This window comes from Allobosea sp. GW822-FHT05A11 (assembly GCF_058800455.1).
Genome location: NZ_JBXAMI010000007.1, coordinates 168,708 through 390,947, shown reverse-complemented (window position 1 = coordinate 390,947; position 222,240 = coordinate 168,708). Strand labels below are relative to the sequence as shown.

206 protein-coding genes, 1 tRNA gene, 1 pseudogene and 1 riboswitch (2 of these 209 running past the window's edge) are annotated in these 222,240 nt (G+C 66.6%); of the genes and pseudogenes, 91 read left to right on the top strand and 117 right to left on the bottom strand.

The window, feature by feature from the left end; translation table 11 throughout:
* Positions 1 to 867 carry the 5' portion of a branched-chain amino acid ABC transporter permease gene (locus AC1RLU_RS23835; protein WP_492798580.1) on the bottom strand. It extends 60 nt beyond the left edge of the window, so only the first 867 of its 927 coding nucleotides appear in the window; its start codon is at positions 865 to 867; its stop codon lies beyond the left edge, outside the window.
* A gap of 118 nt (positions 868 to 985) precedes the next feature.
* Entirely contained in the window at positions 986 to 2,158 is a 1,173-nt protein-coding gene (locus tag AC1RLU_RS23830; RefSeq protein ID WP_492798579.1) for an ABC transporter substrate-binding protein, read from the bottom strand.
* Between the two features lie 243 nt (positions 2,159 to 2,401).
* On the opposite strand from AC1RLU_RS23830, the gene AC1RLU_RS23825 reads away from it, so the two are divergent.
* Complete coding sequence (locus tag AC1RLU_RS23825) at positions 2,402 to 3,355, top strand: carbohydrate kinase family protein (protein WP_492798578.1); 954 nt, start codon at positions 2,402 to 2,404, stop codon at positions 3,353 to 3,355.
* Positions 3,356 to 3,404: 49 nt separating this feature from the next.
* Here AC1RLU_RS23825 and AC1RLU_RS23820 read toward each other — a convergent pair whose 3' ends face one another.
* Together AC1RLU_RS23820 and AC1RLU_RS23815 are read right to left on the bottom strand one after the other, a co-directional pair.
* On the bottom strand, positions 3,405 to 4,313 hold the full coding sequence (locus AC1RLU_RS23820; protein ID WP_492798577.1) for a DMT family transporter: 909 nt from the start codon (positions 4,311 to 4,313) through the stop codon (positions 3,405 to 3,407).
* An 11-nt stretch (positions 4,314 to 4,324) separates the two neighbouring features.
* Positions 4,325 to 5,482, bottom strand: a complete 1,158-nt coding sequence (locus tag AC1RLU_RS23815) for a trans-sulfuration enzyme family protein (protein WP_492798576.1) — start codon at positions 5,480 to 5,482, stop codon at positions 4,325 to 4,327.
* A gap of 128 nt (positions 5,483 to 5,610) precedes the next feature.
* On the opposite strand from AC1RLU_RS23815, the gene AC1RLU_RS23810 reads away from it, so the two are divergent.
* Both AC1RLU_RS23810 and AC1RLU_RS23805 read left to right on the top strand, forming a co-directional pair.
* On the top strand, positions 5,611 to 6,072 hold the full coding sequence (locus AC1RLU_RS23810) for an Lrp/AsnC family transcriptional regulator (RefSeq protein WP_492798575.1): 462 nt from the start codon (positions 5,611 to 5,613) through the stop codon (positions 6,070 to 6,072).
* 118 nt (positions 6,073 to 6,190) lie between these two features.
* A complete protein-coding gene (locus AC1RLU_RS23805; RefSeq protein ID WP_492798574.1) occupies positions 6,191 to 7,354 on the top strand; it encodes an AGE family epimerase/isomerase in 1,164 nt (387 codons plus the stop codon).
* Here the strand turns inward: AC1RLU_RS23805 and AC1RLU_RS23800 are convergent.
* From AC1RLU_RS23800 to AC1RLU_RS23755, 10 genes are all read right to left on the bottom strand, one after another.
* Complete coding sequence (locus tag AC1RLU_RS23800) at positions 7,351 to 8,334, bottom strand: ABC transporter ATP-binding protein (RefSeq protein WP_492798573.1); 984 nt, start codon at positions 8,332 to 8,334, stop codon at positions 7,351 to 7,353. The two genes, AC1RLU_RS23805 and AC1RLU_RS23800, sit on opposite strands and share 4 nt — an antisense overlap.
* The gene (locus AC1RLU_RS23795) at positions 8,331 to 9,311 is read right to left on the bottom strand and encodes an ABC transporter ATP-binding protein (RefSeq protein WP_492798572.1); all 981 of its coding nucleotides are present in this window, start codon (positions 9,309 to 9,311) and stop codon (positions 8,331 to 8,333) included. The genes AC1RLU_RS23800 and AC1RLU_RS23795 overlap by 4 nt, the downstream gene beginning before the upstream one ends.
* Complete coding sequence (locus AC1RLU_RS23790; RefSeq protein ID WP_492798571.1) at positions 9,308 to 10,852, bottom strand: gamma-glutamyltransferase; 1,545 nt, start codon at positions 10,850 to 10,852, stop codon at positions 9,308 to 9,310. Before AC1RLU_RS23790 ends, AC1RLU_RS23795 begins: the two co-directional genes overlap by 4 nt.
* Positions 10,852 to 11,748 carry a polysaccharide deacetylase family protein gene (locus AC1RLU_RS23785; RefSeq protein WP_492798570.1) on the bottom strand — a complete coding sequence of 299 codons (897 nt, stop codon included), beginning with the start codon at positions 11,746 to 11,748 and terminating at the stop codon, positions 10,852 to 10,854. Before AC1RLU_RS23785 ends, AC1RLU_RS23790 begins: the two co-directional genes overlap by 1 nt.
* A 12-nt stretch (positions 11,749 to 11,760) precedes the next feature.
* Entirely contained in the window at positions 11,761 to 12,546 is a 786-nt protein-coding gene (locus AC1RLU_RS23780; protein WP_492798569.1) for an SDR family NAD(P)-dependent oxidoreductase, read from the bottom strand.
* Between the two features lie 10 nt (positions 12,547 to 12,556).
* Positions 12,557 to 13,414: a nickel transporter permease gene (gene nikC, locus AC1RLU_RS23775; RefSeq protein ID WP_492798568.1), complete on the bottom strand. Its 858-nt coding sequence runs from the start codon at positions 13,412 to 13,414 to the stop codon at positions 12,557 to 12,559.
* A complete protein-coding gene (locus tag AC1RLU_RS23770; RefSeq protein ID WP_061966576.1) occupies positions 13,411 to 14,337 on the bottom strand; it encodes an ABC transporter permease in 927 nt (308 codons plus the stop codon). The genes nikC and AC1RLU_RS23770 overlap by 4 nt, the downstream gene beginning before the upstream one ends.
* Before the next feature lie 6 nt (positions 14,338 to 14,343).
* The gene (locus AC1RLU_RS23765; RefSeq protein WP_492798567.1) at positions 14,344 to 15,849 is read right to left on the bottom strand and encodes an ABC transporter substrate-binding protein; all 1,506 of its coding nucleotides are present in this window, start codon (positions 15,847 to 15,849) and stop codon (positions 14,344 to 14,346) included.
* Positions 15,846 to 16,625, bottom strand: a complete 780-nt coding sequence (locus tag AC1RLU_RS23760; RefSeq protein ID WP_492798566.1) for a GntR family transcriptional regulator — start codon at positions 16,623 to 16,625, stop codon at positions 15,846 to 15,848. Before AC1RLU_RS23760 ends, AC1RLU_RS23765 begins: the two co-directional genes overlap by 4 nt.
* Before the next feature lie 152 nt (positions 16,626 to 16,777).
* Positions 16,778 to 17,977 carry an MFS transporter gene (locus AC1RLU_RS23755; protein WP_492798565.1) on the bottom strand — a complete coding sequence of 400 codons (1,200 nt, stop codon included), beginning with the start codon at positions 17,975 to 17,977 and terminating at the stop codon, positions 16,778 to 16,780.
* Positions 17,978 to 18,069: 92 nt separating this feature from the next.
* Between AC1RLU_RS23755 and AC1RLU_RS23750 the strand changes: the two genes are divergently transcribed.
* Positions 18,070 to 18,822, top strand: coding sequence for an AraC family transcriptional regulator (locus AC1RLU_RS23750; RefSeq protein ID WP_492798564.1), 753 nt, complete (start codon positions 18,070 to 18,072; stop codon positions 18,820 to 18,822).
* A 10-nt stretch (positions 18,823 to 18,832) separates the two neighbouring features.
* Here AC1RLU_RS23750 and AC1RLU_RS23745 read toward each other — a convergent pair whose 3' ends face one another.
* Genes AC1RLU_RS23745 through AC1RLU_RS23715 form a run of 7 tightly spaced genes read right to left on the bottom strand, consistent with a single transcriptional unit; the run spans position 18,833 to position 25,726 of the window.
* Positions 18,833 to 19,714: an ABC transporter permease gene (locus AC1RLU_RS23745; protein ID WP_091862666.1), complete on the bottom strand. Its 882-nt coding sequence runs from the start codon at positions 19,712 to 19,714 to the stop codon at positions 18,833 to 18,835.
* A gap of 1 nt (position 19,715) precedes the next feature.
* The gene (locus AC1RLU_RS23740; RefSeq protein WP_492798563.1) at positions 19,716 to 20,648 is read right to left on the bottom strand and encodes an ABC transporter permease; all 933 of its coding nucleotides are present in this window, start codon (positions 20,646 to 20,648) and stop codon (positions 19,716 to 19,718) included.
* Complete coding sequence (locus AC1RLU_RS23735) at positions 20,648 to 21,373, bottom strand: glycerophosphodiester phosphodiesterase (RefSeq protein WP_492798562.1); 726 nt, start codon at positions 21,371 to 21,373, stop codon at positions 20,648 to 20,650. The genes AC1RLU_RS23740 and AC1RLU_RS23735 overlap by 1 nt, the downstream gene beginning before the upstream one ends.
* Positions 21,370 to 22,362 carry an ABC transporter ATP-binding protein gene (locus AC1RLU_RS23730; protein WP_492798561.1) on the bottom strand — a complete coding sequence of 331 codons (993 nt, stop codon included), beginning with the start codon at positions 22,360 to 22,362 and terminating at the stop codon, positions 21,370 to 21,372. Before AC1RLU_RS23730 ends, AC1RLU_RS23735 begins: the two co-directional genes overlap by 4 nt.
* Positions 22,359 to 23,222: an ATP-binding cassette domain-containing protein gene (locus AC1RLU_RS23725; protein ID WP_492798560.1), complete on the bottom strand. Its 864-nt coding sequence runs from the start codon at positions 23,220 to 23,222 to the stop codon at positions 22,359 to 22,361. Before AC1RLU_RS23725 ends, AC1RLU_RS23730 begins: the two co-directional genes overlap by 4 nt.
* The gene (locus AC1RLU_RS23720; protein WP_492798559.1) at positions 23,219 to 24,826 is read right to left on the bottom strand and encodes an ABC transporter substrate-binding protein; all 1,608 of its coding nucleotides are present in this window, start codon (positions 24,824 to 24,826) and stop codon (positions 23,219 to 23,221) included. Before AC1RLU_RS23720 ends, AC1RLU_RS23725 begins: the two co-directional genes overlap by 4 nt.
* 60 nt (positions 24,827 to 24,886) lie before the next feature.
* Entirely contained in the window at positions 24,887 to 25,726 is an 840-nt protein-coding gene (locus AC1RLU_RS23715) for a MurR/RpiR family transcriptional regulator (RefSeq protein ID WP_185745170.1), read from the bottom strand.
* A gap of 120 nt (positions 25,727 to 25,846) precedes the next feature.
* On the opposite strand from AC1RLU_RS23715, the gene AC1RLU_RS23710 reads away from it, so the two are divergent.
* On the top strand, positions 25,847 to 26,593 hold the full coding sequence (locus AC1RLU_RS23710) for a glycerophosphodiester phosphodiesterase family protein (protein WP_492798558.1): 747 nt from the start codon (positions 25,847 to 25,849) through the stop codon (positions 26,591 to 26,593).
* A 42-nt stretch (positions 26,594 to 26,635) separates the two neighbouring features.
* Here AC1RLU_RS23710 and AC1RLU_RS23705 read toward each other — a convergent pair whose 3' ends face one another.
* The 9 genes from AC1RLU_RS23705 to AC1RLU_RS23665 form a co-directional block, all read right to left on the bottom strand.
* Entirely contained in the window at positions 26,636 to 27,616 is a 981-nt protein-coding gene (locus AC1RLU_RS23705; RefSeq protein ID WP_492798557.1) for a peptide ABC transporter ATP-binding protein, read from the bottom strand.
* The gene (locus AC1RLU_RS23700) at positions 27,613 to 28,635 is read right to left on the bottom strand and encodes an ABC transporter ATP-binding protein (protein ID WP_091862639.1); all 1,023 of its coding nucleotides are present in this window, start codon (positions 28,633 to 28,635) and stop codon (positions 27,613 to 27,615) included. The genes AC1RLU_RS23705 and AC1RLU_RS23700 overlap by 4 nt, the downstream gene beginning before the upstream one ends.
* 4 nt (positions 28,636 to 28,639) lie before the next feature.
* Positions 28,640 to 29,548 (bottom strand): ABC transporter permease subunit, encoded by a 909-nt coding sequence (locus AC1RLU_RS23695; protein ID WP_061966561.1) that lies wholly within the window; start codon positions 29,546 to 29,548, stop codon positions 28,640 to 28,642.
* 40 nt (positions 29,549 to 29,588) lie between these two features.
* Positions 29,589 to 30,599 carry an ABC transporter permease subunit gene (locus tag AC1RLU_RS23690; RefSeq protein WP_492798556.1) on the bottom strand — a complete coding sequence of 337 codons (1,011 nt, stop codon included), beginning with the start codon at positions 30,597 to 30,599 and terminating at the stop codon, positions 29,589 to 29,591.
* Between the two features lie 63 nt (positions 30,600 to 30,662).
* Positions 30,663 to 31,487, bottom strand: coding sequence for a M55 family metallopeptidase (locus AC1RLU_RS23685; RefSeq protein WP_492798555.1), 825 nt, complete (start codon positions 31,485 to 31,487; stop codon positions 30,663 to 30,665).
* A 96-nt stretch (positions 31,488 to 31,583) separates the two neighbouring features.
* Complete coding sequence (locus AC1RLU_RS23680) at positions 31,584 to 33,200, bottom strand: ABC transporter substrate-binding protein (protein WP_492798554.1); 1,617 nt, start codon at positions 33,198 to 33,200, stop codon at positions 31,584 to 31,586.
* 163 nt (positions 33,201 to 33,363) lie between these two features.
* A complete protein-coding gene (locus AC1RLU_RS23675; protein WP_061966557.1) occupies positions 33,364 to 34,956 on the bottom strand; it encodes an ABC transporter substrate-binding protein in 1,593 nt (530 codons plus the stop codon).
* Positions 34,957 to 35,237: 281 nt separating this feature from the next.
* On the bottom strand, positions 35,238 to 35,903 hold the full coding sequence (locus AC1RLU_RS23670; RefSeq protein WP_061966556.1) for a GntR family transcriptional regulator: 666 nt from the start codon (positions 35,901 to 35,903) through the stop codon (positions 35,238 to 35,240).
* Positions 35,904 to 35,955: 52 nt separating this feature from the next.
* Positions 35,956 to 37,362: a flagellar biosynthesis protein FlgA gene (locus AC1RLU_RS23665; RefSeq protein WP_492798553.1), complete on the bottom strand. Its 1,407-nt coding sequence runs from the start codon at positions 37,360 to 37,362 to the stop codon at positions 35,956 to 35,958.
* Positions 37,363 to 37,512: 150 nt separating this feature from the next.
* Here AC1RLU_RS23665 and AC1RLU_RS23660 point away from each other — a divergent pair, with 150 nt between their 5' ends.
* The 6 genes from AC1RLU_RS23660 (at position 37,513) to AC1RLU_RS23635 (ending at position 43,565) form a co-directional block, all read left to right on the top strand.
* Positions 37,513 to 38,547 carry a 4-hydroxythreonine-4-phosphate dehydrogenase PdxA gene (locus AC1RLU_RS23660; RefSeq protein WP_113586238.1) on the top strand — a complete coding sequence of 345 codons (1,035 nt, stop codon included), beginning with the start codon at positions 37,513 to 37,515 and terminating at the stop codon, positions 38,545 to 38,547.
* 69 nt (positions 38,548 to 38,616) lie between these two features.
* Positions 38,617 to 39,612 carry a Bug family tripartite tricarboxylate transporter substrate binding protein gene (locus AC1RLU_RS23655; RefSeq protein ID WP_492798552.1) on the top strand — a complete coding sequence of 332 codons (996 nt, stop codon included), beginning with the start codon at positions 38,617 to 38,619 and terminating at the stop codon, positions 39,610 to 39,612.
* 129 nt (positions 39,613 to 39,741) lie between these two features.
* Positions 39,742 to 40,230 carry a tripartite tricarboxylate transporter TctB family protein gene (locus tag AC1RLU_RS23650; RefSeq protein ID WP_492798551.1) on the top strand — a complete coding sequence of 163 codons (489 nt, stop codon included), beginning with the start codon at positions 39,742 to 39,744 and terminating at the stop codon, positions 40,228 to 40,230.
* An 18-nt stretch (positions 40,231 to 40,248) separates the two neighbouring features.
* Positions 40,249 to 41,760, top strand: a complete 1,512-nt coding sequence (locus AC1RLU_RS23645; protein ID WP_492798550.1) for a tripartite tricarboxylate transporter permease — start codon at positions 40,249 to 40,251, stop codon at positions 41,758 to 41,760.
* 33 nt (positions 41,761 to 41,793) lie between these two features.
* Positions 41,794 to 42,711, top strand: a complete 918-nt coding sequence (locus AC1RLU_RS23640) for a dihydrodipicolinate synthase family protein (RefSeq protein ID WP_492798549.1) — start codon at positions 41,794 to 41,796, stop codon at positions 42,709 to 42,711.
* Positions 42,712 to 42,845: 134 nt separating this feature from the next.
* On the top strand, positions 42,846 to 43,565 hold the full coding sequence (locus tag AC1RLU_RS23635; protein ID WP_492798548.1) for a ribonuclease activity regulator RraA: 720 nt from the start codon (positions 42,846 to 42,848) through the stop codon (positions 43,563 to 43,565).
* A gap of 28 nt (positions 43,566 to 43,593) precedes the next feature.
* Here the strand turns inward: AC1RLU_RS23635 and AC1RLU_RS23630 are convergent, their stop codons facing one another.
* Positions 43,594 to 44,067, bottom strand: coding sequence for a hypothetical protein (locus tag AC1RLU_RS23630; RefSeq protein WP_091862613.1), 474 nt, complete (start codon positions 44,065 to 44,067; stop codon positions 43,594 to 43,596).
* Between the two features lie 200 nt (positions 44,068 to 44,267).
* On the opposite strand from AC1RLU_RS23630, the gene AC1RLU_RS23625 reads away from it, so the two are divergent.
* Positions 44,268 to 44,924, top strand: a complete 657-nt coding sequence (locus tag AC1RLU_RS23625) for a helix-turn-helix domain-containing protein (protein ID WP_082617320.1) — start codon at positions 44,268 to 44,270, stop codon at positions 44,922 to 44,924.
* Positions 44,925 to 45,095: 171 nt separating this feature from the next.
* Positions 45,096 to 47,666 (top strand): DNA translocase FtsK, encoded by a 2,571-nt coding sequence (locus AC1RLU_RS23620; RefSeq protein WP_492798547.1) that lies wholly within the window; start codon positions 45,096 to 45,098, stop codon positions 47,664 to 47,666.
* 17 nt (positions 47,667 to 47,683) lie between these two features.
* On the opposite strand, the gene AC1RLU_RS23615 is transcribed toward AC1RLU_RS23620, so the two are convergent.
* From AC1RLU_RS23615 to AC1RLU_RS23530, 18 genes are all read right to left on the bottom strand, one after another.
* Positions 47,684 to 48,508: an inositol monophosphatase family protein gene (locus AC1RLU_RS23615; RefSeq protein WP_492798546.1), complete on the bottom strand. Its 825-nt coding sequence runs from the start codon at positions 48,506 to 48,508 to the stop codon at positions 47,684 to 47,686.
* Complete coding sequence (locus AC1RLU_RS23610; RefSeq protein ID WP_492798545.1) at positions 48,505 to 49,347, bottom strand: endonuclease/exonuclease/phosphatase family protein; 843 nt, start codon at positions 49,345 to 49,347, stop codon at positions 48,505 to 48,507. The genes AC1RLU_RS23615 and AC1RLU_RS23610 overlap by 4 nt, the downstream gene beginning before the upstream one ends.
* A 14-nt stretch (positions 49,348 to 49,361) precedes the next feature.
* The gene (locus AC1RLU_RS23605) at positions 49,362 to 50,225 is read right to left on the bottom strand and encodes a carbohydrate ABC transporter permease (RefSeq protein WP_082617300.1); all 864 of its coding nucleotides are present in this window, start codon (positions 50,223 to 50,225) and stop codon (positions 49,362 to 49,364) included.
* Positions 50,222 to 51,100, bottom strand: a complete 879-nt coding sequence (locus AC1RLU_RS23600; RefSeq protein WP_091862065.1) for a carbohydrate ABC transporter permease — start codon at positions 51,098 to 51,100, stop codon at positions 50,222 to 50,224. The genes AC1RLU_RS23605 and AC1RLU_RS23600 overlap by 4 nt, the downstream gene beginning before the upstream one ends.
* Positions 51,101 to 51,110: 10 nt before the next feature.
* Positions 51,111 to 52,403 carry an ABC transporter substrate-binding protein gene (locus AC1RLU_RS23595; RefSeq protein WP_492798544.1) on the bottom strand — a complete coding sequence of 431 codons (1,293 nt, stop codon included), beginning with the start codon at positions 52,401 to 52,403 and terminating at the stop codon, positions 51,111 to 51,113.
* Positions 52,404 to 52,456: 53 nt separating this feature from the next.
* On the bottom strand, positions 52,457 to 53,494 hold the full coding sequence (locus tag AC1RLU_RS23590) for an ABC transporter ATP-binding protein (protein ID WP_492798543.1): 1,038 nt from the start codon (positions 53,492 to 53,494) through the stop codon (positions 52,457 to 52,459).
* A gap of 155 nt (positions 53,495 to 53,649) precedes the next feature.
* Entirely contained in the window at positions 53,650 to 54,948 is a 1,299-nt protein-coding gene (locus AC1RLU_RS23585; RefSeq protein ID WP_492798542.1) for an acyl-CoA thioesterase/bile acid-CoA:amino acid N-acyltransferase family protein, read from the bottom strand.
* A 22-nt stretch (positions 54,949 to 54,970) separates the two neighbouring features.
* Complete coding sequence (locus AC1RLU_RS23580) at positions 54,971 to 56,542, bottom strand: ABC transporter substrate-binding protein (RefSeq protein ID WP_492798541.1); 1,572 nt, start codon at positions 56,540 to 56,542, stop codon at positions 54,971 to 54,973.
* The gene (locus AC1RLU_RS23575; RefSeq protein WP_492798540.1) at positions 56,539 to 57,561 is read right to left on the bottom strand and encodes an ABC transporter ATP-binding protein; all 1,023 of its coding nucleotides are present in this window, start codon (positions 57,559 to 57,561) and stop codon (positions 56,539 to 56,541) included. The genes AC1RLU_RS23580 and AC1RLU_RS23575 overlap by 4 nt, the downstream gene beginning before the upstream one ends.
* The gene (locus tag AC1RLU_RS23570) at positions 57,558 to 58,547 is read right to left on the bottom strand and encodes an ABC transporter ATP-binding protein (protein WP_492798539.1); all 990 of its coding nucleotides are present in this window, start codon (positions 58,545 to 58,547) and stop codon (positions 57,558 to 57,560) included. The genes AC1RLU_RS23575 and AC1RLU_RS23570 overlap by 4 nt, the downstream gene beginning before the upstream one ends.
* Positions 58,544 to 59,446, bottom strand: a complete 903-nt coding sequence (locus AC1RLU_RS23565) for an ABC transporter permease (RefSeq protein WP_492798538.1) — start codon at positions 59,444 to 59,446, stop codon at positions 58,544 to 58,546. Before AC1RLU_RS23565 ends, AC1RLU_RS23570 begins: the two co-directional genes overlap by 4 nt.
* The gene (locus tag AC1RLU_RS23560) at positions 59,443 to 60,417 is read right to left on the bottom strand and encodes an ABC transporter permease (protein ID WP_492798599.1); all 975 of its coding nucleotides are present in this window, start codon (positions 60,415 to 60,417) and stop codon (positions 59,443 to 59,445) included. The genes AC1RLU_RS23565 and AC1RLU_RS23560 overlap by 4 nt, the downstream gene beginning before the upstream one ends.
* The gene (locus tag AC1RLU_RS23555) at positions 60,417 to 61,871 is read right to left on the bottom strand and encodes a SidA/IucD/PvdA family monooxygenase (protein ID WP_492798537.1); all 1,455 of its coding nucleotides are present in this window, start codon (positions 61,869 to 61,871) and stop codon (positions 60,417 to 60,419) included. Before AC1RLU_RS23555 ends, AC1RLU_RS23560 begins: the two co-directional genes overlap by 1 nt.
* Entirely contained in the window at positions 61,868 to 62,824 is a 957-nt protein-coding gene (locus AC1RLU_RS23550) for a LysR family transcriptional regulator (RefSeq protein WP_492798536.1), read from the bottom strand. The genes AC1RLU_RS23555 and AC1RLU_RS23550 overlap by 4 nt, the downstream gene beginning before the upstream one ends.
* Before the next feature lies 1 nt (position 62,825).
* Positions 62,826 to 63,407, bottom strand: coding sequence for a peroxidase-related enzyme (locus tag AC1RLU_RS23545; RefSeq protein WP_492798535.1), 582 nt, complete (start codon positions 63,405 to 63,407; stop codon positions 62,826 to 62,828).
* Positions 63,404 to 63,883 (bottom strand): hypothetical protein, encoded by a 480-nt coding sequence (locus AC1RLU_RS23540; RefSeq protein ID WP_492798534.1) that lies wholly within the window; start codon positions 63,881 to 63,883, stop codon positions 63,404 to 63,406. The genes AC1RLU_RS23545 and AC1RLU_RS23540 overlap by 4 nt, the downstream gene beginning before the upstream one ends.
* A gap of 132 nt (positions 63,884 to 64,015) precedes the next feature.
* On the bottom strand, positions 64,016 to 64,594 hold the full coding sequence (locus AC1RLU_RS23535; RefSeq protein ID WP_492798533.1) for a DUF2182 domain-containing protein: 579 nt from the start codon (positions 64,592 to 64,594) through the stop codon (positions 64,016 to 64,018).
* 244 nt (positions 64,595 to 64,838) lie between these two features.
* Positions 64,839 to 65,618, bottom strand: a complete 780-nt coding sequence (locus tag AC1RLU_RS23530) for a DUF899 domain-containing protein (RefSeq protein ID WP_492798532.1) — start codon at positions 65,616 to 65,618, stop codon at positions 64,839 to 64,841.
* Positions 65,619 to 65,734: 116 nt separating this feature from the next.
* Between AC1RLU_RS23530 and AC1RLU_RS23525 the strand changes: the two genes are divergently transcribed.
* Positions 65,735 to 66,955 (top strand): helix-turn-helix domain-containing protein, encoded by a 1,221-nt coding sequence (locus AC1RLU_RS23525; protein WP_492798531.1) that lies wholly within the window; start codon positions 65,735 to 65,737, stop codon positions 66,953 to 66,955.
* Positions 66,956 to 66,989: 34 nt separating this feature from the next.
* Entirely contained in the window at positions 66,990 to 67,628 is a 639-nt protein-coding gene (locus AC1RLU_RS23520) for a Vgb family protein (protein ID WP_492798530.1), read from the top strand.
* A gap of 143 nt (positions 67,629 to 67,771) precedes the next feature.
* On the opposite strand, the gene AC1RLU_RS23515 is transcribed toward AC1RLU_RS23520, so the two are convergent.
* Positions 67,772 to 68,935 (bottom strand): M20 aminoacylase family protein, encoded by a 1,164-nt coding sequence (locus AC1RLU_RS23515; protein WP_492798529.1) that lies wholly within the window; start codon positions 68,933 to 68,935, stop codon positions 67,772 to 67,774.
* A gap of 182 nt (positions 68,936 to 69,117) precedes the next feature.
* On the opposite strand from AC1RLU_RS23515, the gene AC1RLU_RS23510 reads away from it, so the two are divergent.
* Positions 69,118 to 69,822, top strand: a complete 705-nt coding sequence (locus AC1RLU_RS23510; RefSeq protein WP_091862111.1) for an SDR family oxidoreductase — start codon at positions 69,118 to 69,120, stop codon at positions 69,820 to 69,822.
* Positions 69,823 to 69,842: 20 nt separating this feature from the next.
* Here AC1RLU_RS23510 and AC1RLU_RS23505 read toward each other — a convergent pair whose 3' ends face one another.
* From AC1RLU_RS23505 to AC1RLU_RS23495, 3 genes are read right to left on the bottom strand one after another with little or no spacing between them, the layout of a single operon-like run.
* On the bottom strand, positions 69,843 to 71,360 hold the full coding sequence (locus AC1RLU_RS23505; protein ID WP_492798528.1) for a tripartite tricarboxylate transporter permease: 1,518 nt from the start codon (positions 71,358 to 71,360) through the stop codon (positions 69,843 to 69,845).
* A 1-nt stretch (position 71,361) separates the two neighbouring features.
* On the bottom strand, positions 71,362 to 71,787 hold the full coding sequence (locus tag AC1RLU_RS23500) for a tripartite tricarboxylate transporter TctB family protein (RefSeq protein ID WP_492798527.1): 426 nt from the start codon (positions 71,785 to 71,787) through the stop codon (positions 71,362 to 71,364).
* A gap of 42 nt (positions 71,788 to 71,829) precedes the next feature.
* Entirely contained in the window at positions 71,830 to 72,801 is a 972-nt protein-coding gene (locus AC1RLU_RS23495) for a Bug family tripartite tricarboxylate transporter substrate binding protein (protein WP_091862120.1), read from the bottom strand.
* Between the two features lie 209 nt (positions 72,802 to 73,010).
* Here AC1RLU_RS23495 and AC1RLU_RS23490 point away from each other — a divergent pair, with 209 nt between their 5' ends.
* The 5 genes from AC1RLU_RS23490 to AC1RLU_RS23470 all read left to right on the top strand — a co-directional run bounded on the left by AC1RLU_RS23490 (position 73,011) and on the right by AC1RLU_RS23470 (position 78,716).
* Positions 73,011 to 74,462, top strand: coding sequence for a bifunctional 2-methylcitrate dehydratase/aconitate hydratase (locus tag AC1RLU_RS23490; RefSeq protein ID WP_492798526.1), 1,452 nt, complete (start codon positions 73,011 to 73,013; stop codon positions 74,460 to 74,462).
* Between the two features lie 6 nt (positions 74,463 to 74,468).
* Entirely contained in the window at positions 74,469 to 75,401 is a 933-nt protein-coding gene (prpB, locus tag AC1RLU_RS23485; RefSeq protein WP_492798525.1) for a methylisocitrate lyase, read from the top strand.
* Positions 75,402 to 75,506: 105 nt separating this feature from the next.
* Positions 75,507 to 76,457 (top strand): Bug family tripartite tricarboxylate transporter substrate binding protein, encoded by a 951-nt coding sequence (locus tag AC1RLU_RS23480; protein WP_492798524.1) that lies wholly within the window; start codon positions 75,507 to 75,509, stop codon positions 76,455 to 76,457.
* Between the two features lie 240 nt (positions 76,458 to 76,697).
* On the top strand, positions 76,698 to 77,183 hold the full coding sequence (locus tag AC1RLU_RS23475) for a tripartite tricarboxylate transporter TctB family protein (RefSeq protein WP_492798523.1): 486 nt from the start codon (positions 76,698 to 76,700) through the stop codon (positions 77,181 to 77,183).
* A gap of 3 nt (positions 77,184 to 77,186) precedes the next feature.
* Positions 77,187 to 78,716, top strand: a complete 1,530-nt coding sequence (locus AC1RLU_RS23470) for a tripartite tricarboxylate transporter permease (RefSeq protein WP_492798522.1) — start codon at positions 77,187 to 77,189, stop codon at positions 78,714 to 78,716.
* On the opposite strand, the gene AC1RLU_RS23465 is transcribed toward AC1RLU_RS23470, so the two are convergent.
* Positions 78,713 to 79,429, bottom strand: a complete 717-nt coding sequence (locus AC1RLU_RS23465; protein ID WP_492798521.1) for a GntR family transcriptional regulator — start codon at positions 79,427 to 79,429, stop codon at positions 78,713 to 78,715. The two genes, AC1RLU_RS23470 and AC1RLU_RS23465, sit on opposite strands and share 4 nt — an antisense overlap.
* 261 nt (positions 79,430 to 79,690) lie before the next feature.
* On the opposite strand from AC1RLU_RS23465, the gene AC1RLU_RS23460 reads away from it, so the two are divergent.
* The 10 genes from AC1RLU_RS23460 (at position 79,691) to AC1RLU_RS23415 (ending at position 89,105) form a co-directional block, all read left to right on the top strand.
* Positions 79,691 to 80,428, top strand: a complete 738-nt coding sequence (locus AC1RLU_RS23460) for a 5-formyltetrahydrofolate cyclo-ligase (RefSeq protein ID WP_492798520.1) — start codon at positions 79,691 to 79,693, stop codon at positions 80,426 to 80,428.
* A riboswitch (cobalamin riboswitch) is annotated at positions 80,424 to 80,622 on the top strand. (Overlaps the previous gene by 5 nt.)
* Positions 80,623 to 80,744: 122 nt before the next feature.
* On the top strand, positions 80,745 to 82,691 hold the full coding sequence (locus AC1RLU_RS23455) for a TonB-dependent receptor plug domain-containing protein (protein WP_492798519.1): 1,947 nt from the start codon (positions 80,745 to 80,747) through the stop codon (positions 82,689 to 82,691).
* Entirely contained in the window at positions 82,688 to 83,548 is an 861-nt protein-coding gene (locus tag AC1RLU_RS23450; RefSeq protein WP_492798518.1) for an ABC transporter substrate-binding protein, read from the top strand. The genes AC1RLU_RS23455 and AC1RLU_RS23450 overlap by 4 nt, the downstream gene beginning before the upstream one ends.
* Positions 83,545 to 84,558, top strand: a complete 1,014-nt coding sequence (locus tag AC1RLU_RS23445) for a FecCD family ABC transporter permease (RefSeq protein ID WP_492798517.1) — start codon at positions 83,545 to 83,547, stop codon at positions 84,556 to 84,558. Before AC1RLU_RS23450 ends, AC1RLU_RS23445 begins: the two co-directional genes overlap by 4 nt.
* On the top strand, positions 84,558 to 85,349 hold the full coding sequence (locus tag AC1RLU_RS23440; RefSeq protein WP_492798516.1) for an ABC transporter ATP-binding protein: 792 nt from the start codon (positions 84,558 to 84,560) through the stop codon (positions 85,347 to 85,349). The genes AC1RLU_RS23445 and AC1RLU_RS23440 overlap by 1 nt, the downstream gene beginning before the upstream one ends.
* Positions 85,346 to 86,362, top strand: a complete 1,017-nt coding sequence (locus tag AC1RLU_RS23435; protein ID WP_492798515.1) for a DUF6925 family protein — start codon at positions 85,346 to 85,348, stop codon at positions 86,360 to 86,362. The genes AC1RLU_RS23440 and AC1RLU_RS23435 overlap by 4 nt, the downstream gene beginning before the upstream one ends.
* A gap of 123 nt (positions 86,363 to 86,485) precedes the next feature.
* Positions 86,486 to 87,124, top strand: coding sequence for a lysophospholipid acyltransferase family protein (locus AC1RLU_RS23430; protein WP_492798514.1), 639 nt, complete (start codon positions 86,486 to 86,488; stop codon positions 87,122 to 87,124).
* Complete coding sequence (locus AC1RLU_RS23425; RefSeq protein ID WP_492798513.1) at positions 87,121 to 88,071, top strand: phosphatidate cytidylyltransferase; 951 nt, start codon at positions 87,121 to 87,123, stop codon at positions 88,069 to 88,071. Before AC1RLU_RS23430 ends, AC1RLU_RS23425 begins: the two co-directional genes overlap by 4 nt.
* Entirely contained in the window at positions 88,068 to 88,457 is a 390-nt protein-coding gene (locus AC1RLU_RS23420) for a hypothetical protein (RefSeq protein ID WP_492798512.1), read from the top strand. Before AC1RLU_RS23425 ends, AC1RLU_RS23420 begins: the two co-directional genes overlap by 4 nt.
* Positions 88,458 to 88,460: 3 nt before the next feature.
* Positions 88,461 to 89,105 carry a CDP-alcohol phosphatidyltransferase family protein gene (locus tag AC1RLU_RS23415; protein ID WP_492798511.1) on the top strand — a complete coding sequence of 215 codons (645 nt, stop codon included), beginning with the start codon at positions 88,461 to 88,463 and terminating at the stop codon, positions 89,103 to 89,105.
* Positions 89,106 to 89,117: 12 nt separating this feature from the next.
* Here the strand turns inward: AC1RLU_RS23415 and AC1RLU_RS23410 are convergent, their stop codons facing one another.
* The 5 genes from AC1RLU_RS23410 to pdxR all read right to left on the bottom strand — a co-directional run bounded on the left by AC1RLU_RS23410 (position 89,118) and on the right by pdxR (position 96,346).
* Positions 89,118 to 90,263 carry an iron-containing alcohol dehydrogenase gene (locus AC1RLU_RS23410; protein ID WP_492798510.1) on the bottom strand — a complete coding sequence of 382 codons (1,146 nt, stop codon included), beginning with the start codon at positions 90,261 to 90,263 and terminating at the stop codon, positions 89,118 to 89,120.
* On the bottom strand, positions 90,263 to 91,645 hold the full coding sequence (locus AC1RLU_RS23405; protein WP_492798509.1) for an aldehyde dehydrogenase family protein: 1,383 nt from the start codon (positions 91,643 to 91,645) through the stop codon (positions 90,263 to 90,265). Before AC1RLU_RS23405 ends, AC1RLU_RS23410 begins: the two co-directional genes overlap by 1 nt.
* Before the next feature lie 48 nt (positions 91,646 to 91,693).
* Positions 91,694 to 93,061: a glutamine synthetase family protein gene (locus AC1RLU_RS23400; RefSeq protein WP_492798508.1), complete on the bottom strand. Its 1,368-nt coding sequence runs from the start codon at positions 93,059 to 93,061 to the stop codon at positions 91,694 to 91,696.
* Positions 93,062 to 93,161: 100 nt separating this feature from the next.
* On the bottom strand, positions 93,162 to 94,772 hold the full coding sequence (locus AC1RLU_RS23395; RefSeq protein WP_492798507.1) for a GMC family oxidoreductase: 1,611 nt from the start codon (positions 94,770 to 94,772) through the stop codon (positions 93,162 to 93,164).
* Positions 94,773 to 94,804: 32 nt separating this feature from the next.
* Positions 94,805 to 96,346, bottom strand: a complete 1,542-nt coding sequence (gene pdxR / locus AC1RLU_RS23390; RefSeq protein ID WP_492798506.1) for a MocR-like pyridoxine biosynthesis transcription factor PdxR — start codon at positions 96,344 to 96,346, stop codon at positions 94,805 to 94,807.
* Positions 96,347 to 96,479: 133 nt separating this feature from the next.
* Between pdxR and AC1RLU_RS23385 the strand changes: the two genes are divergently transcribed.
* The 7 genes from AC1RLU_RS23385 to AC1RLU_RS23355 all read left to right on the top strand — a co-directional run bounded on the left by AC1RLU_RS23385 (position 96,480) and on the right by AC1RLU_RS23355 (position 104,482).
* Positions 96,480 to 97,586 (top strand): mandelate racemase/muconate lactonizing enzyme family protein, encoded by a 1,107-nt coding sequence (locus AC1RLU_RS23385; RefSeq protein ID WP_492798505.1) that lies wholly within the window; start codon positions 96,480 to 96,482, stop codon positions 97,584 to 97,586.
* Complete coding sequence (locus tag AC1RLU_RS23380; protein WP_492798504.1) at positions 97,583 to 99,076, top strand: aldehyde dehydrogenase family protein; 1,494 nt, start codon at positions 97,583 to 97,585, stop codon at positions 99,074 to 99,076. The genes AC1RLU_RS23385 and AC1RLU_RS23380 overlap by 4 nt, the downstream gene beginning before the upstream one ends.
* Before the next feature lie 20 nt (positions 99,077 to 99,096).
* Positions 99,097 to 100,395 carry an NAD(P)/FAD-dependent oxidoreductase gene (locus AC1RLU_RS23375; protein WP_492798503.1) on the top strand — a complete coding sequence of 433 codons (1,299 nt, stop codon included), beginning with the start codon at positions 99,097 to 99,099 and terminating at the stop codon, positions 100,393 to 100,395.
* A 161-nt stretch (positions 100,396 to 100,556) separates the two neighbouring features.
* Positions 100,557 to 101,618, top strand: a complete 1,062-nt coding sequence (locus AC1RLU_RS23370; protein ID WP_492798502.1) for an ABC transporter substrate-binding protein — start codon at positions 100,557 to 100,559, stop codon at positions 101,616 to 101,618.
* Positions 101,615 to 102,754 (top strand): ABC transporter ATP-binding protein, encoded by a 1,140-nt coding sequence (locus AC1RLU_RS23365; RefSeq protein ID WP_492798501.1) that lies wholly within the window; start codon positions 101,615 to 101,617, stop codon positions 102,752 to 102,754. The genes AC1RLU_RS23370 and AC1RLU_RS23365 overlap by 4 nt, the downstream gene beginning before the upstream one ends.
* Complete coding sequence (locus AC1RLU_RS23360; protein ID WP_492798500.1) at positions 102,751 to 103,665, top strand: ABC transporter permease; 915 nt, start codon at positions 102,751 to 102,753, stop codon at positions 103,663 to 103,665. The genes AC1RLU_RS23365 and AC1RLU_RS23360 overlap by 4 nt, the downstream gene beginning before the upstream one ends.
* A 1-nt stretch (position 103,666) precedes the next feature.
* Complete coding sequence (locus AC1RLU_RS23355) at positions 103,667 to 104,482, top strand: ABC transporter permease (RefSeq protein WP_492798499.1); 816 nt, start codon at positions 103,667 to 103,669, stop codon at positions 104,480 to 104,482.
* 75 nt (positions 104,483 to 104,557) lie between these two features.
* On the opposite strand, the gene AC1RLU_RS23350 is transcribed toward AC1RLU_RS23355, so the two are convergent.
* The 4 genes from AC1RLU_RS23350 to AC1RLU_RS23335 all read right to left on the bottom strand — a co-directional run bounded on the left by AC1RLU_RS23350 (position 104,558) and on the right by AC1RLU_RS23335 (position 108,720).
* The gene (locus AC1RLU_RS23350; protein ID WP_142114521.1) at positions 104,558 to 106,252 is read right to left on the bottom strand and encodes a flotillin family protein; all 1,695 of its coding nucleotides are present in this window, start codon (positions 106,250 to 106,252) and stop codon (positions 104,558 to 104,560) included.
* A 3-nt stretch (positions 106,253 to 106,255) separates the two neighbouring features.
* On the bottom strand, positions 106,256 to 106,906 hold the full coding sequence (locus AC1RLU_RS23345; protein WP_492798498.1) for an OB-fold-containig protein: 651 nt from the start codon (positions 106,904 to 106,906) through the stop codon (positions 106,256 to 106,258).
* Positions 106,906 to 107,994: a PspA/IM30 family protein gene (locus AC1RLU_RS23340; RefSeq protein ID WP_492798497.1), complete on the bottom strand. Its 1,089-nt coding sequence runs from the start codon at positions 107,992 to 107,994 to the stop codon at positions 106,906 to 106,908. The genes AC1RLU_RS23345 and AC1RLU_RS23340 overlap by 1 nt, the downstream gene beginning before the upstream one ends.
* 114 nt (positions 107,995 to 108,108) lie before the next feature.
* Positions 108,109 to 108,720, bottom strand: coding sequence for a TetR/AcrR family transcriptional regulator (locus AC1RLU_RS23335; RefSeq protein WP_492798496.1), 612 nt, complete (start codon positions 108,718 to 108,720; stop codon positions 108,109 to 108,111).
* A 125-nt stretch (positions 108,721 to 108,845) separates the two neighbouring features.
* Between AC1RLU_RS23335 and AC1RLU_RS23330 the strand changes: the two genes are divergently transcribed.
* From AC1RLU_RS23330 to AC1RLU_RS23295, 8 genes are all read left to right on the top strand, one after another.
* Positions 108,846 to 109,541, top strand: a complete 696-nt coding sequence (locus AC1RLU_RS23330) for a PspA/IM30 family protein (RefSeq protein WP_492798495.1) — start codon at positions 108,846 to 108,848, stop codon at positions 109,539 to 109,541.
* Between the two features lie 39 nt (positions 109,542 to 109,580).
* Positions 109,581 to 109,859: a YiaA/YiaB family inner membrane protein gene (locus tag AC1RLU_RS23325; RefSeq protein WP_061966449.1), complete on the top strand. Its 279-nt coding sequence runs from the start codon at positions 109,581 to 109,583 to the stop codon at positions 109,857 to 109,859.
* 106 nt (positions 109,860 to 109,965) lie between these two features.
* Positions 109,966 to 113,373, top strand: coding sequence for an acyl-[ACP]--phospholipid O-acyltransferase (locus AC1RLU_RS23320; protein ID WP_492798598.1), 3,408 nt, complete (start codon positions 109,966 to 109,968; stop codon positions 113,371 to 113,373).
* Positions 113,373 to 114,335: a hypothetical protein gene (locus tag AC1RLU_RS23315; protein WP_492798494.1), complete on the top strand. Its 963-nt coding sequence runs from the start codon at positions 113,373 to 113,375 to the stop codon at positions 114,333 to 114,335. Before AC1RLU_RS23320 ends, AC1RLU_RS23315 begins: the two co-directional genes overlap by 1 nt.
* The gene (locus tag AC1RLU_RS23310) at positions 114,332 to 115,213 is read left to right on the top strand and encodes a ThiF family adenylyltransferase (protein WP_492798493.1); all 882 of its coding nucleotides are present in this window, start codon (positions 114,332 to 114,334) and stop codon (positions 115,211 to 115,213) included. Before AC1RLU_RS23315 ends, AC1RLU_RS23310 begins: the two co-directional genes overlap by 4 nt.
* Positions 115,210 to 116,430: a hypothetical protein gene (locus AC1RLU_RS23305; RefSeq protein WP_492798492.1), complete on the top strand. Its 1,221-nt coding sequence runs from the start codon at positions 115,210 to 115,212 to the stop codon at positions 116,428 to 116,430. The genes AC1RLU_RS23310 and AC1RLU_RS23305 overlap by 4 nt, the downstream gene beginning before the upstream one ends.
* Positions 116,427 to 117,542, top strand: a complete 1,116-nt coding sequence (locus AC1RLU_RS23300) for a GNAT family N-acetyltransferase (protein WP_492798491.1) — start codon at positions 116,427 to 116,429, stop codon at positions 117,540 to 117,542. The genes AC1RLU_RS23305 and AC1RLU_RS23300 overlap by 4 nt, the downstream gene beginning before the upstream one ends.
* 3 nt (positions 117,543 to 117,545) lie before the next feature.
* Positions 117,546 to 118,535 (top strand): hypothetical protein, encoded by a 990-nt coding sequence (locus AC1RLU_RS23295; RefSeq protein WP_492798490.1) that lies wholly within the window; start codon positions 117,546 to 117,548, stop codon positions 118,533 to 118,535.
* Between the two features lie 11 nt (positions 118,536 to 118,546).
* On the opposite strand, the gene AC1RLU_RS23290 is transcribed toward AC1RLU_RS23295, so the two are convergent.
* From AC1RLU_RS23290 to AC1RLU_RS23235, 12 genes are all read right to left on the bottom strand, one after another.
* Positions 118,547 to 118,861, bottom strand: coding sequence for a hypothetical protein (locus AC1RLU_RS23290; RefSeq protein ID WP_492798489.1), 315 nt, complete (start codon positions 118,859 to 118,861; stop codon positions 118,547 to 118,549).
* 605 nt (positions 118,862 to 119,466) lie between these two features.
* Complete coding sequence (locus tag AC1RLU_RS23285; RefSeq protein WP_492798488.1) at positions 119,467 to 121,047, bottom strand: sulfite reductase subunit alpha; 1,581 nt, start codon at positions 121,045 to 121,047, stop codon at positions 119,467 to 119,469.
* Positions 121,044 to 122,840, bottom strand: a complete 1,797-nt coding sequence (locus tag AC1RLU_RS23280) for a NirA family protein (RefSeq protein ID WP_492798487.1) — start codon at positions 122,838 to 122,840, stop codon at positions 121,044 to 121,046. Before AC1RLU_RS23280 ends, AC1RLU_RS23285 begins: the two co-directional genes overlap by 4 nt.
* Before the next feature lie 11 nt (positions 122,841 to 122,851).
* On the bottom strand, positions 122,852 to 123,643 hold the full coding sequence (locus AC1RLU_RS23275; protein WP_492798486.1) for an ABC transporter ATP-binding protein: 792 nt from the start codon (positions 123,641 to 123,643) through the stop codon (positions 122,852 to 122,854).
* A gap of 12 nt (positions 123,644 to 123,655) precedes the next feature.
* Positions 123,656 to 124,564, bottom strand: a complete 909-nt coding sequence (gene ntrB / locus AC1RLU_RS23270) for a nitrate ABC transporter permease (protein WP_492798485.1) — start codon at positions 124,562 to 124,564, stop codon at positions 123,656 to 123,658.
* Positions 124,565 to 124,617: 53 nt separating this feature from the next.
* Positions 124,618 to 127,305 carry a molybdopterin-dependent oxidoreductase gene (locus AC1RLU_RS23265; RefSeq protein ID WP_492798484.1) on the bottom strand — a complete coding sequence of 896 codons (2,688 nt, stop codon included), beginning with the start codon at positions 127,303 to 127,305 and terminating at the stop codon, positions 124,618 to 124,620.
* A complete protein-coding gene (locus tag AC1RLU_RS23260) occupies positions 127,305 to 128,516 on the bottom strand; it encodes an NAD(P)/FAD-dependent oxidoreductase (protein WP_492798483.1) in 1,212 nt (403 codons plus the stop codon). The genes AC1RLU_RS23265 and AC1RLU_RS23260 overlap by 1 nt, the downstream gene beginning before the upstream one ends.
* 4 nt (positions 128,517 to 128,520) lie before the next feature.
* On the bottom strand, positions 128,521 to 129,849 hold the full coding sequence (locus AC1RLU_RS23255; RefSeq protein WP_492798482.1) for a CmpA/NrtA family ABC transporter substrate-binding protein: 1,329 nt from the start codon (positions 129,847 to 129,849) through the stop codon (positions 128,521 to 128,523).
* 396 nt (positions 129,850 to 130,245) lie between these two features.
* Positions 130,246 to 130,830, bottom strand: a complete 585-nt coding sequence (locus AC1RLU_RS23250; RefSeq protein ID WP_492798481.1) for an ANTAR domain-containing response regulator — start codon at positions 130,828 to 130,830, stop codon at positions 130,246 to 130,248.
* Between the two features lie 185 nt (positions 130,831 to 131,015).
* Positions 131,016 to 131,645 (bottom strand): Isoquinoline 1-oxidoreductase subunit, encoded by a 630-nt coding sequence (locus AC1RLU_RS23245; RefSeq protein WP_492798480.1) that lies wholly within the window; start codon positions 131,643 to 131,645, stop codon positions 131,016 to 131,018.
* Positions 131,645 to 133,825 (bottom strand): xanthine dehydrogenase family protein molybdopterin-binding subunit, encoded by a 2,181-nt coding sequence (locus AC1RLU_RS23240; protein ID WP_492798479.1) that lies wholly within the window; start codon positions 133,823 to 133,825, stop codon positions 131,645 to 131,647. The genes AC1RLU_RS23245 and AC1RLU_RS23240 overlap by 1 nt, the downstream gene beginning before the upstream one ends.
* A gap of 3 nt (positions 133,826 to 133,828) precedes the next feature.
* A complete protein-coding gene (locus AC1RLU_RS23235) occupies positions 133,829 to 134,287 on the bottom strand; it encodes a (2Fe-2S)-binding protein (protein WP_142114538.1) in 459 nt (152 codons plus the stop codon).
* A gap of 201 nt (positions 134,288 to 134,488) precedes the next feature.
* Here AC1RLU_RS23235 and AC1RLU_RS23230 point away from each other — a divergent pair, with 201 nt between their 5' ends.
* Positions 134,489 to 135,109: a TetR/AcrR family transcriptional regulator gene (locus tag AC1RLU_RS23230; RefSeq protein ID WP_492798478.1), complete on the top strand. Its 621-nt coding sequence runs from the start codon at positions 134,489 to 134,491 to the stop codon at positions 135,107 to 135,109.
* Between the two features lie 763 nt (positions 135,110 to 135,872).
* On the opposite strand, the gene AC1RLU_RS23225 is transcribed toward AC1RLU_RS23230, so the two are convergent.
* Positions 135,873 to 136,211, bottom strand: a complete 339-nt coding sequence (locus tag AC1RLU_RS23225) for a hypothetical protein (RefSeq protein ID WP_492798477.1) — start codon at positions 136,209 to 136,211, stop codon at positions 135,873 to 135,875.
* Between AC1RLU_RS23225 and AC1RLU_RS23220 the strand changes: the two are divergent.
* The 3 genes and pseudogenes from AC1RLU_RS23220 to AC1RLU_RS23210 form a co-directional block, all read left to right on the top strand.
* Positions 136,195 to 136,608, top strand: a pseudogene (locus tag AC1RLU_RS23220) (recombinase family protein); the annotation flags it as partial. The gene AC1RLU_RS23225 and the pseudogene AC1RLU_RS23220 sit on opposite strands and share 17 nt — an antisense overlap.
* 358 nt (positions 136,609 to 136,966) lie before the next feature.
* Positions 136,967 to 137,242, top strand: coding sequence for a hypothetical protein (locus AC1RLU_RS23215; RefSeq protein WP_492798600.1), 276 nt, complete (start codon positions 136,967 to 136,969; stop codon positions 137,240 to 137,242).
* Positions 137,243 to 137,568: 326 nt separating this feature from the next.
* Positions 137,569 to 138,960, top strand: a complete 1,392-nt coding sequence (locus AC1RLU_RS23210; RefSeq protein ID WP_492798476.1) for a hypothetical protein — start codon at positions 137,569 to 137,571, stop codon at positions 138,958 to 138,960.
* Positions 138,961 to 139,496: 536 nt separating this feature from the next.
* On the opposite strand, the gene AC1RLU_RS23205 is transcribed toward AC1RLU_RS23210, so the two are convergent.
* Both AC1RLU_RS23205 and AC1RLU_RS23200 read right to left on the bottom strand, forming a co-directional pair.
* Positions 139,497 to 139,573 (bottom strand) — tRNA-Arg (locus AC1RLU_RS23205).
* Between the two features lie 404 nt (positions 139,574 to 139,977).
* Positions 139,978 to 140,937 carry a LuxR C-terminal-related transcriptional regulator gene (locus AC1RLU_RS23200; protein WP_492798475.1) on the bottom strand — a complete coding sequence of 320 codons (960 nt, stop codon included), beginning with the start codon at positions 140,935 to 140,937 and terminating at the stop codon, positions 139,978 to 139,980.
* Between AC1RLU_RS23200 and AC1RLU_RS23195 the strand changes: the two genes are divergently transcribed.
* Positions 140,921 to 142,048 carry an aminotransferase class I/II-fold pyridoxal phosphate-dependent enzyme gene (locus AC1RLU_RS23195; protein ID WP_492798474.1) on the top strand — a complete coding sequence of 376 codons (1,128 nt, stop codon included), beginning with the start codon at positions 140,921 to 140,923 and terminating at the stop codon, positions 142,046 to 142,048. The genes AC1RLU_RS23200 and AC1RLU_RS23195 overlap by 17 nt on opposite strands.
* Positions 142,049 to 142,201: 153 nt before the next feature.
* Here the strand turns inward: AC1RLU_RS23195 and AC1RLU_RS23190 are convergent, their stop codons facing one another.
* The 4 genes from AC1RLU_RS23190 to AC1RLU_RS23175 form a co-directional block, all read right to left on the bottom strand.
* Positions 142,202 to 143,014 carry an inositol monophosphatase family protein gene (locus AC1RLU_RS23190; protein WP_492798473.1) on the bottom strand — a complete coding sequence of 271 codons (813 nt, stop codon included), beginning with the start codon at positions 143,012 to 143,014 and terminating at the stop codon, positions 142,202 to 142,204.
* Positions 143,015 to 143,040: 26 nt separating this feature from the next.
* Entirely contained in the window at positions 143,041 to 143,724 is a 684-nt protein-coding gene (locus AC1RLU_RS23185; RefSeq protein ID WP_492798472.1) for an ABC transporter permease, read from the bottom strand.
* A complete protein-coding gene (locus AC1RLU_RS23180; RefSeq protein WP_492798471.1) occupies positions 143,721 to 144,419 on the bottom strand; it encodes an ABC transporter permease in 699 nt (232 codons plus the stop codon). The genes AC1RLU_RS23185 and AC1RLU_RS23180 overlap by 4 nt, the downstream gene beginning before the upstream one ends.
* 71 nt (positions 144,420 to 144,490) lie before the next feature.
* Positions 144,491 to 145,309: a transporter substrate-binding domain-containing protein gene (locus AC1RLU_RS23175; RefSeq protein WP_492798470.1), complete on the bottom strand. Its 819-nt coding sequence runs from the start codon at positions 145,307 to 145,309 to the stop codon at positions 144,491 to 144,493.
* Between the two features lie 411 nt (positions 145,310 to 145,720).
* Here AC1RLU_RS23175 and AC1RLU_RS23170 point away from each other — a divergent pair, with 411 nt between their 5' ends.
* The 4 genes from AC1RLU_RS23170 to AC1RLU_RS23155 are packed head-to-tail and all read left to right on the top strand — an operon-like array spanning position 145,721 to position 149,218.
* Positions 145,721 to 146,629, top strand: a complete 909-nt coding sequence (locus tag AC1RLU_RS23170; RefSeq protein ID WP_492798469.1) for a metal ABC transporter substrate-binding protein — start codon at positions 145,721 to 145,723, stop codon at positions 146,627 to 146,629.
* Positions 146,626 to 147,531 (top strand): manganese/iron ABC transporter ATP-binding protein, encoded by a 906-nt coding sequence (locus tag AC1RLU_RS23165; RefSeq protein WP_492798468.1) that lies wholly within the window; start codon positions 146,626 to 146,628, stop codon positions 147,529 to 147,531. The genes AC1RLU_RS23170 and AC1RLU_RS23165 overlap by 4 nt, the downstream gene beginning before the upstream one ends.
* Positions 147,528 to 148,385, top strand: a complete 858-nt coding sequence (sitC, locus tag AC1RLU_RS23160; protein WP_091858694.1) for an iron/manganese ABC transporter permease subunit SitC — start codon at positions 147,528 to 147,530, stop codon at positions 148,383 to 148,385. The genes AC1RLU_RS23165 and sitC overlap by 4 nt, the downstream gene beginning before the upstream one ends.
* The gene (locus AC1RLU_RS23155; protein WP_492798467.1) at positions 148,385 to 149,218 is read left to right on the top strand and encodes a metal ABC transporter permease; all 834 of its coding nucleotides are present in this window, start codon (positions 148,385 to 148,387) and stop codon (positions 149,216 to 149,218) included. Before sitC ends, AC1RLU_RS23155 begins: the two co-directional genes overlap by 1 nt.
* 97 nt (positions 149,219 to 149,315) lie before the next feature.
* On the opposite strand, the gene AC1RLU_RS23150 is transcribed toward AC1RLU_RS23155, so the two are convergent.
* The 4 genes from AC1RLU_RS23150 to AC1RLU_RS23135 all read right to left on the bottom strand — a co-directional run bounded on the left by AC1RLU_RS23150 (position 149,316) and on the right by AC1RLU_RS23135 (position 153,145).
* The gene (locus AC1RLU_RS23150) at positions 149,316 to 150,818 is read right to left on the bottom strand and encodes a tripartite tricarboxylate transporter permease (protein ID WP_492798466.1); all 1,503 of its coding nucleotides are present in this window, start codon (positions 150,816 to 150,818) and stop codon (positions 149,316 to 149,318) included.
* A 4-nt stretch (positions 150,819 to 150,822) separates the two neighbouring features.
* Entirely contained in the window at positions 150,823 to 151,293 is a 471-nt protein-coding gene (locus AC1RLU_RS23145) for a tripartite tricarboxylate transporter TctB family protein (RefSeq protein ID WP_082617509.1), read from the bottom strand.
* 79 nt (positions 151,294 to 151,372) lie between these two features.
* Positions 151,373 to 152,128, bottom strand: coding sequence for an HpcH/HpaI aldolase family protein (locus tag AC1RLU_RS23140; RefSeq protein WP_492798465.1), 756 nt, complete (start codon positions 152,126 to 152,128; stop codon positions 151,373 to 151,375).
* A 48-nt stretch (positions 152,129 to 152,176) separates the two neighbouring features.
* The gene (locus tag AC1RLU_RS23135) at positions 152,177 to 153,145 is read right to left on the bottom strand and encodes a Bug family tripartite tricarboxylate transporter substrate binding protein (protein WP_492798464.1); all 969 of its coding nucleotides are present in this window, start codon (positions 153,143 to 153,145) and stop codon (positions 152,177 to 152,179) included.
* Positions 153,146 to 153,249: 104 nt separating this feature from the next.
* Here AC1RLU_RS23135 and AC1RLU_RS23130 point away from each other — a divergent pair, with 104 nt between their 5' ends.
* The 3 genes from AC1RLU_RS23130 to AC1RLU_RS23120 all read left to right on the top strand — a co-directional run bounded on the left by AC1RLU_RS23130 (position 153,250) and on the right by AC1RLU_RS23120 (position 156,661).
* Complete coding sequence (locus AC1RLU_RS23130; RefSeq protein ID WP_492798463.1) at positions 153,250 to 154,188, top strand: 2-hydroxyacid dehydrogenase; 939 nt, start codon at positions 153,250 to 153,252, stop codon at positions 154,186 to 154,188.
* Between the two features lie 62 nt (positions 154,189 to 154,250).
* Positions 154,251 to 154,970 carry a GntR family transcriptional regulator gene (locus tag AC1RLU_RS23125; protein ID WP_061969016.1) on the top strand — a complete coding sequence of 240 codons (720 nt, stop codon included), beginning with the start codon at positions 154,251 to 154,253 and terminating at the stop codon, positions 154,968 to 154,970.
* Between the two features lie 146 nt (positions 154,971 to 155,116).
* On the top strand, positions 155,117 to 156,661 hold the full coding sequence (locus AC1RLU_RS23120; protein WP_492798462.1) for an ABC transporter substrate-binding protein: 1,545 nt from the start codon (positions 155,117 to 155,119) through the stop codon (positions 156,659 to 156,661).
* On the opposite strand, the gene AC1RLU_RS23115 is transcribed toward AC1RLU_RS23120, so the two are convergent.
* The gene (locus tag AC1RLU_RS23115; RefSeq protein ID WP_492798461.1) at positions 156,651 to 157,565 is read right to left on the bottom strand and encodes a LysR substrate-binding domain-containing protein; all 915 of its coding nucleotides are present in this window, start codon (positions 157,563 to 157,565) and stop codon (positions 156,651 to 156,653) included. The genes AC1RLU_RS23120 and AC1RLU_RS23115 overlap by 11 nt on opposite strands.
* A gap of 104 nt (positions 157,566 to 157,669) precedes the next feature.
* On the opposite strand from AC1RLU_RS23115, the gene AC1RLU_RS23110 reads away from it, so the two are divergent.
* The 3 genes from AC1RLU_RS23110 to AC1RLU_RS23100 are packed head-to-tail and all read left to right on the top strand — an operon-like array spanning position 157,670 to position 160,575.
* The gene (locus AC1RLU_RS23110; protein ID WP_492798460.1) at positions 157,670 to 158,608 is read left to right on the top strand and encodes an ABC transporter permease; all 939 of its coding nucleotides are present in this window, start codon (positions 157,670 to 157,672) and stop codon (positions 158,606 to 158,608) included.
* A 3-nt stretch (positions 158,609 to 158,611) separates the two neighbouring features.
* Complete coding sequence (locus AC1RLU_RS23105) at positions 158,612 to 159,472, top strand: ABC transporter permease (protein WP_492798459.1); 861 nt, start codon at positions 158,612 to 158,614, stop codon at positions 159,470 to 159,472.
* 41 nt (positions 159,473 to 159,513) lie between these two features.
* Positions 159,514 to 160,575 (top strand): NAD(P)-binding domain-containing protein, encoded by a 1,062-nt coding sequence (locus AC1RLU_RS23100; protein WP_061969007.1) that lies wholly within the window; start codon positions 159,514 to 159,516, stop codon positions 160,573 to 160,575.
* Between the two features lie 220 nt (positions 160,576 to 160,795).
* Here AC1RLU_RS23100 and AC1RLU_RS23095 read toward each other — a convergent pair whose 3' ends face one another.
* Genes AC1RLU_RS23095 through AC1RLU_RS23080 form a run of 4 tightly spaced genes read right to left on the bottom strand, consistent with a single transcriptional unit; the run spans position 160,796 to position 164,693 of the window.
* Entirely contained in the window at positions 160,796 to 162,073 is a 1,278-nt protein-coding gene (locus AC1RLU_RS23095; protein ID WP_061969006.1) for a TRAP transporter large permease, read from the bottom strand.
* Between the two features lie 13 nt (positions 162,074 to 162,086).
* Complete coding sequence (locus tag AC1RLU_RS23090; protein ID WP_061969004.1) at positions 162,087 to 162,599, bottom strand: TRAP transporter small permease; 513 nt, start codon at positions 162,597 to 162,599, stop codon at positions 162,087 to 162,089.
* Positions 162,596 to 163,582 carry a TRAP transporter substrate-binding protein gene (locus AC1RLU_RS23085; protein WP_492798458.1) on the bottom strand — a complete coding sequence of 329 codons (987 nt, stop codon included), beginning with the start codon at positions 163,580 to 163,582 and terminating at the stop codon, positions 162,596 to 162,598. Before AC1RLU_RS23085 ends, AC1RLU_RS23090 begins: the two co-directional genes overlap by 4 nt.
* Before the next feature lie 46 nt (positions 163,583 to 163,628).
* The gene (locus AC1RLU_RS23080; protein WP_492798457.1) at positions 163,629 to 164,693 is read right to left on the bottom strand and encodes a mandelate racemase/muconate lactonizing enzyme family protein; all 1,065 of its coding nucleotides are present in this window, start codon (positions 164,691 to 164,693) and stop codon (positions 163,629 to 163,631) included.
* A 204-nt stretch (positions 164,694 to 164,897) separates the two neighbouring features.
* Between AC1RLU_RS23080 and AC1RLU_RS23075 the strand changes: the two genes are divergently transcribed.
* The gene (locus AC1RLU_RS23075) at positions 164,898 to 165,806 is read left to right on the top strand and encodes a LysR family transcriptional regulator (protein WP_162766209.1); all 909 of its coding nucleotides are present in this window, start codon (positions 164,898 to 164,900) and stop codon (positions 165,804 to 165,806) included.
* A 15-nt stretch (positions 165,807 to 165,821) separates the two neighbouring features.
* Here AC1RLU_RS23075 and AC1RLU_RS23070 read toward each other — a convergent pair whose 3' ends face one another.
* Positions 165,822 to 166,751 (bottom strand): LysR family transcriptional regulator, encoded by a 930-nt coding sequence (locus tag AC1RLU_RS23070; RefSeq protein ID WP_091858680.1) that lies wholly within the window; start codon positions 166,749 to 166,751, stop codon positions 165,822 to 165,824.
* Positions 166,752 to 166,860: 109 nt separating this feature from the next.
* Here AC1RLU_RS23070 and AC1RLU_RS23065 point away from each other — a divergent pair, with 109 nt between their 5' ends.
* Genes AC1RLU_RS23065 through AC1RLU_RS23050 form a run of 4 tightly spaced genes read left to right on the top strand, consistent with a single transcriptional unit; the run spans position 166,861 to position 170,558 of the window.
* A complete protein-coding gene (locus AC1RLU_RS23065) occupies positions 166,861 to 167,922 on the top strand; it encodes a TRAP transporter substrate-binding protein (protein ID WP_492798456.1) in 1,062 nt (353 codons plus the stop codon).
* Between the two features lie 27 nt (positions 167,923 to 167,949).
* On the top strand, positions 167,950 to 168,540 hold the full coding sequence (locus AC1RLU_RS23060) for a TRAP transporter small permease subunit (protein WP_492798455.1): 591 nt from the start codon (positions 167,950 to 167,952) through the stop codon (positions 168,538 to 168,540).
* Positions 168,541 to 168,546: 6 nt separating this feature from the next.
* Positions 168,547 to 169,836, top strand: coding sequence for a TRAP transporter large permease (locus AC1RLU_RS23055; protein ID WP_492798454.1), 1,290 nt, complete (start codon positions 168,547 to 168,549; stop codon positions 169,834 to 169,836).
* A gap of 38 nt (positions 169,837 to 169,874) precedes the next feature.
* Positions 169,875 to 170,558, top strand: coding sequence for an HD domain-containing protein (locus AC1RLU_RS23050; protein WP_492798453.1), 684 nt, complete (start codon positions 169,875 to 169,877; stop codon positions 170,556 to 170,558).
* Between the two features lie 46 nt (positions 170,559 to 170,604).
* Here the strand turns inward: AC1RLU_RS23050 and AC1RLU_RS23045 are convergent, their stop codons facing one another.
* Complete coding sequence (locus AC1RLU_RS23045) at positions 170,605 to 172,212, bottom strand: FMN-binding glutamate synthase family protein (protein ID WP_061969174.1); 1,608 nt, start codon at positions 172,210 to 172,212, stop codon at positions 170,605 to 170,607.
* Positions 172,213 to 172,537: 325 nt separating this feature from the next.
* Here AC1RLU_RS23045 and AC1RLU_RS23040 point away from each other — a divergent pair, with 325 nt between their 5' ends.
* From AC1RLU_RS23040 to AC1RLU_RS23010, 7 genes are read left to right on the top strand one after another with little or no spacing between them, the layout of a single operon-like run.
* Positions 172,538 to 173,734, top strand: a complete 1,197-nt coding sequence (locus tag AC1RLU_RS23040; protein WP_492798452.1) for a mandelate racemase/muconate lactonizing enzyme family protein — start codon at positions 172,538 to 172,540, stop codon at positions 173,732 to 173,734.
* A complete protein-coding gene (locus tag AC1RLU_RS23035; protein WP_492798451.1) occupies positions 173,715 to 174,461 on the top strand; it encodes a GntR family transcriptional regulator in 747 nt (248 codons plus the stop codon). Before AC1RLU_RS23040 ends, AC1RLU_RS23035 begins: the two co-directional genes overlap by 20 nt.
* Before the next feature lie 26 nt (positions 174,462 to 174,487).
* Positions 174,488 to 175,804, top strand: coding sequence for an ABC transporter substrate-binding protein (locus AC1RLU_RS23030; RefSeq protein WP_113585154.1), 1,317 nt, complete (start codon positions 174,488 to 174,490; stop codon positions 175,802 to 175,804).
* A 53-nt stretch (positions 175,805 to 175,857) separates the two neighbouring features.
* Positions 175,858 to 176,721 (top strand): carbohydrate ABC transporter permease, encoded by an 864-nt coding sequence (locus tag AC1RLU_RS23025; RefSeq protein ID WP_061968984.1) that lies wholly within the window; start codon positions 175,858 to 175,860, stop codon positions 176,719 to 176,721.
* A complete protein-coding gene (locus tag AC1RLU_RS23020) occupies positions 176,721 to 177,629 on the top strand; it encodes a carbohydrate ABC transporter permease (protein WP_492798450.1) in 909 nt (302 codons plus the stop codon). The genes AC1RLU_RS23025 and AC1RLU_RS23020 overlap by 1 nt, the downstream gene beginning before the upstream one ends.
* A gap of 2 nt (positions 177,630 to 177,631) precedes the next feature.
* Positions 177,632 to 178,063 carry a GlcG/HbpS family heme-binding protein gene (locus AC1RLU_RS23015; RefSeq protein ID WP_492798449.1) on the top strand — a complete coding sequence of 144 codons (432 nt, stop codon included), beginning with the start codon at positions 177,632 to 177,634 and terminating at the stop codon, positions 178,061 to 178,063.
* A gap of 31 nt (positions 178,064 to 178,094) precedes the next feature.
* Positions 178,095 to 179,807, top strand: coding sequence for a GMC family oxidoreductase (locus tag AC1RLU_RS23010; RefSeq protein ID WP_492798448.1), 1,713 nt, complete (start codon positions 178,095 to 178,097; stop codon positions 179,805 to 179,807).
* Between the two features lie 44 nt (positions 179,808 to 179,851).
* On the opposite strand, the gene AC1RLU_RS23005 is transcribed toward AC1RLU_RS23010, so the two are convergent.
* From AC1RLU_RS23005 to AC1RLU_RS22990, 4 genes are all read right to left on the bottom strand, one after another.
* Entirely contained in the window at positions 179,852 to 180,775 is a 924-nt protein-coding gene (locus AC1RLU_RS23005) for a serine hydrolase (protein ID WP_492798447.1), read from the bottom strand.
* Positions 180,776 to 180,810: 35 nt separating this feature from the next.
* A complete protein-coding gene (locus AC1RLU_RS23000; RefSeq protein WP_492798446.1) occupies positions 180,811 to 181,623 on the bottom strand; it encodes an ABC transporter permease in 813 nt (270 codons plus the stop codon).
* A gap of 4 nt (positions 181,624 to 181,627) precedes the next feature.
* Complete coding sequence (locus tag AC1RLU_RS22995; RefSeq protein ID WP_142114589.1) at positions 181,628 to 182,563, bottom strand: ABC transporter permease; 936 nt, start codon at positions 182,561 to 182,563, stop codon at positions 181,628 to 181,630.
* 61 nt (positions 182,564 to 182,624) lie between these two features.
* Entirely contained in the window at positions 182,625 to 184,151 is a 1,527-nt protein-coding gene (locus AC1RLU_RS22990; RefSeq protein ID WP_492798445.1) for an ABC transporter substrate-binding protein, read from the bottom strand.
* 115 nt (positions 184,152 to 184,266) lie between these two features.
* On the opposite strand from AC1RLU_RS22990, the gene AC1RLU_RS22985 reads away from it, so the two are divergent.
* From AC1RLU_RS22985 to AC1RLU_RS22975, 3 genes are read left to right on the top strand one after another with little or no spacing between them, the layout of a single operon-like run.
* Positions 184,267 to 185,142, top strand: a complete 876-nt coding sequence (locus tag AC1RLU_RS22985; protein WP_492798444.1) for a LysR family transcriptional regulator — start codon at positions 184,267 to 184,269, stop codon at positions 185,140 to 185,142.
* Positions 185,139 to 186,062: a LysR family transcriptional regulator gene (locus AC1RLU_RS22980; protein ID WP_492798443.1), complete on the top strand. Its 924-nt coding sequence runs from the start codon at positions 185,139 to 185,141 to the stop codon at positions 186,060 to 186,062. Before AC1RLU_RS22985 ends, AC1RLU_RS22980 begins: the two co-directional genes overlap by 4 nt.
* A gap of 55 nt (positions 186,063 to 186,117) precedes the next feature.
* Positions 186,118 to 186,636 carry a hypothetical protein gene (locus AC1RLU_RS22975; protein ID WP_091858634.1) on the top strand — a complete coding sequence of 173 codons (519 nt, stop codon included), beginning with the start codon at positions 186,118 to 186,120 and terminating at the stop codon, positions 186,634 to 186,636.
* Between the two features lie 33 nt (positions 186,637 to 186,669).
* Here the strand turns inward: AC1RLU_RS22975 and minE are convergent, their stop codons facing one another.
* From minE to AC1RLU_RS22925, 10 genes are all read right to left on the bottom strand, one after another.
* Positions 186,670 to 186,936 carry a cell division topological specificity factor MinE gene (gene minE / locus AC1RLU_RS22970; RefSeq protein WP_492798441.1) on the bottom strand — a complete coding sequence of 89 codons (267 nt, stop codon included), beginning with the start codon at positions 186,934 to 186,936 and terminating at the stop codon, positions 186,670 to 186,672.
* Positions 186,933 to 187,748, bottom strand: a complete 816-nt coding sequence (gene minD, locus AC1RLU_RS22965) for a septum site-determining protein MinD (RefSeq protein WP_061968962.1) — start codon at positions 187,746 to 187,748, stop codon at positions 186,933 to 186,935. The genes minE and minD overlap by 4 nt, the downstream gene beginning before the upstream one ends.
* Positions 187,749 to 187,782: 34 nt before the next feature.
* A complete protein-coding gene (gene minC, locus AC1RLU_RS22960; protein ID WP_492798597.1) occupies positions 187,783 to 188,517 on the bottom strand; it encodes a septum site-determining protein MinC in 735 nt (244 codons plus the stop codon).
* A 259-nt stretch (positions 188,518 to 188,776) separates the two neighbouring features.
* The gene (locus tag AC1RLU_RS22955) at positions 188,777 to 189,778 is read right to left on the bottom strand and encodes a D-cysteine desulfhydrase family protein (protein WP_492798438.1); all 1,002 of its coding nucleotides are present in this window, start codon (positions 189,776 to 189,778) and stop codon (positions 188,777 to 188,779) included.
* Positions 189,779 to 189,890: 112 nt separating this feature from the next.
* Positions 189,891 to 190,772 carry an ABC transporter permease gene (locus AC1RLU_RS22950; RefSeq protein ID WP_492798436.1) on the bottom strand — a complete coding sequence of 294 codons (882 nt, stop codon included), beginning with the start codon at positions 190,770 to 190,772 and terminating at the stop codon, positions 189,891 to 189,893.
* A gap of 13 nt (positions 190,773 to 190,785) precedes the next feature.
* Positions 190,786 to 191,727, bottom strand: a complete 942-nt coding sequence (locus AC1RLU_RS22945; RefSeq protein WP_061968957.1) for an ABC transporter permease — start codon at positions 191,725 to 191,727, stop codon at positions 190,786 to 190,788.
* A 178-nt stretch (positions 191,728 to 191,905) separates the two neighbouring features.
* A complete protein-coding gene (locus tag AC1RLU_RS22940; RefSeq protein WP_492798434.1) occupies positions 191,906 to 193,507 on the bottom strand; it encodes an ABC transporter substrate-binding protein in 1,602 nt (533 codons plus the stop codon).
* 103 nt (positions 193,508 to 193,610) lie between these two features.
* A complete protein-coding gene (locus AC1RLU_RS22935; protein ID WP_492798432.1) occupies positions 193,611 to 195,080 on the bottom strand; it encodes a M81 family metallopeptidase in 1,470 nt (489 codons plus the stop codon).
* Between the two features lie 182 nt (positions 195,081 to 195,262).
* On the bottom strand, positions 195,263 to 196,804 hold the full coding sequence (locus AC1RLU_RS22930) for an ABC transporter substrate-binding protein (RefSeq protein ID WP_492798430.1): 1,542 nt from the start codon (positions 196,802 to 196,804) through the stop codon (positions 195,263 to 195,265).
* Between the two features lie 49 nt (positions 196,805 to 196,853).
* Positions 196,854 to 198,002: a C45 family autoproteolytic acyltransferase/hydrolase gene (locus AC1RLU_RS22925; protein WP_492798428.1), complete on the bottom strand. Its 1,149-nt coding sequence runs from the start codon at positions 198,000 to 198,002 to the stop codon at positions 196,854 to 196,856.
* Between the two features lie 93 nt (positions 198,003 to 198,095).
* On the opposite strand from AC1RLU_RS22925, the gene AC1RLU_RS22920 reads away from it, so the two are divergent.
* Positions 198,096 to 198,998, top strand: coding sequence for a GntR family transcriptional regulator (locus AC1RLU_RS22920; RefSeq protein ID WP_492798426.1), 903 nt, complete (start codon positions 198,096 to 198,098; stop codon positions 198,996 to 198,998).
* 20 nt (positions 198,999 to 199,018) lie between these two features.
* On the opposite strand, the gene AC1RLU_RS22915 is transcribed toward AC1RLU_RS22920, so the two are convergent.
* Complete coding sequence (locus tag AC1RLU_RS22915; protein ID WP_061968946.1) at positions 199,019 to 199,801, bottom strand: IclR family transcriptional regulator; 783 nt, start codon at positions 199,799 to 199,801, stop codon at positions 199,019 to 199,021.
* 142 nt (positions 199,802 to 199,943) lie between these two features.
* Between AC1RLU_RS22915 and AC1RLU_RS22910 the strand changes: the two genes are divergently transcribed.
* The 6 genes from AC1RLU_RS22910 (at position 199,944) to AC1RLU_RS22885 (ending at position 204,887) form a co-directional block, all read left to right on the top strand.
* Positions 199,944 to 200,606 carry an amino acid ABC transporter permease gene (locus tag AC1RLU_RS22910; protein ID WP_113585172.1) on the top strand — a complete coding sequence of 221 codons (663 nt, stop codon included), beginning with the start codon at positions 199,944 to 199,946 and terminating at the stop codon, positions 200,604 to 200,606.
* Positions 200,603 to 201,253 carry an amino acid ABC transporter permease gene (locus AC1RLU_RS22905; protein ID WP_210184308.1) on the top strand — a complete coding sequence of 217 codons (651 nt, stop codon included), beginning with the start codon at positions 200,603 to 200,605 and terminating at the stop codon, positions 201,251 to 201,253. The genes AC1RLU_RS22910 and AC1RLU_RS22905 overlap by 4 nt, the downstream gene beginning before the upstream one ends.
* Positions 201,240 to 201,971, top strand: a complete 732-nt coding sequence (locus tag AC1RLU_RS22900) for an amino acid ABC transporter ATP-binding protein (RefSeq protein ID WP_492798424.1) — start codon at positions 201,240 to 201,242, stop codon at positions 201,969 to 201,971. Before AC1RLU_RS22905 ends, AC1RLU_RS22900 begins: the two co-directional genes overlap by 14 nt.
* Before the next feature lie 39 nt (positions 201,972 to 202,010).
* The gene (locus AC1RLU_RS22895) at positions 202,011 to 202,793 is read left to right on the top strand and encodes a transporter substrate-binding domain-containing protein (RefSeq protein WP_061968939.1); all 783 of its coding nucleotides are present in this window, start codon (positions 202,011 to 202,013) and stop codon (positions 202,791 to 202,793) included.
* Between the two features lie 103 nt (positions 202,794 to 202,896).
* Positions 202,897 to 203,943, top strand: coding sequence for a succinylglutamate desuccinylase/aspartoacylase family protein (locus AC1RLU_RS22890; RefSeq protein ID WP_492798422.1), 1,047 nt, complete (start codon positions 202,897 to 202,899; stop codon positions 203,941 to 203,943).
* Positions 203,943 to 204,887: a threonine ammonia-lyase gene (locus AC1RLU_RS22885; protein WP_492798420.1), complete on the top strand. Its 945-nt coding sequence runs from the start codon at positions 203,943 to 203,945 to the stop codon at positions 204,885 to 204,887. Before AC1RLU_RS22890 ends, AC1RLU_RS22885 begins: the two co-directional genes overlap by 1 nt.
* On the opposite strand, the gene AC1RLU_RS22880 is transcribed toward AC1RLU_RS22885, so the two are convergent.
* From AC1RLU_RS22880 to AC1RLU_RS22860, 5 genes are all read right to left on the bottom strand, one after another.
* A complete protein-coding gene (locus tag AC1RLU_RS22880) occupies positions 204,884 to 206,161 on the bottom strand; it encodes a four-carbon acid sugar kinase family protein (RefSeq protein ID WP_492798418.1) in 1,278 nt (425 codons plus the stop codon). The two genes, AC1RLU_RS22885 and AC1RLU_RS22880, sit on opposite strands and share 4 nt — an antisense overlap.
* Positions 206,162 to 206,167: 6 nt before the next feature.
* Complete coding sequence (locus AC1RLU_RS22875) at positions 206,168 to 207,442, bottom strand: ribulose-bisphosphate carboxylase large subunit family protein (protein WP_492798417.1); 1,275 nt, start codon at positions 207,440 to 207,442, stop codon at positions 206,168 to 206,170.
* Positions 207,443 to 207,464: 22 nt separating this feature from the next.
* Positions 207,465 to 208,019 carry a VOC family protein gene (locus AC1RLU_RS22870; RefSeq protein ID WP_091858592.1) on the bottom strand — a complete coding sequence of 185 codons (555 nt, stop codon included), beginning with the start codon at positions 208,017 to 208,019 and terminating at the stop codon, positions 207,465 to 207,467.
* A 19-nt stretch (positions 208,020 to 208,038) separates the two neighbouring features.
* Entirely contained in the window at positions 208,039 to 209,886 is a 1,848-nt protein-coding gene (locus AC1RLU_RS22865; protein ID WP_492798596.1) for a TRAP transporter large permease, read from the bottom strand.
* A gap of 88 nt (positions 209,887 to 209,974) precedes the next feature.
* Positions 209,975 to 210,991, bottom strand: coding sequence for a TRAP transporter substrate-binding protein (locus AC1RLU_RS22860; RefSeq protein ID WP_492798416.1), 1,017 nt, complete (start codon positions 210,989 to 210,991; stop codon positions 209,975 to 209,977).
* 118 nt (positions 210,992 to 211,109) lie between these two features.
* On the opposite strand from AC1RLU_RS22860, the gene AC1RLU_RS22855 reads away from it, so the two are divergent.
* On the top strand, positions 211,110 to 212,180 hold the full coding sequence (locus tag AC1RLU_RS22855) for a LacI family DNA-binding transcriptional regulator (protein ID WP_061968918.1): 1,071 nt from the start codon (positions 211,110 to 211,112) through the stop codon (positions 212,178 to 212,180).
* Between the two features lie 50 nt (positions 212,181 to 212,230).
* On the top strand, positions 212,231 to 212,698 hold the full coding sequence (locus tag AC1RLU_RS22850; RefSeq protein ID WP_492798413.1) for an MmcB family DNA repair protein: 468 nt from the start codon (positions 212,231 to 212,233) through the stop codon (positions 212,696 to 212,698).
* Here the strand turns inward: AC1RLU_RS22850 and AC1RLU_RS22845 are convergent.
* Complete coding sequence (locus tag AC1RLU_RS22845) at positions 212,690 to 213,658, bottom strand: LysR family transcriptional regulator (protein ID WP_492798411.1); 969 nt, start codon at positions 213,656 to 213,658, stop codon at positions 212,690 to 212,692. The two genes, AC1RLU_RS22850 and AC1RLU_RS22845, sit on opposite strands and share 9 nt — an antisense overlap.
* Positions 213,659 to 213,756: 98 nt before the next feature.
* Between AC1RLU_RS22845 and AC1RLU_RS22840 the strand changes: the two genes are divergently transcribed.
* On the top strand, positions 213,757 to 214,935 hold the full coding sequence (locus AC1RLU_RS22840) for an MFS transporter (RefSeq protein ID WP_492798409.1): 1,179 nt from the start codon (positions 213,757 to 213,759) through the stop codon (positions 214,933 to 214,935).
* Between the two features lie 72 nt (positions 214,936 to 215,007).
* Here the strand turns inward: AC1RLU_RS22840 and AC1RLU_RS22835 are convergent, their stop codons facing one another.
* Positions 215,008 to 215,574, bottom strand: a complete 567-nt coding sequence (locus AC1RLU_RS22835) for an ActR/PrrA/RegA family redox response regulator transcription factor (protein ID WP_061968911.1) — start codon at positions 215,572 to 215,574, stop codon at positions 215,008 to 215,010.
* 83 nt (positions 215,575 to 215,657) lie between these two features.
* The gene (locus AC1RLU_RS22830) at positions 215,658 to 217,010 is read right to left on the bottom strand and encodes an ActS/PrrB/RegB family redox-sensitive histidine kinase (RefSeq protein WP_061968910.1); all 1,353 of its coding nucleotides are present in this window, start codon (positions 217,008 to 217,010) and stop codon (positions 215,658 to 215,660) included.
* A 182-nt stretch (positions 217,011 to 217,192) separates the two neighbouring features.
* On the opposite strand from AC1RLU_RS22830, the gene AC1RLU_RS22825 reads away from it, so the two are divergent.
* Complete coding sequence (locus AC1RLU_RS22825) at positions 217,193 to 218,497, top strand: polyhydroxyalkanoate depolymerase (protein ID WP_492798408.1); 1,305 nt, start codon at positions 217,193 to 217,195, stop codon at positions 218,495 to 218,497.
* Between the two features lie 23 nt (positions 218,498 to 218,520).
* On the opposite strand, the gene AC1RLU_RS22820 is transcribed toward AC1RLU_RS22825, so the two are convergent.
* A complete protein-coding gene (locus AC1RLU_RS22820; protein WP_492798407.1) occupies positions 218,521 to 218,877 on the bottom strand; it encodes a hypothetical protein in 357 nt (118 codons plus the stop codon).
* An 89-nt stretch (positions 218,878 to 218,966) separates the two neighbouring features.
* Between AC1RLU_RS22820 and AC1RLU_RS22815 the strand changes: the two genes are divergently transcribed.
* The 4 genes from AC1RLU_RS22815 to AC1RLU_RS22800 form a co-directional block, all read left to right on the top strand.
* The gene (locus AC1RLU_RS22815) at positions 218,967 to 219,707 is read left to right on the top strand and encodes a M48 family metallopeptidase (RefSeq protein WP_492798406.1); all 741 of its coding nucleotides are present in this window, start codon (positions 218,967 to 218,969) and stop codon (positions 219,705 to 219,707) included.
* A gap of 93 nt (positions 219,708 to 219,800) precedes the next feature.
* Entirely contained in the window at positions 219,801 to 220,016 is a 216-nt protein-coding gene (locus AC1RLU_RS22810) for a hypothetical protein (protein ID WP_061968902.1), read from the top strand.
* A gap of 123 nt (positions 220,017 to 220,139) precedes the next feature.
* Entirely contained in the window at positions 220,140 to 221,300 is a 1,161-nt protein-coding gene (locus AC1RLU_RS22805) for an amidohydrolase (RefSeq protein WP_492798405.1), read from the top strand.
* 11 nt (positions 221,301 to 221,311) lie between these two features.
* On the top strand, positions 221,312 to 222,240 hold the 5' portion of the coding sequence (locus tag AC1RLU_RS22800) for a serine hydrolase domain-containing protein (protein WP_492798404.1). It continues 577 nt past the right edge of the window; only the first 929 of its 1,506 coding nucleotides appear in the window; it begins with the start codon at positions 221,312 to 221,314; its stop codon lies off the right edge, out of view.

Sequence of the window (222,240 nt, the reverse complement as noted above, 5' to 3'; positions counted from 1 at the left end):
GACGAGATAGATCAGCATCGAGGAGAGCGCTGCGCCCGTCGCGCGCGCCGAGGCCGGCGCCATGAACAGCCGGAGCAGGTCGTTCATGGACGAGCGGCCGAGCGTGTCGACGAGGCCGACGATCAGCGCGCCGACGAAGGCGCCGCGGATCGAGCCGATGCCGCCGACGACGATGACGACGAAGGCGAGGATCAGGACGGTATCGCCCATGCCGGGCTCGACCGAGAGGATCGGCGCGGCCATCGCCCCGGCGAAGCCGGCGAGCATGGTGCCGAAGGCGAAGACGATCATGAAGAGCTTGCGGATGTCGATGCCGAGCGCCGAGACCATCGGCGCATTCGAGGCGCCGGCCCTGAGCAGCATGCCGGTGCGGGTCTTCTCGACCACGAACCAGAGCAGCGCGCCGACACCGAGGCCGGCCCCGATCAGCGCGAAGCGGTAGACGGGGTAGAGAATGCCGTCCATCAATCGGACATTGCCGGAGAGGAATTCCGGCACCGGCACGGAGAGCGGTGCGGCGCCCCAGATCATCTTCACCGCCTGGTTGAGCAGCAGGATCAGTCCGAAGGTCGCCAGCACCTGGTCGAGATGGTCGCGTTCGTAGAGATGCCGGAAGACCAGGAATTCGAGGGCGAGCCCCAGCAGCAGCGCGGCCGCAAGCGCGAGTACGAGCCCCAGCAGGAAGGAGCCGGTCAGGCTGACGAAGGTGACGGCGAGATAGGCGCCCAGCATGTACTGGACGCCATGGGCCAGGTTGATGAAGTCCATGACACCGAAGACCAGCGTCAGCCCGGCCGCGACCAGGAACAGCAGGACGCCGAACTGGAGCCCGTTGAGGAGCTGGACGATCAGGAGGCTGAGGGTCATTGCGCGGTCCTAGGTCAGGGCCGGTCACAGGACGTCATGCTCGGGCTTGCCCCGAGCATCTCGTGACGAAGAGATCCCCGGGTCGAAGCTTCGCTTCGCCCGAGGATGACGCTTCGCGTCACTTCAGCGCGCAATCCTTGGCGTGCGGATCGGCGTAGTCCGAAAACACCTTCTGCGCGATCTCGGTCTGGAACTTGCCGTCGGCGCGCTTGGCGACCTTGACGAGGTAGAAGTCCTGGATCGGGTAGCCGTTGGTGTTGAACTTGAACTTGCCGCGCAGCGAGGTGAAGTCGGCCTTCTTGATGGCGTCGCGCAGCTTGTCGGGGTTGCCGGTGCCGCCCGCCGCCTTCACGGCGGAGTCGATCAGCATGGCCGCGTCGTAGGACTGCTGGGCATAGGAGCCGGGCACGATCTTGTAGGCCGCCTCATAGGCTTTGACGAAGTCCTTCGTCTGCGGGTTGTCCATGTTGGGCGCCCAGGTCATGCCGCCATAGAGGCCGACCGCGGCGTCCTGCTGGGCCGGCAGCGTCGATTCATCGACCGTGAAGGCGGAGAGGAACGGGATCTTGCCCTGCAGGCCGGCCTGCGACCACTGCTTGACGAAATTGACGCCGAGCCCGCCGGGCAGGAAGGCGAAGACGACATCCGGCTTGGACGAGGCGATCTTGGCGAGGTCGGCCGAGAAATCCATCGCGTTCAGCGGCGCGTAGACCTCGTCGACGATCTCGCCCTTGAAGTAGCGCTTGAAGCCTGCGAGCGAGTCCTTACCCGCCTGATAGTTCGGCGCGATGATGTAGGCCTTCTTGTAGTTCTGGTCCTGCGCGTATTTGCCGAGAACCTCGTGCACCTGGTCGTTCTGATAGGAGGTGACGAAGAAGTTCTTGTTGCAGGCCTTGCCGGCCATGGTCGAGGGGCCGGCATTCGGGCTGATCAGGAAGGCGCCGGAATCGAGCACCGGCTTGGCGATCGCGCCGAGGATGTTCGAGAAGACCGGGCCGACGACGAAGGCCGGCTTCTCGCTCTCGACGAACGAGCGCACGCGCTCGACCGCGACATCGGGCTTCAGCTCGTCGTCGATCACGGTGATCTTGATCGGCACGCCGCCGAGCTTGCCGCCATTCTTGTCGACAGCGAGCTGGAAGCCGTCGCGGACCTGCTGGCCGAGCGAGGCGGCCGGACCGGTCAGGACGCTGACCACGCCGATCTTGATCGGCTCCTGCGCCTGGGCCGAAGCGATGGATAGCGCCAGCGCGCCGCAACCAAGTGCCAGACCGAACCTGAGTGTCGTCATCGATGTCCTCCCGGACGAAGTTGAAGCGCGGCCCCGTTCCCTTGAGTTTCTTTGGCGCGCGCAGGCCATAATGTTTCAAGCTTAAAATATCTGCAAGTCGCAGTTTACGGAAATTTCGCGAGGTCTCCAAGGCGGATGGTGCGGCTTTGCACGCCAGCCGCCCGCAGCGCCGGCGCGGCTTCCCGGAATTCGCGGTGTGCTGTTCAATGACGGCGCCATGACGGATATCGAAAGTCGGTTGCCATGATCCTGGTCTGTGGGGAAGCGTTGGTCGACCTGTTCGCCGGAGCGGGCGAGGGCAGCGAGATGCCGGCGCGGATCGTGGCCGGCGGCTCGCCCTTCAATGTCGCGATCGGCCTGGCCCGGCTCGGTATCGAGGCTTCCTTTCTCGGCGGCGTCTCGCGCGATGGCTTCGGCACCCTGCTTGCCGATCTTCTCGCGCGGGAAGGCGTCGATAGCCGCCATCTCGTCCGGACGGAGCGGCTCACCACCATTTCGGTCGTGGCGACCGGCAAGGACGGCCATCCCAGCTATTCCTTCCATGGCGAAGGGGCGGCCGACCGCTCGCTCACCCCTGCCGACCTGCCGCAGGCGCTGCCGGACGCGATCCAGGCGCTGACCTTCGGCTCCTACACGATGGCGGTCGAGCCTGTCGGATCGGCCTTCGCGGCGTTGGCCGAGCGGGAATGCGGCCGGCGCGTCATCAGCGTCGACCCCAACCTGCGCCCCACCGTGATCGGCGACATGTCCGGCTGGCACCGGGCGGCAGAGCGCTTCTATCGGACGGCGACGGTGATCAAGGCGAGCGACGAGGATATCCGCATCGCCTGGGACGGGCAGCTCAGCATGGCCGAGGCTGCTGCCTATTGGCTCGGTCTCGGCGCACGGCTCGTTGTCGTCACGCAGGGCGGGCAGGGCGCCACGGCCTACTCCGCGGCCGGGCAGGTTTCCGTGCCGGGCCACGAGGTTGCGGTGCAGGACACCGTCGGTGCGGGCGATACCTTCCACGCCGCGCTGCTCGCGCGGCTTTCGCAGACCGGCCGGCTCAGCCCCGAGGCGATCGCGGTGCTCGACCGCGAGGCCCTGGCCGGTCTCCTCGCCTATGCCGCCGCGGCTGCGGCGATCACGGTCACGCGTCGCGGCGCTGACCTCCCGACTGCCGCGGAAGTCGAGGCCATCGGGATTCGGTCGCGCTAGGAAAGGCCGGCTTCGCCGCGCTCTCAATGACGGCGCAGTTTTATCAGATTCAGGCTTCGCGGCGTGCCGGCTCGCGCCGTAGCGCCAGGGCGACGCCGCCGATGGTCAGCACGATCGCGATCAGTTCCCGCGCGCCGAGCGTTTCGCCGAGCAGGGGGACGGCGGTCAGCGTTCCCACCACCGGCACGATCAGCATGCTGGTCGCGGCGACCGCGGTTGGCAGCCGCTTGAGCGCGCCGAACCAGGTGAGGTAGCAGAGCGCCATCGGGCCGACGGCCATGTAGACCAGGCCCAGTGCTCCCTGCGTGGAAAGCGACGTGATCTGCGGCTGCTCCAGCGCAAGCCCCAGGATCACCATCGGCAGGCAGCCGAGGGCGACCTGCCAGGCGGCGACAGCTGGGCCAGGCATGGCGAGGGGTTTCCGCCCCTTGACCGTGCCGAGTGCGAACAGCACCGCCGCCGCAAAGGCGAACAGCACGCCGGGAAGCTTGGTCGCCGAGAAGTCGGGCCCGCCCATCAGAACGACCATGCCGGTAATGCTCAGGCCCAGCGCCACCAGGCTGCGTCGGGTTGGGCGCGCACCGAGCAGGGGCCAGGCGAGCATCATCGCCCAGATCGGCATCGAATAGGCGATCAATGCGCCTTCCGAGACCTTGAGCCAGTTCAGGGCGAGCGCGGTGAAGCCCATCCAGGCGAAGACGTTGATCGACGCCGCGACCAGGAGAGGCGCACGGGCGCCCTTTGGTACGGCAAGGCTGTCGCCGCGAGCCATTGCCAGCAGCGCGAGGCAGAGCGCCCCCAGCAGGCCGGCTGTGCCTCGCGCGAACAGCGGCGGCCAGTCATGCAGGACGAATTTCAGCACGGTCCAGTTGAGGCCCCAGCCGAAGGCCGTCACGAGCAGCAAGGCCTTGCCGACCGTCTGGCTGGCCGGCACGGAGGCGGAGCCTGTCACGGTCATGGCACGGCGCCTTACGAGCGGTGCCCAGCCTTCAGTGCCTGGTCGAGATCGGCATAGAGGTCATCGACATCCTCGATGCCGGTCGAGAGGCGCAGGAGGTCGGTCGGGCAAGGCGAGCCGGCGCCCTCGATCGAGGCGCGATGCTCGATCAGGCTTTCGACGCCGCCGAGCGAGGTCGCCCGCTTGTACAGTTCGACATGGGCCGCTGTGCCGATCGCCGCCGCCTCGCCGCCGGTGACCTGCACCGAGAGCATGAAGCCGAAGCCGTTCTCCATCTGCCGCGCCGCGATGTCGTGGCCGGGATGCTGTGGCAGGCCGGGATAGAGTACGCGCGCGACTAGCGGATGGGCCGAGAGACGCTGCGCCAGCGCTATCGCGGACGCGGCCTGGCGCTCCTGCCGGACATGGAGCGTGCGCATGCCGCGCATCAGCAGATAGGCCTCGAACGGGCCGAGAATGCCGCCCTGACCTTTGCGGACCGTCTTGACCCGATTCCAGAACTCGTCGTCCTCGCGGGCGCAGAGCGCACCGGCCACGACGTCGGAATGGCCGTTCAGCACCTTGGTCGCCGCATGCATGACGATATCGGCGCCGAGCGTCAGCGGGCGGGTGTGGACCGGCGAGGCGCAGGTCGAGTCGACGGCGAGCTTGGCACCGGCCGCATGGGCGATCTCGGCGGCACCGGCGATGTCCGTGATGGTCCAGAGCGGGTTCGACGGCGTCTCGATCCAGACGAGCTTGGTCGCGCCCGGCTTGACCGCGGCCTTCAGCGCGGCGAGGTCGTCGGTCTCGACGAAATCGACCTTGATGCCCCAGCGCGTCGCCTCGTTGAGCAGCCAGGCGCGCAGCGCCCAGTACATCACCTTGGAGGCGACGACATGGTCGCCGGGCGAGACCGCCTGGAACACGGCGGTGGCCGCCGCCATGCCCGAGCCGAACAGCAGCGCGCCGGCCTTGGCCTCTTCCAGCATGGCGAGCACGGCCTGCGCTTCATGCACCGTCTCGTTATCCGGCCGGCCATAGATGAAGCCGGTCGAATAGCCATTGTCCTCGTCCCGGATATAGGTCGTCGAGACATGGATCGGCGGCACGACGCCCTTGGTGGTCGGGTCGATCTTGCCCATGGCCTGCGCGGCAAGGCTTCTCTTGGTCCACTTCGTCGCAGTCATGATCCGTTTTCCGGTTTCGTCGCCGCCGATAGGGTCGGCATATGGATCAGATCATGCAGTCAGGCGCTTGGCGATAGTCGCCTATTTTTGCTATCCGGTAGCGAATTTCGCCGATCATGAAGGTTTCGATGGCCAAAACAGTCGATCTCGACTCGTTCGATTACGCCCTCCTGAAAGAGATGCAGGCCGATAACCAGACGCCGGCGCGCGTGCTGGCCGAGCGTGTGGGCTTGTCCCAGAGCGCGGTCCTGCGGCGCTTGAGGCGCCTGCGGGCGGAAAAGGTCATCACCGCGGATGTCTCGATCGTCAGCCCGGAGATCATGGGCGTGCCGGTGACGGTGCATGTCACCGTCTCGATCATCCAGGGCTCGCGGACCTATGGCGATTTCGCCCGCAAGCTCCAGGCACGGCCCGAGGTGAAGCACGCCTCCTATGTGACGGGCGATGCCGATTTCGTGCTGCATCTGCAGGTCGAGAGCATGGCCGCCTACGCCGCCTTCACGCGGGAGGTCTTCCATGACGATCCCAATGTCGCGGAATACCACAGCTATATCGCGATGCGCGAAGTCGTCGGGCGGGACGCGCTATAGCGCCCTGCACTGGGCGATGTGGACGCAGCACCCGGCTGTGGCTATCGGCTAGGCCATAGCGCACGGTGAGCGGCAGGAAGAGCTGCTCTCGTCCTTCTCCTCCCGAGGGTATCGTCCGATGAAGCGTGAAGAACCCCTGGAAACCGCCGCCGACTTGCCGTCGAAAGCGTGGCTCAGGGAGACCCTCATCCCGGCCTGGATCGCTCGCGCCGTCCGGCCCGGCCGCGCCGGCTTTGTCGAGATGTTCGATCCGGCCGAACCCGCGCGCGATCCTGGCCCGCTCAGGACGACGCTCGTCACGGCCCGCCTGACCTATGTCTTCAGCCATGCCCATTTGCTCGACCCGCAGAGCGAGGCGCTCGCCGCTGCCCGCCACGGCTTCGCCTTCCTGCGCGATGTCTGTCGGGAGGGTGGGACGGAGCGCTTCCTGCACTCCGTCCGCGAGGACGGCACGCCGGTCGATGCCCGCACCGATCTCTACGACCTCGCCTTCGTCCTGTTCGCCATGGCCTGGTACTACCGCGCGACACACGACGATCAGGCGCTCGCGATCGCCGACGAGGTGATCGGCTTCATCGAAAGCGAGATGGTGCATCCGCAAGGCGGCTTCGCCGAGGATACGGCGGGTACGCTGCCGCGCAGGCAGAACCCGCATATGCATCTGCTCGAGGCCTTCCACGCGCTGACGGAGGCGACCGGCGAACAACGCTGGCTCGACCATGCCAGCGCGATCGTCCGGCTGGCGCGGGAGCATCTGGTCGATACGGAGACCGGCACGCTCGGCGAGTATTTCACCGATGACTGGAAGCCGGCTCCCGGCGCGGCTGGCCTGGTCTGCGAACCCGGCCATCATTTCGAATGGACCTGGCTGCTGCTGCATCACTGGCGTCTGACGGGAGACACGCAGGCTCGGGATCTGGCGGAGAGGCTCTATGGCTTCGCGATCCGGCATGGCCTCGACGATGGTTCGGCAGGTCCGCTCGCCGCTTTCGACGTTTTCGATCGGACCGGCACTGTCACGGCCTCGACCAAGCTGCTCTGGCCGCAGACCGAGGCGATCAAGGCCTTCCTCGCCCGGATCGAATTCCTTGACGATGCCGACGCGGCCCACCGCCTCGACAAGCATCTCGCCAACCTGTTTTGCTGGTTCGTCGCGCCCGAGACCGGCCTCTGGTTCAACCAGTTGGCGAGGGACGGAACACCTGCGCAGACCGTGATCCCGGTGCGGGTGCTCTATCATCTCGTGCTCGCTCTGGCAGAGTGGGAGCGCGTCCGCGGCTAGCCTGCTGCCCGCTCCCCGACATGGACGCAGGCGGCCTCGGTGCCCGCATCTCCCTTGGCGAGCGGAAAACGCTCATCGGCGCAAACCGCGATCCGCTCCGGGCAGCGCGTCACGAAGGGACAGCCGACCGGCGGCGAGAGCGGGCTCGGCAGGTCGCCGCTCAGGATGATCTTTTCGCGATGGCGCTGCGCGCGCGGATCCGGCAGCGGGATCGCCGAGAGCAGCGCCTTCGTATAGGGGTGCTGCGGCTTGTCGAAGATCGCATCGACCGGGCCCTGCTCGGCCACAGTGCCGAGATAGAGCACCATCGCCTCGTCGGCGATGTGTCGGACGACCGAGAGGTCATGCGAGATGAAGAGATAGGACAGGCCGAGATCGCGCTGCAGTTCGAGCAGCAGGTTGAGCACCTGCGAGCGGATCGAGACGTCGAGCGCCGAGACCGGCTCGTCGAGCACGAGCAGGCGCGGTGACAGGGCGAGCGCTCGTGCGATGACGACGCGCTGGCGCTGCCCGCCCGAGAGCGCGCTCGGCAGGCGTTCGGCCAGAGCGGCGGGCAGGCCGACGCGGTCCAGCAATTCGGCGACGCGGGCCTTGCGGTCGGCACGGCTGCGCCCGGCGATGGCGAGCGGCTCGCTGATGCTGTCCGCGATCGTCATCTTGGGGTCGAGCGCCGAGGACGGGTCCTGGAAGACGATCTGGATGTCCTGCGCCAGCGCCGCCCGCTCGCGCCCCTTGAGCGCGGTGATGTCGCGCCCGTCGAAGCGGATCGTGCCCGCCGTCGCGCGCTCCAGCCCGACCACGGCATAGGCCGTCGTCGACTTGCCGCAGCCGGATTCGCCGACCAGCGCCAGCGTCCGACCGGCCTGGAGCTCGAGCGAGATGCCATCGACCGCCTTGACCACGCCGCTGGGCGTGCCGATGCCGCCGCGCAGCGGGAAATGCACCTTGAGGTCGCGTACCTCTAGCAACGGCTCGCTCATGCCATCGCCTCCAGCCGGTCGACATGCCAGCAGGCAGCACGATGGAAGGGCCCGACCGCGACGGCCGGGGGAACCTGCTCGCAGGCCTCGTCGGCGAGCGGGCAGCGCGTCCGGAAGCGGCAGCCTTCGGGCCAGGCGCCGGCCGGTGGCACCATGCCCTCGATCGTGCGCAGCACCGTCTTCCTGATGCCGTCGAGCTTCGGGATCGTGCCCAGCAGCAGGCGAGTATAGGGGTGGCTCGGCGCGGCGAAGATGGCGTCGACCGGGCCGCTCTCGACGATCCGCCCGCCATACATCACGCAGACATCGTCCGCGAGATCGGCGACCACGCCCATGTCATGGGTGATCAACACGACCGCACTGCCGACCTCGTCGCGCAGGCGCCGCATCAGGTCGAGGATCTGTGCTTGGATGGTGACGTCGAGCGCGGTTGTCGGCTCGTCGGCGATCAGCAGCGAGGGCCGGCAGATCAGGGCCGAGGCGATCATGATGCGCTGGCACATGCCGCCGGAAAGCTCGAACGGATATTGCCGGGCGCGCCGCGCCGGATCGGGAATGCCGACGCGCGCCATGATCGCGATGGCTTCCTCCCGCGCAGCGGCGCGCGATAGGCCGCGATGCAGGAGCAATGCTTCCTCGACCTGCTCGCCGACCCGCATCAGCGGATTGAGTGATGCAACCGGCTCCTGGAAGATGATCGCGGCATCGTTGCCGCGCACCTCCGATAGCTCCACTTCGGAAAGCCTCGTCAACTCGCGCCCGCCGAGCCGGATCGAGCCGGCGGATACCCGCGCGGCGTTCGGCAAAAGACCGAGCACGGACAGCGCCGTCAGGCTCTTGCCGCAGCCGGATTCGCCGACGATCGCCAGGATGCGGCCGGTCTCGACGCCGAGCGAGACGCCGTCGACGATGCGGTTGCCATCGATCTCGATCGTGAGGCCCTCGATCGCCAGCATCGGGTTGGCGCGCTCGCTCATGCCGAGGCTGCCGCGACCGCGGCCCAGGGGCTGGTCGGATGGGCCATGCCCAGGAAGCCGCCATCCTCCGCCCGCATCACGGCCGATGGAACGGAGAAATTCACAGGATAGAGCGTGTCCTCGACGATCTCGACCGGGAAGGCCCCGGCGATCCGCGCTGCCACGTCCGGCTCGGCCCGGGCATCGACCTTGATGCGCGGGGTCGAGGCATCGATGCGCGGCCGGTGGAACACGTCCTCCAGAGAGAGGCCGAAATCGGCCATGCCGGAGATCATCTGCAGGAGCGTCGGGAAGATCGTGCGGCCGCCGGCGGCGCCGATCGCTAGCCATGGCCTGCCGTCGCGGCTCAATACCAGCGGGCACATATTCGCCAGCGGCTTGACGCCGGGAGCCATGCTGTTGGGTTGGCCGGGGCGCGGGTCGAACCACATCATGCCGTTATTCATGATGATGCCGGCCCTTGGCAGGGCCACCCGCGCGCCGAAGCGCGAGAGCAGCGTGTTGGTCAGCGAGACCATGTTGCCGTTCCGGTCGACGACGCTGACATGCGATGTGCAGCCCGCCTGCGGCGTCGCGGCATGGCCCATGCTGTTGAGCCTCACCGCATAGGCCTCGCGGATCGCCGTGGCGTAGGCCAGGGCCGCATCGGCCTCGGAGCTGCCTTGCCCAAGGCCGCGTGCCTCCACGCGCCGTGCGGCGTCGAAGAAGGTCGGGCCGCCGCTGAGACCGGGGATGGCGGCGATGTCAAGGTCGCGATAGCGCCCGGTCAGGGCCGGCGACCACATCGCCTGGTAGCTGGCGAGATCGTCAGTGCGGATCGCGGAGCCACCGGCTTCAAGGTCACCAGCGATCAGCTGCGCGGCTTCGCCCTCGTAGAAGTCGCGGGCGCCGGCCTTGGCCAATCGCTTCAACAGCGCTGCCTTCGCCGTCATCGGCTTGAAGCGGCGGGTATCGGCACCGGCCTTCGGCGGCTGGCCATTGTCGAGCAGGAGCGCCGAGATCGCCGGATCGCGCGAGAGCCCAGCGACCTCGACCGCGATGCAGAGCGCCGCATACCAGTCGATCTCCAGCCCGCGCTCGGCATGCTCGATCGCCGGCTGCAACGCCTCGCTCCAGGAAATCGTGCCGTAGCGCTCCAGCGCCGCGGCAAAGCCGGCGATGGCGCCGGGCACGCAGATCGCGCCGTAGCCGGCGACATTGCGCTCGCCGACGACGGCGGGCCAGGCGAACCAGTTGCCCGAGCCCGCATCGGTCAGCGGATAATCGGCTGGATCGAGCCCGCGCGGCGAGCGCACGTTGAAGTCGAGCGTATCGAGCGCGCCCGTCCGGCCATCGGCATGGATCAGGAAGCCGCCGCCGCCCACGCCCGAAAGCCAGGGTTCGACGATACTCAGCACCAGCGCGGTGACGATGGCCGCATCCATCGCATTGCCGCCGCGCGCAAGCACGGCGGCGCCGGCCTCGGCCGCATGGCGGTTCTGCGCGGCGACGAGGCCGTGCCCGGAATGGACGGCGGAGCGGCGGATGCTGAAGGTCTGCATCAGGCTTTGGTCCGGAAGCGCAAGGGCGCGCTCGGCTGCGGTAGGCGCATCGGCACGCTGAAGCGCTGCGCGTTGGCGCTCGCGGCGTGATGCGCGGCAAGCTCGCCGACGGTCGCGATCCAGACGCCGCGCGACGCCGTCACCACGTCGAGCAGCTTCTCCAGCATGCGCACGCGCCCGGCCCGGCCGGAAATCCAGTCATGGACCGTGAGCATCATCATCCGCCCCTCGCGATGCAGCACTTCCCATTCGTCGAGCCAGGCATCGAGGATGCCGTTCTGCGGCGATGGCGGGGCGCGATCCTGCGCGCTGCCGGTGAAGCGGAAATAGATGGCGTCGTCGACGGCCCAGAGCACCGGGACCTGCGTCACGCCGTCGATCGTATAGGGATGGTCGAAGCCCATCAGCGAGGAATCGTAGAGTCCGCGCCGCTTCACCTCCTCCAGCATGAAGGGCGTCATTTCCCAGGCCGGCGAGCGGAAGCCTTTCGGCACGACGCCCGCCTGACTGTTGAAGAGGGCAAGCGACTCGTCCATCGCCCGCGCGAACTCCTCCGGCCCGGCCTCGGTCGCCAACTCGTGGAAATAGCCGTGCAGGCCGATCTCGTGGCCGCGTTCGACGAAGGCCGGCAGCAGGTCCGGATGGTTCTTCGCGATCAGGCCCGGCACGAACAAAGTCGCCTTGATGCCGTAGCGGTCGAGCAGGTCGAGCAGGCGCCAGATGCCGACGCGCGGGCCGAAGAGCCGCTGCTCGATCTGGCCGAGCGCGACCGGAGCGCCTTCCGGCAGGTTCCACTGATAGGGGCTCTCCGCATCGACATCGATGGTGAAGCAGAAGGCGCTCGACTTGCCCTGGGGCCATTCATAGGCGGGGCGGGCGGCGTTCGGGGCGGTCATGTCCTTGCCTCCTCAGAGCGCCTGCTTCTTGTCCTGGTGGACGGCGAGCGAGCCGATCGAGTTGCCGCCATCGACTGTGAGCGTCGCGCCGGTGACATAGGCCGAGGCGTCGCTGGCAAGGTAGAGCAGGGCATTGCCGACATCGGCGCGCGAGGACGCCCGGCCGAGCGGGATCTGCGCGACCGTGTTCTGGATATGCGCGTCGGTCAGCGCGCTGACCGTGCTGCCGGCGGCGAAGCCCGGCTCCAGCGCGTTGGAGCGGATGCCGTATTCGGCAAGTTCGACGCCGAACCCCTTGGTGAGCCGGTCGAGCGCGGTCTTCGACATCGAGTAGACGCAGGCCGTGCGGCGCATCTTGCGCGAGGCGCCGGACGAGATGTTGATGATCGAGCCCTTCGCGCCCTTGCGCACCATCTGGGTCGCCAGCTCGCGGGTCAGGATGAAGGGCGCCCTGAGATTGATCGCGAGGATGCGGTCGAACTCGGCGGTCGTCGTGTCCAGCAGGAAGGCGCTCGGATAGATGCCGGCATTGTTGACGAGGATGTCGGCCGCGCCCCAACGCTGGCCGATCTCGCTGGCAAGGGCCACGATCGAAGCCTCATTGGTCAGGTCGGCCGGCATGACGAAGCTGTTGCCCGAGAGGCCCAGCGCCTTGGCCTGTGCCTCCAGATCCCCGGCCCGCGCGTCGGTCAGGCAGAGCGTGGCGCCGGCCTCGTGCAGCACCTCGGCGATCCAGCGGCCGATGACCCCGCAGGCGCCGGTGACGACGGCGCGCTTCCCCTTGATGTCGTCGAACATGGCTTTTCCTTCAGCGATGGCGGGGATCGAGGCGGTCGCGCACGGCGTCGCCGGTGAGATTGACGGCGAGCACCAGCACGAACAGGCAGGCACCGGGGAGCGTGGCGACCCACCAGGCGGTCGCGACATAGTTCCGGCCGGTCGAGAGCATCGCGCCCCAGCTCGCGGTCGGCGGCTGGACGCCGAGCCCGAGGAAGGAGAGCCCCGCCTCGAACAGGATCATCAGCCCGAATTCGAGCGTGGCGACGACGCTGACGGCTCCGACGATATTGGGCAGGACATGGCGGAAGAGCACGCGCGGTGCGCCGGCCCCCATCAGGGCCGAGAGCCGGACATAGGGCATGTTCGCGACGGAGAGCGTCTGGCTGTAGGCGATGCGGGCGTAGCGCGGCCAGCGCGTCAGCGCGAGCACCATGATGACGTTGACGATGCCGGGGCCGAGCACTGCGACCGTGATGATCGCGAGCAGGATCGCCGGGATCGACAGGAAGACGTCGACGACGCGCATCACCGCGATCTCGACCCAGCCGCGCCGGTAGCCGGCGATCATGCCGAGCGTCGTCCCGACCACGCCGGAGAGCACGACCGAGGCGAAGGCGACGATCAGCGAGATGCGCGCGCCATGGATAACGCGGCTGAGCAGGTCGCGACCAAGTTCGTCGCTGCCGAGCCAGTAATGGAAGCTGCGCGAGACCGTGCCAGGAGGCTTCAACCGGCCGAGCAGGTTCTGCTGGTTGGGGTCGTAGGGCGCAAGCCAGGGCGCGAAGAGCGCGACCAGCACCACGAGCGCGATGATGCCGACCGGCCACCAGCGCCACAGGTCACGGCGCTTGCGGCGCGGCACGGAGGTTGCGACTGCAACGCTCATCGCGCGCCCTCCAGCACGATGCGCGGATCGACCAGGCTGTAGAGCAGGTCCGAGAGCAGGTTCAGAAGCACGGTGACGAAGGCGCCGAGCAGAACCACGCCCTGCACGATCATGAAGTCGCGCGCCAGGATCGCCTGGACCGTGACCTGTCCGAGGCCCGGCCAGGCGAAGACCGTCTCGACGATCACGGCGCCGGCGAGCAGGTTCGAGATTTCGAGCGCGGCGACGGTGATGACCGGGATCGAGGCGTTGCGGGCGAGATGGCGGATCAGCAGGCGCCCGCTGCGGACGCCGCGCGAGCGGGCGGTGCGGACATAGTCCTTCGAGAGCTCGTCGAGCAGGGCCGAGCGGGTGATGCGCGCAAAGGTCGCCATGCTCAGGAGCCCGAGCGCGAAGGACGGCATGACGAGATTCCAGAGATCGCCGGTGGAGGAGGGCGGCAGCCAGCCGAGCAGCACCGAGAACACCAGAATCATCAGGATGCCGCTCCAGAAGGTCGGCATGCTCTGGGCGGCGAGGACGAAGCCGGCGGCGGCCTTCGCTGCAGGTGAGTTGCGGAAGATCGCGAGCAGGATGCCGATCGGCACGCCGATGCCGCAAGCGACGATGAGCGCGCCGGCCGCCAGCATCAGCGTATAGGGCAGGCGCGAGGCGATGATCGTCGTCACCGGCACGCGCTGCACCACGGATTGCCCGAGGTCGAAACGGACGAGCTCGCCGAGGAAATCGAGATATTGCACCACCAGCGGCCGGTCGAAGCCGAGCTGGTGGCGCAAGGCCGCGATATCGGCCTGCGTCGCCGTCTCCGGGACGAGCAGGTAGGTCGGGTCTCCCGTCAGGCGCTGGACGAAGAAGATCAGCGTCACCACCCCGAGGATGGTGACGAGAGCCTGGCCCAGCCGGCGGAGCAGAAAACCCGGCACCGCGGCTCAGTCCTTCCAGCTCATCCGGTTGATGAACATGCTTTCGTTGGGCGTCGGCTGGAAGGCGAGGTTCTTCGCCGCGCCATAGATCACCACGGCCTGGTAGAGCGGCACGACCGGTACATCGGTAGCGACGATCTCGTGGACCTGCTTGTAGGCGGCGAGCCGCTTGCTGGTGTCGAGCGTCGCGCGGGCCTCTTCCAGCAGCGCGTCCATCTTCGGGTTGCGGTAGGCCGACCAGCCGCTGCTCTTGTGCAGCAGCGGGAAGAGCACGCCATCGGCATCCTGGCAGGCGCAGGACCAGCGGCCGAAGCTGAGCATCGAGGTCGCCTCCGGTCCGGCCTGGGCGCGCTTCAGATAGGTCGCCATGTCGGACATCGCGATCTTCACGTTGAAGCCGGCATCGACCAGCATCTGCTGGATTGCCTGGACGATGCGCTGGTCGAAGACGGGCGCGGTGGCGAGGTCGATCTCGGCCTTCGCGGCGGGGCCTGCCTCGGCGATCAGCGCCTTGGCCTTGGCGAGGTCGTGCTCCGGCGCCTTGATGCCGTCGACCCAGCCGAAGATCGCCGGGGTCAGCAGTTCCGGCACCGGCTTGTCATGGCCGCCCAGCAGGCCGTCGATCATCGCCTGCTTGTCGAGCGCATAGGCTGCCGCCAGCCTGAGCTTGGGATTGTCGAAGGGCGGCTTGGTCGTGTTGAGCCGGACATAGGCGACGCGCTCGGTCAGGCCGATCAGGGCCTGGGCCTTGGCGGAGGATTTGAGTTGGGCGGCCTGGTCGGCATCGAGCGTGACGACGAGGTCGCTCGCACCGGCCTGCAGGTTGGCGAGGCGGGTCGCCGCATCCGGGACCGCACGGAAGGTCACGGTTGGGAACGGCGCCTTGGTGCCCCAATAGGCGTCGTTGCGCGTGAGCTGGACGTTCACGCCGCGCTGCCAGGACTCGAACTTGTAGGGGCCGCTGCCGACGGGCTTGAGGTTGAAGGCATCCTTGCCGACGGCCTCGACCACGGCCTTGGGCACGATCGAGAGTTTGACGAGTTGCGCCAGCAGCGCCGGGTAGGGACCGGATGTGACGAGCTTCACCTTGGTCGGCGAGAGCGCGACCGCATCGGTGATCTTGTCGAACTGGCCGAGCTGGGGGCTGGCGAATTTCGGGTCGGTGATGCGCTTGACACTGAAGACGACATCGTCGGCGGTCAGCTTCGAGCCGTCATGGAAGGCGATGTCGCTACGCAGGTCGAACTCGATCTCGGTGTCCGAGAGCTGCTTCCAGGCGGTCGCGACTTGCGGGATGATTTCGCCCTTGTCGTCGCGGGTGACGAGATTGTCGAAGATGTTGCGGTAGACATAGTAGCTGTCCGGGTTCCACTGCACCTGCGGGTCGAGCGAGGAAGGCTCGTTGACGAGGTCGACGACGAAACGGTCCTTGGCGGCCAGAGCCGGCCCGGCCGCGAGGCCGAGTGCGGTGGCGATGAGGAAGGCGGCTGCGGCTTTCGAAACACGGCTCATCGCGATTTCTCCTCGGACAGGGTGGTGGACGGCTTGCGGTCGTTCGTGCTCCGGCGCGGCCGGCGGCTGCGCACGGAAACGGGTTCGTTCTGCGGAAGCAGGCGAGCGGCGGCGAGGAAGCCATGCGCCACCGCGTCGGTGAAGCGCTTCTGCTCTTCCTGCAGCGCGAGCAGCGCGGCCTCACGGTCGCCGCGCAGGAGCGCGTCGAGCAGCGGGCGCGGGTCGACCGCGGGTGGTGTCGCGCCGGCGAGTTCGAGCGAGCGGATCAGCCGCTCGGTGTGATCCCAGAGATCGCGCAGCCAGCTTTCGATGAAGCCGCCGGCCCGCTGCGCGAGCAGGTCGAGCGCCTGCCGGCACAATTGCTGCGCCATGGTGCGGGCTGAAGGATCGTCCCGCCCGAGAACGGCGTCGATCGCGCCTCTCAGGCTGCCGAGCAGGGCAATGCTGCGTTCATCGAGCGGCTTTTCGACCAGCGCAGGCTCGATCCGCAGCCTTGCCTCGACGATGGCGCTTGCAAGCGCCCCGTCGACCGCAGCGACGCGCCAGCCCTGCCGCGCATGCCTGGCGACGAAGCCGGCCCCAGCAAGTTCCGTCAGTGCGACGCGAACAGCCGCGCGTCCGAGGCCGAAACGCTGCGCGAGATCGCCTTCATGGGCATAGGTGCCGGGAATGAGCTCGCAGCGGACAAGCGCCTGCCGCAGGCGCCGGCCCGCGAAGGTGATGTCGCTTTCCGCCGCAGGCGGCTTCGGAAGCGAGAAGGGCGATTGATCGAGCATGAGCCATGCTGGCTCAGTTTCTGAGATCTGACAATCACTTTGTGAGATGTCAGAAACGCATGATCAGGCGCGCTTGAGCCCCGCCGTGCATGGCGGGGCTATGGCCTCGACTCAATTTGAATGAGCAGCCGGCAGCTTGCGCCGCCATAAGCCTATTGTTCGGCTGGGACGGTGTTCGCCGTCGGCGCGGCCTGCGCCAGGAAGAAGAACGCCAGCGCGGCGCACCAGACGATCAGGCCGAAGACGGTCGCGCCCGCCAGCACCAGCCCGAACCCGCCTTGCGCGTGCAGGACGGCCAGCATCGGCACCACGAAGCCGCTGACCGTGAAGCCGAGGAAATAGCGCACGCTGAACGCCTTGGCGCGGTGCTGCGCCGGCACGTAGCGGGCGACCATCGCGTCGTTGACGACGACCTGCCCGTAGATCGCGGCCATGGTCATGACGAGGCCGATCAGCAGCGGCACGCCGGATGTCGTCGCCGCGAGTGCGAGGCCGAGCGGCTGGAACAGCGCGAGCCCGACGAACAGGGCCGGAAGCGTGTAGCGGTCGACCAGCCGCCCCATCAGCCATTGCGTGGCGGCGCCGAAGACGAAGACCAGCGTCGCCAGCGAGCCGATCAGCGCCAATGGCAGGTCGAGGCCGAGCCTTTCGTCGATGACCTTCGGCAGCGCGATCGTGGTGATGTTGAAGGTCATGCCGCCGGCTATGACCGCGACAGCGAAGATGGCGAGCAGAGCCTTCGGCCGATTGACCGGGATCAGCTCGGCCTTGCCCGAGCGGTTGGCAGATGGGTTTCCGTCGCCAGGCACGAGCGCGATGAACGCCGCGCCGAGGACGAGGCAGACCAGCCCCGGCAGGACGAAGGCGAAGCGCCAGCCGAAATTCGCGGCGATGAGCGCGGTGACGCCGGCGGCCGAAGCCGCGCCGAGATTGCCCCAGACGGCGTTGACGCCGAGATCCCGGCCGAGCTGGCGGGCATGGCTGACCAGCATCGTCGAACCGACCGGGTGATAGATCGCCGAGGCCACGCCCAGCACGAGCAGCCAGCCGGCGAAGGCGGCGGGGCGGTCGGCACTCGCGACGCCGAGGCAGGACAAGCCGTAGCCGATGAAGAACACGGCGAGCATGTTGCGCCGGCCGAACCGATCCGAGAGCCAGCCCATCGGCAGCGAGCACAGGCCGAAGGCGACGAAGGCGCCGGTGGCGAGGCCGATCAGCTCGGCATAGCTGAGATTGGTCTGCGCCGCGATGGCGATCACCGCCGTCGGGTAGATCAGCAGCACGAAATGATCGAGCGCGTGGGCCGCGTTGACGAAGAGAAGGGTGCGCTTCGACAGCGTTTCGGGGGGCATGGCGGTCTCTCGATAATAACGCGTCAATTTAGCTTGACCCGTTAAGCCTGTCGGGCCGTTATTCGGCAGGATCGGGCCAAACAGGAGATGTGATGCGCAATGAGAGCGAGGCCTATCAGACGGTGCCGCGCGCCGTTGCCGTCATGCCGAAGAGCTATTCAGCCGGCGCCAGCACGGGCTGGCACAGCCATCCGCGCGCGCAACTGCTCTATGCCACCGCTGGCCTGACGCTGGTCCGGGCCGAGGACGGCACCTGGGTTCTGCCGGCCCGGCATGCGCTCTGGATTCCGCCTGGTCTCTCGCATGAGGTCAGGATGCATGGCGCGGTCTCGATGTGCTCGGCCTATATCGCGCCAGACGCGGTCGGTGTCCTGCCGACGGGATGCCGCGTGCTGGAGGTCTCCAGCCTGCTCGCTTCGGCGCTGGAGGCGCTTGCGGTCGAGCCGCTGCTCTATGACGAGGCCGGGCGCGGCGGGCATCTCGCCGCGCTGATTCTCGACGAGATCGCGCGGGCGCCAGAGACGGCGCTGACGCTGCCCTTGCCGCGGGATGTGCGTCTGCGGCGCATCTGCGATGCCTTGCTGAAGGACCCCGGTTCTGGCCTCGACATCGATGGCTGGGCGCAGCGCGCGGGAGCGAGCCGGCGGACATTGACGCGCGGCTTCCGGGCGGAGACCGGCCTGAGCTTCGGCGTCTGGCGCTCGCGCCTGCGCGTGCTCCGGGCCATGACGATGGCGAGCGATGGCGCGCCGCCCCACCAGATTGCCAGGGCGGTCGGCTATGCCGACCAGCGTGCGCTGCGGACAGCGGCCAGGCGTGTCCTCGGCCGGGCCGATCTGTCCTGATGAAGACCGGTCAGCGCGATTGCAAGGTCGGGTCGAGCCGGTCCCGGATCCAGTCGCCGACGATCGAGATCGACATCGTCGTCAGGAAGATCGCCATGCCGGGCAGCACCGCGATCCACCACGCGCTGGTGAGATAGGCGCGTCCGGCGCCGAGCATCTGGCCGAGGCTGGTCAGAGGCGGGCGGATGCCGAGGCCGAGGAAGGAGAGCGAGGTCTCCAGCAGGATCACCTGCGGGAAGTTCAGCGTGAACTGGACGATCAGTACGCTCAGGATATTCGGCAGGACATGCCGGAGATAGACATGGCGGGCCGGTGCGCCGAGCGCGGTCACGGCCGTCGCATAGCCCTGCGTATTGGCGGCGATGACGACGCCGCGCGTCAGGCGCGCGAACACCTCCCAACCATAGAAGCCCATGATCGCGACGAACAGGAAGAAGCCGCCGCCGAACAGCGCGATCAGCGCCAGCGCGATCATCATGAAGGGCAGCGATGCCTGCACGTCCGCCAGCATCATGATCGCTTCCTCGACCAGCCCGCGGAAATGGGCGGCGATGAAGCCGAGCGTGGTGCCGATGAAGGCGCCGATCAGCGTGCCGCCGAGCGCGACGAGCACGCTGAAGCGGATCGCGTAGATCAGGCGGCTCAGGACGTCGCGCCCGAGTTCGTCGGTACCAAGCAGGTGTTCGGGCAGCCCGCCGAGGAAGCTCGGCGGCTTCAGGCGCTTCAGCAGCGATTGGGTGCGGTAATCGTAAGGCGCCAACCAGTCGGCGAAGAGGAAGATCACGAGGATCAGCCCGAGCAGGGCAAGCGCGATGATGACGAGTGTCGGATAGCGTGCCTCGGCACGGACCGGCGCATCGTCCTTCCGGCGGAACAGGGTCGTCAGCGCCATCTCAGCTCTCCGACCGGGCGGCGCGCATGCGCGGATCGATCAGCGCATAGATCGCGTCGACGGCGAGATTGGCGAGCACCATCGTGATCGAGGTCATGATCAGGATCGCCTGCACCAGCGCGAAATCGCGCGAGGTCACGGCATTGACCAGCAGCCGGCCGACGCCGGGCACCGCGAACACCGTCTCGACGATGATCGAGCCGGCGACGAGATCGCCGAGCTTGAGGCCGATGATCGTGATGATCGGGATCGCGGCGTTGGGCAGGGCGTGCCAGAGCACCCGGCGCGGCCGCGGCACGCCCTTGGCCCGGGCGGCGACGACATATTGCTTGCTGAGAACCTCGAGCATCGCCGAGCGCGTGAAACGGGCGAAGGTGCCGGCGAAATGCGTGCCTAGCGTCACGGCCGGCAGGATCAGGTGCCAGATCGTCTGGTCGCCCGAACTCGGCAGCAGGCGCCAGTGCAGCGAGAACAGCAGGATCAGCAGGATGCCCAAGAAGAAGTTGGGCAGGCTGAAGCCGAGCACGGCGAAGCTCATGACGAAGCGGTCGATCGGCCGGTTGCGGTTGAGCGCCGCGACGATGCCGAGCCCGACGCCGAGCAGGAGGCCGAGCACAAAAGCTGTGAGCCCGAGCCGGAGCGTGCGCGGCAGCGCCGCGGCAATGAGCTCGATGGCAGGCTGCTGGTCCGAGAGCGAGAGCCCGAAATCGCCCTGCGCGATCCCTGCGACATAGGAAACGTATTGCTGCCAGAGCGGCCGGTCGAGGCCGAATTTCTCGCGGTAATGCGCGATCACTTCGGCGGGGGCCTGATCGCCGACCAGCGCCTCGATCGGATCGCCCGAGAGATTGAGCGCGACGAAGGTCAGCGTCACGATCAGCCAGACGGTCAGGAGGCCGCGCGCGAGCTTGGTCAGCAAGATTCGGCTCGACATCACGAGGCCTTGCGGCTTTGCAGGCCGATCAGCAGGTCGGGATCGTTGAGCAGCACGGCCTGCGGCGCGTGCGCGAGGATGCGCAAGAGGCCGTCGCGGTCGACATCGCCGACGATGCGGCCGGTGCCGTTGCCGCCGGCGGTGACCCAGACCGGCTGGTGTCCCAGCAATCGCGCCGCGACCGGGCCGCCGAGAGAGCCTTCCCAGATGCGGAAAGCGCTCGCGCCTGCAGCGGCGTAGTGATCCGGATTGGACTTGTCGGGCAGGAAGGCGAGCACCCGGATGCCCGGCACTTTGAGGGTGGCATGCGCGACCTGAAGCACCTCGCGCGCGCCGACCCAGACCCGATCGAGCACGCCAAGTTCCCGGATCACCGCGAGCACCGCATCGATGATCGCGAGGTCTTTCGTCTTGATGTCGATCAGCGCCTGGCGATGCGGGCAGATCGCGGCGAGCGCCTCGGCGAGCGTCGCGAGCTGGACGCCGCCGGAGCGGGCGATCGCCTTGAGGTTTTCATGCGAAGTTTCCGCGATCGCAGCATCGCTGCCGGCGATGCGGGCGAGATCGGGATCATGCGAGGCGATGACGACGCCGTCGGCGCTGAGCCGCGCATCGGTCTCGACGAGATCGGCGCCCGCAGCGATCGCTGCACGATAGGCCTCCAGCGTGTTCTCGGGATAGCGGGCGGAATGGCCGCGATGGGCAATGACGAGCGGCCGGGTCATGACGCAACTCCCAGTTCACCAGCAAAATGGCAGCGGACGCTGCGGCCCTCGCTGAGCGGGCGCAGAGCCGGCATCTCGGCCGAGCAGCTCGGGCGGGCATGAGGACAGCGCGTGTGGAAATGGCAGCCCGAGGGCGGGTTGGCAGGCGAGGGCGGATCGCCCGCGAGCCGGGCCGAACGGGCCGAGTGCGCGGTCGAAAGGTCCGGAATCGCGGCGAGCAACGCCATCGTGTAGGGGTGCATCGGCCGGTGGTAGACTAGGTCGGTCGGGCCTTCCTCGACGATCTGGCCGAGATACATCACGGCGATGCGGTGCGAGAGCTTCTTCACCACGCGCAGGTCGTGCGAGATGAAGAGATAGGCGATGTCGAAGCGCTCCTGCAGTTCCTGCAGCAGCTCGGTCACCGTCGCCTGAACGGAGACGTCGAGCGCCGAGACCGGCTCGTCGCAGACGATCAGGCTCGGCTTCATCGCCAGCGCCCGCGCGATCACGACCCGCTGCGCCTGCCCGCCGCTGATCTGATGCGGGAAGCGGTCGGCCATCTCCGGCGCCAGCGCCACCGCCTGCATCAGGCGCAGCACTTCCGCATCGCGCCCGCTGCGCTCGCCGATCTCGTGCAGGTCGAGCGGCTCGCGGATCTGCCGGCCGATGCTGAGCCGCGGATCGAGCGCCGATTGCGGGTTCTGGAAGATCATCTGGATGTCGCGGCGCTGCCACTGCCAGTCGCGTGGCGTCAGGCTGCTGAGGTCGCGCCCCTTGAACAGGATCTCGCCGCCGCTCGGCCGTTCGAGCCCGACGATCATCCGCCCGGTCGTCGATTTCCCGCAGCCGGATTCGCCGACGAGCCCGAGCGTCTCGCCGATCCGCAAGGTCAGCGACACGTCCTCGACGGCGCGGATCGTCCGCTGCGTCCGCAGGAAGGAGCGCCCGCCGCCGAAATGCCGCCGCAGGCCTGAGACGCGCAGCAGGGGCTCGGTCGCGGCGCTCATGACGCGGCCCGTTCGCGATAGATCGGCGCGGCGACATCGAGACGCGGCATCGCGGTGAGGAGTTCGCGCGTGTAGGGCGCTTCGGGAGCGTTCAGCACGCGTGCGGCCGGGCCGGCCTCGACCACGCGGCCATGGCGCATCACCACGACATCATCGGCCATTTCGGCGACGACGCCGAGATCATGGGTGACGAACAGGATCGCCATGCCGAACTCGGCCTTGAGCCGGTTGAGCAGGTCGAGGATCTGCGCCTGAATGGTGACGTCGAGCGCGGTCGTCGGCTCGTCCGCGATCAGCAGCTTCGGCCCGCAGGCCAGCGCCATCGCGATCATCACGCGCTGCGCCATGCCGCCGGAGAACTGGTGGACATAGGACGCGAGGCGCTGCTCCGGCTCGGGAATGCCGACGAGACGCAGCAATTCCAGCGCCCGCGCCTGCCGCTGCGGCTCGGAGAGCGCGGTGTGCAGGCGCAAGGTCTCGCGCAATTGCGTGCCAACCGTATGGAGCGGGTTGAGCGAACCGAGCGGGTCCTGGAACACCATGCCGATGCCGCGGCCGCGGATGGTTTCCAGCTCGGCCTCGCTGGCGGCGGCGAGGTCGCGCCCTTCGAACAGGATGCGTCCCGCGGTCCGGCGCCCGTTCGCGGGCAGGAGGCCGAGCACCGTTTGGCAGGAGACGCTCTTGCCGCTGCCGCTCTCGCCGACGACGCAGGTCGTCGTGCCCCGCCGCACGGCGAAGGAGACCGCGTGCAGGATGTCGGCATAGCCCGCGGCGGTGCGGAAGCCGACGGTCAGGCCCTCGACGGAGAGCAGCGCAGCGCTGCCCCGGTCAGTTCCTGCCCTGCGGTCGTGCTCCGTCACTTCGCGCCCAGCGAGAAGTTCGAAGGGCGGAAGTCCATGTAGTACTGGCTGTAGGGCGTCCAGTTGATGCCCTTCTTCACGCCATAGCCGGTGACGGGGTTGTAGAGCATCGTCATCGGCATATCGTCCTCGAAGGCCGTGAGCAGCCTGGCGAAGGTCGCCCGGCGCTTGGCCTCGTCGGTCTCGGCGGTCAGCTCCCTGGCGGCGTCATTGAAGGCCGGGCTCGCACCGTAGAGCTTCCAGGTCTTCTGGTTCTCGCTGTCGGGGCCCCAGAGGGTGAGGATCGCGCCGGACGGGTCGGGCACGCGATAGGTGTTCGACCAGGCGAAGACCTGGGCACCCGGCTTGCGCACCTCCTTGAAGCTGTCGACGAAATCGATGCGGGCATTGATGCCCACGTTGCGCCACATCTCCTGGATCACCTGCGCCGCCTCGACATTGTAGAGGTAGTAGTTCGGGATCAGGCGGTAGGAAATCTCCTGGCCTTTGTAGGAGCTTTCCGCGAGCAGCTTCTTGGCGAGCGCAGGATCATAGGCGTAGCCCTTGTTCTCCTTCACATACATCGGCCCGAAGCTCGGGAGCTGGTGGCCGTTCGGCGTATAGGTCTGGCCCTTCCAGAGTGCGTCGATCAGCGCCTTCCGATCGATCGACAGGCTCATCGCATGGCGCAGCTTCTTGTCGGAGAGCACGGGGTCGTTGGTGTTGAACTGGAGGACGTGGCTGTTCTCCAGCGGCTCGGTCTTCACCGAGACGTCCTTGTAGCCCTTGAGTCCGTCCCACTGATCCGGCGGCAGTTCGACGGCGATGTCGAAATCGCCGGCGACGAGGCCGGCGACGCGCGCCGCAACTTCCGGGACCGAGCGGAAGGTGATGGTCTTGGCGGCGGGCTTGCCGCCGAAATAGCGGTCGAAGGCGGCGAGCGTCACCTTGTCGTTCTTCTGGTAGTCGACGAAGCTGTAGGGGCCGGTGCCGACCGGCTTCCAGCGCAGCGCCTTGGCGGCCTGGTCCATCCAGACCTTGGAGTCGACGCCCTCCTTGCGGAAGGCGTTCCAGGGCTCGTCGCAGATCGCGAAGGACATGTAGCTCGACAGGCGGTGCTCCATGATCGGATCGTGCTGCGCCACCGTGATCCGGACGGTGAAGTCGTCGAGCTTCTCGACTTGGGTGAAATTGCCGAAATAGACGCGGCCTTCCGGGTAATAGGCTTTCGGCCCCCAGAGGCGATCCGGCGAGAAGGTCGTGAGCACGTCATTGGCGTCGAACGGGCTGCCATCGTGGCAGACGACGCCGCGACGCAGCTTGAGATCGAAGGTGGTCGGCGTCGTCCAGGACCAGCTTTCGGCGAGGCCGGGCACGAGGTTGGCGCCGCCATCGGCCTTCGGCTTGGCGAAGTCGCGCCGGATCAGCGTGTCGAAGATCGAATAGTAAATCCGGATATCGACATTGCCGGTGTGCTCGCCGGGGTCGAGCGAGCGTGCGAGCTCGTTCACCGCCACCGTCAGGGCGGGTCGCTCCTGCGCGATGGCGCCGGAGCAAGCGGCAAGGGCCAGGCCGGTGCCGAGCACGACTCCGAGCGGCGCTTTGCGTGTGGTCGATCTGGTCATTGTATCCTCCCATCGGACAGGAATCGTTTGCGTGTTCCGTCGTTCGTCGATGCGACAGCCCTATCCGGGCTTGCCGCGAAACAGGCGTTGCAGCGTTTCGACCTTCGCGAGCGTCTTCAGCGAGCGGCCCTGGTCGGTGCGTGACAATTCCAGGATCAGCGTGTTGCAGATCGCCATCGGCACGGTCAGCGAATGAAACTCGCCCTGTTCGCCGCGGGCGGCGACGAGTTGCCTGTCGCAGACGGGGACGCCGGTGCGCCGGTCGGTGATCAGCAGCGTGGCGGCGCCGATCTCGCGGGCGCAGGACACCAATCGTGCCGCCCCCGGACTTTCGTGGCGGAAGATCATGGCGACGACGACGTCGCCGGCGGCGAGGCCGAGCAACTGGTCGGCCGCCTGCCAGTCGGCATGGGCGACGACCGCGGCGCGGTATCCGGACCTGACGAGACGCCGCACGAACATGTCGGCGAGACTGCTGGCATGACCCTCGCCCACGACGAGGATGCGCCCGGCCTGCCGGATCATCGCGGCGGCGGCGACGATTTCCGCGTCCGTGATCTGGTTGACCAGGTTACCGAGGGCCCGGATTTCGCCTTCGACGACCGAGCCGAGCAGGGAATCGCCGCGAACCCGGTCGAGCCGGCGCTGCACGCGTACCGAAGCGTCGAGATCGGCCACGACAGTGTCCTGCAGCGCTCCGCGCATCTCGCGATAGGAGGCGAAGCCGAGCTTGCGGGCGAGGCGGCCGGCTGTCGAGGCGTGCACGCCGGCCTGTTCAGCGACCTTGTGCGACGGCAGGAAGCTGCCTGCGGTGCGATTGGCCAGGAGAACCTCGACCAGTCGCCGGTCCGACTCGGTCAGCTCGTCCCGGCGCGCCGCGATGATCTCCGTCAGGTTCATCGTGTCTCCCATGAAGGCAGCGTAACGGAGCCTTGCAGCGATATGCAAGTTAAATTGCAGACTCGCTCATCGGCAATTTATGTTGCATAAGCAGACATCTCTCCGGACAGTGACAGGGATATGACGGACATCGCCTCACATCGCGGCGGGGCCAAAATCTGGCCCGAGAACAGCCGCCTCGCTTTCCGCAATTCCGCGGTTCTCCCGGTGGATTTCATCGAGTTCGATATCCACCGCAGCCGTGATGGCGTTCTGCTCGTCCATCACGATCCCCTGCTCGGCCGGACCGCGTCAGGCTCCGGGGCGGTCGGCGAGATGGACTGGGCCGCGCTTCGGGCCGTGGAACTGATCGGAGCGGGCGGCGAAACCATCCCGAGCTTCGATGAGATCCTCGATATCCTCGAACCGAGCGGCATCAGGCTGCGCATCGAATTGAAGACGCGACAGGGCGGCGAGCGCTATCCCGGGATCGAGGCGCAGGTCGTGGCGCGACTGCGGGAAAGGCGCCTGCTCGACAGGGCGACCTTCACCTCTTTCGATCTGCCGACGCTTGCAGAACTCCTGCGCCTCGTGCCAGCCACGCCGACGATCTGGCTCGTCGCCGACAAGCTGCTGGCACCACCCACGCGGGACCTGAGCAAGCTATCCCGCGAGGCGCGCGCGGCCGGTGTGCGAGAGATCGCCATCCGCATCGCCCAGGCACAGGATGGCGATGGCGAGGCCTGCCGCGGCGAGGCGGTGACGCTGGGCTATTACGGCGCGCATGACGAGCCGGCGATCCGCAAGGCCTTTTCGGACGGCGTGAGCGCCTTCACGACCGACCGGCCGGATATCGCCATTGCCGTCCGGCGTGAGATCGGCGGCTAGCGATCCGACGTTGGGCGGGCCGCTCGAAACCTCCGCCCTCGTTCACGCCGCCTTGGCGAGAAAATCCTCGGCATAGTGACAGGCGACCTGCCGGCCATCGACTTCGCGCTTCTCCGGCCGTTCGGTCCGGCAGCGTTCGGTGACGTGGGGGCAGCGGGTCGAGAATACGCAGCCCTTCGGCGGGTTGAGCGGGGAGGGCAATTCGCCGCGCAGGATGATGCGCTCGCGCTTGCCGGCATCGACGCGCGGCGTCGAGGCGAGCAGCGCCTGCGTATAGGGATGCAAGGGGCGGGCGTAGATGCGCTCCTTCGGCCCGTGCTCGATGGCATTGCCGAGATACATCACCATCACGTCATGGGCGATGTGGCGGACGACGCTGAGATCGTGCGAGATGAAGAGATAGGCGAGCTTCAGCTCGTCCTGCAGATCGGCGAGCAGGTTCAGCACCTGCGCCTGGATCGAGATGTCCAGTGCCGAGACCGGCTCGTCCGCCACCACGACTTTCGGCGACAGGATCAGCGCGCGGGCGATCGCGATGCGCTGGCGCTGGCCGCCCGAGAACATGTGCGGATAGCGGGCATAATGCTCGGGACGAAGGCCGACCTTGGCCATCATCGCGCGCGCCTTTTCGGTGCGCTCGGCCGGCGAGAGGTCGGTGTTGATCTTGAGCGGTTCCTCCAGGATCGTCCCGACCCTCTTGCGCGGATTGAGCGAGCCATAGGGATTCTGGAAGACGAACTGCACGGTGCGGCGCAGGCGCCGGCGCTCGCTGGCCGGCGGCGAGACGGCATCGACCCCGTCCAGCGTCAGTGCGCCGGAGGTCGGTGCCTCGATCAGCGTCGCCATGCGCGCCAGCGTCGACTTTCCGCAGCCGGATTCGCCGACGACGGCGAGCGTGCGCCCGGCCTCGACCGCGAAGGAGACCTTGTTGACCGCCTGCAACTGTGCCGGGGCGCGGAAGAGCCCCTGCTTGACCGGATAAATCTGCGTCAGCTCGCGCGCTTCGATCACGGGGTTGGTCATCGCGCGGCCTCCGTCGCCTGGCCGGCTTCGTCGCGGGCACGCGCAGCGTCGCGCTGGGGATCGCCGAGCGGATAGTGGCAACGCACGCGTCCGTCCGCCCAATCCCGCAGCTCCGGCTGGATATTGCGCGAATGATCGGTCGCGTAGGCGCAGCGCGGCGAGAACAGGCAGCCCTTCGGCCGGTCGTTCAGGCCCGGCACCATGCCGGGGATGGTGGCAAGCCGGGTCGCATGCTCGCTGCGCTCCGGCAGGGCGGCGAGCAGGGCGGCGGAATAGGGATGCTGCGGGTTGGCGAAGAGCGCGTCGACCTTGCGCTCCTCCATGATCTGCCCGGCATACATCACCATGATGCGCTGCGCCGTCTCGGCGACGACGCCCATATTGTGGGTGATGAGCACGAGCGCCATGTTGCGTTCGCGCTGCAGCGACATCAGCAGGTCGAGGATCTGCGCCTGGATGGTGACGTCGAGCGCGGTCGTCGGCTCGTCGGCGATCAGCAGGCGCGGATTGCAGGCGATCGCCATCGCGATCATCACGCGCTGGTTCATGCCGCCGGACATCTGGTGCGGGAAGGCCTTGAGGCGGCTTTCCGGCGCGGGGATGCCGACCTGCTCGAGCAATTCGATCGAGCGGCGCTTGGCCGCCTTGTTATCCATGCCCTCGTGCTTCCTGAGCGTCTCGGCAAGCTGGAAGCCGATGGTGAAGCAGGGGTTCAGGCTGGTGCTTGGCTCCTGGAAGATCATCGCCACGTCCTTGCCGGTGAGCTGGCGGCGCTCGCGGGCGGACATGGTCAGGAGGTCGCGGCCATCGAAGCGCAGCTTGTCGGCGCGGACGCGGCCGGGATAGCCGACCAGGCCCATCAGCGCGAGCATGGTCACGCTCTTGCCGGAGCCGGATTCGCCGACGACGCCGAGCACCTCGCCCTCTTCGAGGGTGAGGTCGATGCGGTCGACGGCGCGCAGCGTTCCCTGGGAGGTCGGGAATTCGACGCTGAGGTTTTCGATTTCGAGCAGGGGCATGGGATCAGCGCTTTAGCTTGGGGTCGAGCGCATCGCGCAGGCCGTCACCGAGCAGGTTGAAGGCGAGCACGGTGATGAGGATGGCGAGGCCCGGGAAGGTGACGACCCACCAGGCGCGCAGCACGAATTCGCGCGCATCCGCGAGCATCGTGCCCCATTCCGGTGTCGGCGGCTGGGCGCCCAACCCGAGGAAGCCGAGCGCCGCGGCATCGAGGATCGCGGTGGAGACGCCGAGCGTCGCTTGCACGATCAGCGGCGCGGCGCAGTTCGGCAGGATCTCGGAGAACATCAGGCGGACCGTCTGCGCGCCCGAGACCTGGGCCGCGACGACATAGTCCTTGCTCGCCTCGGCGATGACGGCGGCACGGGTGATGCGGACATAATGCGGCAGCACGACGATGGCGACGGCCAGCATCGCGTTCATCAGGCCGGGGCCGAGAATCGCGACGATGACGATGGCGAGCAGCAGGCTCGGCATCGTCATCAGGATATCCATCAGCCGCATGATCGCGATATCGGCGATGCCCTTGAAATAGCCGGCGATCAGCCCGAGCACGATGCCGACGACGATGGCGAGCGCCACGACCGCGATGCCGATCACCAGCGAAAGCCGCGCGCCGAAGAGCAGGCGCGAGAGGATGTCGCGGCCGATCGCATCGGTGCCGAGCGGATAGGAGAGCGAGCCGCCCTCCTGCCAGAACGGCGGCTTCAGGAAGACCGCGTTGTTGGTCAGGTTCGGCTCATGCGGCGCGATCAGGGGCGCGAACAGCGCGCAGAGCAGCACCAGCACGATGACGACGAGGCCGGCGACGGCGCCGCGATTGGCACTGAAATAGGTCCAGAACTCGCGGACGGGATGCGGCGGCGCAGCGCTGGGCGCAGCAGTCGGGGCGTTGAGGGTTTGGGTGCTCATGCGGCGAGGCTCCGACGGGAGCGAAGGGAGAAATGAGGGTTCATCGGGCGTGCCTGATGCGCGGGTTGATCAGGCCGTAGAGCAGGTCGACGAAGAGGTTGACGCTCATCACCACGACGCCGAGCATCAGCGTACCGCCCTGCAGGACCGGGTAGTCGCGCCGGCTGATCGCCTCGATCAGCCATTTGCCGACGCCGGGCCAGGAGAAGATCGTCTCGGTCAGGATCGCGCCGGTGAAGAGCGCGCCGACCTGCAGGCCGATGACGGTAACGATCGGAATCAGGGCGTTGCGCAGCGCGTGCATGGCCACGACCCGGATCGGCGCCATGCCCTTGGCGCGGGCGGTGCGAATATAGTCCTCGCCCAGCACCTCCAGCATCGCCGAGCGGGTCATGCGCGCGATGACGGCCAGCGGCACGGTGCCGAGCACGATCGCCGGCAGGACGAGATGCGACAGGGCCGACCAGAAGGCGTCGATATCCCCGGCGAGCAGGCTGTCGATGGTCAGGAAGCCGGTCACCGGCTCGATGAAATACTGCACCGCGATGCGGCCCGAGACCGGCGTGATGCCGAGCTGCACCGAGAACAGCAGGATCAGCAGCAGGCCCCACCAGAAGATCGGCATCGAATAGCCGGTCAGCGATATCCCCATCACGCCGTGGTCGAAGATCGAGTTTCGCTTCACCGCCGCGATGATGCCGGCCGGTAGCCCGACGATCAGCGCGATCAGGATGGCGCAGATCGCGAGCTCGATCGTCGCCGGGAAGAGCTGGCCGAATTCGGTCAGCACGTTCTCGCGGGTGACGATCGACTTGCCGAGATCGCCCTGGACGACGCGCTCGATATATTTGCCGTACTGGACGAGCAGCGGCCGGTCGAGGCCGTATTCGGTCAGGAGTTGGGCGTGGCGGGCGGCGTCGATGCCGCGTTCGCCGGCCATGGTCTCGATCGGGTCGCCGGGGACGAGGCGGACGAGGAAGAAGGCCAGCAGCGTGATGCCGATGAAGGTCGGGATGACCAGGCTCAGCCGGGTGAAGATGAAGCGCAGCATGGTTCTGCCGATGTTCTTGGCCGGCGCGGAAGCGATCGTCGCACGCCGGCAGGTCGTTTGGATTTATTGCAATGTCGAGCTGTAGCCCAGCGCAAACACCAAAAAGCGCTGGAGATCAAGGATGTCGTCCGCGACATAGCGGATCGTGAAGGCGTCGAGTCGCTCCACGGCCTTCAGCATGGCGAGATACTCGACCGGCTGTCGGAACAGGAAGTTGATATCGAGCGTAACCGGCCCGGCGATGCGATAGGGCTTGATCGCGGCCCGCCGCGCGATGACGCGCTTCACACCCTCCGCGATCAGCTCGTAAGAGGCTTCCGGCATCAGCGTGCGGGCGGACTGGCGGCTATGCGCCCATTTCACCGTCACGCCCTCGATATCGGGCAGGAACCCCTTGGTCTCGGCGATGGTGGCGTCGTCGCCGCTGACGAGCAGGACCGGCCCGTCGAAATGCCCGGCGATGGCGGCATTGATGCCGGCCTCCGGAACGGCGACGCCATTGACCCTGACCTCGCGCAGGCAGGCGCTGCGGAAGGTATGGGCCAACACGCCCTCGGGATTGGTCGCTCCCGTGTGGTAGCCGATGAAGAGCGCGCCGTCATAGCTGCCGGCCTCGATGCCCTGCATCATCGACAGCGGCCGCGGATGGGCCCGGACGAGCTGAACCTCGCGCGGCAGCCGCTCGAGCAGCAGGTTCTGCCCTCTGCCATGGCTGTCGGCGATGACGACCTCGCTGGCGCCGCTGGCATAGGCGGCCCGCGCCGCGGCGGTGACGCTGTCGGTCATCCAGATCCGGGCGGCCTGGTATTCGAAGCCCTCCACGAGGGTCTGATCGCGGGTGACGACGCCGGCGATGCCTTCGATGTCGGCGGAAATGTAGATGCGCATGGCGATGAGCTCCGGGGGAGGCCCTGCGCCGCTCGCATGAGCGCGCAGGCAGTCGACCGCGGCAGCGTGGGCTGCCGCGGCGAGAGGGGCGCAGGATTACTTGGCGATGGAGACGCCGTAGAAGGGCTGTCCGCCGAAGAAGTGGATCTTGTAGTCCTTCACTTCCTTGCGCACCGGCGTGAACGCCTGCGCATTGGCGAAGAGCAGGCCCGCGACATCCTCGTGGAACAGCTCCTGGAAGCGCTTGTAGAGCTTTGTGCGCTCGCCCTGGTCGGTGATGGTGCTGGCCTTGGCCAGCGCGTCCGAGGCCTCCTGGTTGCACCAGCGCGAGCGGTTGGCGCCGCTCTTCACGCCTTCGCACGTCCAGCCCGAAAGCAGGATCTGGCTCGGATCGGGATAGTCCCAAGTATAGCCGAACATGCCGACCTCATGGTCGCCGGCGCGGCCGCGCTTGAGATACTCGCCCCATTCGTAGGTCTGGATCGTCGCCTTGACGCCGATCTTGGCCCAATCGGCCTGGATCAGCTCGGCCGCACGCCGGCCGTTCGGCATATAGGCGCGTACGACCGGAATGGCCCAGAGCGTCGTCTCGAAGCCGTCGGCGAGACCAGCCTCCTTCAGCAGCGCCTTGGCCTTCTCGGGATCGTAGGGGCGCGGCTTCAGATCCGCATCATGCGACCAGAGCGAGGGCGGCACGGCCGCCGCGGCGATCTTGCCGGTGCCCTGATAGACCGCGTCGATGATCGCCGGGATGTTGGTCGCATAGGCCAGGGCCTCGCGCACACGCTTGTCGCCGAAGGGCTTCTTCTGCTGGTTGAAGGCGAGGAAGCTCTGGTCGGCGATGCTGCCCTGCAGGAGGTTGATCGAGGCTTCCGCCTTCATCGCCGGCAGGTCGCCTGGATTGGGATAGCGCGCGATCTGGCACTCGCCCGAGCGTACCTTGGCGAAGCGCACCGAGGCATCCGGCGTGATCACGAAGATCAGGTCGTTGACCAGCGCCATACGATCGCGGTTGCCGACCGCCTTGGTCCAGTGATCCGGCACCGCCTTGAAGCGGATGACGGCATCCTTCTGGTAGGAGGTAAGCGAGAACGGCCCGGTGCCGATCGGCACGAAATCGATCTGCTCGGGCGTGCCGGCCTTCAGCATCGCGGCCGCATACTCGGCCGACAGGATCGACATCGGCTCGACCGAGAGCGCCGAGAGCAGCGGCGAGTTCGGCTTGGTCAGGGTCAGCTTGACCGTGTAGTCGTCGACCTTCTCGATCGATTTCAGGCTCGGCTTCACGATCTCGGCGAAGAAGCCGAAATTGCCGCTGCCGACTTTGTGGAAAGGATTCTTCTCGTCGAACATGCGGCCGAACGAGAAGATCACGTCGTCGGCGTTGAAGTCCCGCGTCGGCGTGAAGCTCTTGTTGGCGTGCCATTTCACGCCCTTGCGCAGCTTGAACGTGTAGGTCAGCCCGTCATCGGAAATCGTCCAGGACTCGGCGAGGCTCGGGATGATCTGCGATCCCCCGCGCTCCGTCGCGGTCAGCCGCTCATAGATCTGTGCCGCCACGTCATAGGCGGTGTTCTGTCCGCTGAATTGCGGGTTCAGGTAATCGGGGCTGGCCTCGGAGCAGACGACGAGCGCCTGGGCGCTGGCGACGGCGGGCAGCAGAAGGGCGCTCAGCCCCAGCGTCAGGGCAAGAGAACGGGCACGAACGGGCATGGGCATCTCTCTCGGGACAGGCAGGAGAGGCGGATCGGGCGCGGGGCGTCGTGCCCCATCGTCTCCACCTCCCGGAACGCGGTCCGGCGGGGCCGCGTCACTTGGCAAGCATCAACTGGCAAGCATCAACCGCGCCACGATGTGGCGCGGTTGATGCGGAAGGTCACTTGCCGATGTCGACGCCGTAGAAGGTGTGGCGGCCGAACGGCGAGAGCTTGAAGTCCTTCACTTCCTTGCGGACGGGCTTCAACTGCACGGCGTGGGCAATGGTGAACCAGGGCGACTGTTCCTTGAAGATCACCTGCGCCTGCCGGTAGAGCTTCTCGCGCTCGGCCTGGTCGGTGACCGTCTTCGCCTTCACGACCAGGTCGTCGAAGGGCTTGTAGCAGAACTTCGCGACGTTGCCGCCGTTGTTCTTGGCCGCGTCGCAGCCCAGCAGCGTATGCAGGAAGTTGTCCGGGTCGCCGTTGTCGCCGGTCCAGCCGAACATGCCGGTCTGGTGCTCGCCCGCCTGCAGGCGCTTGCGGTACTCGCCCCATTCGAAGCTCTTGATCTCGGCCTTGACGCCGACCTTGGCGAGATCGGCCTGCATCAGTTCGGCGATGCGCTTGGCGTTGGGATTGTAGGGGCGCTGCACCGGCATGGCCCAGAGGTCGATCTCCAGCCCGTTCGGATAGCCGGCCTCGGCCAGCTCCTTCTTGGCCGCCTCCGGATCATAGGGGTCGTCCTTGATCGTCTCGTTATACGACCACATGGTCGGCGGGATCGGGTTGATCGCCGCGACGCCGCTGGAGAGATAGACCGCGTCGATGATCGCCTGCTTGTTGATCGCCTTGTTGACGGCGTGGCGCACCTTGACGTCGTCGAACGGCTTCTTGGTGGTGTTGTAGGCGAGATAGCCGATGTTCAGGCCGGGCTGCTCGAGAATCTCGACATTGGCGTCCTTCCTGATCGCGTCGAGATCAGCCGGGTTCGGATAGGGCATGACATGGCATTCGCCCTTCTGGAGCTTGGCCCAGCGCACCGAGGCGTCCGGCGTGATCGCGAAGATCAGGTCGTCGATCTTGGCCTTGCCGGCCCAATAGTCGGGATTGGCCTTGTAGCGGATGATCGCGTCTTTCTGGTATTGCACGAGATAGAACGGGCCGGTGCCGATCGGGTCCTGGTCGAGCTTCTCGGGCGTGCCCGCCTTCAGCATCGCATCGGCATATTCCTTCGACTGCACGCTGGCATATTGCATGGCGAGGTCGGCAAGGAACGGCGCTTCCGGCTGGTTCAGCGTGAACTTGACGGTGTAGTCATCGACCTTCTCGACGGATTTCAGCAGCTTGGGCATGCCCATGTCGTTGAAATAGGAGTGGTTCGAGCTCGTCACCTTGAAGAACGGATGGTTCTCCTTCCACTGCCGCTCGATCATGAAGATGATGTCGTCGGCATTGAAGTCGCGCGTCGGCTTGAAGCTCTTGTTGGACTGCCACTTGACGTTCTTGCGCAGGTGGAAGGTGTAGGTCAGGCCATCCGGCGAGATATCCCATTTCTCGGCAAGGGCCGGCTGGACCTTGGTGCCGCCACGCTCGAACTGGACGATCGTGTCGTAGATCTGGGTGTTCGCATCGAAGGACGTGCCGGTGGTGTTGACGCTCGGCGCGAAATTCTCGGGACTGCCCTCGGAGCAATAGACCAGCGTCTTGGCCATCAGCGGTTGCGCGGCCATCAGCGCGGCGGCCGACAGCGTCGCCAACAGAATCGTCTTCATGGGTGTCTCCTTGAACGCCTTTCCGCCCTCGCGAGGGCGGCAAACGGCCCCGTTGTATCGGAAGCTCCTGGGGCGGAAGTCCCCGGGCCGCCTTGTCTACAGCTTATTCAAAGAAGGAGAGCGCGGATAGCCGTCTCGGAGGGCTTGAAGGCCGGCTCCAAGGTGAGGGTAAACGATTGTGTCAGAACGGATTCCGGCCGGCGCGAGAGAGCTTGTGCTGCCGTCGGAAGCTTATTCGAAAGTCTATGGGTTCCAGACAGGCCCGATGTTCGGGCAGGCCCTCAGAGGACTTCGCGCACCCGCACCAGCGTCGTGTCCATATGGCGGCCGATCGCCTCGGCCAGGGCGTCGCCGTCGCGCCTGAGCAGCGCCGCCATCATGTCCTCATGCTCGGCGACCGCTCCGGCCCATTTTTCGGGGCCTTCGTTGCCGACGAAGCGCAGCCGCTTGATCCGCGATTGCAGCGTGGTGTGCATCTCGGCCAGCACGGCATTGCCGGAGGCCGCGACGATAGCGCTGTGGATCGCCTGATTGAGCTTGAAATAGTCCAGCCGGTCGCGCGTCGCGTAGAGTGCCAGCATGTCCCGGTGCAGCGTGTGGATCGCTTCGACGGTGGCGTCGCTGGCCTGCGCACAGGCGATCCGACCGCCGAGCTGCTCCAGGCTCTTGATGACTTCGAGGATGTCGGCGAGGTCCCGTGCCGAGAATTTCCGGACGATCGCGCCCTTGGCCGGCAGGATCTCGACGAGCCCCTCGCTGGCGAGAGTCTTGATCGCCTCGCGCAATGGCGTCCGCGAGACCCCGAGCTGGGCGCCGACCTGGCCTTCGTTGATGCGCTGGCCGGGGGCGAGGCGCCCTTCGATGATCATGTCGCGCACGCGCTCCAGCACCTCGTCATGGAGGGTCCGCCGCGTGATCGGGATATAGTCGGCCGCCGTCTCGCTCATCGTTGCTCCCGTGTTTCCGGCCTCTCCGTTACGGCATGCGGCTTCCGCGCTGTCAAACCGGCACGTCGTTCCCGGCGGCAAACAGCGCGTCCTGCCGCCGGCGCATCGCCAGCAACCCGGAATCCTCGGGGATCGCGACATCGCCGAGGCGGATTGCCGCGCCGGCCTTGACCGGGCGAACGAGCGTCCGGTCGGCGACCAGGTAGAACGGGGCGGCGCGCTCGGCTGCCAGCGCCATCGCGGGCCTCACTTCGGCGCCGACATTGTCGATGCTGTGATGATGCCCGCCCATCGCGAGCACCGTCCCGGCCGCGAGATCGCGCTGCGCCACGGCGACGAGATCCTGCCGCGGGCGGTAATCGTCGCCATAGCCCGAGCGGCCGAGGCCGGCGGCGTCGAGAATGGAGGTGGCGACCTCGACGCCGAGCAGGTGGCGCGGCAGGTAGAGCGCGGCCGTCCTGCCGCTGCGGCTGACGACATGGCCCTTGCCGGCCAGCATTTCCCAGGTCTCGTCATTGTCGCAGCGCACGACGATGAAGACGCCGCCGGCAAAGCTCGCTTCTTCCTTGAGCCGCAGATGATGGAACACGTCGATCCGGCGCGTGCCGCCCATCAGGCCGCCTTCGCTGCGCTCCGCGAAGAGATCGGCGAGCTCGGGGACGCGGGCCGGCGGCGCGTGGAAGCCGGCGGCATCGGCCGAGAAATCCAGCGCATTGGCGACCAACGTCATCTCACAGAGATCGGGCACGGCCCGCAGCGGGAAAGCCTCGCCGAGGATGCGCGCGCGCTCGGCTGCATTGGTCACGATCGACCGCGAGCCCGGCAGCCAGTGCTCGCGCAGCGCCGGCAGCGAACGTGTCACGCCATTGCAGGTGACGTCGCCGGTCGCGGCATCGAGCACGAAATCGTATTCGCTCGACTTGCCGCCTGCGATGATCTCGAGGCCGATGACCTCGGCCCAGCTCGCCAGCGCGATCAGCAGGCTCGGCTGGTCGCCATCGACCGGCGTCACCACGACGCCCTTGTCGCGGGCGAGCCGTGCCAGCCCGGGACCCACGACGCTGTCGGCCTCCTTCGAGACCAGCGCGACATGGCGGCCGGCATCGATCGCGGTGAGGCTGTGCCGTGTGGCTGCCTCGGGGCTTCCAGTGGCTTCGACGAGAAGCGAGAAGGGCAATTCCATGACGACGTCGAGGCTCGCCGCGGCGATGCACTTGCCGGCGTTCCATGCGGTCCTGGCCTCGGCGCCGGTTGCGCACAGCGCGATCTCGTCCGGCTCGAAACCGGCCGCGGCGAAGGCGCGCGCGGCCGCTTCGGCGGTGACGTCGACCGCGATGCGCGCATTGACCAGCCGCGTCCGGCGCGACTGCGCGAGATAGCTGCGCCCGAAGCTGCCGCTACCGACCAGGCAGGTTTCGACCGGCTCCGCGATCCCGGCGTAGTGCGCATGAAAATTCATCGGCCCTCCTTCGGCGCGGCCGCAATCCGCACCTGTGTCTTCCCGCTTGGTACAGCAATCTGGATATGCTGCATACAGCATACTTGAGTGGCAGGGCTGCCTGTGTTAGCCAACGGGCCAGACGAACGGACAGGCAGCGGAGTGGCGGCCATGAGTGAGCGGACGAATGACGCCTTGCCGGTGATCGCCGTTGCGATGGGCGACCCTTCCGGCATCAGCCCCGAACTGACGGCTCGCATCCTGTCGGAGGCCGATCTGCGTGCTGCCGCGCGCTATGTGGTCTTCGGCGACAAGCGGCTGCTCGATCTCGGCATCAAGGACGGCGGCGTCGATCCGCAGGTCCAGGTCGTCAAGGACGGTGACGCCGTGCCGCTTGGCGACAAGCCCGCCTTTATCGATCTCGGCAATCACGACCCCGCCGATCTCAAGCGCGGCACCGCGACGCTCGCCGGCGGCAAGGCTGCGACCGAGAATTTCCGCCGCGCGCTGCAATTCGCCGCCTCCGGCCAGGCCGATGCGGTGTTCTTCACGCCCTTCAACAAGGCCGCGATGCGCTTCGCCTATCCCGGCTATGACGACGAAATCCGCTTCGTGCGCGACGCGATCGGCTTCGAGGGCGCCGCGAGCGAGTTCAATATCCTCGACAAGCTCTGGAACGCCCGCGTCACCTCGCATATCCCGCTCTCGGAAGTGGCTCAGAACATCACGCAGGAGCGCATCCTGCGCGCCCTGACGCTGGCCGATGCCAATCTGCGCGCGGCCGGCTTCAACCCACCGCGTATCGCGGTGGCCGGTATCAATCCTCATGCCGGTGACGGTGGCAATTTCGGCCGCGACGAGATCGAGACGATCGAGCCGGCGGTGAAGGCGGCCAAGGCCAAGGGCTTCACCGTCGAGGGGCCGTTCCCGTCGGATACGGTGTTCCTGCGTGCGAAGAACGGCGATTTCGACGCCGTTCTGACGATGTACCACGACCAGGGCCAGATCGCGATGAAGCTGATCGGCTTCGACCGCGGCGTCACCCTGATCGGCGGCTTCCCCTTCCCGATCTGCACGCCGGCCCATGGCACGGCCTATGAGATCGCCGGCAAGGGCGTCGCCAATCTCGGCGCGACGCGCGCCGCGCTCTCGCTCGCCATCAAGATGGCCCAGGATGGCAAGGAAAAGACCCGCGCGGCTGCCTGATCCCGCCTGTCCACGTCAAGGCCGCCGCCAAGAGCGGCCCGTCAATTCCAGCTCACAGGGAGAGAAACCATGAAGACCATTGCTATTTCGGCTGCGCTTGCCGGCGCGGTTGCCTTCGGCGGCATCGGTGCCGCCCAGGCCTGGGAGCCGACCAAGCCGATCGAGTTCGTCGTGACCTCGGGCGCCGGCGGCGGCACCGACAATTTCGCCCGGATCATCCAGTCGATCATCACCAAGCACAAGTTCACCGAGCAGCCCATCGTGGTGGTGAACAAGGGCGGCGGCTCCGGCGCCGAAGGCTATGTCTACGGCAAGAGCGCCAAGGGCGATCCGAACCGCGTCATCTTCGGCACCAACAATGCCTATCTGCTGCCCTATGTCGCCAAGCTCGGCTACAAGTTCACGGACCTGACCCCTGTCGCGGCGCTGGCGCTCGACGAGTTCCTGCTCTGGGTCAAGGGCGATGCCCCCTATGCCGACGCCAAGGCCTATATCGAGGCGGTCAAGGCCAAGCCGATGGGCTTCAAGATGGGCGGCAGCCAGTCGAAGGACACCGACCAGACCCTGACCTCGATGATCCAGGACGCCACCGGCGTGAAGTGGATCTATATCCCGTTCCAGGGTGGCAGCGCCGCGGCCGTGCAGCTCGCCGGCGGCCATATCGATTCCAACACCAACAACCCCAACGAGAATATCGGCCAGTGGAAGGCCGGGCAGGTCAAGCCGCTCTGCGTCTTCTCGCCGGTGCGCCTCGCCAAGGGCGAACCCGTCCATGACGGCAAGGGCTGGGGCGATATCCCGACCTGCAAGGAGGCGGGCCTGCCGCTGGAGACCTTCCAGATGCCGCGCACCGTCTGGCTGCCGGCCGACGTCCCGGCCGATGCCGTGACCTATTATGCCGGCCTGCTGGAGAAGGTCTCCAAGACCCCCGAATGGCAGGAATTCGTGACGCGCACCGCCCAGACCGGCAAGTTCATGAAGGGCAAGGAGCTCGCCGATTTCGTCGCCAAGGACGAGGCGGCCAACAAGAAGGTCTTCGAGAACGAAGGCTGGGTCGCGAAGTAAGGTGGGATCGTCATTCCCGGGCGGCGCGGCGCGCCGTCCCGGGAATCTCATGACGAGATGGCTGGTTTCCGAGATGGCCGGGTCAAGCCCGGCCATGACGTGCAAGCCCTGAAAGGGAGAACCCACCGCATGATCACCCGCTTCTGGGCCGAGATCGGGACCGCGATCCTGACGCTCGTCTTCGGGCTCGTCATCGTGAAGGGCTCGCTCGAATTCGGCATCGGCTGGGACAGCTCCGGCCCGCAGCCCGGCGCCTTTCCCTTCTATGCGGGGGCGCTGATCGCACTGGCGAGCCTCGGCACGATCGCGGTCACGCTCAGCCAGCGCGTCGTTGGCAGGGCCGTGCTCGCCGAGGCCTTCCTCGATGCTGAGCGCGGCAAGCGGGTGCTGTCCTTCCTGCTGCCGCTCGTCGCCTTCGTCGTGCTGAGCGTAACGCTCGGCATGTATGTCGCGACGATCCTCTATCTCGTCTTCGCGATGCGCTTCCAGGGCGGCTACGGCTGGTTCCAGAGTCTCGCGACCGCTTTCGTGACGGCGGCCTTCTTCTATTTCGCCCTTGAGAAATTCTTCCAGATCGGCCTGCTGAAGGGCCCGATCGAGCCGCTCATCGGCCTCTGAGACGGCGGGGATATCAGCATGGATAATGTCGCCAACCTGATGCACGGCTTCTCGGTCGCGCTCACCACGCACCATGTCCTGCTGATGATGGCGGGGGTCCTGCTCGGCGTGCTCGTCGGCGTGCTGCCGGGTCTGGGCGCCCCAAACGGCGTCTCGCTCCTGCTGCCGCTGACTTTTTCGATGGATCCGGTCTCGGCGATCATCCTTTTGACCTCGCTCTACTGGGGTGCGCTCTTCGGCGGCTCGACCACCTCGATCCTGTTCAACATCCCCGGCGAACCCTCATCGGTCGCGACGACCTTCGACGGCCACCCGATGGCCAAGCAGGGCAAGGCGACGGAGGCGCTCTCCTTCGCCTTCCTTTCGGCCGGCTTCGGCGCCATGGCCGGCGTCATCCTGATCACGCTGCTCTCCGGATGGGTCGCGAATTTTGCGCTGCGCTTCTCCTCGCCAGAATATTTCGCCGTCTATTTCATGACCTTCGCCAGCTTCATCGGGCTCGGCGGCGCCTCGCCCTTCAAGACGGTCGTCTCGATGGCGATGGGCTTCGCACTGGCGACCATCGGCATGGACTCGGTTTCCGGCAATGTCCGCCTCACCTTCGAGTTCGACGTGCTGCTCGCCGGCGTCAGCTTCCTGATCGCGGTCATCGGCCTGTTCGGCATCGGCGAATTGCTGCTGACGATGGAGGAGGGGCTGAAATTCGAGGGCGTCGCCGCCAAGGTCCGCATCGGCGACGTGCTGCGGACGGCCGCCAAGCTGCCGCGCTACTGGCTCGCCCTGCTGCGCTCCTCGCTGATCGGCATCTGGATGGGCATCACGCCGGGCGGGCCGACCGCGGCCTCCTTCATGAGCTACGCCATGGCCAAGCGCTCCTCGCGCAACCCCGCCAAATTCGGCAAGGGCGAGCCCGAGGGCGTGATCGCGCCCGAGACGGCCGACCATGCCGCCGGATCCGCCGCCATGCTGCCGATGCTGGCGCTCGGCATTCCCGGTTCCGCGACGGCTGCGGTGATGATGGGCGGCCTGATGATCTGGGGCCTCAATCCCGGCCCGACGCTCTTCACCGACCGGCCGGATTTCGTCTGGGGGCTGATCGCCTCGATGTATCTCGGCAATGTCGTCGCGGTTGTCGTGGTGCTGGCGACGGTGCCGCTCTTCGCCTCGATCCTGCGCATCCCCTTCTCGATCATCGGGCCGGTCATCGTGGTGATCTGCTTCATCGGCGCCTTCACCGCCGCGAGCAAGGAATTCGACATCTGGCTCGCGCTGGTCTTCGGCCTCGTCGGCTATCTCTTCAAGAAGCTCGACTATCCGATCGCGCCGCTGGTGCTGGCCATGGTCATCGGCGACAAGGCCGAGGACGCCTTCCGCCAGTCGATGATCTTCAGCCAGGGCTCCCTTTCGATCTTCTGGTCGAACCCGCTGGTCTCGACGCTGATGACGATCGGCCTGGCGCTTCTGGTCATGCCGGTCCTCGGCTCGATCGCCCGCCGTTTGCGCGGCACCAAGGCCGCCAGCACTGTCTGAACCCGCCCCGTTCGCCACCGACGAGATGACGCCATGACCGAACCCTACAAGGGCATCCTGCCGATCGCGCCGACCATCTTCCACGACAACGGCGACCTCGATATCGAGGGCAACAGGCGCGTCATGGACCTGATGGTCGACCAGGGCGTCGACGGCATCTGCATCCTCGCCAATTTCTCGGAGCAGTTCCTGCTCACCGACGAGGAGCGCGATCAGGTCATGCGGCTCTCGCTGGAGCAGGTCGCCGGCCGCGTGCCGGTCATCGTCACCACCTCGCATTTCGCGACCCGCATCGCCGCCCAGCGCGCCAGCGCCGCAGCGGACGCCGGCGCCAAGATGCTGATGATGATGCCGCCCTATCACGGCGCGCTGCTCAAGGCTGACGAGCAGGGCATGATCGAGCACTTCAAGGCGGTGGCGGATGCCTGCGGTATCCCGATCATCCTCCAGGACGCGCCGCTTTCCGGCGTGACCATGACCGTGCCCTTCATGATCCGGCTGGCGAAGGAGGTCCCGCTTGTCCGCTATTTCAAGATCGAGGTGCCCGGCACGGCGGGTAAGCTGCGCGCGCTGATCGAGGCCGGCGGCGACGCCGTGGTCGGCCCCTTCGACGGCGAGGAGGCGATCACCCTGATGGCCGATCTCGATGCCGGCGCTACCGGCACGATGACTTCGGCGATGATCCCCGACCTGATCAAGCCGATCCTCGCGGCACACGCCGCCGGCGATCGCAAGCAGGCGGCGGCGCTCTATGCCCGCGTCCTGCCGATCATCAATTACGAGAACCGGCAGTGCGGCCTGCGCTCGGCCAAGGCGGTGATGAAGGAAGGTGGCGTCATCAAATCGGAGGCCGTGCGCCATCCCCTGACGCCGCTGCATCCGAAGACCCGCGAGGGCCTGATCGAACTCGCCCGCGAGCTCGATCCGCTGGCGCTGCGCTGGGGCAAGTAGTCCGTATCCCGGCAGGCAAGGGCGGGGTTGCGTTTTTCGCTGATCGCTTCGCCTTTACAAAGCGGGGCGGATCGCGGGAACCTCCCTGCCACCTGCCGCCCGGCGGGGAGCCACGGACGTCGGAAGGTGAACGCATGCCCAGTCTCAAGCCGGAAACCCGCGAGAAGCTGCGCACGGTCTCCGTCGCCACGCTCTGCACGGCGCTGTTCAAGCGCGGCCTGCGCAACCAGTTCATCCAGGATGTCCGCCCGCTCAATCCCGGCGCCGGCACCATGGTCGGTGAGGCCTTCACGCTCCGCTACATCCCGGCGCGCGAGGACCTGAACCCGCTCTCGGTCTTCCAGGATCGGGCCCATCCGCAGCGCAAGGCGGTCGAGGATTGCCCGCCCGGCGCCGTGATGGTGATCGACAGCCGCAAGGACCCGCGCGCGGCTTCCGCCGGGGGTATCCTTGTCTCGCGCCTGATGAAGCGAGGCGTTGCCGGCGTCGTCACAGATGGCGGCTTCCGCGATTCCTACGAGATCGCGGGATTGCCGTTCCCGAGCTATCACAACCGCCCGTCCTCCCCGACCAACCTGACCCTGCATCAGGCGATCGATATCAACGTGCCGATCGGCTGCGGCGACGTCGCGGTCTTCCCGGGCGATGTCGTGGTCGGCGACGCCGAGGGCGTCATCATCATCCCCGCCCATCTCGCCGACGAGGTCGCGGCGGAGGCGGTCGAGATGACCGCCTTCGAGGATTTCGTCACCGAGGAGGTGCTGAAGGGCCGCTCGATCCTCGGCCTCTACCCGGCGACTGAGGAGCAGACCAAGACCGATTTCGCGGCGTGGCGGAAGGTCAACGGCCGCTGATCCCGGCGACTGCCCAACTTGAGGCAGGTCAATTGCAGGCCGTCGGCGCTAGTCGCGCCCGGCCGAGCACCATCATCCGGTCGACCTGGAAGCCCGAGCGCTGGAAAGCGTCATGGTCCTGCGCCCAGGCGGCCGAGCGCTCCAGCGAGATCGCGATCCGCGGCAGGTCGAGCTCGATCGCGAGCTGGTTGGCGAAGCGCAGCAAGGCATCGACCAGACAGGTGCCCGGCAGCCTCATCATTGCCAGTTCCGAGATCTCCAGCGCCGTGCCACCCGCGATCGTCTGCGCGACGCGGAAGGTGAAGACGGCATGCGGCATGGCGCGCGCGTCGCGCAGCGCGAAGACGCCGCGCGGCCGCGCGCCATCCTGCGAATTGTCGCGCACGAAGGCGGCCCAGCCCTCCGGGGTCACCTCCGGATGCAGCATGGCGACGAGGCTGAAGACCGTGTCGGCGCCCGCAGGCGCGATGCGCGCGACCTCGAAGATATCATCGCCAGTCACGAACGCTCTCCGGGGTTTCGAGGGCGTACCGTGATTGCCGGGCCGGCAAGGGCGCATTGATCTGGATCAAATCGGCGGCTTGCGACCAGAAGCGCGCTTTGTGGGCTCGAACCCATGCGGTATGGTCTGCCGATGATCAGGAAGGTGCGATCGTGAACTGTCACCCCACGGCCTGCGGCGATGGCGGCTGCCGCAGTTGCATGGTGCGGCTGGTCAGCGTCTGTGCGTCCCTGACGGATGACGAGCTGGCGCTGCTCGAATCCCTGGCGCATCCCACGCATTTCGCCTCCGGCGCGACGCTGTTCACGCAGGGCCGCGAGGCGCATTCCGTCTACAACGTCACGGCCGGCGTCGTGCGCCTCTACAAGCTGCTCTCCGACGGTCGCCGGCAGGTGGTCGGTTTCGCGCTGCCGGGCGATTTTCTCGGCCTTGCGATGCGCGATGCCTACGGCTTCTCGGCCGATGCCATCGGCGATGTCGCGGTCTGCGCCTTCGCGCGCGGCGCCTATACCGCGCTGGTCGATGCCAAGCCGCATCTGCTGAAGCGCCTGCACGAATTCGCGACGCATGAGCTGACGCTTGCCCATGAGCAGATGATGCTGCTCGGCCGGCGCACGGCTGAGGAGAAGCTGATCTGCTTCCTGCTCGGCATGCAGCAGCGCTGGGCGCGCCTCGGCAAGCCGTCGGTCACGGTGCCGCTGCCGATGACGCGGCAGGACATCGCCGATTTCCTCGGCCTGACCATCGAAACGGTGAGCCGCACCTTCACCCGCCTCGCCCGCGAAAAGACCATCCTGATCGTCCCTGGCGGCGTGCGCGTGATGAACGCTGCGCGGATGAGCGCCGTCGCGGCCTGAGGGCTGCCGGGCGCGGTACGAGATGGCGCGGTTCTCAGGGCCAGGGCGCTGATGATCGCCGTCGCCGTGCTGATCCTGCCTGCCCCTGCGCGCTCGATCTGAACGGTCTCTTAACCCTGCCGGGCTAGCACTGGGGCTCAGGTTAACGAAGCGTAGTGTTCGCCTAAGCCCATGCATAAACTGGACCGTCACCGCCGCGCGAACGCCGTCGTTCCCGAGGATAATCGCTTCGTTCAGCCACAGGAGGGCGCGTCGTCCGCGACGCCGGAAGCCCCTGCGGCCGAGTCGATTCGGCAGGGGGGATCATCCTCCAGCCTCTGGCCGACCTATGTCAGGCCCTCGCGCTCCACGGACGCCCAGCGCAAGCTTGCGCAGGCCGAGCAGGAGCTGGCCGCTTCCCCGGTTCTGGGCCAGTCCCTCGACATCGCCATGTCCCCGAACGCTCCCGCTCCGGGCGAGAGCCGTGTCCGCTTCTGGCGCACGCCGGATCATCTGATCCGGCAGGTCTGGGGAGCGCCCGGCACCGAGACGGCGCCCGAGCCGGCAACGGATGAAGCGGTCTCCGTCGAGCTGACGTTCAACGAGGGCGAGAACGCCTTCACCGACGAGATGGCGTTCGAGGCTCCTGCGGAGATAGTTGTCGTCCCGGAGCAGGACGTCGCGACGCCGCTCGATTTCATCTCGGATCATGCCTTCTGGGAATGCGTGCCCGAGGCCGAGCGCGACGACGCCGAGTTCTCCTTCGAGCCCGTCTCTCTGCCGATGGCGGCGGAAGCGCTGGCCCATGCCCCGGTTATCGCCTTCGACGAAGAGCCGCGGGTCGCGAAGCGCGAAGCGACGCCGATCGCGGTGACTGCTCCGGTGGTCGCGCCCGCCTGGTCCGGCTTCGGCTGGGGGCAGAGCTATCAGGTGAGCTTCCAGATCGCGACGCCCTCCTGGCAGGCCCCGGCCGTGGAAACGGTTGCGGCCGAGGACGAGGCTCCGGCCCCGGAAGAAACTGTGCTTGTAGCGAAGCCCGGCGTGCCGCTGGCGCGCAGCACGCGGCCTGCGGTCGAGCCCAAGCCTGTTCCATCCAAACCGGTTCAGCCCCAGCCCGCCCAACTGGAACCTGCGCGCTCTGAACCTGAATCTGTGGCCCAGCCCGCTAAGGTCACGCCCTTCAGGGCCAAGCTCCGCCTTGTCGAGTTGCCGGTGGTGCAGGATGCCGGCTTCCAGTTGCCGCCGATCGAGTTCCTCGCCGAGCCGCCGCCGACGCAGGATGAGAGACTGCCGGTCGAGACGCTCCAGCAGAATGCCGGCCTGCTCGAAGGCGTGCTGGAGGACTTCAATATCCGAGGCGAGATCGTCCAGGCCTGTCCCGGCCCGGTCGTGACTCTCTATGAACTGGAGCCGGCCCCCGGCATCAAGAGCTCCCGGGTGATCTCTTTGGCCGACGACATCGCGCGTTCGATGAGCGCGGTATCGGCGCGTGTGGCGGTGGTTCAGGGCAAGAACGCGATCGGCATCGAACTGCCCAACACCCGCCGCGAGACCGTCTTCCTGCGCGAGCTCCTCGCCAGCCAGGATTTCGAGGCGACCAAGCACAAGCTCGCGCTCTGCCTCGGCAAGACCATCGGCGGCGAACCGGTGATCGCCGATCTCGCCCGCATGCCGCATCTGCTCGTCGCCGGCACCACCGGCTCGGGCAAGTCCGTCGCCATCAACACCATGATCCTGTCGATCCTCTACCGGCTCAAGCCGGAGGAGTGCCGCCTGATCATGGTCGATCCCAAGATGCTCGAACTCTCCGTCTATGACGGCATCCCGCATCTGCTCACCCCGGTCGTCACCGATCCCAAGAAGGCGGTCGTCGCCCTCAAATGGGCGGTGCGCGAGATGGAGGAGCGCTACAAGAAGATGTCGAAGCTCTCGGTGCGCAACATCGACGGCTTCAATGCCCGGGTCGGAGAGGCCAAGGCGGCCGGCGAGGTGATCACCCGCACCGTCCAGACCGGCTTCGACAAGCATTCCGGCGAGGCGATCTACGAGGAGGAGGTCATGGACCTCGAGCCTCTGCCCTATATCGTCGTCATCGTCGACGAGATGGCCGACCTGATGATGGTCGCCGGCAAGGAGATCGAGGGCACGATCCAGCGCCTGGCCCAGATGGCGCGTGCCGCCGGCATCCATGTCGTGCTCGCGACCCAGCGCCCCTCGGTCGACGTCATCACCGGCACGATCAAGGCGAACTTCCCGACCCGCATCTCCTTCCAGGTCACGAGCAAGATCGACTCGCGCACGATCCTCGGCGAGATGGGCGCCGAGCAGCTGCTCGGCCAGGGCGACATGCTCTACATGGCCGGCGGCGGGCGCATCACCCGTGTCCACGGCCCCTTCGTCTCGGACAGCGAGGTCGAGAAGGTCGTGGCCCATCTCAAGACCCAAGGCCGGCCGCAATATCTCGATGCCGTCACCTCCGAGGAGGACGAGGGCGCCGAGGACGAGGATGGTGCCGTCTTCGACAAGACCGGCATGGGCTCGGTCGAGAGCGACGACCCCTACGAGCAGGCTGTGGCGGTCGTGCTGCGCGACAAGAAGGCCTCGACCTCCTACATCCAGCGCCGCCTCCAGATCGGCTACAACCGCGCCGCCTCCATCATGGAGCGCATGGAGAACGAGGGCATCGTCGGACCCGCCAACCACGCTGGGAAACGCGAAATTCTTGGGGAAAGCGCTCGCCCGCGCGACGAAGACGACGACTGAGCGGCGGCGGCTGCCGCTCAGTCCAATAGGGTCGATCGAATTTCCTGCCAGCTCGCCTCATCAGGCGCGCAGAGCAGCCCGGCCGGGCGCTCGGTCGGTGTATAGAGCTGGCCGTCGAGCAGGCGCGCATGGCCGCCTGCCTCGCTGTAGAGCAGCACGCCCGGCGCATGGTCCCAAGGGTTGAGGACGCCATAGAGCAGGAATTGCAGGCGCCCCGCTGCAGCCAAACGATATTCCTGCCCGCAGCAGCGCAGCGAGCCGACTTCGAGGAAGGCGGGGAAGCGGCTGGGAAGCGTGCTGCGCAGCGGCTCGGGGAAATATTGCCAGCTCGCCATCCCGTTCATATGCCGTATCGCGACGGGCGCTGCGACACGCAGGTCGCAGCTCGCGCCATCCGCGCGGCTGAGCCATGCGCCGCCGCCGCGCAGTGCCATGGCGCTGTCCTCGGCGGCAGGGTCATGGATCACGGCGGCGGCGATCTCGCCCTTGATGATGACGGCTGCCATCACCGCGAAGAGCGAGAGGTCGCTGGCATAGTTCAGCGTGCCGTCGATCGGGTCGATGACGAAGGCGAGATCGGCTTGCGCCAGCTTTTCGAGCAGCGAGGGATCTTTCGTGACCCCTTCCTCGCCGATCAGCGCGGCGCCGGGAAAGGCCTTGGCCAGTTCAGCGCAGATGAAGCGCTCGGCCGCTTCGTCGGCTTCCGTGACGAGGTCGACCGGGTTCTGCTTGGCGCGGATATCGTCATCCGCCAACCGGCGGAAACGCGGCATCACCTCGCGCCGCGCCGCCTCGCGCAGGATCGCGTCGAGCCGCTCGTGATCCTGCCGGGTGAAGATCATCCGAGGTCGAACTCGACCAGGATCGGCTGGTGATCCGAGGCTCGCGTCTCGATGTCGTAGGTGATCGAACGCGCCCGCTGGGCGAGGTCCGGCGTCGCCAGCACGAAGTCGAGACAGCCCGGCGGGCCGTAGGTCTGGTCGCAGATGAAGGCGGAGGGCGGATGCGGTTCCGAGCCCTTCAGCACCGGCCAGAGATCGATCAGCGGCGGCACGTCACCGTCGAAGGGCGCGAGCAACTGCGCCAATCCGGCATCGTCCGGGCGCATGTTGAAATCGCCGGTCAGGATCGCGCTCGCCGCGTTCGGCGTCGGCGCATAGGTATGCGGGCCGGCTGCACGCGGCGTTGCCTGCCGCGCGGCGGCCATGCGGTGGATCTGCCGGATGCCTTCGACCTGGGCGGCCCGCAATATGGGCGAAGAGTACTCCAGATGCGTCGTCATCACCCGGATCGGGCCGAAGGGTGTCTCGACCATCGCCTCGACCAGCACGCGCGGCATGTTGCGCGTCGCTGCCGCTTCCCAGGGCAAGACATGGCGCAGCGCCTGCGCCACCGGCAATCGCGACAGGACGAGGTTGCCGAAGCGCTTGCGGCCGCCGGCGCCATCCGGAATATCGACGCCGATCGCCTCGATCGCGGTGAAGCCCGGCAGCAACTCGCTGAACAGGGCGAACTGGTCGGTGCGGTCGTTGCCGTCGAGATCGGGGAAGTTCGCCGCGACCTCCTGCAGGCAGAGCACGTCGAAATCCGCCATCTGCTTGGCGTGGTCGATGATGCGATGCGGATCGACCTTGTCGTCGACGCCGCGGGCCCATTGGATGTTCCAGGTGATCAGTTTCATCGGCGTATCGGTCGTTACTTGATACCCGCGCGCATGAAGCTCTGCACGAACTGGCGCTGGAACAGCAGGAAGCCGACGAGCAGCGGCGCCGAGGTCATCAATGTCGCCGCGCAGATCACAGCCCAATCGATGCCCTGGTCAGCCGAGGAGAACACCTGGAGGCCGACGGTCAGCGGGCGCGACTCGACCGAGTTCGTGACGAGCAGCGGCCAGAGGAAGTTGTTCCAGTGATAGCTGACCGAAACGAGGCCGTAGGCGATGTAGGTCGGCTTCGCCAGCGGGACATAGACCCGCATCAGCACCTGCAGCGGGCTCGCGCCCTCGACGCGGGCGGCATCGTCGAGTTCCTTCGGCACGGTCTTGAAGGTCTGGCGCAGCAGGAAGATGCCGAAGGCCGAGGCGATATAGGGCAGGGCGATCGCCGGAATCGTGTCGATCAGGTTGAGTTTGGCGAGCGTGCGGTAGTTCTCGACGATCAGCGCGTCCGGCATGATCATCAGCTGCGCCAGGATCAGCACGAAGGCGATGTCGCGGCCCCAGAAATCCTGCCGTGCCAAGGCATAGGCTGCGAGCGTCCCCAGCACGATCTGGAAGACCAGGATCAGGGTGACCAGGATGAAGGTGTTGAGGAAATAGCGGGCGAAGGGGGCGGCCGCCCAGGCGCGGGTGAAATTGTCGAGCGTCAGCGGCGCGGTCAGCACGAAGCGCGTGGTGTATTCGGCCGGGTGGAACGCCGCCCAGACGGCATAGGCGAGCGGCAGCACCCAGAGCAAAGCGAGCAGGATCGCGCCGGTCGATTCCAGCGTGAGCGCAAGGCCCTTGGGCGCGTAAGGGTCAGCGCGCGCAGCCGTCGGAGCGGGGTGGGGCGCGGCGCTCATTGGTAATGCGTCCTGCGTTCGAGCCAGCCGTACTGGACGAAGGCGACGAGCGCGAGCAGCGCCAGCAGCACGCAGGTCAGCGTCGCCGCATAGGCCGTGTCCCAGAAGCCGAAGCCGACCTGGTAGATGTAGAACAGCAGCAGCGTCGTCGCGTTGTCCGGGCCGCCGCGCGTCATCACGAAGACATGGTCGACCATGCGGAAGGCGTTGATCACGGCATTGATCAGCACGAACAGCGTCGTCGGCATCAAGAGCGGGAACTGGATGCGCCGGAAGAAGGTCCAGCGCGAGGCGCCCTCGATCGCCGCCGCCTCGCCGAGGCTGGGCGGGATAGCCTGCAGCGCCGCGAGGTAGAAGATCATGAAGAAGCCGGCTTCCTTCCAGATCGCGACGATGGTGATGGCGTAGAGCGCGGTGTCCTGCGAGCCCAGCCAGTTGGTCGAGCGCGCGCCGAACAGGCCGGTGATCTGTTCCAGCAAGCCGTATTGCGGTGTGTAGAAGAACAGCCAGATATTGGCGACCGCGATCATCGGCAGGATCGTCGGTGTGAAGAAGGCCATGCGGACGAGCGTGCGCCCCGCGATCCTGTCGTTGACCCAGACCGCCATCAAGAGCGCCAGCGCGATCGATGTCGGGATCGTGCCGAGCGCGAACCAGAGATTGTTGCTCATCGCCTTCCAGAAGATCGGGTCGGCGAGCATCTGCTGGTAGTTCTCGAGCCCGATGAAACGCGCTGGGCGGCGCGCCTTCGGTGTCGAATGGAAGCTCTCGATGAAGCTCGCGACCGCGGGCCAATGCGTGAACAAGGCCAGGCAAGCCATAGCCGGCAGCAGGAGCAGCCAGCCATGGATCGTCGCGGTCGCGCGGTTCGTCATCAGTCGCAGATCAACGATAGGCCTTGAGGATGCGCTCGGCCTCGGCCTGCGCCTCCTCCATTGCCTTCTGTGGCGCCTTGGTGCCGGTCAGAGCCGCCTGCAACCCGTCGTTCAGCGCCTTGGTGACGCGCTGGTTCTCATGGGTCGAGAGTTCGGCCACCGCGCTTGACAGCTGGTCGCGCGCGACGAGAGCAGGCGGGAAGTCGGCGACGTATTTCTTCATCGCCTCGGTCTCGTAAGCGGCCGGCGTCACGCCGACATAGCCGGTATCGATGCTCCACTGCGCGGCGCGCTCGGGCGTGGTGATCCAGCGCACGAACTTGAAGGCGGCTTCCTGTTCAGCCTTCGTCGCCTTCTTGGAGAGGTAGAAATTGCCGCCGCCGGTCGGGCTACCCGGCTTCTTTCCGGCCGGCAGCACCCCAACGCCGAAGGGGAACTTGGCGTTGGCGCGGACATTGGTGAGGTTGCCGGTGGTGGTCCACATCATCGCGACCTTCTTCTCGAAGAAGTCGCGCGGCGTGGTGCCCCATTCGACGATGCCGGGCGGGTGAACCTTGTGCTTCTGCGCGAGGTCGACCCAGTATTGCAGCGCCTCGACCACGCCGGGATTGGCATAATCGGTCTTGTCGCCCGCGCTGTTGGCGAGGATCGCGCCGGCCTGCGTGGTCAGGCCCTGGAACAGCCAGTAGGGGAAGCCGGAGGAGGGGATCTGGATGCCCCATTGCGTGGTGTTGCCGGAAGCGTCGCGCTTGGTCAGCTTCTGCGCGAACTCGATCTGCTCGGCCCAGGTCTTCGGCGGCTTCTCGGGGTCGAGCCCGGCTTCCTTGAACAGCTCCTTGTTCCAGTAGAGTACCACGGTCGAGCGCTGGAACGGGATGCCCCAGGTCTTGCCGCCGGTCTGGCTGTTTTCCATGAAGCCGGGATAGAAGCCGGCGAGCCACTTCTTGTCCTCGTCGGTCTTGATGAAGTCGTCGAAGGGCACGATCGCCTCTTCGTCGATCAGCGTGAACATGTCGGTCGAGAGCAGCACCGAGAGCACCGGCGGCGTGCCGCTCTTATGCGCGGTCAGCGCCTTGACGATCGTCTCCTGATAGGTGCCGGCATAGATCGGCTTCAGCTTGACCGTGGGGTTGTCCTTCTCGAAGCCGGCGGCATAGGCATCGATCAGCTTGGTGATCGGCCCGCCGACGGCGACCGGATAGAAGAACGAGAGTTCGGTAGTGCTCTGCGCCCGGGCGATGCCGGGAAGAGCGGTCGCGCCCGCAAGGGCAGCGGTGCCGCCAAGAAATTCACGCCTGTCCATGATGTCCTCTCTCCCTTGTTGGGATGGTCCGCACGCCCGACGCTCCGGCCGGTTCAGTTGCGAACCACCTTTCGTTCCGACGCCAGGTCGAACCAGTGCAGCGCCGATTGTGACAACGTGATGTAGACCGCTTGGCCGGCTGTGGCCCGCACTTTGCCGGGCCGTTTGACGATGAAGGAATGCCCGTCGATGCGGGTTTCGAGCAGCGTATCGGAGCCGAGATATTCGACCGCGACGACATCGGCGGCAATGCCACGCTCGGTGATCTCGACCATCTCGGGGCGGATGCCGACCGCGAGGCTCTCGGGATCGAGGCCGTCGGGAGCCGTGATCGCGCCGCCCTTCGCCTGCACGGTCGCGAGCGGCAGCACGTTCATCGGCGGCGTGCCGACGAAGCGGGCCGCGAAGATCGTCGCCGGGTTCTCGTAAAGCACGTCCGGCGGAGCATCCTGCTCGATTCGGCCGTTGCGCATCAGCACGACCTGGTCGGCCATGGTCATCGCCTCGACCTGATCGTGGGTGACATAGACCATGGTCATGCCGAGCCGCTGCTGCAATTCGCGGATCTCGCGGCGCATCTCGACGCGCAACTGGGCGTCGAGATTGGAGAGCGGCTCGTCCATCAGGCAGACCGGCGCCTCGGCGACGATGGCGCGGCCGAGCGCGACGCGCTGCTGCTGGCCGCCGGAGAGCTGCGAGGGCTTGCGTTCGAGCAGGGCGGAGAGCCCCAGAATCGAGGCGGCGCGGGCGAGGCGTTCATCGCGCTCGGCACGCCCGACCTTGCGGACCTTGAGGCCGAACATGATGTTCTCTGCCACGCTCAGATGCGGGAACAGCGCGTAATTCTGGAAGACCATGGCGATGCCGCGCTGCGAGGGCGAGGCATGGGTGACGTCGCGCCCGCCGATCGCGATCGCGCCGCTGCTGGTTTCCTCGAGCCCCGCGATCAGCCTGAGCGTGGTCGACTTTCCGCAGCCAGACGGGCCGAGCAATGCGACGAGATTGCCGCCTTCAACGGTGAAGCTGATGGCATCGACGGCGGCAGCACCACCCCAGCTCTTCGAAACCGTCTTCAGCGCTACAGAAACCATTCGTGATCCGGTGAGCCGAGGTCATGTTGAGCCGGCACAGCAGCGCTGCGCCGGCATGGCGTCAGCGGAGATGACGTGAAAATGCTTCCCCGCACAAGAGGTCGTGGCCCGCCGATGGGGTGGTGCACAGGTTCGCTCGCGCTGTGCGGGGACTGTCAGCCGGCTTGCCCGCCATGGCGCCTGAGGAAGGCAAGCGCTGCCTCCCAGGCACCGGCATTAGCCGCGGCATTAGCCGCGGCATTCGCCGCCGGCGTGCCGCCCATCGTGGTCGCGATGCCGCTGACCGGGTGGCGATGGGCGATGCGCGTCGCGGGCACATGGGGAAACAGGATGGAATGGCCGGCCGCCGGCCAGTTCTTCCAGAGAACCTCATGCGGATGCCCCGCCGCGAGCAGGCTCGACTGCACGATCAGCGAATAGAGATCGGAAGGCCACGCCCCGTCATCGCCGCCAGAGATGAGCAGCACCGGCCCGGCGATCCGTTCCACCGGGATGCGGGCGCGGGCCATTGCGGCGGGATCACTGAGCGCGGTCCGCATCGCATCGGCATTGCGACGCATTTCGGTCGCCTCGTCATAGGGCTTCCAGCTCGCGCTGGCGTTGTCCTGCCATTGATGGACGAGCGGCTTGCCGTCGAGCGTCCAGCAGGGGCCATCACGGCCGAGGCCCGGAGCCGGGTCGGCGGCGGCCTGTCCGCCATGCAAGAAGGCGCTCGGCACATAGCCCAGCACGGCCGAGACCTTGTCGGGGAAGGTTGCGCCGAGCAGGAGCGCCAGTTCGCCGCCGCGCGATTGCCCGGCGACGGCGACGAAATCGTTCTTCGGGCGAACGCGGGCACGCAGCCAGTCGAGGCCACGGGCGAAATATTCAAGCGGCGTGTTCGAGATGTATTTCGGCAGGCCGGGCGCGCCGAAATAGCCGAGCGCCAGCGCAGCCACGCCGCGCGAGGCCCAGAGCGCTGCACGCGGCTCGTTGATACCGCCGCCCGAGCCGTTCAGAATCATGATCGCCGGGTACGGGCCTTCGCCGGCCGGCAGGAACAGCGTTCCGACGAGCCCATCCCCGGCGAGGGGATGCCGCGTCACACCCTCTGCCATCAGGATCTGGCTGAAGCCTCCGGAAGCGATGGGCTCACCGCCGACATGGGCGGTGATCGTGGTTTCGAGCGGGCGGGACAGGTCGGCCGGGAACAGCTCGCCTTGGCCGGTCTGCGCCCAGACCAGCCCCATGCCCGCGATGCCCGCGTAGTCGCCGCGCAGGGGCGCATCGCGTTCGAGGTCGATGCTGCCGTCGGCCCCGACCTTGAGCACCGCCTGAGCCTGCCAGAGATGACCGTCGCGCGGGGTTTCCGCGGCAATGGTCACCTCTGCGCCCGCCGGCAGCCCTGTCAGGGCAATCCGGCGGGGTACATCGATCAGGTCGACGGTCGGGCTGATCGAGAAGGCGGCAGCCATGGCGGCGTCCTTAAATCTGGCCCTACTTGGCCTTGCTGACCTGCATCGCGACGGTGCGGTCGCTGTGCCAGGGCACGACCTTCAGGTCCGGCCGGCTCGCCCAGATGTTCTTGTAATGGTAGAGCGGCATGATCCCGACATCGTCCATCACGACCTTGACCGCGTCCTTGATGATCGCCTCGCGCTTGGCGTCGTCGAACTCCGCGCTGGCCTTGGCGAGGGCCTCGTCCAGCTTCGGATTGCTGTAACGACCCCAGTTCGAGGCGCCGAGGCCCTTCGAGGCGTTGGCGGTCGCGAGGATCGCGGTCATCGCATAGGTGCCTTCGCCGGTGCCGTTGCCCCAGCCGATCATGCTCATCGCATACTCGTTCTTGTTGGCTGCGCCGGAATAGACCGAGAAGGGCACGACCTCGACCTGCGTCTCGACGCCGATGCGGGTCCAGAACTGCGCGATCGCCTGCGCGGTCTCGGGCGCCAACGGATAGCGCTCGCCCGGCACATGCATGGTCAGCTTGAAGCCATCGGGATAGCCGGCCTCGGTGAGCAGGGCCTTGGCCTTGTTGGGGTCGAGATCGATCTTGGCGCGGTCCGGATCGTAGCCGAAGCTCCCGGCCGGCATCCACTGCGATGCCACGGTCACGCCACCGCGGGCGACGCGATCCGCGATCGCCTCGCGGTTGATCGCGATGGTGAGCGCCTTGCGGACACGGACATCGAGCAGCGGGTTCTTGTCGAGCGGCTTGCCGGCCTTGTCGGTGATGAATTTCGACGGGTTCGGGTTGAAGCTCGGCTGCATGATCAGGGCGCGCAGGCCCGGATAGGACCAGACCTTGACCTTGGGGTTCTTCTCGAGCTTCTCGATGTCGGAGAACGAGACCTTGTCGATGACATCGACATCGCCCGAGAGCAGGGCGGCCGTGCGCGCCGCCGGGTTGGCGATATAGCGGTAGTTGACCTTCTCCCACTCGGGCTTAGGCCCCCAGAAGCTGTCATTGCGCTTCATCTCAATGCGGTCGCCCGGCGTGTAGCTGACGAAGGCATAGGGGCCGTCGGTCACCATCGCCTTGCCGCTGTTGTAGTCGTCCGTCGTCGCGGTCTGGCCGACATGCTTGCTGACGACATAGATGCTGGAGATGTTGATCGGCAGCAGCGGATCGGGCGCGCGGCTGGTGATCACCAGCGTGTGCGGGTCCTTGATCTCGACCTTGGCGACATTGCGCAGGAAGCCTTTGTAGCTCGCCACGCTGCCCGGCACGTTCTGGGCGCGCTCATAGGAGAAGGCGACGTCCTCGGCCGTGACCGGCTTGCCGTCGGTCCAGACCGCGTTCTCGCGCAGCTTGAACTCCCAGGTATTGGGCGCGAGGTTCTTCCAGGAGGCCGCGAGGTCGGGGACCACGCCGCCCTCGGTCTTCTGCGCGACGAGGCGCGACCAGAAATGCTGCGAGACCGAATGGTCGCCGGCATGGTTGTTGAGCTGCGGGTCGATCGCCGAGACCGGGTCGCCGAAGGCGATGCGCAGGTCTTCCGCGTTGGCAGCGCCCGCGGCGGCGATCAGTGCCGCCGAAAGCGCAAAGGTGCTCAGTCTGGTCGTCATGCGATCTCTCCTGTTTGCGCGCGGGCCGGAGCCGCTGCGACGTCGTTGAGGTGGCAGGCAGAACGGTGGCCCGGCACGATCTCGCGCAGGGCGGGTCTTTCGACGCGGCAGCGGTCGAAGGCGGCCGGGCAGCGCGGGTGGAAATGGCAGCCGGGCGGCGGTGCGGCCGGGCTCGGAATCTCGCCCTTCACCGGCGCATAGACGCGCCGCCGCTGCTTCAGGTCGGGAATCTCCGCCAGCAGGCCCTGCGTATAGGGGTGGTTGGGATGGGCGAAGAACCGGGCCGCCGGCGCGTCCTCGACGATGCGGCCGAGATACATGATCACGACGCGGTCGGCGATGTGCTGCACGACGCGCAGGTCGTGGCTGATGAACAGATAGGTCAGGTCGAGATCGCGGCGCAGCTCCATGAACAGGTTGAGAATCTGCGCCTGGATCGAGACGTCGAGCGAGGCGACGGATTCGTCGCAGACCAGGAAACGCGGTTGCAGGGCGAGAGCCCGCGCAATCGAGATGCGCTGGCGCTGGCCACCGGAGAACTGGTGCGGGAAGCGTTGGCGATAGGCCGGGTCGAGCCCGGCCCGGCGCATCTGCGCGCAGACATACTCGTCGATCTCGGACCGCGAGGCGATGCCATGGACCAGCGGCGCCTCGCCGATCGCTTCCGCGACGCGCATGCGCGGGTTGAGGCTCGCTTGCGGGTCCTGGAAGATCAGCTGCACGTCGCGATGGACCGAACGGTCGCCCTGCGGGTCGCGCCCGAAGACCTCGACCGTGCCGCTGCTCGGCGGCAGCAGGCCTGCGGCAATGCGCCCGAGTGTCGACTTGCCGGAGCCGGATTCGCCGACGAGCCCGACGAATTCGCCGGTCGGAATTGTCAGGTCGATGCCGTCGAGCGCGTGGATAACGGGCTGCCGCCTGGCGAGATGCAGCTTGACCGCGAGCCCGTCCGCACGGCCGAAGCGGCGGCTCAGATCGTGCGTCTGCAACGCCGGAACGGAGGCGGGTTTCGTCGTCATGCCGCCACCTCGGCCGATGAAGCGGGGCCGGACAGGGGATGGAAGCAGCGCAGGCGATGCGCGCCTTCGGTGAAGGCTGGCTGACGCTCGCAGGCGTCGTCGCGGCGCGAGCAGCGCGGACCGAAGGCGCAGCCCTGGGGCGGGTCGACCATGTCGGGCGTCGTGCCGGGAATCTGCACCAGCATCGAGCCCGGCGCGCTTGCCCCCGGCAGGCTGCCGATCAGCCCGGCCGTATAGGGATGGCTCGGCCGGTCTAGCACGGCATCGATTCCGCCATGCTCGACGATGCGCCCGGCATACATCACCGCGATCTCGTCGGCGATGCCGGCGATCACCGAGAGGTCATGGGTGATCCAGAGCAGGGCGGTGCCGCTTTCGCGGGTGAGCTGCTGCACCTCGGCCAGGATCTGCGCCTGGATGGAGACGTCGAGCGCGGTGGTCGGTTCGTCCGCGATGATCAGGTCGGGCTTGTTGATCAGCGCGATGGCGATGGCGACGCGCTGCCGCATGCCGCCGGAGAGCTGGTGCGGATAGGCGTCGAGCCGTGCCTCCGGGCTCGGGATGCCCATGGTGCCGAGCAGGTCGCGGGCACGGATGCGCGCCGAAGCGTCGTTGATCGTCTCATGCGCCCGGATCGTCTCGATCATCTGCGTGCTGATCCGGAGCACCGGGTTCAGCGTCATCATCGGGTCCTGGAAGACCATGGCGATGCGGTTGCCGCGCAGGCAACGCATAGCCTCCTCGTCGAGCCTGGTCAGGTCCTGGCCGCGGAACAGGATCTCGCCGCCGACGACCTGGCCGGGCGGGTCGATCAGCCCCATGATCGAGAAGCCGGTGACCGACTTGCCCGAGCCGCTCTCGCCGACGAGACCGAGCGTCTCGCCGGCCCGTAGGGTGAAGGAGACGTCGCGCACGGCGTCGAGATCGCCGCGATCGGTGCGGAAGCGGGTGCGCAGGTTGCGGAGTTCGAGCAGCGGCGCGGTCATTTCAGCGCCCTCGGGTCGAGCACTTCGCGCAGGCGGTCGCCGACGAGGTTGATCGCGACGATGGCCGTCAGCAGCGTCAGGCCGGGGAAGAAGCTGATCCAGTATTCGCCCGACAGCATGAACTGGAAACCGTTGGCGATCAGCAGGCCGAGCGAGGGCTGCGTCACCGGCGCGCCGAGCCCGAGGAAGGACAGCGTCGCCTCCAGCGTGATGGCGCGCGCGACCTGAAGCGCTCCGATGACGAGCAGTGGCGGCAGACAATTCGGCAGGACATGGCGCAAGAGGATGCGCGAGGTCGGCAGGCCGAGGCCGCGGGCGGCCTCGAAATAATCGCGCTTGCGCTCGACCAGCGCCTGGGCGCGGGCGGTGCGGGCATAATAGGCCCATTCCAGCAGCACCAAGGTCAGCACGACATTGCCGATGCCCTTGCCGAGCAGCGCCAGCATCAGGAGCGCGATCAGGATCGAGGGCAGCGACATCAGGAGGTCGACGAGCCGCATGATCAGCGCATCGATGAAGCCGCCGCTCCAGGCCGCGATCAATCCGAGCAGGATGCCGATGATGCCGGCGAGCACGGCCGAGCCGACGCCGACGGTCAGGCTCGTCCGGAGCCCGTAGAGGATCGCCGAGAACAGGTCGCGCCCCTGGCCGTCGGTGCCGAGCAGATAGGTGATGTCGCCGCCCGACGACACGGAGCCCGGCGTCATCCGCGCGTCGAGCACGTCGATGGCCGCGAGGTCGAACGGGTTTTGCGGCGCGATCTGCGGCGCGAACACCGCACCGATGACGAGCAGCGTCATCAGGCCGAGCCCGATCCAGGCCGAGGGCGCGCGCAGGAAGCGGCGGAGCGCGCTGCTCGACGGGCGACGGGCGGAAGCGGCGGCTGGAACCGTGGTCATGCCGAGGCCTCCTCGCGGACGCGCGGATCGAGGAAGCGATAGAGGATGTCGACGACGAGGTTGATGATGACGAAGAGCGTCACCACGACCAGCAGATAGGCCATCACCACCGGCCGATCGAGCGCGTTGATGCTGTCGAGGATGAGCTTGCCCGAGCCCGGCCAGGCGAAGATGCTCTCGGTCACCACCGCGAAGGCGATGGTCGAGCCGAGCTCCAGCCCGAGCACCGTCACCAGCGGGATCATGATGTTGCGCAGGATATGCATCATCACGATCCGGCCGCGGCGCAGGCCCTTGGCTCGCGCGAAGCGGACATAGTCGAGCGGCAGGACCTCGCGCACGCCGGCCCGCGTCAGGCGGATCACCAGCGAGACCTTGAACAGCGACAGGTTGATTGCCGGCAGCAACAGGTGGCGCCAGCCGTTGAGCGTCAGGAACGACCATTCGACGCCGAAGACGCGCACCGTCTCGCCGCGCCCGCTCGCCGGCAGCCAGCCCAGCGAGACGCTGAAGGTCATGATCAAGAGGAGCCCGACCCAGAAGGTCGGCAATGAGAAGCCGAGGATGCTGCCGGTCTGGATCAGCTTCGACAGCAGGCGCTCGGGATAGAGCCCGGCATAGAGCCCGAGCGGCACGCCGATGATGACCGCGAAGACCATCGCGGCGAAGGCGAGCTCCAGCGTCGCGGGCAGGCGCTGCAGGATCAGCGTCACGGCCGGGACATTGTAGACGAAGCTGCGGCCGAGATCGCCCTGCAGGGCGCTGCTGGCAAAGTTGAGGTACTGCTGCCAGAGCGGCCGGTCGAGGCCGAGCCGCGCCACGAGTTCCGCCCGGTCGATCTGCGTGGCGTCCGGCGCCAGCAGGAGGTCGGCGGGGTTGCCGACGGCGTGCAGCCCGAGGAAGACCACGAGCGACATCGCGAAGATCACGAGAAGCGCCTGCGCGACGCGCTGGAGCAGCCACCCGAGCATCAGGCCGATACCTTCGCCGGTTCGGGCAGGATCGGTACCCATTCGTCGCCGAAGATCTCCGGCTCAGAATACGCCTGGCCGCGCTGGAAATGCACCTCGATATCCTCGCGGAACAGGCTCGACGCGATCGCCTGCGACAATCGCTCGGCACCGTCGCTGATCGCCGGGATGTCGCCGGAGACCGTGCCGTGAGACATCATCGCCGGGTAGCAGAAGCAGTGGATGCGCTCGAGTCCGGGGCAGGTGCCGGGTACTTTCGGCTGGAACTCGAAGGCAGGGCCGAGGTCGGGCATGGCGCCGAGGCTTGGCTCGGCATCATCCGGCATGCCGCGGTCGACCCAGTTGCGGGCGTTGGCCGCGATCTCCCTGAGGAAGGGCCGGCTGCCCCAGTCGACCTTGAAGCCTGTCGAGAAGATCATGAAGTCGAAGCGCATCGTGCCGGCGCTGGTCTCGACGACGATCTCGTCGCCGTCCATCCGGGCGGAGATCAATGCCGTGCCCTGCCGGAAGAACGCGTTGGGATGGCGCGAGACGCGCAGCACGCTGGCGCGCGGCGGCGGCACCTGCTCGCGGGCGATATAGCTGTTGATCCGCCATTTCCAGGCATCGGGCAGATGGCGATAGCCGGCGATGGAACCCGGATGGCCCATGCCCTTGCCGCGGTTGATGCGCGGGATGTCGCGGCGGCGGATCAGCAGGTCGACGCTGGCCGCGCCGGCTTCGAGCGCCGTGCCGGCGCTGTCCATCGCCGACGCGCCGGCCCCGATCACCGCAACGCGCTTGCCGCGGAGCTGCGCATAGTCGTTCTCATCCGAGGAATGCGCCCAGCGTGCGCGCGGCAGGCTCTCGGCGATCTCCGGCACGGCCGGGCCGCCGAGCCCGTCGCGGCCGGTCGCGAGCACGACATGGCGGGCGAGCACGCGCCGGCGGGTGCCAGCGGCGTCGATCTCCAGCGTCGCATGCTCGGGGCCGGGATGGATCATCGCGATCTCATGGCCGTTGCAGACATCGAGAGCGAGAACCTCGCGGAACCAGCGCAGATAGTCCATCCACATCAGCCGCGGGATCTTGTCGAGCGCCTCCCAGTCAGCGGCACCGAACTGCGCCTCGAACCAGGCGCGGAAGGTCAGCGAGGGGATGCCCAGCGCCGGCCCCGTCAGGGTTTTCGGCGAGCGCAGCGTCTCCATCCGCGCCGTCGTCGCCCAAGGGCCTTCAAAACCCTGCGGCCGGCGGTCGAAATTGACGGCACGCAGGCCGATATTCCGGAACGCCGCGGCCGCGGCGAGCCCGGCCATGCCGGCGCCGATGATCGCGACATCGAGCACAGGCTCGCCATCGACGCTGCGTTCCGGCACCCAAGGGGCGGCCGGCAGGGTCAGCAGTTCGAGCTCGCGGGCGACGCGGCGGTTCAGCGCTTCCAGCCCTTCAGGTGCAGCGGCCTGGTTTGTCGTCACAGCCGCGTCTCCTGTTTGGTCAGCGAGGCGAGCAGCGCCTGATGCTCTTCGGGGGGGATCAGGGCGAAATCGGCAATCCGCTTCTGCGCGCTCGTCTTGAGCGCGGCGATCAGGTCGCGGGCCTTGTCGGAGAGGGTGACGCCGCGCGCGGTGACGACGCCGAAGCAATAGGGGATCGAAGTCGCCAGCGGCAGGACGCGGATGCCGGGCGTCGGATTGCCGGTCAGCGTCAGCGGCTCGACGATGGCGATGCCGGCACCGGCCCGGATGAAGGACAGCACGTTCATGGTCGAGGTCGTGCGGATCCTCACCCGGACATCAACGCCGGCCGCGTGGAGCGCCGCGCGGATGCGCGCCGGAAAGCCGCGGCGCAGCGACATGCCGACGAGGTCGCGCCCGGCGAGGGCATGAAGATCGATCGGTCCTTCGATCTGGGCGAGCGGGTCGGTCTCGGGCACGGCGAGCACGCAAGGCGCCGTGCCCAGCCATTCCAGCGAGAGGTCGCGATGCAGCAGCGGCGCGCTGGTGGCGCCGAGCTGCGCGTTGCCGGAGATCACCGCGTTCTGCACGCGATCGGGATTCTCGACCTCGACCGCGAGCCTTGGCGCATCCGCCCCGTTCCAGGCATCGGTGAGCAAGCCGAAGGCAAGCGAGGACACAGCGGATATCCGGATCGGCGGCTCGGCCTCGCCGATCACCTCGCGGGCGCGCTCCCACAGATTGACGAAGCCGGCCAGCGCCCGCTCGACATCGTCGCGCAGCACCATGCCCTTCTGCGTCAGCACGAGCCGCTGGCCGACGCGCTCGAACAGCGGCTGGCCGAGATCGCGCTCCAGCTCCTGGATCATGCGGCTGACTGAAGGCTGGGACACGCCCAGATGCTTCGCCGCCGCCGTTACGCTGCCGAGCGAGGCGACTTGCAGATAGGCCTCGAGGATCTTGAGACGGCTCATCTCACCCGTCTTTGCGGACGGGGTCGCCGAGGATGTGCATCAGCCGGTTGGCCCAGCCGAACAGGGCCGTGGACAGGATGAGGTCGACGATCTCGGCCTCGTCCAGCCCCGCTTCGCGCAAGCGGGCGGTGTCGGCCTCGGTCACGGCCGGCGGCGATTGCGAGAGCTTCACCGAATAGTCGAAGATCGCCTGGTCGCGCGGGCCGAGCCTGGCCTTCTCGCCATTGGCGAAGAGTTCATCGGTGACGGCGGTGTCCTTGCTGAGCTGGGCATGGCGCGCGGCATGCACGGCGGCGCAGTAGATGCAGCGGTTGACCACCGAGGCGCCGATTGCACCAAGCTCGCGCTCGGCCCGGCTCAGGCCGCCCGGATCATACATGATGCCGTTGAACAGCGGCGAGCGCACGTTGAGCGTCTCCGGATCATGCGCCAGCACCAGCACGTAATCCGAGACCTTGGTGTTGGACGGCGTGACCTTCAGCGCGTTGAGCTGTTCGGGGCTCGCCTTGGCGAGGTCGACGGGTGTCACCCGCGGCTGCCAGTCCGGCACATTGCGGGTGAAGCGATGCACGACCCGGCTCATGCGGAGGCTCCCTTGAGAACGGCGAGCCCGGCGAGGACGCGGCACTGATAGCTCATGAAGGCGTTGAGTTCGCAGAGCCGCACGATATCGGCTTCCGCGACGCCGGCCACCTTGAGCGCCTCGATCTCCTCGGCCTGCACGGCGCGCGGCTGCGTTGCGACGCGGTCCATGAAGCTGATGACGCTGCGCTCACGGGGCTCGCGCCCGGTCTCAGCGGGGTCGGCGAGACCACGCAAGGCCGGATCGGTCACGCTGCCGATATAATGCGCGGCCAGCTCCGGCAGCGCGTTCAAGGTCGCGATCCGGGCGGCAACGGCGCGGCGCCAGGGCGAGGGAAAGCCGCCGGGGTCGCGCGGGTCGATGACCGCGCCCTCGGCCTGCCGGCTCATCTCGAAGATATTGTTGCGTGACTGCGCGGCGGCCGATGCGGCGGCGCCGATCCAGGGAGAGGCCTCAGGGTTGGCGGGTTGAGCCATGGCAATCCCTTTCATGCATCAACTTCGCTGCTTGATGCTTTCTGCGAATGAAGCAGCGAATTTGCGCCCCGTCAATGAGCTTTGCCGGCGCCATGCTAAACTGGCCACCATGGGTGGTTTGCGGGGAGCCGTTCATCCGAGCACCTGCACGAGCAGAAGCAGTCCGGCGGCGCTCATGATGACGCCGATGGCGTCCGCGGCGCGTGTTTCCGTCGGCAAGAGGCGCTCGGCCGTGATGGCGATCGTCATGCCGGCCATCAGGCGCAGATCCATCAGGCCGCCCGCAGTCAGCGCCGCCATCGGGCCTAGACAGGACAGGCAGCAGCGCAGGCCGAGAATTGCGCCGGCCTCTACCGCCGCCATCGCGTTGGAATGGGTCCACGATGCGGGATGAGCCCCATGGCAATCAGCCAGAAGCCGGGCCTTCCAGCGCGAGGCTTGCGCAAGCCCGGCGATCAGGATCATCAGGGCACCCGCTGGCGGGCCGAGGCGCCCGAGCGAGGGAAATTGGAGCGCTGCCTGGGCCAGGCTCGCGCCGAGCAGGAAGGAGAGCAGGCCGAAGCCGATCCAGACAGCGAAATAGCTGGCGCCGATCAGCGCGGCGAGCCCGCCGGGCCGGGTGGCTCCAGCCGCGAGCGCCGCCTTCCGATAGCGCCACAGCACGGGTGTCAGCGACGGCAGCATCATCGCGACCATCATCACGAGCCACATGCCGAGGAAGCAGGCGGCGGTCTCAAACCAGGACTGGCCGCAGAGCGGCAGCCAGATTCCGAGAGCAACCAGCCGCCGGCCATCGGCACCGCGCCCATCGTTTCCATCGCCGCGCAGGACAGGGCTGTGGCGACGAGCGCAGCGGCGAAGAGCAGAGCTGCGCTTCCAACGAAGACGAGCGGAGCCCCGCGCCCGGCCTCTCGACCGGACGCGGGGCTCGTCTCGCAATCTGTCCGGGTCGCGCTCACGACACGGCTTGGCGGGCCGCGTAGCGGTCGCGATGGAGCCACCACGGGCCTTCCGCCTCGTTGCGGCCCTTCGGCGCCCGATCGAGCCAGGCATACATGCCCCAGACTCCGTCCACGCCGCGCGAATAGCTGGAATAGGTGTGGTAGATCGCGCTGTCCTCGCGGATGAAGGCGCTCAGGCCCGGCCGGTCGCGGTGATAGGTGGGGACGTCGACCCCGGACATCCCGGCAAGCGAGCGCTCGATCGCGTTGCCGTCGGTCCGCCACTCGAATTTCGGCTGGTGGCGGAAATTGTAGTCGATGCCCTGCGTCCGCTCCTGCATCTCGGTGAAGGAGACGTTGTAGTCGAAATTGAAGTCGCTCTCGCCGGACGAAGCCCAGGGGAAGCTCCAGCCCATGCGCTCGCGGAAGGCGAGGAGCTTGTCGATCGGCGCCCGCGAGACCGCCCAGAGCATCACGTCGTGATAGGCGAGGTGCGTCGCCGAGCCGTTGAACCCGTCGGCGATCGCCGAGCAGGACGGGCAGCCGGCCTTGTAGTCCGGTCCGAACATGAAATGGTAGACGAGCAGCTGCGAGCGCCCCTGGAAGAGCTCGGCCAGCGAGGCGTCGCCCTGCTCGGTCTGGAAGACGTAGTCTTTCTCGACCTTGACCCAGGGCAGCGCCTGCCGCCGCTCGGCGAGCGCATCGCCCTGCCGCGTATACGCCTTCTCGGCCTCGAGCAGTTTGAGCCTTGCGGCGAGCCATTCTTCGCGCGTTCCGATCGCATGACTGGTCATGATGTCTCACTCCTGTCGCCAGATGTCCGCGCCGCCTCGACACTCGATGCGGCGTCACGATCGGTGGTAAGGCGGGGGTGGCAGACGGTGGGAGTGACAAGTTTGGCGGGATTCCGATGGACTCGCTGATCACGGCGGCGGCGCAGGCCCTGGCGAAGGGCGACCCGCTGGGGGCGCTGAACCGCGTCGCCTTGCGGGATGACGCGCCTGCGCTGGCGCTGCGCGGCATCGCGATGGCGCAGCTTGGCGATTTCGCCCGCGCCAAGCTTTTGCTGCGCCGTGCCGGCCGCGCCTTCGGGGCGAAGGAAGCGGTCGCTCGCGCTCGTTGCGCGGTCGCCGAGGCGGAGGTCGCCCTCGCGGCGCGCGATCTCGGCTGGGCTCCCGGCAGGCTCGATGAAGCCGGTGCGGTGCTCGAAGCCCATGGCGATCGCGCGAACGCCGCCCATGCACGCCTGCTCGACATCCGCCGGCTCCTGCTGATCGGCCGGCTTGACCATGCGGGCGAACGGCTCGCCGGTATCGATCCCGCGCAGTTGCCGGCACCGTTGCGGGCTGTCCACGGATTGGCAAGCGCCGGCATCGCTTTGCGCCGGATGAAAGCGCGAAACGCACGGGCCGCGCTGGTGGAAGCGCGCGAGGCCGCCGGTCGCGCCGGAATCCCGGCGCTGATCGCCGAAGTCGAAACTGCAAGCCGCCTGCTCGAAGAGCCGGCCGCGCGCCTGATCGCGGAGGGTGTCGAGCGCTCCTTGTTGCTCGACGAGGTCGAGGATTTGCAGGCATCGCAGGCGCTGATCGTCGATGCCTGCCGCCATGGCGCGCGCGACCGGGCCAGCTTCGTGTCGCTGGCGACGCGCCCCGTGCTCTTCGCCCTGTTGCGGACGCTGGCCGGGGCCTGGCCAAAGGATGCGCCGCGCGACGTGCTGATTGCCGGCGCCTTCGGCTCGCGGTTCACCGATGAATCGCACCGGGCAAGGCTGCGCGTCGAGATCGGCCGCCTGCGCACGGCGTTGCGGCCGCTGGCGCGGATCAGCGCGACGGAAGCCGGCTTCATCATAGCACCGCGTCGCGCGGTCGGGATCGTGGTGCTGGCGCGCCCGGTCGAGGAGAAGCATGCCACGGTGCTCGCCCTCATGACTGACGGCGAGGCATGGTCGAGCTCCGCCTTGGCGCTGGCGCTTGGATCGAGCCAGCGCAGCGTCCAGCGCGCGCTCGATGCCCTCGCCGAGGCCGGCAAGATCCAGTCTTTCGGGCAGGCACGGGCGCGGCGCTGGGTGATGCCGCCGATGCCGGGTTTCGCGACGAGTTTGTTACTCACAGCGTCCTGGCCGGCTGGCTAGGGTCCAGCATCGCAACAGACGCAGGAGCCAGGCTATGACGATCACAAACGCCGATATCACCCGTACCTACGGCCCGTTTCCAGGTGTCGAGAAGGTTCATGGCGTCAGTTTCGACGGCGCCAATGTCTGGTTCGCCTCCGGCGACCGACTGAACGCGCTCGATACCGTCAAGGGTGAGATCATTCGCACTATCGACGTGCCCGCCCATGCCGGCACGGCCTTCGACGGCACGCATCTCTTTCAGATCGCCGAGGACCGTATCCAGAAGATCGATCCGCAGACGGGCTCCGTGCTCGGCACGATCCCCGCACCCGGCAAGGGCGGCGATTCCGGGCTCGCCTGGGCCGAGGGCTCGCTCTGGGTCGGCCATTACCGCGAGCGCAAGATCCACCAGATCGACCCGGCCACGGGCAAGGTGCTGCGCAGCATCGAGACCAACCGCTTCGTCACCGGCGTGACCTGGGTCGACAGGGAGTTGTGGCACGGCACCTGGGAAGAGGGCGAAAGCGAATTGCGCCGGATCGACCCCGCGACCGGCAAGGTCCTTGACGCGCTCGCCATGCCGCCCGGGGGCGGCCTCTCCGGGCTGGAATCGGATGGCGCCGGGCTGTTCTATTGCGGCGACGGCGACAAGAGCACGCTGCGGGCCGTACGCCGGCCGAAGCGCACCTGAGTATTGGGACATGAGCCTGTTTGACACAGGCTCATGTCTACGCCGGCCGGAATAGGGTTTGGCTCCATAGATCAGGGGATGTTTGCAAGGCTCTTCCCCAGGAGTGCTGTCGCGGAAAAGATTTCTCCTTGTGCAGCCGAAGCTCAGCCCTCAGGCAGCCTGTGCCTGATGACCCCGGCATGGAACCGCGCGCCGTGGATCAGGCCGCCATCGTCGAAATCGTAGGACGGGTTGTGCAGAGGCGCCGAAGCCTCGCCGTTGCCGACATAGGCGAAACAGCCGGGCACATGGTCGAGGAAGCGGGCGAAATCCTCCGAGCCCGTCATCGGCTCGGATGCGATCGCGACATTGTCGTCGCCGAGCACGATCCGGGCGGCGGCGAGCGCTTCCTGCGAGAGCGCCGCGTCATTCACCAGCGGCACGAATTCGCGCGTATAGGTCAATTCGCAGACGAGATTGTAGCTCTCGGCCGTGCCGCGTGCGATGATGCCCATCTGGCGCTCGATCGCGGCGCTGACCTCGGGGCGGAAGCTGCGGGCGTCGCCGAGGATGCGGGCCGTCCCCGGCAGCACGTTGCGGGTGCCATCCGCCAGCAGCTCGGTCACCGAGACCACGGCGATGTCGGCCGGGCTCAGGCGGCGCGAGACGATGGTCTGGAGCTGCATCACCAGCGCGCAGGCGGCGACCAGAACTTCGCTGCCGGCATGGGGTTTTGCCGCATGGCCGCCGACGCCCTTCAGCACGATCTCGAAATTATCCTCGGCCGACATGAAGGAGCCGGCGCGCGTCTGGAACTGCCCGACGGCGAGGCCGGGCATGTTGTGCAGGCCGTAGATCTCGTCGAAGGGGAAGCGCTCCATCAGCCCGTCGTCGAGCATGGCGAGCGCGCCGCGGCCCCATTCTTCCGCCGGCTGGAACAGGAAGCGCACGGTGCCGTCGAAGCCGCCTTCCTCAGCCAGCAGCCTGGCCGCACCGAGCAGCATCGCGGTATGGCCGTCATGGCCGCAGGCATGCATCACGCCGGGTGTCTGCGAGCGATAGGGTTGTCCGCCCTGTTCGGTGATCCGCAATGCATCCATGTCCGCGCGGAGCGCGATAGCGCAGTTGCCGCTCCCGCGCTTGAGCGTGCCGACGACGCCGGTGCCGCCGACGCCCTCGACGACCTCGTCCAGGCCGAATTCACGCAGCTTCCCGGCGACGAAGGCGGCCGTCCGCTTCTCCTCGAAGCCGAATTCGGGATGGGTATGCAGGTGGCGGCGCCACGCTGTCATCTGCGACTGGAGATCGTCGAGATCGAGCTTGGACATCGGAGCAGCCTCGCTTCACAGGGATGCGAAGGGATAATGCAGATGCGCCGAAAGAAGCGCTGCAATCCTGTCGGCCGGATGCAAATTTCTTTCACCGAGTGGCAGGAGACGCGTTCGTCACGACCTGGCCGGAATGCTAGGAACGTCGCAGGATTTCGAGTCGGTCGATGCAGGAGGATGGAATGGCAGTGGACAAAGTAGCCCTGATCACGGCGGGCGGCAGCGGCATGGGCGCTGCGGCGGCAAGGCGCCTGGCGGAGGACGGTTTCGCCGTCGCCATCCTCTCCTCCTCCGGCAAGGGCGAGGCATTGGCGGCAGAGCTCGGCGGCATCGGCGTCACCGGCTCCAACCAGTCGAACGACGACCTGAAGCGCCTCGTCGATCTCGCCATGGAGCGCTGGGGGCGCGTCGACGTCCTCGTCAACAGCGCCGGCCACGGGCCGCGTGCGCCGATCCTCGACATCACCGACGAGGACTGGCACCGCGGCATGGATACCTATCTGCTCAACGTCATCCGGCCGGTCCGGCTGGTGACGCCGATCATGCAGCGCCAGAAGGCCGGCTCGATCGTCAACATCTCGACAGCCTGGGCTTTCGAGCCGAGCGCGATGTTCCCGACCTCGGCCGTGTTCCGGGCGGGACTGGCCTCCTTCACCAAGATCTTCGTCGATGCCTATGCGGCCGACAATATCCGCATGAACAACGTGCTGCCCGGCTGGATCGACAGCCTGCCGGCGACCGAGGAGCGGCGGCAGGGCGTGCCGATGCAGCGTTACGGCACCAGCGCTGAGATCGCCGGCACCATCGCCTTCCTGGCCTCGAAGGACGCCGCCTATATCACCGGCCAGAACCTCCGCGTCGACGGCGGCGTCACCCGCTCGATCTAAACCTTATTTCCGGGCGCCGTTCAGGCGCCCGGCTTTCCGGCCTCGGCCACCGGCACCGCCGGGTGAAGCTTCGGCTTGCGGATCAATGGCAGGCCGATCGCGACGATTGCCAGGAGCCAGAGAATGATGCTGGTCGGTGTCGAGAACAGGATCTCGTAGCCGCCATCTGACAAGGACAGCGCCCGGCGGAAATTGTCCTCCAGCAATCGCGCCAGCACGAAGGCCAGCATCAGCGGGATCAGCGGAATGCCGACCTTGCGCAAGGCATAGGCGAGGATGCCGATCCCGGTGGTGATGAGCAGCTCGAAGGCGGAATTCGAGACGGCGTAGACCCCGGCATAGGACAGGGCGAGGATGCCGGGATAGAGGATCCAGGCTGGCACCAGCAGCAATCGCGCGAACAGCCCCACCAGTGGCAGGTTGAGCACCAGCAGCATCAGATTGCCGATATACATCGAGGCGATCAGGCCCCAGGCGACCTCAGGCCGCTGGGTGAAGAGCAGTGGGCCGGGCGTGATCGAATACATCATGAAGGCGCCGAGCATCACCGCAGTCGTGCCGGAGCCTGGAATGCCGAGCGCCAGCATCGGCACCATCGAGGCGGTCTGCGCGGCGTTATCCGCAGTTTCGGGCGCTGCCAGGCCGCGCATGTCGCCCTTGCCGAAGCTGCCCTTGTCGGAGACGCGCTTCTCGGCGGTATAGGCCATGGCGGAGGCGACCGAGGCGCCGGTGCCGGGCAGCACGCCGAGGAAGAAGCCGATGCCGGTCGCGCGCAGCATCGCCGGCGTGCAGAACAGGATTTCCCGGAACGTCAGGCGCGCCCCGTCTCCGGTGCGCGAGACGGTCCCGCTGATCATCCCCTCCGCCAGCATCAGGATTTCGGCGACCGCGAAGAGGCCGATGGTCAGGCTGGTGAAGTCGATGCCGCCCAGGAGCTCGAGCGAGCCGAAGGTAAAGCGCTCGACGCCGGTGCCGCCATCGATGCCGACCATGGCGAGCAGGAGCCCGAGCGCGACCGCGATCCAGGTCTTGACCGCCTTGCCCTCGCTCATCGTGCCGAGCAGCGCGAAGGACAGCACCATCAGCGCGACATAATCGGCCGGGCCGAAGGACAACGCGAGCCGCGCCAGCGGCACGGCGAGGAAGGTCATCAGGACGACGGCGCTGGTGCCGCCGACGAAGCTGCCGATGCCGCTGATCGCGAGCGCCGCCGCGCCGCGCCCGGATTTGGCCAGCGGATAACCGTCGAGCGTCGTCATCACCAGCCCGGGATCGCCGGGGATGTTGAGCAGGATCGAGGAGATGCGGCCGCCATAGCCGCTGCCATAATAGAGCCCGGCGAGCAGGATCAGCGCCGTTTCCGGCGGCAATTTCAGCGCGAAGCAGAGCGGCAGTAGCAGGGCGACGGCATTGATCGGACCGATGCCGGGCAGTGCGCCGATCGCGGTGCCGAGCGCCACGCCGGCAAAGGCGACGGCAAGGTTGAGCGGGGTGAGCGCGACCTCGAAGCCGGTGATGAGGGCGGCGAATGCGTCCATCTCAGATTCCCAGCGGCCCGCGCGGCAATGGCAGGTCGAGCACCTTGTCGAGCAGCACGAAGAAGACGATGGCCGTGGCGACGGCCGAAACCGCTGCTGGCAGTGGCCGCGCGTGGAAGGCCAGCGCGGCCACGAAGCAGAGCAGAGCGGTGGCCGCGATGAAGCCGATCGGCAGCAGGAGCAGCGGGTAGATCAGGCTCGCCACGAGCACGGCGAGCGCGCGCGGCCATGTCCCGAACTCCAGCGCGACCGTTCCGGGGCGCAGCAACAGGATGGCTCCGCCCAGGATCAGGACGGCGCCGGTGATCGTCGGGAACATGCGCGGCCCGACCGGGTCGGCCGCGAAGGGCACATGCAGGGTCTGCGCGTGCCAGATCGCGCCCGCGCCGAGCAACGCACAGATCAACCCGACCAGGCGATCGATCATGATCTCCTCCCGTCCTGTTACCTTGGCGAAAGGCCTCTGCCGTTACTTGGCGAGGCCGACCTCGGCTGCCAGCGTCCGGAAATCGGCGGTCCGCTTCTTGGCGAAGGCGTCGAAATCAGCGCCGACCATGCTGAACTCGAACAGCCCCTGCTCGCCGCGCGCCTTCTGCCAGCGCGGATCGGCGTTGAGCTTGGTCAGAATGCCGGTCCAGTAGGCATAGGACGCTTCCGGTGCCTTCGGCGGCGCATAGAAGCCGCGCACGATCGGCCATTGCACGTCGTAGCCCTGCTCCTTGGCCGTCGGTACCTGCGCGAAGGCGCCGGGCAGTCGCTTCTCCGAGAAGGTCGCGAGCAGGCGAATCTCGCCGGCCTCGAGCTGGCCGCGCACCTCGGAGGCATCGCCGGGGAAGAGGTCGATATGGCCGCCGATCAAGGCGCCGATCGCCTCGCCGCCGCCCTCATAGGCGAGATAGCGCATCTTGCGCGGATCGACGCCGGCCGCCTTCAGGACGAGCGCCGGCTTCATCCAGTCCTGGCTGCCGACGGTGCCGCCGGCACCGACCTTGACCGAAGTCGGGTCCTTCTTCAGGGCCTCGACCACGTCGGCCAGCGTCTTGAAGCGGCTGTCCTTGCGCACGGCGAGCACGCCATAGTCGGCGCCGATCGCGCCGAGCCAGCGCACATCGGATTCGCTGAAGCGGCCGAACTTGCCCTGGGCGAGATTGACCCATGAGCCGGTCGAGACCGCGACGATGACATTGGGATCGGCGGCGCGCTGCGCCTGGATGTTGTTGTAGGCCACGGCGCCGATGCCGCCCGGCATGTTGGTGGTGCGGATCGACGGGCCGACCAGCCCGGTCTCGTTGAGCACGCGGCTGGTCAGCCGGCAGGTCAGGTCGAAGCCACCGCCGGGCGCGGCAGGGGCGATGCATTCCGGGTTCTGCGGCTGGAAGTCCTGCGCGTGGACGGTTGCCGAGAGCAGCAGCGCGCAGCAGGTGGCGATCGTTGTTCTCATGGCGTTCCTCCCAAATTCTTGTCGTTTCCGCCTGCGGTGGCGGGTTTGCGTCGCTATCCGGGCTCTTGCCAGCCCTGTTCGATTGTCGACAATTTTTAGATTAGCGAACCGGAACCGCTTGTCAAACGGGCGGGTCGATGTAATTTGTGTCGACAATAAAAGCTGGCCAGAACGAAAAGGCGGGCGATCGATGCGAGGAACGGCCGAAAATGGCGACATTCAACAACAATGAGCGTCCGGCTCCGGACGGCGTGCTGGTCGATATCGCCGACTATGTGCTGAACTATCGCGTCGAGAGCAGCCTCGCCTACGAGACCGCCCGCAACTGCCTGATCGACACGATGGGCTGCGGCATGGAGGCGCTCGAATACCCCGCCTGCACCAAGCTGCTCGGCCCCGTCGTTCCCGGCACGGTCGTGCCGAACGGCGCCCGCGTGCCCGGCACGCCCTACCAGCTCGATCCGATCCAGGCGGCCTTCAATTTCGGCACGATGATCCGCTGGCTGGATTTCAACGATTGCTGGCTCGCGGCCGAATGGGGCCATCCGTCCGACAATCTCGGCGGCATCCTCGCGGTCGCCGACTGGCTGTCGCGCACCGCGGTCGCGGCCGGCAAGGCGCCGCTGACCATGCGCGACGTTCTCACCGCGATGATCAAGGCGCACGAGATCCAGGGCTGTCTGGCGCTGGAGAACGCCTTCAACAAGGTCGGCATTGACCATGTCATCCTGGTCAAGGTCGCCTCGACCGCGGTGGTCGCCGGCATGCTCGGGCTTAGCCGCGACGAGATCGTCAACGCGCTCTCGCTCGCCTTCGTCGACGGCCAGGCGCTGCGCACCTATCGCCACGCTCCCAATGCCGGCTCGCGCAAGAGCTGGGCAGCGGGCGACGCCACCAGCCGCGCCGTCAGGCTCGCCCTGATCGCCCGCACCGGCGAGATGGGCTATCCCTCGGCGCTGTCAGCCAAGACCTGGGGCTTCTACGACGCCTCGTTCCGCGGCCAGAGCTTCAAGTTCCAGCGCCCTTACGGCTCCTATGTGATGGAGCACGTGCTGTTCAAGATTTCCTACCCGGCCGAGTTCCACTCGCAGACCGCGGTCGAGGCCGCGATGACGCTGCACGATCAGCTCAAGGCGATGGGTCGCAGCAGCGACGACATCGCCTCGATCAAAATCCGCACGCACGAAGCCTGCATCCGCATCATCGACAAGCGCGGCCCGCTGCATAACCCGGCCGATCGCGACCACACCATCCAGTACATGGTCGCCGTGCCCTTCATCTTCGGGCGCCTCACCGCCGCCGATTATGAGGACGATGTCGCCGCCGATCCGCGGATCGATGCGCTGCGCGACAAGATCGAATGCGTCGAGGACCCCGCCTTCACCAGGGACTATCACGACCCCGAGAAGCGCTCGATCGCCAACGGCATGACGGTGACGCTGAAGGACGGCACGGTGCTGCCCGAGCTCGTGGTCGAATACCCGATCGGCCACAAGCGCCGCCGCGCCGATGGCATCCCGCTGCTGGAAGCCAAGTTCCGCACCAATCTCGCCCGCCGTTTCGTCGAGAAGCGTCAGCGCCAGATCCTCGACGTCTCCCTGGATCAGGCCAGGCTCGAAGCGATCTCGGTCAACGATTACGTCGATCTCTACTGCAGCTGAGTGCCCATGCCCTATCTCGTCGCCTCCGATCTTCCGTCAGAGCCGGCCGGCCAGCGCTTCCGGGCGCTGGTCGAGCGCGGCGGCATCGCCCGCCTGCCCGGCGCCCATAACGGCATGGCCGCGATTCAGGCCAGGATGGCCGGCTTCGAGGGCTTGTATCTGTCGGGTGCGGCGATGACCGCCTCGATGGGTATCCCTGATCTTGGCATGATCACCGTCGACGAGGTCGCCTTCTTCATCCGCCAGATCGCGCGGGCCTCCGGCCTGCCGCTGCTGGTCGATGGTGATACCGGCTATGGCGAGGCGCTCAACGTCATGCACATGGTCCGCGTCTTCGAGGATGCGGGCGCCGGCGCGGTCCATATCGAGGACCAGCTCCTGCCGAAGAAATGCGGCCATCTCAACGACAAGAAGCTCGCCGACGCCCATGATATGGCGGCCAAGGTCGCTGCCGCCGTGAAGGCGCGCCGCCATCTCTACGTCATCGCGCGCACCGATGCCGCGGCGAGCGAGGGCATCGACGGCGCGGTCGCCCGTGCGAAGCTCTATCTCGAGGCGGGTGCGGACGCGATCTTCCCGGAGGCGCTGACAACGGCCGAGATGTTCCGCGAGTTCGCCAGCCGCGTGCCCGGTGTGCCGCTGCTCGCCAACATGACCGAGTTCGGCCGCACGCCCTTCTTCACCGCCTCGGAGTTTGAGGCGATGGGCTATCGCATGGTGATCTGGCCGGTTTCCTCGCTGCGCGTCGCCAACAAGGCGCAGGAGAAGCTCTACGCGGCGCTTGCCCGCGATGGCGGCACCCATGCCATGGTCGACCAGATGCAGACGAGGGCCGAGCTCTACAAGACGATCGGCCTCGCCGATTACGAGGCGCTCGACGCCTCGATCGTGGCGACGATCACGCCAGAAGGCATGCCGCAGCGCGAGCGCAGTGCATGAGGACACAAGGGCGCCGGACCAATCCGGCGCCCGAACCGCGGATGATGCGGCAAGAGAACGACCAGCCGAAAACGGCGGCGTAACGACAACGGGAGGAGATGAAAGATGCTGAAGCGTTTGACGATGGCCGGCGTCCTGGCCCTGGGGCTCGGCACTGGCGCAGCCCTGGCTGAGCCGGCGAAGGTAATGATTCCCGCCAATCCCGGCGGTGGCTGGGACGGGGCCGGGCGCCACACCATGGCGGCCTTTGCCCAGTCCAAGGTCTTCACGGACGGCGCGTCCTTCACCAACAAGGGCGGCGCTGCCGGCACGATCGGCCTCGCCGAATTCGTCCGCACCGCGAAGGGCGATGACAACGCCCTGCTGGTCACCGGCGTCATCATGGTCGGCGGTGTCATCACCAACCAGACGCCGGTCTCGCTCAAGGACACGACGCCGCTCTTGCGCTTGACCAACGAGTACAACGCCATCGCCGTGCCCGCGAACTCGCCGATCAAGACGCCGGCGGACTTCATCGCCGCGCTCAAGGCCGATCCCGGCGCGCTCTCCGTCGGCGGCGGCTCGGCCGGCGGCGCCGATCACGTCATGCTGGCGCTGCTCGCCAAGCATGCCGGTGCGCCCGTCGGCAAGATCAATTTCGTCGCCTTCTCCGGCGGCGAGATCCTGGCTGCGCTCGGCGGCGGCAAGATCAAGGCGGCGATCTCGGGCGCCTCGGAGTTCCGCGCCTTCGCCGAATCCGGACGCATCCGCATCATCGCGACCTCCGGCCCGACGCGGGTCGAAGGCCTCAACGCCCCGACACTGAAGGAAGCCGGTATCCCGGTCGAGGTCGGCAACTGGCGCGGCTTCGTCGGCGCGCCCGGCATGAGCGACGCCGCCAAGAAGACCTGGCTCGACCGTTTCGCCAAGCTCCACGCCACCAAGGAGTGGAAGGAGACGCTCAAGACCCAGGGCTGGGAGGACGCCTATCTGCCGGGCGACGCCTTCGACGCCTTCCTCAAGAGCGAGGACGCCAACTGGACGAGCGCGCTCAAGGAAGTCGGCATCCTGAAATAGCCTCCGTCGAAACCGAGCGGCGTGCACGAGCGCGCCGCCCGGCATCTATCGCTCAGAGCCCGTTTGGAAACAAAGCCCTCATCCTGAGGAGCCGCGATAGCGGCGTCTCGAAGGATGTTCCAGCGGGCATCCGAACCTCCTGAAGCATCCTTCGAGACGCCATTCCCAGAGGAATGGCTCCTCAGGATGAGGGCTCAGGGAGTTGCCGAACAGACGCGAAGGGCAAGGCAAATGTCGTCGATGAAGAACGGTTCGGCTGCGGCCGGCGGCGGGCGGCCCTGGTGGCTGGGGCTCGTCATCCTCGTGATGGGCGCAGTTTGGCTCAACGGTGCGCGCAGCATCGCCTCGACGACCAATTATGTCGGCCTCGGACCGTCCGCGATCGTGCTCGCGGTCGGGCTCGGCCTCGTCCTGCTCGGCTTCCTGCTGATCGTGCAGGCGCTGAAAGGACAGTTGGCGCCGCCCAGCGAGGACGAGGAGGAGGCGCCGTTCTCGCGCCCCGCCTTCCTGATGGCGCTGGCCGGCGTCGGCGTGCCGCTGCTGACGATCCGCTGGCTCGGCTTCCCGTTCAGCGCGATGCTGGCCTTCACGCTGGTGACCCATGCCTTCGGCTCGCGCCGCACCTTGCTCGATCTCGGCATCGGCGCGCTGATCGCCAGCCTCGCCTGGCTCGGCTTCTCCCGCCTCGGCATCAGCCTTGGCCCGTTCTTTCCGCTCTTGGGCTGAGCCATGGATATCCTGAACCAGTTGCTCGGCGGGTTCGCGGTTGCCTTGCAGCCGATGAACCTGTTCTGGGCCTTCGTCGGCTGCGGGCTCGGCACGGCGGTCGGCGTCCTGCCGGGCATCGGCCCGGCGCTGACGATCGCGCTGCTCCTGCCGGTGACCGCGCAGGTCAATCCGGCCTCCGCCTTCATCATGTTCGCCGGGATCCTCTACGGCGCGCTCTATGGCGGCTCGACCACCTCGATCCTGCTGAACACGCCGGGCGAAAGCGGCTCGGTGATGACGGCGCTCGAAGGCAACCGCATGGCAAGGCGCGGCCGTGGCGCAGCTGCACTGGCGACGGCGGCGATCGGCTCCTTCGTCGCCGGCACGATCGGCACACTGGCGCTGACCTTCCTCGCGCCGGCGATCGCCGAGCTCGCCTTCGTCTTCGGGCCGGAGGATTACTTCGCCCTGATGATACTGTCCTTCACCTCGGTCGCCGTGGTGATGGGGCGTTCGATGGTGCGGGGTTTCGCTGCGTTGTTCTTCGGGCTCGCGCTCGGGACGATCGGCATCGACACCCAGACCGGCCAGACCCGAATGGTCTTCGGCACGCTCGAACTGCTCGACGGCATCCCCTTCACCGTCGTGCTGGTCTCGCTCTTCGCGATCGGCGAGACGCTCTATGTCGCGAGCCGCAGCGGCGCAGCGCCGGCCGCGATCAACCCGCTCTCCGGCGGCAGCTGGATGACGAAGCAGGACTGGAAGCGCTCCTGGAAGCCCTGGCTGCGCGGCAGCGTCATCGGCTTTCCGATCGGTGCGCTGCCGGCGGGCGGGACGGAAATCCCGACCTTCCTCTCCTATGCGCTGGAGCGCCGCCTGACCCCGCATCCGGAGGAGTTCGGTCAGGGCGCGATCGAAGGCGTCGCCGGGCCCGAGGCCGCCAACAACGCGGCGGCGGCCGGCATCCTCGTGCCGCTCCTGACGCTCGGCCTGCCCTCCACCGCGACGGCGGCCGTGCTGCTCGCCGCCTTCCAGAACTACGGGCTTCAGCCCGGCCCGCTGCTGTTTGCCACCAACCCGGACCTGCTCTGGGGCCTGATCGCCTCGCTCTATATCGGCAACGTCATCCTGCTGATCCTGAACCTGCCGCTGGTCGGCATCTGGGTCCGGCTGCTGCTGATCCCCCGGCAATACATTTATGGCGGCATCGTCGTCTTCGCGATGGTCGGCGTCTGGGGCCTGTCGACCTCCTGGATGGACCTGGCGTTGATGTGCGGGCTTGGCCTCGTCGGCTATGTCGCGCGCGTCCATGATTTCCCGATCGCGCCGGCCCTGATCGGGCTGATCCTCGGCCCGCAGGCGGAAATCCAGCTCCGGCGTGCGCTCGCCGTCAGCCAGAACGACTGGAGCGTGCTGGTCGGCACGCCGATCGCCGCGACACTGCTTGCGGTCGCGGCGCTGGTGCTGATCGTACCGCCCGTGCTCGCGCGCCTGCGCCGACGCGCCAGTGCCGAAGAAGAGCCGGCGACCTCTGCGGGCGGAGCAGGTTAGCGCTTCGCTCCGGTCCGGCGCTTGCCCGGTTTGGTACCGACATTCGCGGCCAGCGCGGCCTGAAGCGCCATGCGCGCGGCGCGGATATGGCGCCGCATCAGGATTTCCGCGAGCTCGCCGTCGCGATGGCTGATCGCCTCGGTGATCCGCATGTGCTCGCGCCAGGCCTCGCGGCCGCGGCCCGGCACGGTCGAATGCAGGCGTCGGCACAGGCGCAGGCGCGGATAGAACTGCTCGCAGAGCAGTTCGGCGAGGATCGGGTTGCCGCTGCCCTTCGCGATCCGGCGGTGGAAATCGGCCTCCGGCTCGTCCTGGAGATAGGCGCCCATCGGGTTGCGCTCGATACCGTCGCGATGCCCCCGGACCAGGGCATCGAGCGCCGCGATCTCGGCTTCGCTCATGCTTTCGGCCGCGAGGCGGGCGGCCATGCCCTCTGTCGCCTCGCGCACGTCGAGCAGGGCGAGGAACTCGGCGGCGCTCGGCTCGGCGACGCGCGCGCCCTGGTTGGCGACATAGGTGACGAGCCCGCGTTCCTGCAGCCGCCGGATGGCTTCGCGGACCGGTGCGCGGCTGACTCCGAAGCGGCGGGCGATGGCCGGTTCGCTCAGTTTCTCGCCGGGCGCGATCTCCCCGGAAATGATGGCCGAGGAGAGATCGTCGTAGAGTTTTACGGTGACGCCCACGCTCGCGGGGGGCGGTGTCTCGGCCAGCATCGAGCGGGTGCCTATCTGCTTCTGATCCCGGCAGCATAGAGCATTTCCGTTTCCGATGGGTACCGGAGGTGCCGGCGAATTCGGTGGCCGTGCGCGGCCTTCATCGAAGGTTGCCATATTCCATCAACCTTGAATTCGGTTGATTGCATGACCTGTCTGCGCAGAATGCTCATGCGCCGCGGCTCCGATGTCCGGACCTTCGCGTAGCCTCGCTCGCGCCGAGGGTGGCTGGCGCGTCGTGGCGACGGAGGCCGGAAACCGATGGGCAAGGGCGACGACGATCTGAATGACTATGCCTCGCCGGCCTGCCTGCTGCATGAGGTCGATCCGGCCTATTCCGGGCTGACGCCACCGTCGCGAAATGTCGGGGAGAACCTGCCCGAGCCGAGCCTGAAGGAATGGCGGCGCTCCGAGCGGGCACGCTTGATCGCAGCCCGCCTGGCGATGTCGGCGCGCACGCGAAACGCGCTCGGGCGCCGGATCGCCGGCTATCTCGACGCGCTGATCGGTGATCCCGCTGGCGTCCTCGTCAGCGGCTACTGGCCGTTCCGTGGTGAACCGGACCTGCGAGACTGGTTCCGAAGCCTGCGCGAGCGCCGCGGTCTGGCTGCCTTGCCGGTCGTAGTCGAGCGCGGCAAGCCCCTGCTGTTCCGGCTCTGGCGCAAGGGCGAGAAGCTGGAGCGCGGCGTCTGGAACATTCCGGTGCCGGCTGCGGGCGAGCCGGTCTTCCCGCGGATCGTCATCGCGCCCCTGGTCGGCTTCGACGCGCAGGGCTACCGGCTGGGCTATGGCGGCGGCTTCTTCGACCGCACGCTCGCCGCCCTGCCGTCCTCCACGATCGCGGTCGGGGTCGGCTACGAGATGGCGGAGATGCCGACGATCCGCCCGCATGGCTTCGACATCCCGATGCACCATATCGTGACGGAAAACGGCATCAGGTCCCACGGCGGAAAGCGGGATCGAGAGCCTCCGTTTGACGCCGGCCCGATCTCCCCATAAGCCTGAGCGCGACGGTTCCCTCACGGGATCAAAAGGGAACGCGGTGCGGGTGGCGAGCCACCCCATGCCGCGGCTGCCCCCGCAACTGTAAGCGGCGAGCCTTTCGCCATACGCCACTGGGGCCTCGGACCTGGGAAGGCGGCGAAAGGCAACGACCCGCGAGCCAGGAGACCTGCCGTCAGCCGTGGTCACACGCGGACACGTTCGGCCGGGGTGCGCCGATCGCTGATTCGACCGTTCGCCGTCTTTCGCACGGCAGATGGGAGATCGCGTTCGCGGTGACGTGCCACTGACGTCAACGCCCGAGGTCTCCATCGTGAAATTCTTCCTTCCGGCCGCCGGACGCGGCCGCCTGCTGCTCTCCATGTCCTGCCTGACCATTGCCGGCGCTGCAGCCCCGGCTTTCGCCCAGAACGCTCCCGCCACGATGGCGCTCGACGAGATCGTCGTCAGCGCCACGGGAACGCCGACGCCTGCCCGCGAAGTCGCGAGCGCCGTCACCGTCATCACCGCCAGGGATATCGAACAGCAGCAGCGCCGCACCTTGCCGCAGGCACTCGCCGCGGTGCCCGGCCTCAACATCGTGCAGACCGGTGGGCCGGGCGGCCTGACCTCGGTTTTCATGCGCGGCACCAATTCCAACCACGTCAAGGTGCTGATCGACGGCATCGAGGCCAACGACCCTTCAGCCCCGAACCGCTCCTTCGATTTCGGCTCTATGCTGACCGAGGATATCGAGCGCATCGAGGTTTTGCGCGGTCCCCAGAGCGGCCTCTACGGTGCTAATGCGCTGGGCGGCGTCATCTCGGTGACCACGAAGCGCGGCGAGGGACCACCGAAGATGACGGCCCGCGTGGAAGGCGGCTCGCATGGCAGCTTCAACCAGTCCCTCGGCTTCAGCGGCGGTGATGCGCGCTTCAACTATGCCTTCAATGCCAGCCATTTCCGGGCCGATGGCACCGAGGTGACGCCGCCGAACCTCGTGCCGCCCGGCCGCCGGACCAATCCGAACATCTTCGACAATTACAGCTATTCCGGCCGCCTCGGCTTTGCGCTCACCGACACGCTGACGCTGAACTGGGTCGGCCGCTATCAGGACGGCCAGCTGCGCTATACCAGCGATGCCGGCTTCCCGAGCACGCCCTCGCCCTATCGCTCCCTGCAGAACTATGCGCAGGCCTTCACCCGTGGCGAGGTCATCTGGGACCCGCTCAGTGGGCGCTTCGTCAACACCTTCGGCGTCTCCTATTCGCGGCAGGACAGGGGGACGCGGACAGCGTCCGCGGTAACCGGCCTGCTCGGCCTGCCCAATCAGAGCCTCGGCGAGCGCACCAAGCTCGACTGGCGCGGCAATCTCGAGATCATCAAGGGCCACAACCTGATCATGGGCCTGCAATATGAGCGCGAGCGTCTGGACACGACGAGCCTCATCGCCTCGAACGGCAACAAGGCCGCCTGGCTCGAATACCAGGGCAATATCGAGGATCGCTATTTCCTGGCGGCCAATATCCGCCGCGACCATGACGACAGCTATGGCGGCCATACGACGTACCGCATCGCGCCGGCCGTCATCATTCCCGGCACGGAAACCAAGCTGAAGGCGAGCTACGGCACCGGTTTCAAGGCGCCGACGCTGAGCGAGCTCTTCATCGATTACCGCCCCGGCTACAACTTCTTCGGCAATCCGAACCTGAAGCCGGAGGAAAGCCGCGGCTGGGATGTCGGCTTCGAGCAGCCGCTCTTCGACAAGCGCCTGCAATTCGGCGCGAGCTGGTTCCAGAACGACATCGACAACCTGATCGTCACCAATGTCACGCGCGATTCCTACGCCAATATCGGCAAGGCCAGAACGAAGGGCATCGAGGCCTTCGCCGCGCTGGAAATCTCGCCCCAGTTCCGCATCCGCGCCGACTACACCTTCACCCTCGCCAAGGACGAGATCGCCCGGCAGGAACTGTTGCGTCGGCCGCGCCACAAGGCGAGCGCGACCGCGACCTGGACGCCGACCGACAGGCTCAGCCTCTCGGCGACGCTGATCCATATCGGCTCCTGGGTCGACGGCAATCGCGACTTCTCGGTCCCGCGCATGCGCGCGAAGGGGGCGACGCTGGTCAACCTCGCCGCTGAGTACAAGGCGACCGACAAGGTGACGGTGTTCGGGCGGGTCGATAACCTCTTCGACAAGCGCTGGGAGAATCCGGTCGGCTTCCTCGTGCCGGGCCTCGGCGTCTTCGGCGGTATCAAGTTGGCCATCGGCGGATGAACCTGCCTCTCGTCCTGCGCCGCCTGTGTGGCGCCTGCCTCCTGCCCATCGCGCTTGCGGGCGCGATGGCATCGGTCTCGCTTGCTGCGGATCGGCCGGCCCGCATCGTCTCGCTCAACATGTGCACGGACGAGCTCGTCCTGCGCCTGGCCGATCCCGATCGCATCGCTTCGGTGACATGGCTGTCGCAGGACCCGCGCAACGCCAACATGGCGGGCGCCGCCCGCCTGATACCGGCCAATCACGGGCTTGCCGAGGAAGTCTTGGGCTTTCACCCCGATCTCGTCGTCGCCGGCGCCTATACGACGCGCGCTACGGTTTCGCTGCTCGGGCAGGTCGGGATCGGCGTCAGGGAATTCGGCGTTCCCCGCAATCTCGCGGAGATGAAGGCGCAGATCACCGAGATGGCCGATGTTCTCGGCGAGCCCGCCCGCGGGCAGGCCTTGCTCGCCGGGATCGAACAGCGCTTGCAGGCCCTGGCCGCTCGGCGTGTCGAGCGGCCGTTGCGGGCGATCGTGCTGCGTCCCAGCGGCTTCACGGTCGGTCGCGGCTCGCTCGTCGACGAGATCCTGACCCGCGCCGGCCTCGTCAATATCGCGGCCGAGCTGGGCGTCGAGAGCTATGGCCAGATCGCGCTCGAAACCGTGGCGCTGGGCGGTGCCGAAATCCTGATCCTGAACGAGACGCCGGACGGCCCGCCGTCTCTGGCGCACGAGATCCTGCACCATCCGGTGATCGACCGGCTTGGCGACCGGCTGAAGCTCGTCGCTCTGCCGTCGCGGCTCTGGACCTGCGCCGGCCCGAGCGTGCTCGACGCGATCGAATTGCTGGTGCGTGCCGTGGAGGAGAAGCCATGATGCCGGACGCTTCGCCTGGCATCAGGCCGGCGCCGCTGCTGGGATTGCTTGCCCTCGCCACTCTGGCGATGACCGCGATCTCCATGGCCGTCGGCTACGCGCCATTGGCGCTCGGCCCGGCGGTGACGGACCTCCTCGCGGGGCAAAAGAGCCTGCCGGCGCTCGTGCTCTATGAACTGCGTCTGCCGCGCGCCCTGCTCGGCGCCCTCGTCGGTTTCAGCCTCGGCATGGCCGGCGCGGCGATGCAGGGATTGTTGCGTAATCCGCTGGCCGAACCGGGCGTGATCGGCATCTCCAGTGCGGCGGCCTTCGGTGCCGTCCTCGTCTTCTATAGCGGGCTCTCCGCCAGCCTTGCGCTCGCCCTGCCACTCGGAGGGATCGCGGGCGCGCTGCTGGCAACCGTGATCCTCTTCATCCTGCTCGGCCGTGGCGCCGGTACGACCACGCTGATCCTCGCCGGCGTGGCGCTCAACAGCTTCGCTGGCGCGGCGACGGCGCTCGCGCTCAATCTCGCACCGAACCCTTATGCAGCGCTGGAGATCGTGTTCTGGCTGATGGGCTCGCTGGCCGACCGGAGCATGAACCATGTCGCCCTCGTCCTGCCCCTGATGTTGCTCGGCTGGGCCCTGATCGTCTCGACGGCGCCCGCCCTCGATGCGCTCAGCCTTGGCGAGGATACAGCCGCGAGCCTCGGCTTCGACCTTGCCTGGCTGCGCGCGCGCTTGATCGGGGGCGCGGCCCTCGCCGTCGGCAGCGCGGTCGCCGTGACCGGCGCGATCGGCTTCGTCGGCCTCGTCGTGCCGCATCTGCTGCGCCCGCTGGTCGGGCACCGGCCGGGCCGATTGCTGGTCGCCTCCGGTTTCGGCGGCGCCATTCTCGTGCTCGCGGCCGATATCGGCGTCCGGCTCATGCCGGTCCGGCCGGAGCTCAAGCTCGGCGTGGTCACCGCGCTGATCGGCGCGCCCTTCCTCTTCGCGCTGGTGCAGCGCCTGCGCCGGGAGACCTTGTGATGGCGATCACGGCTTCCGGCATCACGGTTTCACTCGGCGGCAAGCCGATCCTGCAAGAGGTCGATGCCCAGGTCCGGCCGGACGAGGTGCTCGGCTTGATCGGTCCCAACGGCGCCGGCAAGACGACCTTGCTGCGGGTTCTGGCCGCACTGCTCACACCAGACTGTGGCAGCGTCGATTACGACGGCGCCTCGGCGCGCGCGCTGGGGCGAGCGGCACTGGCGCGCCGCATCGCTTTTCTGGCCCAAGGCGGTGAGGCGCCGGGGGCGCTCTCCGTCGAGGCTTTGGTCGGGCTCGGCCGCTTGCCGCATCGCCGCCCCTTCGCTGAGTCGGGGGATGCGGATCGACAGGCGGTCACGCGGGCATTGGCGCTTTGCGACGTCACCGGCTTTGCCGGTCGCGCTGTCGGCACGCTCTCGGGCGGGGAGCGTCGTCGCGTCCTGCTGGCGCGGGCGCTCGCGGTGGAGGCGCCTTATCTCCTCGCGGACGAGCCTCTGGCAGGGCTCGACCCTCAGCACCAGCTCGACACCTTGCAACTGCTGCGCAGGATCAGCCGTGAGGGCACCGGAGTGGTCGTCGTGCTGCACGATCTGACGCTCGCGGGCCGCTTCTGCGACCGGCTCCTGCTGCTCGATCACGGTCGCCGGGTCGCCGACGGAGCGCCGGCGGACGTCTTCGACGATAGCAGGCTCGTGCAGGTCTTCGGCATCCAGGCGATGCGCGGCTCCCATGCCGGTGAACCCTTCCTCCTCCCCTGGCGCAGGCTCGACAACGGAAAGACAGCTTCATGATCGGAACCGACACGGTGCGCACCATCCTGCGCGATCATCTTCTCGACACCGGCAGCCAATGGAATCTCGGCACTTTCGGCGCCATCGCGGAATTCATGCGCGACGCGGGCGAGCCGGTCGAGATCGTCGATGAACCGGATCGGCTTTTGGTGACGACGGCGCGCGGCGGAATCGGCTTCGGCACGCTCGACGGCGTCCGTCTCCTCGCATCCGAAAGCGCCGTCGGGAGCGGCTGGAATCACCGCGTCGCGCTCTGCCTGCCCGAGGATTCCTGCGCGATGAACCGGCGCACTGTCCTGACCGAACTCGGCCCGGATGCAGGCGCACTGCGTCCACAGGATGCGGCGGGCATCCTGTTCGACATGGGGCTCGGCACGCTCCAGGCCGATATCTGCATCCGCACCGCCGACGCGACCCTGATCGCCGTGCTCCGGGCGAAGGCCGGGCGTTCCCTGTTCGAGCCCGGCAATCCCGCGATGGGCGCGATCGTTGCGGCGGGACCGCACCGGGTCTTCATCGCCCGCTTCGGCCGCTGCGAGGTTTATCAGCCGATTCCGCCGGCCGATGGCCGTAGCCCGGAGGGACCGCATACGCATGTGCTGCCCCAACTCCTGCGCAGTGGACGTACCCATGCGGCGACCGAGCCGGTGCCCGATGGTTTCGTGCCCTGCGCCCATCTCGTGCCCGCTCATCCGCTCAAGGATGGCTTGGGCAGCCCCCACGCATTCGACCGCGAGGCCTTCCAGGCGTTCGAAACGCTTGTCGATCGCTTCGGCGACCCCGCGCTGATCGCACTGAAGCGAAGCGCGAAGCAGGCCATCGCGGCCGGCCATGCTCCCGATGCTTTCGAGGCGCCGCGCAGTCGCTTCGGGCGGCAGGCGCTGCGCATCTTCCTCAGGCAGGCGGCTTTCGACGGCGGCGACAAGGCGCGACTGAGCGCATGGTCCGCGGCGTTCGATCAGCGCGAGGCCGATTCCGAGGACGGCACGGCGCCCGATCCCTACGGACATTGAAGCCACGAAGCGTTGTCCCCGGCTGTCGCAGCTGCTGCCCTTGCGTCGGCGAGCCGCCGATATCGACAGCGCCTGAAACAGACGCTACCTCCTTTGCGCGGCTAACGGGGGCGAGATCGGCGAATGCGTGAGGCAGGGGCAAGTCTGGCTGGCGCGCTCATTCTCTTCTTCGCCCGCTTCATCACGGCCGTGCGTGGCCGCTGGGTAGGCGTCGAGCCCAGCGACGAGCAGCGCATCTACTTCGCCAACCATGCCAGCCATGGCGATTTCGTCCTGATCTGGACCGTGCTGCCGCGGCGCATGCGCTTCGCGACCCGGCCGGTTGCCGGAAGCGACTACTGGCTGAAAAGCGGCCTGCGCCGCTTTATCGGCCGCGACGTCTTCAATGCCGTGCTGATCGACCGCGACCGCGAGAGCCGCACCAGCGACCCGATCATCCAGATGACTGAGGCGCTCGATGCCGGCTCCTCGCTGATCGTCTTCCCCGAGGGCACGCGCAACACCACCGATGCCCGCCTGCTGCCGTTCAAGAGCGGCCTGTTTCATCTGGCGCAGGCGCGACCGAACGTGGCGCTGGTGCCGGCCTGGATCGACAATCTCAACCGCGTCATGCCCAAGGGCGAGTTCGTGCCGATCCCCCTGATCTGCACGGTCACCTTCGGCGCGCCGCTTCGCCTTGCCGATGGCGAGGGCAAGCAGGACTTCCTGGCGCGGGCCGAAGCCGCGCTGCTCGCCCTGTCCCCGAAGGCGAACGCGCCATGACGATGCCGCATCCCGATCTGGTGGCCGTGCTCGCCGGCATCCTCGGCGTCCTCGTCGTCGCCTCGACAATCGGCTTCGTGCTGCAGCGCAAGCTCTCGCCCGATGGCTCCAATGCCGTGGTCGAGAACCTGAACGACCGCATCCGGGCCTGGTGGATCATGGTCGTGCTGATGGGGCTCGCGCTCATCGGCGGCAAGACCGGCGTGACCCTGCTCTTCGGCTTCTGCTCCTTCGCGGCCTTGCGCGAATTCATCACATTGACCGATACGCGCCGCGCCGACCACTGGGCGCTGGCCGCGGCTTTCTTCGTCGTGCTGCCGGTGCAGTACTACCTGATCTGGATCGAGTGGTACGGGCTCTATTCGATCTTCATTCCCGTCTACGCCTTCCTGCTGATGCCGATCATCGCGGCAGCCCGCGGCGATACAGACCATTTCCTCGTCCGCATCGCCGAAGTGCAGTGGGCACTGATGATCTGCGTCTTCGCCACCTCGCATGTGCCGGCGCTGCTCAGCCTCGACATTGCCGGTTACGAGGGCCGCAATGTCCTTCTGATCGCCTTCCTCGTCATCGTCGTGCAGATCAGCGACGTCCTGCAATATGTCTGGGGCAAGCTCATCGGCCGCACCAAGATCGCGCCGAAGCTCTCGCCATCGAAGACGGTCGAAGGCTTCGTCGGCGGGGCGCTCAGCGCGACCGCGGTCGGCGCCGGCCTGTCCTGGATGACGCCGTTCACAGCCCTGCAGGCCGCCTTCCTCTCGCTCGTCATCGTCCTTCTGGGCTTCTGCGGCGGGCTCGTCATGTCGGCGATCAAGCGCGACCGCGGCGTCAAGGACTGGGGCCATCTGATCGCCGGCCATGGCGGCTTCATCGACCGGCTCGACTCGGTCGTCTTCTCCGCCCCGATCTTCTTCCATCTCGTTCGCTACGGCTGGTCGGCTGTATGAGCGGACCGCCCGCGCGCCTGATGCGGAGCAGCATCGTCCATGTCGGCTTCGCCTTCCTCGCCATGGGCGGCTGGGCCGCCTTCGCCAACCGCGCCCATCCGATGCCGGCGCCGCTCCAGGCCGGGCTGCTGCAGGGCGCGATCTCGGCGACGATCACGCTCGTCCTGAAACGCGCGATCGAATATCTCGCCAGCCGCTTCTCGGGCCTCGCCGCCCTGCTGGCGCCGCCCGCGATCGCGGGCCTCGTCTCCGCGACACTGCTGACGATCCTGCACACGGTCAGTGGCACGCCCGAGATCGCGAAGACGATCGCCGTGCCGCTGACCGTCGCGACGAGCTACGCGGCGCTCTACAATTATTCGCTCTGGCGCATCCGGAAGGCCTGAACCATGGCGCAGGACGAGAACCGCCGCCCGCTCTCCAGCCGCGATTCCGGCTGGGCCCGCACGATCGCCCGCAAGCTGAGCACGGCTTCGGTGACGCCGAACCAGATCTCGATGGCGAGCATGGTCATGGCGACCGGCGCAGGCATCGCCTTCTGGCAGGCGGGCGCAGCTAGCGGCGGTTCCCGCGTCGCTCTGTTGCTGGCAGCCGCGCTATTCTGCCAGTTCAGGCTGCTCTGCAACCTCTTCGACGGCATGGTGGCGATCGAGGGCGGCAAGCAGGCGCCTGACGGGCCATTCTGGAACGAATTCCCGGATCGCGTCGCCGATATCCTCATATTCGTCGGCGTCGGTTACGGTGCAGGCGTTCCGACGCTGGGCTGGGCGGCGGCGGCCTTTGCAGTGTTGACCGCCTATACCCGCGAGCTCGGCCGCAATTGCGGCCTGCCGGCCGATTTCTCCGGCCCGATGGCCAAGCAGCATCGCATGGCTGTGATCACGGCGGCGGCGGTGCTGTCGCTGCTGGAGCCGCTCTGGAGCGGCCACAATCAGGTTCTCGTCGGCGCGCTCTGGCTCATCGCTGTTGGCGCTGCGATCACCGCGATCCGGCGCGCGGCGAACATCGTCCGCCAATTGCGCGCCGGTCGGTAGTCACTCTCGATCTCAGATCGATTCGATCAGCAGCTTGCGCGCCGCATCGACCGTCAGCTCCACCGGATTGCCGCCGGTCGAGGGATCGGCCACGGCGGCTTCGGCCAGCTCGTCGATCCGGTCGGTGCCGACGCCGAGCGCGCCGAGCTTGTCGGGAATGCCGAGATCGGAGCGCAGCTTCAGCACGAAATCGTAGAAGCCGTCGAAGCCCCCCGCGATGCCGAGATAGGCAGCAGCCGCGGCGATCCTCTCCTCGATCGCCGGGCGGTTGAAGCGCAGCACCGGCGGCATCACCACGGCGTTCGTGGTGCCGTGATGGGTGTGGTAGACCGCGCCGACCGGGTGGGAGAGCGAGTGGATCGCGCCCAGCCCCTTCTGGAAGGCGACGGCGCCCATCGCGGCAGCGGCCATCATCTGCGTGCGCGCCTCGATATCCCCGCCATCGGCATAGGCTCGTGGCAGATAGGTCTTCACCAATCGCATGCCTTCGAGCGCGATGCCCTGGCTCATCGGGTGGAAGAACGGCGAGGAATAGGCTTCCAGGCAATGCGCGAAGGCGTCCATGCCGGTGCCCGCCGTGATCGCCTTGGGCATGCCGACCGTGAGCTCGGGGTCGCAGATCGTCACGCCCGGCAGGAATTTGGGGTGGAAGATGATCTTCTTGGTATGGGTCTGCGAATTGGTGATGACCGAGGCGCGGCCGACCTCGGAGCCGGTGCCCGCCGTTGTCGGCACCGCCACGATCGGCGCGATGCCCTCGATCGAGGCGCGCGTCCACCAGTCGCCGACATCCTCGAAGTCCCAGACCGGCCGGGTCTGGCCGGCCATGAAGGCCACGCATTTGCCGAGATCGAGGCCGGAGCCGCCGCCGAAGGCGACGACGCCGTCATGCCCGCCCGCTTTGAAGGCGCGGACGCCGTCATCGAGATTGCGCTCGTTCGGGTTGGGGTCGACATCGGCGAAGATCGCCCGGCCGAGCCCGCCGGCCTCAAGGATGTCGAGCGCATTGGCCGTGATCGCCATCGTCGCCAGCCCGCGATCGGTGACGAGCAGCGGCCGCTTCATGCCGAGCGCCTTGCAGTGATCGGCCAGTTCCCTGATCCGCCCGGCGCCCAGCTTGACGGCGGTCGGATAGCTCCAGTTCGCGGTGATCGGCATCAGCCAGCTCTCTTCAGATGGTAGGATTTCGGACGGGTGAGATTGTGGAAGCCGATGACCGAGAGCGAGCCGCCGCGCCCGGTCTCCTTGACGCCGGTCCAGCACAGGGCCGGGTCGAGATAATCGGCACGGTTCATGAAGACGGTACCGGTTTCGAGGCTCTCGCCCAAACGGGCGGCACGCTCGGCATCGCCGGTCCAGAGCGAGACGGTAAGGCCGTATTTCGAGTCGTTCATCCGCGCGAGGGCCTCGGCATCGTCGCGCACCTTCATGATGCCGACCGCCGGGCCGAAGGTCTCCTCGCGCATGATCGTCATGGAATGGTCGACATCGACCAGGATCTGCGGCGCGAGATAGGCGCCGTCATCATCCTGCGGGAAAAGCTTGGGGTCGACCAGCGCCCGCGCGCCCTTAGCGGTCGCCTCCGCGATCTGCTCGCGCACCACCTGAGCGAAGCGCTTGTGCGCCATCGGACCGAGCGAAGTCTCGGGATCGAGCGGGTTGCCGAGCCGGTAATTCGAGACCCAGGCGACCGATTTCTCGACGAAGGCATCGTAGAGGCTCTCATGGACGTAGATGCGCTCGATGCCGCAGCAGCATTGCCCGGAATTGAAGGTCGCGCCGTCCATCAGCGTGTCGACAGCCTTGTCGAGATCGGCGTCCTCCATCACATAGCCGGGGTCCTTGCCGCCGAGCTCCAGCCCGATCCCGGTGAAGGTCCCGGCGGCGGCGCGCTCGATCGCCTGACCGCCCGCGACCGAGCCGGTGAAATTGATGAAGTCGAACTGCTTCTCGGCGATCAGGCGCGACGAGGTCTCATGGTCGAGGAAGACATTGGCGAAGACCTCTTCCGGCACGCCCCCCTCATGGAAAGCCCGCGCCAATCGCTCGCCGGTGAGCAGCGTCTGGCTGGCATGCTTGAGGATGACCGCATTGCCGGCGATCAGCGCCGGCGCGACCGAGTTGATCGCGGTCATGTAGGGATAGTTCCACGGCGCGATCACGAAGACGACGCCATGCGGCTCGCGCGCGATGGAACGCTTGAAGGCGGCGCTGTCCTCGATGACAACAGGCGCCAGAGCCTCGCCAGCGATCGAGGCCATGTAGTTCGAGCGCTCGTTGAAGCCCTTGAACTCGCCGCCATATTTCACCGGCCGGCCCATCTGCCAGGCGAGTTCGGTTACCACCTCCTGGCCCATCTCGTTGAGCCGCGCGACGCCTTTGAGCACCAGCGCGATGCGCTCGTCGAGCGGGCGCTTCGCCCAGGTCTTCTGCGCCTTGCGGGCGCGGGCGACCACGGCCTTGGCCTCGTCGAAGCTCAGGGCCGGCCGCTCGGCATAGACCGAACCGTCCACCGGCGACATGCATCGGATCATCGTCATCGTCACTATCCGTCTGGCTGAAATTCGCTGCTGGGGGAGGGAGCCGGGTCAGGCGCGTTCGAAGCCGCGCTTCACTTCCCAATCGGTGATCCGGCGGTCGTATTCCTCCTGCTCCCATTCTGCGGCGCGGACATAATGGTCGATCACGTCGTCGCCGAAGGCCTTGCGCAGCATCGCCGAGCCCTTCAGCGCCACGGTCGCATCGCGCAGGGTCTTGGGGATTTCGCGGACGTCCCGGCCACCATAGGCGTCGCCGACGAAGGCCTCCTCCAGCTCCATCTTCTTCTCGATGCCGTCGATGCCGGCCGCGAGCAGCGCCGCCATGGCGAGATAGGGGTTGAGGTCCGAGCCGCCGACCCGGCATTCGATGCGGATGCCCTTGGTGCCGGCGCCACAGAGCCGGTAGCCGGCGGTGCGATTATCGGCGCTCCAGATCGCCTTGGTTGGCGCGAAGGTGCCGGCGACGAAGCGCTTGTAGGAATTGATATAGGGCGCGAGGAAACCGGTGATGTCGGAAGCATGCGCGAGCAGCCCCGCCACATAGTTCCGCATCAGCGGCGACATGCCGTATTTCGCCTGCGCATCGAGGAAATGCGGCGTCTTGCCGTCGGCGCTCCAGAGCGACTGGTGGATATGCGAGGAGGAGCCGGCATGCGCATTGCTCCACTTGGCGAGGAAGGTGATCGACTTGCCCTGCGCCCAGGCGATCTCCTTGCAGGCGTTCTTGATGATCGCGTGCCGGTCCGCCATCGTCAGCGCGTCGGCATAGCGCACATTGATCTCCTCCTGCCCGGCCGAAGCCTCGCCCTTGGAGTTCTCGACCGGGATGCCGGCGCCCTGCAATCCGTTGCGGATCGCGCGCATCACCGCCTCTTCCTTGGTGGTCTGGAAGATGTGGTAGTCCTCGTTGTAGCTGCTCGCGGTCTTGAGGTCGCGATAGCCGCTGGCGCAGGCGTTCTCGTAGCTCTGGTCGAACAGGAAGAATTCGAGCTCGGTCGCCATATAGGCCTTGAGGCCCATCGCCTCGAGCCGCCTGACCTGCTTCTTCAGCACCGCACGCGGCGAATGCGGGATGTCATGGCCGTGATGGTCCTGCACGTCGCAGAGCACGAGCGCCGTGCCCTCCAGCCACGGCACCCGGCACAGCGTCGAGAGGTCCGGCTTCATGGTGTAGTCGCCATAACCGGCGGCCCAGCTTGTCGCAGCATAGCCGGCTACGGTTTCCATCTCCATGTCGGTGGCCAACAGGTAGTTGCAGCTATGTGTCTCGTGATGCCCGCTTTCCAGGAAGAAGGCGGCATGGAAGCGCTTGCCCATCAGGCGCCCCTGCATGTCGACCAGGCAGGCGAGCACCGTATCGATGCGGCCGGCGGCGACATCCTCTTTTAGAGCGTCGAGCGTGTAGGCTTGAGTCATGCCGGTCATCCATCCCCGATGCGCGATCTTCACACGGGAATGCGCCCGGCGGAATAGCCGGCTCGCATCCTGCCGCCTGAATATTCAAAGAGGTTTGGCTTCACCCAGCGGCCATCAATTCCGCGGCGCGCTCTCCGACCATCATGGCCGGGGCGTTGATGTTGCCGGAGGGTATCGTCGGGAAGATCGAGGCATCGACGACGCGCAAGCGCTCGATCCCGTGCACCCGCAATGTGGCGTCGACGACGGCGTCGCTGGCGTCAGGCCCCATCCGGCAGGTCCCGCAAGGGTGGAAGACGGAATAGGCATTTGCCCGGATCGCGGCGACATTGGCCGCATCGTTGACGGCTTCCGGCCCCGGCCGGATTGCGGCATCGATCACGGCGGAGAGCGTCGGCGTTGCGGCCAAGCGGTGCAGGAAGCGCGCGCCCTCCAGCAGGATGCGGAGGTCCTCGGGCTCGGAGAGGTAGTTCGGTGCGATCTCCGGCGCGACATGCGGATCGGGCGAACGGATCGCGACATGGCCGCGGCTGAGCGGGCGGCAGGGCGAGACGCTGAGGCTGAAACCGGGGAACGGGTCGGGTTTCATCAGGGCGCGCACGCCGGGCACGGCGCGTTCATAGCTCAAGGGCGAGAAATAGAGCTGCATATCCGGCCGCGTCAGTTCGGGCCTTGTGCGGTAGAAACCGCCGCCCTGGTTGACGCTGAGCGACAGCGGCCCGCGGCGGCGTATCAGATAATTCGCGGCCATGCCGATACGGGCGGGCCAGGACAGCAGCGCGTCGTTCAGGCTCGGTCGCTTCGAACGGTAGACATGATCGTAGCAGAGATGGTCCTGCAGGTTCTGCCCGACGGCGGGGAGGTCGAGCAGCGGCGCGATGCCGTGCTGCTTCAACAGCTCCGCCGAGCCGATACCCGAGAGTTGCAGGAGCTGCGGCGAGTTGAACGCGCCGCCGGAGAGGACGACCTCCCTCCGGGCGCGGAAGCGCAAGGTTTCCCCGCCGCGCCTCGCCTCGACGCCGACGGCGCGCCGCCCGTCGAACAGGATGCGTGTGACCTGCATGTCGGTTTCGAGCTTCACGCGCCCGCGCCGCCTTGCCGGATGCAGGAAGGCGCGTGCCGCTGACTCGCGCCGGCCGTCGCGCGTGGTGATCTGGTAGAAGCCGGCGCCCTCGCTGGTCGCGCCGTTCAGGTCCGGGTTGAAGCGCAGGCCCGCTTCGCCGGCCGCTCTGACGAAGAGCGGGGTCAGCGGGTGGACTTCAGCGGCGACGTTCTCGACATGGAGAGGCCCCCCAGCGCCATGCCAGATGGAGGCGCCCAGCGCGTGGTCCTCCATGCGCCTGTAGGCGGCGAGCACCTCGGCCCAGCCCCAACCGGGATTGCCGAGCCGCTGCCACTCGTCGAAATCCTCGGCCTGGCCGCGGGCATAGACCATTGCGTTGATCGCGCTGGAGCCGCCGACGACCTTGCCGCGCGGCTGGTAGATCTCCCGCCCGTCCAGCTCGGCTTGCGGCGTGGTCCGGTACATCCAGTTCATGCGGCGATGGTAGAAGGTCTTGCCGTAGCCGATCGGCAGATGGACCCAGGGGCTGATATCGCGCGGCCCGGCTTCGATCACCAGGATCGAGCCTTGGCCGGCTTCGGCAAGCCGCCCGGCCAGCACGCAGCCGGCCGAACCCGCGCCGACGATGATCACGTCCCATTCGCTCAAGATGCTCTCACCCAGCCAGCCCGACACGATTCCTAAGCAGAATTGGGCTTCCCGCTAAGGGCCATTCCCACCGAAATGCCAGTCCATTCGCCGCTCGCCATGAGGTCATCGATGGCGCGGCGCAGATCGAGCACGCCGGTCTTGATCTCAGCCGGCGTGAAGCCGCTGAAGCCGAGTACGAGCCCGTCCCGCGCGATGGGTTCGAGGCAGAAGCGGCTGATCGGCGCGACTGTGACGCCGCGCCGGGCCGCGGCCTGCGTCAGCGTGACCGCATCGAGCTCGTCGCGGAGATAGGCGATGGTGTGCATGCCGGTCTGGGTCGGAACCACCTCCAGATCAGGCGCCAGATGCTCCCGCGCCGCATCCTCCAGTGCCTGATAACGCTCCTGGTAGAGCTTGCGCATGCGGCGGACATGCGTCGCGAAATGGCCTTCGACGATGAAATCGGCGACGATGCCCTGCAAGGCCGTCGGAACGCCGGGCGAGAACGCCTCCAGGCAGATGCCGATCTGCTCGACGAGATGCGGCGGCGCGACGAGGAAGCCGAGCCGCAGCGATGGGAACAGCGTCTTCGAGAAGGTCCCGACATAGATCACCCGGCCGCTGCGATCGATGCTGGTCAATGTCGCCATCGGTGCGCCCTGGAAGCAGAATTCGCCGTCCCAGTCGTCCTCGATGATCCAGGCACCGCTGGCCTCGGCCGCCTCCAGCAGGGCGAGACGCCGCTCCAGGCTCATCTTGGCGCCGAGCGGTTGCTGATGTGCTGGCGTCACGAAGGCGAGCCGGAACTCGGGCGCGCGGCGCAGGCCCTCCTCGACGACGAGCCCGGCTGCGTCGACCGGAACGGGCACGATGTCGACGCTGGACTGGATCATGCTGTTGCGAGCGCCGATCGCGCCGGGGTCCTCGAACCAGACCTTGTCGCCGGGATCGAGCAGCGTCGCGGCGATGAGCTGGAAGGCCTGCTGCGCGCCCGCCACGACGAAGACCTGCTGCCATTCGCAGGCGATGCCGCGATTGAGCCTGAGATGCGCGGCGATGGCCTGGCGCAGGCCCCGTTCGCCATGCGGGTCGGGATAGCCGAGCACCTGATGGCGCGGCTTGCGCCAGTGCTTGCCCGAGAGTCTCGCCCATTGCGCCATCGGGAAGGCGTCGAAGGCCGGCATCGCCGTGGTGAAGGCGCGGGGCTGGTGCGGCAGGCGCGTGCCGAACAGTTTTGACGCTGTGTTCATCGCCTGCGCGAGCTTGACCCGCGCGGTCGGCGCGGCGGTAGCTGCGGCGGCTGGCGCCGGTCGTTCGTTCGCCAGCGCCTGGCTGACATAGGTGCCGGAGCCGACGCGGGTTTCGATCAGTCCTTCCGCCGCAAGCCGCTCGAAGCTCTCGACGATGGTGGTGCGGGCGACCTTGAATTCCTGCGCCAGCGTGCGCGTCGCCGGCAGGCGCTCGCCGACCTTGAGCGCGCCCCCGAGGATCAATTCGCGCAGGCCCGCACAAATCTGGACGCTGAGCCCATGCTCGCCCTCGCGGTCCAGGACGATCGACTGGAGCAGGGCGCCTTCCTCGCGTTTGACCATGATGCCTTGAGGGATAGTGGACTGTCGATTTGGCGAGAATGGACCTTGGGATCAGGCCAATTCAAGCCCCTTCTTGCGCCGAAGCTGCCCGCGGTTCTGTCGGGTGGCGCTCCCGAAACGGATAGCGGCAGCGATGAAGATCACCCGGCTCGAAAGCTTCTCGACGCAGGACGTCGGCTTCGTCCGCGCCACATGCGAGGATGGCAGCCAAGGCTGGGGCCAGTTCTCGCCCTATAACGCCGACATCACCGCGACGGTCTTCCACCGGCAGGTCGCGCGTTGGGCGGTTGGCGAGAATGCCTTCGACATCGACGAATTGATCGCGACGATCGGCGAGCGCGAGCACAAGTTTCCCGGCTCCTATCTCTGCCGCGCCATGACCGGGCTCGATACCGCGCTATGGGACCTGCGCGGGCGGATCGAGCGGAAAAGCGTCTGCGAACTGCTCGGCGGCACGCCGCGTCCCTTCCCGGTCTATGCCTCCAGCATGAAGCGCGGCGAGATCACGCCCGAAGCCGAGGCTGAGCGCTTCCTGCGCCTGCGCGATGCCCATGGCTACCGCGCCTTCAAGTTCCGGGTCGGGCGCGAATGCGGCCGCGACATCGACGAATGGCCGGGCCGGACGGACGCGATCGTGCTGCAGATCAGGCGCGCGCTCGGCGCCGAGGCGACGCTGCTCGTCGACGGCAATAGCGGCTATTCGCCGGCCAAGGCCATCGCGGTCGGCAAGATGCTGCAGGATCACGGCATCGTCCATTTCGAGGAGCCCTGTCCCTACTGGGAGCATGCCTGGACGCGCGAGGTCCGCGACGCCCTCGACCTCGACGTCACCGGCGGCGAGCAGGACTGCGACCTCGCGGTCTGGCGCGCCATGATCGATGGCCGCGTGGTCGACGTGGTGCAGCCGGATGTCTGCTATATCGGCGGCGTCGGGCGGATGCTGGCAGTGGCGCGCTGGGCTGAAGCCGCCGGCCTGCCGGTGACGCCGCATTCGGCCAACCAGTCGCTGGTGACGGTATTCACCCTGCATATCATGGGCGCGCTCGCCAATGCCGGCCCCTATGTCGAATTCTCGATCGAGGGGCCGGATTACTACCCCTGGGAACAGGGCCTGCTGCGCAACCCGCCGCAGGCGCGCGACGGTAAGGTCGCGATCCCCGACGGGCCGGGCTGGGGCGTCGAGATCGAGCCGTCCTGGCTCGACAAAGCCGCCTATCAGGTCACGGAGATCGGCGCGTGATCGTGGACCGCGCCGGGCTTGTCGCCGAGGCCATCAGGACGGGAACGCTCGCCGGCCTGCCGGGCAGGCATTTCATCGACGGGCGCTTCGTTGAGTCTGCGTCCGGGCGACGGATGGAGAGCTTCGACCCCGGCCGGGGCAAGGCTTTTGCAACGGTCGCGGCCGGTGAAGCTGCGGACATCGACAGCGCGGTCGCGGCCGCCCGTGCGGCGCTCTCCGGCCCATGGTCGCGTCTGAGCCCGGCCGCACGCGGCGAGATCCTGATGCGGGCGAGCCGTCTGATCGCCGAGCGCGCGGCCCGCTTCGCCGTGGTCGAGACCCTCGATTCCGGCAAGCGTCTTGCGGAAGCCGAGGGCGATGTCGGCGGCGTGGTGAAGGCCTTCGCCTATTATGCCGGTGCGGCCGACAAGCTGCATGGCGACAGCATGCCGCTCGGCCCCGATCATATCGGCCTGACGATCGAGGAGCCGGTTGGTGTCGCCGCCCAGATCGTCCCCTGGAACTATCCGCTCTCGACGGCGGCGCGCGGCATCGCCCCCGCGCTTGCGGCCGGCTGCGCGCTGGTCGTCAAGCCGGCCGAGCAGACGCCCTTCACCACGCTGATGCTGGCGGAGCTGCTGCATGAGGCCGGGCTGCCCGCAGGCGTGCTCAACGTCGTCGCCGGCACAGGCGCTGAGGCCGGCGCGGCGCTTGCCGGCCATCCCGGCATCGACCACATCACCTTCACCGGCTCGGTCGCGACCGGGCAGCGCGTGATGCGCGCAGCCGCCGAGCAGGTCACCCGGCTCGTGCTGGAGCTCGGCGGCAAGTCTCCCCTCGTCGTGCTCGCCGATTGCGACCGCGACGCGGCCATCGCCGGCATCGTGGAAGCGATCTTCGAGAATGCCGGGCAGATCTGCTCGGCCGGCTCGCGCCTGATCGTCGAGGAGTCGATCGCCGAGCCCCTGCTCGAACGCCTCGTCGCGAGCGCGCAGGCTCTGCGGCCGGGTCATGGTCTCAGCGATGCCGGGATCGGGCCGATCAATTCGCCGGCGCAGCTCGCACGAGTTGCTGGTCATGTCGACCGCGCCCGCGCCGCCGGCAACCGCATCCTGACCGGAGGCTCCGTGGTGCCCCCCGAGGATTGCGGCGGTGGCTGGTTCTATCAACCGACCATCGTACTGGCTGATCGCCCGGACGATCCGCTGGTGCAGGAGGAAATCTTCGGCCCGGTGCTGACGGTGCAGGTCGTTCCCGATTTCGAGGCGGCGGTGGCTGCGGCGAACGCCACCTCCTATGCGCTGGTCGCCGGCATCTACACCCGCGATCACGCGAAGGCCTGGCGCTTCGCTCGGGCGGTCGATGCGGGGCAGGTCTATATCAACGAGTTCTTTGCCGGCGGCATCGCGATGCCCTTCGGCGGCAACCGCAAATCCGGTTTCGGCCGCGCCAAGGGCATGGCGGGCTTGCGCTCCTACTGCAAGCTCAAGAGTGTGGTGGCGCGAATCTGATCCGGGGGGATGACGCGATAATGTCGAGCGATCTGTTCGCCAGTGATTTCAAGGCCGCGCCCTATTGGTGGGACGAGGTGCCCCGGCCCGATCTGCCGCGTGCCGAGCCGCCACAGCAGGCCGAAGTCGTCGTCGTCGGCTCCGGCTATACCGGCTTGCAGGCTGCGCTCCAGACGGCGCGCGGCGGGCGCCACACCGTCGTCCTCGATGCCGAGGCGGCGGGTTTTGGCTGCAGCACCCGCAATGGCGGTCAGATCTCGACCAGCGTGAAACCGGGCTTCGACGAGCTCAGCCGCCGCCATGGTCGGGAGCGCGCCTTCGCGATCATGCAGGAAGGCCGGAACTCGCTGCGCTATATCGGCGATTTCGTCCGCGACGAGGGGATCGATTGCGATTTCGGCGTCGTCGGCCGCTTCCATGCCGCGCATGCGCCCGGCAGATACGAGGAGCTGGCCCGCAGCGTCGGCACCCAGCCGAAAGGGCTGGAAGTCGCCTGCCATGTCGTGCCGCGCTCCGAGCAGCACAGCGAGATCGGCTCCGATCTTTATCATGGCGGCGTCGTCTACGAGAGCCACGCCTCGATCAACCCGGCCCGCTACCATCAGGGCCTGTTGCAGCGCGTCGTCGCGGCCGGCGCGGAACTGGTACCGCATTGCCCGGCGACCGGGATCGAACGCATCGGGCAGGATTTCCTCGTCCAGACGCCACGCGGTACGATCCGTACCCGCGATGTCGTCATCGCCACCAACGGCTATACCGGCCCGCTGACCGGCTGGCTCCGCCGTCGCGTCATCCCGATCGGCAGCTATGTCATCGCGACCGAGGCGCTGGAGCCGGCGCTGGTCGACAGGCTGATCCCGAAGAACCGCATCGTCAGCGACACCCGCAAGGTCGTCTACTACTACCGCGCCTCGCCGGACCGGCGGCGCATCCTGTTCGGCGGCCGCGTATCCTTGAGCGAGACCGATCCGCGCCGCAGCGGCCCGCTGCTCCATGCCGCGATGAGCCGGATCTTCCCGGAACTCGCGGGTCGCAAGATCAGCCATTCCTGGTGCGGCTTCGTCGCCTACAGCTTCGACGAACTGATGCATATCGGCCGGCACGAAGGCATGCACTACGCCATGGGCTATTGCGGCTCCGGCGTCGGCATGGCGAGCTATCTCGGCATGCGGCTCGGCCAGCAGGTGCTCGGCCTTGCGGAAGGCAAGACCGCCTTCGACGGATTGCCCTTCCAGACACGGCCCTTCTACAGCGGCAATCCCTGGTTCCTCGCGCCGTCGGTCCTCTACTACAGCTGGCGCGATCGTCTCGCGCGCTAAGTGGTCGTCCCGAATTCTCAGAGTGGACCTTATGGCCAGACCAATTTCGCCGGACCCTGCATGAGGCGAGACGTGCGGACGCCGCTGATAGGCCAACCGCGCGCTCATCTTTGGGGAACGCATTGAACAAGAACGCAACGTTCGAACGGGAGAACAGACACATGCCGCGCCAGCCGATGATGCCGACGAGAACGGCTCTTGCCCTCGTCATGGGCTTTGGCCTGTTGAGCGCTGCGCCCGCGGGGGCGCAGGAACTGACCGTCGTCTCCTTTGGCGGCTCCTATCAGGAGGGCCAGAGCAAGGCGCTCTTCCAGCCCGCCGCCAAGGCGCTGGGCATCAAGATCAAGGAGGAGACCTATACCAGCATCGCCGACCTGCGCCTCAAGGTGAAGGCCGGTGCCGTGACCTGGGACGTGGTCGCCAGCGGCTCCGGTAGTGCCGCCCGCGCCGGCGCAGAGGGCATCCTCGAGAAGCTCGACTACAAGGTTATCGACACCTCGAATTTCCTGCCCGGCACGGCGCAGGATTATTGCGTCGGCGGCGACGTTTTCTCGACCGTGCTCGCCTGGAACACCAAGACCTATGGCCAGAACGGTCCGCAGAGCTGGGCCGATTTCTGGGACGTGAAGAAATTCCCCGGCAAGCGCTCCTATCGCAAGAGCGTGGCTGGCGCGCTGGAGCCGGCGCTGATGGCCGACGGTGTGCCCGCCAACAAGGTCTACGAGGTTCTGTCCCAGCCCGGCGGCATCGAGCGCGCGATCAAGAAGATCCGCGAATTGAAGCCGCATATCGCGGTCTGGTGGAGCTCGGGTGCGCAGCATGCCCAGCTGATGAAGGACGGCGAGGTCGACATGATCACCGGCTGGAACGGCCGCTTCGACGTCGCCGCCAAGGACGGCGCCAAGGTCGCCTACACCTTCAACCAGGGCCTGCTCGACTATGATTGCTTCGCGATCGCCAAGGGCGCGCCCAACAAGGATCTGGCGATGAAGTTCCTCGCCGAGATCAGCAAGCCGCAATACCAAGCCGAATTCACAAAATACATCACCTACGGCCCGACCAATAAGAAGGCCTATGAGGGCGGCGCGATCGACGCGGCCTATGCCAAGACCCTGCCGTCCCATCCCGACAATGCCGGCAAGCAGCTGACGATCGATCTGGACTGGTACATCAAGTACGAGGCTCAGGCCTCCTCCGCTTATCAGAACATGCTGACCGAATGAGACTGGCCGGCGATCACGAGCGGCCGCGTGATGCGGCTGCTTCGGCCTCGAATTCCGCGACGGCCTTAGCCATAGCGGTCCGGCGGCTGAGCAAGGCCTATGGCGCGGTGCCGGTGCTCGACGAGATCGATCTCGACGTCCGGCCGGGCGAGTTCCTGACCCTGCTCGGCCCCTCCGGCTCGGGCAAGACGACGCTGTTGATGGCGATCGCCGGTTTTCTCAGGCCCGACAAGGGCTCGATCCGCTTCGGCGAGCGCGAGGTCGTTCGCCTCGCGCCGCATAAGCGCGAGATCGGCATGGTTTTCCAGAATTACGCGCTGTTCCCGCATATGGATGTCGCGCGTAATGTCGGCTTTCCGCTGCGGTTGCGGCGTGTGCCGGCGGCCGAGACCGCCCGGCGCGTCGAGTCGGCGCTGGAGATGTTCCAGCTGGGCGGCTTCGGCAGCCGCCGCATCGACCAACTCTCCGGCGGCCAGCGCCAGCGCGTCGCGCTCGCCCGCGCCATCGTCTTCGAGCCGCGCATCATCTTGATGGACGAGCCGCTTTCGGCGCTGGACAAGCAATTGCGCGAGCGCATGCAGATCGAGTTGCGCCAGCTCCATGAGCGCTTGGGCACCACCACCGTCTATGTCACGCATGACCAGCGCGAGGCGCTGACCATGTCGGATCGTGTCGCGATCCTCGATCGCGGCCGCATCGCCCGCATCGACACACCGCGCGCGATCTATGACGATCCCGGCAGCCGGTTCGTCGCCGAGTTTATCGGCGAATCCTCCTTCCTCGACGTAGCGATCGCGAATGGCATCGCTCGTGCTGCCGGCGCGACCATCCGCGCCAGCAATCTGCCGGCGCAGCAGGGCCGCTGCACGATGGTGCTGCGGCCGGAGCGCCTGCATCTGCTCGGACCGGGCGAAGGCGAGGGAATGAACTGCTTCGAAGGCCGCGTCACTGGCGCGGTCTATCAGGGCGACACGCTGCTCTTGCAGACGGTCCTGAACGGCGGGAGCCCGGTTGCGCTGCGCCTGACGACGCGCGGCGGCGAGGGCCCACCGCCTGCGCCCGGAACACCGGTCCGCATCGGCATTGCGGTCTCCGATACCGTGCTGCTATCCGACGAGGCGCGGGGCGCGCCGTGACGACCGTCAGCACTTTTGATGCAACCGGTCCGGCCGGCGATGACCACGCCGCCGGCCTGCGGCGCGACCAGTGGCGCGAGCGCATGGGGCTGGCCAGCCTCGCGGCACCGGCGCTCCTGCTCGTCACCGTCACCATGCTCGTGCCAGTCGGCTGGCTCTTCGGCCTGTCCTTCCTCGACGACAATGGCGCGCTGAGCCTCGAACATTACCGGCGCATGCTAGCCGAGCCGTCCTACGGCCGGACCTTCCGCACCACCTTCGAGATCAGCTTCGTCACCACGCTGATCTGCATCCTGCTCGGCTATCCCCTGGCCTATTTCCTGTCGCAGCTGCCAAGGCGAGCCGCCAATCTCTGCATGATCGCGGTGCTCTTGCCGTTCTGGACCTCGCTTCTGGTGCGCACCTATGCCTGGCTCGTGCTGCTCCAGCGTAGCGGCCTGATCAACACATGGGGCATGAAGCTCGGTCTCTGGAGCGAGCCCTTGCAGCTCGTCCACAACATGGGCGGCACGCTGATCGGCATGGTCCATATCATGCTGCCCTTCATGGTGCTGCCGCTCTACGGCACGATGCGCGCGATCGACCGCAACCTGCTGCGCGCGGCCGCCAGCCTCGGCTCGACGCCGGTCCATGGCTTCTGGACCGTGTTCTTCCCGCTTTCGCTGCCGGGGCTCGCGGCCGGTGCCGCACTCGTCTTCGTGCTCTGCCTTGGTTTCTACGTGACGCCGGCCATGCTCGGCGGCGGCAAGGTGACGATGGTCTCGAACCGCATCGCCAACGATATCGAGCTCTTCTTCAACTGGGGTGCGGCGAGCGCGCTCGGCGTCGTGCTGCTGGTGATCACGCTCGTCGTGCTCGTGCTGGCGGCGCGGTTGTCGCGCGGCGCCGGTTTGTTCGGGGCGGGGCACTGAGATGAGCTGGCTCGATCGTCCCGCCAGCGACACGCAGATCAGCCATGGCGCGCGGCTCTGGCTTTACGCTCTCGGCGCGCTGGTGCTGGCCTTCCTGGCCATCCCGACGCTGATCGTCATCCCGATGTCCTTCTCCCAGTCGCAATATCTGGAGTTCCCGCCGCGGGAATGGTCGCTGCGCTGGTATGAGGCCTATTTCTCGTCGTCGAGCTGGATGGCGGCGACCGCGACCTCGTTCAAGGCGGGCTTCTGCACGGCGCTCTTGGCGACGCCGATGGGCACGCTCGCGGCCTATGGCCTGCACAGCGCGCGTCTGCGCTTTGCGGGGCTGGCGATCCTCGCCCTGCTGACCCCGACCATCGTGCCGGTCATCCTCGTCGGCATCGCGCTGTTCTACGCCTATGTGCAGCTCAAGATGGTCAATTCTTTCCTCGGCATCGTGCTGGCGCATACGATGCTCGCTGTGCCGATCGTGATGATGATCGTCGGCTCGGCCCTGAAGAGCTTCGATCTCGATCAGGAGCGCGTGGCGCGCAGCCTCGGAGCGACACGGACCCAAGCCTTCCTGCAGGTGACGGCGCCGCAGATCGGCTTTGCCCTCGTCACCTCGGCGGTGCTGTCCTTCCTGACCTCCTTCGACGAGGTCGTGATCGCGCTTTTCGTCTCCGGCGGCGATAATGCGACCCTGACGCGGATGATGTTCCTGGCGCTGCGCGACCAGATCGATCCCACCATCGCCGCGATCTCGACGATCATGATCGTGATGACGTCGCTGCTGCTGGCGGTGTCGCAGCTCTTCGGCAAAAGCGAGACCTGAGGGGTCGCAGGCCATCAACAAGACGCCGGCCGTGGGAGCGGCCGGCGTTGTGAATATCCTGATGGAAGCCTGGCTCTACGTCTTCGGCTCGGCCGCAGGCGCCGGCTGCGCGGGCGCCTTGCTCGCCCCGCCCACGGACGCGGCCAATAGCGCCTGCGTCGGATCGGCGCCCTCGAATCCGGCCTGCTTCAGGATCTCGTCGAGGATCGGCTTCTGCGCGGTGAAGCTGAGCAACTGGCTCGACAGATCGCGGACCGCGCCCGCCTGCTCGCCGCTCGCACCGCCATTCATCGCGCCGACGAGATTGCCGGCGCTGAAGATGCGGATGTCGGAGATCTTCTCGATCGGCTTCATCGCCTGTGCCAAGGCCGCCGGCACGATGTCGACGCGGGCCTTGTTGAGCTCGAACTCGATGATCGCCGGCGACAGGGCGTTGCGGGCTTCGTTCTTGGCCCGCTCGGCGCGCGCCTGCGCCTCGCCGAGCTCGATCACGCCGGCGGCGCGGATCTTGGCCGCGGCGGCTTCCGCCTCCGCTTCGATCTTGGTCGCGGCCGCGAGGTTTTCCGCGGCCTGACGCTCGGCCTCGGCCTTGACGGTGACCGCTGTGGCCTCCTGCTCGGCGATGCGGCGCGCATCGAGCACGGCGATGCGCTTGGCACGTTCGGCGATCTCGACCTCGCGGGCCGTCGTCACCTGCTCTTCGGCGGTGATGGCGGAAGCCTTGGCCTCGTCGGCGCGGGCGCGGGCGGCCTGCTCCTCCTCGGTCTTCTGGGCAACGGCGATCGCCGCCTCGATACGCGCGGTCTCGGTGATCTTGCGCGCTTCCGCTTCACGCTCGGCAATGCCGCGCTCGGCGGCGATGCGGGCGGATTCACGGGCCTGGCGCGTCTCGGAATCGCGTTCGGCGATGCCGCGCTCGGCTTCGAGCCGCGCCGTCTCCTCGTTGAGACGGGCGAGCTGCTCGGCCTTGGCCGCCTCTGCGCGGGTTTCGGCCGTCTTGTTGGCGATGTCGCGTTCCTGGCTGAGCTCGGCGTCGCGCTGCTCGCGCTCGATCGTCAGGCGGCGCAGCGAGGCCTCGCGGTCCTTGGTCGCGATCTCGACCTCGTTGTCGCGGACGATCTGGTTGCGCTCGCGCTTGCGCTCCTCGGTGATCTTGGTCAGCGCCGTCAGGCCTTCGGCGTCGAAGGTGTTGTTCGGGTTGAAATGCTTGATGTCGGTCTGGTCGAGCCGCGTCAGCGAGACCGATTCCAGTTCCAGACCGTTGGACTGGAGGTCATGCGCGACCGCCGCCTGCACCGATTTCACGAACTCGGCGCGTTGCTCCTGCAGATCGCGCAGCGACATGGTGGCGGCGACCGAGCGCAGGCCGTCGACGAACTTGGCCTCGACCAACGCCTTCAGCGCATCAGCATCGTTGGTGCGGTCGCCCAGCGTCTGTGCCGCGAGCGCGATGTTCTCGGCATCCGGCTTCACCCGGACATAGAACTCGGCGGTGATATCCGCCCGCATCCGGTCCTTGGTGATCAGGGACTCGTTCTCGGCGCGCTTCACTTCGAGGCGCAGCGTGCTGAGCGAGACCCAGGAATAGGAGTGGAAGATCGGCAGGATGACCGAGCCGCCGTCGAGCACGACCTTCTTGCCGCCGAGGCCGGTGCGGACATAGGCCTTGTCCCGCGTCGCCCGCGTGTAGAGCGACGTCATGATGATGCCGATCACCACGATGGCGACGAGAATGCTGGCGGCGATGATGCCGAGCGAGAAGAAATCCATGTCTCAGACCCCCGTTGAGGCGCTGTTTGCGACGCTGTCCGGAGCGGGAATGGCCTCGAACAGGCCATCCGCTCCATCGACGATCAGCACCAGCGTGCCCGTTGCCATCAGATGTCCCGGCGCCGCCCTGGCGCGCAGGATGTGAACATTGTCGTACCGGTCTTTCACGCGAACCGCGCCGGGATGGCCCTGGTCGAGCGGGCCGATCGTAACGGTGCCGATCAGGCCGATGAACTCGGCCTGGCTCAGTGCATTGGTCTCGTCGCGCGGGATGACCTTGGCGATGCCGCGGCTCGCCCAGCGCGTCGCCGGCACGGCCGCCAGAGCAGCAGCCGGCGCGGCGATCAAGAGCGGCAGCGGCCGCAGGATCTGCGCGGCCAGGCTCTGCAGCGCGAAGCCGAAGACGGCGAAGGCGGTGAGCAGGATCACCGCCAGGACCAGGATCGGCACGCCGCCGGCATTGAGCCAGGACATCCAGCCGCCGAGCAGGCCGGCTTCGTGGTCGCCCGGCCCGTGATGGCCGAGCCCGTCATCGAGCAGGCCAGAGGCCGAGGCGCCGATCAGGACCGAGACCAGCTCGATCAGGCCGAGCCCGGCCACGACCATCAGCGCCACCCAGAAGGGCGCGGTGCCCGGCTGGATGATGTCGCTCATCAGCGCTGGCCTTCCCGGAACGCCCTGAGCCTGGCTTCGATCGCATCCTCGCGCTGGATGCGGCCGAGCTCATCCACCTCCGCCGCGCCCGTCATCGGCTTGGCCGGAACTCCGGTGACGCGCTCGACGGCGGAAAGGGCCGCGGCGAGGCGCTGATCGTTGCGCTGCGAGGGCGTGGCGGGATCGCTTGCGGCTACCGCGCGTTCGGCGCGCTTGGCATCGTCGAGCCGCTTCATCGCATCGGCGCGGGCCGAGGCGATGCTGCGCAATGTGGCCTCGGCTTCCGCGATCTCGCCGGCATTCTCGGTGACGGCCTTGGCGAGCGCGGTGCGCTGCGCTTCGAGGTCGATCTGGACGCCGGTCGCCGCACGGGCAAGGTCCTCGCGGCCCTTCTCCAGCCCCGTCTTGATCTTCTGGTCGAGGTCGCGGATCTCCTCATCGAGATCGGCAGCCTTGGCCTTGAGACGATGGCCGGCGGCAACCGCGACGCCGAGCGCGGCCCGGGCTTCCTCGGCGATCTTCTCGATCTCGCGCACGGCCTGCTGCGCGACGGCGGTGGTGTTGGCGCCTTCGGCGGCGTCGACCGCATTGTTGACGACGCCGGCGATCACGCGACCGAGGCGGGCAAGGATTCCTTCGTTGGACATCGTGCTCTCCCTGTGGGTGTGAATTCCGGCCTGGACAGCGACGAGGACGCTGATCGTCGATCCCTGGAAGGACAGACGCGCCTCGGCAAAGTCGTTCCAGCCACCGCGATAGCCATCCACCGAATAGGGGACGACAATCCGCCCATTGATGGTGGCGATGCTGATGCTGTCCGGGCCCTTGATGGCGAAGAGTTTGGAGTCGAGCGGGATTTCGACGGTGGGTTCGTTCGGCTGTTGCCGGCTATGATCGCGCAGCGCCAAGGTCGCCATGCGCGAGGGCAGGCCGGTTTGCGCCCGGATCTCCTCATAGGCTTCCTCGTGCAGCGCGACGAGATTGGCGCCCGTTGTGCCGTCGAGGATTGCCATGGCCTGCCGATAAGCGGCGAGGGTGGCGTTCAGCGCCTCGCGATCTTCGTCGCTGGGCGCCAGCAGAAGCGCCATCGTGGTTTGAGGCTTCTTGACCATGCGCTTTATATAAAGCACTTCATTGGTGCTTTCAAGGATGGGCGCTGCGCGAGGCTCCCTGAAAGTTAACGCAGGTTAACGGCCTTGGTCTCAATTCGCGGCAGATAGGCCACGGCAGGCCAACCGCACCAGCCCCTCGATCTGGCGGTCGAGTTCGGGTCGGGGAACGGCGATCAGCTTCTCCTCCAATCCGATCGCGACAACGCCATGGACGGCCGAGAACAGCGTCCGGCCCAGGAGGTTGCGGTTCTCCGCGCTGCGATCCGGCACCAGCGTGCCCAGCGGCTGGAGAATGTGCCGGAACATGGTCATCTGCTCAGAGACGGCCCAGTCGGGCACCACGGCGCCCTCAGCCATGCGGTGCTCGAACAGCACGCGCCACAGCTGCAGGTTGTCGCGGGCGAAGGCCGAGTAGGCGAGGGCGACGGCAACAAGGGCTTCCGTGGCCTGTTCCTGTGACGAAACGGGTGGGGATGCGGCGTTGAGCGCCGCGTCAAGCCGGGCGAGGGTGCGCGAGCCGACCCGCAGCACAAGCTCGTCCATATCCGCGACGAGATTGTAGATCGCGCCGAGCGAGCAGCCGATCTCCTGCGCGAGCTCGCGCGCCTTCAGGCCCGCAAGGCCTTTCCCGGCGATGGCCCGCTCCGCCGCATCGATCAGAAGGTCGCGCTGCCGGTCGCGCCGCGCTGCCGTGGTGGTCATCTCTGCGTTCTCGCCTCGGTCGTCTGGCACCTGACTGTGAACGTCGTTCAAAATAGTTCTTGAACGACGTTCATGAATGCGCTATCGATTCATTCATGAACAACGTTCATAGCAGGGGAAAGCCAATGCTCAAGATGTTTCTCACCTTCGTTCGCGGCGGCGCCGCCGTCGCCGAGGAGCGCTTCGCCGATCGCAACGCCCTTCTGATCCTCGACCAGCAATTGCGGGACGCAGCCGGCGCCTTCGAGCGCGCCAAGAAAGCGCTGGCGATCGCAATCGCGCAGGACCGGCAGGAGACCGAACGCCTCGCCTCAAGCAGCACGCGCATCGCCGATCTGGAAAACCGCGTCGCAGCGGCATTGGGCGCTGGCGACGAAAGCCTCGCCCGAGAGGGCGCCGAGGCGATTGCGGCGCTGGAGGCTGATCGCGAGGCGGCTTCAAGCGCGCAGGCGCTCTTCGCTACCGAGATCCTCCGCCTGCGCCGCCATGTCGCTCAGGCTCAGGCGCGGATTGCCGAGCTCGATCGCGGCCGGCGCCTCGCCCGTGCCTCGGAGGCCGTGCGCCAGATGCGGCAGGGCCGGATAGAGCCCGGCCCCGCCCATGAGGCGACGCTGGCCGAAGCCGAGCAGACGCTGAAGCGATTGCGCGAACGCCAGGTCGAGGCCGAGGCGGCGGAGACTGCGCTCGACGAACTCGACGGCGCCGCCGCAGTTTCCGTTGCGGAAAAGCTGGCGGCCAAGGGCTTCGGCCCCCGGCTGCGGACGACCGCCGAGGATGTGCTGGAGCGCCTGCGCCAGCGTCCGCCCGCCCCCGCGAACTGATCGAGCGGCAATCGCATTTCAAACAGGGAGATCGTCATCATGAACCAGAACGTTCAGCCGCATAGCGGCGCCTGGGTCAGCTTCACCTACGCCTCCTTCTTCGCCGCCGGCGCGATGGTCGCGGCTGGTATCTTGTTCCTGCCGCTCGACTGGTGGGCCAGGGGTTATCTCGCCATGGGTTGCGTCATGCTGGTCCAGTCCTGCATCACCATGACCAAGACAGTGCGCGACATGCACGAGGCGTCCAGGCTGGTGAACCGCATCGAGGACGCCCGCACCGAACGCCTGCTGATGGATGCCGGCAAGCCGGCGCCGTGAACCTCGCCGGTAAGCTCCGCTTAACCGCAAGATCGCATCGCCCGCCGCCGGCAAGGATTGCTTTGCGGGGGCGATGCGAACCTTCCTCGAACCGCGCGAGTGCATGATGTTCGACACCCTGATGCTGAAAAGGCGCTTCGCGCCGTTGTTCTGGGCGCAGTTCTTTTCCGCGTTCAACGATAATTTCCTCAAGAACGCGCTGGTCTTCATCATCCTCTACCGGCTCGCCGGTTCGCATGGCGAGGCGCTGGTGACGCTGGCGGGCGGGCTCTTCATCCTGCCTTTCTTCCTGCTCTCCGGCATCGGCGGTCAGATGGCCGACCGCTTCGACAAGGCGATGATGGCGCAGCGCCTGAAGCTCGCCGAGATCGGTGCGGCCGGCGTCGCGGCACTCGGCTTCACGCTGCATTCCGTGCCGATGCTGTTCGCTGCGCTCTTCCTGTTCGGCGTCATCGCCGCCCTGTTCGGGCCGATCAAATACGGCATCCTGCCGGATCACCTGAAGCGTGAGGAACTGCCGGCCGGCAACGCGCTGATCGAAGGCGCGACCTTCATCGCGATCCTGCTCGGCACCATCGCCGGCGGCCTGACGGCACGCGAGGGTGGCGATGCGGCGCAACTCAGCCTGCTGATCATGGTCTTCGCACTCGCCTGCTGGGTCTCGACCCTGTTCATCCCCAAGACCGGCGCGGCCGCGCCCGATCTCGTGATCGACCGGAACATCCTGCGCTCGACCCGCGACCTGCTGAAAGATCTCTGGGCTGATGCGCGGCTCTGGCGCACAGGCGTGATGGTCTCGCTCTTCTGGCTGATCGGCGCCGTCGTGATGGCGTTGCTGCCGGCGCTGGTGAAGAACGGCATGGGCGGCACCGAGATGGTCGTCTCCGCCTATCTCGCCACCTTCGCCATCGCGATCGCCGTCGGGTCCGGCATCGGTTCCTTCCTGGCGAGCGGGCGCATCGTGCTCCTGCCCGTGCCGGTTGCCGGCATCGTGATGGGCCTGTTCGCGCTCGATCTCGGCTGGGCCGTGTCGGGCATCGTCGCGCATCAGCCGGCGCAGGATATCGGCGTCTTCTTCGGTAGTTCTCCCGCTTGGCGCGTCGGCATCGACCTTGCCGGCCTCGCCATCGCCGGCGGCATCTTCATCGTGCCCTCCTTCGCCGCGACGCAGGCCTGGGCGCCGGCCGACAAGCGCGCCCGCATCGTCGCCGCCGTCAACGTGCTCTCGGCCGCTTTCATGGTCGCCGGCGCGGCGGTCGTCGCCCTGCTGCAGGCTGCCGGCCTGACGCTGAGCCATCTCTTCCTGCTGATCGGCGCCCTGACGATCGTGGCCTCGGTCTGGATTTTCCGGACGCTACCGACCAATCCGCTCAGCGATTTCCTCTCGATCCTGTTCCGCGCCTTCTACCGCGTCGAGGTCACTGGCCGCGAGAACATTGCCAAGGCCGGCGACAACGCCATCATCGCGCTGAACCACGTCTCCTTCCTCGATGCGGCGTTGGCGCTCTCGATCCTCGACAAGGAGCCGGTCTTCGCCATCGACCACGGCATCGCCCAGCGCTGGTGGGTGAAGCCCTTCCTGAAGCTGACGCGGGCCATGCCGCTCGATCCCTCGCGCCCGCTGGCGACGCGTTCGCTGATCAACGCGGTCAAGAACGGCGAGAGCCTGGTGATCTTCCCGGAAGGCCGCCTCACCGTCACCGGCAGCCTGATGAAGGTCTATGACGGCGTCGGCATGATCGCCGAGAAATCGGGCGTGCCGATCGTGCCTGTTCGCATCGAGGGGCTGGAAGCGACGATCTTCTCGCGGCTGACCCGCGAGCAGGTCCGCCGCCGCTGGTTCCCCAAGGTGCACGTCACCGTGCTGGACCCGGTCTCGCTGACGGTGTCCGACGAATTGAAGGGCAAGCCGCGCCGCCAGGCTGCGGGTGCGGCACTCTACCAGATCATGTCGGACCTGATCTTCCGCACCAGCGATGTCGACCGCAGCGTGTTTGAGGCGGTGGCGGAGGCCGCGAAGCTCAACGGCATGAGCCGTGTCGCGGTCGAGGACCCGATCACGGGGACGCTGACCTACAAGCGCCTGCTGATCGGTGCCGAGGTGCTCGGGCGCAAGCTGATGCCGCTGGCGGCCAGGGGCGAGGCGATCGGCGTGATGCTGCCCAATGCCAATGGCGCGGCGGTGACGCTGCTCGGCCTGATGTCGGCGGCGCGCGTGCCGGCGATGATCAATTTCACGGCCGGTGCCGGCAATATCGCCGCCGCCTGCAAGGCCGCTGAGGTGAAGACGATCGTCACCTCGCGCGCCTTCGTCGAGAAGGGCCGGATGGGGCCGCTGATCGAGGCGCTCTCGGCCGAGGTGAAGATCGTCTACCTCGAAGATGTCCGCGCGACCGTCTCCACGGGCGACAAGCTCAAAGCGCTCTGGCGCCACGGCGAGGCGATCGAACAGGCGAAGGGCTCGGACCGGGCCGCGATCCTGTTCACCTCGGGCTCGGAGGGCGCGCCCAAGGGCGTCGTGCTCAGCCATTCCAACATGCTGGCCAATGCGGCGCAGGCGGCGGCGCGGATCGATTTCGGCCGGCGCGACAAGGTCTTCAACGTGCTGCCGGTCTTCCACTCCTTCGGCCTGACGGCGGGGCTGATCCTGCCGCTGGTCTCGGGTGTGCCGGTCTATCTCTACCCTTCGCCGCTGCACTACCGGATGGTGCCGGAGCTGGTCTACGGTTCGAACGCGACGATCCTGTTCGGCACCGACACTTTCCTCACCGGCTATGCCCGCGCCGCGCACCCCTACGACCTGCGCTCGCTGCGCTACATCGTGGCCGGCGCCGAGCCGGTGAAGGATACGACGCGGCGGACCTATGCCGAGAAGTTCGGCCTGCGCATCCTTGAAGGCTATGGCGTGACCGAGACCGCGCCGGTGCTGGCACTGAACACGCCGATGTTCAACCGCTTCGGCACGGTCGGCCGGATCATGCCGGGCATGGAAGCCAGGCTCGAGCCGATGCCGGGCGTCGAGGAGGGCGGCCGGCTCCATGTCCGCGGTCCCAACATCATGCTGGGTTACCTGAAGTCGGAGAACCCCGGCGTGCTCGAACCGCCGCCCGAGGGCTGGCACGATACCGGCGATATCGTCGCGATCGACAGGGACGGCTTCGTCACCATCAAGGGCCGGGCCAAGCGCTTCGCCAAGATCGCCGGCGAGATGGTCTCGCTCGCGGCGGTCGAGGCGCTCGCCGCCGAATGCTGGCCGGGCGTGCTCTCCGGCGTCGCCAGCCTCCCCGATGCCCGCAAGGGCGAGCGGCTGGTGCTGGTGACCCAGCAGAAGGACGCGACGCGCGCTGCCTTCCAGGCCTTCGCCAAGGGCCGGGGCGCGGCGGACCTAATGATCCCGGCCGAGGTCGTGGTGGTGCCGGCCGTGCCAGTGCTCGGCTCCGGCAAGCTCGACTTCGCCGGTATAGCCAAGCTGGTCAAGGAGCGGGCTGCGCGGCCCGCGCCGGTGGAGGCCTGATGCTCGGCTTCTGGCTGAAGGCACTGACCCGGCCGACGCTCGACCTGACGCTGACGACGGCGCCGGGTCAGCAGACCCGCATCATCGAGCGGCCCGGCGCCGTGCTCGACGATGCGGAGCTGGCGACGCTGGTCGAGCATTTGCGCACGGTCGCGGGGCGGACGCTGGCGCAAGGCGCGCTGACCTATGGCGTCTTCTCCGGCGAGCGCGAGCGCCTGAGCCAGAGCATCATCACCCTGATCAGCGAAACGGCGACCGGCCGGCCCATCGCCTTCAACGCGCTGGCGCAGATGCCGCTCACGCTCGCTGGCGAACCCGAGCAGGTCACGCATCTCGGCCTCGTCATGGTCGATCCCGAGGTGCGCGGCCGTGGCCTGTCATGGGTGCTCTACGGTTTGACCGTGCTGGTGCTCTTCGTCCGCGGCGGCCTGCGCCCGCGCTGGATCTCCAATGTCACGCAAGTGCCGAGCGTCGTCGGCATGGTCTGCGAGACCTTTTCGGAGGTCTATCCCTCGCCCGATCCGGGCAGCCGCCAGAGCTTCGCGCATCTGACGCTCGCGCGGCAGATCATGCGCGACCATCGTCATGTCTTCGGCGTCGGCCCCGAGGCCGGCTTTGACGAGGCGAACTCGATCATCACCGACGCCTATACCGGCGGCTCGGACGACCTGAAGAAGAGCTTCGAGCAGGCGACGCATCATCGCGAGGAGCGTTACAACGCCTTCTGTCGCGACAAGCTCGATTACGCCCGCGGCGACGACGTGCTCCAGCTCGGCCGCATGGACCTCGCTGCCGCGCGCCGCTACCTGCTCGGCCAGGTGCCGCACTCATCGCTGCCGGGATTGCTTGGAGCTTCCGCCTTCCTGCTGGTGCAGCGCTTGCTATTGCCGCTGGTGCACTGGCTCGACGACACCCGGCGTTTCGGCACATTGCGTCCGCGCCCATCGAGGTCGAAACCATGATCCCCGGCTTCAGCTACGAGCTCTTCGCCACCCGCAATATCGGTTTCGTCTCGGAGGCCGAGCAAGCGCGGCTGCGGCAGGCGACGATCTTCGTCTGCGGGGTCGGCGGCATGGGCGGGGCGGCCTTCATGGCGCTGGTCCGGGCCGGCATCGGCCGCTTCGTCATCGCCGATATCGACGTCTTCGAGATCTCGAACCTGAACCGGCAGGTCTTCGCCCATGCCGGTACGATCGGCCGGCCCAAGGCGGAAGCGGCGGCCGAGGCTGCCCGCGCGATCAATCCGGAAATCGAGATCGAGGTGCTTGGCGCCGAATGGGTCGAGCGCCTGCCGGAGATCGCCCGTCGCTGTCCGGTGATTGTCAACGGCATGGACGACATCGCAGCCGGCCTGCACCTCTACCGCACGGCGAAAGCTGCGGGCGCGACTGTCATCGACGCCTATATGGCGCCGTTGCCTTCGGTGATCGTGGTGCGCCCCGGCGATTCGCGCCCCGAGGAGCGTCTGGGCTTCCCGACGGTCGGAAAGGACTGGCGGGAGCTGTCGGACGACGACAAGCGTGCTGCCATGCTCTGCGAGGTCACGCATGTCATGCTGCATTCGCGCTCGCGTCATCATGTCGATCTCGCCATCGCCGGCGAGGTCGCGGCCGGCCGGCGCAGCCGCATGTCCTTCGCGCCGATGGTGATCACGACGGGCATGATGATGGCCTATGAGGCGATCGCGCTCACGCTGGGCCGGAAAACCGGAACCGATTGCCGCGGCTGGTTCTTCAATCCCTACCGCCCGGCGGTGGAGCGGCCCTGGCCGGCACCGGTTGCGGCGCTGCTCAAGCCTTTCGTGGCGCGGGCGCTGGCGAAGATGGTGGCCGGGCCATGACCGGCGGTTTCGCCAATCCGGGCCTCGTGGCGGATTCGATCGTCGATCTCTGTGGCGCGCTCGGGCTTGCCGTCGCGATGATGAGCTTGCGCCGCCGCGATCCGCGCGGCGCTCTGGCGCGGCGCTTCCTCCTCGCGATGGGGCTGGTCGCGGCGCTTTTCCTGCTGCGCGCGCTCGGCTGGTGGAGCGGCAGCGTATTGCTCAGCCGGCTGGCGCTGGCCTGCGCCGCCCTGTTCCCACTCGGCGCGCTGATCGTCACCGAGGGCATGCTGCGCCGGCATGCCCCACGCCCCGTCAAGATCGCGGTGCTTGCCGGATCGCTCCTGCTGGTTCTCGCCGGTCTCCTCGGCTTCGACGAGCCGGGCCGGGCCTATGATCTGGCGCTGGCCGGCTTCCAGCTCCTGACCATCGCCTTCTGCGGGCTCCTGCTGTTCCGGCGGGATCAGGCCTCGCTGACCGTGTCCGAGAACACCAGCGTCTGGCGACTTGGGCTTTGCGCCTTCCTGATCCTGCCCTTCGCGCTCAGCGATTTTCGCGAGTTGCTGCCGGGTCTGCCGGTGAGGCTCGGCGGCGTCGGCGCCTTGCTGCTGGTCTCGATCCTGCTGGTGACCGGCGGGGCCGCTCCGGCGCGGCGGCAGCGATTTGCGATGCTCAGCCTGCGCGTCGTCGCTGCGCTGCTCCTGGGCTTGGCGGCGGCGCTCGTCACGCCCGATGCCGGCTTCGCCCATGCCGCGCGGCTCTGTGCCGTCGCGCTCGCCGGGGTGCTCGCCATCGCGCTGGCCGTCGATGCGCTGTCGAGCGCTTTCGATGCGGAAGCGCCCGGAATCCTCGATTCCCTTGCCCGGTCGCGAGCGCAGACGCGGGAAGACTTGATCGCCCAGCTCGCGACACATCCGTTGTTCGGCAGCGCACGCCGGCTCGATGAAGCGGCGCTCGCCGATTACGACCCCGCCATCCTGCGGCCGGCCTTGCACGGCATCGGCGTGCTGCACGCCTCCGGGCGCGGCTGGCCCTGGCCGGCGACCGACCCGGCCGCCGAGCGGTTGGCGGCGCTGATGGCCTCCCATGCCGCGAGCCATCTGCTCGTGCTCGGCGAAGCGCCGCTCGACCTGCTGCTGGTGACCGTGCCGGTGGTCTCGGCCGACCCCGCGACCGAGACGGCGCTGGCGCTGGTGCGCCGCCTGCTGGCAACGGCGCCGAGCGAGGCAACCGCATGATCGAGATCTGCAGCAACGACCGCAAGGCGGCCTTCGTCGTCACCGCCAACGCCTATCCGCCCGATAGTTCTTATGTCCCGCCGATGTGGTCCGATTTCGATCGCATGCTCGATCCTGCCCGGAATCCGCTGGTGACGCAGGGCCATGGCCGCTTCGAGTTGTTCACCGCGCTGCGCGATGGCCGGCCGCTCGGCCGGATCGTCGCGACGATCCACGACGCCTCCAATGCCCGGCACGGCACGAGGCGTGCGCAGTTCGGCTATTTCGACTGCGCCGACGATTCCGAGATCGCCGCGGCTTTGCTCGTCGCAGCGGAAGGTTGGGCGCGCGAGCGCGGCATGGACGAACTCGTCGGCAACTTCAATCTGACCGCGATGCAGCAGGCCGGTGTCGTCACCGGCGGCTTCGACAATGCGCCCTTCACCGACATGCTCTGGAGTCCGCCGCATGTCGCGCGGCTGCTCGAAGCGAATGGCTACGCGCCGACCTTTCCGATGACGACCTTCAGGATCGACCTCGCCGATATCGATCCGCGCGGGCTGCTCGGCCCGAAGCAGCAGGAGATCCTCGCCGATCCCGATTATCGCTGGATGCCGATTGACCGCCGCCATTTCGCCGAGAGGCTTGAGGACTCCCGGCTCATCCTCAATGACGGCTTCGACGCCAATCCGATGTTCGTGCCGCCCACGGCCGAGGAATATCGCTTCCAGGCCGGCGACATGATGTGGGTGATCGACAAGCGCATCTCGACCGTCGTCCACCACAAGGGCGAGCCGGTCGGCGCAATCATCGCCATCCCCGATCTCAACCCGCTGGTGAAAGCGACCGGCGGGCGGATGGGTCTGAGCTTTCCCTTCCGCTTCCTGCAGCATCGCTGGACCAACCGGCGCGCGGTCATCGTCTACCAATCGGTCAATCGCGCCCTCCATAATCGCGGTCTCAACGGCGCGATGCTGTTCAAGGTCGCGAGCGCGCTCAAGGCCGCCGGCTATACCGAGCTCGGCGGCACCTGGATCGCCGATGTCAACGGGCCGAGCCTCCGGCAGGCCGAGAAGGCCGGTGCCAAACCGCTGCATCGCTTGCATCTCTTCGCGAAGTCCTTGCGAGATTGAGCGATGCTCAATAGCGACCTGTTCGAGACGCTGATCGCCGAAGCCAGCCTGGCGCCAAGCGTCCACAACATCCAGCCGACGCGCTGGCGCCTGCTCGCGGCCGACACGGTGCTCGTGCTGGAGGATGGTGAGAGGCAGCTGCCGGCAGCGGACCCGACAGGCCACGATGTCCGGCTTTCGCATGGCGCGGCGATCGAAGGATTGTCGCTGGCCTGTGGCGGACATAGCCTCCGGATCGCGCGTATGGAGCTGGGCGATGGCTCGGATGAGGTCTCGGGGCTGCGCGTGATCGCCCGTCTGACGCTTGACCCCGGCGGGACGGCGGACCCGCTCGCCTCGGCTGTCGCAGGCCGACGCTCCTGGCGCGGTCGCTTTCTGCCGGCCGCAGGCGAACTCCAGGAAGCCCTTCAAAGGCTTGCTGCCGCGCCCGACCTCCTGGTCGTCCCAGCAGGCCCCGCCGTCGCGGAGATCGCGGAGCTGGCGGACCGCGCCGGCTTCCATTTCCTGCGCGAAGATGCGCATCGGCGTGAGCTGCTCGCCTGGATGCGGTTGTCACGCCACGATCCGCGCTATGGCCGCGACGGCCTCAATGCGGAGGCGATGGCGCTGGGCAGCGTCGAGGCGATGGGAGCATCCCTCGTGCTCGGGCCCTTGTTCCCGCTGCTGAAACGCCTCGGTCTTGCCGAACCGCTGACGCGGGAGCGTTCCAAGACGGCATCGGGCGCGATCGCGCTGTTTCACCGGCCGCTGGGCGAGGACCCGCTGGAGACGGGCCGTGCCTTCTACCGGGCCTGGCTCTCGATGGAAGCGCAGGGGCTCGGCGCCTGCCCGATCTCGGTGCTTGCCGACTGGCCGGTCAGCAATGCCGCCCTTCTCGCGCGCCATCCGTTGCCGGCCGGGCGCAGGCTCGTCAACGTCTTCCGGCTGGGCCAGCTCCCGCCGGACGCCGCTTCGCATCGCGCGCGATTGCCCATCACCGAGCTGATTGTCTGACCGCGGCGGGTTCAACCCCGCTTGCGCCAGGCCCGGAAGCGGTTGAGCGCACGGACGCACCAGAGCGCGAAGCGCGCCATCGGCCGCTGCAGGAACGGCACGTCGGCTGCGAGCAGGAGCAGGCCGAGCGGCAGCATCCACAGCCCCAGCAACGGCAGGAACGAGAATACGCCTCCGGCGATGAGGGCGATGCCGGCGGGAATGCGGACCAGCCGCGAGCGCGGATGGCGCAGCCATCTCAGGGCCGCCGCCATCCGGGTCGGCAATTCCTGCTCGATATGCCGGAAGGCACGACGCAGTTCCTGTTTGGCCGATAAAGCTTGCATGACCTCGTATTCATCGCGCCACGGAGCGGAGGCGCGGCTTTGCAGGAAACAGCTACCGGACAACGTGGCCGTGCCTGCGCCCATTCCGGGGCGTGCGGCATGAGCAATCGTCGCCCAGAGCGGCCGGTCGTCGGAGCGTGCATTGGCGCGATGCCGTTCGGCAATGACGCCCGAGCCCGCTCGTCCGGTCGGCCCTGCGATAGAGCCTGGCCGAGGACGGTTCGTACGGGCGCAGAGCATTGGCGCCGGAGCCGATAGCCGGCCCCGCGCCGGGAATGCCGCCCTGGCTCGAATGCAATCGGATATCCGGGACATGGTCGGTGATCGACGGCGGCCCCAGGCCTTGCCGCGGCCCGCCCGGATACAAGGGGCCATTACCGGGCGTCGCGTCGAACTGGGCATGGGCGGGCAGCGAGAGCAGCATGGCCAGCAGAGCCGCCATCGCAGCGATAAGATTGCGCATCGTGCCGTGCCGGTTCTCCCGCATCGATCCACTCTACCAGCGTTCCGGCCGATCTTCCACCGCCTCCGACCGGACGGCGGTCAGGATCGAAGGGCGCTGCGGCGCCAGCCTGGCTCCTCGATGGCGTTGAGAGCATGAACCTCTAATAGACATCAGCCTGATAGCGGCCGGCCTTCCGCAGCGCGGCGACATAGGCGATCGCGTCCTCGGCGGAGCGCCCGCCATGCGTCACGACGACGTCGACCAGGGCCCGCTCGACATCCCGGGCCATCCGCTTGGCATCGCCACAGACGTAGAAATGCGCGCCTTGCTCGAGCCATGACCAGAGTTCGCTGCCGCGCTCGCGCATGCGATCCTGAACATAGATTTTCTCGCCATCGCGCGACCAGGCGAGCGTCAGGTTGGAGAGGAATCCCGCATCCTTCATCGCCTGCAGCTCATCTTCATAGAAGAAATCGCAGGCCCGGCGCTGGTGGCCGAAGAACAGCCAGTTGCGGCCGGGCGCCCTGGTCGCCTGCCGTTCGTGCAGGAAGGCGCGGAACGGCGCGACGCCCGTGCCCGGGCCGCACATGATCACCGGCGTCGCCGGATCGGCCGGCAGACCGAAGCCGTGTGCGCGCTGGACATAGATCGGCACCTTGTCACCGGCGCGCACGCGCTCGGCGAGGAAGGTCGAGGCCACGCCCCAGCGCGGGCGCGAGCCGACCTTGTAACGCACCGCATCGACCGTCAGCGAGATCCGGCCGGGGGTCGCGTTGTGCGAGGAGGAGATCGAATAGAGCCGCGGCTGGAGCGGATCGAGCGCCTCGACGAAGGCCTCGGACGAAAGCCGTGCCTGAGAGAACTTGTGCAGCGCCCCGAGCACGTCGAGCCGGTCGAGATCGCCATCGGGATCTTCACCGGCAGCGAGGCGCCTGGCCTTGGCCCGGGTCTCCCCGCCGGTGACATAGGAGATGAGCTGGAACAGGGCGTCGGGCGCGGGACCGAGCGCGCAATCCTCCATGAGCTTCTCGCGCAGGGGCTTGCCGCCGATCTCTGCATCCGGCCGCGCGCCCAGGAGGGCGATCACGGCATCGGCCAGGCGGGCATCGTTCTGCGCGACGATGCCGAAGGCATCTCCGACGACGTAATCGAGGCCGCATTCCGAGAGGTCGAATTCGACATGCCAGGTCTCCTTCTCGGAGCCTTCGCCGTTGAGTTTGCGGCGCGAGAGGAAGGTCGCGAGTGCCGGGTTCTCGCGGCAGCGCCCTTTCGGCCCGAGCTCTGCCGCCGGCGCAGGATCGATGGGAGCGCTCGCGGCGGCAGCGGCGGGCACCTCCATCAGTGCCTTGACCTGGCGAAGCGTCTCCTTGCCGCCCGGTGCACAGAGATTGAGCCGGCTTTCGGCGCCTGACGCGATGGCGGCAGAGTAGCTCTCGCAGACATAGCCGCATTGTCCGCAATCCTGCTGGGCCATGGCGGCGTAGAGCTTGCGCGGCAGCGGCCTGCCTTCGGCCAGCTTCATGCGCTCGGTCATCTCCAGCGACGGGTCGTGCCAGGGCGCGCCGTCCTCGGCCTCCGCCATGACGGCGGCGTTCTCGGTTGGTGACAGCGCGGTCACGCCGGCATTGTCGAGCGAAAGCAGTCCGGCGAAGAAGCCGTTCAGCCAGGAGCGCTGCTCCTCGCTGAAGGGCGCGGTTTCCGGCAGGACCTGGACGATCGGGCTCGGGCTCTGGACGGTCATGCCGCATCCCCGATCTGCTCGACCATGGCTTGCAGTGCCGCGATCTCGTGGCGGCGGGCGAAGGCGACGAAGCTTTCGTCGGGGGCGGCGCGATGTGCCTGCCAGCTCCGCAGGATCGCCTCGACCAAGGCTGGCGCATCCTGTGCCTTCACATTGGTCCGGAACTCCCGGCCTATCCCACCCTCGACGCCGAAGCCGCCGCCGACGAAGACATGATAGCCGGGCACGGTGTCGCCCTCGTCATTGACCGGAACCTTGACGCCGATCAGCCCGAGATCGCCGATATAGTGCTGGGCGCAGGAATTGTGGCAGCCGGTCAGGTGGATATTGACGGCCGTGTCGAGCGTGATGCGCGGCTCGCAATGGGCGGCGATGGCGAGCGCATCCTCCTTGGTATGGGCGCCGGCGAACTTGCAGCCGGTCGCACCGGTGCAGGCGATCAGCCCGGCGCGCAAAATCGAGGTTTCGGCGGAGAGGCCGATGGCCTTGAGATTGGCGAGTACGTCCTCGACCTTCGCGTCAGGCACGCCGGAGATCAGCAGGTTCTGCCAGACGGTGAGGCGGATATCGCCATCACCACATCCTTGCGCGATCGACGCGATGACGCGCATCTGCTGGACCGTGAGCTTGCCGACGGGCAGCGCCACGCCGATCCAGTTCAGGCCGGCCTGAGTCTGCGCGTGGACGCCGATATGGGCGAGCCGGTCATAAGAAGGGCGTGGCTTGACGAACGCGCCATCGAGTCGGATCAGCCGGCGGCCGAGCTTCTCCTCGACGGCGGCGAGGAATCTATCGAAGCCCCAGGCATCGAGCACGTATTTGAGCCGCGATTTGTTGCGGTCCGTGCGGTTTCCGTTGGCGATGAAGGCGCGAATGATCGCATCGGCGATCGCAATCGCGTCGGATGGGGCGACGATGACGCCGGTGTCGCGCGCAAGGTCCTTGTGGCCGGTGATGCCGCCGAGCGCGAGGCGATACCAGATGCCGGGCGCGACCGGCTGCTCCTCGAACGCCGCCCCCTCCATGACCTCGATGGCCTGGAAGCCGATATCGTTGGTGTCCTCCAGCGTCGCGACCGAGCCGGCGCCGTCGAAGGCGACGTTGAACTTGCGCGGCAGCCCGTAGAGCGAGCGGTCGTTCAGGATGTGATGGTGCCAGGCGCGGGCATGCGGACGGGTGTCGAGCAGTTCGAGCGGGTCGATACCGGCGGTCGCCGATCCCGTGACGTTGCGGATGTTGTCGGCGCCCGAGCCCTTGGCGGTGAGGCCGAGATCGGCGAGCCCTTCCAGCAGAAGCGGTGCATTCTCGGCGGCGATCTCGCGGATCTGGAGATTGGCGCGGGTGGTGACATGGCTGTAGCCGCCGCCGAAGTGCTCCGCGAGATCGGCGACGCCGGCAAACTGCCAGGCCTTGAGGATGCCGTTGGGGATGCGCAGCCGGCACATATAGCTGTTCTGCGCCGGCGCCACGTAGAACAGGCCGTGATAACGCCAGCGGAAATTGTCTTCGGGCTTGGGAAAGGTGCCGGCCCCTGCCTGCTCCTTGAACCGGGCATAAGCGTCGAAAGGGTGCTCGGCAGCCTTCCATTTCTCCTGATCGACGAGCTTGCCGCCGGCGGCAATCGTTCTGGCCTGTGCTTCGGCATGCTCCCTGTCGGGACCGCCTGGCGTGGCCGAAGCGCTGCCTGAGGTACCGCCGAGCGGGCTCAGGCCCCGCGCCGTGCGGGCCGACTGCATGCCGCTGACGAAGCCTTCGAGATAGCGCTTCTGGTCGGGTGTGAAATCGTCGCTCATGGCCGTCGCCGTCACGCTGCCTCGACGAAGCGATGGCGCTCGTAGAGGAATTTCAGCACTGCCTCGCGCGCGGCGATGTAGGTCCGGTCCGAGACCAGCTCGAGCCGCTGGCGCGGGCGGGCGAGATGCACGTCCAGAACCTCGCCGATGCGGGCGGAGGGGCCGTTGGTCAGCATCACGATCCGGTCGGAGAGCAGCACAGCCTCGTCGACGTCATGGGTGATCATGATCATGGTGTTGCCGAGCGCCGCATGGATCTGCATCACCGAGTCCTGCAGATGCGCGCGGGTCAGTGCGTCGAGCGCCCCGAAAGGCTCGTCGAGCAGCAGGATCTTGGGCTCCATGGCGAGGCCGCGCGCGATGCCGACGCGCTGCTTCATGCCGCCGGAAATCTCGCCTGGGCGCTTGTCCCTGGCATGCCCCATCTGGACGAGGTCGAGATTGTGCATGATCCAGTCATGCCGCTCGGCCCTGCTCCTGGTCCGGCCAAACACCTTGTTCACGGCGAGCGCGACATTGTCGTAGACGGTGAGCCAGGGCAGCAGCGAGTGGTTCTGGAAGACCACGGCGCGGTCCGGCCCCGGCGCGTTGACCTCCTTGCCCTCGAGCAGGATGCCACCGGTCGTCGCGGGCGTGAGACCCGCGACGATGTTGAGCAGGGTCGACTTGCCGCAGCCGGAATGGCCGATGATCGAGACGAACTCGCCCTTGTCGATGACGAGGCTGATGTCCTTGAGCACTTCCGTGGTCGCGGCGCCGCGCTGGAAGCGTTTGTCGACATGGTCGATCTTCAGATAGCTCATCGCGTCGTCCCCTCAGTTGGTCGCGGTGCCGCGGGTGACGACATGGCCGACGAGGGCGACGAGGCGGTCGAGCAGGAAGCCGACCACGCCGATATAGACCAGCGCCACGATGATGTCGGAGAGGCGGGACGAGTTCCACGCATCCCAGATGAAGAAGCCGATGCCGACACCACCGGTCAGCATCTCTGCTGCGACGATGGCAAGCCATGACAGGCCGACGCCGATCCTCAAGCCCGTGAAGATGTAAGGCGCGGCCGATGGCACCATGATCTTGAAGAAGAACTCGATCTGGTTCAGCCGCAGCACCTGCGCGACGTTGCGGTAATCCTGCGGGATGTTGCGGATGCCGACCGCCGTGTTGATGATCACCGGCCAGATCGCGGTGATGAAGATCACGAAGATCGCCGAGGGCTGGCTGTCGCGGAAGGCGGCGAGCGAGAGCGGCAGCCAGGCGAGTGGCGGCACGGTGCGCAGCACCTGGAAGACCGGATCGAGCCCGCGCGTTGCCCAGACCGACTGGCCGACGAGCGCTCCGAGCAGCACGCCGACGACGGCGGCCAGGCTGAAGCCGATGGCGACGCGCTGCAGCGAGACGAGGATGCGCCAGCCCAGCCCGATATCCTGCGATCCCGCCCAGTAGAACGGCTCGACGATCAGGTCCTTCGCCTCCTCCCAGATCTTGCTCGGCGTCGGAAGCGAGGATTGCGGGCCGGAGGCGGCGAGCTGCCAGAACAGCAGGATCAGCGCGACCGTGATGAATGGCGGCAGCAGGTTGGCGAGCGCGCCTTTCGCAAGGGGAGCCAGCCTGGCCGCGAAGGGCTTCGCGGGTCCGGCCGGCAGGGGCAGGATCGCGGAGGGTTTTCCCGGGAGCGTGACGACCGTCGAGCCGGCAGCCGCGCCTTTCAAGACAGGCAGACCCATGTTCCAGTCTCTCCTCTGATCGCGCTTCTGATCGAGCTTTTCCGTCGCATGCGTCATGCGGCCTCGCTTGCGCCGGCCTGCGAGCGGATGCGACGGATTTCGGGAAGGCAGGAGCCGCAATTGGTCCCCGCCTTGAGCTGAAGGCCGATCTCTTCGGCTGTCGCGGCACCAGCTTCGAAGGCGGCGCGGATCGCGTTCAGGCCGACGCCGAAGCAGGCACAGACGGTCGGGCCGGGATCGGTGCCGCCGGGATCGCGCCCGGCAAGCATCGCTAGCCGGCTCTCCACGGCTGCCGTTGGATCGGCGAAGATGGCCTTGACCGTGTCCCAGAGCGGGGCGCGGCCGGCAGGAGCGAGAAAGAAAGCGGTCAGGAGTCGGCCATCCCGGAGCACGGCACAGCGATAGCTGCCGCCGTCGCGGTCGATCAGCTCGGTCAGTTCGTCCGTGCCGAAACGCTCGCGCATCAGGGGCGCGATTGCATCGATGGACAGGTTGGTGGCGAAAAGCCTGCCCTCGCCGCCCTGCACGGCAAGCCGTGCCCACCAGCTCTCTGCCGACAGGGCAAAGGGCTCGCGCGCCAGGACGAAGCCTTCGAAGCGATAGGCGACCGCCGCGACCGAAACCGGCGTCGCCTTCATTTCGGGCTGGCCCGAGAAGGGGTCGCAAAGCGGCTGCGTCAGGGCGCCGATGCGCGCGTCGGACGCCGTCTCCCCCGACCAGTGGATCGGCGCGAACGCCGCTCCCTCGGCCACGCCGCCATCGGCCACGACCCTCAGGATCGCGGTGCCGTGGATACTAGCGAGGCGGGCGAAGCCGCCTTCCACCAACCCGAAACGCGCGATGTCGGCGGGATTCACGGAGACCGAGGGTTCGGCGATATGGGCGCTGAGCCGTGGACTGAAGCCGGTCCGGGTCATGCTGTGCCAGTGGTCACGGACACGGCCGGTGTTGAGCAGCAGCGGGAAATCGCCGCTCGCCTGCGCGGCGAGCTTCGGGGCGGCGAGCGGGTGCATCTGCGCGCGCCGTTCGGGGCCGAAAAAGCCACCGTCTCCGAAGAGGCGGTCGGTGCCGCCGGGCTGCCATGCCGGCGCAGGCCATTGCACGGGCCGAAGCCCGTCATAGCCGGCCCGGTCGAGGCCGGCATGGGCGCCGATGTCGAAATCGCGCGTGCCGTCGTTCTCGAAGGCGGAGAGCGCCGCGTGTTCGGCATAGATCTCGTGCGGGCCGGCATAGGCGAAGGCCTCGCCGAAACCGAGACGCTTCGCGACCTCGCCGATGATCCACCAGTCCGGCTTCGCTTCGCCCGGCAGCGGCAGGAAGGCGCGCTGGCGTGAGATCCGCCGCTCGGAATTGGTGACGGTGCCATCCTTCTCGCCCCAGGCCGCCGCCGGCAGGATGTAATGGGGTCTGGCCTCCAGGGTGTCGTTCGAGAGTACGTTCTCTGAGACGATGAAGAGGTCCAGCCCGGCGAGCGCGGCGCTGACCTTGTCGGCATTCGGGAGAGAGACGGCCGGGTTGGTCGCCATCACCCATAGGGCGCGAATGCGACCATCCGCGACCGCGTCCAGCATCTGGACGGCTTTCAGCCCCTCGCGGCGGGCGATGTTGGGCGCCTGCCAGAAGCGGCGGACGCGGTCGATCTCGTCCGGCGCGTAGCCCATATGGGCGGCGAGCATGTTGGCGAGCCCGCCGACCTCGCGCCCGCCCATGGCATTGGGCTGGCCGGTGAGGGAGAAGGGCCCGCAGCCGGGCCGCCCGATCCGGCCGGTGGCCAGGTGGCAGTTCAGGATCGCCGCGACCTTGTCGGTGCCTTGCGCCGACTGGTTGACGCCCTGGCTCCAGGCCGTGACCACATGTGGCGTGCTGGCCCAGAGTTCGTAGAAGGCCGCGATCCGCTCCTTCGGCAGGCCGGTGGCGATGCAAACGGCGGCGATATCGGGTGCGATCTCCCGCGCATTGGTGAGCGCTTCGTCGAAACCCGCGACATGGCGCGCGACATAGCTGCGGTCGACGAGGCCGCGATCGGCGAGGTGGACGAGAAGGCCGGCGAAGAGCGCGGCGTCGGAGCCCGGCTTCAACGCCAGCAACATATCGGCATCGTCCGCCGTCGCGGTGACACGCGGATCCAACACGACGAGGCGCGCGCCGCGCTCGCGCCGGTTGTCCTGCATCCGCCGGAACAGGATCGGATGGCACCAGGCCGTGTTCGAGCCGACGAGGACGACCAGGTCGGCGCTGTCGAAATCCTCATAGGCGCCGGGCACCGTGTCCGAGCCGAAGGCCCGGCGCTGCGCCGCGACCGTCGAGGACATGCAAAGCCGCGAATTGGTGTCGACATGGGGCGAGCCGATGAAGCCCTTCATCAGCTTGTTGGCGATGTAGTAATCCTCGGTCAGGAGCTGGCCCGAGAGATAGAAGGCGGCCGCCTCCGGCCCGTCGCGGTCGATGATGGCGCGCAAGCCGTCCGCCACCGCATCGAGTGCGGCATCCCAGCTCACGCGGTCATAGCCGCCCGCCGCATTGCGCTTCAGCGGGTGCAGCACGCGGTGGCCGAGCCCCAGCGTCTCGCCGAGCGCGGAGCCCTTGGAACAGAGCCGTCCCCGATTGGTCGGATGCTCTCCATCGCCTGCGATGGTCGCCCCGCCCCGCCCGTCCGGCGTCGCCAGCACCCCGCAGCCGACCCCGCAATAGGGGCAGGTGGTGCGCGTCGCGGCCGGGGCGAGGGGAGCGTCATGGCGCATCAGGCGGCTTCCCTGACGCAATAGCTTTCGCCGAAGGGCAGGTCGGCGCGGATCGCGCTGATGTCCTGTCCCGAGCGGATCAGCCCGAGATAGAACAGCGCGCCCTGCGTATCGCCGACCAGCACGCAGCCGGCGAGCCGGCCGTCGCGCAGCACGAACTTGCGGTAGATGCCGGCGGCGGGATCGCGCAGCACGACCGTCTCGGTGCCCTCGCCGGCATCGAACTCGCCGGCCGAGAAGACACCGACGCCGGAGACCTTGAGATTGGTGGAGAGCAGCGAGCCGGTATAGCGCTCCCTCCGGTCGGCGAGCCGTGCCGCCAGCACCCGCGCCTGCTCATAGGCCGGCTCGACCAGGCCGTAGGTCTGGCCGCGGTGCTCGGCGCATTCGCCGATGGCGAAGATCGCAGGATCGCTGCTGGCAAGCCCGTCATCGACGTCGATGCCGCGATTGACGTCGAGTCCCGCCGCCACTGCGAGCTCGACGCGCGGGCGCACGCCGATGGCGACGACGACGAGATCGGCCGGGATCGCGCTGCCGTCGGGCAACTCCACCGCCTCGACCCGAACCTCGCCGACGAAGCGCTCGGCCGTGCAATTCAGCCGGATGTCGATGCCGCGCGCGGCGATCGCAGCGGCGAGCAGGCTCGCGCCCTCGCGGTCGAGCTGGCGCTCCATCAGCCGGTCGGCCAGATGCAGGAGCGTGACCTTGCCGCCGATCCTGGCGAGCCCGTGAGCCGCCTCCAGACCGAGCAGCCCGCCACCGATCACCACGACATGCGCGCCCGCGGCCACGGCACGAAACCGCGCGGCATCGGCGACGTCGCGGAACGTGGCGACGCCGGGCAATTCGAAGCCCGGCACCGGTGGCATCAGCGGCCGCGAGCCGGTGGCAAGGACGAGCTTGCCATAGGGCAGGCTGAGCCCGTCGCTCAGCGTCACCGTCCTGGCGGCGCGGTCGATCGCGGTGACGGCGCGGCCGTAGAATGTCGAGACGCCCCGCGCCCGCCACCACTCCGCCGGCTTGAGTTCGATCTCGCTGCCGCCGATCTCGCCCGCCAGCAGGGGCGAGAGCAGGACGCGGTTATAGGCGAGGCGCGGCTCGTCCCCGATCACGGCGATGGAATAGCGCCCGAGCGCGCGCTGGCTGAGCTCATCGGCCAGCCGTGTCGCGGCCATGCCATTGCCGACGATGATCAGCGGCTCGGCCATGGCGTCAGGCCACCCGCTTGATCTTCAGCGCCTTGAGATAGTCCAGCGGCGCCGCGGGATCGAACTTCATGCCGTCGAAGAAGGTCTCGACGCCGCGGGAATCGGCGGTCGGGGCACCGGCGACGCCGAGCGTCTTCGCGGCCTCGCGCCAGAGATCGGCGCGATTGGTCTTGTCGACCAGCGCCTTGATGTCGATCGTCGGGTCGAACTTGCCCCAGCGGATGTTCTCGGTGACGAACCAGGTGTCGAGGCTCTTCCAGGGATAGGAGGTCGCGCCGCCTTCGCCCCAGAACTTCATGTAGAGATTGGTGCCCTTCGCCTCGCGGCCATTGCCGTAGTTGATATCGCCGAGCAGCCGCTTGTTGATGTCGCCGGTGGGGACGTTGAACCATTGCCGCTTGCCGACGATCTCGGCGAGTTCCTGGCGGTTCTCCATCTTGTCGGCCCATTGCTGGGCTTCCATCACCGCCATCAGGACGGCCTGCGTCGCCTTCGGGTTGGCGTCGACGAAATCGGCGCGCATGCCGAGGATCTTCTCGGGATGTTTGAACCAGAGCTCGCCGGTGGTCAGCGCGGTGTAGCCGATGTTCTGGTTGACGAGCTGTTCGTTCCACGGCTCGCCGACGCAGAAGCAGTCCATGGTGCCGACCTTCATGTTCGCCACCATCTGCGGCGGCGGCACGACGATGACCTTGATCTCGGTATCGGGGTCGATGCCCCCGGCAGCGAGCCAGTAACGGATCCAGAGATCGTGGGTGCCGCCCGGGAAGGTCATCGCGGCGGTCAGTTCCTTGCCGGCAGCCTTCTTCCGCTCGAAGGCCTGCTTCAGCGGCGAGGCGTCCTTCTGGACGTTCAGGTCCTTGTATTCGTTGGAGACCGAGATCGCCTGCCCGTCCTCGTTGAGGTTGAGCAGCGTGTACATCGGCAGAGGCTGGCCGTTCTGCATGACCTTGCCGGTCGTATAGAGATGCGTCTTCGGGCGCAGGATGTGGCCGCCATCGATGCCGTTCGCCTTGAAGCCGAGCGCCATGTTGTCGCGCGTCGCGCCCCAGGAGGCCTGCTTGGCGATCTCCATGTCGGGCAGGCCGTGCTTGGCGAAGAGGCCTTTCTCCTTCGCGATGATCAGCGGCGCGGCGTCGGTCAGGGCGATGTAGCCGAGCCGCGTGCCCTTGACCTCGGGGCCGGTCGCCTGCGCGAAGGCGCCGGAGGGCAGGGCCACCTTCGCCGCGGCAAGCAGCGCGGCGGTGCCGGACAGGTGCAGGAAGTCGCGGCGGCTTGCGCTCGTCTGCCGGGCAGCGACCGTCCGGATGTCGGTCGTGGAGCTATGCGTCATGGATCGCCTCCCGATTGCTGAATGGCTGCCCGCCTGAAGCCACCCCGAACGCGAAAACGCCGCGCGAAAACGCCTGGCAGGCGCATTCGACAGCGACGTTGCTGTGTCTTCCGGATCGGGATGGCGCGGGCAGCTTTGGCCGCGTCGCAACATATTCTACAAGGATCGTGCCAACCGCTTCGCCGGCGGAGCCGGGCTTGAGTTGCGGGAGATTGCGCGTTCGGGACGCCCACGGGCCGGGGTGGGCGCGCATTGTTGCGGTGCACAATTCCGACGCGGTCGCCTAATTAATGGGCAACAATTCGCCAGAGACGAAAATGCCTTCAAATTGAGCGGGAGGAGGGAGCTTCGCGGCGTCGATCGGCGGCGTGGAGCCGACCCGCAGGTGCAGGACCGTCACTTCAACATCTCCGCGGCGGTGATCAGGGAGCGGGCGATGTCGACGAGCTTGCGCTTCTCGTTCATCGCGGTCCGGCGCATCAAGGCATAGGCGTCGTCCTCGGAGAGGCTCTTCAGCCGCATGACGATGCTCTTGGCCCGGTCGACCGTCTTGCGATCCTCGAGCTGCGAGCGGGCTTCGTCGAGCTCCTCGCGCAGCTTTCGGACAGCATTGAAGCGGCTGATGCAGATCTGCAGGATCGGTCGCATCCGCTCCTTCTTCAGCCCGTCGACGATATAGGCGGAAACACCGGCCTCGACTGCCGCTTCGATCGAGGCCGCGTCGGATTGGTCCACGAACAGGGTGATCGGGCGGCGGACATGGCGGCTGACCAGGAGCATGTCGGCCAAGGCGTCGCGGCCGGGGTTCTCGAGGTCGACCACCACGACGTCGGGATCGTGGGCCTCGATGGCGGCAACGAGCCCCGTGGTTGCGGTGAGGTGGACAAGTTGCTGGTAGCCCGCTTCGCGCAGGCCTTCCGTGATGATCGCAGCCCTGACCTGGCTCGCGCCGACGATAAGGATACGCAGATTGGGCGCCATGCCTTGCCGATGTTCCCGGTTGAATGATCAGGGATCACTCAATCAGGAATCGTGCCATCCCAGTTTGCCTGTCCGCATGACGGAACGGCCGTCGCGTGGACGGTCGCGTTGAAGGGTCGTACGCGCCCCTGGCCGGGCGGCGCCGGCCAGGTTGCGTCTGCAGGGGGCGGGCTGCGTTGTGCCCGCTACGGTGCCGGACAGGCTGCGCCGCTATCGGCCCAGGCCTGCATCAATGCGCCGAATTCGGCCGCCGTGCCGGGAGCGGGCGCGCGACCCTTGCCGGGATTCCAGCCCCAGAGCACGAGGGTGTCGGTGGTGACGTGCTTGATCAGCGCCGCGGCGTCGCGGCTGCCGTTGCGGTTCTGGTCCTTCAACTGCTCGCAGATCTGGCCGATCGTCTTGCCTTCCCAGGCCATCGAGGCCGGAGCGAGCGCCCAGTGCCCATCGCCCGGAACGCCTGCCGGGTCGAAGTTCTGTTTGCCGTGACAGGTTGCACAAGGCAGGCCGGCCGCGCCGTGGCCGTCCTTGCCACGCACGACGACGGGCTCGTGCAGCTTGCGCAGATCGCCCTGGCGCGGCCGCTCCGTCGCGGGGTGGCAGTTCATGCAGCGCGGATGGGTGAGCACCTTGCCCATCTCGTTGAACAGTGCGACCGAGCGGTCGTGCTGATTGGCGATCGAGGCGAAGCTCGACGCCGGGCGCAAGGCCGCGCCGCCGGATTGGGCCTGCCCGGCATTCTGCGCCAGGGTCAGGGCGCTGCCACCGAGGCAGACCGCGAGCGCCGCGCCTGCGGCGAGGATCAGGTTGCGGCTCATCAGACCGAGCCTCCCTGCATCGGCAGCTGTCGCGGCCGGCCATGGCCGAGCGCGGCGAGCGCATTGGCGACGGCGGGGCCGATCGGCGGCACGCCGGGTTCGCCGATGCCGCTCGGCTTTTCGGTCGAGGCGATGATCGCCACCTCGACCTCCGGCATCTCGTGGATGCGCAACGAGCGGTATTCGTGGAAATTGGTCTGGACCGGCCGGCCGCCGTCGAGCGTGATCTGGCCGTAGAGGGCGTGGCCGAGGCCGAAGCCGATGCCGCCCTCGACCTGCGCCCGGATGATGTCGGGATTGACGGCGACGCCGCAATCGACCGCGCACCAGACCTTGTGCACCTTTGGCTCGCCCTCCGGCCCCATCGAGACCTCCGCGATCTGGGCGACGAAGGAACCGAAGCTCTCGACCACGGCGACACCGCGGGCACGGCCGTCGACCGGTCCCGGCCCCTTCCAGCCTGCGAGCTCGGCGACGGCCTTGAGCACCCCGGCTGCGCGTGGATGCCTGTCGCCCATCAAGGCAAGCCGGCCCTGGACCGCATCCTGCCCGGCCGCCTGGAGCAGTTCGTCGACGAAGCACTCGACGGCATAGCCGGTATGGGTGTGGCCGACCGAGCGCCACCAGAGCGTCGGCACGCCGACCTTGGGATTATGCACCTCGCAGCGGAAGTCCGGAACTTCGTAGAAGATCTCGTTGGCGCCCTCGACCGAGGTCGCGTCGATGCCGTTCTTCACCACCATCGCCTCGAAGGGCGTGCCGAGGAAGAAGGATTGGCCGACGAGCGTGCTCGACCATGCCGCGATCTTGCCGTCCTTCACCGCGCCCCGGAAGCGATGGACGAAGAGCGGGCGGTAATAGCCGCCGGTGAGATCATCCTCGCGGGTCCAGACCACCTTGACCGGGCGGTTCGGGCCGATCGTCTTGGCGACCGTGGCGAGCTCGGCCGCCAGATGCTGGCTGACCTGCGCGCGCCGGCCGAAGCTGCCGCCGGCGAGCATGGTCTCGAGCGTCACCTTCTCGGGCGGCAGGCCGAGGACGCCGGCGATGGTCTGGTGCTCGGTGGTCTGGAACTGGCTGCCGAAGCGGGCGTGAGCCTTCTCGCCGTCCCATTCCAGATAGCCGTCGAGCGGCTCCATCGGCGCATGCGCCAGATAGGGGAAGACGAACTCCGCCTCGATGACGCGCTCGGCCTTGGCGAGTGCCGCCTCGGCATCGCCATGGCTGCCGGCGACCGTGCCGGGCTGGCGGGTGAGCCTGCGATATTCGGCGATGAGCTCGGAGCTGCCGCGCTTTTCCGCCTGGCTGTCGTCCCAGGTCACCTTCAGCGCCTCGCGCCCCTTCAGCGCCGGCCACATGCCGTTGGCATAGACCGCGACGCCGTAGCCGATCGACTTCACATCGACGACGCCCTTGACCTTCAGCGCTTCCGCCGCATCGAAGCTCGCGACCTTGCCGCCGAAGCGCGGCGAGCGGGCGACGACGACCGTCAGCATGCCGGGCGCGTGGATGTCGATGGTGAACTGCGCCTTGCCGCGCGACTTGTCGGCGCTGTCGAGGCGCTTCACCGCGCCTTCCTTGCCGATGAACTTATAGGCCGAGGCCGGCTTCAGGGGCGGGTTCTCGGGGACCGACAGCTTGGCGGCGGCTTCAGCGAATTCGCCGAACGATCCCTTGCGGCCGGAGGCGTGGCTGATCACGCCCTCCTCGACCTTGATCTCGCCGGTCGGAACCTTCCAGCTATCGGCCGCGGCCTGCACCAGCATCATGCGCGCCGCGGCGCCCGCCTTGCGCATCTGCTCCCAGCTATTGGCGATGGCGGTCGAGCCGCCGGTGCCCTGCACGCCGAAGGCGAGATTGGCATAGAGCTTGACGTCCGCAGGCGCATGCTCGGCGCGCATCTGGCTCCAGGCCGCGTCCATCTCTTCGGCCGCGAGCGTGGCGAGGCCGGTGAACGGGCCTTGCCCCATTTCGATATGCTTGATCAGCACGGTCACGGTGGAATCGGGCGAGACGCGGATGAAGGCGTTCGGCGCGAAGGTGGCGTTGCCGCCCGGCCGATAGGCTGCGCCGGCGCCGGACTGGGCCTTGGCGCCGCGCGGCAGATGGAAACCGATGACGAGGGCCCCGGCGCCGGCCAGCAGCGAGCGGCGGGAAAGCTTGGGGTCATGCGCGGTCATGGCTCAGATCTCCAGCGCGCGGGCCGCGTCATGGATCGCGGCGCGGATACGGACATAAGTGGCGCAGCGGCAGATATTGCCGTTCATCGCGAGGTCGATATCGCGGTCGCTCGGCTTCCTGTTTTCCTTGAGCAGGGCGATGGCGCTCATCACCTGGCCGGACTGGCAATAGCCGCATTGCGGCACGTCGCGCGCGGTCCAGGCGGCCTGGACGGCATCCGCCTCCTTGCCGGCGAGGCCCTCGATCGTGGTGATCTCGCTGGTGCCGACAGCAGAGGCCGGCGTCACGCAGGAGCGCAGGGGCTGGCCGTCGATGAAAACGGTGCAGGCGCCGCATTGGGCGACGCCGCAGCCGAACTTGGTGCCGGTCAGGCCGAGATTGTCGCGGATGACCCAGAGCAGGGGCGTGTCGTCGTCGACATCGACGGTATGCGCCGTCCCGTTGACTTTGAGAGAGACCATGGTTGCCTCCGATGCTGGCAAGACGCAGCGCGGCACCATGGTGCGGATCGAGGGCTCGCCCTCGATGGCCCTATCTGACATACCAGATGGCGGGCGATGGATCCGTAGCCCTGGGTCGCGCGACTGGACTATTTAGACGATTTGAGTCTAATTAGGATGGTCGCGCGCAGTTTGGATTTTGTCAAGACTACTGACGCCGCAATGCCGAACAAAAGCGAAAGTTCCAGCCCGCTCCCCGTCGACGATGCCCATGCCCGCGTCGACCAGATCGCCGATGCGGCGCTGCGGCTGTTTGCCCGCTATGGCTACAAGCGCAGCTCGATGGACGACATCGCCAGGGAGGCCGGGCTCGCCAAGGCGACGCTCTACCTGCATTTCAAGGGCAAGGACGACGTCTTCCGGGCCATGCTGGACCTGCTCGGGCGCCGCGTCGAAGCACGTTGCCGTGAGGTGGTCGCAGCGCAGGGGCCGTTTCCGGAGCGGCTCGCTGCACTGCTCCAGGCCCATCACGGGCAGGCCTATGCCAGTTTCGGCACCGGCGAGCATCTCGTCGAGCTGAAGGCGGTGATGAACACCATCGCGACGCGCCAATTGCAGGCTTTCGAACGGATCTTCACGACGTTCGCCCGCGACCTGCTCTCGCAGGCCGAACAACGCGGAGAGATTGCCTTGTCGCGTCTCTCGGCCAGCGCCGAGGATTGGGTTGCCAGCCTGCTCTTTGCCGCCGCGGGAGCGAAGCTCGGCACCGCACCGGGCGCCGAGGACTATGCACGCAGGCTCGAGGCGATCGCGTCGGTCTTCGCTGCAGCCCTTGCACCATAGGTGTGAATGGTCACGGGGCCTGGTCCGCCGGTTCCGCCGTCTTTCGCCAGGAACGGCAAGGAAATCTGGGCCGTGCCGTGCAGCGAGAGCAGGGGGGCGTCATCGACGTCCAGCGCGCCAGCCGAATCCGCCGGCGCGGGGTCGGCGATGACGGGCCCGAAGGGTGGACCTCCAGCCGCATCGCCATCGTTGACTGGTCGGCCCGGCCGGAAAGCAGCGCGTCGTCGACCACGTCTTCAGTCCCGGTCGCGAGGCGCTCGCGTTGCGCAGCAATCCCCGCATTCGTACGGCCGCGACCAGGCACATGGCCAGAGCTGCGGCAATCGCCTTGTGTCACGCGAACGCGCACCGTCCTTCGCGGCTGTGTGGGACAGCCGTGTGGGCGAATGGGCACAACGAACGTAAGCGATTGGTTTTAATGGCGCGCCGCCGCGGGCGAAACTGAGAACTATGTCTACTCCATAGCCCTCTAAGGCCCTCCTTTTGTAAGAATCGAAGCTCGTGGCTCTTGAACCGCAACCTCGGTTGACTTGGAAAACGGGACGGAAGGGCTGCCGGCCTCATCATTGGCAGTCCGCCGATTGCCGCCGTTTTCACGACAGTGACACCAGTCCGTCGAGTCCGGCGCCCATGGCGCGGCGAAGGAATCTGTCCCCTCTGAAATCTGGCGGCAAATCGTCTGCATCAGTGGCGGCGACTTCATCTGCATGTCGGCTTCGCGCATCCAGCCCAGTCCGCCGAGAGGCAGACACCTATTGTTTGCCTAGCAGAAGGCGGCGACCACCGTTTCAATGGGCAGGAACAATGTCAGGCTGTCCTCGGGATATTCGATGAACTCGGCCCAGCGCAGATAGAAGCGTTTCTCCGCTTCGTCCTTGGCCTGGATCAGAACCGCCGCGATGCCGATGCTTTGCGAAGCCAGTGCGATCCGGCGCAGCGCGTCGGACAGCAGGTCCGCGCCAAGAGCTTTGCCAGCATGATCGCGATTAGACGCCCGATCACTGACTCCAGGATGGTATCGACACTCTTCTTCAGCGGCGCGTCTCTCGGCGTGCCTGCATTCGATTTCTGACCTCAGCGGACCGATGGGCGTCAAGGCCATCGCCTGCTTCCTCAACGAGCGCGGCATCCGCACCCGCAATGGCGGGCGCTGGGGCCTAGCGCAGGTCTATACCATCCTGACCCGCACCACCTATGTGGGCGAGCACCGCTTCAACCGCAGCCATGCCCGCACCAGAGAACGGAAGGCAACAACGGAGCATGCCATCATGTCCGTGCCATCGTTGATCGCGACGCATGACTTCAACGAGGTCCAGAACCTGCTCCGGTCGCGCAACCCCAAGATGATGCACCCGCAAGCGGTCGGCGGGCCGACATTGCTGACGGGCATCTGTTTCTGCGCCTGTTGCGGTGGAGCGATGACCGTTCGCACCGGGACGGGCAGTAGCGGACGATTGTACTGCTATTACTCTTGTTCGACCCGAAGGCGTCAGGGACGGACGGGATGCCAGGGCCCTGCGGTCCGGATGGATCGGCTGGACGAAACCGCGATCGATTTCCTCGGATCGACGTTGCTTGCTCCCGAACGGATCGAAGCATTGATGGCGCCGCTTCTGGCGCACCGGGGAACGTGGGCGGATCGTCGACAACAGCATGTTACTGAGCTGCGGGGGCAGGCGGACGAGGCCGAACGCAAGCTTCGGAATCTTTATAAGGCGGTCGAAGACGGCATGCTTGCCAGTACCGATCGCATGTTCAGGGAGCGCGTCGCTGAGCTTTCCGCCCTCCGTGACCAGGCCGAGATCGAAGCGGACCGAGTAGCAGCGATCGTGGATCGCAACAGGCCCCGTGCTGTCCATGCAGGACGTGATCCGCATGGCGGGAGATGCGCGTGCAAAGCTACGCAAAATTGGCTCGCCGCCGCGCCAGATCGTCCGCACGCTGCTCCAGCGGGTCGATGTGGTCAGCAAGGACGAGGCTCACGTGAAAGGCTCGTGTGGCGATTTACTGAAGGCACTCGCCTCCGCAACCGGCAACAGGGCGATCATGACGGCAGGCGCAGGCGGATTGAACTGGGATTGGGCCAACCGCGATGGCATTGAAGACGCCTATGTTTTCCGTGTAGCGATGTAGGGCAAACGGGCCTGAGTCCCCGAGCGACACCATCGCGCGGTCTTCCGTCTAACTGACGGCTTAGGGGCCGGAAGCGACCTGTCCGCGTTCAATTGCCAAACTCAGATAGATGTCTCGCGCATTTCGGAGAGAAGTCGACGTTTGAGGCTTTGTGGGGTCAGTTTGAAAGAACCACGGACATTGCTTTTCGACAGCCGGACGCGCCGTACTACTGGCTTGCATCTCGCCTTTGGCTTCTGATTGCCACCGATCGGATCGCCCTGGATTGCTCCGCATTCGTTGCGCCCGTAGGCGGTCGGCTTTTTGAAGTCGCTACCGATAAGGCGTTGCCGCATATTCTCATGCGAGACTATGCAGCCGATGCGTGTAGAAAGCTGGTGGCGGCCAACGCCATGAGCTTTAACCGCGTTCAGACAAAGGAACTGACGTTGGTCAATAAATCATCGCTCCCGAATGGTACAAAGAAGGAGCGCAACTATGGGAGTTATAACTTCTTCGATCATAGAAAAAATCCTCGATTGAGATTTCATTTCGATACGATGGACACCTTGCGATACTGGTATTCAAGCTGGATAGGGATTTTCGAAGACCTTACCGAGGCGGATTTCATCGAGACGGCCGACAAGTACATATCGGACGTTTGGGGCGTCGTAGACGAGCCTCCATATGGCTCCCGAGAAAAGCGTAAAGGCCGCTTCAACGACCGCAGTTGGCGGCGCTCTTCCCATAGCCACGGCAGCCTTCCGACACTTGAGCGCTATCAGAGCTACCTCGAATGGCATGCGATGTGGTGTGCGGGCGGAGAAATCCTAACGTCGCACCGTTTAGCGCAGCACGACTGGGACTATGGCTCGTTGGACTACGAGATTCGCATCGACAAGCTTACCGAGCCTCCTCTCTGGTTGTCTGATCTGGTTGGAAGTCGCCCCCTTTTGGAGGGCTTCTGGCGACCTCCGCAGAGGCCGATCGCTGAATGGCGCAAGGATGCAACGGATCCTGAGATTCTTGCCGAGATCATGGTAGCCGATAGGCCCGGATACCTCGTGGTCGATCAATCAGCCACAACTGCCTCGCGAAACTTTCGCCAAGAGGTCAGGGTAAGCACTGGCCTCGTGTCTTCAGATACAGCCCCTGCGCTCGTGCGAGCCTTCCAAACGACCTGGGACGATTTTGACTACCGAATTCCGCCAGAGGGCGACGACCTCGAGATCGATGCTGGCGACTACGTGTTGCGGGGGTGGCTTAAGAGCAACGACGGCGACAGTCGATTCGATCGCCCCGACCGCTTTTGCAATGGGACACGTCGCATTGAGTGCGAGCCAGGGCGCGCCATTACAAAAGTGTTGGGTCTGTCTCGTCAAACTGACCGGGGTGCTCGTTGGTTTCGTTCGGATCATTCCGAGCCGACTTTCATCTACGAGGTATGGGGTCATCCAGAAGTCGAAGACGACCGCGAAATTTATTACGACGACGATGTTCGATCTGATGGCTATCGACTGTTAGTTCGCATCTCGGACTTGGCCGAATTCCTTCATGGCCAGGGAATGGAAATGATTATGGAATCGGGATTGCGTCGTGACGAAAAAGGCAAAAGCAGCTCTTCCTATGACGATAAAGAGTCGACCGAAGTTAGATTCGACCGCCTCTTCCTTTTCCGATTGGACGGTACGATACAAGCTGCCGAACGAGACGTTGGCGCTTGGCGACAAGATAGTTAGCGCGCTCAATCTCCATAAGACCGTAGACACACTGGGCCGATGGAAAGCCCATCACCTTGCCGAGTTAGTGCTTGCTGTTCGAGATACAAAGGGACCTGACAAAATAGCTGCCGAAGCAAGACTTGCGGACACACTGCGGAATTTCGGGCGCCCATCCGGCAGCCGTTTCCGTTACTCGGAAGGCTACGATCTGAAAAAGATAGCGCCGATCTTAGACAAAGTCCTAGGCAAGCTTTGATTCTGCCTATTGGCGCCCCCGAGTCTGGCGAAACCACTGTGTGTCCGCTTTTGGTCTGGCAGATTCATAGGTCGAGAACTGAAATTAGGGCGCAAAGCTGCCATCAGCGACGAATATGTCGGCTCTGGCCTTTGCCAAACCGCGTCATTCGACCGGACGCGATTCGAACTTTTCCACCGCCAAACGCCGCCGTTTCTACGCCTTTTGCCTACCTGCAACCTCGCGCTGTCCGATCGACCGCAATTCAGGCGGAAATCGGCGGCGTTTTTCGGCGTTTAAATAGTGAAAGTGGGAGTTTTGGCGCGCCCGACACGATTCGAACGTGTGACCTTTGCCTTCGGAGGGCAACGCTCTATCCAGCTGAGCTACGGGCGCTAACCGTGCAGGCTGGATAGCCGATCCCCGCCGCTTCGGCAATGCGGGATTTTGGATGACGCGAAGTTCTCCGAAGGCAAAGGTCATACGTTCGAATCGTGTCGGGCGTGGCGCGGTTGTGGCTGAGGCCGCGCCCTGAATAGCCGATTGTCGAGGGCTCGGTGCGCCCGGAGCTGTCCCGAGCGCGTGATCCTTCGCTTGCAGGGCCTCCCGCATCGAGACGTCGCTGAGGAAAGGGTTGTGACATGCTCCCTGATACCGAGTGGAGCGATGAAGGGGGAGTTCGCTTTCAGGCACGCAGACCTGCAGCTCGACAGTGTCTCGGGCGCTGCTGTGGGTCTAGTCCAGGCCCGGCGCTAAACAGGCCCTCGATCCGCAGGCGTTTGGTTCGCCGGAGTCCGGCTTCAGCGCGTCGGCGTCAGTTCCGTTCCGATATGTTTCAAATAGAGGTTCAGCAATTCGGCCTGGGTCGAGATCTGGAGTTTCTCATAGGCGTTCTTGCGATGGGTTTTGACGGTCGCCAGCGAAATCCCGAGCTGGGAAGCAATCGATTCCGAGGAATGCCCCCGCAGCACCAACTCTAGCACCTGGCGCTCGCGCGAACTGATCGCGCCTTGGCCGAACGGCTCCGTGTGGCGCGCCGGGGCGTCCCGTTGCGAACGGTCGTGAGCGGCGCGGCTGCGGGACCAATAAGCGCGAAAACAGGCGAGGATGAAGGCGAGCTCCTCTTCGATCACGGCAAGATCGGTGCCTTGGAAATCGCCCTTGCGCAAATAGCGGTAGAGCGCGAGTTCGACGGTTTCGTTCTCCTCCAGCTGCAGCGCGATGTCGATCTCGCCCAGCCCTTCCGGCCAGTCACGCGTCACATAGCCGATCTCTTCCTGGCTGGTCACCTTGATCCGATAGTCGTTGTAGAATTCGCTCTGGAAGAAGATGTCGGGCGCGAGATCACGAATACGGTAGACGGCTGAGGCGAGGCCGGCCTGCTGCGCCTGGAAGAAAGGATTGAGGGCATAGGTCTTTTCCAGATATTCCCTGATGCCGTTCTTGGCCTTCTCGCCGGTGAAGTTATTGAAGACGTGGATCGGTGACTGGTTATGCCGATGGACGAAGATCGTCGCGGCATCGAATTCCGTCCGTTCAGCGAGGTGAGCGACCAACGCCGCGGCGAAATCGCTCCTGTCGATCGCGTCGACGAGGCGCGCCGCCCGTTCGTGCAAATTCAGCATGCTCCGCCCTTCGCCAGCCCAGGCCATCCCGCCATCCCTCTCTGGGAGGATAGGCGAGGACGAGCCTCTGTCACAATGAAGCATGCAGGATTGCAGCCAACGACAGCGGACAAGGCCAATGAAATACGCTCGCATGGTGATCGAGACCGAAGCGCCGGAAGAATATGGCTATGACCGGATTCGCTTCAATCTTTCGGAGAGCTCCATCCGCGACCAGACATTGCGGGGCGGGGGCTTCACGGTGCCGGACCTCACGCTGTTCTATGGCGAGCATCGCGGCGAGACGCGCCTGCGCGAACTGATCGCGGCGCAAGGCCAAGACCTGACGCCGGATCAGGTCCTGGTGACGGCCGGTGCGGCCGGTGGATTGTTCATCATCGCGACCTCGCTCCTGTCGCCCGGCGGGCATCTCGTCGTGGTCAGGCCGAATTACGCCACCAATATCGAGACGCCGAAGGCGATCGGCTGCGACATCACCTATATCGACCAGCAGTTCGACGACGGCTTTAAGCTGGATATCGACGCCATCGCCCGCGCGATCCGGCCCAACACGCGCTATGTCAGCATCACCTGCCCGCACAACCCGACGGGCACGATGATCTCTGAAGCCGCCCTGCGGCAGCTGATCGCGCTGGTCGAGGCCCGCGGCTGCCGCCTGCTCGTCGACGAGACCTATCGCGACCTTCAGTATGACAAGCAGCTCCCGGTCGCCGCCAGCCTCAGCCCCAGTGTGATCAGCGTCTCGTCGCTGTCCAAGGCCTATGGCATTCCCGGCATCCGCGTCGGCTGGATCATTACCCGCGATCCCGCGCTCTATCAGACCTTCCTGGCCGCCAAGGAACAGATCGGGATTTGCGGCAGCGTCATCGACGAGTGGATTGCCGGCTCGATGCTCGAGCGTCGCGATCAATTCCTGGCGGAACTTGCGCCCGTGATGCAGCAGCGGCTCAAGATCATGCGCGACTGGGTCGAGAACGAGCCGCTGATCGAATGGGTCGAGCCGAAGGGCGGGGTGGTCTGCTTCCCGCGGATGAAGGTCGACGCCGCTTTCGACTTCGACCGGTTCTATACGACGCTGCTCGAAAAGCACGGCACCTATGTCGGTCCGGGGCACTGGTTCGACATGCCGCGCTGTTATTTCCGGATCGGCTTCCTGTGGCCGCTGGAAGACGAACTGCGCGGCGGGCTGGCAGCGATCTCCGCCGCTCTGCGCGAGACGATGGCCAGCGCCAAGGCGGTCGCATAGGAGCGCCATCTGCGCGATCGTCCGAGCCTCCATCGTTCCGGTGATCGGGACGATGGAGGGGTCCTTATCCGATGGGATCAGCCTGGTGCCGGCTGAATTTTCGCGAAGCCGCAGCGTTGCTGCGGCTTGTCCTACGACGATGGCGTCGTCCAGTCAGGGGGCGGGTGTGACCGAGGCCGGCATTTCCCGGGCGATCGTTGCCAGCACCTCGGCATGGAGCGCGGGCGTGGCACTGGCCACGAAGCGCTGTCCGGATGTCAGGCCGAGAGGTCTGCCCTCCCAGTCGCTGATTGCGCCGCCGGCCGCGCGGATGATCGGCGCGAGCGCGCAGTAATCGAATGGGTCATGCCCCGCTTCGATGCCGATATCGAGTTGGCCGCTGGCGAGGCGCGCATAACCATAGCAACCCGCGCCATAGACGCACCAGGCCGCGCGTGCACGCAAAGCGGACACGGCCCGGAACTCGTCATGATCGTAGGGCTCGGGGCTGGTGGTGAACATCAGCGTTCCCGACAGCGTTTCCGATGCTCGCGTCGTGGCGACCCGGCCGTTGCAGATCGCGGGCGTGCCGTCGGCGGCGCTCCAGCGTTCCCCGGTGACGGGATGGTCGATGATCCCGAGTACCGGAATGCCGTTATGGGCAAGGGCGATCAGCGTGCCGTAAAGCGGAATCCCGGCGATGAACTGCTTGGTGCCGTCGATCGGATCGAGGATCCAGACCCATTCCTTGTCGAGATTGGTCGGTGCGAACTCCTCGCCCAGGACGCCGTGGTCCGGATGCTCCGCCGCTATCGCTTCGCGCAACGCCGTTTCGATCTCGCGGTCGATCGCGGTGACCGGGCTTGCATCATGCTTGCTGTCGAAGCTCTGCGCTGCGGCTCCGGCCCGTTTCAGGATGGCTCCGCTGCAATCGGCCAGGCGGTGCGCGAAGGGCAGGAAATCGGCGGGCACTGGGAGGCTTGGCATGGCAGGTCTCGGCGGCGAAGCGACGTTCAACGCTGAGCGTGCCGGTTGAGCCTGATTTCGAAATGCGAGACGATCGTCTGCACGAGAAAGGTCAGGACCAGGTAGATCAACGCAGCGGCGATGAAGATTTCATAGGGAGAAAACGTTTCGGCGACGATCGTGCGGGCGATGCCGGTCACGTCGAGCAAGGTCACGGTGCTCGCCAGGGCCGTTGACTTGAGCAAGCTGACGATCTCGTTGCCGTAGGCCGGCAGGCAGAGGCGCAGGACGATCGGCGTCGTGACAAAGCGCAGCCGATGGAGGCGGCCGAGACCCAGCGCCCAGCAGGCTTCTTTCAGCCCTTTGCCGACACCGAGCAGGCCGCCGCGGATGATTTCGGCGACATAGGCACCGTTATTGAGCGAGAGCGCCAGGCACATGCACCAGAACGGCTCGCGCAGCAGCGGCCAGAACGGGCTCGTCCGGACGAATTCGGACTGAGGCAGGCCGAAATAGATCATGAACAGCTGCACCAGCAGCGGCGTGCCGCGGAAGAAGTAGACGTAGGCCTCGGCCGGCCAGGACAGCCAGCGCGTGTTGCGGGCGAAGCTGGTCGCGAGTGCGATCACGAGCCCCAAGACCAGCGAGACCGCGAGCAGGCTCAGCGTCATGCGCAGCCCCTCCAGCAGGCGAGGGAAGCTCAGCGCCATCAGCGGGATGTCGAAGCTCATCGGGCGGCCAACATGAAGTGGTTTGCCCGGCGCTCCAGGCGGCGGATAACTGCGGTTACCACCGTGGTGAAGGCGAGATAGATCAGCGCGACGGTGAAATACATCGCGAAGGGCATCGAGTTCGTCGATGCTGCCATATCGGCGGTGAACATGATCTCCTGCAGGCCGATCACGGAGATCAGGGCGGTATCCTTGACCAGCGAGTTCAGGTGGTTGCCGAAGCTCGGCAACGCAAGGCGCCACATTTGGGGCAGGCGAATGAGAATGAAGACCTGAAAGCGTCGTAATCCCAAAGCGCGTCCGGCCTCGACCTGCCCTTGATCGACGCCCAGGAAGGCGCCGCGAAAAGTCTCGGTCGCAGCGGCGCCGACGATCAGGCTGATAGCGAGCGAGCCGGCCCAGAACGGCGAGAGGTCGACGAAGCGCGTCTGCGGCCAGACAAGTTTCGCCAGGGCCGTCAGGGTGACGGCCGAGCCGAAATAGAGCAGGAGCAGGACGAGGAATTCCGGGGTTCCGCGAAAGATCACTGTGTAGGCGTTGGCCGCGCCGCGTGCCACGCGGTTGCTTGAGAGCTTCGCGCTCGCCCCGATCAGGCCCCAGATCACGGTCAGCACCAGCGAAACCAAGAAGACCAGCAGGATCACGAGTGAACCCTGCAGGAAGGGTCCGCTCCACCGCCACAATTCCTCAAACATCACGATCCCATGCGACGATTAGACCGAGGCGGGGCGCCGCAGCCTTGTGAGGCCGGCCGCGGCGCAGGGGCTCAATTGGTCGTGGCTGGCTTCCAGTCCCGCGGATAGATCGGGAAGGGGAAGTATTTCTTGCTGAACCGGTCGAGCGAGCCGTCATCGGTCATGCCGGCGATGGCCTTGTCGATCTTGGCCAGAAGAACTTCGTTGCCCTTGCGCAGGCCGACGCCGGCGCCGGCACCGAAGAGCTTGTCGTCGCTGATCTCCGGCCCAACGAACCCGAAGCCCGCACCTTCCGACTTGCTGAGGAAGGCATCATGCGCCTTCATCGGGTTTGTCATGATCGTGTCGACGCGGCCGGCCTTGATGTCGAGGAACAGGGCTTCGACAGTGTCGTAGCGCATGACATTGGCACTCGGCATCTTGGCCTTGAGCCAGTCGTCATAGGTCGTCGAGCGCTGCAAGCCGACCTTGATCGACTTGAAGGCTTCGGGATCGAGCGTGCCATCCGGTTTGAACAGGGCGAGCTTGGCGCCGGTTGGGGCGACGAAGCGTCCGACGGAGATTCGGTAGGGCCGGGAGAAGTCGATCTTCTTCTGGCGCTCTTCGGTGATGCCCATCGAGGCGACGACCAGGTCGAATTTATTGGCCAGCAAGGCCGGGATCATTCCATCCCATTTCTGGCAGACGAACTCGACCTTGTCGCCGAGGCGCTGGCCGATCTCGTTGGCGACATCGACATCATAGCCGGCGTAGTTGCCGTTGGCATCGCGGAAGTTGAAGGGGAACGACGTGCATTCGATGCCGACCCTCAATTCCCCTGCATGCGCCGTGGCGAGATTTACGGCGGCCCCGAGCAGTGCCGAGAAAAGCCATTTGGTGCTGATTTTCATGACCGTCCCCATTTTTTGCGGGCAGCCTGCTCGCTTTCCGATCCAAGCGAATGGCAGCCGACTCGATTAAGCACCGCCCGATCGGACCGGCATATCATCCCAGAGGTTGATGCGTTGCAGCATGCCTGCCGGTGAGGCCGCCGCTTCGGCAATGCGGGATTTTGGATGGCGCGCAGTTCTCCGAAGGCAAAGGTCACACGTTCGCATCGTGCCGGGCGCGCCGTGAATGCGGCTGGGGCCTCGATGAACAAGTCAGCCGCCCGCGAAAGCGCTTTGATGTGTGGTTCAGCGGGGTCTCGCGCGCGGGCATGACCGCCGATCCTGTAATTGCTAATAACTCGCACTTGCAAAATGAACAAGCTTCGAGTTAGAAGGGATTTGTTGCAATTCATTGTCAATAAGGATGCCTCGATGGCCGTTGGCTCGCGCAGATCAGCTCTCATCGGTTTGATGGGCGCCGCGTTTTTCGCCGCATGCAGTGTCGTGCCCGCCGCGGCGCAGGAGAAGTTCAAGGCCGTCACGACCTTCACGGTGATCGCCGATATCGCGCGCAACGTCGCCGGCGACGTGGCTGTGGTCGAGTCGATCACCAAGCCTGGCGCCGAGATCCATAACTACCAGCCGACGCCAGGCGACATCCAGCGTGCGCAGGGCGCGCAGCTTATCCTCTGGAACGGCCTCAATCTCGAACTGTGGTTCGAGAAATTCTTCCGCAATCTCAGGAACGTTCCCAGCGTGGTCGTCTCGCAGGGCGTCGAGCCGATGGGGATCAGCGAAGGTCCCTACAAGGGCAAGCCGAACCCGCATGCCTGGATGTCGCCGGCGGCAGCGCTGATCTATGTCAACAATATCCGCGACGCCTTCGCCAGGCACGATCCGAAGAATGCCGAGGCCTACAAGGCCAATGCCGAGGCCTACAAGGTCCGGATCAAGGCCGCCGTCGACCCGATCAAGGCCGAGCTTGCCGCCGTTCCCGCAGAGAAGCGCTGGCTCGTCTCCAGCGAAGGGGCGTTCTCCTATCTGGCGCGCGATTTCGGATTGAAGGAACTCTATCTCTGGCCCATCAATGCCGACCAGCAGGGCACGCCGCAGCAGGTCCGGAAGGTCATCGACGCCGTGCGGAAGAACAAGATCACCGTGGTCTTCTCCGAGAGCACGATCTCCGAGAAGCCGGCCCAGCAGGTCGCGCGCGAGACCGGCGCAAGCTATGGTGGCGTGCTCTACGTGGATTCTCTGAGCGAGGCGGGCGGCCCGGTCCCGACCTATATCGACCTGCTCAAGGTTACCGCGGACACGATCGCGAAGGGGCTGACGCGGTGAACGCTCCCGTCGCCGGTCGCTCGCTTCCGCCCGCTGCCGATGAGGGCTCAGGGATTGCGGTGACCGATGCGACGGTCACCTATCGCAACGGCCATACGGCACTTCGGGATGCGAGCTTCCGCATCCCCACCGGCACGATCGCGGCACTGGTCGGCGTCAACGGCTCCGGCAAGTCGACGCTGTTCAAGGCGATCATGGGTTTCGTGCGCCTTGCGAAGGGCGACATCCGCATCCTCGGCGTGGCGGTGCGCGAGGCGCTGCGCCGCAACCTCATCGCCTATGTGCCGCAGGCAGAGGAGGTCGACTGGACCTTCCCGGTCCTGGTCGAGGACGTCGTGATGATGGGCCGTTACGGCCATATGGGCATGATGCGCATCGCCAAGGCGGCTGATCACGAGGCTGTCGCCGCCGCGCTTGAGCGCGTCGACATGAGCGCCTTTCGCAAGCGTCAGATCGGGGAGCTCTCGGGCGGACAGAAGAAGCGCGTCTTCCTGGCACGTGCCCTGGCCCAGGACAGCCGGGTCATCCTGCTCGACGAGCCTTTCACCGGCGTCGACGTCAAGACAGAGGACCAGATCATCGCCCTGCTGCGGGAGCTCAGGGCCGAGGGGCGGGTCATGCTCGTCTCGACGCATAATCTTGGCTCCGTGCCGGAATTCTGCGACCGCACCATCCTGATCAAGGGAACGGTGCTGGCCCATGGCCCGACGGCGGAGACCTTCACGCAGGAAAACCTGCAGCGCGCCTTCGGCGGCGTTCTGCGTCATTTTGTGCTGAGCGAGCCCGGCCGCAGCGGGCAGGCGCCGGTCGGCGTCTTCACCGACGACGAGCGGCCGCTGATCCTGCGCGAGGGCAAGGCATCCAGCCGGGAGGCCGAAACGCCGCAGGGTGAGCGGCAATGATCGCCGTTCTGCTCGAACCCTTCGCCTATGGCTACATGCGCAATGCGATGTGGGTATCCGCCCTCGTCGGTGGCGTCTGCGCCTTCCTGTCCTGCTATCTGATGCTGAAGGGCTGGTCGCTGATCGGGGATGCGCTCTCGCATGCGATCGTGCCGGGCGTTGCCGGCGCCTACATGCTGGGGCTGCCCTTCTCGGTCGGCGCCTTCTTCTCCGGCGGGCTCGCGGCCGGCGCGATGCTTTTCCTGAACCAGCGGACAAGGCTGAAGGAAGACGCAATCATCGGCCTGATCTTCTCCAGTTTCTTCGGGCTCGGCCTGTTCATGGTCTCGCTGTCGCCGACCTCGGTGAACATCCAGACCATCGTGCTCGGCAACGTGCTCGCCATCACGCCGGCCGATACGATCCAGCTCGCGGCCATCGGCTTTGTCTCGCTCGCCATCCTGCTCGTCAAATGGAAGGACCTGATGGTGACCTTCTTCGACGAGAGCCATGCGCGCTCGATCGGCCTCAATCCGACGGCGCTGAAGCTGATGTTCTTCACCTTGCTCTCGGCCTCGACGGTGGCGGCCCTGCAGACGGTGGGCGCCTTCCTCGTCATCTGCATGGTGGTCACGCCCGGCGCCACGGCCTATCTGCTGACCGACCGCTTCCCGCGGCTCCTGGTGATCGCAGTGGCGATTGGCGCGCTGACGAGCTTCACCGGCGCCTATATCAGCTATTTTCTCGACGGGGCGACCGGCGGCATCATCGTCGTGCTGCAGACCACGATCTTCCTTGTCGCCTTCTTCCTTGCGCCCAAGCATGGCCTGCTGGCGGCCCGCCGCCGCGCCGCCTGCGAGCTGGAGGCCGGGTGATGGCTCTCATCGATACGCTGTTGTCGCCCTTCCGCTTCGACTTCATGATCAACGCGCTGGTGATATCCGCGATCGTCGCGGTGCCGATGGCGCTCCTGTCCTGCTTTCTCGTGCTGAAGGGCTGGTCGTTGATGGGCGACGCGATCAGCCATGCCGTGTTTCCGGGCGTGGTCCTCGCCTATATCCTCGGCTTTCCCTACGCGATCGGCGCCTTCGTCGCCGGTATGATCTGCGCCACCGCGACCGGCTTCCTCAAGGAGAACAGCCGGATCAAGCAGGACACGGTGATGGGGGTCGTCTTCTCGGGCATGTTCGGGCTCGGCCTCGTGCTCTATGTCAAGATCCAGTCCGACGTGCATCTCGACCACATCCTCTTCGGGGACATGCTCGGCGTCTCCGGGGCGGACATTGCCGGCGCTGCCGCGATTGCCGCCTTCACGGCGGCGGTGATCGGCATCAAGTGGAAGGATTTCCTGCTGCACGCCTTCGATCCGGCGCAGGCACAGGCGATCGGCCTGCGGGTCAAGCTGCTGCATTACGGCCTGCTGGCGTTGATTTCGCTGACGATCGTCGGTGCGCTGCAGGCCGTCGGCATCATCCTCGCCATCGCCATGCTGATCGCGCCCGGCGCCATCGCGTTCCTGCTGACCCGCCGCTTCAGCACGATGCTGCTGATATCGGTCATCATCGCGGTGACCGGTTCCGTGTTGGGCGTCTATCTCTCGTTTTTCCTCGACAGTGCGCCGGCACCGACGATCGTGCTGCTGTTGTCGCTCGTCTTCGTTCTCGCGCTTTTCCATACGAGCAGGAGAGCCACCGAGGCACCGGTATAGGTGCATAGCCTGCAAAGGGAGCGCGAGAGCCGTGCTGCGCTGGAAGGCGGCGCCTAGGTTGCCCTGCCAATCGCGGCCCAAAACGAGACATGGGATCCTATTCGGCGAAAGCCTTCTCGCGCTGGCTTTGAACCGCCGGCAGCGCAACGACGACGAGCATCACGAGAGCAATAGCCAACAAGCTGCAGGATATCGGCTCCTCGACGAAGATCGTCCAGCTGCCACGCGAGAGAACCATGGCCCGCCGCAGGTATTCCTCCAGCAATGGGCCCAGCACGATGCCCAGCAGGAGCGGTGCTGCTTCGCAGTCGAGCTTGCGCCAGAGATAGCCGAGTGCCGCAAGCGGAATCGAGATCCAGATATTGAACGTACTGTTGTCCATCGAATAGGCGCCGATGGCACAGAACATCAGAATCGCGGGCGACAAGACGCGCGTCGGGATGGCGAGCATCCGGACCCACAGCCCGATAAGCGGAAGATTGAGCACGACGAGCATCAGATTGCCGATCCACATCGACGCGATCAGCCCCCAGAACAGCGTCGGATTGCTGGTCATGACTTGCGGGCCAGGCTGAATGCCATGGATCATCAACGCGGCGATCATCAGCGCCATGATCGGATTTGACGGCAGGCCGAGCGTCAGCATGGGAATGAAGGATGTCTGTGCGCCGGCGTTGTTGGCAGCTTCCGGCGCCGCGACACCCGCGATGGCTCCCCGACCGAATTGCTCCGGTGTCTTCGACAGCTTCTTCTCGACCGCATAGGACACGAAGGACGACAGCGTCGCACCGCCCCCGGGAAGAACGCCGAGCAAGGATCCGAATATCGTGCCGCGCATCGCCGCTGGCGCAGCCTGCCGCAACTCCCCGCGGTCCGGCAGGATCCGGCCGATCGGCGCATCGGTCGTGCTCTGGGTTCCGGCTTCGCTGATCAGTGAAATCAATTCGGCGAAGCCGAACACCGCGATCGCGATGACCGCGATATCCAGCCCGTCGTAAAGCTGTGGGATGCCGAAGGAAAAGCGGGTCGCACCCGAATTCACATCGGTCCCGATCATGCCGATCAACAGGCCCAGCACGACCATCGCCAGTGCTTTGAGGATCGACCCCTGAGCCAGAACCACCGCGGCGATCAGCCCCAGAACCATGAGCGAGAAATACTCCGCCGGTCCGAACGCGAAGGCGAGCTCGGCCAAAGGGGCGGCCGCAACGGCTATGACGGCGGTCGCGAAGGTGCCTGCGAAGAAGGAACTCAGCGCGGCTATGCCGAGGGCCGTGCCCGCGCGGCCTTTGCGCGCCATCTGATAGCCGTCGAGGGCGGTAACGATCGAGGAGGGCTCGCCCGGCAGGTTGACGAGGATCGCCGTGGTCGAGCCGCCATACTGGGCCCCGTAGTAGAGGCCTGCCAGCATGATGAGCGCAGCGTCGGGGCTCGCCACCTTGAAGGTCAGCGGAAGCAGCATCGCGATGGTTGCGAGCGGCCCGAGGCCTGGCAGGACGCCTATCGCCGTGCCGAGAACCACGCCCACGAAACAGAACAGCAGATTCTGCGGCTGGATCGCCGTGGTCAGGCCGAGAATGATGTTCGACGCGAAATCCATCGCCTCAGCCGCTGAAAGGCAATGATGGCCAGGCCGCGATCGGCAGGCCCAGGCCGCGGATGAAGACGAAGTCGCAAATCGCCGCAAGGGTGAGAGCGACGAGGCCGGTCTCGATCAGCTTTCCGGAGCGCCCGGCCCAGGCGCAGACCGCGACCAGGGCAACCACCGCAATGACCGCACCTGCGGTCGGAAGCAGCAGCGCGAAGAGGGCCACTGCGAGCAGGATCAGGCTCATTTCGCGCCAGGCGATCGCCGCGATCTCCGTGCGTGTCGCGCTGACGCGGCAGGCCGCGAACGCGATCAGGATGCCGAGCCCGGTGAGGAGGGCCCCAAGCGCCAGGGGGAACCAGCCGGGGCCCATCTGTGCCGGCAAGCCGATCTCGTATCGGGCGGCGGTGGCCGCGAATGCAACGCCGAACGCAGCGAACATCAGCCCCGAGTAGAAATCCCGCCGGTTTCTGATCTGTAATCTCATTCTCGATCCTGCCTCCCATCGAGAAGCGCTGCGCCGCAGCTGATATCGTGCGCATGGTTCGGCGCCTGAGCGGAGCCTGTCAGCTCCGCAATGCGGCGAATGTCTGTTGCGCGCCCATTCTAATGAGGCGGGTGTCGGCCATCACCGTGATGAACCGAAACCCCTGCTCGGCCCGACGTTTGGCGTCCTCGATGCTGAAGGCGTGAATGCCGGCGACTTTGCCGAGCGCCGCTGCCTGCGCGAGGATCGCGGCGATGCCTTCCTCGGTGGCTGCGGCGAGGGGCGCATCGGGTGAATGGCCGAGCGATATGTTGAGGTCTGCCGGGCCCACGAAGCAACCATGGATGCCGTCCACCGCCAGGATCGCCGCAGCATTGGCCAGACCGTCGGCCGACTCGATCATCGGCAGGACGAGAAGCTCGTCACCGGCCTTCGCGAAATAATCCGGTCCGCCATAGATCGTGCCGCGGATCGGCCCGAAACTGCGCGAGCCCAGCGGCGGGTAAGCCGTGTTCTCGACAATGCTCCGGGCCTCGCCGGCATTGTTGATGAATGGAACGATCACGCCATAGGCGCCGAGATCGAGCACGCGCTGGATATGGATGGGGTCATTGGCAGGCACCCGGACGATCGGCGTCGAGGCGCTGGCGCTGAGCGTCTGCATCAGCACCTGGACGGTCGCCAGATTGTTCTCCCCATGCTGGAGATCGATCACCACGAAGTCGTAGCCGCACTGCCCCAATGTTTCGGCCCCGATAGGACTGGCGAGATTGCACATGATGCCGATAGCGGTTTGATCCGCGAGTGCCCGCTGCTTGGCGGTATTGGTTCGCATGGTCGTGCTCCAGGGGCGCGTGATGATCGAGCGTCAGACTGTTGCAGGCTATTTCGCGGCGAGGCCGGCCTGCTTGGCGATCAGGCGCCAGCTTTCCATTTCGTCCTTGAGCATCGCGCTGAACTCGGCCGGCTGGTTGACGACAGGATCCATTCCGAGAGCCTCGAGCTTTTTCAGCACCTCGGGCGAGGCCATCGTCTCTTTGAGGGCGGCGTTGAGGCGCTCGACGATCGCGGGCGGCGTCTTTGGCGGTGCGAGAACCCCGAACCAGTTGTTCAGCTCGTAACCGGGCAGCCCGCTCTCGGCGAAGGTCGGGACATCCGGGGTTGCAGGAGAGCGTTCCTTGCTGGTGATGCCGATGATCTTCAGCTTGCCGCTGCTGATGAAAGCCTGCACCGGCGGCAACGATGTCCACAACAGCTGGACCCGGTTGGCGACCAGGTCGGTAATGGCGGGCCCGTTACCCTTATAGGGCACATGCGTCAGCTTGATGCCGGCAACGCTCTGGAAGCGTTCGGCCGCCATGTGATTGCTGCCTCCGATGCCGCCCGAGGCAAAATTGATCGTTCCCGGCTTCGCCTTCGCCAAGGTGATGAGATCGCCCACGGTTTTCGCCGGAAAAGCCGCGCTGGCAACCAGATAATGCGAATAGCGCAGCACGAGGCCGATCGGAGCGAAATCCTTGATCGGATCGAAGGGGGCATTCGCCTGAATGATCGGGGTGATCGTGATGTCCGACGAGGTCAGCAGGATCGTGTAGCCGTCGGGAGCCGCCTGGCTGACGCCTACGGTTCCGATGGTGCCCGCCGCACCCGGCCGGTTCTCGACGATGACGGGCTGGCCGAGCTGTTTGCCGAGCGTTTCGCTGACGACACGACCGACGAAATCCGAGGTGCCGCCGGGCGGGAACGGGACGACGAGCTTGATCGGCTCGCTCGGATAGGTTTGGGCCAGCGCCGCTGTCGACAGGCCCGTAGCCACGAGCCCGGCCGCCAGAGCCATGCGAATGAATGGCATATCGTCCTCCCTCTCATTGCTCCCGGCATTGACGCCGGGTTCGATCGCTGCGTAATTGATATTTGATCAAATATCAAGGCAACGCGGATTGCAAGGGGACGAAGATGAAACCGGAGGTCCTGCAGATCGGCCCGCTGCTGCCGGAGACGACCGATGTGCTGTCGCGAACATATGTCGTGCACCGCTATGACCTCGCGTCCGATCGCGATGCGCTGATCGCGGCAGTCGCGCCGCGTCTGACTGCGATTGCGACACGCGGGGATTATCAGTTACGCGGGCAATTGATGTCGCGCCTACCGAAGCTCAGGCTGATCGCATCCTCGGGCGCAGGCTATGACGGCATCGATGTGTCGGCCGCACGGGCCATGGGTGTCGCGGTCACCAACACGCCGGGCGTCGTCTCGGAATGTGTTGCCGACATGGCCTGGGCCCTGACGCTGACCACCGTCAGGCGCGTCCTCTTCAACGACCGTTTCGTCCGCCGCGGGGCCTGGGCAAGCGAAAAACCGGCCTTGACCGACAAGGTCTGGGGTGAGCCTCTTGGCATCGTCGGCCTTGGTGGCATAGGCAAGGCGATCGCACGACGGGCCGAAGCCTTCAGAATGAAGATCGCCTATACTGGCAGGCGCGAACAGCCGGATACAGGCTACCGCTATTTCGCGGATATCCGCGATCTCGCGCGCTTCGCTCGTATCCTCGTGATCTCCGTTCAGGGCGGGCCCGGCACCGTGGGCCTCGTCGGGAGCGAGGTCATCGATGCGCTCGGCCCGGATAGCTATCTGATCAACGTGGCGCGAGGCTCCGTCGTCGATGAGCCTTACCTTGTCGAGGCGCTGCAGAATGGGCGCCTGGCTGGCGCCGGCCTCGATGTCTTTGCGCATGAGCCGAACGTTCCCGAAGCGCTGGCCGCACTGGACACCGTCGTTCTGCAGCCGCATCTGGGATCGGGATCCAACTATACGCGAATTGCGATGGGGCAGATGCTGCTCGACAACCTCACCGCCTTCTTTGAGGGCGAGCCTCTCCTCTCACCCCTACCGTGAAGCAGGGCTCGACGAACGATCGCCGCCTGCAATCAAGCGCACCAAGCCAGGATCGGAACTCCGTGGTTTACGGCAAGACATACTACCCGGATCATGCAAGCGAGGCTCCGGAGCACCTGGCGCCTGCGCTCAAGGTCGGCGCCACGACCTCCATGCAGGTTGCGGCGGATTTGCGCCGCCGCATCCTGCACGGCGAACTGGTTCCGGGGCAGCGCCTCAAGATCAACGAGATCGCCACGCTTTGCGGGGTCAGCCATATGCCGGTCCGCACCGCCCTGCAGGAGCTCGAAGCCGAGGGCATCGTCGAGCTGCACCCCAACCGTGGCGCCGAAATCCGCAGCATCAATGCCGAATACATCCGCAATGTGCTGGATGTGCGAGCCGGGATCGAAGTGATGCTGACCGGGCAAACCGCTGCGCTCATTGATGACGCGGGCGTGGCCGAGCTCACTGCCTTGGTGGACAATTTCGAGGAGAAGGCGACGACGCGCGAGGCAGCTACGATGCTGCATGCCAATTTCCGCCTCCACAATTTCATCAACCGGCTGCCGGGCAATTCGGAAGCGCTGCGGGTGCTTGATCGCGGGCGGCTACTCATCGAGGCCATTCGCGTGAAATATGCCTATGGCGGGGCGCGCATCGAGACGATCATTGCGGAGCACCGGCTATTGTTGAAAGCCATCGCCAATCATGACGTCAAACGGGCTCGCGACATCGCGCAGACACATTGTGAAGGAGCCAGGAATCAATTGCTCAGATTCCTGAAGAACGGCGACTGGTAACGGTGGCAAGCGCCTGCCACGGCACCGCGACGCTGCCTGCCTCAGCAAGCATCAACATAACCATTGCTTATAAGTGGCTCGCCAAACGTCATTTGACGGCATGCGGCGCGATCGGCCTCATGCGTCAAAGCATGGGGAGCACCGCGATGAACAAGACAACGATGGCCGTTCTGGCGGGCCTGCTGGCTGCGCCGGCTCTCGCCGCATCTCCGGCTCGGGCGGAAACGCTGCAGGTCGCTGTCGGCACCTCCGACATCACCAATATCGATCCGCATCGCGCCAACGGCTTCGACTCGATGCTGCTCAGCAACGTCTTCGATGGATTGGTGCGGTTTCCGCCGGGCAGCGCTGACCCGGCCAAGCTCGAGCCCGACCTCGCCGAGCGCTGGGAGACTGCTGCCGACGGCAAGTCCTGGACCTTCCATCTGCGCAAGGGCGTCAAGTTCCAGGGCGGCTTCGGCGAAGTTTCCGCCGATGACGTTGTGTTCTCGCTGAAGCGCGCCTCCGATCCGAAGACCTCGTCATTCGCCGGCAATTTCTCGTCGATCTCGGATGTGGTGAAGGTCGACGACATGAGCGTTCGCGTCGAGCTGAAATATCCGAATGCTGGCCTGCTCGGGCTGCTCTCGAACTTCAATGGTGGGCGCATCGTCAGCAAGAAGGCGGCCGAGCAGATGGGCGCCGGCTTCTCGGCGAAGCCGGTCGGCACAGGCCCCTTCGCGATCGCCGAGCATGTGCCACAACAATATGTCCGCCTGACCGCCAACAAGGACAGCTTCCGAGGCGTGCCGAAGATCGATGAAGTGTTCTGGCGCTTTGTGCTTTCCGACAGCAGCCGCGACCTTGCCTTCCAGTCGGGCCAGATTGACATGATCTATGGCCGGCGCGAGCAGCGTTGGGTGACGCAGGTCAAGGCACGCCCTGATGCCGTGGTCGACATCTTCGGCCTTGGCGAGTTCCGCACGCTGCATATCAACCGCAGCATCAAGCCGCTCGACGACATTCGGGTTCGGCAGGCGATCGCAGCGGCCATCGACGTCGATCAGATCGTTCGCTTCGTCGGCCCTGACGTCGCCAAGAAGGGCTGCTCGGTCGTGCCGCCGGGTTATCGCGGCGAGGACTGCTCCTGGACAGTGAAGGCTGACGTCAATCGCGCCAAGGCGCTGCTCAAGGAGGCCGGCCATCCCGACGGCATCACGCTGGCGGTTGTGGTCTCGAACATCTCCTCGCAGCTGCCGATCATGGAAGTCATTCAGAACCAGCTCGGCAAGGCCGGTATCAAGCTGGACATGAAGGTGGTCGACCATCCGACCTACCAGCAACAGATCCGCCAGAACGCCAGCGCGCTGGTGTTCTACGGCGCAGCACGCTTCCCGGTCGCCGACACCTATCTGACCGAATTCTACCACTCGGCAGCGACGGTCGGTAAGCCGACCGCGATCACCAATTTCTCGCATTGCGCCGTGGCCGACGCCGAGATCGAGCAGGCCCGCAAGGAGACCGACGCTGCCCGGCAGATGGCGGCCTGGAAGACCGCGCAGGAGAAGATCAACGCCGATGTCTGCGCCGTGCCGCTGTTCGAGCTGCAGCAGGTCTGGGCGCGCAGCAAGAAGGTCGATTACGGCTATGAGCTGAAGGGCGCGATCAACATCGCCCCGCAGATCACCGAGAAGACCACCGTCACGCGCTGAGCGCCTCCCGCATCAGCTCTCCGCCGCAGCGGCGGGCATGCCCGATGAAGAGATCGAGAAGGCCCGCATTGCGGGCCTTCTGTGCTTTGACCAGCAGGAAATGGTTGTCGATCGCCGGCTCGAAGCGCCGGATCGCGACACGGCCCTGCACCGGCCCCGCCATCAGCGGATGGACCAGCGAGAGGCCGAGGCCGTGAGCGACGAACTCGCAGAGCGTCGGCGCCGTCGTCACCTCCAGCACCAGGCGTGGCTGTGAGCCGTAATTCGCCATGACCTCGTCGACGACGCGGCGGATCTCGACGCCCTCGTCGAAGCCCACGAAGGGCTCGTCATGAAGGTCCTCCGGCCGGATCACGGATTTCCGCGCCAGTGGATGGCTCGGCGGCATGATGCAGACCAGCGGATGCGACAGGAAGGGCTCGGTCTCGAGATAGGCATGCTCGACCCTGGCGTTCAGGATGCCGACATCGACCTGGCGGGTGGCGAGCCAGTCGGTGAGGCCCGGCGAGCCGCGCACGATCAGCGAGACGAACACGTGCGGTTCGCTCTCAAGGAAGCGCATCGTCACCTGCTGGATGAAATGGCCAGAGAGGGCCGGCAGCACGCCCACGACGAGCCGCCCCTTCTCCTCGCGGCGCACGGTCTCGACCGCGCGCTCGAGCTGGTGCAGCCCGGAGAAGACGCGATCCACCTCCTCATAGAGCCGCATGCCCTGGATCGTCGGCGCGAGCTTGCCCTTGACGCGGTCGAATAGCCGCAGGCCGGTGTCGTATTCGAGATTGGAGACGAGCTTGCTGACGGCCGGCTGGGTGACGTTGAGCGCGAGCGCGGCGGCGCTGACGGTGCCGTTCTCGATCACCGCGCGAAAGGCCTCGACCTGCCGTAGATTGATGCTTCTGGGCATAACTCTCTGGAATACACTGAGCCAAAAACGTTGTTGGACGTTTTAGCATTGCCTGTCGATATTCACCAGAAGGAGGTCGCGCAACCGCGACTGCTAAAAACGTCATGCAATACGCACTCAAACGAATATTGCTCGGACTACCGACGCTGCTCGCCATGTTCACGGCGATCTTCGTGATCATCCGCGTCGTGCCGGGCGATGCAGCTGCCGTGATCCTCGGCGACCAGGCCAGCACCGCGGCCCTCGACGCGCTGCGCCTCGAGCTCGGGCTGGACCGGCCGCTGCCCCAGCAATATCTCGGTTTCCTCGGCGGGTTGCTGCAAGGCGATCTCGGCACCTCGCTTGTGACGAAGCGGCCGGTGCTGGAGGAAGCGTTGCGCGTCCTGCCGAACACGCTGGAGCTCGCCGCCGCCTCGATCTTCGTCGGCCTCGCGCTCGGCCTGCCCTTCGGCATCTATGCCGCCATCCACCGCAATGCCTGGCCGGACTATGTCGGCCGGCTGTTCTCACTGGTCGGCTTGTCCCTGCCGGCCTTCGTCTCCGGCATCTTGCTGCTCCTGGCCTTCGCCATCCAACTGCGCTGGTTCCCCGTGATCGGGACGAGCCAGAACGCTGGCCCCTGGGATCGCTTCCTCGGCGTCGCCCTGCCGGCGCTCAATCTCGGCATCATCATGAGCGCCTATGTGGCGCGGGTGACGCGCTCCTCGATGCTGGCGACCCTGGGCGAGGACTATGTCCGCACTGCTCGCGCCAAGGGCATCGGGCCGACGACGCTGGCGCTGCGCCATGTCCTGAGGAACTCGCTCCTGCCGATCATCACGGTGGTCGGGCTCTATTTCGGCACGCTGATCGGCAATGCGGTGCTGACCGAGATCGTCTTCAACCGCCCCGGGCTGGGACGGCTGATCCTCAGCGCGCTGAACACCCGCGACTACACCCTGCTGCAGGGGCTGATGATCATCTTCGCCTCCTTCGTGGTGCTCGCGAACGTGTTGACCGACCTGGCCTATGCCGCGGTCGATCCGCGGATCAGGAACGCCTGAGCCATGAGCGCAACCTTCTCCGCCCTGCGCGACACGGCGCGGTTCATCTCTCGCGGCGGTGTCTTTGCCTGGTTCGGCCTCGTCCTGCTCGCGGCGATCGTGCTGATGGCGGTGTTCGCGCCGCTGATCGCGCCCTATGACCCTCTGGCGCAGGACATCGTCAACCGGCTGATGCCGCCCTCGAGCGAGTTCTGGCTCGGCACCGATTCCTATGGCCGGGACGTGCTGTCGCGGATCATCTATGGCGCGCGGGTCTCACTCTTTGTCGGGCTGGTCTCGATCCTGATCGCGATGACGCTGGGCACGGCGCTCGGCGTGATCTCGGGCTATATCGGCGGGCGCTTCGATGCCTTCGTGATGGCGTTGGTCGACCTGATGCTGTCCTTCCCGAGTCTGCTGCTCGGCATGCTGGTCGCCGCCGTGCTGGGAGCGAGCCTCGAAAACCTGATCATCGCGATCGCGATCACCGAGATCGCGCCCTTCGTGCGGCTGGCGCGGGCGCCGACGCTGGTGCTGAAGGAGCAGGAATTCGTCCAGGCGGCGCGCTCGATGGGCTGCACCCACCAGCGCATCATGCGCATCCACATTCTGCCCAACCTGATCGCCGACATCCTGGTGATGGGCTCGCTGTGGATGGCGACAGCGATCCGCACCGAAGCCTCGCTGAGCTTCATCGGGCTGGGCGTCAAGCCGCCGACGGCGACCTGGGGCGGCATGATTCGCGAGGGCTTCGAGAACATCCTCGAGGCCTGGTGGCTGGCGGTGTTCCCGAGCGTCTTCGTCTTCCTGACCGTGCTGGCGCTCAATCTTCTCGGCGACGGCCTGCGCGACGCCACCGACCCGAAACTGCGGCAGCGCGACTGACCCTGCAAGCAGCGCATGAACGACCACCCCGGAGCCTTGTCATGAGTGAAGCCAATTTCATCTATCTCAGCCAGGAGGACGCGGTGCGCTGCGGCGCCGGCGATGTCGCCGCCACGGTCGCCGACACCGAGCGGACCACGCTGCTGGCCTATCGGGGCAAGGCGATCGAGGCGCCGACCGCGACGCTGTTCTGGGGTGTTCCGGCCGAGAAGCTGAAGAACTTCGTCGGCTATCCCAGCAAGAAGCGCGCGAATATCCACGCCGGCTATCTCGACGACGACGGCGTGATGAAGGTCGCGCTGAAGAACATCCCGAGCAACCCGGACAACCCGATCAACGGCAAGGGGCCGCGTGCTTCGGGCCTGGTCACGATCCTCGACCCGGAGACCGGCTATCCCCTCGCGCTGATGGACGCGATGGTGATCAGCTGCATGCGCACAGGCGCGCTCGGCGCCATCGGCGTCAAGCATCTGCGCCGGCCGGGCGCGCGCAGCGTCGGCCTGATCGGCGTCGGCCCGATCAACCAAGCCGCGATTCAGTGCACAGCCGAGGTGATGCCGGAGCTCGAGGTCGCCCATGTCTACGACCTCAACACCGAGCGCGCCAAGGCCTTCGCCGCCGAGTTCTCGCGCAAGCTGAACATCGATGTCCGCGTGGCCGATTCGGCGCGCGATGCGGTCGCCGACGCCGATGTCGTCATTCCCGCGACCAACGTCCAGACGATCGACGACGCCTACATCACGCCGGACTGGATGAAGAAGGGCAGCCTGCTGGTCGATCTCTCGATCTGGGACGCGACCTTCGAGACGCTCGCCCGCGCCGACGGCTATGTCATGAACTCGGCGATCAGCATGGAGCGCAAGACGATGACCCCGAGCGTCATGGTCGATCGCGGCCTGGCGAAGGAGGAAGAGATCATCGATCTCGGTAAGGTCATCGCCGGCGAGACCGGCGGGCGCCGCGACGACGACGATGTGATCGTCTACTTCGCCCGCGGTATGGCGATTTACGACGTGATGTGCGGCTACCGCGTCTATGAGAACGCGCTCAAGAACGGCGTCGGCGAGAAGCTGAGCCTGTGGCAGGATGCATTCTGGAGCTGAGCGCCCAGCCTAAAAAGGCGGTCGGGACAGGAACATTGCCGGTCTTGTCTCGACCGCACTTTCTGCCCAAGCCTTTTGCATTCAAAGCGCAACGAGCGGCCGCGATGCGGTCGCGTCGCTTCCAGCTGCGGCCGGATCTCGGAAACGATCTCGCCGCTGTCGCTCCCAAGATCGGACGCCTCCCGTGCGCGCGATAGCCGCTCGCGCGCGGCAAAAAAGATCAGCGGTAGACAAAATCCCGCAAGGCGAGCGAGATCCAGGGCATGTAGGTGATCAGCATCAGGCAGGCGAAGACGACGCCGATGAAGGGCAGGAGCGATTTCGTCATCCGGTCCAGCGAAATCCGGGCAACCGCGCAGGCCGCGAACAGGTTGACGCCGAAGGGCGGCGTGATCATGCCGAGCGCCAGATTGACCACCATGACCATGCCGAAATGCACGGGGTCGATGCCGAAGCGCAGCGCGACCGGCGCCAGGATCGGTGCCAGCACGATGATCGCCGCCGAAGTCTCGATGAACATGCCGATCACGAACAGGAAGAGATTGACCGCGAGCAGGAAGGACCAGCCGCTGTCGAAGGTCGCGATGATATAGGCGCCGATCTGGGCAGGCACGCCGGCGCGTGTCAGCAGGAAGCTGAACAGGCCCGCCATCGCGATGATCAGCATGATCACCGATGAAGAGACCACCGATTTGCGCAGGATCGCGATAACCGTCGCGAAATCGAGCTCGCGATAGATGAAGCAGCTCACGATCAGCGCATAGAACACCGCGACGATCGAGGCTTCGGTTGGGGTGAAGACGCCGCCATAGATGCCGCCGAGGATGATCACCGGCATCATCAGGGCAAGGCCGGCAGCCCGTGTTGCCGCCAGCACCTGCATGCGCCCTTCGTGATCGTTGCGGCCATAGCCGCGGATGCGGCACCAGAGCCAGACCGAGAGCATCAGCGCGCAGGCGATCAGGATGCCGGGGCCGAAGCCGGCCACGAAAAGTTCGCCAATCGAGACCTCGGCTGCAACGCCGTAGAGGATCATCGGAATCGAAGGCGGGATGATGACCCCGAGCTCGGCCGCACTGGCCTGGAGCGAAGCCGCAAAGGAGATCGGATAGCCGTGCTTGACCATCGCCGGGATCAGGATCGCACCGATGGCGAAGGTCGTGGCCACGCTCGATCCGGACACCGCGGCGAAGATCATGCAGGTCAGGATGCAGGTGCAGGCGAGGCCGCCCTGCACGCCGCCGACCAGGCTCTTGGCGAAATCGACCAACCGCCGCGAAATGCCGCCCTCGCCCATGAGATTGCCGGCGAGGATGAAGAACGGCACCGCTGCCAGCGGAAACTTGTCGAGCGAGGCGAACGCCTGTTGTGCCACCAGCACCAGCGGCAGCGGGGTGTAGAGGCCGAGTCCCGCGACCGCTGCGAGGCCGACGGCCACGGCCACCGGCACCGAGAGCAGGAACAGCACGCACATCGTGACGAGCATCGTTGCAGTCATGGCAGATCGTCTTTCAGACCGCGGTTTCGAGCTCTTCGCGGCGTGGATCGAAGAAATGCGCGATCACGGCGAGCATCGAGACCAGCGCTCCGGTCGGGATCGCGGCATAGGCGTAGCTGATCGGAATCTCGAGCCCGGCCAGGTTCTGGAAGCGGACCCGCCAGACCAGATCGGCGCCGAACCAGAACAGGATCGCCAGCAGCGCGAAGGTCGCGATTGCGATCGCCGCTTCGAGAAGCCGGCGATTTCGTCCTTTGACGAGGCGATAAAGCAAATCCACCGAAACGAGCGATCCGGCCCGCACCGCCGATGCCAGGCCGAGATAGGCCATCCAGATCAGCAAGGCGCGGATCAGCGGCTCGGACCAGGTCGCGGGTTCCTGGAGGATGAAGCGGGTCAGGACCTGGAAGAGCCCGACGCAGGCCGCCAGCGCCATCGCCAGGCAGCCGGCCGCGAGGCCGGCGCCGGTGACGATGCGCTCCGCGCCCAACAGCAGCGCGACCGCCCTGGACTGCCGCGCGCTCACTTCTGGTCCTTGATGCGCGCGATCGTCGCCTCGCCGAAGCGCTTGCCCAGCTCGGCGAAGGCAGGCTTGAGCAGGTCCTGGAACTTGGCGGTATCGACCTTCTCGACCACCTGCAGGCCGAGCTTACGCAACTCGTCGATGCCGGTCTTCTCGACCTTGCCGACCTCGTCCTTGCAGATCGCCATGGCGCGGCGACCGGCCTCGACGAAGAGCTTCTGATCCTCCGGCGACAGCGCCTCGAAGGCACGGGGCGCCATGACGAAGCCGACCGGCGTGAAGGCGTGGTTGGTGATCGTCAGGTATTTCTGCACCTGCCCGAACTTGTTGTTCAGGATCGCGCCGATCGGGTTTTCCTGGCCGTCGACCACGCCCTGCTGCAGGGCCGTGAAGACTTCCGGCAGTGCCATCGGCGTCGGCAGCGCCCCCAGCGCGCGCCAGACCTGGAGATGGATCTGGTTCTCCTGGGTGCGGATCTTCAGCCCCTTGACGTCGTCGGGGCCGTTGACCGGCCGGCGGCTATTGGTGAGCTGACGGAAGCCGATGCCTCCGAAAGCCAGGCCCTGAAGGCCCTTGGCCTTGAACTTGGCCAGGATCTCCTGGCCGATCGGGCCGTCGAGAACCGCCTGGGCGTGGTCGAAGTTACGGAACAGGAAGGGGATGTCGAAGACCTGGACCTCGGGCACGAAATTCGCGATCACCGAGGTCGAGGGCACGGTGAGATCGACGGTGCCGAGCTGAAGTCCTTCCAGCACCTCGCGGTCGCCGCCGAGCGCGCCGCCGGGATGCAGGCGAATTTCGATGCGGCCGTTGGTCTTGGCTTTGATCTCTTCGGCAAAGGCCGTCATGGCGACGCCTTCGGGCGCCGTGACCCGGCCGACGAAGGCCAGATTGAGCACCTTCGGCTGCTGAGCCGACGCGGATGTCAGCCCGGCAAGGCAGGCCGCGCCGACGAGCGCGGAACGCAGGATGGATGTCAATCGCATGGTCGTCTCCCTTTGGGTTCGCTCTCGGTTGAATCCGACGAGCCGATTATTCAATCGTCCAATGGTTCGTGATGAACGGCGCAAGCCGCTCGGGCGTCAGGTCAAGACCCAGGCCCGGGGCGTCCGGAACCGCAACCGCCCCGTCGGCGTCCAGCGGATGGCTGGCGAAGGCGGTGCGCAGCGGGTTTTCGGAAGGGTCGTATTCGAACAGCGGCCAGCGCAGGCGGCCGCGCCGCTCGGGCAGGCAGGCCGCAAAATGCAGCGAGGCCTGGAAATTCACGAGGGAGCCCCAGACATGGGGCACCAGGGCGACTTCGAACGCCTCGCACAGCGCCGAGATCCGCATCCCCTCGGAGAGCCCGCCGCACAGCCCGAGATCGGGCTGGATGAAGTCGAACACGCCGGCGGTGAGATAATCCCGGAAGGCGCGCAGGCCGAAGAGCGCCTCGCCGCCCGCCAGAGGCATCGGCGCCTTGGCGGCGAAGCGGCGATAACCCGGCAGGTCGTCATGGGCGATCGGCTCCTCGAGCCAGACCGGATCGACCTCCGCGAGCCGCCGGGCGATCGCGAGCGCACCCTCGACGGTGAAGCCCTCGTTGAGATCGACCATCAGCGGCATGGCGTCGCCGATCTGGGCGCGGACCTTATGGGCGGTTGCGCCGTCCCGAGCCGGGTCGCTGCCCATCCTGAGCTTGATCGCCCGGAAGCCGGCGTCGAGATAGCCGGCGATATCGGCCTCGAAGTCGCGATAGGGATCGCGGCCCGGCTTCATGAAGGGGCCGCTGACATAGGCCGGGATCCGGTCCCGCAGCTTGCCGCCGAGCAGGGCATGGACCGGCAGCCCGGCGATCTGCCCGGCGAGGTCCCACAAGGCGACGTCGAGCCCGCCGAGCGCCATCGTCGAGATGCCACGTCGGTCATAGCCGAGCCCGGCAGCCATCGCCTGCCAGCCGGCGCGCGGCGTCGTCGCGTCGCGCCCGAGCAGGGCAGGGGCGAAATGCTCGCGGACAAGCGCGGCAGCCGCGCCGGGATAGGCCCAGGTCTCGCCCCAGCCGACCGCGCCCGTATCGCTGGTGACCCGCAGGAGCAGGGCGCCGCGGCGATCGAACATCTGCCGCGAATTGCCGACGGTCTCGCTCAGCTTCGCAGTGAGCTCGAATCCGTCGATGCGACGTATCTTGGGAGGCGCGGACAGCATGAACGGCAGGCAGGTTGCGACAGGGACTCAACCGTTAATCAGCTTTGCCATCGCCAATCCAATTGGTTTATCTGCAGGGGTATCAATCAGGAATCTCAATATGAGAATGCGCCAGGCATGAGATTCACCATTGCGCAACTCGAGGCCTTCTTCTGGACCGTTCGCCTCGGCTCGCTGAGCAAGGCTGCGGGCCATCTCCACATGTCGCAGCCCACCATCTCGCTGCGCCTGCGCGACCTCGAGCAGGCGCTCGATGTCCGGCTGTTCCAGCGCAAGGGCCGGGGACTTGCGCCGACAGCGGACGGCCTCGCCCTGCTCCCGCGCGCTGCCGCCCTGCTGGAGGAAGCCGACCGGATCATGCTGCAGACCGACCCTGCGGTCGTGACCGGCAGTATCCGCGTCGGCTTTGCCGAAGGCTTCGCGATGACCTGCCTGCCGACCCTGCTGGAAACGGTGCGGGCGGATTATCCGCTGCTGAAGGCGGAATACGTCGTCTCGATCAGCTACGAGCTGGAACGCGAACTCAATGACCGCAGGCTGGACCTCGCAGTCCTGGTCAACCCGATCGGGCGTCCCGGCATGAGGCTGGTTCCGCTTGGCGTGCAGGACACGGCCTGGGTTGCCTCGGTCAAATGGGGGCTCGGTCCGGAAGTCCGTCCCGCTGACCTCTGCCCCTTGCCGATCGTCAGCAATCAGCCGAGATCGGCCATGTTTCGACAGATCAAGGACTGGTTCGCGACTGCCGGCCTCGAACCGCTTCGCCATGATCTTTGCAACAGCGTCGCCGTGATCGGCCATCTCGTCTCGTCGGGCGTGGCCCTCGGCGTATTGCCGGTCCGGATGATGGAGGCCGACGTCAAGGCCGGTCTCGTCACGGTGCTGCGCCCGGTTCCGGACCTCAATCATGGCAGGGTCTATGCGAGCTATCCGGAAGGTGGCCTGACCGCTCCGGTCAGCGCCATGCTGAAATCGATCCAGAAGGCCCTCGACGCGATCGACTATCTGAAGGTGGACGGCCCGCGCTGACGGGCTGGGCCGATATCAGCCCTCGCACTCGCGCCCCCTCCGCGCTGGCGGCAGCAGGAACGGCATCGTCCCCAGAACCCGTCGCGCCGCTGCGATCACCGCCTCGATCTCGGCGGTCGCTCCTCCGATGCGATGGCCGGCGCAAAGCGCGGCATGCGCGAAGTCCGGCACGGCCCGCAATTTCACGATTTGCCCGTCGGCAAGAGCGGGCTCCATCAACTTTACCGGCAGGAAGGCGGCGGCCACGCCCTCCTGAACCAGATGGGCGATGACCATCTGGCCCGTGCAAAAGTCCAGCCGGCGCGGTTTGACGTCTGCTGCGCTGAACCACTCGGTGATCTGGCGATGCATGGCGGATGGCGGGGGGTTGGTCAGGATCTGACAGTCCTGCAGATCGGCAGGCCGCACGATCGGGCCGAGGCCGAGGCTCTTGGCGGCGACCCATGCCGCCTCCTGGCGCCCGAGCTCGACCAGCCTGATCGCAACGCCGTCGCTGGGGTGGACCAGAAAGGCGACGTCGAGCCTGTGCTCGCGGAGTTCGTCCTCGAGCTGGGAGCTCGTGGCCACCGAGAGCTCCAGCCGCAGCCGCGGATAGAGCGCTCCAAGGTCCTTGAGGATCAGTGTCAGGCAGGCGACCGCGAAGGTTTCCGGCATGCCGACCTTCACCGTGCCGTGAAGCGCCCCGGTCGACCCTGCACGCTCGCGCATGCGGCCGAGCTCCTCGATGATCGAGATGGCGTGCCCGAACAGCAGCTCGCCGTCCGGACTCAGGCGCAGCGTCGAGCCGGCGCGATCGAAAACCTTGACGCCCAGCTCGTCCTGCAGGGATTTCAGCCGAAGCGACACGGTTGGCTGCGCGAGGAAAAGATGCTTCGCGGCCGCCTGCACGGAGCCGAGACGCGCTGTCCAGACAAAGGCCTCTAATTCCGCGATCGTCGGGCGCATTGAAAATTCCAATGTTGTCGCACGAGATAATCCAATTGGATTTGCGATTGCAATGCGGCTTACGCTGCCCGCCAGAAGTCGAATAATCGACCTTTCAAGGGAGAGAATGATGCAGCGACCGGTTCGTGTATTGGCGTTTCTGGCAGCTTTTGGAATGTCGGCGCTCGGCGCCCAGGCTCAGGATTTCCCGAAGATCAATCTCAAGGTCTCCGGCGGAAACCAGACGCAGAACCTGTTCCAGAAGGTCTACAAGCCGTTCTTCACCGAGATGCTCGCGGCAAAGACGAACGGCGCGATCACCACGACGTTCGGATCGCTCGAGGAACTCGGCCTGCGCGGCCCCGAGGTGCTGCGCCTGTTGCGGCAGGGCGTCTTCGATATCTCCGAGGCGACGATGTCCTACATGGCGGGCGAGGATTCCCGCTTCGACGGCCTCGATCTGCCCGGCGTGACCGTCGATATCGTCACGCAGCGCAAGGCTGCCGATGCCTTCCGCCCCGCGCTCGCCAAGGCGCTCGAGGCGAAATACCACACCAAGCTGCTCAGCATGAGCCCGGTGGCGGCTCAGATGTTCTACTGCAAGGGCGAGATCACGGGGCTGGATTCGCTGCGCGGCAAGGCGGTGCGGACCTTCAACCGGGCAATGTCGCAGATGGTCGAGGGCGCCGGCGGCTCTTCGGTGAACGTTCCCTTCGCCGAAGTCATCCCGGCGATGCAGCGCGGCGTCGCGCAATGCGCGGTGACAGGCACGTCAGCTGGCAATACCGCACGCTGGTGGGAGGTGAGTGACCATCTCTATGCGCTGCCCATGGGCTGGTCGATGACGTTTTTCGGCGCCAATTTGAGCAGCTGGGCGAAGCTCGACCCGAAGACCCGCACCTTTCTCGAACAGCAGTTCGCCGAACTGGAGGATCGCATGTGGGTGCAGGCCGGCAACGACATCCAGGACGGCGTGAACTGCAACACCGGTCTCGGCCCCTGCAAGGACGGCATCGAAGCCAGTCCCAAGATGAAATTCGTCACCGTCTCCGAGCCGGACAAGGCGGCCGCGCAGAAGATCCTGCGCGAGCGGATCCTGCCGGATTGGGCCAAGCGCTGCGGCACCGAATGCGTCACCGAGTGGAACGCGACGGTCGGCAAGGTCGCGGGCATCGAGGCCAAGGCGCAGTAACCCGCGGGCTTTTCGGGGCAGATTGCCATGAACGCATTTCACGCGATCGTCGCGGCCATCTCGCTCTGGATGGCCCGCATCGGCGGCCTGATGCTAGTCGGATCCTCCGTGGTGATCACCATGGAGATCCTGGCGCGCAAGGTGATCCATATCCCGTTCAGCGTTGGCACGGAGCTGTCGAGCTATGCGCTCGCCATCTCGGCGAGCTGGGCCTTCAGTTACGCCTTGTTGAACCGCGCCCATGTCCGGATCGACGTCATCAGGAACTGGACGCCGCCGGTCATCAGGTTCGCCCTCGATGTCCTCGCGCTCGGTGCGCTCGGCGCCGTCGCACTCATCATGGCCTGGTTCGCCTGGGACACGGTCGATACCTCGTGGACCCTCGGTGCACGCGAGAACACCTCGCTGGGGACATTGCTGGTCATCCCGCAAGGGCTCTGGTTCGTCGGGCTGGTCTGGTTCGCCTTCGTCTGCGTGGAGCAGCTCGCTCTCGTCGCGCTCGCCCTCATGCGAGGTGACCGCGCAGCCGCTGCCGCAATGGTCACGACACCCGATGTCGCCGATGAAATCGAAGAGGCGCTCGACGCCGTCGATGCCCAACCCGTGATCCAGAGATAAGCGGCCATGGTCCAGACCTCGCTCGGCCTCCTCATCCTCCTGCTCGGCCTCAGCATCCCCGTCGGCGCGGCGCTTCTGCTTCTGGCATTGTCGCTGGGGGCGGCGTTCTCGCCGATGCCGATCTATCTCGCCATGGGCGAGGTCATCTGGTCGGCCTCGACCAATGCCATCCTCGTCAGCGTGCCGCTCTTCGTGCTGCTCGGAGAGATCCTGCTGCGCTCGGGCATGGCGGATCGACTCTATCGCTCGATGAGCCATTGGCTCGCCTGGCTCCCGGGCGGGCTGATGCACGCGAATATCGGTGCCTCGATGGTGTTTGCGGCGACTTCGGGCTCGAGCGTGGCAACGGCCGCGACCATCGGAACCGTCGCGACGCCGGTGATCAAGACCTATGGTTATGGCGAGAGACTCTTCCTCGGCACCATTGCCGCCGGTGGCACGCTCGGCATCCTGATACCGCCATCGATCAACCTGATCATCTATGGCTGGCTGACGCAGACCTCCGTGCCGCAGCTCTATCTCGCCGGCTTCGTGCCCGGGATCGTGCTCGGGCTGATCTTCATGGCGACGATCCTGATCTGCTGCCTCGTCCGGCCGGAATGGCGCGGCCGCGCGATCGAGACCTCCTGGAAGGAACGTCTCGAGAGCCTGGGCGGGCTTGTTCCTCCCGGGTTCATCTTCGTGATCGTGATCGGCAGCATCTATGCGGGCTTCGCGACCCCGACGGAATCGGCTGCACTGGGCGTCGTCGTGGCGATCGCGCTGGCGGCGATCAACCGGAAGCTGTCCGTCAGGATGATCCTCGAAGCGCTGGATGGCACGATGCGGACATCCGCCATGATCATGCTGATCGTGGCCTCGGCTTTCTTTTTGAACTTCGTGCTGTCGGCGATCGGCCTCGTTGCCGCGCTGAACGGCTTCATCACCGGCCTCGGGCTGGGGCCGATGGGCACGCTGGTCGCGATCATCATCTTCTATCTCGTTCTCGGCTGCTTCATGGAGCCGCTGCCGATGATGATCGTGACGATCCCGATCATCGTCCCCGTCGTGGTGCAAGCCGGCTTCGACCCGGTCTGGTTCGGCATCATGGTCGTCCTGCTGTGCGAGACCGCGATGATCACGCCGCCGGTCGGGGTCAATCTCTACGTCGTGCAGGGGGTACGAGGGCGCGGCGTCATCAGCGACGTCATTCTCGGCGTTCTGCCCTTCATCGGAAGCCTGCTCCTGATGATCGTCCTGATCATCGTTGCCCCCGACATCGTCATGTGGCTGCCACGCCTGATCGGCGCGCAGTGACCCTCGTCCAACGACTGATCTTCAATTCGGAGAATGCTGTGAGCTACCCGCGAACCGTGACAATGCGTGGCAAGTCGATCGAGATCACCGACGCCAAACGTGCCGCCCGCGTCGCCGAGATGCCGGAGATCGAATGGATCAAGGATCGCGACCTGCGCGACAAAGTCATCGATGCCTGGGTCGCAGCGCTCGAAGCCCATGGCTTCACGCAGATCGGCGACATGAAGCCATCGGGCAATTACGACTCGAACCCGCTCCTGACCGGCACGCAATGTGATCATATGCGCTCGGTTTGCCGCCTTGCGGTCAAGACGGCCGAGGAGATGGCGGGCCTGTTCCCCAATTTCCGCTACGATCGCGATATCCTGATCGCGGGCGCGCTCTGCCACGACATCGGCAAGGTCTGGGAATTCCAGCCCGACAACGTCAAGCGCTGGAAGGCCGACTCATATGCCGTCGGCTTTCCGTCGGTGCGCCATCCCGGCTACGGGGTGTTCATCTGCTTCGCCATGGACCTGCCCGAGGCCGTCGCTCATATCGCCGCGGCGCATTCTGCCGAGGGGGAACTCCTCGAGCGCAGCCTCGAGAATACGATCGTTCATTGGGCCGATGTGACATTCTGGAAGACCGTGGAGGCCGGGCGCCAGTTCGCGGCCACGGACACCTGGCTCGACGGCATGACCGGAGGCGTCAGCGGGCAGCCAAAATCTGCCAAGGCTTGATCGCACAAGGACCCCGCCGCTTCGGCAAGGCGGGGTTTCCGCCAATTCACGCGAGCCTGTCGAAGCTGTCGGCGCGGGCGGCGTCCCAGTTGCGGCGATAGAATGCGTGCTCGCACTCTCCGGAGGTGAGCTCGCCGGGCTCCAGAAAGACATGGAGATCGGAGAACAGGCGAATTTCGGTCGCGCTGACGCGGCGGACGAGGTGGTGAGGACCCAGATCGGACGGGTGGGTGAGGCCGGCTGCGGCCAGCATGTCCGCCAGAGCCTTGAGGGTGTTCGCGTGGAACAGGTGGACGCGCTGTGCCTTGTCCGGAACGACAAGCGCCCGCTGACGAACCGCATCCTGGGTCGCGACGCCCGTCGGGCAGCGATTGGTATTGCAGGACAGCGCCTGGACGCAGCCCAAGGCAAACATGAAACCGCGCGCCGCATTCGTCCAGTCCGCGCCGATCGCCAGCGCGCTGGCGATGTCGAAGGCGCTGACGATGCGCCCTGCGACGCCGATTTTCACCCTGTCGCGCAGCCCCGCTCCGACGAGGACGTTGTGAACGAACAGCAGGCCTTCGCGCATCGGCAGGCCGATATGGTCGCTGAACTCCACCGGTGCGGCGCCGGTGCCTCCCTCGGCGCCGTCGACGACGATGAAGTCCGGCACGACGCCGCTTGCCAGCATCGCCTTGACGATGCCCATGAACTCCCATGGATGGCCAAGGCAAAGCTTGAAGCCGACTGGCTTTCCGCCTGAAAGCGCGCGCAACTGCGCTATGAAGCCCATCATTTCGAGCGGTGTCGAGAATGCGCTGTGGTTCGACGGCGAGATGCAGTCGAGCCCAACCGGAACGCCTCTTGTCTCGGCAATCTCGGGGGAAACCTTCGGCGCCGGCAGAATGCCGCCATGGCCGGGCTTGGCTCCCTGGCTCAGCTTGATCTCGATCATCTTCACCTGGGCGTCGGCCGCCTGGCGGGCGAAGCGGTCGGGATCGAAATTCCCCTGCTCGTCGCGGCAGCCGAAATAGCCGCTGGCAACCTCCCAGACGATGTCGCCGCCCCCGGCGCGGTGATAGGGGCTGATGCTGCCTTCGCCGGTGTCGTGGCTGAAATTCCCCAGACGCGCCCCGGTGTTCAGCGCGCGGATCGCGTTGGCGGAGAGCGAGCCGAAGCTCATGGCGGAGATGTTGAAGACCGAGGCCGAATAGGGCTGTCGGCATTGGTCGTTGCCGATGGTGATGCGGAAGCTGTCGGGATCCGCCACCGGCGCTGGGCGCGTCGAGTGCCCGATGAATTCGTAACCCTCTCGATAGACGTCGAGCATGGTTCCGAAGGGGTGGTCGCCGGCGATGCCCTTGGCCCGGCGATAGACCAGCGAGCGTTGCGATCGGGAGAACGGGGCGGCTTCCTCGTCAGCCTCGAAAAGATACTGGCGCAACTCGGGACGGACCAGTTCCGCGAACCAGCGGATATGGCCGATCACCGGATAGTTGCGGCGGATCGCGTGCCCGGTCTGGACAAGGTCCCATAACCCGACGAGCGCCAGAAGAGCCGCGAGCATCCCCGGGACCCATAGCCAGTGATACCGGAAGGCCAGGGGAAGCGTCGAGAGCGCAACCAGAAGGCATAATGTGAGCGTCGTGAACCGACTCAATCGCAATGTCATATCCGAACCCGTCCGAACAGCAGCGGACCGTTGTAGCCTCGGCGGATCGCCATGACGAGTTTGCTGAACCGAACGGCGGGACCTGAAAGGCTTGGGGGCCACAGCCCATGCCGATCCCCGTCGCAGGAGGGCAAACTTGCACCCCCCAAACACAGCTTCGGAGGGGCCGGCTCCCTCGGCCCGCTGCTGTTCGGGGCGATGCTCGCGATGAGCATCGCAAATCGTCAGATCGGCGGCCTTTTCGGATAAACCGCTAGGCCGCACATGCCGCTTGACTCCTCTCCAAAAAAATAAATTATAATTTATAATATTGGAGGAGCCGGTGTTGAAGATTTCTCGACTCAGAGCCATTCAGCTCGAAGCGCGGTTCGCGGATGTGTTCGGCGGGATCGACAAGGTGCCGGCGGAATTGCTGGCCCCGGCCGCCCATTTTCGGCGCATCCCACGCACCGGACAGGTTGCGACGCTCGTCGTCGTGGAAAGCGATGACGGGGCGATCGGTTATGGCGAGGCTTTCGGTCTGCCCCATGCCGGTGCTGCCACTGCGATCATCAACGGTGTCATCGCTCCAGCGCTGATCGGGGCGACGATCGCCGATCCCAGGGAGATGCTTGGCGATCTGGAGCGCTATTTCACGGCGATGGGCAGCACGCGCGGCCCGGCCATCGAGGCCCTGAGCGGCGTTGACATCGCCTTGTGGGATCTGAAGGCGCGGGCCGCCGGGCTGCCTCTGGCGACGTTGCTCGGTGGTTCGCCGGGGCCGGTCGCGACCTATGTCAGTCCGGTCGGATTCCAGGACCACCCCGACAAATCGGCGCGCGCGGCGCGTGCCTATCTCGATCAGGGCTATACCGCCATCAAGCTCAAGGTTGGCCGCGGCCTTGCGACCGACATCGAGCACATCGCCGCCGTGCGCGGCGAGATCGGGCCGGGCGCGGCGCTCTATCTCGATGCCAATTGTGCCTATGACGTCGCGACGGCGATCACGGTCGCGAAGGCGCTGGCCCCTTATGATATCGGCTGGTTCGAGGAGCCCGTGCCGCCCGATGATCCGCAGGCGCTGGCGCAGGTTCGCAAGGCCTCGCCCGTGCCGATCGCGGCCGGTGAGAATGATTTCACGCTGGACGCTCATGCGAGGCTCGTCGCCGCCGATGCGGTCGATTTCCTGCAGCCCAACATCTCGCGCGCCGGTGGCGTGTCCGGGCTGATGGCGATCGGCGCGCTCTGCGCGCGCTCCGGCATCCGCATGGCGCCCCATGGTGTCGGCACCTGCGTCGCCGTTTCGGCAGCCGTGCATACCTGCCGGGCCGCGCCTGCCGTCCATGCCTATGAGGCGAACCGCCTGCTGAATCCGCTGCGTGACAACATGGCGGTGCGCCCGCTCATCACCGAAGGCGGCCAGCTCGTTGCCCAGGATGCCCCCGGTCACGGCGGCGAGCCGGATCTCGGGCGCTTGTCCCGCTATGCCGTGAACGGCCTGGGGGAGAAAGAGGAGCGGGCCCATGTCCATCTTGGTGCGTAGCCCCGGCGACCTCGGCGACCTCGTCGGCAAGCCCGGCGAGACGCTCGCCGAGACCTTGCGGCGCACGCTGCTCGACATGATCGTGTTCGGCTATTTCGAGCGGGGTGCGCGACTTTACCCTGAGAAGCTCGCCGAACATTTCAACGTCAGTCTGACGCCGGTGCGCGAGGCCCTGATGCGGCTCGCGGCGGAAGGCTTCATCGAGGTCATCCAGCGGCGCGGCTATCACATCCGCGATCCCGACGCCAAGCAGGTCCTGGACCTCTGGCAGGTGCGGCTGGCGATCGAGCTGATGGCCGGCGAGCTGATGATCGAGCGGCTCAGGGACGGCACGCTCGACGGCACGGCGATCGACCGGATCGAGGAGGTCCAGCGGCGTCTCGAAGTCGATCCGCAAGCCATTTCGCACAAGGATCGGCACGAGCAGAACGCGAGCTTCCACCATCAGATCGTGGAGCTGAGCGGCAATGCGCTGCTGCTCTCGACCTATCGCGGCATCCAGATGCAGGTGCTCAACGCCTGGATCCAGCGCGGCATCGAATCCTGGCGCGGGCGGCACGCCTCGGAGGCCGTGGAGCACCGGGCGATCCTCGCGGCGCTGCGCGACCGCGATCCGAATGACTACGCCAAGGCGGTGCGCGCCCATCTCGGCCGCTCGCTCAAGGATGCGCTGGCCGATCTCAAGGCCCGCAATCTGATCGAAGAACTCGCACAGAGCCGAACCTAATCGGCCATATTTTCGGGGAGGAACCCATGATGAAGAGACGTCAGCTTTTGAACACGCTCGCGGCTTTCGGCTGCGTGCTGGCGAGCGCATTGATTCCGCAGGCCCCGGCCTCGGCGCAGACGAAGACGATCCGCATGTGGACGTTCCTGAGCGCGACCGGGACGTCGCCGCGCGAGGTCGCTCTGGCGCAGATCATCAAGAACTACGAGGCTGCGAACCCCGGCACGAAGATCGTCGTCGAGACGCAGGTCTGGGATCAGATGACGCCGAAGTTCCTGGCCGCCCATCGCGCCGGCAATGCGCCCGACATCAGCTGGGTCGTCACCGATTTCCTCGGCGACGCGATCGGCTCGGGTTCGCTGGCGGACCTCAACGAGCTGTTCATCGGGAAATGGCCGGCCGAGCAGGTCAAGGACCATGCCAGCGCCTATTGGGACCTGACCAAGAAGGGCGACAAGCAATACGCGATGTTCGCCTCGCCGAACTACATCTCGATCGTCTACCGGGCGGACCTGCTGAAGGCCGCCGGCATCGACCCGGCCTCGATCAAGACCTGGGACGATCTCCGCATCGCCGCGGAAAAGCTGACGGTGAAGAATGCCGCCGGCCAGGTGACGCGCTATGGCTTCGCCCAGGGCTTCAGCGAGCAGCAGGCCGACCCGCACATGATGATTCCCTATCTCCTGGGCGAGGGGGAGCAGCTGTTCAAGGCCGACGGCAAGGCGAATTTCGCGAGTCCCGCAGGCGTCGCCGCCATGACCTTCGCGACAGATCTGATCAAGAAATACAACGTCTCGCCGGCTCAATCGGCGACCTGGACGGTGGATGATCTGTTCGAGCAGTTCTCCTCCGACCGCGTCGCGATGATCCAGGGTCCGAGCGTGCGCGTCTCGACGCTCCAGGCCAAGCTCGGCAAGGAGAATGTCGGCCTGATGCTCTGGCCCGGGAATGGCAAGACCGCTCATTCTCCCGCCGTCATGGCCGGCTGGGCCGTCGGCGTCTGGTCCAAGGGCACGCAGAAGGCGGAGGCTGGCAAGTTCGTCGACTACATGCTCGGGGCGGAAGCCGAGAAGATCTGGGTTACTGTCGGCGGGCAATCGCCCCTGATGGCATCGACGGCCAAGGCCGTAGCCTCCTTCGTCGACCAGCCCGGCAACGGCTATATCCGCGTCGCTGCCGAGGGCGCGAGCAAATATGGCTGGCTGACCCCGATCGAGTTCAATGTCGGCGGCTACCGTCAGGCGCTGAACAAGGCGACGCAGCGCATCATCGTGGAAGGCGTTCCCGTCAAGGCGGCCCTCGAAGAGGCGGAAACCCGCTTCAACCGCCAGAACAATCGCTGACGTCACCCGGGCGGAGCCCAAAAGGCTCCGCCTTCGACCGGGGATCGCTCTTGATGACGATGTATTCGCGCCTCACCGGCGTCAACTACGTGCTGCCTGCGATGGCGCTGCTGATGCTGGTACTGTTCTCGCCGGTCCTCTACGGCTTCTGGTTCAGCCTGTTTCGCATCCAGTATGGCGCGCCGACGGACTTCGCCGGGTTGGAGAACTACGCGCGACTGCTCGACGACCCCGTCCTTGCAGCCACGCTCGAGCGCAGCGCGGTGTTCACCTGCGCCGCCGTCGCGCTGACCTTGGTCATTGCGCTTGCTCTGGCGGTCTGGATCAACCGGCTCGGCCAGCGGCTCGGCTTCGTCGTCCAGATGATCGTCATCCTGCCTTGGATCATCTCGACGGTGGTCGCCACCCTGCTGTTTCGCTGGGTGTTCGTCAGCGATATCGGGCTGGCGGGGTCGCTGGTCCGGATGGCGGGCATCGCCGACATGCAGCTTCTCAACAGTCCCGGCAGCGCCATGGCCCTGCTGATCGGCGTCTCCGTCTGGAAGCGGCTCGGCTATGCCGTCATCATCCTGCTCGCGGGGCTCAAGGGCATTCCCGAGGACTATGAGGAAGCCGCCAAGATCGACGGCGCCAACCGCTGGCAGATCTTCTGGCTGATCGTCCTGCCATTGCTGAAGACGCCGCTGCTGCTGGTGACGATCGTGTTGACCCTGTCCAATCTCAACACCGTCGAGACGCCGCTCGTCCTGACCGGCGGCGGCCCGGGCGACGCGACGCGCATCCTGCCGATCGAGGTGTTCGAGCGCGCCTTCGTCAATTTCGACCTCGGCTCAGCCACTGCGCTCGCGCTGGCGATGTTTGCCGGCAATATTATTCTCGTCCTCGCCTATGTCCGCCTCGCGAAGTGGAAGGCGTGATGAGCACCGCGTCTTCCGCCTCGCATCCCAGGCCGGTCGCCGTGCAGCAGGCAGCCGTGCCGTGCCGGTCCCGCATTGTCCTGCCCGGCATGCTGGGCCTGGTGATCGCCGGCCTGTTCACGGTGCTGGCCGGCCTCAACCTGCTGCCGCTGTTCTGGGGCGTGCTGACCTCGCTGAAGTCGCAACCGGACCTGTTCAGGACGCCTCCGGTCCTGCTCGACTTCATCCCGACGGCCGAGAACTACCAGCGCGTCGTCGACAGCGGCTTTCTCGGCAACATGCGGGTCAGCGTGTTCTACAGCGTGCTGACCGTGGCGAGCGTGCTGGCGCTGGCCCTGCCGGCCGCCTATGCCTTCGACCGTTTCGACTTCCCGTTGCGCCGGGCGCTGTTCATGCTCGTGGTTGCGAGCATTCCGCTGTCGCTGGGCGCAGCCGCGCTGCTGATTCCGAACTACCTCTATTTCACGCGCCTCGGCCTGACCAATTCCTGGTTCACGCTGCCGCTGATCTACACCGCCTATCAACTCCCGATGGCGATCTGGATCGTCAAGGGTTCGCTCGAGAGCATCCCGCGCGAGCTCGACGAGGCCGCGATCATCGACGGCGCCACGCATTTCCAGATTCTGACGCGCGTGATGCTGCCCTTGACGCGACCGGCACTGGGGGCGGCTGGTGTGCTGACCTTCGTTGCCTGCTGGAACGAGTTCGTCGCAGGCTCGGTGATGGTCGACACCCCGGCGCTGCGGCCGATTCAGCCCGCGATCTACAATTTCATCGGCTATTTCGGGCGCGAATGGGGGCCGCTGACGGCGTCCGCGACGCTGGCCATCCTTCCCATCCTCATCGCATTCGCCCTGCTCAGCCGCCTGATCGTGTCCGGCCTGACCAAGGGCTCGGTCAAGGGCTAGACATGCACAGCGTTCTGAACATCGGCTGCGACGAAGCCGATATCGTCATTGCCGCCGCGGCGGGAGAAGCGGCGCGGATGGGCGTGCCGCAGAACATTGCGATCGTCGATGCCGCCGGCCACCTCGTCGCGTTCCGGCGCATGGACGGCGCCAAGTTTACCTCGATCGAGATCGCGCTGGCGAAGGCCTTCAGCGCGTCGGGCGCGCAGGTCGAGACCAGGGCGATCGCCGCGCGCACCCTGCCGGGCGAGCCGGGTTTCGGTCTCCAGAACCTGCATGGCGGGCGCTTCACCACGCTGGCGGGCGGTATACCGCTGCGCATCGGGACACAGGTGGTCGGCGCGATCGGCGTGAGCTCGGGCTCGACGGTCCAGGACCAGCAGGTCGCCGAAGCCGGAGCCGCTGCCTTCGAGGCGCTCGGGCTCTCCGCCTGATCCGCGCATGTCTTCTGTCTACGCAAGCATCGTGAGCCAAATCATGTGGGATGTCATCATCGTGGGCGGCGGTTCGGCCGGCTGCGTCCTGGCCAATCGCCTGTCAGCCGATCCCGCGCGAAAGGTCCTGCTGATCGAGGCCGGGCGCGACCTCAAGCCCGGTGAGGAAGGCTCTGCGATCCTGGACACCTATCCCGGCAAGGCGGCCTTCGACCCGCAGAACCATTGGCCGGACCTGATGGTCCAGACGCAGCCGCATCTGCACAATGCCGCGAACCGGCCGCCGCCCAAGCGCTACGAGCAGCCGATGCTGATCGGCGGCGGCTCCAGCATCAACGGCCAGATCGCCAATCGCGGCACCCCGGACGACTATGACGAATGGGGACAGGCCGGCGCCGCGGGCTGGGACTGGAACGCCGTGCTGCCCTATTTCATCAAGGCCGAAACGGACCTCGACTATGCGGGGCCGCTTCACGGCAAGAACGGGCCTATCCCCGTGCACCGCATCCCGCGCGAGCGCTGGCCGGCCTTTTCCATCGCGGCCGAGGCTGCCATGGAAGCGCAGGGTTTTGCCGACCTCAAGGACCAGAACGGCGCGTTCGGCGACGGTCATTTCGCGATCACGCTGTCCAATAACGGCCAGCATCGCGTCTCGACTGCTATGGCCTATCTCGATGCCGCGACCCGGCGCCGACCGAACCTGACGATCATGACCGATACCCAGGTCCTCTCGCTGGCGATGGAGGGCAGGCAGATCGTCGGCGTCGATATCGCCCGGGGGCGCGGGCAGGAGCGTCTTGCGGCGCGGGAGGTCGTGGTCTCGTCGGGCGCCATGCATTCGCCGGCTCTCCTGATGCGCTCCGGCATCGGCCCGGCGGCACATCTGCGCTCGCTCGGCGTCGAGGTCTATGCGGATCTGCGTGGCGTCGGCGCCAATCTGCAGGAGCACCCCGGCATCTCGCTCTCGGGCTATATCAAGCCGGCCGCGCGGCTGGGCAATTCGACGCGCCGGCACATCCATGTGGGCATGCGCTACAGCTCCGGCGTCGAGGAATGCGGGCCCTCGGACATGTTCCTGATGGTCGCAGCGAAATCCGCCTGGCATCCGCTGGGCCCCCGGATCGGCACGATCATCTCCTGGATCAACAAGGCGCATTCGCGCGGCGCGGTGCGGCTGGTCTCATCGGATCCGCGCCAGGAGGCGACGGCCGACTTCAACTATCTCTCCGACTATCGCGACCTCCAGCGCATGGGCGCAGCCGTGCACCTGATGGCCAGGCTCTTCGCCACCCGCCCGCTGGCGGACATCGTCGAGATGCCGGGTGCTTCAAGCTATAGCGGCTTTGCCAAGTCGCTCGGCCGGCAGACGCTGCGCAACTACCTGATCACAGCGCCGATCGCGCTCGCCATCGATGCCCTGCCGCCGCTGCGAAAGCTGTTCTTCCAGCGCGCCGTCTCCAGCGGCATCAGCCTGCAATCGCTGCTCAACGAGCCGGATATCCTGGAGGCCTACGTCAAGGCCCATGCCTTCGGCCAATGGCACTGCTGCGGCACCTGTCGGATGGGCGCAGCCGATGATCCCGATGCGGTCGTCGATGGGGCGACCGGGCGCGTCCATGGCGTGGGCGGCCTCAGCGTCGTCGACGCATCGATCATGCCGACCGCGCCGCGCGCGAACCTCAACCTCCCGGTGATCATGATCGCGGAGCGGATGGCGGATCTGATAAGGGCGCGGTCGAGCTAGGCCGCGAGCGCGCGGGAGCACGCACCACGCAGCCTGGTGCGGCGTCAGGCTTGCGATAATTCGGTTGCCACCAGTGCCCCGATCGCCGGCAGGAAGCTCTCGTCCTCGGCGATGGCCTCGCCCTGGGTGAAGACGGTGAGCCGGAATTCCTGCCCGGCAGGCAGGATCGCGCGCAGCGTGTCATGCCGGCGGAACGAGGCGCGGTCGTCGCCAAGCCAGCGCGTGCGGCCGGCCTTGGACCAGATCTGTGTGCCGGGCGGCAGCGCATCGCCGAGATAGCCGAGGAGCTGATAGACGCCGCGACCCCGCTCGGGATGATCGGCATCGCGCGCGAGATGGTCGCGGATGACGGCGAGGCGCGCCGGCGGCAGCAGGGCGGAGTCGCTGAAGATCTCGTGCATCAATCGCGCCATCGCGATCGGCGTCAGGCAATTGTGCCCGGCGGCGGAGCGGTCGAGCGCGATCTTTTCCCGGCCGTAGCGCAGGTCGTCCATCAGCTTCTGGTTGAGATTGATGCCGGCGAGTTCCGGCCAGCCCAGCCCGGCGAAGATCCGGTTGATCTCCTCGCGGCGCTGGCACCAGGCATCCATCTCGGCATTATTCAGCAGCGTATCGCCGGTCGTGCCGGTCAGCAGGTCGATGATGTAGTTCGTCGCGGAGTTCGACGACCACAGGATCATGTCCCGCATGGCGCGGTCGAGCTCGCCATGGGCGGAGAGCTGCCCGTCCTCCAGCCGCAATTGCGCGGCGACGAGGTGGAACACCTTCACCAGCGAGCAGGGATAGGCGCGCCAGTCCGGCCGGAGAGCGGCGCCCTCGGGCTTCCCGCCGAGTTCCGGCGCCGGCCGGGTCAGGACATAGGCGAACTGCGTGAAGGGGACGCTGCGCGCCGCGTAGACCGGGGCGGCATGGGCCTCGATCAGGGCGCCGATCCGCTTGAGGTCGGAACTGTCGGTGAAGAAGCTCATGGTCGTCTCGCGAAGCAGGTCATCGGGGAGATGGGTCAGCCCTTGGGGCGCAAGGCCGTGTCGAGTCCCTCGCCGATCAGGGCGAAGGTCACGCCGGTGTAGATGATGGCGAGGCCGGGAGCGGTCGCGATCCACCAAGCGTCGAACATGAACTGGCGTCCGTCGGCGATCATCAGCCCCCATTCCGGGGTCGGCGGCTGGATGCCGAGGCCGAGGAAGGAGAGCGAGGTCACGGCGAGGATCGTCAGCACGACATCGGCCATGGCGTAGACGATCGACGGCGTCACGGCGTTGGGCAGGATATGCGCGGCGATGATGCGGGTATCGGTCGAGCCGAAGCTGCGCGCCGCCTGCACATATTCGAGCTCGCGCAGCACCAGCACCTCACCGCGCGTGATGCGGGCGAACGAGATCCAGTTCACCAGCAGGAAGGCGAGATAGAGATTGGCCTCGCCCGGCCCGAGCACGCCGACGATGGCGATCACCAGCACATGGAAGGGGAAGGCCCAGAAGATGTCGGTGATGCGCATGATCACGGTGTCGACCCGTCCGCCGACGAAGCCCGCCAGCGCGCCGATCGCGATGCCCAGCAGCGCCGGGGCCATGACGCAGATGAGCGCGACCCGCAGATCGACCAACCCGCCGGCCATCACCCGCGAGGCAACGTCGCGGCCGAGATCGTCGGTGCCGAACCAGTGTGTGGCGGAGGGCGGCTGCAGCGTATTGCCGTAATCGACCAGGAAGGGATCGTGCGGCGTCCAGACCTGGCCCAGCCCGACGAGCAGGGCGAGCAGCAGGAGCATGATGAGGCCGACGAGGAGCGTCGGATCGAGGCGGCGCTTGCTCATCGCTTCAATCCAGCCTGATGCGCGGATCGGCCAGCGCATAGGCGATGTCCGTCGCGAGGTTGATCAGGACCACCAGCACGGCGAAGACGATCGTCAGCCCCTGGATCATCGGGTAGTCGCGGGCGAAGATCGACTCGACGAAGAGCGAGCCGAGGCCGGGCAACGCGAAGACGGTCTCGATCACCACCGTCCCGCCGATCACCCAGCTGGTATGGGCGCCGAGCACCGAGATCGAGCTGATCAGCGCGTTCGGCAGCACATGAACGCGCATGGTGCGCCCGGTTGCGTTGCCCTTGGCGCGAGCGGTGGTGACATAGTCCGAGCCGAGCACATTGAGGATACCGCTGCGCAGGCTGCGGATCGTCAGGGAAGCCGTCGCCAGCGCGATCACGAAGGCCGGCAGCGTCAGGTGATGCAGGCGCGAGAACAGGCCGGTGCCATAGCCCGAGGTCGGGAACAGCGGCACCCAGATGGCGAGGATGACGACCAGCACGAGCCCGAGCCAGAAGGACGGGATCGCGAGCAGCACCGTGAAGACGAGTTTGACCAGCACGTCCGGCGCCCGATCGCGCTTCACGGCCGACCACAGCGCCAGCGGGATCGTCAGCACGACCGCGATCACGGTCGAGTAGGCGACGAGCCAGAGCGTCGCGGGCAGGCGCTCCAGCACCAGCGAGATCACCGGCTGGCCGTAGACGACCGACCGGCCGAGGCTGCCGGAGAGGATGTCGTGGAGGAAGAGCAGATATTGCCGCCACAGCGGCAGGTCGAGCCCGAGCCGCTGCTTCATCGCAGCGATCTCGTCCGCCCCGCCGCGGGCGCCGAGCAGCAGCGTCGCCGGGTCGCCCGGCAACGCCCTGAGCAGGAAGAAGCAGGCCAGCGTGATGCCGAACAGCACCGGGATGAGCTGGACGAGCCGCTTGAGGATATAGGTCAGCATGGCAGCGGGCCTGGGGGCAGGGCGGCCGGAGGCCGCCCCGTCCTCACTTTATGCCCCGTCCTCACTTCATCTTGACGTCTTCGAGGCGGAAATTGCCGGTCGGCAATACCTCGAACCCGCTGACATTGCTGCGATAGGCGTAAGGCGTGCCGGGATAGAAGAGGAAGATCGACGGCGCCCCGTCATGCGAGAGCTTGACCATCTCCCTGAACATCGCGCCGCGCTCCGGCCCGTCCTTGGTGGCGCGCTCCTTCGCGTAGAGCTCGTTGACGCGCTCGTTCTTCCACTCGGTGTGGTAGGCGTTGGCGCGCTCCGGGTTGACGATCAGGAAGCCGGCCATCTGGTCGGGGTCGATCGTGTCGCTGGAGGCGTATGAGACGGCCATCTCGTAGTCGCCGGCCTTGGTGGTCGACCAATGCGTGCCGCCTTCGACGAGGCGGATCTCGGCGGTGACGCCGATCTGCGCGAGCGCGCTCTGCAGCGCCTGGCCGAGCTGGCGATGCAGCGGCCGGCCGGAATGCACCAGCAGCGAGGTCTTGAAGCCGTCGCCATAGCCGGCTTCCTTGAGCAGCGCCTTGGCCTTGGCGACCTCATGCGCATAGGGCTTCAGGTCGGGATCGGCATAGGCCATCAGCGGCATCGGCGAGTTCGCGACCTTGCCGGCGCCGTAGAGCAGCGCCTTGACCAGCCCTTCCTTGTCGATGGCGTAGTTCAGCGCCTGGCGGACGCGGACATCGTCGAAGGGCTTTTTCTTGGTGTTCAGCAGCACGAAATCGGTGCGCAGCACGTTGGCGACGGCGGTCTTGATCGTGCCGGCGCGGCCGAGGCTCTGCATCTGGTTGAGCGGGATCTCGAGGGCGGCGTCGATCTCGCCGGCCTGCAGCTTCAGCACGCGGCTGTTGCCCTCGGGCAGGACCATGATCTCGGCGCCGTCCAGGCTCGGCTTGCCGGCCTGCCAGTAATGCGCGTTCTTCTTGAGCGAGAGCGCCTGGCCCTTGTTCCAGGCCGCGACGGTGAAGGGGCCGGAGCCGATCGGCTTCTCGAAGAACTTGTCGGGAGCGGCCTCGAACGCCTTCTGCGGCAGGATCGCCGAGGAGAACAGGGCGAGGTTGTTGAGCAGCGGGGTGAACACGGTCTTGAGCTTGAGCACGACCGTGCGCTCGTCGGGCGTCTCGATGGCGTCGATGCCGGAGAAGAAGCGCTTCCAGCTCGACGCGTCGCTGCCGGCGCGCTTGAGCGAGAAGGCGACGTCGGCGGCGGTGACGGGCGTGCCGTCCGAGAACTTCGCCTGCCTGAGCTTGAAGCTGTAGGTCAGGCCGTCATCGCTGACCGTCCAGCTTTCGGCGAGGCCGGGCTCCAGCTTGCTGGCATCCGTGCTCGGGCGCAGCAAGGTGTCGTAGATCAGGAGCTGCGCATAGATCGACGGGTTGTCGCTGGTCGCGATCGGGTCGAGCGAGACGAGGTCCTGCGTCTGCGCCAGCTTGAGAACGCCCTGCGCGAAGGCGCTGGAGGGCGCGATGGTCAGAGACGGGCCGAGGATGGAAAGCGCGAGCGCGGCAGCCGATGCCATGGAGCGAAACGTGGTCATGGAGATCCCCTGATCTTGGCCGCTCTGCCGGCGGCAGCTTGCAACCTCCCACGGGCGTGCCTAGTCTCGCAAATGAAACATTCGGCAAGTCTATCAACCAAACGGAATAGCCTGGATGAGGCTCGGCGCGCTGCAGGTGATCGATGCTTTCGTTCGGCTTGGCGGCACCGGTGAAGCGGCCCAGGCCCTCGGTGTCAGCCAGTCCGCCGTGATCAAGGCATTGCGTCTTGCCGAAAGGGAGCTCGATCTCAGCCTCGTCGCGATCGTCCAGGGCCGGCTGACGCCGACGCCCGAGGCGCTGGAGCTGAATCGGCTCGCGCGCCCGGCTTTCGGGGCCCTGCGCCGGGCGCACCACGAAGCCGACATGATCCGCGTCGGCATGGCCGACCGCCTGCGGATCGCGACGGTGCCGGGATTGGCGCACAGCATCCTGCCGCCGGCCATCGCCGGCGCACGCCGTGACCTGGCCGATCGAGCCGCCGTCGAAGTGATGTTCGACCATGTCCGCGACCACCTCAGCGCCAATGAGGTCGATCTCGCGATTTCCTACGGCCCGATGGCGACCGAAGGATTGCGCGACATCGTGCTGCGCTGCAGCCCGCTGGTCTGCGTGCTCGACGAGGCTCATCCGCTCGCCGGCCATGACCGGTTGGCGCGCGATAATCTCGAAGGCCAGCGCCTGATCAGCTACGGGCCTGACGGCATCAGTCTGGCCGACAGCTTTCAGGACGCGCTGGGGCGAGCCGGCCTGTCCGACCGGATCGCGATCACCGTGCGCCATACGGACAGTGCCTGCCATCTGGCGCGCGAGGGCGTCGGCATCGCCGTCGTCGACGGCTTCGTCATCAGCAGCGGCCTGACGCAGGGGCTGGCGGTGCGTCCGCTCGACGACAGCCCTCTCGTCACGGCCTTTGCACATCACCGCGACGGCGCACCGCTTGACCCTGCGGCGCACGTCCTGCTCGAACATCTCGTGGGAGATGGCGCATGAAGGCATTGACGCCGTCTCATGCGACGGTGCTACGCGCCGTCGATCGTTGCGGCACCACCGTCGAGGCCGCGCGCCAGCTCCATCTGACGCAATCGGCCGTCAGCAAGATCATCGCCCGCAGTGAGGCGACCCTCGGCATCCCGGTCTTCGATCGCAGCGACGGTCGCCTCGTCCTGCGTCCTCAGGCCCGCGGCCTGATGTCGGCGTTGGGCCATGTCGAGGACGAATGGCACATCTTGCGCGAAGCCGTCGGTGATCTGCGGTCCGGGCGCGCTTTGCCGCTGCGGATCGCTTCGACGCCCAGCATCGGCCAGGGGCTCATCGCGCAGGCGATCAGGCGACTGGTGACGGAATATCCCCAGGCCCGCATCGAGCTGATCATGGGCGATGCACCGACGGAGCTGTCGAAGGGCGCGGCCGATCTCGGCGTGATGTTCTCGCCGCGCGTCACCGACGACATCGCCCTGACGCCTTTCGCCCAGGCCTCGATCATCGCCCTCGTTCGCGCGGACGATCCGCTGGCGCGTCGCGGCCGGGTCAGCTTGCCCGAGCTTCGGGAGCACCGGCTGATCTGCTTCGATCGTGAGAAATCGCCGCTGGGCTGGCTGATCGCGCGCGCTCATGAAAAGGCGGGTCTCGACTATGCTCCGTTCATGACTGTGCCCTACAGCATTTCCGCTGCGCATCTGCTGGCGCGCCAGGGCGACGTCATCCTGATCGACAGCCTGCTGACGCAGGCTCAGCGCTTCGAGGGGCTGGCCAGGCTGGATGTGACGCCGGAATTGCCGATCACCATATGCCTGATGACGGTGCGGAGCCGGCCCCTGGCCCGTCTGGCGGCGCGTTTCGTCGAGATCCTGGTCGAGGGGCACGGCAGCGGGCTGCTCCCGGAAACCGGCGCGCCAGGCAGCGAACCCTGACGATCGGCTTACGTTGCGGTTGCGCAAAAGCTGCTGCCGGTGACAGTCAGTCGGAATGCCGATTCTCAGCGACATCCCGGCCGATATCCGGCGCGCCGCCTGCGCCTTTCATGAAGCCGGCCATATTGTCGTCGGCTGGCATCACCGGCGCTACATCACGCATGCCTGGCTGCGGCCGCCTTATGGGTCCTCCGGCGAGACCTGTTTCGAGCCCTACAGCCGAGGCTTCCAGAGCGGCAATCCGATCGATCTCCAGCGCGCGGAGGTCGAGATCACGATCCTGTCCGCCGGGTATTGCGGCGAGATGATCTACTGGAACGAGGAAGGCTTGAAATGGTATCCGGGTGCGATCGCCTCCCATGAGGACGATCTCCAGCAGATGATGCCCTATATCGCGCTGCTGCAACCGCCGGATGAGGCTGGGCTGCGGGCCCGCTGCGCCAACGCGGCGACGGCCATTCTCTATCGCCCGGCGATGCTGGCGGCCCAGGCAGCGATCGCCCGGCGATTGTCCGATCGACGCCGCATCGATCGCGACGAGGTCGACGCGATCATCGGGCGCGCAAACGGCTGAGAGCCGTCGCACGCCCGAGGGAATGTCCGGCCGTCAGGCCGCCTTCTTGCCGGCGTCGAAGGGGACCTCGATATCGACGGCGAGCGTCGAGACCTGGGCGCCGCGCTCCATCCGGACGCTGACCTTGTCGTCGTCGATCTGCATGTGCTTGGAGATCGCGCGCAGGATTTCGTCGCGCAGCTTGCCGAGCAGATCGGAATCGCCGGCATTGCTGGCGCGCTCATGGGCCAGCAGGACCTGCAGCCTTTCCCGGGCGGCAGGAGCCGAGCGGGGGCGGGAGAAGAGACGAAGCAGTTTCATGCCGCCTTCCTTCCGAAGAACTTGCCGAAGAAGCCGCGCTTCTCGCCGGGGACCGAGACGGGGAGAGCCTCGCCCTTGAGCCGGCGCACGGCGTCGAAATAGGCCACGGCAGGCGCGCTGCCCTGGTCCGCCAACGTGACGGGCGAGCCGATATTGGAGGCGCGCAGCACGTCCATGCTCTCGGGGATGATGCCGAGCAGCGGGATCGACAGGATTTCGAGGACGTCGTCGACCTTCAGCATGTCGCCACGCTCGGCTCGGGCCGGGTCGTAGCGGGTCAGCAGCAGGTGCTTCTCCATGTGCTCGCCATTCTCGGCCTTGACCGTCTTGGAATCGAGCAGGCCGATGATCCGGTCTGAATCGCGCACCGAGGACACTTCCGGATTGGTCACGACGATCGCGATATCGGCATGACGCATCGCCAGCGTCGCGCCGCTCTCGATGCCGGCCGGGCTGTCGCAGATGACCCAGTCGAAATTCACCTTGAGCGCACCGATCACCGCCTCGACGCCCTTGGCCGTCAGGTTCTCCTTGTCGCGGGTCTGCGAGGCCGGCAGCAGGTAGAGCGTCTCGACCCGCTTGTCGCGGATCAGGGCCTGGGTGAGCTTGGCCTCGCCCTGGATGACGTTGACGAGGTCGTAGACCACGCGCCGCTCGGCACCCATGACCAGGTCGAGATTGCGCAGGCCGACATCGAAATCGACGACCACGACCTTGTCCCCGCCCTGGGCGAGCGCGGCGCCGAGCGCGGCCGACGATGTCGTCTTGCCGACGCCGCCCTTGCCCGATGTGACGACGATGACCTTGCCCATTGACCGCTCCTTGATGATTGTTGATGCCTTCGCCTCAGGCGAGCGCTTCGACCTTGAACGCTTCGCCGTCGAGCCAGATCTGCACGGGCTTGCCGCGGAATTCAGGGCCCATGTCCTCGGCCGTCTTGTAGTAGCCGTCGATCGCGATCAGCTCGGCCTCGAGCTTGCGGCAGAAGATGCGCGCCGCCGCATTGCCCATCGTGCCGGCCATCGCCCGCCCGCGCAGAGTGCCGTAGACATGGATCGAGCCGCCGGCGACGATTTCGGCGCCAGAGGCGACCGAGCCGATGACGGTGACGTCGCCTTCGAGGAAGACCAGCGACTGGCCAGAGCGGACCGGCTGCGTCACGATGATCGAGGGCACGGTCTTGGGCAGGTCGGGGACGACCGGCTCGGCAACGGCAACATCGGCCTTGGCAGACTCGGCCGCGGCGGCCGGAGGCTCGAAATCGGAGGTCGGGCGCCCGTCGGCCATGGCCGGCGGCAGATCGGAGCCGAGCAGGGCAGGCGAGGCGCCCTCGATGCCCATGATCCTGACCTGGCGTGAGCCGAGCTGGCTGACGAAGGTCCGCAGCTGCGCCCGGTCGATCTCGAGCCCGGTGATGTCGAGCACCACGGGGCGCCGCAGGAAGAACCCGGCGGAGCGCGAGGCGAGATCGTCGAGCCGCGCCAGCCAGTCCTCGAAGGGCAGCTCCGGGGTCAGCGTCAGCGCAAGATAGGACCGCCCCTTGAGGCGGATGGGCCGGGGTTGAGTTAACACGTCGGTTATCTTGGTAAATTTTCGGTTGCTTCGGTGTATCGAGAAAATGGTTAACAGAGTGTAAACTGCGCCTCCGAAGAGGCTCTCTCGACACGCTCCGAGGGACGCTGTCCACACCTCGTTGGGAGCCCGGAATGAGGGGACCGCAAGCCGTCATGCTCGGGCTTGACCCGAGCATCTCTGGAAGGACAAGTGCCTCTTCTTACTGGAGATTATCGGGTCTACGCTACGCTTCGCCCGAGAATGACGGTCTGTCGCGCCGTCGTCTCTATCCCTGGAAAACTTCCGGATAGGCGTAGAGCCCCGGCGCGCCGCCGGTATGCCAGAAAACGACCGTCTCGTCGGGGCCGATGGTACCGCCCCTGACCAGCGCGATCAGTCCGGCCATCGCCTTGCCGGTATAGACGGGGTCGAGCAGGATGCCTTCCGTCCGCGCGACCAGCTCGACCGCTTCGATCATCGCCGGCGTCGGCTGGCCGTAGCCGGGGCCGACCTGCGAATCATCGATCTCAAGAGCGACCTGCTGGCCCCGCTGCCGGCCTTCCAGCGCGTAGATGTCGTTCACGAGCCCGGACACGATGGCACCCGCCTGCTCGGACGAGCGCGAGACGCTGACGCCCTGCACGCGGCAGGAAAGCCCGGCATCCTCGACGCCGGCGAGGATGCCGGCATGGGTGCCGCCGCTCCCCGTCGGCACGACGATATGGTCGATGCCGATACCGTCGGCCTTCGCCTGCCTGGCCAGCTCCAGAAGGGCGTCGCGATAGGCGAGGCTGCCCAGTGCATTGGAGCCGCCGACCGGGATGAAATAGGGGCGTTTACCCTGCGCGGTCAGGCCGGACACCGCCTCGTTCGCGATGGCAGTCGCATCCCCGCCGGCTGGAAGCAGACGGATCTCGGCTCCAAAAATCTGGTCGAGCAGCCAGTTGCCGTTGGTCCGGTAGGATTCGCTGCGATTCGCCACCGAATCGGTCAGCAGCAGCACGCAGGCCAGACCGTTACGGGCGGCTGCCGCGGCGGTCTGGCGGGCATGGTTGGATTGGATCGCGCCCATCGTGACGAGCGTATCGGCGCCCTGCTTCAGGGCCTCCGCGACGAGGTATTCGAGCTTGCGCACCTTGTTGCCGCCGCCGGCGAAGCCGGTGCAGTCGTCGCGCTTCATCCAGATTGACGGGCCTCTGCCGTCGCGGCTGAGCGCCTGCGACAGGCGAGGCAGTTGCTCGAACGGCGTCGGCAGAAGCGCCAGTTTGATCGTGTCGCGTCGGTTCATCCCGGCAGGCTCCCAGCTTCTTATCGCCATCGATGGCGAGGGCAGCATAGCGCGGTGCCGGAGATTCGCCGGGCGTGCGAATGCATGCCCGGCGTGCAGTCTGGGCTTAAGCCTACAGCCGCCGCGATAGCCGCGGATCGAGACGGTCCCGCAAGCCGTCGCCGAGCAGGTTCACCGCCAGCACGACAAGCGCGAGCGCGATTGCCGGGCAGAAGATCGTCCAGGGCGCGCGGGCGAGATAGAGCCGGCTCGATGCGATCATGTTGCCCCAGCTCGGCACCTCCGGCGGCACGCCTGCGCCGAGGAACGACAGCGAGGCTTCGACGAGGATCGCCGAGGCGCAGATATAGGTCGCCTGCACGATCAAGGGCGCGATCGTGCTCGGCATGATGTGCCGGAACAGGATGCGTGGTGTCTTCGCGCCGCAGGCGCGCGCAGCCTCGACGAAGGGCAGTTCCTTGACGCTGAGCACGATCGAACGGACGAGCCGGACGACGCGCGGCAGTTCCGGGATCGAGATCGCCGCGATAACGATGCCGATGCTGCCCTGGTTCAGGGAGACCATGGCGATCGCCAGCAGGATCGCGGGAATCGCCATCAAGCCGTCCATCAGGCGCATGACGATGGCGTCGAAGCGGCGGTAATAGCCGGCGAAGAGCCCGATCGTCAGGCCGATCAGGATCGAGATCGTCGCGACGCTCAGGCCCACGATCAGCGAGACACGGGCGCCGTAGACGGTGCGTGCGAAGACATCCTGGCCAAGCTGGTCGGTTCCGAAGCGCAATTCGGGGGAGGGCGGTTGCAGACGCCGCGTTGGGAGCTTCAGCATCGGATCGCCGGCTATCAGCGGCGCGATGATCGCGACGGTGACGAAGAAGATCAGGATGGCGGCGCCGATCAGCATCGTCGGGTTGCGGCGCGCGAACCGGCCGAAGCGAATCAGACGGTTGCCCGGGGCGGGCGCAGGGACGGTCGAGGTATCGATTGCGGTCATCGGTCTCGCCTCCTCAATGCCGGATGCGGGGATCGATGAGGGAATAGGAGAGGTCGACCGCGAGGTTGATCAGCACATAGACGCCTGAAAAGACGAGGATCACGCCCTGGATGATCGGATAGTCGCGCTTCGAGATCGCATCGACGACGAGGCGGCCGATGCCGGGGATGTTGAACACGGTCTCGGTGATCACGACGCCACCGATCAGCAGGGCGACGCCAATGCCGATCACGGTGATGATCGGCACGCCGGCGTTCTTCAGCGCGTGCTTCATCAGCATGGTTCGCGCCGGAACACCCTTGGCATTGGCGGTGCGGATATAGTCCTCTTCCAGCACCTCCTGCACCGAGGCGCGGGTCATGCGCGCGATCAGCGCGACATAGGCGAGGCCGAGCGTGATCGTCGGCAGCACGAGATGCAGGAACCACGGGCCGATGCCGTCCATGATCGGCCGATAGCCCTGCACCGGCAACCAGCGCAATTCGATCGCGAAGACATAGATCAGGCAGTAGCCGACCACGAAGGTCGGCATCGAGAAGCCGAGCACGGAAAAGCCCATCAGCAGGCGGTCGACCGGCCGGCCTGCCTTCCAGGCGGCGAGCACGCCGAGCGTGACCGCGATCGAGACCGCGAAGATCATCGTCAGCACCGCGACCGACAAGGTCGGCTCCAGGCGCTGCAGGATCAGGGCCGAGACCGGGGTGCTCGTGAAGATCGAGACGCCGAGATCGCCCTGCACGACGCGCAGCGCCCAGCGTCCGAACTGGACGAGCAGCGGATCGTCGAGACCGAGTCGCTGGCGGATCGTGGCGATCTGCTGCGGCGTGGCGTAGTCGCCGGCGATGATGGCGGCGGGGTCGCCCGCCGAGAGATGCAGCAGCAGGAAGACGAAGATGCCGACCAGCGTCATCACAAGAAGGGTCGATGCCAGGCGTTGTACGAGATAACTCAGCATTGCGTCGGTCGTCCTCCGTCGGCTTGCTTGTCTGGTGCGGGACGATCGGCAGGCCCCGCTCGGGCACGGTATCGCGTGCTCGCCCTCGCGCCGCCGGCACGATCAGCTGAAGACGGCTGGGCAAGCGGAGCCCGCCGAGGGGCGGACTCCGTGGATGGGTTCGCGACGAGAGCTGAAATCAGCCCTTCTTGACGTTCCAGAACGGGATCAGCTCGGGCATCCCGATCAGGCCCGTGAGATTGCGCAGGGCGGCCGGCTGGAACCACTGGCCGAAATACGCATGCGGCACGAAATCCCAGGCGTTCTGCTGGATGTCGCGAGCGATCTGCTTGCGCTCGGCATCCGACTGGGCGCTGGCCCATTTGTCGCGCAACTGCTCGTGCTTCTCGTCGCTCGGCCAGCCGAACCAGCCCTTCTCGCCATTGGCCGCGTGGCCGCTGAGCGAGACGGGATTGCCGAAGGCGTTGACCGAGCCGGAGGTGAAGAACACGTTCCAGCCGCCCTGGTCCGGCGCGGCCTTGACGGCGCGGCGGGTGACGACGGCGCCCCAGTCGGAGGCCTGCAGCGAGACGTTGAAGCCGGCCTGGCGCATCCATTGCGCGACCAGGTTGGCGGCGTTGTTCATATAGGCGATGTTGGTTGCTTGCAGCACCACGACCGGGCGGCCGTCATAGCCGGATTCCTTGACGAGCTGCTTGGCCTTCTCGATGTCCGGCGCCGTCTTGAACCAGTCGATATTGGCGTCGTTCTCCATCGGCGTGCCCATGCCGAACAGTGAGGAGCAGCCGCGGAAGTATTTCTCGTCGCCGAAGGTCGCCTTCATCACCTCGGTCGGGTGGATCAGGTGCAGCATGGCCTGGCGGGCCTTGACGTTGTTGAACGGCGGATGGAGCCAGTTGACGCGGCACCAGCCGAGCTGGCCCTGCTTGTTCAGTACTTCCAGCTTGATGTCCTTCTCGCCGGCGAGCGAGTCGAGCAGGTCGACATTGGGGTATTCGATCATGTCGATCTCGCCGGCCCGGATCGCGGCGATCGCGGTCGCCTCGTCGGCGATGTTCTCGAACACCACGCGGTCGACATTCACGACCTTGCCGCCCGAGGTGAAGACCGCAGGCTCCGAGCGCGGCACGTAGTTCGGGTTCTTGTCGTAGACGTAGCGCTGACCCTGGACGACCGCGCCCTCGTTGAACAGGAACGGGCCGGAGCCGAGGATGGTGCTGATCTGCTGGTTCGGATCGGTCCCGGCCTCCTTCTCGCGCATGATGTAGCAGACATTGGTCGCGGCCTTGGCGAGCCATTCCACCACGAGCCCGTAGGGCTCCTTCATCACGATCTGGAAGGTCTTGTCGTCCTTCACCGGCGTATCGGCGAGGCGCGCCATCATGTGCTGGCCGCCACCGTCGCGTGCGCCCCAGCGCCGGATCGAGGCGACGCAATCCTTGGCGGTGACCGGCGTGCCATCGGTGAAGCGCAGGCCGTCGCGGAGTTCGAACGTATAGGTCTTGCGGTCGTCCGAGAGCGACCATTTCGAGACCATCTGCGGCTGCGGTTCGAACTTGTCGTTCACGCCGAACAGCGTGTCATAGACCATGCCTGCGTGGTACGAGGTCATGTTCGCGGTGGTCCAGATCGGATCGAAGACGCGAAGATCACCATGCAGGACGGTGCGGATGGTGCGGGCCGCGGTTGGTGTGGTCTGGGCGCGGATCGTGGCCGGCGCGGCGACGAGCGCGCCGGTTGCCAATCCGCCCTGAACGAAACGTCGGCGTGTCGTGGTCATGTCGTTCTCCTCCTCGTTGCAACAGAGGGCCGCGGGCATTCACCTCGTCTGGCCCTCATCGGGTCATGCTTCGTCTCTCCTGTTCCTTTCGGGTCGCGAGGCGTCAGACGACGAGCCGGCCCGGCGGGAGCGGATCATGCGGCCAGAGCGGTCGGTTGATCTTGCGATAGGGATATTTGCGCACGTCGAGATGCGAAGGGCCGCCGCCATCGGTGTAGATCACCTCGCTGGCAATCGGGCCGTAGGCCGCATGGAAATGGTTGGTCGACTTGACGCTGACGATGCGCTTCTGCGTCGGGTCGATGCCGACGCTGGTGAAGATTTCCAGCCCCAGCGCCTGCGTCCGGTGCGAGAGCAGCGCGACGTCGATGCCGTCGATGCGGATGCCGACCGCATCGCCGATCGGCACCTTGGCGGTGCCGAAGCTCTGCGTGCCCCCGCGGATGGCGCCCAATACCGTCACCTCGCCATCGACCGGCGTGCCCGAGGTTGCGGCCGCCTTGCCGCCGAAGCGCAGCGGAATGGTCGCGCCGACGCCGGCCGTCAGGCAGAACGCGACCGCGACCGGGTCCCAGACCGGGCCGACTGCGGCGTCAGAGATGCCGCGCTCGCGCAGGCGGTGGATGATGTTGGTGTTGTCGGAGGCCGCGCCGCCGCCGGCATTGTCGGTGGAGTCCGCGATGACGCGCGGGCCGTTCGCTGCGCCGCCGAGTGCGCGGTCGAGCGCCTCGTCGAGCGGGGTCACCGGCGGGGCGAACTGCCCCTTGAGCGAGCGGAATTCCTCGCCGAGCTTGGCCGCCAGCGCATCGCCCTTCGCCTTGTCGTTGTCGGTGATGACGAGGACGCGGGTGCCGATCTCCGGCACGTCGCCCTGCTGGAAGCCATGCGCCAGCGAGACCGAGAGGATGCCGTCCTTGCCCTCGAGCGCGCTCATCCTGTCGACGAAGGAGCGGCCGGGCTCGCGCGTCGTCGGCACCAGCTCGATCATCCGGCAATCATAGAGCGACATCACCGGTTTGATCTGCCCGCGGATCGTGCCGAGGATGATGTCGACCAGCTCCTCCGCCCGCTCGACGAAATCGATATGCGGATATTCCTTGTAGAGGATGACCGCATCGGCGAGGCGCACGCGCTTCTCGGTCAGGTGGCAATGCGGATCGAGCTCGACGCCGATCGGCACGGACGGCCCGACGATGGCGCGGACATGCTCGATGATATCGCCCTCGCAGTCATCGTAGCCATGCGCGACCATGGCGCCGTGCAGGCCGAGCAGCACGCCGTCGACCGGCAGCGCCGCCTTGAGCTGGACGAGGATCTCGTCCCGCATCTCCTCGTAATCGGCCTTGGCGCAGGTACCCGACGGCTCGGCCCAGAAGCAGGACCCTTCGATCAGCTCGAAGCCGTCGCGCTTGGCCCGCTGCCGCGCGACATAGAGCGGGGCGGTGGTGTGGGTCGCCCGGTCGGGATGCTGGCCCGCCGGGAAATAGGCGGAAGCCTCGAAATTGGCCCGGGATGTCGGGATCGGAGAGAACGTATTGGTCTCGGTTGCGAGCGACGCAGCAAACAGACGCATAAGCTACCTTTCCGACAATGTGGCCGTCATGTTCGGTTGGCCGCGAAGGCCATGTCAAGCTGCAGCGCGAGCAGAGGGATTGCAGATGCAGCATTGATGCAGCGCACCTCATTATTGCTAATGAGGTGCATTCGCATTCGATGCTCGCGGCTTCGACGCCGGGCTGGTCGACGGGCGGCGGCTCACTGTGCCAGCGTCACTTCCCACATCCGCAGCTTGGACTGCCAGGGCTGGAAGCCGGAGATGGCCTTGCTCATCGCGACGGCATCGAGGCCGTTATAGAGGAAGATCAGCGGCACCTCGTCGATGACGCGGCGGTGCAGTTCGTCGAAGATCTTCTGCCGCTGGGCCTTGTCCGAGATCAGCATCGACTTGTCGATCAGCGCCTGGGCGTCCGGATTGTCCCAGACCTTGCGCGGCTGCTTGTCCTTCGGTCCGGAGAACTGTTCGAAGGCGATCGCCGGGTCGAACCGGGCCGAGAACGAGAAGGATTGCATCTGGTAGTTGCCCTTGTTGAACCGGTCGAGCTGCGTCGCCCAGTCCAGGACCTCGATCTCGGCATTGATCCCGACCGCCTGCAGCATCTGCTGCCAGACCACCGCCGCCGGGAAGCTCGGGACCGTCGGGCGCTTGTTGGCGAGGATGGTGATCTTCTCGCCCTTGTAGCCGGCCTCCTGCAGCAACTGCTTGGCCCGGGCCGGGTCGTATTTATGACCCTGCTTCTCGACCTCGCCGAAATAGCCGGAGGTCGAGTAGATCGGCGAGTTGTTCGGCGTGCCCAGGTTGTTGGAGGCGGCTGCGACCAGCTCGGGATAGTCCAGCGCCGCCGCGATCGCCTGGCGCAGCTTCTTGTTGCCCATCACGGCGTCTTTGGTCTGGATCAGGAAGATGTGGCGGACCGCATTGGGCGCGACCGCGACCTTGAGGCTCGGCACCTTCTTGAGTTCCTCGACATCGCTCGGCAGCGTCTCGCTCATCTGCAGCGCGCCGGAGATGAGGCCGGCCTTCACGGTCGCCGCATCCTTGACGACGAGGAACTTGACCTCCTTGAGCAGCGGGCGCTTCGAGCCGACATAGCCGTCGATCTTGCCTTGCCCCGGCGACTGGTAGCCGTCGAAGGCGGTCATGGTGAAATACTCGCCGCGCTTCCACTCGCCGAACTTGTAGGGGCCGGTGCCGATCGGCTTGTCCCAGCTTCCGTCGGCCTTGACCGAATCCTTGTGCAAGATCGCGGTCATCGCGCAGTCGGTCCGGGCCATCGTGTCGAGGAACAGCGCGTTCGGCTTGTCGATGGTCATGACGAAGGTCCTGGCATCGGGCGCTGAGACGGATTCGACCTTGAGACCACTGCGCCCGTCGAATTCCGAGGTGCAGCGCCACTGGGTCTTCGGATCCATGTAACGGTTCCAGCTCCACAGCACGTCGGCCGAGGTCAGCGTCGCGCCATTGTGGAATTTCACGCCCTCGCGCAGCGTGAAGGTATAGGTCTTGCCGTCGGCCGAGAGATCGACCTTCTGCGCCAGCAGAGGCGTGGCATTGCCGCCCTCGTTGTAGCCGACGAGCCCCTCGACGAGCTGCAGCGCGAAATCGTCGGTGCTGTCGTCGCGGTTCACGCCGGGATTGTTGCTGCGGATGTCGGCGGCCACCGCGACGGTGATCGATTGCGCTGCGGCCGGGCTCGCGCAGGCGGCGAGCAGGATGGCAAGGGCGAGTGGGCGTCTCATGGCATCGGCTCCCTCAAGGTGTCGCGACAAGCGGCGCGATCGATTTCGGTCAGGCGGCCTGCTCGGTGGCAAAGGGCTCGCCGGTCAGGCCGTAGCAGGTGAAGTGCCGGTTGAGCGCTGGCAGCGGCGCCACCTCCATCACACCCTTGGCGGGCTCCAGCAGGATCATCGCCACGCTGGCGGTGATATCGCCGCGCTGGCCGGGGCGCGGCGGGCGGCAGACCGAGAAGGGCGAGAGGAAATCGTCGAATAGCGCGGCCTTCAGGTCCTCGCGGCCGAGCGGCCGGCGCGGCTCGTTCAGGAGGTTGCGGACGCGCCAGTCGCGATAGGGGCTGTCGGGCGCGCTGGCGATGCCGGTCTCGCGCAGCTTCGCCAGCGCCGTCGGGCTGGCCCAGTGATTGGCATGCACGATCAGCCCGTCCTCGGGCAGGATCGGGAAGGCCTCGTCCGGCGCGCATTCCAGATCGATGCCGAAGCCCTTGTCCTGGCTGAGCATCATATTGGTCGAGCAGGCCTTCGGCGTGGTCGCGACCACCTTGATCGCCAGCGCCAGATGCTCCTGCTCCAGCGCCTTGCGGCGGACCAGCGCCAGCGGCACGCCTTCCTGGCAATAGTCGCGGTCGCTGCGCAGGTAATTGCCGGTGACGCAGATGCCGGCCTCGTTCATGCCGTGCCGGCCCAGCCCGCCGGCCTCGACGAAGGTCAGCAGGTCCGGCCCGTTCTTTCGCTGCACCCTGAGCACGATCGCGGTCTTCGCGCATTCCGGCTGCCAGTCCCAGTTCTGGCCTTGGATGATGCCGCCGGTGGCGCTGCGCTCGGGCAGGATGATCGCACCGGTGCAGCCGTCATTATCGGCCTCGTCTTCCTCTTCCTCCTCGTCGGCACGGTTGGCGAGAAGCCTTGCCTTGGCGACGATCTCGGTGCGGGCGTTGATCATGATGATCGCATCGAGCGGTACGCCGGAGCCGTCGGCGATGCCGCGCATCTCCTCCAGATAGGCCTCGTCGAAAGCTGCGATTCCCTGCCTTGCCTCGTCGATCAGCTTGCGGCGCAGCGTCGTGCTGGAGCCGAGCCCGTCCAGTTGGCCGGCATAGAACCGGGCGCTGCCGACGATACGATCGGGCACCGCCGCGCCATAGCTGCGGCCGCGCTCATAGGGCGAGCCTGACACGGAGACGAAGGGAAACGGTTCGATCATGAGACACTATCGTGTTTTTTGATTGACCAAGATGCACAGTGGCTCATCATTTCGCGGATTGTCAAATCGCTCCGGAAGAGGCGAAACCAGGGAATGGCCAACAGCCTGCACGGCGAGATCATCGGCGACATCCTGCGATTGGCCCGCGACGAGGGCTGGCCGGCGGGCGCGCCTGTCGGCGTGAAGCCTCTGGCGGCGCGGTTCGGCGTCTCGCGTACGCCGGTGCGGAGTGCGCTCCTGACGCTGGTCGAGATGGGGCTGCTGGCGCGCGAGCAGAGCCAGGGCTTTAGCCTGCTGCGGCCGGTCGACGACGTGGCGATCGCCGCGCATATGCCGGCACCGGCCGGCGGCGGCGAACTCTACCAGAGGATCCTGACCGGGCGGGCGCGGGGCGAGCTCCCGACCGAGGTCACCGAGAACGCGATGCTGGCGCATTTCGGCGCAGCCAAGGGCGATCTGCGCAAGGCCCTGATGCGGCTGTCCTCGGAAGGGCTGGTCCAGCGCCAGCGCGGCCATGGCTGGCGCTTCACCGAGAGCCTCGATACGCCGGAGGCCATTCTCGAATCCTATGCCTTCCGCATCGCCATCGAGACGGCGGCGCTGAGCCAGCCCGGCTACCGCGTCGATGCTGCCGAGCTCGCCCGACTCCGCATGGCGCATGAGGCGCTGATGCGCCGCCCCGTGGGCGAGGTCACGCCGCAGCTCTGGTTCGAGGTCAACTCGACCTTCCATGAGACCCTGGCCTCATGGTCGCGCAATCGCTTCTTCTTGCAGGCTGTGAGGCGCCAGAACGCGCTGCGGCGCATGCATCAGTTCGCCGATTTCTGGGAGCTGGAGCCGGAACAGATCCTGCAATCCTGCCGGGACCACCTCGCCATTCTCGCCGCGCTCGACAAGGGCGACCGGCCCGGCGCTGTACAGCTTCTCGTCGCGCATCTCGCCGGAGCGGCCCAGGATTGGGAAGGGCCATCGTCGGAAGGTTCAGGGCGCCCCTGACGCTTCAGCTGGCGCCTCCGCTAAAGCGACAGCTGCGAGCCGGCCTCGGCACAACTCGCCTTGAGCGCTTTCAGGATCGCCTCCTCGTCGGTCGCGATGCCGTGGCGCTGCAGGCAGGGCACCAGGATCGCCGCCTCGGCATGGCCGCCGGGGCCGATGACCGGGCAGGCGATGTCGGTCACCGCCATGATGTCGCGGCTGGCGGCGACGCGGTGCCCGAGGGCGCGGATATCCGCGAATATACGCTCGGTCTCGGCAGCTTCGAGGCGCCGCTTGTCGGCCTCCGATGCTTCCCGCATCAACGCGTCGCGGCGGCTTTTGCTCTGGAAGGCGAGGATCAGCAGCCCGGAATTCGCATCGAGCGCCGGGCGGCCATAGCCTGGCCTGACGATGACGCTGGCATCGAGATGTCCCGAGGTGGTCGCCAGCACCACGGTCTGGGCCCGGCTCAGCACGACGAGATGCGCGACCTGCCCGCTCGCCTCGCTGAAGCGCTCCATCACCGGCAGCACGATCGAGGTGAGTTGGCGCCCGGCCGGTGTGCGGATGCCCAGATCGAACAGCCGGCGCGACAGTTCGAGCCGGTCGGTTCCCGCCTCGCGGGCGAGATAGCCGCGCTGCTGCAGCACGAAGACCATGCGGAAGATCTCGCTCTTCGAGCGGGCGAGGCGCTCGGCGATCTCGCGCGTCGAGAGCGGTTCCCCGACCTCGGCGAGGAGTTCGAGGATGTCGAGCCCCTTTTCCAGCGCCGGCGCCGCGTAGCTGCTTTTGTCTCCGTTCTCGGTATCCGGCAGGTCGCTCATGTCTCTCTGTTTCATATATGAAGCTTGACATCAAATAAGAAACGAACTTAGCCTCGCCGTCAAAGGGGAGGCGGATGGTACGATCGTCGGATCATATCGCAGGTTCTGGGGGCGTCGCGCCGCTGTCGCGAGGCGGCCGGGCATGAAATACGGCCTGCAGTTCCGCGATGTCTTCGCCGCCTGGGAATCGATCCTCGACGGCGTCTGGATCACGCTGCTGCTCTCTGCGCTGGCGATGGTCGGTGGCCTCGTCATCGGCATCGCCTGCGCCGCCGCCCGCGTCTACGGCCCGGCCTGGCTGCGCCGCATCGTCGGCACCTATGTCGAGGTCATCCGCAACACCCCGCTGCTGGTGCAGCTCTTCCTGATCTTCTTCGGCCTGCCGAGCTTCGGCGTCAGGCTCGATGGCCTCACCGCCGCGATCATCGCGCTGGTCATCAATCTCGGCGCCTACACCACCGAGATCGTCCGCGCCGGGCTGGAGGCCGTGCCGAAGGCGCAGGTCGAGGCCGGGCATTCGCTCGGCCTCTCCGGCCTGCAGGTCTTCCGCTATGTCGTGATGTTCCCGGCGCTGAAGGCGATGTTCCCGGCGCTCGCCAGCCAGTTCGTGCTGCTGATGCTGGCGACCAGCGTCGTCTCGCAGATCTCGGTCGAGGACCTGTTCCACGCGGCCTCGATCGTGCAGTCGCGCACCTTCCGCGATTTCGAGGTCTACACCGTCATCGGCGTGCTCTATCTCGGGCTCGCCTTCGCCTTCCGTGGCCTGTTCGCTGGCCTCTATTACTGGGCGTTCGTCAGGCGATGATCCGCGAATTCGGCCTCATCGATGTGATGTACCTGATCGCGGCGGCGCGCTGGACGCTAGCGCTGACCGCGACCGCCTTCATCGGCGCCTCGCTGATCGGCATCGTCATCGCGATCGCCCGCATCCTGCCCTTCGCGCCGCTGCGCTGGCTCGCCGCCGCCTATATCCACATCGTCCAAGGCACGCCGCTCCTGGTCTGGCTGTTTGTGATCTTCTTCGGCCTGCCGCTCACCGGCATCTCCGTCAATCCGTGGCTCGCCGCTGCAACCGCCTTCTCGGTCTATGGCAGCGCCTTCCTCGGCGAGATCTGGCGCGGTGCGCTCGTCTCCATCGCGAAGACGCAATGGGAGGCCGGCGCCTCGCTTGGCCTCTCGCTCTGGGAGCAATTGCGCCATGTCATTGTGCCGCAATCGATCCGGGTCGCGATCCCGCCGACGGTCGGCTTCCTCGTCCAGCTCATCAAGAACACCTCGCTCGCGGCGGTGATCGGCTTCGTCGAGCTGACGCGCGAGGGTCAGCTCACGGCGGCCGGCACCTACAAGCCTTTCGCCGTCTACATCACCGTCGCCGCGATCTATTTCGCGATGTGCTTCCCCCTCTCGCAATGGAGCCGCTCGATCGAGCGGAAGCTCGATGTCGCTCGTTGAAATCCATGGGATCAACAAGAGCTACGGCTCGGTCCAGGTGCTGAAGGACGTCACGCTCGATGTCGCCAAGGGCGAGATCATCGCCGTGATCGGCCGCTCCGGCTCAGGCAAGAGCACGATGCTCCGTTGCATCAACGGGCTGGAGCCGATCCAGGCCGGCTTGATCCGCGTCGACGGCACGCAGGTCAACGATCCCGCGACCAACCTGCGCAAATTGCGGCAGGAGGTCGGCATCGTCTTCCAGAGCTTCAACCTGTTTCCGCATCTCTCGGTCTGCGACAACATCACGCTCGCCCCGCGCGTCGTGAAGAAGCAGGCGCCGCAGGCCGCCCGCGAGGTCGCGCGCGAGGTGCTTGCCCGCGTCGGCCTCGAGGACAAGCTCGACGCCTACCCCTCGCAGCTCTCGGGCGGCCAGCAGCAGCGCGTCGCCATCGCCCGTTCGCTCGCCATGCGGCCGAAGCTGATGCTGTTCGACGAGGTCACCTCGGCACTCGATCCCGAACTCACCGGCGAGGTGCTGAAGGTCCTCGAATCCGTCGCGAACGAGGGCATGACCATGATCCTCGTGACCCACGAGATGGGCTTCGCCCGCCGCTTCGGCTCGCGCGTCGTCTTCATGCATGAAGGGCGCATCCACGAGCAGGGGCCGGCGGCCGCCGTGCTGGCCGAGCCGAAGACGCCGGAACTCCAGACCTTCCTCAGCGCAGTGCTGCACTGAGGCGGAACGCCAACAACATCAACGAGGGGAGAGAAGACGATGCGTTCACTGTTCGCAGGTTTAGCCGCCCTGGCCATCGCCGCCTTCGGCGCCGCCGAGGCCAAGGCCGACAAGCTCCAGGACATCCTGTCCAAGGGCGTCGTCCGCATCGGCGTGCCGCTCGATGCGCCGCCCTTCGGCTCGCAGGATGCCAACCGCAAGGCCATCGGTTTCGACATCGAGATGGCCGAGATGGTCGCCAAGGGCCTCGGCGTGAAGCTGGAGATGCAGCAGATCACCGGCGCCAACCGCATCCCCTTCCTGATGACAGACAAGGTCGACATCGTCATCTCGGTGATGGGCCTGACCCCGGAGCGCGCCAAGCAGATCCAGTTCACGGCGCCCTATGCCAACACCTTCCTCGCGGTCTACGGCGCCAAGAGTTCGACGGTTTCGAGCCCGGAGACGATCGGCTCCGCCCGCGTCGCCGCCGCCAAGGGCACGACGCAGGAACTCGCCATCTCGGCCGCGGCGCCGAAGGCCAGCCTGATGCGCACCGAGGACGACGCGACGGCCGCCGCCGCCTACATCACCGGCCAGGCCGATCTCCTCGCCACCAACTCGATCGTGGCGCAGGCGCTCGCCAAGCAGAACCCCAACAAGGAATTCGAGCGCAAGTTCGTCATCCGCCGCAGCCCGGCTCATATGGGCGTGCAGATGGACCAGCATAATCTCGTGCGCTGGCTCGACGGCTTCATCTTCTTCAATTCTATGAACGGCGAGCTCGATCGGCTGCACCGCAAATACCTGGACATGCCGATGGACCCGCTGCCGACGCTGTGACGTCGTAGCGTTCCCGCCGGGCGCGCCGCCGCGCCCGGCTTTTCCGTGTTTCCCGACGGCCCATCTCCGGCGCCGATCCCTGTCCTGCACCCTGCGTGATCCCATGAGCACAGCCAGCGCCGCGCGCCCCAAGCCGACCCCGCGCCCATCCAGCGCCTTCCTCACCGTCGATCTCGACCGCGAGGGCAAGCAGACCGGCTTCCTGATGATCCCGCATTCCCCGCATGACGACGCCTGGGGTGCGACCCGCGTGCCGATCGCGGTGATCAAGAACGGCACCGGCCCGACCGTGATCCTGGAAGGCGGCAACCATGGCGACGAATACGAGGGGCCGATCACGATCTGCGACCTGATCCGCGATCTCGATCCCGGCCGCGTCCAGGGTCGCCTCATCCTGATGCCGGCGAACAATGTCCATGCCGTCATGGCCGGCCAGCGCACCTCGCCGGTCGACGGGCTGAACTTCAACCGCACCTTTCCGGGCGATCCGCGCGGCACCATCACCCAGCAGATCTCGGCCTTCGTCAGCGACCATATCCTGCCGGTCGGGGACGCCTTCCTCGACCTGCACTCGGGCGGCTCCTCGCTCGACATCATTCCGAGCGCCATCGTCGAGCCGACCGATGATCCGGCCTTGCACAAGCGCAATGTCGCGGCCGTGCAGGCCTTCGACGCGCCGATGACCGTGGTGATCAGCAATCTCGGCGAGCCGCGCACAGCGACCGCTGCCGCCTGCCGCGCCGGCCTCGTCACGGTGGGCACCGAGATGGCCGGGGCCGGCACGGTCTCGCTGGACGCGCTTGCGGTCTGCCGGCGCGGTGTCGCCAATGTGCTCGATCATCTCGGCGTTGTCGTCCGCGAAAAACCCGAGCCCAGGCGCAGCGAGGGGCAGATCCTCGAGCTGCCCGGCATTTCCGCTTACGTCTATGCGACGGCGGACGGCATCTTCGAGCCCTTCCATGCCAATGGCACCAAGGTCAGCGCCGGCGAGCCGGCCGGACGTATCCACTGCACCTGGGACCCGACGCGCCAACCCGAGACGCTGCATTACGCCGCTGACGGCATCCTCTACGGCCGCCGGCAGCCGGGCCGCGTGAAGCCGGGCAATTGCTGCCTGATCGTCGCGGCACCCTATCGCGGAACCCTGTGATGATCGTGCTCGACGATATTCGCGCTGCCCGTGAGCGCATCGCGCCCTACATCCGTAAAACCCCGACGCTTCCCTACGCGAAGACGCGCGGCGGCGATTTCGGCGGCGACGTCACGCTCAAGCTCGAATTGCTGCAGGCGGCCGGCTCCTTCAAGGCGCGCGGCGCGATGAACCGGCTCCTGACTCTGTCGAAGGACGAGCTGGCGCGCGGCGTCGTCACGGCGTCGGGCGGCAATCACGGCCTCGCCATCGCCCGCTCGGCCCATGTGCTCGGCGTGAACGCGACGATCTTCCTGCCGTCCAATGCCGCTCCGGACAAGATCGCCAAGCTGCGCGACTGGGGCGCGGACGTCCATATCGTCGGCGCGATCTGGGACGATGCCAATGCCGCCGCGCTGGCCCGTTCCCGCGAAACCGGCGCGACCTATGCCCATCCCTTCAGTGATCCGGTCGTCGTGGCCGGGCAAGGCACGCTCGGCCTCGATATCCTCGATGACATGCCCGATGTCGACGTGATCCTCGTCGCCATCGGCGGCGGTGGATTGATCACCGGCCTCTCGACGGCGGTGAAGGCCTTGCGCCCGCAGACCCGGATCATCGGCATCGAGCCGGTGGGCTCGCCGACGCTCCACGCCTGCCTCGCCGCCGGGCGCCTCGTCGCGCTCGACAAGCTGGAGACGCGCGTCGCCACCATGTCCTGCCGCCAGACCGATCAGGCGATCTATGAGGCGACGGCCCGGAATGTCGACGAGATCGTTCTGATCACCGATGCCGAGATGGAGACGGCGGCGAAATCGCTCTGGTTCGAATTCGGCATCGCCGCCGACTTGTCGGGCGCCGCGGCGCTGGCGGCGCTCCAGTCGGGCCGGGTCGCATTGTCCGGTGGCGAGAAGGTCTGTGCGCTGGTCTGCGGCGCCGGCACGGATGGTTGCCTGCCGGGTTAGGCACGTGCCTCGTTATTGAAGAAGCCGGGCGGACCCATCTGCCCGCCCTTCAGCACGATATCGAGCCCGTCGAGACGCGCATCGTCGGAATGGGCGCGGCAGAGCGGCGCGCCGGGCACGCAAGGGCCACGATAGGACAGGCCCCAGAGTGGCAAAGAGCGGATCGCCATGGTCGAGGTATCGCCGCCCGCGACGATGAGCCGGCCGAGACGGGCCTCGGCGATGATCGCGGAAAGCAGGCGTCCCGTAGCTTCGGCAACCGCACCTGCCACGGTCGGAGCGCCTTCCGGCTGTTCCGTCACCAGCATCACATCGCCTTGAGCCAGACGAGACAGGGCAGCCGAGCGCAATTCCGACGCATAGCCCTCGTTTGCCAATAACCGACCGGCATCCACCGACAGCATTGCGTAGCCCTGCGCCGCTTCGACTTGCGCGCGCGTCACCGGCGAGAGGCTGCCGACGAGAGCCAGGACGGGTCCGGTCTCGCACCTCTTCGTATCGGGAGTTGGTGCGACAGCGGCCGCTTTGCCTTGCCCGGCAGCGAAGGCACGGGCAACCGAGCTAGCGCCCACCGTGAGCATCGGCCCATTCCTCAGTGACGTCGCGAGCCATCCACCGATCGCCGTGAGATCGGCCTCGGTTGCGACATCGAACAGGACGGCCGGGCTTCTGTCTGGCGGCGTCGCCGGTGCTGCCGAGCCCTCGCCATAGGCGCGATAATCGACGAGTCCGATACCTTCGAGCCCCTGCGCGGCAAGATGCCGGCGTAGATCTGCTTCCGCCATCGGCGTCACCGGGTGCCGGCTCATCGTCGGGTGGCGGTCGATGCGGTGGACTGTGCCGTCGCCGCCGGCCGCGAACAGGTTCCCGAACAGGCAGAAGCGCCCAAGATTGGGCTGGCCGCCGAGGATCGGCACGAGCGGGTTTTGGAAGAACGGCTTCAGCGCCGCGACCGCCGCGCCGATGCTGCCGATACGAGGTGCGCTGTCGAAGGTCGAGCAGCACTTATAATGCATCAGCTCGACGCCCTGCTCGGCAAAGAAGCGCCCGATTTCCGTCAGTTCCTGCGCAATAGCTTCCGGCGCCATGGCTCGGCTCGCCCCGGCGATGCCGATCGCATCGAGCGGGCCGGCTGCCGCCAACTGGGCTTCACTCGGTTGGCGCAGGAAGAGCAAAGCGCGAAAGCTTCGCTCGGCCAGCGTCGCCAGCGTATCGGTCGAGCCGGTAAAATCGTCGCCGTACCAGCCGTAGAGAGGGATGCGCTTCGTCGTCACGGCGCGCTAGCCCGCCTTGCCGCCGAAGGTATCGAGCGCCTGCTGCAATTCGGGATGCACGCGGGCGGCCTCCACGATTGGCGTGCCTTCGGCGACGGCAGCCCAGGCCTGCCGGATGCTGGCGACACCCGCCTTCGGCCCACCGGGATGGGCCAGAATGCCGCCGCCGGCCATGAACAGCAGGTCGTCATGGCCGATCGCGTCCCAGGTCGCCTGCGCCGTACCGGCCCATTGCCCGGAGGAGAAGGCCGGCATCACCCGGTCGTCGGCGCCATCGGTCAGCGGCGTGACGCAATCCCCGGCGGAGGTCACGACCTCCTCGTCCTCCTGCGCGAATTTCCCCTGCAGGCCATGGACATGCATGTGGTCGACACCGGCCAGCCGCCACAGCACCTGATAGGCCTGGAAGCCGATGCCGAGCAGCGGGTGGCGCGAGAAGGCGCCATAGCCGTTGCGATGGCCGTGCAAGGCGAGATCGGTCGAGCGGCGCAAGGTTTCGATCGCGGAGAAGCCGCACCAGTTCAGGCTCGCCATCACGCAGGAGCCGCCCTCGCGCTGGACGAGATCGGCATGGCGGCGCATCGCGTCGGTCTCGTCGGTGATGTTGAAGGCGACCATGACGTGCTTGCCGGTCCGGTCCTGATGCCGGCGAACCGCCGCCATCACCGCCGGGATGCGCTCGGCCAGCGGCGCATGCACCGGATCGGCCGAGATCTCGTCATCCTTGATGAAGTCGAGCCCGGCCTCGCAGAGGCTCGCGACGAGTTCGGCCGTCTGTGCGGCGCTGAGACCCACATTCGGCTTGATGATCGAGCCGACAAGCGGTCCTTTCGCCGCCCCGGTCAGGCGCCGCGTGCCGGCGATGCCTTGCGTCGGCAGAGGGAAGCGCTGGCGGTATGACCAGGGCAGGGCGATGCTTTCCAGCCTGAGGCCCGTGACCTCGCCGAGATCGTAGAGATTGCCGGCGACGACGGCGGCCAGCGTCGCGAGATTGGCGCCGACATTATCGACCGGGAAGGAGATCGTGATGCGCGCGCGCCGCCATGGCCCGCCGACGCCCTTCCGCGCAAGCCACGCATTAGGCAGGCTGGGCTCCGTGGCGGGCTCCAGCTCCTCGATCCGCGTTACGACGGCCCGCGCCCGCTTGCGCAACTCGTCGGTCTCGCCGGCGACGCGGGCGAAGGTGCCGCAGGATTGCTCACCCGCCATCACCTCCGCGACCTTGGCCGGGTCGAGCGGGGTTTCGATGAGATAGGTCGCTTCGAAGCGTTCGCTGGTCATGGGGTCGGTATGCGAAGGGATATCAGGCTGCCGCAGCAGCGAGCTTGCTCAGGTCCGGGAAGGGCCTGACCGGATCCTTGCCGTCCCAGGTCTCGGACGCCTCGCGGATCAGGCGGAACATCTCGCCCTTGGGGCCGGCGACCTCGGAGAGTTCGATCACCGTGCCAGGATGGTAATGCGTGTCGAAATAGACGAAACGGCCGCGCTCGCCGACCTCGCCCGACATCACCGGCTTGAAGCCTTCCGCGACGAGCCGCTCCAGGTCGGCATCGTAGTCCGAGGTCCAGTAGGCGACATGCTGCAGGCCGGTCAGCCCCGCATCGGTGAAGTCCTTGTACATCGACGGCACGGCGTTGCGGCACTGGATCAGCTCGATCTGGAGCGGGCCGGAATTGGCCAGCGCCACGGAGTTGTGCGGCTCGTAGGTCTCGCCCTTGTAGCGGTAGTTCCTGATCGGGACCTTCGGATTGTAGAAGAATGGTCCGACGCCCAGCACGCGGCTCCAGTAGTCCATCGCCGCCTCGATATCCGGGACGACGTAGCCAGCCTGACGGATCTGGCCAAAGAAGCGGCTCATGGGCGTTGCTTTCTGATTATCAGGATCGGAGGAAGCCGATGGAGATCCACGGCACGGCAGCGACGACGAGGAGGCCGAGGATCAGGGCGAGGATGTAGCCCCAGATGTATTTCAGGCCTTCGTCGGGATTGATCTTGCTGATCGCGCAGGCGCCGTAATAGCCGACGCCGAAGGGCGGGGCGAAGAGCCCGATGCCCATCGCGAAGATCACGACCATCGAATAGTGGACCTCGTGTATCCCGACCTGCTTGGCGATCGGGAACACCAGCGGCCCGAACAGCACGATCGCCGGGATGCCCTCGAGCACGCTGCCAAGGATGGTGAAGGCGACGATCGAGATGCCGAGGAAGCCCCAGCTTCCGCCCGGCACCGCCGCCATCGCCTGGGCGAGGTCGCGCGAGAAGCCCGATTGCGTCAGCCCCCAGGCCATGGCGGTGGCGCAGCCGATGATGAAGATGATCGCACCGGTCAGCGAGGCCGTCTCGATCAGCATCTTGGGCAGGCGGCGCCAGTCGAACTGGCGGTAGAGCAGGATGCCGGCGAGGATCGCGTAAGCGATGCCGATGGTGGAGACCTCGGTCGCGGTCGCGACACCTTCCACCACCGCGGCGCGGATGACGAAGGGCAGGGCGATGGCGGGCGCTGCGATCAAAGCGAGCTTGGCGATTTCGCGCTTGGGATAGCGCTTGACGTTGCTGAGGTCTTCGCCCCGGCAGCGCCACCAGACCACGAAGCAAAGCGCCGCGCCCAGCACCACGGCCGGCAGCATGCCGCCGGTGAACAAAGCCGCGATCGAGACGCCGGTGACAGAGCCGATGGTGATCAGCACGATCGAGGGCGGGATCGTCTCGGTCTGTGCGCCGGTCGCCGAGAGCAGCGCGACGAGATCGCCGGGCTTGGCACCGCGCTTCTGCATTTCCGGGAAGAGCACCGGTGCGATCGCCGCCATATCGGCGATCTTCGAGCCGGAAATGCCGGAAACCAGATACATCGCGCCGACCAGCACATAGGACAGGCCGCCGCGGACATGGCCGAGCAGGCTCGCCAGGAACTGGATCATGGCGCGCGCCATGCCGGTCATCTCGATCAGCGCGCCCAGGAAGATGAAGAGCGGCACGGCGAGCAGGATGAGATGGCTCATGCCCTCGTCGAGCCGGCCGACCATGACCAGCATCGGCGTCGAGGTGGTGCAGGCGAGGTAGCCGAAGGTGGCGAGCGCGAAGGAGAAGGCGATCGGCACGCCGGAGAAGACGTTGAGCGCGACGACGCCGACGAAGAAGACGATCAGGTTGAGCTTGCCGAGCGGCTTGAGCGAAGGGCCGGCGAGCCAGAACAGCAGCACGAACAGAGCGGTGATTCCGATCGCGATCAGCGCGGGCTTCAGCGAGGCGAAGCGCAGCAGCCGGCAGCCGGCCGCGATCAGCATCAAACCGACGCCGATCGGGATCGCCGCCGCGCGCCAGGCGTTGCTGATCTCCAGCGCGGGTGTGACGATGAAGTTCTCTTCCTCGGCATATTCGACCGCATGCGGCATGATCAGCAGCAGGAAGGCGATCGAGGCGGTGATAGCGACCGCCTCCAGCAGCGCCCGCGTCTGTGGTGAGACGCGGGAGACCAGCCCGGTCATGCGCATATGCTCGCCGCGCCGGAGCGCGACGACCGCGCCGAGCATCGAGAGCCAGAGGAACAGGATCGAGGCGAGCTCGTCCGACCAGACCAGCGGGGCATGGAAGACATAGCGCGCCATGACGCCGGCGCCGAGAATGATGATCTCGACGACCACGAGCACGGCCGCCACCGTCTCGACCAGGCCGCCGAGGCCACGGTCGAGATGGCCGGCGAAGCGGCCGAGCCCGTTTGCGGGCATGGCGGCAGCGGGAAGGGGCGCGCTATGGGCATCCATCGGAGCGTTTCCTGTCTTGTGCTTTGGGGCCTTATAGGCCCGCCCGCACGTCTCAGGCCAGCTTGCCGACGGCGTCTTCGAGCAGGCTCCAGGCGTCCTTGCCGAAGCGCTCCTGCCACTCCTTGTAGAAGCCGGCCTCACGCAGCTTGGCGCGGAAGGAATCCGGGTCCGTCTTGTTGAAGGCAAGGCCCTTCGACTGCAGATCCGCCTGCACGGTCTCGTTGAGTTTCTTGATGTCGCCGCGCTGGGCGACACCGGCATCGTTGATCGCGCCGGCGACGATCTTCTGGATATCGGCCGGCAGGCCGCGCCAGGCACGCCCGTTGGCGATGAACCAGAACCCGTCCCAGATATGGTTCGAGATCGCGCAGCTCTTCTGCACCTCGAAGAGCTTGGCGACCTGGATGATCGGCAGCGGGTTCTCCTGCGCGTCGACCACCTTGGTCTGGAGCGCCGTGTAGACCTCCGAGAACTGCAGGCTAGCCGGCGCGGCATCGAGCGCCTTGAACATCGAGATCGAGAGCGGGCTCACCGGCACGCGGATCTTGAGGCCGGACATCTCCTTGGCGGTCTCGATCGCCTTGCCCGAGGTGGTCATCTGGCGGAAGCCGTTGTCCCACATCTTCTCGAAGGCATAGAGGTTCACTTTCGAGATGGCCTCGCGGACATGGGCGCCGAGCTTGCCGTCCATCGCCTTCCAGACCTGGTCGTAATCGGCGAAGGCGAAGCCGACGGCATTGATCGCCGCGACCGGCACCAGGGTCGCGATGACCAGCGCCGACGGCGTGAAGAAGGTGATGCCGCCGTTGCGGACCTGGCTCAGCATGTCGGTATCGCCCCCAAGCTGGTTGTTCGGGAAGATTTTGATCTCGACCCGGCCGTTCGTCTCCTTGGAAACACGCTCGGCCGCTTCCTGGGCGCGGATGTTGAGCGGATGGCTGAGCGGCAGGTTGTTGCCGTACTTCAGCTCGATCTCGACCGCCCGCGCGATATGCGGCATGGCGATGAGCGAGGCTGCGGGGGCGGCGGCGAGCGTACGCAGCACCGTGCGGCGCGTGAAGTTCGTCATGATGGTCCTCCCGGTATCGCTGATGCGATTTGATTGATTGCGGTCTTCTTGCCCTCAGATTAGGAAGCTGGAATGATGGTGGTCAAACTCAAATTCTGATGGTTTTTGATGTGGTTCTATGACGGGCACGGCAGAGAAAAACGGTAGTGGCGAAAGCCTGCAGCGCCGTCGGATGGCCCGCATCGCCGATGTCGCGGCGCTGTCCGGCGCCTCGACCGCAACCGTCGACCGGGTGCTGAACCAGCGCCCCGGCGTGCGCGCGGCCACCGTCCAGCGCGTGCTGAAGGCCGCGAGCGAACTGGGCTATGTGCTCGATCCGGCCCTCCCGGCGCAGGCCTTCACGCCAATGCGGCTGGCCTTCCTTCTGCCGGCCGGCAGCAACCGCTTCCTCGCCATGCTCGGGCGCCATATCGCCGAGGCGCAGGAGCAGCTCGCCTCCTTCAACATGCGCGCCCGGGTCGAGTTCATCGAGAGCTTCAAGCCGGAATTGCTGGCCCAGCAGCTCCGCCAGGTCGGGCGCGATGTCGACGGCATCGCCTTCATGGCGCTGGAACATCCGGCGGTGCGCGAGGCGGTCAACAGCCTGGCCGAGCGCGGCGTACCGGCCGTGACCTTGATTTCCGATATCGCGAATGCCCGCCGCGCCGCCTATGTCGGGCTGGACAACCGCTCGGCCGGGCGCACCGCCGGCTATCTCGCCGCCCGTTTCATCGGCCGGCGCCCGGCCAAGGTCGCGGTGATCGCCGGCAGCCTGAGCTATCGCGCCCATGAGGAGCGCGAGATGGGCTTCCTGCATCTCTTCGAGGAGCTGTTTCCACAGATCGAGGTCGTCGGCCTGCGCGAGGGGCTCGACGACGACGGCCGTAACTATCGCCAGGCCAAGGCGCTGTTGGCCCAGCACCCGGACCTCGCCGGCATCTACAATATCGGCGGTGGACCGGAGGGGATCGCGCGCGCCCTGAAGGAGGCGGGCCGGCAGCAGGATGTCGTCTTCGTCGGCCATGGCCTGACACCCGAGACGCGCGCGCTCCTGCTCGACGGCACGATGGATGCGGTCATCACCCAGCATCCCCATGCCGCGCTGATGAGCTGCATCGCGATCTTCGCCAATCTGCGTGCCGGCCGCCCGGCCTCGGAGGGAACGGCGCCGCCCAGCATCGAGATCATCCTCCGTGAGAACCTGCCTTAGGCTGCTGGTCGAAGCTTGCATTTCTAGAAACAAAGAGGGAACATGTGCGCATGTCCCTTCCGGATTCCGTCCTGAACCCGCCGCCGGCGCGGCCCGGTATCACGCGCATGGTCTGCCGCGGCGCTGGCCGGCACCTGCGGGAGCGCGGCTATGCCATCGTCAAGGAGATGACCTTCGCCAATGGCCGGCGCGGGGATATCGTCGCGCTCTCGCCCTCGGGTGAGCTCTGGGTCGTCGAGGTCAAGTCGGGCATCGCCGATTACCGCGTCGACGGCAAATGGCCGGATTACCGCGACTATTGCGACGGCTTCCTCTTCGCCGTCGCGCCGGAATTCCCGCGCGAGATCCTGCCTGACGATGTCGGCCTGATCGTCGCCGACGCCTATGGCGGCGAATTGCTGCGCGAGCCGCCGCGCCATCCCTTGAGCGCGGCGCGGCGGAAGATGCTGACCATCGCGCTGGCGCGGCTGGCCTCCAGCCGGCTGGCCTTGATCGAGGACCCCGAGGGTTCAGCCTGATACAGCCGACGCTTTCCAGGTTTCGGTCATCGCCGCCCCCGGCATCGTAGCGAACCGGCGCAGGTCGATCTCCGCGACCAGGAAATCGATGAAGGCACGTACCCGCGCCGGCAACTTGCCACCATGGCCGACATAGACGGCATGGATGTCCTCGACATCGCCGGGATTGAAGGGCTCGAGCACCGGGACGAGCCGGCCGGCGGCGATGTCGTCGGCGATATGGAAGAGCGAGAGCCGGGTCAGGCCCTGTCCCGCCAGTGCCAGGCGCCGCGCGCTTTCGCCGTCGCCGACCGTGACGCGGCCATGGGCCGGCAGGAAGACACGCTGGCCATCGATGACGAAAGGCCAGGTATCGCGATGCCGGGCGAAGTTGAAGGTGATGAGGTCGCAGCCGGCAAGTTGTTCGGGATGATCCGGCGCGCCATGTGCAGCAAGGTAATCGGGTGAGGCAACGATCGCCGAGACGCTCTCGCCGAGCTTGCGCGCGACGAGCTGAGAGGATTTGAGCGGGCCGACCCGGATCGCGATATCGGCGCGCTCGTCGACGAGATCGATCACCGCGTCGGTGATCGAGATGTCCAGCTGGATGCCGGGATGCACCGCCATGAAGCGCGGCGCGACCGGGAGCAGATAGTGCCAGCCGAAGGCGACATTCGCATTCACGCGCAAACGTCCGCGCGGGATCTGGCAGGCCGCGACCGCCCGTTCGGCCTCTTCGAGATCGGCGAGCACCCGTAGCGTCCGCTCATGAAAGGTCGTGCCTTCCTCGGTCAGCATGAATTTGCGGGTCGAGCGGACGATCAGGCGAACGCCGAGCCGCGCCTCCAGCCGCGCGACCAGCTTGCTCACTGCCGATGGCGTCATCCGAAGCGCGCGCGCCGCCGGCGAGAAGCCGCCGAGCTCGACGACGCGGGCGAAGACCTCCATCTCGCCGGACCGGTTGACCTCGCTGCGTGGCATCGTGAATTCAACTCACAATTGCTGATCTTTCATGCAGTCTAATTCACAAGCCCTCGCCGCGCTATCTCCGAGCCCGAACAAGCTCCCGGAGGCATTCGATGCCCATTGCCCTTTATGCCCTCACCGTCGGTGCCTTCGGCATCGGCGTCACCGAATTCGTCATCATGGGCCTGCTCCTGCAGGTCTCCGCCGATCTCGGCATCAGCGTCCCGCTCGCCGGCCTGCTGATGACCGGCTATGCGCTCGGCGTCTTTGTCGGCGCGCCGGTGCTGACGATCGCGACCCGCACGCTTCCGCGCAAGACGACGCTGCTCGTGCTCATGGCGATCTTCACCCTCGGCAATCTCGCCGCGGCGCTGAGCCCGAGCTTCGGCTGGCTGATGGCGGCGCGGATCGTGACCGCGCTGGCGCACGGCACTTTCTTCGGCGTCGGCTCGCTCGTCGCGACCAGCCTCGTCGCCCCGGAGCGCAAGGCCTCGGCCATCGCGCTCATGTTCACTGGCCTGACGCTGGCGACCCTGCTCGGCGTCCCCTTTGGCTCCTGGCTCGGCCTCGCTTTCGGCTGGCGCTCGACCTTCTGGGCCGTGACCGCGATCGGTCTCGTCGCCCTGGTCGTCCTCGCCGTGTTCGTCCCGGCGGATCGCGAGCGCGTCGTCCCCGGCTCGCTTGCCGAGGAGTTCAAGGTGCTGGCGCGGCCGCAGGTTCAGCTCGGCCTCGTCATGACCGTGCTCGGCTTCGGCGGCATCTTCGCGGTCTTCACCTTTATCCAGCCGATCCTCGTCCAGCTCGCCGGCTTCAGCGAGGCCGCCGTGTCGCCGATCCTGCTGGTCTTCGGCGGCGGGCTCGTCGTCGGCAATCTGCTCGGCGGGCGCTGGGCCGATCGCAGGCTTGCCCCGGCGCTGATCGGCTCGATCGCGCTCTTGACCGTCGCGATGTTCGCCTCGGGCTTCGCGTTCCACAGCCAGATCGGCGCGGTCATCGCCGCCTTCGCGCTCGGCGCTGCCGCCTTCGCGACGGTTGCTCCGCTCCAGATGTGGGTGTTGCAGCAGGCGGGCGGCGCCGGGCAGGGGCTGGCGTCCAGCCTCAACATCGCCGCCTTCAATCTCGGCAACGCCTTCGGCGCCTGGCTTGGTGGCGCGGTGATCACGCAGGGACTGGGCTATGGCGCGATCGCGCCGGTCGCCGCCGTCGTGCCGCTGCTGGCGCTGGGTCTCGCCGTGTTCGCGGTGTCGCTCGAGCGCCGCGCGACCCGCATCGTACCCGCCTGCGCGACCTGAGCCCCACAAGCGAACGATCAAGCAAAAGCCCGCCGGACGGTTTGTCCGGCGGGCTTTTGCGTTGTTGCGGGATCAGCGCGGCGCGCGTTTGGCTAGAATGCGCTGCAGGGTGCGTCGATGCATGCCGAGGCGGCGTGCCGTCTCCGAGACATTGCGGCTGCAGAGTTCGTAGACGCGCTGGATATGCTCCCAGCGCACCCGATCGGCCGACATCGGGTTTTCCGGCGGTTGCGGGCGGGCATCGCGTTGGGCTGCGAGCGCTGCATGGATCTCGTCGGCATCGGCCGGCTTGGCAAGGAAGTCGAAGGCGCCGAGTTTCACGGCGCTGACGGCGGTCGCGATGTTGCCGTAGCCGGTCAGGACCACGCCGCGCGCATCGGGCCGGCGCTCCTTCAGGCGGGCGATCACGTCGAGGCCGTTGCCGTCGCCGAGGCGCAGGTCGATCACCGCGAAGGCCGGTGCCGCTTCTTCCACGGCAGCCATGCCCGCCGCGACGCTGTCGGCGATGCGGACCGCATAGCCGCGGCCTTCCATGGCGCGGGCGAGGCGGGTTAGGAACGGCCTGTCGTCGTCGACCAGCAGAAGGGACATGTCGTCGGCCGGCCCGGCCCTGTCGGTTTCGCTCGCTGCATCCTGCATCGTCTTCTCCTTGCCGCTTCTCGGCGCGCTGCGGCGGCGCGCATTAGGGTTTCGGTTTTCCGGTTCTCCCCCAGGAGGCCGGCTCAGTCAGCTTCATTTAAGGCCGATGCGCCCGCCTGGGTACCCCCATCGCTGGGCAGGTCGGCCTCGAAATCGTCGCGGGACCAGGTAATTCGGATCGAAGCACCGCTCGCAGGAGCCGGCCGGTTCGAGAATTCCAGCGTGGCACCACCTCGCTCCAGCAGCGTCTTGGCGATGAAGAGACCGAGACCGAGGCCCCCGCCGGCCCGGCCTTCGCCCGCTCCGCGCGAGAGATAAGGGTCGCCGGCCCGCATCAGCACATCCGGTGGGAAACCGGGGCCGTCATCGGCGATCACCAGCACGACCTGACTCTGGTTCCATTCCGCTGTGATCGCCACGGTCGAGCGCGCGAAATCGACGGCGTTGTCGACGATATTGCCGAGGCCGTAGATCATGCCGGGATTACGCCGGCAGACCGGCTCAGGCTTGTCGCCGGTCATAGTGATCTCAAAGGGCACGCCGAAGGGCCGCTGCGGCCCGGCGGTCTCCTCGATGAGCAGGCGCAGGGTGAGCTGGCCGAGCGGGCCGGCATCCTCGTCCTGCAGGCTGGAGAGCTTGCCCAGGATGCCGCGGCAGCGCTCGACCTGTTCGCGCAGCAAGGCGATATCCTCGGCCATCTCGCCCTCGGGAGGGGCGAGGCGCGTCAATTCGCGGGCGACGAGCGCGATCGTGCCGAGCGGCGTGCCGAGCTCATGCGCCGCGGCGGCGGCGAGCCCGTCGAGCTGTGACAGGTGCTGCTCACGTGCCAGCACGAGTTCGGTCGCGGCGAGTGCGTCGGAGAGGTCGCGCGCCTCCTTGGCGACGCGCCAGGCATAGATGCCGGTGAAGCCGAGGCCGAGCACGAGCGCAGCCCAGTTGCCGAGCTGGTAAAAGGCGGGCAGCACCGGCCGGTCGTTCCCGGCCCAGGGCAATGGCAGGTGATAGCGGCTGAGCAGGGTCGCGAGCCCCATCGCCAGCAGCCCCAGGACGAGCGTGCGTTGCGGCGGCAAGGCCGTCGCCGAGATCATCACCGGCGCCAGGAACAGGATCGCGAACGGGTTCTGCAGGCCGCCGGTCATGAAGAGCAGCGCCGCAAGCTGGGCAATGTCGAAGCCGAGCAGGGCGGTCGCGGCCCTGTCATTGAGGCGATGGCTCAGCGGAAAGCGGATGCGCAGCGCGATATTGAGCCAGGCCGAAACCGCGATGACGCTGAAGCACCAGCCGAAGGGCAAGGGAAAGCCGAGGCCGAAATGCACGCCGGTGACGGCGAGGCTCTGCCCGGCGATGGCGAGCCAGCGCAGCCTGACCAGCGTATCGAGGCGCAGATGGCGGCTGGAGCGCGCCAGGGCCGGGGCGGAGAAGTCCGGGAAGCTCAAGGTCTGCTGGTCTCCTGCGCGGCGCCTGCCGTGGGCTTTTTCCCGGCTTCATCCACATCGCAGGAAAATCTTAGCCTTTAGCCGGGTTGAATGAGAACAAAATCAACGTAAGGTGCGATGCTGCGTCGCATCATTGCATGTTGCGCCGCCGGAAGGACATTCATCGTATGTACGGGGCCGCCATGTCGTTTGCCTACCATGCCTACGAAGCGGTTCACATGATGGTGAGCCCGGTGCGCGGGGTTTCGGATGCGATGCATCTGGCCTTCAAGAACCCGGCCAATCCGCTCACCTACACGCCCTTCGGCCGGACGGTCGCCGCGTCCTGCGAATTGTTCGAGCGTATGACGCGCCGCTACGGCAAGCCGGCCTTCGGCCTCGACGAGACCACGATGAACGGCGTCAAGGTCGCCGTCGAGGAGCGGGTCGTCTGGGAGCGCCCCTTCTGCAAGCTGGTCTATTTCGACCGCAAGATCCCAAGCAGCCGCCGCAAGCCGCAGCCGAAAGTGTTGCTGGTCGCGCCGATGTCGGGCCATTACGCCACGCTGCTGCGTGGCACGGTCGAGGCCTTCCTGCCGGGCCACGAGGTCTACATCACCGATTGGGTCGATGCCCGCCTCGTGCCGCTTTCCGAGGGGCGCTTCGACCTCGACGATTACATCGATTACGTCATCGGCATGCTGCAGATGCTGGGGCCGGACACCCATGTCATGGCGATCTGCCAGCCTTCGGTGCCGGTCATTGCTGCGGTCGCCCGCATGGAGGCCGAATCGGACCCCTGCGCGCCCCGTTCGATGACGCTGATGGGCGGCCCGATCGACACCCGCCGCTCGCCGACTGCCGTCAACCAGCTCGCGATGGAGCGCGGCACGGACTGGTTCCGCCGCAACTGCATCACCGTCGTGCCGTTCCCGAGCCTCGGCGCATTCCGGCAGGTCTATCCCGGCTTCATGCAGCTCTCGGGCTTCATGGCGATGAATATCGACCGCCACGTCACCGCCCATTACGACATGTTCAAGCATCTCGTCAGCGGCGACGGCGATTCCGCCGAGAAGCATCGCGACTTCTACGACGAGTATCTCGCGGTGATGGACCTGACTGCCGAGTTCTATCTGCAGACCGTCGATACCGTCTTCGTCCAGCATGCCCTGCCGAAGGGCGAGATGATGCACCGTGACAAGCCGGTCGACCTCACCGCCATCCGCCGCGTCGCGCTGATGACGGTCGAGGGTGAGAACGACGACATCTCGGGCGTCGGCCAGACCAAGGCGGCGCACGACCTCTGCGTCAACATTCCCGCCGACAAGCGCGTCCATTATCTCCAGCCGAAGGTCGGCCATTACGGCGTCTTCAACGGCTCGCGCTTCCGGTCCGAGATCCAGCCGCGCATCTCCGACTTCATGGTCAGCCTCGACATGGAAGCGGCCAAGGATCGTCGCGACGACAGCGCCAAGGAACAGCGCAAGGCGCTCAAGGTCGTCGGCTGAAACCTGCAACGGCGTCGGGCGGCTCAAGCTGCCCCGTCGCCGTCCTGCCAGACGACATCATAGGGTCGCCCCGTCCGGATGGCGGGGTTTAGCCGCTCGATCCGGCGATAGCGCAGCTTCAGATAAGCGAGCACGCCCTCTTCGAAGGCCGTGCCGACAACGCGCTCGGCCCCGTTCGGCGCGCGCGCCGGGCCGTGCAGGACCACCGTCTCGATCGTGTCGAGATAGCTCCTTGCCCGCGCCGTCAGGCCGTCTCCCACGAAGAGATAGTCGAGATAGTTGTAGCTCTCCCCGTGATTGCCCTGGTCATCGGCGGGAATCATGTCGACGGAATGAATGATCTCGACGGGTGCGATCGGCGGGGGCGCATGGGTTGCCATGTCGGGAAGCTTCGCGCGTGGCCTTCCCCGGTGCAAGCCGCTGCTGCCGCTCTTCCGTAACCGCTCCGAATCCCGCACAATCGCAGATAATGCGCATCTCCCTGTTCAGGCGCCAGCCGGACCCCGACCGGATCGAGGTCGTGCATGCCGGCACGCGCTATGCCGTTCTGGTCAAGCGCCGCGCCGCTGCGCGGCGGATGACGTTGCGCGTCTCGCAGGCGACCGGCGAGATCACCCTGACTTTGCCCGAGCGGGCCGATTTCGCGGCGGGCCGGACCTTTGCCGAGAACCATGGCGGCTGGATCGCCGCGCGCATGGCCAAGCGCCCGCGCCCAGTGCCGTTCGAGCCCGGCCAGAGCATTCCCTTCCGCGGCGTGCCGCATCGCATCGTCCACTGGTCGAAGGCGCGCGGGCTGACGCAGGCGACCCGGGATGCTGACGGCGCGCTCGTCATCGCGGTCGCCGGGGACGCCGCCCATGTCGCGCGCCGGGTCAAGGATTTCCTGAGGAAACACGCGCTCGAGGACCTCGAGAAGGCGGTGCGCCGCCACACCGCGACGCTCGGCATCCCCGCCCGCAAGATCACCATCCGCGACACCACGAGCCGCTGGGGCTCCTGCTCTTCGCAAGGCCATCTCAGCTTCTCCTGGCGATTGATCCTGGCACCGGCCTCGGTGCTCGACTATCTCGCGGCCCATGAGGTCGCGCATCTCAAGGAGATGAACCACTCGCATCGCTTCTGGGCGCTGACCCACAAGCTCTGCCCCGGTACCGAGGCGGCGGAGGCCTGGCTGAAGCGCCATGGCGCGAGCCTGCATGGCTATGGTTAAGCCGGCTGTGCCGCCGCAATTCCGCCGTTAACCACTTTCTGAAACCTGCCCCGGCACACTGAAGGCCGATTCGCTTTCAGCGTGAGTATGCCTATGGGTCAGGTCATCGCGTTCCGCCTTCCGCAACAGCCGGCCGCCGCCGCCGAGCCGGTGCTCGGCCTGATGTCGGCCGTCGATTTCGCCTTGCGCGATCTCGCCGAGATTCTCCCTCATATTGCGCTGGATTCGGCGCGCCAGCAGGCCGAGGCCTGCCGGGCGATGCTGGCGCAGGCCTTCGACGCCGAGATCGAGGCCGAGCTCGGTAACTGATCTCGCGCTCGCGCATGCCGCCCCCGGCGATGACGCGGGTTGCCGAAGCGGCTGAACTGTCGAACCTTTCCGGGCAAGAGCCGGTGATCCGCCGGCCGGCACTGCGCCTGGGAGGCTTCATCCGTGTTCTTGACCAACAGCGATATGGTCGATCTCGTCGATCTCCGGCATCGGCTGCATCGCCGCCCTGAAATCTCGGGCGAGGAGCGCGAGACCGCGGCGACCATCGTCGATTTCCTGAAGCCGACCGGTCCCGATCGTATCGTCACCGAGCTTGGCGGGCATGGTATCGCGGCGATCTACGAGGGAACTGAGCCCGGCCCGACCGTTCTGATCCGTGCCGAACTCGACGCACTGCCGATCGAGGAATTGTCCGACAGCGACCATCGCTCCGAAATTCCCGGCAAAGGACATCTTTGCGGGCATGATGGCCATATGACCATCCTCGCTGGCCTGGCGCGTGGTCTGCAGCGCAACCCGCCGAAGAAGGGCCGCGCGATTCTGCTGTTCCAGCCGGCGGAAGAGACCGGCGCGGGGGCCGCCGCCGTCATGGCCGATCCGAAATTCGAGGAGATCGTGCCGGACTATGCCTTCTCCCTGCATAATCGTCCTGGTGTGCCCGTGGGCCATGCCCGCATCTCGGAAGGCGCCGCCAACTGCGCCTCGCGCGGCATCAAGATCATCCTGACCGGCGAGACCTCCCATGCCTCGACGCCGGAACATGGCCGCTCGCCGGCCCCGGCGATCGCGACGCTGATCCCCGCCTTGACCGCGCTCGGGCCGGGCGGGCCGCTCGATGCCAATTTCCGGCTGGTGACGGTGACCCATGTCGAGATCGGGGAGCAGGCCTTCGGCATCGCGCCGAGCCATGGCGAGCTCTGGGCGACTTTGCGCACCGTCAACGACGCGCAGATGGGTGCGCTCTGCGAAGCGGCCGAAAAGCTGGCGCGCGAGGCGGCCGAGGACGGCCGACTCACCGTCGAGATCAGCTATCACGACGTCTTCCACCATTGCGAGAACGAGCCGGAGGCCGTCGCGATGCTGCGCCGGGCGATGGACGAGGAGAAGGTGCCGCACGGCCCGACGTCACCCTCGCGCGGCTCGGAGGATTTCGGCCTGTTCGGGCGCCGCTCCAAATCGGCGATGTTCCTGCTCGGCTCCGGCGAGACCGCGCATCTGCACAATCCGGATTTCGATTTCCCGGATGATGCGATCGGTCCCGGCGCGCGCGTCTTCATGCGGGCCTTGCGCAATCTGCTCGGCGAAACCCGGCCTCAGGGCTGAGGGAGCGAAACATGTCAGTGAATTGGACCCGCGCTGCGACCCGCGCGCAGGAAATCGTCGCGAACTGGCAGCGCGTGGCGGGGCCGGGCGGCGCTGTCGTGCTGTTCGATCGCGACGGGGTGCGCGAAGCCTTTGCCGGCGGTCTCGCCAGCATCGAGTACGGCGTGCCCTTCACGCCGCAGACGCCCAACCGCTTCGCCTCGATCAGCAAGCATGTCCTGGCAGTCGCATTGCTGCGCGCAGGCATCCCGCTCGATGCGCCGCTCGGCCGCTGGCTGAACGAACTGCCGGCGCCGCTCGCCGAGGTCGAATTCAGTCGGGCCCTCGACATGACCGGCGCCCTGCCCGACATGATGGAGTGCTTCTGGCAGCAAGGCGTACCCTTCACCGCGACGTTGAATGCGGAGGAGGTCTTCGCGCTCGCCTGCCGCTTGCCTTCGCTGAGTGCCGAGCCCGGCACCGAGATGGCCTATTCCAACACCGGCTGGCGGCTTGGCCAGCGCATCCTCGAACAGGTCACGGGCAAGCCCTACAAGGACACCGTCGCGGAACTCTCCGGCGAACTCGGCCTCGCCTTCCGCCTGCCTTATGACGGGTCGGAAATCGTGCCCGGCCTCGCCACCGGCTACTGGAACGACGGGTTGGACTGGCGGCGCGGCCATAACGGCCCGCATTTTTCCGCATCGGGTGGACTCGTGGGGTCCGCCGCCGATCTCGCCGGCTGGGCCTCGGCCCTGCTCGCGGGGCGCGGCCCGCTCGCCGGCATGCTGGAACGCCTGACTGCGCCGCGCCATTTCGCTGATGGCAGCGAGAGCGTCTACCGGCTCGGCCTTGTCGCCAGCCGGCTCGGCGAGACCGCGATCGTCGGCCATGGCGGCTCGCTCGCCGGTTATCGCAACCATTTCTGGATGTCGCCGGCCCACGGTGTCGGCGTCGTCGT

Bases quoted from the DNA above. Each gene is read 5' to 3' on its own strand.
- AC1RLU_RS23190 (WP_492798473.1), bottom strand. From the start codon at position 143,014: ATGCCAAGCCTCCCAGTGCCCGCCGATTTCCTGCCCTTCGCGCACCGC.
- AC1RLU_RS23295 (WP_492798490.1), top strand. From the start codon at position 117,546: ATGCTCAATAGCGACCTGTTCGAGACGCTGATCGCCGAAGCCAGCCTG.
- AC1RLU_RS22845 (WP_492798411.1), bottom strand. From the start codon at position 213,658: ATGCCACGCAGCGAGGTCAACCGGTCCGGCGAGATGGAGGTCTTCGCC.
- AC1RLU_RS22930 (WP_492798430.1), bottom strand. From the start codon at position 196,804: ATGAGACGCCCACTCGCCCTTGCCATCCTGCTCGCCGCCTGCGCGAGC.
- AC1RLU_RS23680 (WP_492798554.1), bottom strand. From the start codon at position 33,200: ATGCCCGTTCGTGCCCGTTCTCTTGCCCTGACGCTGGGGCTGAGCGCC.
- AC1RLU_RS23000 (WP_492798446.1), bottom strand. From the start codon at position 181,623: ATGAGCAAGCGCCGCCTCGATCCGACGCTCCTCGTCGGCCTCATCATG.
- AC1RLU_RS22905 (WP_210184308.1), top strand. From the start codon at position 200,603: ATGATCCGCGAATTCGGCCTCATCGATGTGATGTACCTGATCGCGGCG.
- AC1RLU_RS23565 (WP_492798538.1), bottom strand. From the start codon at position 59,446: ATGACCACGGTTCCAGCCGCCGCTTCCGCCCGTCGCCCGTCGAGCAGC.
- AC1RLU_RS23620 (WP_492798547.1), top strand. From the start codon at position 45,096: ATGCATAAACTGGACCGTCACCGCCGCGCGAACGCCGTCGTTCCCGAG.
- AC1RLU_RS23185 (WP_492798472.1), bottom strand. From the start codon at position 143,724: ATGAGCTTCGACATCCCGCTGATGGCGCTGAGCTTCCCTCGCCTGCTG.
- AC1RLU_RS23055 (WP_492798454.1), top strand. From the start codon at position 168,547: ATGGTCCAGACCTCGCTCGGCCTCCTCATCCTCCTGCTCGGCCTCAGC.
- AC1RLU_RS23350 (WP_142114521.1), bottom strand. From the start codon at position 106,252: ATGGATTTCTTCTCGCTCGGCATCATCGCCGCCAGCATTCTCGTCGCC.
- AC1RLU_RS23790 (WP_492798571.1), bottom strand. From the start codon at position 10,852: ATGCAGACCTTCAGCATCCGCCGCTCCGCCGTCCATTCCGGGCACGGC.
- AC1RLU_RS23580 (WP_492798541.1), bottom strand. From the start codon at position 56,542: ATGACGACCAGACTGAGCACCTTTGCGCTTTCGGCGGCACTGATCGCC.
- AC1RLU_RS22810 (WP_061968902.1), top strand. From the start codon at position 219,801: ATGGGTCAGGTCATCGCGTTCCGCCTTCCGCAACAGCCGGCCGCCGCC.
- AC1RLU_RS23520 (WP_492798530.1), top strand. From the start codon at position 66,990: ATGACGATCACAAACGCCGATATCACCCGTACCTACGGCCCGTTTCCA.
- AC1RLU_RS23345 (WP_492798498.1), bottom strand. From the start codon at position 106,906: ATGAGCGACATCATCCAGCCGGGCACCGCGCCCTTCTGGGTGGCGCTG.
- AC1RLU_RS23110 (WP_492798460.1), top strand. From the start codon at position 157,670: ATGCAATACGCACTCAAACGAATATTGCTCGGACTACCGACGCTGCTC.
- AC1RLU_RS23735 (WP_492798562.1), bottom strand. From the start codon at position 21,373: ATGACCCGGCCGCTCGTCATTGCCCATCGCGGCCATTCCGCCCGCTAT.
- AC1RLU_RS23135 (WP_492798464.1), bottom strand. From the start codon at position 153,145: ATGCCATTCATTCGCATGGCTCTGGCGGCCGGGCTCGTGGCTACGGGC.
- AC1RLU_RS23375 (WP_492798503.1), top strand. From the start codon at position 99,097: ATGTCGAGCGATCTGTTCGCCAGTGATTTCAAGGCCGCGCCCTATTGG.
- AC1RLU_RS23150 (WP_492798466.1), bottom strand. From the start codon at position 150,818: ATGGATTTCGCGTCGAACATCATTCTCGGCCTGACCACGGCGATCCAG.
- AC1RLU_RS23600 (WP_091862065.1), bottom strand. From the start codon at position 51,100: ATGACGAACCGCGCGACCGCGACGATCCATGGCTGGCTGCTCCTGCTG.
- AC1RLU_RS23245 (WP_492798480.1), bottom strand. From the start codon at position 131,645: ATGAGCCGCAACCTGATCCTCGCCGCAGGCGCGGCGCTCGCGGTCTGC.
- AC1RLU_RS23300 (WP_492798491.1), top strand. From the start codon at position 116,427: ATGATCGAGATCTGCAGCAACGACCGCAAGGCGGCCTTCGTCGTCACC.
- AC1RLU_RS23035 (WP_492798451.1), top strand. From the start codon at position 173,715: ATGTCCATCTTGGTGCGTAGCCCCGGCGACCTCGGCGACCTCGTCGGC.
- AC1RLU_RS23480 (WP_492798524.1), top strand. From the start codon at position 75,507: ATGCTGAAGCGTTTGACGATGGCCGGCGTCCTGGCCCTGGGGCTCGGC.
- AC1RLU_RS23325 (WP_061966449.1), top strand. From the start codon at position 109,581: ATGAACCAGAACGTTCAGCCGCATAGCGGCGCCTGGGTCAGCTTCACC.
- AC1RLU_RS22945 (WP_061968957.1), bottom strand. From the start codon at position 191,727: ATGCTGAGTTATCTCGTACAACGCCTGGCATCGACCCTTCTTGTGATG.
- AC1RLU_RS23475 (WP_492798523.1), top strand. From the start codon at position 76,698: ATGAAGAACGGTTCGGCTGCGGCCGGCGGCGGGCGGCCCTGGTGGCTG.
- minD (WP_061968962.1), bottom strand. From the start codon at position 187,748: ATGGGCAAGGTCATCGTCGTCACATCGGGCAAGGGCGGCGTCGGCAAG.
- AC1RLU_RS23470 (WP_492798522.1), top strand. From the start codon at position 77,187: ATGGATATCCTGAACCAGTTGCTCGGCGGGTTCGCGGTTGCCTTGCAG.
- AC1RLU_RS23370 (WP_492798502.1), top strand. From the start codon at position 100,557: ATGCCGCGCCAGCCGATGATGCCGACGAGAACGGCTCTTGCCCTCGTC.
- AC1RLU_RS23650 (WP_492798551.1), top strand. From the start codon at position 39,742: ATGATCACCCGCTTCTGGGCCGAGATCGGGACCGCGATCCTGACGCTC.
- AC1RLU_RS22885 (WP_492798420.1), top strand. From the start codon at position 203,943: ATGATCGTGCTCGACGATATTCGCGCTGCCCGTGAGCGCATCGCGCCC.
- AC1RLU_RS23750 (WP_492798564.1), top strand. From the start codon at position 18,070: ATGCGCAATGAGAGCGAGGCCTATCAGACGGTGCCGCGCGCCGTTGCC.
- AC1RLU_RS23535 (WP_492798533.1), bottom strand. From the start codon at position 64,594: ATGTGGCTCGTGATGATGGTCGCGATGATGCTGCCGTCGCTGACACCC.
- AC1RLU_RS23525 (WP_492798531.1), top strand. From the start codon at position 65,735: ATGGACTCGCTGATCACGGCGGCGGCGCAGGCCCTGGCGAAGGGCGAC.
- AC1RLU_RS23695 (WP_061966561.1), bottom strand. From the start codon at position 29,548: ATGAGCACCCAAACCCTCAACGCCCCGACTGCTGCGCCCAGCGCTGCG.
- AC1RLU_RS23715 (WP_185745170.1), bottom strand. From the start codon at position 25,726: ATGAACCTGACGGAGATCATCGCGGCGCGCCGGGACGAGCTGACCGAG.
- AC1RLU_RS22915 (WP_061968946.1), bottom strand. From the start codon at position 199,801: ATGAGCGACCTGCCGGATACCGAGAACGGAGACAAAAGCAGCTACGCG.
- AC1RLU_RS22975 (WP_091858634.1), top strand. From the start codon at position 186,118: ATGCCGATTCTCAGCGACATCCCGGCCGATATCCGGCGCGCCGCCTGC.
- AC1RLU_RS23635 (WP_492798548.1), top strand. From the start codon at position 42,846: ATGCCCAGTCTCAAGCCGGAAACCCGCGAGAAGCTGCGCACGGTCTCC.
- AC1RLU_RS23215 (WP_492798600.1), top strand. From the start codon at position 136,967: ATGCAGGACGTGATCCGCATGGCGGGAGATGCGCGTGCAAAGCTACGC.
- AC1RLU_RS23615 (WP_492798546.1), bottom strand. From the start codon at position 48,508: ATGATCTTCACCCGGCAGGATCACGAGCGGCTCGACGCGATCCTGCGC.
- AC1RLU_RS23175 (WP_492798470.1), bottom strand. From the start codon at position 145,309: ATGAAAATCAGCACCAAATGGCTTTTCTCGGCACTGCTCGGGGCCGCC.
- AC1RLU_RS23540 (WP_492798534.1), bottom strand. From the start codon at position 63,883: ATGGCTCAACCCGCCAACCCTGAGGCCTCTCCCTGGATCGGCGCCGCC.
- AC1RLU_RS23305 (WP_492798492.1), top strand. From the start codon at position 115,210: ATGACCGGCGGTTTCGCCAATCCGGGCCTCGTGGCGGATTCGATCGTC.
- AC1RLU_RS22840 (WP_492798409.1), top strand. From the start codon at position 213,757: ATGCCCATTGCCCTTTATGCCCTCACCGTCGGTGCCTTCGGCATCGGC.
- AC1RLU_RS23330 (WP_492798495.1), top strand. From the start codon at position 108,846: ATGCTCAAGATGTTTCTCACCTTCGTTCGCGGCGGCGCCGCCGTCGCC.
- AC1RLU_RS23785 (WP_492798570.1), bottom strand. From the start codon at position 11,748: ATGACCGCCCCGAACGCCGCCCGCCCCGCCTATGAATGGCCCCAGGGC.
- AC1RLU_RS23415 (WP_492798511.1), top strand. From the start codon at position 88,461: ATGGCGCAGGACGAGAACCGCCGCCCGCTCTCCAGCCGCGATTCCGGC.
- AC1RLU_RS23130 (WP_492798463.1), top strand. From the start codon at position 153,250: ATGAAACCGGAGGTCCTGCAGATCGGCCCGCTGCTGCCGGAGACGACC.
- AC1RLU_RS23765 (WP_492798567.1), bottom strand. From the start codon at position 15,849: ATGAGCCGTGTTTCGAAAGCCGCAGCCGCCTTCCTCATCGCCACCGCA.
- AC1RLU_RS22825 (WP_492798408.1), top strand. From the start codon at position 217,193: ATGTCGTTTGCCTACCATGCCTACGAAGCGGTTCACATGATGGTGAGC.
- AC1RLU_RS23585 (WP_492798542.1), bottom strand. From the start codon at position 54,948: ATGGCTGCCGCCTTCTCGATCAGCCCGACCGTCGACCTGATCGATGTA.
- AC1RLU_RS23675 (WP_061966557.1), bottom strand. From the start codon at position 34,956: ATGAAGACGATTCTGTTGGCGACGCTGTCGGCCGCCGCGCTGATGGCC.
- AC1RLU_RS23410 (WP_492798510.1), bottom strand. From the start codon at position 90,263: ATGCCGATCACCGCGAACTGGAGCTATCCGACCGCCGTCAAGCTGGGC.
- AC1RLU_RS23340 (WP_492798497.1), bottom strand. From the start codon at position 107,994: ATGGCGCTTCTGCTGGCGCCCAGCGACGAAGATCGCGAGGCGCTGAAC.
- AC1RLU_RS23625 (WP_082617320.1), top strand. From the start codon at position 44,268: ATGGTGCGGCTGGTCAGCGTCTGTGCGTCCCTGACGGATGACGAGCTG.
- AC1RLU_RS23665 (WP_492798553.1), bottom strand. From the start codon at position 37,362: ATGAATTTTCATGCGCACTACGCCGGGATCGCGGAGCCGGTCGAAACC.
- AC1RLU_RS23490 (WP_492798526.1), top strand. From the start codon at position 73,011: ATGGCGACATTCAACAACAATGAGCGTCCGGCTCCGGACGGCGTGCTG.
- AC1RLU_RS23430 (WP_492798514.1), top strand. From the start codon at position 86,486: ATGCGTGAGGCAGGGGCAAGTCTGGCTGGCGCGCTCATTCTCTTCTTC.
- AC1RLU_RS22900 (WP_492798424.1), top strand. From the start codon at position 201,240: ATGTCGCTCGTTGAAATCCATGGGATCAACAAGAGCTACGGCTCGGTC.
- AC1RLU_RS23275 (WP_492798486.1), bottom strand. From the start codon at position 123,643: ATGAGCTATCTGAAGATCGACCATGTCGACAAACGCTTCCAGCGCGGC.
- AC1RLU_RS22990 (WP_492798445.1), bottom strand. From the start codon at position 184,151: ATGACCACGTTTCGCTCCATGGCATCGGCTGCCGCGCTCGCGCTTTCC.
- AC1RLU_RS23760 (WP_492798566.1), bottom strand. From the start codon at position 16,625: ATGCTCGATCAATCGCCCTTCTCGCTTCCGAAGCCGCCTGCGGCGGAA.
- AC1RLU_RS22820 (WP_492798407.1), bottom strand. From the start codon at position 218,877: ATGGCAACCCATGCGCCCCCGCCGATCGCACCCGTCGAGATCATTCAT.
- AC1RLU_RS23640 (WP_492798549.1), top strand. From the start codon at position 41,794: ATGACCGAACCCTACAAGGGCATCCTGCCGATCGCGCCGACCATCTTC.
- AC1RLU_RS22925 (WP_492798428.1), bottom strand. From the start codon at position 198,002: ATGATCGAACCGTTTCCCTTCGTCTCCGTGTCAGGCTCGCCCTATGAG.
- AC1RLU_RS23670 (WP_061966556.1), bottom strand. From the start codon at position 35,903: ATGAGCGAGACGGCGGCCGACTATATCCCGATCACGCGGCGGACCCTC.
- AC1RLU_RS23020 (WP_492798450.1), top strand. From the start codon at position 176,721: ATGAGCACCGCGTCTTCCGCCTCGCATCCCAGGCCGGTCGCCGTGCAG.
- AC1RLU_RS22910 (WP_113585172.1), top strand. From the start codon at position 199,944: ATGAAATACGGCCTGCAGTTCCGCGATGTCTTCGCCGCCTGGGAATCG.
- AC1RLU_RS23700 (WP_091862639.1), bottom strand. From the start codon at position 28,635: ATGCCCCTGCTCGAAATCGAAAACCTCAGCGTCGAATTCCCGACCTCC.
- AC1RLU_RS23280 (WP_492798487.1), bottom strand. From the start codon at position 122,840: ATGAGCGACGATTTCACACCCGACCAGAAGCGCTATCTCGAAGGCTTC.
- AC1RLU_RS23015 (WP_492798449.1), top strand. From the start codon at position 177,632: ATGCACAGCGTTCTGAACATCGGCTGCGACGAAGCCGATATCGTCATT.
- sitC (WP_091858694.1), top strand. From the start codon at position 147,528: ATGATCGCCGTTCTGCTCGAACCCTTCGCCTATGGCTACATGCGCAAT.
- AC1RLU_RS23085 (WP_492798458.1), bottom strand. From the start codon at position 163,582: ATGCGATTGACATCCATCCTGCGTTCCGCGCTCGTCGGCGCGGCCTGC.
- AC1RLU_RS23450 (WP_492798518.1), top strand. From the start codon at position 82,688: ATGAACCTGCCTCTCGTCCTGCGCCGCCTGTGTGGCGCCTGCCTCCTG.
- AC1RLU_RS23550 (WP_492798536.1), bottom strand. From the start codon at position 62,824: ATGAGCCGTCTCAAGATCCTCGAGGCCTATCTGCAAGTCGCCTCGCTC.
- AC1RLU_RS23195 (WP_492798474.1), top strand. From the start codon at position 140,921: ATGAAATACGCTCGCATGGTGATCGAGACCGAAGCGCCGGAAGAATAT.
- AC1RLU_RS22855 (WP_061968918.1), top strand. From the start codon at position 211,110: ATGACGGGCACGGCAGAGAAAAACGGTAGTGGCGAAAGCCTGCAGCGC.
- AC1RLU_RS23355 (WP_492798499.1), top strand. From the start codon at position 103,667: ATGAGCTGGCTCGATCGTCCCGCCAGCGACACGCAGATCAGCCATGGC.
- AC1RLU_RS23465 (WP_492798521.1), bottom strand. From the start codon at position 79,429: ATGCTGGCCGAGACACCGCCCCCCGCGAGCGTGGGCGTCACCGTAAAA.
- AC1RLU_RS22860 (WP_492798416.1), bottom strand. From the start codon at position 210,991: ATGACGAACTTCACGCGCCGCACGGTGCTGCGTACGCTCGCCGCCGCC.
- AC1RLU_RS22940 (WP_492798434.1), bottom strand. From the start codon at position 193,507: ATGACCACGACACGCCGACGTTTCGTTCAGGGCGGATTGGCAACCGGC.
- AC1RLU_RS23115 (WP_492798461.1), bottom strand. From the start codon at position 157,565: ATGCCCAGAAGCATCAATCTACGGCAGGTCGAGGCCTTTCGCGCGGTG.
- AC1RLU_RS23420 (WP_492798512.1), top strand. From the start codon at position 88,068: ATGAGCGGACCGCCCGCGCGCCTGATGCGGAGCAGCATCGTCCATGTC.
- AC1RLU_RS23595 (WP_492798544.1), bottom strand. From the start codon at position 52,403: ATGGACAGGCGTGAATTTCTTGGCGGCACCGCTGCCCTTGCGGGCGCG.
- AC1RLU_RS23825 (WP_492798578.1), top strand. From the start codon at position 2,402: ATGATCCTGGTCTGTGGGGAAGCGTTGGTCGACCTGTTCGCCGGAGCG.
- AC1RLU_RS23655 (WP_492798552.1), top strand. From the start codon at position 38,617: ATGAAGACCATTGCTATTTCGGCTGCGCTTGCCGGCGCGGTTGCCTTC.
- AC1RLU_RS23310 (WP_492798493.1), top strand. From the start codon at position 114,332: ATGATCCCCGGCTTCAGCTACGAGCTCTTCGCCACCCGCAATATCGGT.
- AC1RLU_RS23070 (WP_091858680.1), bottom strand. From the start codon at position 166,751: ATGCGCCCGACGATCGCGGAATTAGAGGCCTTTGTCTGGACAGCGCGT.
- AC1RLU_RS23100 (WP_061969007.1), top strand. From the start codon at position 159,514: ATGAGTGAAGCCAATTTCATCTATCTCAGCCAGGAGGACGCGGTGCGC.
- AC1RLU_RS23560 (WP_492798599.1), bottom strand. From the start codon at position 60,417: ATGCTCGGGTGGCTGCTCCAGCGCGTCGCGCAGGCGCTTCTCGTGATC.
- AC1RLU_RS23460 (WP_492798520.1), top strand. From the start codon at position 79,691: ATGGGCAAGGGCGACGACGATCTGAATGACTATGCCTCGCCGGCCTGC.
- AC1RLU_RS23710 (WP_492798558.1), top strand. From the start codon at position 25,847: ATGACGGACATCGCCTCACATCGCGGCGGGGCCAAAATCTGGCCCGAG.
- AC1RLU_RS22895 (WP_061968939.1), top strand. From the start codon at position 202,011: ATGCGTTCACTGTTCGCAGGTTTAGCCGCCCTGGCCATCGCCGCCTTC.
- AC1RLU_RS23690 (WP_492798556.1), bottom strand. From the start codon at position 30,599: ATGCTGCGCTTCATCTTCACCCGGCTGAGCCTGGTCATCCCGACCTTC.
- AC1RLU_RS23025 (WP_061968984.1), top strand. From the start codon at position 175,858: ATGACGATGTATTCGCGCCTCACCGGCGTCAACTACGTGCTGCCTGCG.
- AC1RLU_RS23385 (WP_492798505.1), top strand. From the start codon at position 96,480: ATGAAGATCACCCGGCTCGAAAGCTTCTCGACGCAGGACGTCGGCTTC.
- AC1RLU_RS23255 (WP_492798482.1), bottom strand. From the start codon at position 129,849: ATGACGCATAGCTCCACGACCGACATCCGGACGGTCGCTGCCCGGCAG.
- AC1RLU_RS23660 (WP_113586238.1), top strand. From the start codon at position 37,513: ATGAGTGAGCGGACGAATGACGCCTTGCCGGTGATCGCCGTTGCGATG.
- AC1RLU_RS23400 (WP_492798508.1), bottom strand. From the start codon at position 93,061: ATGACTCAAGCCTACACGCTCGACGCTCTAAAAGAGGATGTCGCCGCC.
- AC1RLU_RS23080 (WP_492798457.1), bottom strand. From the start codon at position 164,693: ATGTTCGATCGCCGCGGCGCCCTGCTCCTGCGGGTCACCAGCGATACG.
- AC1RLU_RS23795 (WP_492798572.1), bottom strand. From the start codon at position 9,311: ATGAGCGAGCGCGCCAACCCGATGCTGGCGATCGAGGGCCTCACGATC.
- AC1RLU_RS23315 (WP_492798494.1), top strand. From the start codon at position 113,373: ATGCTCGGCTTCTGGCTGAAGGCACTGACCCGGCCGACGCTCGACCTG.
- AC1RLU_RS23810 (WP_492798575.1), top strand. From the start codon at position 5,611: ATGGCCAAAACAGTCGATCTCGACTCGTTCGATTACGCCCTCCTGAAA.
- AC1RLU_RS23155 (WP_492798467.1), top strand. From the start codon at position 148,385: ATGGCTCTCATCGATACGCTGTTGTCGCCCTTCCGCTTCGACTTCATG.
- AC1RLU_RS23745 (WP_091862666.1), bottom strand. From the start codon at position 19,714: ATGGCGCTGACGACCCTGTTCCGCCGGAAGGACGATGCGCCGGTCCGT.
- AC1RLU_RS22865 (WP_492798596.1), bottom strand. From the start codon at position 209,886: ATGCCCGCAAACGGGCTCGGCCGCTTCGCCGGCCATCTCGACCGTGGC.
- AC1RLU_RS23435 (WP_492798515.1), top strand. From the start codon at position 85,346: ATGATCGGAACCGACACGGTGCGCACCATCCTGCGCGATCATCTTCTC.
- prpB (WP_492798525.1), top strand. From the start codon at position 74,469: ATGCCCTATCTCGTCGCCTCCGATCTTCCGTCAGAGCCGGCCGGCCAG.
- AC1RLU_RS23365 (WP_492798501.1), top strand. From the start codon at position 101,615: ATGAGACTGGCCGGCGATCACGAGCGGCCGCGTGATGCGGCTGCTTCG.
- AC1RLU_RS23140 (WP_492798465.1), bottom strand. From the start codon at position 152,128: ATGCGAACCAATACCGCCAAGCAGCGGGCACTCGCGGATCAAACCGCT.
- AC1RLU_RS23285 (WP_492798488.1), bottom strand. From the start codon at position 121,047: ATGACCGTCCAGAGCCCGAGCCCGATCGTCCAGGTCCTGCCGGAAACC.
- AC1RLU_RS23780 (WP_492798569.1), bottom strand. From the start codon at position 12,546: ATGTTCGACGACATCAAGGGGAAGCGCGCCGTCGTCACCGGCGCCTGC.
- AC1RLU_RS22985 (WP_492798444.1), top strand. From the start codon at position 184,267: ATGAGGCTCGGCGCGCTGCAGGTGATCGATGCTTTCGTTCGGCTTGGC.
- AC1RLU_RS23180 (WP_492798471.1), bottom strand. From the start codon at position 144,419: ATGTTTGAGGAATTGTGGCGGTGGAGCGGACCCTTCCTGCAGGGTTCA.
- AC1RLU_RS23240 (WP_492798479.1), bottom strand. From the start codon at position 133,825: ATGACCGCGCATGACCCCAAGCTTTCCCGCCGCTCGCTGCTGGCCGGC.
- AC1RLU_RS22995 (WP_142114589.1), bottom strand. From the start codon at position 182,563: ATGCTGACCTATATCCTCAAGCGGCTCGTCCAGCTCATCCCGGTGCTG.
- AC1RLU_RS23575 (WP_492798540.1), bottom strand. From the start codon at position 57,561: ATGACGACGAAACCCGCCTCCGTTCCGGCGTTGCAGACGCACGATCTG.
- AC1RLU_RS23440 (WP_492798516.1), top strand. From the start codon at position 84,558: ATGGCGATCACGGCTTCCGGCATCACGGTTTCACTCGGCGGCAAGCCG.
- AC1RLU_RS23755 (WP_492798565.1), bottom strand. From the start codon at position 17,977: ATGCCCCCCGAAACGCTGTCGAAGCGCACCCTTCTCTTCGTCAACGCG.
- AC1RLU_RS22890 (WP_492798422.1), top strand. From the start codon at position 202,897: ATGAGCACAGCCAGCGCCGCGCGCCCCAAGCCGACCCCGCGCCCATCC.
- AC1RLU_RS23505 (WP_492798528.1), bottom strand. From the start codon at position 71,360: ATGGACGCATTCGCCGCCCTCATCACCGGCTTCGAGGTCGCGCTCACC.
- AC1RLU_RS22835 (WP_061968911.1), bottom strand. From the start codon at position 215,574: ATGCAGGATGCAGCGAGCGAAACCGACAGGGCCGGGCCGGCCGACGAC.
- AC1RLU_RS23590 (WP_492798543.1), bottom strand. From the start codon at position 53,494: ATGGTTTCTGTAGCGCTGAAGACGGTTTCGAAGAGCTGGGGTGGTGCT.
- AC1RLU_RS23495 (WP_091862120.1), bottom strand. From the start codon at position 72,801: ATGAGAACAACGATCGCCACCTGCTGCGCGCTGCTGCTCTCGGCAACC.
- AC1RLU_RS23105 (WP_492798459.1), top strand. From the start codon at position 158,612: ATGAGCGCAACCTTCTCCGCCCTGCGCGACACGGCGCGGTTCATCTCT.
- AC1RLU_RS23230 (WP_492798478.1), top strand. From the start codon at position 134,489: ATGCCGAACAAAAGCGAAAGTTCCAGCCCGCTCCCCGTCGACGATGCC.
- AC1RLU_RS23445 (WP_492798517.1), top strand. From the start codon at position 83,545: ATGATGCCGGACGCTTCGCCTGGCATCAGGCCGGCGCCGCTGCTGGGA.
- AC1RLU_RS23030 (WP_113585154.1), top strand. From the start codon at position 174,488: ATGATGAAGAGACGTCAGCTTTTGAACACGCTCGCGGCTTTCGGCTGC.
- AC1RLU_RS23830 (WP_492798579.1), bottom strand. From the start codon at position 2,158: ATGACGACACTCAGGTTCGGTCTGGCACTTGGTTGCGGCGCGCTGGCG.
- AC1RLU_RS22950 (WP_492798436.1), bottom strand. From the start codon at position 190,772: ATGACCGCAATCGATACCTCGACCGTCCCTGCGCCCGCCCCGGGCAAC.
- AC1RLU_RS23730 (WP_492798561.1), bottom strand. From the start codon at position 22,362: ATGAGCGCCGCGACCGAGCCCCTGCTGCGCGTCTCAGGCCTGCGGCGG.
- AC1RLU_RS22980 (WP_492798443.1), top strand. From the start codon at position 185,139: ATGAAGGCATTGACGCCGTCTCATGCGACGGTGCTACGCGCCGTCGAT.
- AC1RLU_RS23510 (WP_091862111.1), top strand. From the start codon at position 69,118: ATGGCAGTGGACAAAGTAGCCCTGATCACGGCGGGCGGCAGCGGCATG.
- nikC (WP_492798568.1), bottom strand. From the start codon at position 13,414: ATGAGCGTTGCAGTCGCAACCTCCGTGCCGCGCCGCAAGCGCCGTGAC.
- AC1RLU_RS23610 (WP_492798545.1), bottom strand. From the start codon at position 49,347: ATGAAACTGATCACCTGGAACATCCAATGGGCCCGCGGCGTCGACGAC.
- AC1RLU_RS23005 (WP_492798447.1), bottom strand. From the start codon at position 180,775: ATGAGCTTCTTCACCGACAGTTCCGACCTCAAGCGGATCGGCGCCCTG.
- AC1RLU_RS22920 (WP_492798426.1), top strand. From the start codon at position 198,096: ATGGCCAACAGCCTGCACGGCGAGATCATCGGCGACATCCTGCGATTG.
- AC1RLU_RS23075 (WP_162766209.1), top strand. From the start codon at position 164,898: ATGAGATTCACCATTGCGCAACTCGAGGCCTTCTTCTGGACCGTTCGC.
- AC1RLU_RS22935 (WP_492798432.1), bottom strand. From the start codon at position 195,080: ATGCGTCTGTTTGCTGCGTCGCTCGCAACCGAGACCAATACGTTCTCT.
- AC1RLU_RS23500 (WP_492798527.1), bottom strand. From the start codon at position 71,787: ATGATCGATCGCCTGGTCGGGTTGATCTGTGCGTTGCTCGGCGCGGGC.
- AC1RLU_RS22870 (WP_091858592.1), bottom strand. From the start codon at position 208,019: ATGAGCCGCTTCTTTGGCCAGATCCGTCAGGCTGGCTACGTCGTCCCG.
- AC1RLU_RS23320 (WP_492798598.1), top strand. From the start codon at position 109,966: ATGTTCGACACCCTGATGCTGAAAAGGCGCTTCGCGCCGTTGTTCTGG.
- AC1RLU_RS23200 (WP_492798475.1), bottom strand. From the start codon at position 140,937: ATGCGAGCGTATTTCATTGGCCTTGTCCGCTGTCGTTGGCTGCAATCC.
- AC1RLU_RS23740 (WP_492798563.1), bottom strand. From the start codon at position 20,648: ATGTCGAGCCGAATCTTGCTGACCAAGCTCGCGCGCGGCCTCCTGACC.
- AC1RLU_RS22850 (WP_492798413.1), top strand. From the start codon at position 212,231: ATGTCCCTTCCGGATTCCGTCCTGAACCCGCCGCCGGCGCGGCCCGGT.
- AC1RLU_RS23170 (WP_492798469.1), top strand. From the start codon at position 145,721: ATGGCCGTTGGCTCGCGCAGATCAGCTCTCATCGGTTTGATGGGCGCC.
- AC1RLU_RS23120 (WP_492798462.1), top strand. From the start codon at position 155,117: ATGAACAAGACAACGATGGCCGTTCTGGCGGGCCTGCTGGCTGCGCCG.
- pdxR (WP_492798506.1), bottom strand. From the start codon at position 96,346: ATGGTCAAACGCGAGGAAGGCGCCCTGCTCCAGTCGATCGTCCTGGAC.
- AC1RLU_RS23705 (WP_492798557.1), bottom strand. From the start codon at position 27,616: ATGACCAACCCCGTGATCGAAGCGCGCGAGCTGACGCAGATTTATCCG.
- AC1RLU_RS23570 (WP_492798539.1), bottom strand. From the start codon at position 58,547: ATGACCGCGCCGCTGCTCGAACTCCGCAACCTGCGCACCCGCTTCCGC.
- AC1RLU_RS23720 (WP_492798559.1), bottom strand. From the start codon at position 24,826: ATGACCAGATCGACCACACGCAAAGCGCCGCTCGGAGTCGTGCTCGGC.
- AC1RLU_RS23335 (WP_492798496.1), bottom strand. From the start codon at position 108,720: ATGACCACCACGGCAGCGCGGCGCGACCGGCAGCGCGACCTTCTGATC.
- AC1RLU_RS23065 (WP_492798456.1), top strand. From the start codon at position 166,861: ATGCAGCGACCGGTTCGTGTATTGGCGTTTCTGGCAGCTTTTGGAATG.
- ntrB (WP_492798485.1), bottom strand. From the start codon at position 124,564: ATGGGTCTGCCTGTCTTGAAAGGCGCGGCTGCCGGCTCGACGGTCGTC.
- AC1RLU_RS23605 (WP_082617300.1), bottom strand. From the start codon at position 50,225: ATGAGCGCCGCGCCCCACCCCGCTCCGACGGCTGCGCGCGCTGACCCT.
- AC1RLU_RS23260 (WP_492798483.1), bottom strand. From the start codon at position 128,516: ATGGCCGAGCCGCTGATCATCGTCGGCAATGGCATGGCCGCGACACGG.
- AC1RLU_RS23145 (WP_082617509.1), bottom strand. From the start codon at position 151,293: ATGAGATTACAGATCAGAAACCGGCGGGATTTCTACTCGGGGCTGATG.
- AC1RLU_RS23265 (WP_492798484.1), bottom strand. From the start codon at position 127,305: ATGCGCCATGACGCTCCCCTCGCCCCGGCCGCGACGCGCACCACCTGC.
- AC1RLU_RS23645 (WP_492798550.1), top strand. From the start codon at position 40,249: ATGGATAATGTCGCCAACCTGATGCACGGCTTCTCGGTCGCGCTCACC.
- AC1RLU_RS23805 (WP_492798574.1), top strand. From the start codon at position 6,191: ATGAAGCGTGAAGAACCCCTGGAAACCGCCGCCGACTTGCCGTCGAAA.
- AC1RLU_RS23820 (WP_492798577.1), bottom strand. From the start codon at position 4,313: ATGACCGTGACAGGCTCCGCCTCCGTGCCGGCCAGCCAGACGGTCGGC.
- AC1RLU_RS23425 (WP_492798513.1), top strand. From the start codon at position 87,121: ATGACGATGCCGCATCCCGATCTGGTGGCCGTGCTCGCCGGCATCCTC.
- AC1RLU_RS23515 (WP_492798529.1), bottom strand. From the start codon at position 68,935: ATGTCCAAGCTCGATCTCGACGATCTCCAGTCGCAGATGACAGCGTGG.
- AC1RLU_RS22875 (WP_492798417.1), bottom strand. From the start codon at position 207,442: ATGACCAGCGAACGCTTCGAAGCGACCTATCTCATCGAAACCCCGCTC.
- AC1RLU_RS23225 (WP_492798477.1), bottom strand. From the start codon at position 136,211: ATGGCCTTGACGCCCATCGGTCCGCTGAGGTCAGAAATCGAATGCAGG.
- AC1RLU_RS23250 (WP_492798481.1), bottom strand. From the start codon at position 130,830: ATGGCGCCCAATCTGCGTATCCTTATCGTCGGCGCGAGCCAGGTCAGG.
- AC1RLU_RS23530 (WP_492798532.1), bottom strand. From the start codon at position 65,618: ATGACCAGTCATGCGATCGGAACGCGCGAAGAATGGCTCGCCGCAAGG.
- AC1RLU_RS23405 (WP_492798509.1), bottom strand. From the start codon at position 91,645: ATGACGATGATCCGATGCATGTCGCCGGTGGACGGTTCGGTCTATGCC.
- AC1RLU_RS23060 (WP_492798455.1), top strand. From the start codon at position 167,950: ATGAACGCATTTCACGCGATCGTCGCGGCCATCTCGCTCTGGATGGCC.
- minE (WP_492798441.1), bottom strand. From the start codon at position 186,936: ATGAAACTGCTTCGTCTCTTCTCCCGCCCCCGCTCGGCTCCTGCCGCC.
- AC1RLU_RS23545 (WP_492798535.1), bottom strand. From the start codon at position 63,407: ATGAGCCGGGTCGTGCATCGCTTCACCCGCAATGTGCCGGACTGGCAG.
- AC1RLU_RS23045 (WP_061969174.1), bottom strand. From the start codon at position 172,212: ATGACATTGCGATTGAGTCGGTTCACGACGCTCACATTATGCCTTCTG.
- AC1RLU_RS23800 (WP_492798573.1), bottom strand. From the start codon at position 8,334: ATGAGCGAGCCGTTGCTAGAGGTACGCGACCTCAAGGTGCATTTCCCG.
- AC1RLU_RS23095 (WP_061969006.1), bottom strand. From the start codon at position 162,073: ATGACTGCAACGATGCTCGTCACGATGTGCGTGCTGTTCCTGCTCTCG.
- AC1RLU_RS23235 (WP_142114538.1), bottom strand. From the start codon at position 134,287: ATGGTCTCTCTCAAAGTCAACGGGACGGCGCATACCGTCGATGTCGAC.
- AC1RLU_RS22815 (WP_492798406.1), top strand. From the start codon at position 218,967: ATGCGCATCTCCCTGTTCAGGCGCCAGCCGGACCCCGACCGGATCGAG.
- AC1RLU_RS23290 (WP_492798489.1), bottom strand. From the start codon at position 118,861: ATGCAAGCTTTATCGGCCAAACAGGAACTGCGTCGTGCCTTCCGGCAT.
- AC1RLU_RS23815 (WP_492798576.1), bottom strand. From the start codon at position 5,482: ATGACTGCGACGAAGTGGACCAAGAGAAGCCTTGCCGCGCAGGCCATG.
- AC1RLU_RS23685 (WP_492798555.1), bottom strand. From the start codon at position 31,487: ATGCGCATCTACATTTCCGCCGACATCGAAGGCATCGCCGGCGTCGTC.
- AC1RLU_RS22955 (WP_492798438.1), bottom strand. From the start codon at position 189,778: ATGAACCGACGCGACACGATCAAACTGGCGCTTCTGCCGACGCCGTTC.